We start from the raw sequence: 230,686 nt of genomic DNA, 5'->3' as shown, positions 1-230,686 counted from the left end.
TTGAAATAAACGTTCTCACCGTTTTTATCCACACCGATAGGGTCTTTTGTTAAATCAATATTCACCGTACCAGCAAGTGCATACGCCACAACTAATGGTGGAGATGCAAGGTAGTTTCCTTTCACAAGCGGATGGATACGTCCTTCAAAGTTACGGTTACCTGATAAAACAGAAGTGATCAGCAGATCATTTTCAGAGACAGCATCCTCAATTTCTTGCGCAAGCGGTCCTGAGTTACCGATACATGTTGTACAGCCATACCCAACGATGTTAAATCCAAGGTCTCTTAAGTATGGAAGAAGTCCTGAGTTCACGAGGTATCCTGTAACAACCTTAGAACCTGGTGCTAGTGACGTTTTCACGTAGTTTGGCACCTTCATACCAAGCTCACTTGCTTTCTTCGCAACAAGACCTGCTCCAATTAAGACATATGGGTTCGATGTATTCGTACAGCTCGTAATCGCTGCAATCGCAATCGCACCTGTCTTCATCACAGCTTTTTCACCATTTGCTAGATCAAATTCAATTTGTTTATCCAGCTCTGATTTTTCTAATCCAAACCCTTGGTTACCAGCTGGGCTTTCAATGTGCTGATGGAACGTCTCTTTCATATCTGAAAGTGGAATCAAATCTTGTGGACGCTTTGGACCAGATAAGTTTGATTCAATTTTAGAAAGATCAATTTCCACAACATCCGTAAAAATTGGGTCCTCTACATCTGGCGTATAGAATAAGCCATTTGCGCGAGAATATTCTTCAACGATATTAATTTGCTCTTCATCACGTCCAGTAAGGCGAAGGTAAGCAAGAGCTTCCTCATCTACTGGGAAGAATCCGCAAGTAGCCCCGTATTCAGGCGCCATGTTCGCAATCGTTGCACGATCTGCTAACGGCAGCTGTGCAACTCCAGGTCCGAAGAATTCAACGAATTTGTTCACTACGCCTTTTTCACGCAGAACTTGTGTCACTTTTAATGCAAGGTCAGTTGCAGTCGTTCCGTTTGGAAGCTCTCCAACTAATTTAGCACCAATGACTTCTGGTACTGGGAAGTATGAAGGCTGACCGAGCATACCAGCTTCCGCTTCAATACCGCCAACGCCCCATCCAAGTACGCCGATCCCGTTGATCATGGTTGTATGAGAGTCAGTACCAACCAATGTATCTGGGTAAGTGATGATCTCGCCATCTTCTTCAATCGCATGAACAACACTTGCAAGATACTCTAAGTTTACTTGGTGAACAATTCCTGTTGCAGGCGGAACAGCTTGATAGTTATTAAACGCTTTCTTTGCCCAGCTAAGAAAGTTATAACGCTCTGCGTTACGTTCGAATTCTAAATCCATGTTAATGTTTAATGCATCTTCAGTTCCAGCTTTATCAACTTGTACTGAGTGGTCAATGACAAGGTCAACTGGAATTTCAGGGTTGATTTTATCCGGATCCCCGCCTACATCTGCCATTGCTTTTCTTAAAGAAGCAAGGTCAACGACGGCTGGTACACCCGTGAAGTCTTGTAAAATAACACGAGAAGGTTTAAATGGAACATCAATTTCTTTGACCTCGGCAGTTCCCCATTTTGCCAAGTTTTCAACGTGTTCCTTTTTGATCACTCTACCGTCTACTTGGCGAAGCACTGATTCTAAAAGTACCTTAATGGAATAAGGCAGCTTAGAAACATTTCCGATTCCTTGTTTCTCTAGTGCTTCTAACGAATAATAGTGATACGTTTTCCCATTTGTCGAAAACGTTTTTCTAGATTGAAAAGCGTCTTGTTTAGCGACTTGCTGCTGTTTCGACATATCCAAAATCCCCCTTTTGATGATCAAGATCAATTTCAATTCTCAGAAAAATCGTCGTATTTCACCACAATTTTCTCACAATTTCATCTTAAAACAAATTCATACATAAGTAAATAACAATGCTTTTATTAAATTCAATAAGTTTATCTTATCACTAGGAAATGATTACTCTTCATAATCCAAGCAGGGCAGGTTCATACTACAATTGAGGTGATAGAACATGACAAAACGTAAAGCAAATCATGTGATTGACGGCATGAACGCAGCCAAAAGCCAAGGGAATGGTGCAGGCTACATTGAAGATGACCAACTCGTTTTAACAGAAGAACAAAGACAAAACAATAAAAAACGTAAAAAAAACCAATAAGAAAGGAGCAAGCATCATGACGAATAAAAACTCAGGGAAAGACACCCGTCAAAACTCGCCTAAGGAGCATCAAGGCGGACAGCCTGAGCCATTATCAGGCAGTAAAAAAGTGAAAAACCGCAACCATACAAGACAAAAGCACAATTCTCATCACGATATGTAAACATTCTCCTCTCATTCCGTGGCAAAGCGGGATGTTTTAGGTCTTTCACACATTTCAGTTCTCAACATATCATTTATTATGAGATGTGATGGAGGAGTGTTTATGGAGAATGAAAAGCAATCGAATTCCTCTGATTTTCTAGAAATAGATGATTGGCTTAATGTTTTAATGGATGATCCATTTGCCTGGTATGATGAACACCTCCCAATTGACCTTTATGAAACAAGCCGTGATTATATTATTGAGATTGATGTCTCCACCCTGTCGATCGCTGATGTAAAGCTGACCTTCGCTGGACATGAACTCACTCTCGCTTACACAGTACAAAAGCCAAATGATAAAGGCGAACAGCCAATTGAAAAAAGTGTCATGCTCCCTTTTTACTTGAACGACAAAGAGATTGAAACAGAATACGAAAACCGAATCATTTCGATAAGAATTAAAAAAAGTTCCGACCATCCAAGCGGAGCATTTTCCTTTCAAATCCCGCACTTCAAACATTAAGAGCCCACCTTCATTTGGTGGGCTCTCTTCCGTTCGTGTCAAGTCAATACCTTTTGCGAACCACCATGGCCAAATAGTAGAGTCGCTATATGATAAGGTATTCTTTTTCTACTAGATGGTTTGGGTCTTTCTAGTAAATGGGCAGTTATGAATGAAAAAAGGCGTTCATAGAGAAAAGAGACATACATTTTTGTTATTTTCTTCTATCATGTCTTCATGTAAAATAAGATAGAGAGACGAGAGGTATAAGGAGTGAGAACATGTTAAGCGGCTGGTTTTTGTGGTTCATTTTATTTTGGGGCACGGTGATGATCGGATTACTCGCAATCGGTGGCTTTTTTATGTTTCGCAAATTTTTAAAACGATTGCCGAAGGAAGATGGGAAATCAGAGCTTGATTGGCAGGATGAATATATTCAAAAGAGCCTCCACCTATGGCGGGAAGAAGACAAACAGCTTTTAAATGATCTTGTATTACCTGTTCCAGAGCTGTTTAGAGATGTCGCCAAAGAAAAAATTGCAGGAAAAATTGGCGAGCTGGCTTTAAAAGAACAAGCTGCCAGCATTAATTTAGACTTAATCATTCGCGGCTATATTATCGCTACACCAAAGCGTGATCATAAGTTTTTATTGAAGCGCCTTCAAGAAAAAAACATCGATCATACGCCATATGAAGCATTATTAAAATAACCTCCTTATAAAAAGGAGGTTTAATTCATTTGAACCTGTTGCGGATCTAATTGCTTAGATATCTTTCTAAACGACAAATACATAGCAACGCGCCAAGGTACAATCATGCCAAAAGCAAGTATCCAAAACATTCCGCTTAGAGAGCCATAATCAATAGAAGAACTTAGGATCGTCTTCATCCCGATACGAAGAACAAGAAGTCCAATGAGAATAAACACAAATGCTTTTGACCGCTTTAAGTAAATCTCGTTCCCTCTAATTTCAAACTTTGATGTTTTGATTAAAAAGATGGAGAAAAACATCCCCACTGTGATCGCTTCAAGAAATTCAGCTCCAGTTACCTGAAACATTGGAACAAAAAACATCAGTGCACCAGTGCTCATAAAAATAGGAGGTAATATAATTTTTTTTGCGGTTGCCGGTTTCGCAGATGACTTAATGCGAATAAACATGACGGCTACCGCCATACATATTGCAATTATAGAAGAGATTAAGACCGTCATATCAAATCATTCCTTTATTCTTTAAGGTCAGCCTATGTATAATATACTCCAATTGACGAAAAAAAACCATTCGCCGCGACTGTAGAAAACGATTTCAAAAGCCTGTAAATCCGCCAAACAATGATGAGAACATGATGATAATCCATGTGAGAAGATCAAAGAACAGCAATAGCCCTACCACAATCATAATGATCCCGCCAATTTTCATGATAAGCTGCTGACGCTTTCTGATCCACGCCATTTTCGTAATGAAAAAGGAGAGAACAAAAAATGGAACGCCAAATCCAAATACATACGCAATCATATAAGGCACAGCCGACTCTGGATTGTTACTAGCAAGTGCGATAACGGCAGATAAAATAGGTCCTGTACAAGGTGTCCAACCAGCGGCAAAGCCCATTCCAATGAGAATCGATCCAAAAAAACCAGCAGGACGATTTTTGAACTGCATTCTCTTTTCGCCCATGAGGAAAGAAGGCTGAAATACACCAAGAGTCATAAAACCAAAGAAAATAATGAGGATAGCTCCAACCTGGCGAATCGCTTGATGGTAATCATCAAAAAACTTCCCAACAAACGATGTCCCAAAGCCTATCGCAATAAAGATAATAGAGAAACCAATTAAAAAGAATAAGGTATGAAGCAGACTTCTTCTTCTCAGCATCACCTTCTCAGATTTCACTTCATCCATACTAACGCCCGTAATATAAGATAAAAACGCTGGATAAAGCGGCAGACAGCACGGTGAGATAAAAGAAAGAAACCCTGCTCCAAAGGCTAAAAAGTAATTCAAATCTGTCAAAAGAACACCCCCTTCTTACAATATACAATAAGAGATGACAAAATCATTTCATTTTTTTTACATCCTCTCAATAAAGATGGTCTATTCTCTTAAAACCTTATATAATTTAATTTGACATCGAGATAACGAATCCTTTAAATTTGAAAATAAACCTGAAAATGGATATAATAGAATCGATTCTTTTTATCAAGATTTGCATGAAAGGAACATGACTTTGGTAAAAACATCATTATTAACTCAAATCGAAGAAAAAAGAGAAGAGCTGATGAAAGTTGTGATGCACAATGGGATGACATCAACAGTAACCATTGAACATAGCCAGCAGCTAGATCATCTCCTCTTACAATATCAACGACACTTACACTCAAACTCAGCCAACTAATCATATCTCATGATATTTATCATGCTGCACGATTTTTAGAACAGTTGATATGTGTGACCATAAACGAAACAAAAACCTCTGATAACAGGGGTTTTTGTTTTTTAGCAGGAAGCTGAAGCCAAAATAAAAACCACCTTCCCTGCTTCATTTAGGCAAGTACAGTGGTTTTAAAGCGTCTGATGAAGGTGAATTCATAAAGAAAGGACAACGCTTGTCCACTCTTTATAACCATGTTCCATCTATGATCATAATATCGTACGTATTATTTCGCTTGGTTGTTCATGGCTTTCATCATTTGATTGATTTTCTTCTGGGACGGTTTCATGCCCATTTGCATCATCATCATTCGAAGCATTTGTTCATTAATTGGTGGATTCTTTTTCAAGTAGCTCATCATATACTTACGAGCAATAAAGAATCCGAGTGCAACTCCTGCAAGCAGTGCAACAACGCCTACAAGGATGACAACCCATAAATCCATAATTCTTCCTCCTTCATGTTGTCTCGTATAAAGTGTACTAAACAAAAGGCTATTATACAACATTTCACGTTCAATTTTATTTTTTTAAACAAAATTCCTCACTTTTACCGGATTGAGCCACCCGTGCTTCTTTGAACCGAAGTCCATTGCCAGGAAGCAAGGACTAATTTTTCTCAGCACTTCAAAAAACACTGCTTCTGCTTCATAACTGCCGGTAGCAGACATTTGGATATAACGATCTTTTATGATAAATGCAGCCGTTCCTTTTCCATCAGGTAAGGAAGCGCTGTATATCGAGCCAATTTGTGTATAGTGAACGTTCGTTAAGTTGTTCATTAATCGCTGATGCATATGAAAAGCAGGGATTCGTTTCGTCACGTAATCCACTTGTTTCACAAGCATCACCAATTCATCTTCCGTGCGGTTCGTCCAGTGTAACGACTCAAACAAATGAAACAAAATTGATTCTCTGCCAAAATAATGATGCGCAAATTCATCCTCAATCCAATAAATATAATAATGGCGTTCCATGTCTATCCCTTCCTTTCACATTTCGTCAATCTGTATATTGCTTGTATTATACAAAAATGTGAAAGAAAGAATTGTCTATATATGAAGCAAGAAGAAACTAGTTTTGTCAAAAAAACGAGAAAAAAGAAAAAAGTTTGCAGAGCGGATGAAAATGCTCTGCAAACAGATGAAAAAAAGCATGATGCTTGGAGACTGGTTATTTGTTCAGCTTCGCTTTCACGCGGCTGACGACATTGCTGACCGTAAAGCCGTATTTCTCAATAATGGTTTCACCAGGTGCAGAAGCGCCAAATTTATCAATGGCAATTACATCACCATCAAGACCAGTGTAACGCTCCCAGCCAAGTGAAGCCCCCATTTCAATCGCAATACGAGCCCGCACTGCTGTAGGAAGGACTGATTCTTTGTATTCGTCTGACTGCTGATCGAAACGATCCCATGCAGGAAGACTGACAACAGACGCGCGAATCCCTTCTTTCTCAAGTGCTTTTTGCGCTTCAATCGCTAAACCGACTTCAGATCCAGATGCGAGTAGAAGTGCTTCTGGCTGTGCATCAGCAGCTTCAACGACGACGTATCCACCCTTTTCTACTCCCTCATATGCCTTCTCAGGTGCTTGGTCAATCGTTGGAAGGTTTTGACGAGTCAGAACTAGTGCTGTCGGTTTATCCGTTGAAGATACAGCAAGTTTCCACGCTGCAGCTGTTTCGTTTCCATCCGCAGGGCGAATGACAGAAAGGTTCGGCATCGCACGTAATGAAGCAAGCTGTTCAACCGGCTCATGCGTCGGACCATCTTCACCAACAGCGATACTGTCATGAGTAAAGACATAAGTGACTGGAAGTCCCATTAAGGCAGCAAGACGAATCGCTGGTCTTAAGTAATCTGAGAAAACAAAGAACGTTCCGCCGAATACACGAAGGCCGCCGTGAAGCGCCATACCGTTTAATGCGGCACCCATTGCAAATTCTCTGACGCCGAACCAAATGTTCTTGCCGGCATAATGATCTTTACCAAAATCGTCTGTGTTTTTAATCGTTGTTTTGTTTGAACCTGCAAGGTCAGCAGACCCCCCAATGAAGAAAGGTACTTGCTTCGCAATGCCATTTAATACTTCGCCTGAAGAAGCGCGGGAGGCAAGACTTGAACCTGCTTCATAAACAGGAACCTCTTGATCCCAATTCTCAGGAAGCTTTCCTTCAATCGCAAGCTTCAATTGAGCTGCGAGCTCAGGGTATTCTTTTTCATATTGCGCAAATAGTTCATTCCAAGCTGCTTCTTTTTTCTGACCAGCGTCTTTTACAGCTTCTTTGAAATGATCGTACACTTCAGAAGGTACATGGAAATCTTCTTCAAACGTCCAAGAGTAAGCTTCCTTCGTCAGCTTGGCTTCATCGCTGCCAAGTGGTGCACCATGCACACCAGACGTTCCTGCACGGTTTGGCGATCCGAAACCGATTGTTGTTTTCACTTCAATTAGTGTAGGTCTGTCTGTGCTTTGTTTTGCCTTTTCGATAGCAGCCGTCACTTCTTCAATGTTATTGCCGTCTTTCACATAAAGAACTTCCCAGTTCATCGCTTCAAAACGATTCTTCACATTTTCAGAGAATGAACGATCTAGGTCGCCATCTAAAGAAATATCATTTGAATCATAAAGAACAATTAAACGGCCTAAGCCTAAATGACCAGCAAGTGAAGCAGCTTCAGAGGAAATTCCCTCCATTAAGTCTCCATCTCCGCAAATGCTGTATGTATAGTGATCTACAACATTAAAGTTGTCTTTGTTATACGTTTCCGCAAGATGTCTTTCTGCAAGTGCCATACCAACTGCCATGGCAATCCCCTGCCCTAAAGGACCTGTTGTAGCATCTACACCCTCTGTATGTCCAAATTCAGGATGTCCAGGTGTTTTGCTACCCCATTGGCGGAATTGTTTTAGATCATCGATGCTCAGGTTGTATCCGCTTAAATGAAGCATGCTATATAGAAGCATAGAACCATGTCCCGCAGATAATACAAAACGGTCTCTGTTAAACCAATTTGGGTTTTGCGGACTTACGTTTAAGTGATTCGTCCATAAAGCGTATGCCATTGGTGCAGCACCCATCGGCATTCCAGGGTGACCGGAATTCGCTTTTTCAATTGCGTCTATGGAGAGAGTACGTATTGTTGCAATAGATTTCAATTCAATCGTTTCCATATAAATCCCCTTCCGTATCTTGTGTACACCATTATCATAAATCTACTGTCCTTTTTTCACAACTATTTCACGCTGAAAAAGAAGGATTTTGTCACATTTAGTTTATCGATCACTTAAAAAGTTATGCAAATATGAAAAAAGATGAGAATATTCTTCCCATCTTTTCAAAATTCAAGAAATCATAAGCTTAATGAAGGTTTTGATCTCTTTCTCTTTTTAATTTTTCTGGTGTGACATCGTTTCCTTCAGGGTCAACGATTTTCACGGTTTTAAGTGTATTTTTCATAGAAGAACGAAAAGCTTTTAAATACTCTTCTCTTAATTGCTTTTGTTCTGTTTTTTCAGCGTCTGACAAACCGGTCTCTTTCGACTTTTTTGAAAGCTCATTGATTCTTGCAAGCTGTTCTTTAGAAATCATGACAAACTCCTTTAAAGCATTTTCTCTACATACTACTAAATATCAATCATTTTGACAACAAATCAAGCTTTAGGTAGTCAGACCTTTTTCATATTCTTGATACCTTCTATGGACCGTTGCTTTTGAAATGTCAAAACCTAGCGCCTGAAGAGTTGCTGCGATTTCTGCGAAGGTCATGTTATTTTTTCTTAATCGAACAATTTCTGAAATCGGCACTTCAATACGCTCACGGCCAGGCGCATGATCCTGCTGTTTTAAATTCAGTTCGGGCTGATACCCGCGTTCTACGGCTCTTCTCATTCCCCGCTTAATTTTCAGGTTATGAATTTTTCGTTGATACTCTTCAACGACTCCTACGATCTCAATCACCATTTCATCTGCTTCTGAAAGCTCAAGCTCGCCTCTATGAAACGTACTGTACACCTTCACATTCTCTTTAAAAAGACAATGAAGAAGCGCAATTTTTGCTTGTCCTCTTCCGAGACGTGTTTCATCCTGGATAAGAACAGCATCAATTGACTCTTCTTTTAGTGTAGCTAGCATATCAAACACACCATCGCGATCTAGATCATACCCGCTTGCTTTTTCTTTAATGACTTTAACCACATTCATCTTGTGCATAGCAGCTAAAGCTAGCAATTCTTCTTCTTGTCTCTTCAGCGAGGTTTCCTGCTCTTCTTTGACAGTGCTTACTCTCGCATAGATGATTGCATTCATGTCTTCAATCGACCTTTCTACTGTACTGTTGCAAGTTGATATACGACTGGATGCTCTTTTTTGACTGGTATGACAAGGATGTCACCAGGCTGGATTTCTGTTGAATCAAGATCATTGTGCTGAGTGACCCAGTCAATAAACGCATTTTTATCGATTGATTTGCTGTCGTTTACTTGATCAGCTAACCCCCAAAGAGTATCACCTGATTGAACTTCTATTTTAACATATTGATTTGGATCATTATGACTTGTGAATGCAATAAGTGAGAGAAATATGCCAACGATGAATGAGAATACCCCAATAAAAATAATAGATTCTTTTAACCTCATAATGTCATCTCTCCTAATAGAATGTGCGTTCGTTCTTTCTGTCACTTATTATAAATACGAACAAACGTTTCTGTCAAACGTTTTTTTCGAACCTATGTTTGTACTGTTAGGAAAAACATGCTATAATTTCTTTAAAATTGACGTTTTGAGGTGCAAAAGATGACGAAGCTATCAAAAAGACAACTCGATATCCTGACATTCATCAAAGAAGAAGTAAAAAGTAAGGGCTATCCCCCATCCGTTCGTGAAATTGGAGAAGCTGTCGGTCTAGCATCCAGTTCAACAGTTCATGGACATTTAGCTAGACTAGAAACGAAGGGCTTAATTAGAAGAGACCCGACAAAACCTAGAGCGATCGAAGTACTAGATGAAGAGGAAATGAATATTCCAAAGAGTTCTGTAATGAACGTACCAGTCATCGGAAAAGTAACAGCAGGACTGCCTATTACGGCTGTTGAGAATGTTGAAGAATACTTCCCTCTTCCAGAGACTTTTGCAGCACCAGATGAACAAGTATTTATGCTTGAAATTATGGGAGAAAGTATGATTGACGCAGGAATTTTGGACAATGACTATGTCATTGTGCGTCAGCAAAGCACTGCTAACAATGGAGATATTGTCGTCGCCATGACAGAGGAAGATGAAGCGACAGTGAAACGTTTCTATAAAGAAGATACACACTTTAGATTACAGCCAGAAAACCCATCTATGGAACCGATTATTTTACAAAATGTAAGTATACTAGGTAAAGTGATTGGCGTATTTAGAAATATTCACTAAAAAAAGCCGGTATTTCATCAGTTAATGATGAGAACCGGCTTTTTTTTATGAACAAGAATAGGCAAGAATACTCGAGCTTGGGAAGGAACCAAAGGTAAAGTTCGGCCAAATAAAGCCAGTTGTTCTCCCGAAAGGCTGTGAGGATAGGACATACATTAAAAATACTTGACCGTTTCTCATAAACACAATCGTCCACCTTCTATTACATCCCGCGGCAAATTGAACCGATTGCTGACCTCCACCTGTTTGCCCTGAAATAAGTGACTGCATGCTTTGAGGCTGTGATAATGCTTGCTGATATTGCGAAACGATATGCTGTGGTGGGGCTGGCGGGGCTGATCCACTAGATCCCGGCCCAGTGCCTCCTCCTCCGATTGGAAACCCTGGAAATCCTCCACCTTGAGAAGGGAGCGACGGCCAAATTTGCATCTGCCTATCATATGAGTACCCATTCCACATACCTTCATACGGATAATACATATTCAACACCACTTTCTTAGACATTCATCACGATAGTATATGTCATAAATAAAAAAGCGTGTTGAACGTCCAAACAGAAACTTTTCCAAAAAACGTTTTGTTCTTCTTTAGAACGGTTAAATAGTAGATATAAAGAAAAAATAAAAAAATGAAAACTTTTTGCCACCCTCAAACGTTATATATATAGAAAGAAAAGAAATAAAAAACATTTAGATTTAACACTTGTAATATCACTGTAATTATTGTAACATTTGTAACATAAGAAGTTTTCATTTAGAAAAGGAGGCAATCGCCTTGAAAAAATTATTCGTTTTATTAACTGCTATTATGCTTATGATCTCATTACAATCTACAACATTGGCCGCTTCTAAAAAACCAGCCGCTTTGACAAATAAAGAAGCGTTACATATTGCCCTTGATGCACGAGAACACTTTTGGAGTGCGATGTCAGGCTACAAAATTAATGAACATTCTGATTACAAATTAAAATCATTTAGCTATAAAGACATGACTTACAACTATCTTTCTAAAACATTTGATACAAAGAAAAAACTAAACAGCTACCTATCTCAAGTTTTCACAAAAGAAGCCATCAATCAAGGTTTAAAAGACTACCAGTTCATTGTTCATAAAGGCAAAATGGCTGTTCCAGTCGGCGACGGAGACAATATGCTTAATTGGGATAAAGCGACACCTAAACTTGTCTCTAAAAAACAAACAGTCCGCACATATGAATTCACTGTCCCAACACTTGATGGACGCAAAGTACAAAGAACGGTTACGTTCGAAAAAGGACAAAAAGATTGGAAAGTCACAAAAATTGACGCTGTTATCTAAATAAAAAACCAGGCCATTCAATCGGCCTGGTTTTTATATTGAAGTAAATTCAGTCATGCGGTCTAGGGCGTGAGCAAGTGATGATGCCGTGCGAAATTCATTAAAAGGAAGCCCGAGCTGCACAGCGGTTTGGGCAATTTCTGGTCTGATCCCTGAAATGGTCGTCTCTACTCCAATTAACCGAAGTGATGTGACAAGATCAAAGATTTGATGAGCCACCATTGTATCAATAATGACAACGCCCGATAAATCAATACATAAATGCTGTACACCTTTTTGTGAGCACTGTTTCAACGTATTTTCTAAAATAATCTTCGCTCTCGCTGTATCAATATCACCTACTAACGGCAATAACGCAATATGACTTTTTAAAACAATGACAGGTGAGCTCAGCTCGTAAATCATGTCTCTTTGTGCCACGAGCTTCCTCGTTGTATTTTTCACATATTGTTGGATGAACATATGAATTGAAATATTAAACGCCTCTGAAATTAAATCATACCAATAAAAGATGCGGTCAATATCAATTTCATCTTGACGCTGCTTAATAAATTCTTTTAAGTAATGAAGGACTACTCTTTGATTGGACATGTATTCTCTCACAACGTAATCTAATGGTGTGTTTAAGTGCTTCGGGTCACTGGCTAAGTCTTCAGACCACTTTTTAAACTCAGTATGTAAATACGTCTTGTCTTCAATAAGAGCACGTATAAAATGCTGGTAATAATCCTGATTTTGCCGTTTTAGCTCTGATATGATGCTTGAATCTGTTGAACGATAGATTGATTCTGGATCATCATCTTCAATTGAATCATACCAAGTTTCAGTCAGTTTCTCTGCATGTTGCATGAAATAATCGTATAATGCACGGTTCTTATCCATAAGCATATGTCCCTTCACATTTTTCTTCTTGTCTGTCTTTGTACCTTATAGGATCCATTGTACCACTGGATCTTTTGTCCCTGCTAGCTCCAATACGCTCTGATCATCATCAAAAAAGGCACCTACTCACAGGCGCCTCTCTTTTAGTTTTATTTCACAATAAATAAAATTCTTTTCCCATCAGGATACCCGCTCATCTGGTGTCCGGTCCATGAGCCCGCTCCCCTATTATCAGACGGGCTGACATATTGAACACTCGCCCCTTTTCCTCCTTCAAGACAAACTGCCATCGGCCACTCATCTCGGTCGAATCCGGGTTTAGTCGGAATGCCTTTTAATGATTCTTGCCTGCGGGCATCTGCTCCATTTCGGTCTATCGTACACACATCGGAATGCCCTTTTCGAATGGCTTCTTGAATATGACTGCCTGTTTCAGGGTATCGTTCCTTTGGAAATTGAATGACATGATCATATCGATCCGCACCTTTTGCCGCATGTTCCTCCCCAAATCCACCTAACAGCGTGACCATCCATATCACAAAGCATAAGGCGACAGCAGTAATCCAGCCTCTTCTCATCTTCAAAAGTGTGAGACCTCCTCATTTTTCTCAAGCAAAATCTTGACTTAAAGGAAATGTGTCATTTTAATGTATGAGTCGTTCACGAATGACATGTGAAAAAAATGAAGAGGCTGAGAAGTCAATAGATCTTTCAAGCATAGACAGATAGACACTTGTATCCACATAAAAAAGCTTGTCCCCTATGAAGGAAACAAGCTTTATGATCTAGCTTTTATTGCGCTTTTGCATAGTTGATAAATTCAACAAAGGCAGCTGTCGCTTTTGGACCGCCATTAATCGTTCCGTTTGAATACCCTGCGTTATGAACCCCAACGATTTGCTGATTTTGATCTAGCATCGCTGAGCCTGAATTTCCGCTAAATGTATCAATCGTATAGTATGCAAGATTCGTATCTTCTCTTGTCACAGGACCTGACATCTCCCACTGCGACACCTTGCCAGTCGATCTCATTTTATCACCTGGATATCCAGAAATTTTAATCGTTGTTCCAGTTAAGTTTGTCACCTGACGGATGGAACGGTAACCGACTGTATTGCCAATGTTCGTATCTGTTTTGATCACGGCAAAATCATATTGGCTCGCACCTGTATTGATATATCCGCTTGGTACATAGAACTCTGTCATATTTGCTGACCCATTTACCGCAGTGCTATCATTCATCCCTGGATACACCGATCCTTTTGCACTATAACTTCTTGATGCTGTATTGTACACGCAGTGTCCGTTTGTCAAAATTTTGTTAGGGGCAATGAGTGTCCCCGTACAGCTTGAGCCGCCAAATGTAATATAAGCAATTGAATTATATGGTGCTACTCTTGTGTTTGCTACTTTTGTTCTACCATCGTCTCCAATGACGACTTTAGTTTGAAAGTCTTTTAAATATTTTGATAGTGGTTTTACTTTTTCGCCAACAGTTGAAGATAGATCATCCACTTTGTCAAAGGATGAGGGGGATTTCGTATCATTGTGGAAATCACTTGAAGAGATCACCTTTCCATCAGAAGTCACCATATCATAATCAGACGTTAGTACTGAATCCGATGCGGCGTGGGCAAAACTAGGCACACTTAAAGCACCAAAAACGAGTAGAGAAGGGAGTAACATTTTCACCTTTTTCATCATATTCCTCCTTTATGTCCTATATCAAAAATGATACGATTGTTTCATATTGGAGTAAATGAGAGAATATTCTTATTTTTTCAAAATATTTCATTTTTAAATTAGGTGTTTTGTATCTTTCCAACTTTCATTCTATCGATCTCACCTCTCTTGATGAAACAGAAAAAACCGCCTAATTGGCGGTCTTTCCTTTTGTTAGCTCCACACATCTTTTACATATCTATTGTCATTTGCAAGAGTGGTTAGCCAATTTTCAGCTGCTTCCTTCGTGCATTGTTTCTCGTGTTGATAGAGGTCGATCAGTGTAGCCTCTACATCAGGTGCCATGACTTTTCCGTCCCCGCACACGTAAAGATACGCACCTTCATCGAGTAATTTGATTAGCATACCGCCGTCTTCTTTTAACAAATGCTGGACATATATTTTTTGGTCTTTGTGACGAGAATAAGCCCGGTGGATGTGAACGACTCCTTTTTGCGCCGCAAGCTGCATTTCTTCAAAATACAGATCATCTTCATGAGGGTGACGGCAGCCAAAATATAGGTGAGCTTCCCCTAGTGGTTTGCCTTCCTTCTGCCACACTTCTCTTGCTTGAACAAATCCTCTAAATGGAGCGATTCCTGTACCCGGTCCGATCATGATCATCGGTAATTCAGATGAAGGTGGCAGCTGGAATCCTGCCTGCGCTTCATGGAGGAAGCAGGCGACTTCTTCACCTTCCTTCAAACCGCATAAATAGTTTGATGCGACTCCGGCATATTCTCCGCGGCCGCTCCACGCTTTCCCTTTCACAACCGCCACTGTGATACTGACTCTTTTTTCATCGACCTTTGGTGAGCTAGAAATAGAATAATAGCGCGGCTTCAAACCTGGTAAAAGTGCTAAAAAGTGCACAAATGGCAGCTCACATGCTTCATATTGATCTAGTAAGTCAAGCATGGTTACTCGTTTCTTTAAAATAGCTTCTTGATACGCTTCACCAGCCATTTGCTCAAGCTCCACGCGGTGAGGCGGACAAACTGTATATGCGGCGAGCTCTCTTAGCTGCGTACGTGTTGCAGGCTCTTGAAGCTCAACATGTGACGCAAGTAATTCTCTCATTTGAATCGGCTGATCTAAAGGTAAATGATTTGCTTCTTTCTCAGAAGAAAGCTTGATGTGCTGCTTAGGATCTAGATTGAAGCGATTGATCACCCGCTGCACGAGTGCATCACAATTTTTCGGAACAATTCCGATATGATCCCCTTCTTTGTATTTTTTCCCTTCAGGCAATTGCAGTTCAATATGTCTTGTTTGCCGCTCACTTTTCTCAGATTGTAATTCCTCATTTTTCAGTACAACAGCTGAAAAGGCACCATATGTTTTCGCCACAGGACGTTCTACTAGCTCATTTGTATAAGCAACTGATAGTTTTGAGTTTTCCTTACCTTTTTCTTGGAAGGTGAGCTTAAATTCTTTTGCGAGCTGCTTGAAGACCGTTTTCTGGAATGTTTCTTTATCCTCATCCATATCTCCGCCTGCATCACCTTCTCCTAAATCAGCTACACGCTTCGCACCTTTTCTTTCAAGTGCTTCATCAATGAGACGAGGAATACGCTGGTACGTACTCGCCCAATTTCGATCTCCGCATCCAAACACAGCAAATGTCACGTTTGTTAAATCCTGCTCTTTCTCCTGCGTGACCCAATCCACAAATTTTTTCGCATGGTCAGGCGGGTGTCCATTATATGAAGCGGTCACGATGAAGACTGCACCCTTATCTGGTAATTGACGTGTATAGTCATCAAGCGGAGCAGTGGTCACATCAAACCCTTTTGCTTTTCCTTCTTCAGCCAATTCGTTTGCGATTTGCTGCGCCGTGCCAAGATTTGATCCATATAAAACAAGCAGTGGTGTACCATGACTCTTCACTTTAGACTCATCAGTTGTGGTGCTTTTTTTCGTCTCTTCTTTCGGTGGTACCATAAAGAGTTGCTGCTTCCTTGGCCGCACTTTGATTTTAAAATCGTTTGGCTTAATCGTTAAAGATTCTTTTAAATCAAGTTCGTATGATGTGTGATCAATCAATTCCAGGTTGTGCAAGACCATTGCTAGCACCATTGTGGCTTCATGAAGAGCAAATTGCATACCAATACATGCACGCTGTCCATTCCCAAAAGGCTTGTAGGCATGCTGCGGGATCTTTTCAGGGTGTAGAAACCGCTCTGGTTTAAATTCTTCCGCATCCTCTCCCCATACCGCTTGATCACGATGTAACTTAGGTAGCAGCACGGAGACACTTTGGTTCTTTTCAATCGAATATTTCCCTCCGATGACGGTGTCCTCTTTCGCATAAAGAGAGAACGTAGGCGCTGTTGGCCAGAGGCGAAGAGATTCATTTAAAACCATACGAGTGTAATTTAGTTTTTGTACCTGCTTAAATGTTGGCAGTCCGCCTTGCAGCACATCATCTGCTTCTTGGACGGCTTTCTTTAATTTTTCTGGATTCTTTAATAAGAAATAAATCGCAAAGGATAGCAGCCCGCTTGTTGTTTCGTGCCCAGCTATCAAGAAGGTAATGATTTGATAGCGAATATTTTCATCTGACAGGCGCTCTCCTGTTTCAGGGTCCTTTGCATGCAGCATGAGGGACAGTAAATCATTGCCCGTTTTATCTTGTTTTTTCCGTTCTTGAATAATGTCATCTACTAATTGCTTCATAAAATCGACATTTTCTTCAAATTTTTTTCTTCTTTTGATCATTAGCTTATCTGCAACCGGCAACCGGCTCGCCTGATCCATCGCTTCGTTTAAACCATTCAGCATACTTTCGATGAATGGATGCTGATTTTCTTTATAAAAACTGTTAAACCTGAAATCAAAACCACAAAGTCCGATCGTATCTAAAGTAAGCTTTGTCATATCCTCTGCTACTTCAATTTCTTCATCACGGCCTGTTCTTTGCCATTTTTGTACAAGCTGTGTGGCAATATCGAGCATCATCTCATGATAGCCCTTCATGGCCTGCTGACTAAACGCCGGCATCAAGATGTGGTGAGCCTTTCTCCAGTTCGGTTCTTCTGTCCAGCTCGTAAATAACCCATCCCCTGCAAATGCTCTTACTTTATTGAGACTAGTCCCAATGTATTTATCAAAACGGCTCTCATCACATATTTCTTGGACAAGTTCATGATTAGAAACAAAAATACTTGTTGCTTTTGAAAATTCAAACTGAAAGATCGGTCCTAATTCATCTGCTAGCCTCCAAAAGGTTTGAGAAAGCTCCCCCTTTTTGATATGGGGAATATTTTTAAAAGGTCCGTATGTTTTTGGTTTTGGAATGATTGATGTTTGTTGCATGTGCCCACTCCCTTTATATCATTAAGAAGCAACGCTAATGGCGCGCCATAAACATTGCTCAATGTCCTCTAGAAATTCAATCGTTGGCTCTATTTCTTCTGCAAGAATTTGTTTATGCAGCTGTACAAAGGCACCAAATACAATCGATAGAATGGTTCTACCTGAAAGATTTGGATGAATCCCATCCTTTTTCCCTTCTTCAAAGATAAGGAATAGTTCATGTAACAAATGCTGCATTTTCTCTTTGCTCGTCTCGTCTAAGTAATGGGATCGCTTATCAATTTCTAAAAAATATAGCCCGCTTGGATTCTCCTTTGTAAATAAAACCAAGCAATAAAATACATGCTTAAAGTACGCCCGAATACTCGCCTTTGGATCTGGACTGTTTGTGTTCATTTTTTCGATAAATGAAGAAAGGCTGCGCTGGTACAAAATATTGACGAGTGCCTCTTTACTGTCGAAATAACGGTAAATGGTTCCCGCTCCGACGTTTGCTCTTTTTGAAATCATCGGCATCGTGGTCCCATCAAAGCCCCGTTCAATAAATAAGTCCAGCGAAGCCTTCATAATCTGTTCTTGTTTATCAGTCACTGCTGGCACTTCATCCCCTCCTCACCATAGGAATGAACATTCATTCCGCAAACGGTATATTATATTAATATTTTAATTTCTTCTATATACACTTAAACACATTTATTTTTTTCCGTCATCACATTTTCTGAAAATAATAATAATTGAGAAATGATGCCTAGTCAGACAGAAGCCAAAGGACTTATAAATATTGTCAGATATGTGTCAGGCGGGTGACATCAGCACTACATCTTCATTCTTGATCAATCGGAGAGTGAATGTGGTCGTCATATGTATCAATATATAAACTGCCATTACTTGAACGGACTGCGTATACAATGTCCTTTAAGGAGAGCTGCCTTTTCTTAAGCTCTTCATCTATCCACTCCACAGTTAATTGATTTTCTTGAATGTTTTTCAAAATGAGCTTTCCGTCCATGATCACTTCGATAGGCATGTAGCCCTCTGCCTTCATATACAATTGAAGATCCTTCCGAGTGACATTTTCAAACGAAGGATATTTTTTCACTGACATATGTCCATCTGTTTCAATCATGGCAAATTCAACTTCGCTAATATCAAAAATGTCTTTTTCTCTCAGCTGCTGATTTAAATAATCAAGTGTATACCTCATTCCCTTCATATTCTCTTCAAGAATTTTGCCATTTTGTATGACAAGGGTTGGTTTACCGGCCATAAATCCTCTCAATTTTCGGCTCCTTAAAGCTATCAGCGCGAAATCACATAAATGATCATGACAAGCGTGACAAAGGAAATCGTCGTGTGATGAAACGGAAGCGTTGTATTAAACGCGAGACTCGCCGCAATTGAACCTAAGCTAATAGCTGCTATAAAATCAAAAATATTCATTTGCGCTATGGTTTGCTTTCCAAGAAGACGTGCTCCGCCAAATAAAATCGCAAAAGCAAACATCGTCCGTAAAATGACTTCAATATAGTCAGGCATGTAAGGGTCCACCTTTCAATTGCATCAAAAAAAGCCTTTTCTTTAGAAAAGACTCCTTTTTAGACTATGCATTTATTCCATCATTATTCAACTCGGCAGCATCGCTTTGCTCAAATTGTGAGCGCAGCTCAATAATGGAGCTATTTCTGACAGCATTGGCATCTTGCTCAAGAAGCCACGTATAAAATCTAGCTTGCTCCGCTGTTTGTAATGCCTGCATATATTTTTGCGTGGAATGCTTCTCTGCAACGCGCTGTTTGATCGCGCGCATCTGCTTCCAGAATTGATAATAAGGAAGCTTGAGCTTAGTCATAAAGCCGCGATCATCCTCAATGACATATCCCTCTTCTTTGATCGAGTCGTCATGAGAAACGGCCTGATACCATTTATAAAAAGACGTCCAATTATGGAACACAGCCACTTCCTGCTTGCTGGATATTCCAAGCTGTTCGCTTACTCTTTTCACTTCAGTAAATGGTGCCTTTTCATAGCTTAGCTGACGCTTCACTATATCGAGCAAAATGAGTTGATCATGATCATATGTGATAATATGCGGGTCTTTCTCTGGCAAAATGACTTCAAACACAAGAGATGCATTGTGGTCACGTACGTATGATTTGATGTAGTCGACCTGCACGTCTCCGAAGGTCTGATAGAATAACTCTTAGACCCAGGAAGCATGCTGATTTTGCTTCACATGAGATGTATACGATTTGGACGTAAACACCAATTCATCTTCCATTTCGTTATACCCAACCGTCCCTAAATATCCATTTGCTTTATCATAGACGGTGACAGGAAATTGAAGGTGGTTCACTAAATGATGCATTTTTGTCTCCGGACGCTCATCAATGTTAAAAAATTTGTTGTAGCTTCTTGAAACAATCTGCTTTGACACCATATTGACAAACAAACCTCTTGCCTTCACATTCACATCATCCCACTGCCGTTCACTAAACGCTTTTTTCGTAAAATTAAAAGATGAAATGTGGTGCGGAAGCTTTAATTCCTGTACATATTCATGTTGATCTAAGTGAGCTAAAAAGTCATCTAGTGAGATATCTGGTTGAATAGCGGCTGATGGTTTTTTCTCAGAAGCTCTATAGATTGGGTTGTCAATTTCATGAGTCTCAATCCCGTCAGCTGTGATTTTCATCACCCTCAGCTGTCCCCCGAATTCAACCTGGCCTTCTAGATTATAAGACCTTTCCGCTGCTTGAGTAGGCAGCCTGTATAAATTGCGATGCCCGTGAATTTGAATGACATCTAATCCAGCAGTATTTTGAACAAACAAGTGATCAATGTCATCTGAATATTCACCTACACCGTGAATGAGCTGCTGTGTTGAGACATGCAGAAGCTCTTCTGGCAAATGAGCAAGCCCCCCGTGGGTAACAAGAAATGTCTTGTCATGGTACGTAAAATACGTAAGCTGATGAAATGTTCTGACAAACTTCCGTACTTCTTTTAAATCAAAGTCTGCTGCTTCGATTTCAGGTGCAGTATGCCGGTTAAACATATTGCTTCTTACTTTTTCACCATGTGCAAACCGGTATAAATGCTGATCATGATTACCCTCAATCACGATGACATTCCGGCATTCTCTATGTGCGAGCATCCATTCTAATACTTCCTTGTTTTCTATACCTCTATCAAGTAAATCACCTGCAAAGATATAAAGTTCATTTTCTTTAATATCTCCTTGCAAATAGGTGGTCAGAGCGGTATGACAGCCGTGAATATCTCCAAAAACATGAATGGCCTCATATTGATCGAAGGATCGAGGCTGATAGGTCATCACTTGTGGATATTCCTCAGGCTGCAAGACAGTCACCCATGACGGGACCTTTTCTGTTTTTAGCCGCTCATTCATTTGATATAAAACAGACTCCCGCACAACTTTGTGAGCTTCCCGTGAGCGATTTTGCAATAGAGCTGTTTCAAGCGGCACCTGCGTGAAATCGACGACATACACCCTGTAACGATACGATGTGGCCAGCGATTTATATTGAGATATCGATTTGCTTGAAATATGTGTCGCATCAATCACAGTAAAGTCTCCGCGTTCCATACGTGCTGTAAGCAATTCAAATAATAAAGACCAGACTTTGTGGTCATGTTTGCTTGAAATTTCTGGTTTCCCATTGACAGATAACTGCGGAGGCTGGGTCAAAAGACGAATCTGATCCGCTGATAACGTGTAAGGCTCTAAGCCTTGGGCTTTGATCCAAGTTGATTTCCCTACCCCTGGGAGACCTCGTAAAAGGACTAAAGTTCTCATATTGGTTCTCCTTTAATAAGTGATATTTTACCTATTATAGATAAATGATGGATAAATCTCAATCTTTTATCGATTATGGTAATATATAGATAGAAAGGGAGGTTTTACGTATGCCTAATGGGGAGAATATGGCATTTAACATGGGTGATCTTCTATTTCAAGTGTTCTCTCTTCTATTCATTGCTGCTATCGTGACGATCTTTGTCATTGCTTTTCGAATGATCAGAAGAAAACGAATGGAATTGAAGAAGGTTGAGGAAAGATTGAACAAAGTGATTGAAAAAAACGATTTAAAAGAGTAAAAATCCGGAATTTAACCGGATTTTTTTTGTTTCATCACAATTCTTTGACGCTGCTGCATCAAAAAGAAAAAGACGCCTAAAAGGACAAGAAAACCGCCACACATTTGGAGCAGCGTGACTTTTTCTCCAAGCAGCCATACAGCAAGAATCGTGGCTCCAACAGGTTCGCCAAGGATACTCATTGAAATGGTTGTGGCATTGACATAGGTTAAAAGCCAATTATTAATAACATGAGACATGGTGGGGATGATCGCAAGCAATAAAAAGATTCCCCACTCTTTACCTGGATAGCCTGTAAAAGGAGTTTGCTGAATCCAATTGAATAAAATTAAAAAAAGACCGGCAAAACCAAACACACAAAAACTATAAATCCAATGAGATATCTTTCTGACAGCCTGTTGACCTATTAATAAATAACAAACAACCGCTATTATACTTAAAAAGGATAAAATGTCTCCTAGGATGGCTTCCTGGCTATGACCTATGTCTCCCCACCCAATCATAAGTGCACCAACAATTGCGGCACACATCGTCAAAAGTGCAGGCAGCGTCGTTCGTTCACGGAAAATGAGAAAGCCGCCTAATAAGGAGACCATCGGCTGAAGAGCGATGATAATAGTAGAGCTTGCCACAGTCGTCAGCTTTAGTGAGCCAAACCACAACACAAAATGGAGTCCTAAAAAGAAACCTGACATACATAAGAAAAACCAGTCTCTTCGCTGAATCGAGAGAAATTCTTTTTTTCGAGGCAGAATAAACGGCAGCATAAAAACCGCGGCAAAGATCATTCGATACATGCTTAAAATAGCAGCAGGTGCATTTGACCATTTCACAATAATAGCAGAAAACGAAATGGCAATAATTGAAATCACAAGCGGTAGTGCAATTGATTTCTTTTGAGCAGTTGACTTCATGTCCATAAGCAGCTTCCTTTACATCAGCAGTAGATGAGAAGTTCATCTTGTATGTCGTCATCTTACTATGTCCAATCCGCTAGAGGCAAGATGATTTTAAAACTTGTGTGAGCTTTTTTGCATGAAAAAAGGCTTTCATCTCGAAAGCCCTACTCATCATCTATCAATAGATAAACGGCCCGAACTGGACCATGAACACCTACCACTAAATTCATCTCAATATCCGCAGAGTTACTCGGACCTGATATGAAATGAATCGCACCTTTCGCCTGCTCTCCCTCTTCTACCGAGCGATTAAGAGCCGAAACAGCTTGAATCATCCGCGGAACCACCGTGCTTTTTTCGATACACACGATATACATCATCGGTAAAAAATGGAGCGCTCTTCCTTGGCCCTGATGGGATGAAAGGACAACTGTCCCTGATTCTGCTAAAGTGTAATCACTGAATACAACCGAATACGCCGCTTGTTCTGCCAGCCTGATATTTTCTTCCCTTGAAGCCTCAGCATTCCAGCTGGTGACTGCGAATCCTTCGTGCTGCAAGCTGTCAAACATCGGATAAAATCCATATTGTTCAAAACGATGATCGCCCGATGTCATCACAGAACCCTCTCCATACTCTGTCATCAATGATCGTAATACAGAGGGCGCTTCCTGTGGTGTTGTTTCGACCACTCTTGTGTGAATTCGTTGACATTGCTTCTTCAGTTGCTCGACTAGTTCTTCTTTAGACAAAAGTCCGTTTGTTTCCCACTGAACTTGATGCTTCCAAGCTGGACGCTGAATAGATGCAGACGGGGAGGAATCCTTCCCTAATTGCTTACGGATATGAGCTAAAAACGACTCTCGGTGAGAAATGGTTCCCTTCATCACTGCTCCTCCTTCTGTCTCTTTTTAAACCAATCCCTGAATCTTTCTTTACTTGGAGCTGGCAGGTCACGAATATCTGTCCAATTCTTTAAAGGACCTATTCCTTTTGAAATCTGTCCGTTTGAAGCCATACGATTCATCAATACAGGAGCTGCTTTTGTTCCGAATTGATACATCCCGGGAGTCGATGCGCCCATTCCGAACATTTTCATCGCCATCATTTCAGCTTTAGGCGCTCTCCCCTCTTTTTCAACGATGACTTGTCGATGTTTTATTAATAACTCGTGAAGCGGGATCTTTACTGGACAAGCATCTGTGCAGGCCGCGCAAAGACTAGATGCAAAGGGGAGCTCTTGGTAGTCATCATAGCCGCCAAGAAGCGGCGATAAAACAGCACCAATTGGCCCCGGGTAAATCGATCCGTATGAATGTCCGCCCACATGCCGGTAAACTGGGCACACATTGATGCAGGCTGCGCACCGGATACATTGGAGAACAGGCTGAAAGGCAGTACCTAATATATTGGACCGCCCGTTGTCCACAATGACCAAGTGAAATTCTTCTGGTCCATCCACTTCTTCTCCTTTTGGTCCGACGACAGAAATATAACTCGTTAATTTCTGACCGACTGCACTTCTGCACAAAAGACCAACGAGGACATCTAGTTCCTCCATCGTTGGAACAATCCGTTCCATGCCCATAACGGCGATATGTGTCTTCGGTATAGCCGTAACAAGATCGGCATTCCCTTCATTTGTCACAAGGCAAATGGAACCTGTATTGGCGACAGCAAAATTACAACCGGTGACACCAATATCTGCTTCGAGGAACTTTTCACGTAAGATGGCTCTCACAAAACTCGTCATATCTTCAGGTGTCTCTGACATCTCATATCCGAGCTTTTCGTGAAAGACTTCTCGTATTTGTTCTTTCGTCATATGAAGAGCAGGTGCCACAATATGTGAAGGAGGTTCATGATCATTTACTTGCAGAATATACTCACCAAGATCGCTTTCCACCACGTCACAGCCGATCTCTTCAAGCGCTTGATTCATTTCAATTTCTTCTGTGACCATTGATTTTGATTTAACGATCTTTTTGGCCGCCTTTTTCTGTGCCACATGTTGAATATACGCCGATGCTTCTTCCTTTGTTTTTGCAAAAAAGACATGTCCCCCGCGTGCACTAACGCTTTCACTTAGTTGGTATAAGTAGTCATCGAGATGCTTCAGCGTATGCTGCCTGATTTCCTCGCCAAGTTCTCGCCACTTTTCCCAGTTGCCAAGCTCTTCGCTCGCAGATAGCCGCCTTTCATACAGGCGTTCCTGCGCTGAGGAAACAGCCCCTCTCATGACCGTATCTTCTAATCCTTCCCCGATTCGTTCTTTAAAGGCCTTCTCTCCAATTTTCATACTCATGTGCCGTTCCCCCTCTTAAAGTCAGCGGCTATTTAATACCTCTGCGATATGCATCACTTGAATGGGTTTATCAAGACGATTCAGTCTCCCGCCAATATTGAGCAGGCAGCCGCAGTCAGCACCAATGATGTATTCGGCGTCTGTCTCCTCTATGCTTTGGACTTTCTCATCGACCATTTGTTCAGAAATAGGTGTCATTTTTATTGAAAAGGTTCCTCCAAATCCGCAGCAATTTTCTGCGCGCGGCAATGGTGTCATCGTCAAATCTTTGACATTTGACAACAGTGTGAAAGGGGCTTCCTTAATTCGCAGCAGTCTCGTCATATGACAGGATGTGTGATAGGTTACGTTTCCTTTCAGGCTCGCCCCTACATCTGTGACGTGTAATATATCAACAATAAACTCTGTTAATTCATATGTTTTCTCAGCAAGTGCCTCAGCTTTTGCTGACCACACTGGATCTTCTTTTAAAAGTTGAGGATATTCTAAAAACATCGCCTTACAAGAACCTGACGGCGTCACGACATATTCAGCTGATTCAAAGGCTTTGATCATGTTTTTTGCTGCTTTAATGGTTTCTTTTGCATAGCCGCTGTTAAAGGCTGGCTGTCCGCAGCACACTTGTGCCTCTGGAAATTCCACTTCTACACCGAGCCTTTCTAATACTTCCACTGTGGCCTTTCCTACATTTGGCTGGATGGTGTCGATTAAACAGGTAACGAATAAATGGACTTTCATCGGCGAACTTCCTTTCTTTGCTGCAATTTGATTTATCAATTTGGTCATCTGATGACGAAATAACAGGCTTATTTTCATTTTAATCCCAAATTTCTGAAATTTCAACGAAGTGATTTGTCTAAATTTGGACATTATGGCTCGTGTGGATGAATGAAAAAAACGCCCTTTTGATAGGACGTTTTCATATGTTTATTTTGAAATCATTTCACGAATTTTTTCTTTGATAGGTGTGAGGTGGCCTAATTTTTATTTATGTTCTCAATTCTTTTTTCGAAAGAGGGGTGACTTTCACGCCATTCAGACTTTCTTCCATAATCTCCATCTTCTTCTTCAATAAGATTGCTTAATTTAATCAAAGTATTGAGATACAGTGTTTTATTCTCAAGATGGGAAATAGCAAAGTTATCAGCTTGAATTTCAAACAACCGGCTGATTTTCTTTGGCAGCCATTCCGTTATGAAAACCATGAGAATTATTCCTATTGGGAAAATAAGAACATATTGCCACCATCCGTTAGCAAGCATAACCTGTCTAGCATAATACATACTGATGCCCATAAATAATGTTACGATCAAAGTTAGAAACATGGTATAATGCGCATGTTTTAACTTCGCATGCCCCATTTCATGGTATAAGATGGCACGAATTTCATCTTTTTCAAACTTATCTAACAACCCTTCTGTCACATACACATCGACTCTTCTTTTAAATGGAAGTTTAAAAGAATATATCCAGGCATTCACATCCTGTTGAGAGTCTTTTTTCACCCAAATATTTACCTTTTGGTTTGTCTTATTCTCAATATCCTTGCGAATATTCATGAATGCTTCCGTATTTAAAAGTTCATATTTGTTTATTATTTTTTGAATGATTGAGTAACCAAAAATAAATAATATGATTAGGGCGAAGTACCAGCCACAAAATAGAAAAAGGTTATCCATGATCTTCGCTTGAAATGACAAAGGAAGTAATAAATATGATCCGAAATATAGCAAAGATAATGTGGCAGCACCAAACAAAACAACTTGCTCCCTAACATTCATTAAGAACGAATTTCCTGACGCGCCTTCATTTTCTTCTAAATCTTCAGGCGTATCTTTTGTAGTATACTCAAATGAATAAGCTGTCAATAAAATTGACAGGAAACTAGGTACAAGTATAGAGAGAATAATGCTTAATACATAAGAGCCTGTTATTGATAGCACATATCCCATTAAGAAATAATAATTTAATCCCAAGGGAAGAAAAATGGCTAAAACAAAGGGGATAAATAATGTGAATAGGTTTTTCATAGATTCATGAAGATTAAAAAATAAAAATAACATAGCTGGAAAAAGAATCCCCATTAAGGTAATTAATATAATATATGTGGTATTATGCTTAAAACCTGTTTTGACCTTGGTAGTTTCTGTTAAATTCGTTAGATTATATTTAGAAAAAAAAGGATTTTGCGATACCTGTTCCATCTTGATTTTATCATCATGAATAGATACAAAACCTCTTCTTAGAAAAACTGTTGCCTTATCTTTCATTAATTTGTCAGTTTCAATTGTGCTAATTCCATCCCTAGATGGAATCTCCGTGAAATGTATTTGATTTCCCCCCAATTGAAAGGCTGCTTCTGAACGATCTTTGGAGTGACCATCTTGATAGGTTAATAAAAAGCCACCCTGATAAAGAGAATGAGAGATTAATACTTTTGGATTGTTATCTTTATTCGAATCAAGTAGAACAAATGGAGAAACAACTGCTGAACGGATACCAACTTCAATCAAAATGACTATTATTGTAATAATGCTTGCAATAAAATAAGAAAGTGAGGCTTTTCGTAACATTTCATCACCTGCTTATGTAGGTTTAAAAAGGTTGCATATGTTAAGAAAGAGTGATAGCCATTATATACGTCCATTTTCCATAAGAACTTATTGAAAATCTAACCCTTATTATTAGCTTCCCTATGCTAGGGTACACTTTCTCAATTAAACAGGAAGAATAAACAAATAATAAGCCTAAATTCCATTTTAGTCCCCAACTTCCTGAAATTTCAATGAAGTGCTCGTGTAGATTGAATGAAAAAACGCCCTTTTGATAGGACGTTTGAGAAAATTTATTTTGAAATCATTTCACGAATTTTTTCTTTGATAGGTGTTAAGGGGCGGCCTAATAAGGTTTTGAAATCATCGCTTTCAATGGCTAAGGCATCATCGCGAATTCCGCTTTGAATGGCTTTGACAAATGGCACAGCTTCTTTTGGTACACCATTAGAAGCTAAAAATTCCCCAAATGTGTCGACATCAATTTGCTCCACTTTGATCTCTTTTCCGCTCACTTCACTGACAATGCGAGCAAGTTCAGTATGCGTCCGAAGAGGTCCTGACAGTTCATATTTCTCCTTGTCATGTTTAGAAAGTGTTAACGCATTTGCGGCCGCTTCTGCGTAGTCATTTCTTGTTGCCCAGCCAACCTTGCCATCACCAATTGGACTTAAATATGGTGCGCCGCTAACGGCTGCTAGTATCGTATCTTTTTCATTTTCTACATACCAATTGTTTCTTAGAAACACATGAGGAATGCCAGAGGCCACAATGGCTTCTTCAGTTTTTGCGTGGTCATGTGCAAGGACAAGCTGACTCTCTCTTGCATTCACAACGCTAGTATAAGCAATAAAAGATACACCAGCTGCTTTCGCCGCTTGGATGGCAGCCGTATGTTGCTGCACGCGGTCACCATCCGCAGTTGAAATGATCAAAAGGCGGTCAATGCCTTGAAAGGCTGCCTTAAGGGTGTCTGGCTGAGTAAAGTCTCCGTGGCGTACATCCACCCCAGCTTCCTTCAAATGTGCTGCCTTTTGCGGATTTCGAACACTCACCGCAATTTGTTCAGCTGGTACCTTTTTAAGTAAATGCTGGACGATGAGCGATCCAAGCTGTCCTGTTGCGCCTGTTACTAATAACTTCATAATGTTTGACCTCCTCATTTTGTGATTCACGGTGATGTTTTGGTACACCTTTACGTATCCGTTTATTCGTTATAACCATTTCGATTACAACAATTGGTGTAAAAAAAGCCCAAGTTCAGCCTGAGCTTCTTTTATTCTGACTCTGTCAACAATTGCTGGATGGTCACTTGTTTGAGGTGATTTTCAAGCGCCGCTTGAGCTTCTTTTAGTTCACTTCTCAGTCTTGTATCCATCGCTTGACCAATCGGACATGCGATGACTGGCTGATGGAAGTTAAACAATTCTTCATCCTCGCTTACATCGACAGCGCGGTACACATCTAACAGCGTGATGTCCTCTGCCGGTATTTTTAAATAAGCACCGCCTACTCCGCGGCGTATCTCAATGAGACCCGCCCGTTTGAGCATTGCCATCATTTTTCGAACAATGGCTGGATTTGAATTCACACTTTCTGCAATAAAATCCCCTGTACACTCTTTTTGAACACCTGCAATAAATGACAAAATATGAACAGCAATCGGATACCTGCTGCTAATTTGTTTCACAATCTTTCACCACCGTTGTAATCAATATAGTTACAATGAGTGGTTTTGTCAATCAATAAACGGATTTTTCTTTCGATCCCAGTCCTCATATGTCATGATATCGTAGTCTTCTCCTGTATCAAGCTCTAGCGGTGCAATGCATTCAAGCAGATTTCCATCTGGGTCAAGAAAATAGATCGCTGCATGAAATTGCGGCGGGTTATCTAGAACTAAAGGCTGCTTCTCTTCTGAAAAGCCGAACATTGGGTGAATGCCGATGCCTTTTTCAACCAGCCAATCCTTGATTTGTTCGATACTAGACGTTGTAATTTGAAAAGCAACGTGCCGGGTCGAAGGATGGTACGGGAAGTCATTGATATCTACTTTCCACAAGCCAAGCCAGCTCTTACCTTTCTCAATCCATAAAAAAGCAACTCGTTCATTTTCGTGAGCAAGTGTCAATTCCAATTTTTCATAAAACGCAATAGACGCCTTCAAGTCACTCACAGGTAAATGGGCTTCATACAAACCTTTTATCATCATCAAAATCACTCCTTTTCTACCTTCTATTCTGCGGGATTTAATGAAATTACACCTCAGCAAAACGATGTATTTTATCCCCTTCATTGGTTTGAGAAGAATGAGATGTTTGATCCATTGCAGATGGGGGAAGGTGTTCAAATAAAAGAAAGGAGCGTTTTTTATGCCTTGGACGATGAATGATTATCCGGCTTCATTTCAATCGTTAGATCACATCATTCGAAAAAAAGCGCTTGAGATTGCGAACAAAATGATACAGGAAGGCTATGACGAAAGTAGAGCCATCCCAATTGCGATCAGTCAAGCGAAAGAATGGAAAAAGAACGCAACGGAGAAAGAGATCGAGAATTTCTCAGCTCATGGTTCTGTCACGCCATCTAAAGACAGCAGCTCCGCAAGACCAGAGCTCATGGATCATGCGCAGCATGTCGTCAAACATGAAAAAGGCTGGGCGGTTCAAACAGAGAAAGCAAAACGAGTAAGTGAGATCAAAGAAACGAAACAAGAAGCAATTGACCGGGCAAAGGAGATTGCATCTAATAAAGGGACTTCTGTTGTTATCCATAGAAAAGATGGGAACATTCAGGACGTGTTAAAACCGCAATAAGATCGCCCGTAAGCAGTCTCAGCGTGTAGGCAAACCCTCGCATTCGTTGTCAGGTCTGCGCTCCGGTGCTCGTTCTTCCTAGACTTCAAAGGTTTTCTATCACGCTGAAAAGAAGAAAGAGCCCGCTCGAAAGCGGTCTTTTCTTATGCATTCTTTTCTTTTTTAGCTGGTGCTTTTCTTTTTTTAGGTGCTGCCTTTTTCGCTTTGGCTGGTTTTGATCGGTCGATTGAAGCCTGAAGAGCCGCCATTAAATCGGTCACATTGGATGCAGGATCTTTTTTACCTGTCGTTTCTGGCTGAACTGTATGTTCTCCAGATATTTTATCTCCAATTAAATTCATCAGCTGTTCTCTGTATTCATCCTGATAGGCAGCTGGATCAAAAGTTGTGGTTAATTGCTCGATTAAAAGAAGCGCTGTATCTAACTCCTTTTTCACAATGTTTTCCTCTTGGGGGATATTCGGTACATCTGATACCTGTCTAATTTCATCAGGGAAATGAATGGTTTCCATCAGCAAAATATGTTCATAGCACCTAACAATTGCTAATTGCTCCTTTGAGCGAATCATAATCTTTGCCACACCAATTTTCCCCGATTCCTCTAAAGCTTTTCTTAATAATGAATAAGCCTTCGCTCCGCCGGTATCTGGTGATAAAAAGTAACTTCTTTCATAATAGATTGGATCAATCTCTTCTATTTTCACAAAATCAATGATTTCCACGGCTTTTTCTTCATTTTCTTTTCGCAGTTTTTCAAGCTCTTCCTCGTCTAATTCAATGAATTTATTTTTTGCATACTCGTACGCTTTTACAATTTGTTCTGGTGCCACCTCTTCCCCGCAGTTGGCACAAACCTTTTTATAGTTAATGGGCGTGTGACACTCTTTATGCAGCTGTCTTAACTTAATATCTTTGTTCTCTGTAGCGGTAAACAGCTTCACTGGAATATTGACTAGTCCAAAGCTAATGCCGCCTTTCCAAACTGTATGCATCGCGTCGCCTCCGTTCTTTTCTCCTTACTATGCAATGTTTTCGTTAGACTTATGTATGTGAATGAAAATTTCATCCCACTCTAAGAACACATCATATGAGGAAGTGACATGCACAAATGAAACCTATGCGATTAACGGCTGCACATGATGTTCCTACCGGTGCAGACTGGGTGTATGAATTAAAATATGACGGCTTTCGAGTCATTCTGACGTGGGATCAAAACAAAATTCATTTAGAAAGCAGAGCCGGAAAACGATTAAACGAACAGTTTCCTGAGGTGATTGAACAGTGCGAACAATTAAGGGATCAGTTTGCTCTTTTTTTACCTCTGACGTTTGACGGGGAATTGGTCTTTTTACTGGATGAACAGCAAAGCGATTTTGCGAGGGTTCAGCAAAGAGGCAGGCTGAAAAACAAAGAGGCTATAAAGCTGCAGGCTGAGCGGTTTCCATGTCATTTGATCGCATTTGATCTATTAAGATGCAAAGGGCAATCTCTAATTGATTTGCCGTTGATGGAAAGGAAAAAACAGTTACAGCAAGTTTTCAAAGCAGCAAAACTTCCGCCATCTGTTCAGCTTGAGCACCCTTCCCTTCTTCAACTCATTCATACAGACACAAATCCTGAACATATGAAAAAGCTGATGACGACGTATTTAGCAGAAGGACTCGTTGCGAAAAAAAGGACGAGTAAATGGCACGACAATACCCGGTCAAAAGAATGGTTGAAAATCAAAAACTGGCGATATATCTCTGTCATAGTGACTCGTTTTGATAAAGAAAATGGCTACTTCCAAGGCTGTATTTATCAAGGTCATCATCTCACCGAGGTTGTCCAATTCAAGCATGGATTTTCTAAAGAAGAAGAACAAATGCTGCGTACGCTCTTTCAAACAAAAGGCAATCAAACAGGGACATCAGGATATGAAATCCCACCTTCTATCGTCGCGAGCATTGCTTGTATCTCCTTTGATGGATCCGCCTTAAGAGAGCCGCGTTTTTCTTCCTTTTTACTAGATACTGATCCAGCGACGTGTACGTTTCAGCAAATGCTCAAACAGCTATATCCGCTCCCTGCTGTGATTGACATCACTCATCCTGAAAAACCGATTGTGCCAGCTCTTCATCTGAACAAGGCAGATTACATACTTTATTTGAGACAAGCCGCTCCCTATCTCTTGCCCTTTTTACGTGAAAGAAGGCTGACTTTAATTCGGTTCCCTCATGGCGCCGCCGGGGATGAATTCTTTTATCAAAAATCGACACCTGATTATGCGCCAGATTATGTGTTGACCGATCAAGCTGATGATATTTCATACACTGTCTGTAATGACCCTCAGACGCTTCTTTGGCTCGGCAACCAGCTTGCAATGGAATTTCATATTCCCTTTGAAACAAGGGATACGAACCGGCCGGTCGAAATCGTCTTTGATTTAGACCCGCCGTCTGTTAACGAGTTTCATCTAGCGATAGAAGCTGCCAAGCGAATCAAAACGCTTTTAGACGGCCTCTTTCTCACAGCCTTTATTAAAACAAGCGGTGGTAAAGGACTGCAAGTGTATATTCCATTAAAGAAAAATGCCTTCACATACGAAGAAACGAGAACATTTACCGCGTTTATATGCCAATTTTTATGTGAACAAGCCCCTGAGCTATTTACTCTGGAACGTCTTAAGAAAAAACGCGGCAATCGCTTGTATTTAGACTATATTCAGCACGATGCTGGAAAAACAATCATTGCGCCCTATTCACCAAGAGGAAATGAGCTTGGACTTGTAGCGACACCGCTTGAATGGGACGAACTCCATCAAGATGGACTTCATCCTTCTTTGTTTACCATGCCAGCTGTGATAGAGCGTCTAAAGGAAAAAGGCGATCCATTCCGCCGCATGAGGCACCTTGTAAATGATGACACTTTCAGACAAGTTTTGCACCGGCTTGAGGACATTATCCCGGCACATAAGATGGACATACGCGGTCATTAAGCGTTACACTTACTCATTAGAGAGTAAGAAAGGGATGACCATTTTGACCGCACTTTCATTTCGAAATATAGCACTTATTTTCTTGTGCCTTGCAGCAGGTATTGTGGATGTGATTGGCTATTTGAGCTTAGGGCATGTATTTACAGCCAATATGACAGGTAATATTGTGCTGCTTGGCATTGCAGCAGGAAGCTCCTTGCAGCTTACGGCCCTTCATTCCATCACCGCACTGAGTGGATTTGTTTTAGGGGTTTTACTTGCTGTTGTGATAGGCGGAAAGAATGAGAAAACGTTTTGGCCAAAAGCCGTTACACGTATCTTTATCATAGAAGTCCTGATACTGCTTCTATTTGCTCTCATGACCATTTTCCCTTATACACAAGGTGCTTATTTTATGCTGATTATCCTTTTAAGTATGGCCATGGGCCTACAGACAGCGGCCGCCCGCAAATTAAATGTGGCTGGCATTTCCACAACGGTTCTAACGAATACACTCGCCAACCTATTTGAGGATTTGGCTCAGCGCATTTCACATCGGGAAAAAAGAAAAGCTCCCATTCAGCATGTCAGTTTCATGCGAATAGGCTCTATTGTCTTTTACTGCCTAGGTGCTGCTTTAGCGGCATACACTGATGCATACGATCCGTTTATCATCATTTGGCTGCCTATCTCTATCCTGGGAGTCATTGTGATAACTGCTGCATTTAAGCACTTTCATCAATTGAAATAGCCAATCGTTAGATGGCTATTTCAATCACTGTAATGAAACACTAATAACTTCTTACATAAAAACCAGGAGGACGCCCCATAATGAACGTGGAGCCATACGGATATCCAGAAAAAGTCCCGAATCCACCGTATCCAGGGAAACCGCCTAAACCAGAGAACACACCAGGGCTCACATAATACCCGCCAAAGCCGATATGAGGGCCCACTGCTCCTCCACTAAAACCGCCGCCGTGAAAGCCTCCATACACCCGTGGATCCATACAATCACCTACCTTCTAGATACACTTCATCTCATCATATGTATGACAAACGGAGCGGTGTTCACACTTTTTCTTTCAATTCTATGTACAATAGACCAATCTGATAAAATTTGAATGAAAAGTCCTGCAAAAAATTAAATTAAGCAAAGAAAGGTGACCTTTTTAACTTGTTGCTCTGCCCTATGTTTATTTAGAATAATGGGGCAGGTAACAAATTTGCACACCCCCTTTGTTGCGAATTCTTCTTATTAAACGCTCTTGTAGCGTTTAATAAGAAGAGCCTATTTAAACAAAAAACCCTTGCTGACGATCATCAACAAGGGCGAGATATGGATTAGTGATTAACCACCAATGATTTTTTCTGCTACTTCGAATGAACCCGCAACGTTTTGAGTTAGAACAGACGCAGCGATAGCTAAACCTACAACGAATAATACTTTTAATCCTGTTTTCATCTTAAATCAACCCCATTCTTTTCATATGTAAATCCGCTTCTAAACTTTTGTTCAAGTAAAAAACAGACTTCTCAAAAAGTGCTTGCTTTTCACAATATTTTGCCGCAAAATGTGAAAGCTCTTTTACTTCATGATATTCATTCTTCTCTTCTAACTTTCTTAATTTCTCATCAACTTGCTGAAATCTTTGTGGCGCATTCGTTAAGTAAAGATCATGTACGATGCCTATTTTGAGCTGAAACACTTCATGAGAAGCATCTTTTATTTTGGCATATGCAGCCTCTATATATTGGCTTGCACGCTGCTTTTCACCAATCACACAGAGTTCCCGGCTGATCAGATACGTAGAATGGAAAAAGAAATCTGAATCATAATACTCTTGATGGGACAGCGCTTTTTCAAGATGACGTATTGATTCTTTCGGTTTGTTCCAAAATGAATATAAAATAGCCACATTGTGGTGATGTTGAGCAAGCATAAAATCATCCTGCTCGCTTGTCAAAACCTCTTCCGCCAGACGATAATTCTCAAGAGCCTCTTCGTACCGGCCGATCTCTGTTAGATTCGCTGCAACGAGTGAGTATGAAAGTGCCGTTCTTCTTTCATACTGTTTGTGACGTTTATAGACGTGGAGGGCTTTGCGAATATAGCTTAATGAGAGCATAATATGACTAAGACGATAGTAAAGCCAAGCCACCTTAAAATCAAAATCAGCTCGTTCTATCTCACTTGGAATTTTATCTAAGAGCTTTTCAGCACTTTGATACATTTGCAATGCAACCTCGTAATTCCCTTGATGCTGCTCATACACACCCTCATAAAAATCGAAATAATAGGCAAGGCGGTTAGATAAGTCATCCTCTTTTTTCCCGTGAAGACCTTCTATACTTTTCGTTGAAACACTGCCCTTTTGACCTCTTAAATTGTACATGAGAATGTGATGCCTCTTTTCAAGAAGAGAATAGTACATAAGGATGTCCGCATCGTCAATTTCCTCTACTGCTTGTTTCGCTTTAGCAAATAGCCGTTCTGCCTCATCTGCATGATCTTTTTTGATTTCCATGTTCCAGTCATTTAATAGTGATGCCAATTCCGCAACAGGAACTTTGCTCATTCTACACCCCCAATCACCTTCAGCTACATGACATGATTTCACTAAATATGGAACTTCTATTAGCAATTGCTAATTAGTCCATTTGAGATCATTTTAATATGAATCACTTGAATCTTCAATAACCGTTTCCTTTGAAAAAATGAAAAAAGCCCTTTTTGGGGGCTTTTTTCATTATTCTAATCGTATGATGGTAAGTGCCGCTCCAACAGACCCTCCCCCAAGTAACACCACTGTTGCGACTAAACCGAAAATTTGGAGAGAAATTTGGTTACCTGCTGCAAGTGTTGTAATGAGAGATACGTTGTAGGTAGATACTGATAAAGCGGGTGTTAATATAGAACCAGGAATGGCAGATCCGCTGTTAATCAGCCTTGTTCCAGCAAGCAGCGCTGCACTTGTGTTCACTTGATATGTGATGAAATAGCGACCTGAGACAGGCACTGTAAAAATCGTATTTCCACCACTTGCCGTAAAGCCATCTAAACTCTGATTATTAGGCAAAGAAACCGCTGCCCCGCCTAAGACAACAAGCACTGTACTTCCCGACGTATTAGACGCGTACATTGAGTTAGCGGTTACAATTGGGCCGGTTGGGCCGGTTGATCCGGTCAGGCCGGTTACTCCCGTTGGACCTGTTATTCCGGTTGCGCCGGTTACTCCAGTTGAGCCTGATGAACCTGTTACTCCGGTCGGGCCTGTTACACCCGTTGGGCCCGTTGATCCGGTCAGGCCGGTTACGCCCGTTGGACCCGTTGACCCGGTTGCGCCGGTTACTCCAGTTGAGCCCGTTGGACCTGTTGATCCGGTCAGGCCGGTTACACCTGTTGGGCCCGTTGGACCTGTTGATCCGGTCAGGCCGGTTACGCCCGTTGGACCCGTTGACCCGGTTGCGCCGGTTACTCCAGTTGAGCCCGTTGGACCTGTTGATCCGGTCAGGCCGGTTACACCTGTTGGGCCCGTTGACCCGGTTGCGCCGGTTACTCCAGTTGAGCCCGTTGATCCGGTCGGGCCGGTTACGCCCGTTGGACCCGTTGACCCGGTTGCGCCGGTTACTCCAGTTGGGCCTGATGAACCTGTTACTCCGGTCGGGCCTGTTACACCCGTTGGGCCCGTTGATCCGGTCAGGCCGGTTACGCCCGTTGGACCCGTTGACCCTGTTGGACCCGTTAGTCCGGTTGCGCCGGTTACTCCAGTTGGGCCTGATGAACCTGTTACTCCGGTCGGGCCTGTTACACCCGTTGGGCCCGTTGATCCGGTCAGGCCGGTTACGCCCGTTGGACCCGTTGACCCGGTTGCGCCGGTTACTCCAGTTGAGCCCGTTGATCCGGTCGGGCCGGTCGGACCCATTATTCCTCCACACATATTAAGCTGGGCACACATGCCTCTCACTTCTTTCAAACTGTGGAATCTTCAAGACATACACACTAATACTGATAATTGAGAGAAAAAGAAACGACAATACTTCCAGTCGAGGTCCCACCAGTAGCTACAATCCCAATGGAGTTAAGATCACTTAGCGTAATGGATCGACTCTCTCCTGGGGGTACAGTGAAATCTGGAACAGCCGCACCGTTGACCTCTAATGTCACAGTTGGAGCTACAGCCACGATTCCGTTGTTTTCCACCATAATGGTCCCGTTTATGACAAATGGTGTTCCATCCGTCCAGACGATAACTGGATCCGCTGCTGCTGCTAAATCGACTGTGAAGCATACCGCATCATTCACAAAACCTGTTTGCTCATTACTACACCCGCCTAAAATAGCCATTTTAACCCTCCTTTAACCTATTCTTGATAGACTATGATCTAGTGATCTACGAAGATTGTGCGATTACCCCAGACTCAAAGCCTTATTTTTTTCCTTTGTACCATGTTCAATTGAATATCTAAGCGTGCTTGCACCTTTTCAGCGGTTTGATGATTTAAAATCAACATCATATCTTTTACAGTAATCGATCGACTTTCTCCTTTTTGAACACATATATCATGACATGCTTTTTTCGTTTGAATCGTGATAGAAACTGGCACATCTTGATCATCACGATGATGCAAAACCACTGTTGCTGCATTTGGTAATTTTGTTCCATTCCGCCAGATTTCAACCGCACTGGGCGATGTTGAAAAATCAAGAAGGAGGTGGTGAGGCTCTATGTTCTTTAAAATGAACGCATCATAGACTGGCAATTCTGTTTCAATCATTCCGCATAAAAAAGAAAGATCAACAAGGATCTTTGAACTGGATCGATATAAAACTTTCTGACAGCACGTCGATCGCATGCAGCACGGAACAAGAAGCTCTAACACCACACAATTCTGTTCTTCATTGATGGAAATCAAAGAAAAATAGCAAGTCTTAAACACACTTCTTTCAAAGAACACCCATGAGTAGAAAGGTTCCCCATCTTCCATGATGAGCAAAAAAGGAGAACTTATTGAACGTTTGTGAGTAAAGCCTTCATTTTTTGTTTGATTATTGATCTCTTTCAGTTTACTCATCAACAGGTTTGTCACTTTCCATCAGCCCAATTCAATGCTGTATACAAATCCATATGGTCTTTTATCATATGTGTCTTTGACTATTTTGTGCAATTCGCCTAAAGATTAGGGACTGGAAAAGTCACCAGGGAACTAACCGCAAAATGTACTGAACGAAAAGTTACTTAGAAGTTGTCATTTTCCTATTGAATCTTGGGATATTACGCCGGTTTTCTGTCATGCTCCGCCAAAAACGATGCCAGCTATTCCTAAATAAAAAGCCAAATTAATACGCCTATAAAGGAGTTAAAGGTTATTCATAAATTGTGAAAATGATCACCTTATAAAAATAGGTAAATTTAAGGTATTTTTACAAATTTCGACACAAAACACTCTTTCTCTTTGATACTATTGAATCAACCTATTTACAAATAATAGGTAAATTACTATTAAGGAGTTGTTTTGTTTGAAAAAATCAACATTAAAAAAAGCTGTATTATCTATCGCCTTTTCAGCAACCATGTTATTTTCTATGAATACTGCAAGTGCTGCTCCGTTAGAGTGGGTCAGAGATGCTTATCCTGATCAGTGGGACTACGTATTAATTAAACAAAATGGGGTCAGTTACACTCAAGTTTGGACAAGTAGCAACAGTTATTTCCTTGTGAAATGCGAAGTATTATCTAACGGAAAATGCTTTGTTTCAAAATAAAACTTTCACAAAACGACTTCCAATTTCGGGGTCGTTTTTTACTATAAACGGGAGCTTTATATAAAACCTCATTGAGAGCGTAAGATAGGTTTAGGTAAGGCTTTTTTAAACATGTATACAATCTTTCACTCATACTGATTTCATTTTTTATCTTTTAATGGTTAGTTTGAAGATCATCTCTTCCTTTTGATTTTTCTTTACAATACCCCTATTAGCATTTTACTATATATCATATGGTCAATTAACTTCCGCGCCTCAGTAGCTCTAGAAGGGAAGAGCGCCGTAAAACAAATTGTAGCTGGCGGGTCGCAAGGCAAGGGTTTCAGAAGCACCGAAAAGCACACTAGCTGAGACAGGCGAAATTCCTGTTGGTGAAATTCCGTAGGGAAGCGTGTTGCCCCTAGCCTATGCTTACGAAAGGAGTGCGGGTTCGAATCCCGTCTGAGGCTTATGAGGTCGATGAAATTGGAGGATAAAACATCATGCATGTGTTTGAAGAATATGTTGGCAATATCGGTAATCCAGAGCTGAAGCAGCGCACGCAAGACATTTTACAATGGATATTAGACACATTCCCTCAATTAGAGCCAAAAATTGCTTGGAATCAGCCCATGTTCACAGACCATGGCACATTTATTATTGGGTTTAGCGTGGCAAAACATCACATTTCTGTCGCACCAGAAGGTAAAGGAATTGATCACTTTTCAGCTGACATTGTACAAGCGGGTTACGATCATGGAAAAAAGATGTTTCGCATGAAGGAAAGCTTGCCAGTTGATTATCCTCTCCTAAAGAAAATCATCGAATTTAATATCGAAGACAAGGCGGATTGTTCAACGTTTTGGCGAAAATAAAAAGTACCCCGATCTGAGCCATTAACAGATCGGGGCATTTTGCTGCAACATGTTATTTTGTTCTCTTCCTTACAATTTTCTGCTCAAGCCACTCATAACATGACAAAATGGCATTCACGCTCCTTTGGCATATCGGCAAATAGACAACAGCGACCGCTGTTAAACTCGCTATGACAGCACCTGCTAAGACATCAAATGGATAATGGACACCTACCCAAATCCTTGAAAAACCAACAGCGCACGCTATGATCAGCCAATAAACATGGCGTTTGTGAAAAAGCCAAAAGATCAGACATACAGAAAAAATAAAGATGGTATGATCACTCGGAAAAGAGTTATTCACTTCCTTTTGAATCAAAAGATTGACATGACTCATTTCGGCAAAGGGCTGCTGGTTGTAATAAAAAATTCCTGCGATTTTCCCCATTAACTCTGCCAATATGAAAGTAAGTCCGGCAGATACAACCATCCCCCTATTGGTTCTACTTCGATTTTGAAACCATATGAACAGACACGTGAGCGCTGCTAACAGCACAGTATATTCAGCTAGTCCAATGAATATCGGATTCAAATAACCATGATCGATACTGAGCTGATTCACCCACCTAAATAAATCTTCATTATATCCCTGCATCTCATTTCATTCCTTTTCCTCGATTTATGACAAGGATAATTGAAATAAGATGACTCTTCCATCGATTGAACGAACAAACCATGGAACCATATGACATGTTTGTCACTTTGCTGTCACTGACATCATTTACTTACTGCTCTATAGAGAATGACGCTGCTCCCATTCCTTTTTTAGTAAAGCATATTGGTACGTGTTTTCATATTTAGGGGTGCCATCCTCATATGTAGTAAATGAAATAAACTCAAGAAAAAGGCCTTCTCTCCGCATGCCTAATCGCTCACATAATGCCTGCGAACGGACATTATCATCTTCTACATAGGCATAAAGCCGCCTTGCTCCCTTTTCTACAAATAAATAGGACAAAAATGCTTCAGCACTCTCTCGTGCATACCCCTTTCCTTCATATGCTTCATTGAAATTCCAGCCGATTGAATACGTATCAGGCTCCTCTTTTAAATGAAACAACTCACCGATAATCTGCCCACTTTCTTTCAAACAAACCGCTACATATGAATGATCTTTTTTTCTCTTTTGCACTATAGCCAAAGCTTCTTCTAATGAAGAAATTCGATCAGCGAGAAAACAATTTACTCTTGGATTAGACAAGTACTCAAGCATCCCTGTCGCATCTTCATTGCAAAACAGTCTAAGAATTAAACGATTCGTTTCTAATTGATTCATAAATAACTCCTCTTTGCATCATTTCGTATTTTCTAGTCTCTCCATATTTTAGATGACATGAGCAAGCTTTGACAATCAAGTTGTTGTAAACTGTCTTCAATAAATGAAACTCATAAAAAGCATTTTGCTATTAAATCATTTGATTAAAACTGATAAAATAGAACATAAGTTTCTATTTTATTAAAAAGGGGTTACACGATATGATCAAAACAGTGGATGGCAACATTTTAGAGGCAAGTGAAGACATCATCTGTCACCAGGTGAACTGTAAAGGGGTCATGGGTGCTGGATTAGCCAAACAAATCAAAAGCAAATATCCCAATGTGCACAAAGAGTATAAACAATTATGTACAGAACATGGAGATGACTTGTTAAGCTCCGTTCAACTCATCACAACTAATGACGGAAAAACAATTGCCAACTTATTTGCTCAAACTGGATATGGAAGAAAAAGAATGCAAACGGATTACGATGCCTTACGTAGCTGCTTACAAAGCCTAAAAGACACAGTAACCCATTCACATGAAAAGAAAAACCATACTTCCATCGCCATTCCCTACGGGATCGGCTGCGGACTGGCGGGCGGCGATTGGGCGATTGTTGAAGAGATGATGGAAGAAGTACTGGGTGATTGTGAAGTGACGGTTTATCGGTTTAAATAAAGTGAAAAGAAAGATTTAATTAGAAAAGAATATTGTGTTTTTCGATATTTTTGCTTTCGTGAATCGGTTTCTTTGACATGCTAATCAATACACAGTTGATTCCATATGTATTGATTTTTATTTTATTGCTAAGTGTGTCTGTTTTGTTATTGATTAATAGGGGGCATTATTGAATAAGAGCACCATTTCTGCTTGGAATGATGCTCTCAATATGTTCTCTAGTCTTTATTTCTTTAATCTATCAAAACGAATTTTATAACATCTCTAAAAGTTACTCCAATGTAGAAAGGTATTTTTCTAAATGTTTTTTTCCAGAGTTGCTTTTAGGTATAATACCTAGATGATTATATTTCCAAATAGTTTTTCTTTCATGAGGGTTTGTATTCAAAAGGTCATCATAATTAAATTCTATATTAAAATGCCCCGTTTCATCAAATATCATTGTGAAGTTTGTCCAAGGTTTTTGACCATTTTGTTCAAACTCTGTCTTAAGTTCTTGGATACAGTCAACTAATTGATGCCATCTTTCTTTGTATTCAAGTTCACTCACTTCAAAAAGTTCAGTGATCTCATGACTATATATCAGTTTGCTCTCATTTTCTTTAGATGAAAAATAAAAGTAAACAGTTTGAGAACCTTCAACTACCTCCCCATATAAATACACCTTTCCCCATTCAATTGGTATTGTTCCCACTACAACATCAACTATCTCTTTATATAAATGTTCTATTTTTTCTTCATTCATTGTTTTTTACCTCCATACACATTGTCGAACCTTTTGATTTCCCATTCATCATCACCGATTTTATATTTAATATCAAAAGTTTCTGGGCGTAGAGAATCCGCTTTATAGTTAGGGGTAATCTTCACTTTAACTTCATCACCATTTTGAAGAGCATCAGCCCAAGTATTTTCAAGCTTTTTCCACTCCCCTTTGTTTAAATTCCCATTCATCGGCACAAGATTGTCTATATCGCCAGATCCTTTGAAAATAGATGCAATTAAATGACCACCATCGTCATCTAGTAATCTGTCAGGCTTTCCTGAATTGGATTGGGCGTATTGGTTTCTTTTGACCTCTCCGTATTTTAAATCACTTGCTTCGACTTTGACAATCCTTCCGTAGTGGTCGGTTGTGTAGGTGTACCCTTGCTTTGTTGAATAAACGACATTTGGTTTTAATACTTTTTTACGTTTCCATCTTACATAGTGATCTCCGTAACTGACAACAGCCGGTGATGATTTAGGTGCTGGTAATCGTCTGCCTGTCTGAGAGATTCCGTAGCCTGAATTGTTGTCGAGTCGCTTTGCCATGGAGAGGAGTTTATTTTTGAGATTTTCGCCGTCAAAAACGTTATACGGTAGCTTCGGTCCACCAGCCATTTGAAACTTTGGTGAATATGGCAATAGGCTAGGAATGGAGACTCTGTCGATTGATTTTGCTCCTTGTTCAAGCCCTTTCTTCACTGTTGTTTTCGCCGCTGTTGTTCCTGTTTTTGTAATGGCTCCTGCCCCTTTAGAACCAAAGACGATTTGGGCTAGAGAACCAGTCGCATAGGCGAACCAATGTGATCGAGAATACGCATCACCATCTATGACTTCTTTTTGGAATGAGTCTGAAATCGATTTTCCAATCGCTTTCGATGTTTCAATCGGATGAGAAATAGCTGTCACAACTGATTCTACAGCCCCACCAGGGTCAGCGACAAGATCATATATTCCGATCACTGTGTCTTTTGCTACATCGTATATACCAACTGCTGCGCCTTTTACACCATCAATAAAGACACTTGATGCTTCTTCCTGTGCTTTGATTTGGAGCAGCTGGCTGTAATACATTTTTTGATCGTAAGAAAGATTTTCATATCCAATTTCATCTACAATCTCAAAGTATTTCGCTTCTGATATACACGAAGGATCATTGAGCTTTTCTTTCAATTCTTTGATTCTTCGTTTCTCTTTTTCTTCTTTTTTCACTTTTAAATATGCTTTCACCTGTGCATCGATTTTATCATGATTCTTGTACACATCTGTCTCATGAAATGCCTTTGCATCATAATACATGGGCTGAGCGTTCTTACCTTGTCCTGTAGCAGCCATCATTTTTGAATAAAAAGTTTCAAGATGTTTTTCAATCGCTTCTGACTTTGCGTATTCTGTTTTTAGATCATGGTCTATTTTATGTAATGCCTCAATCGCATCTTTTCTTTCTTCGTTCGCATCATCTAAATGCTCATCTACCTCTTTGCTGGAAAACGTCTGCAATTCAATTAGATCACTGACATCGTCAAAAATAGCCGTAAGGGCTTCTTTTTGTTCCTTAACCATATCTTTATTGTTCTGAATGCCTTGCTTCAATTGAGCGTCTAAGAAGTGCTCATCAATAAATGTACTCCCGCCTAATGATTCATCATCCAGCTTTCCTTTCACCCCATCTAAAAAGGCCTTTTGCATATCGATAAAATCAAGATAAGTGTCTGCGTATAGTGCAAGATCATTATAAAAAGCTTTGATATTATCTGCACCTTTTCCAGTAAACTCATCACCTAATCCCGATACACCTTTTAATGCTTTTTTCACAAGTTTCATCTCTTCATGAAGCTTATGATAGGCCTTTGACCTCTGTTCGACAGCTGATAGTAAAGATGGAGCATCTAATATTTTCATATAAAAAAGACTCCTTTTATGGAATATTCTTTTACTAGAATACCATAAGGAGCCTGACACTTTAATCCACTTTATCGTTTATTAACCAATTATCCTCCAGAGCTCCCTCTTGATGCGACGGTTTGGACATCATCATGTTGAGGTTGAATGAAACCATTTGTAAAGAAAAGTGTACCTAATTCTACCACAGCTATTGATTTATTGATTACGTAACAACTCACTACAGCACTTGTTCTAATAATTCAATTGACAAAATCCCCATTTACCTAAAAATTTTATACATTCTTCCGATATATACCTGTGTACATAAAAATAGGATAAACATAATCAAATTATATTTTGTTAACAGCTAGATTGTGTTGATTTATTATTCTTGAAATAATGAAACTGTTGGAAACTAAACGTTAATGTTAGTATAAACATATTTTTGAATCAATAATTGCTACTTATATTATAAAAATGGAGGGACTATGAATGAAATCAATAAATAAAGTAGAAGCTCTTGAAACAATTAATTTTTCAGGTGCTATATCAAGAAAAGAATTAGGCCTTAGTAATAAAGATATTAAAGTGAAAAAGATCTCAGGAATTAATATCAAAAAGTTCAGGAATATGGGAAAAGATTCTACAATTGACCTTGCAAATAGAATTACCTTAGTATCAGGCCATAATGGAACTATGAAATCAACGTTAATTGGTTTATGTGTTCAACCGTTTAATTCAGATGTAAATGATATATTTGGAAGTCCGCTGAAGACCAATTTCAGGGAGATATTTCGCCTTTCTTCTGAATATGATAAAGAACGCTACGAATACGATGTTTTTATAGAAGATACTGAAGGCTTATCTGTTAAGATTCCCGTTTATACAAAACCAAGGAGTAAATCAGATCCAAATATTCGTATAGTAACTGGCGGGAACACTAAAGGTGACGGAAATTTAATTTTTAATACTAATTATCTTAATTTAAATCGTCTCTATTCAATTCACTCATCTGATGCAATTCCGGTGATTTTAAACTTAACTGATCAAGAAAAAAATTTCATTTCTAAATTTTATAATACAGTTTTAATTAAAGACTCTTATAATTCTATCGAGAGTGTGCAAGGAAAAGGAACTGCTAATGCATCCTCAAAAAAAACCTTTGGACCCAAAAATTCACATTATAATTTTGAATCAATATCATCTGGTGAAGATAATTTAGGTAGAATCGCTATTAGTCTGATTTCATTTATGAGAGCTGCAGAAAAAAACAAAAATAAAGATCTTTATAATGGAATTTTTTGCATTGATGAAATTGAGGCCAGCCTTCATCCCGTTGCACAAATAAATTTGTTTAATTTTTTGTATAAATGGTCTGGTAAATACAAAGTTCAAATATTAGTTAACTCCCACTCCCTACCTCTAATTAGACATGCCATACAGTTAGCACAAAGTGGACAGGAGATTACAACTTACTATTTGTCATCATTATATTCTGAGGATGTTCAAGTTAAACGCAACCACCCTTATGAAAGTATTTATAAAGAACTTACTTTTGACTTTGAATCTAAAGTGAAAATTCCCAAAGTGGATGTATTGTGTGAAGATAAACTAGCAATCAATTTCATAAAGCGATTAGTAACATCACAACAAGTATTAAGAAGAGTAAATTTTATTGTACCAGATGAAAATGAAGGTTTACCTTATAACTTGTTAATTAAGTTATGTCGAAATACTAGTGCATTTATGGCAAGTACCATTATTGTTTTTGATGCGGATGTACCTAACACAGCACTTTCAAAAGTTAAGAAAGATGACAATATAATTCAACTTCCAAACAAAACACTCAAACTTCCTATTGAAAAATTATTTGTCAAGTACTTATTAGATACAGAAAAAAATGATACACTTTTCTTTAGTAAGATTAAAAAGCCTAAAGATCATATTATTTCCACCTTAATTGAAGAAAATATTAACCCTAGCATTATATCTGATATTAATAAATTTAGAGATATTGACACAAAAAGATATAAAAAGTGGTTTTCAAATAATCAGGATATTGTTAATAAAGTATTTAATACTTTTGTGAAACAAGTCGAAGGTCGTGAAGAATTCACAACTCTATTCATAAAAAAAATTAATAAAATTTGCGAGATAAATGGATATCCTTCTGTAGAAATAAACTAATTTTAAAGTAGGTGATTTTTTGCCAAGAGCCACATTAACTCCACTAAGATACCCTGGAGGCAAAGATAAAACTTATAACTATGTAAGACACCTCATTCTTGAAAACAAATTAACTAGTTATATCGAGCCTTTCGCAGGAGGAGCCGCAGTAGCAATAAGACTGTTGATAAATGAAGATGTCGAAAGAATATATATTAATGATGTTGATAAAAGTATTTATTGTTTATGGAAAACAATAATTAACCATCCAGATAGCCTTATAGAAAAAATCAAATTAACCCCTTTAACAATGGATGAATGGTACAAACAGAAGAACATTCAAAAAAATAAAGAGACTGCAGATGACTTATCATTAGCTTTTTCTACACTCTTTTTAAATCGAACAAATCGTTCTGGAATAATCAAAGCTGGTGTCATTGGTGGTAAGAATCAGGACGGTAATGACAAAATGGATTGTCGATTCAATAAAAATGATATTATAAATCGAATAGAGTTAATTGCAGCAAAGGCTTCTAGAATAAAAGTCTACAACTATGATGCGATAGAATTTATTGAAAAAGTCGTTAAGAATACTCGTAGATCTCTAACTTTTTTTGATCCGCCTTATTACGATAAAGGACCAGATTTGTATACCAATTTTTATGGTCATGAAGATCATGTTAAATTAGCAAAAGTAATACAAAAGCAGATGAGGAATCGCTATTGGATCTTAACATACGATATTGCTGAGGAAATTAAAAAGCTTTATTCAAGATACAACTATCAAAAATATTATTTAAATTATTCAATCGCTACACCAACAAAAGGACAAGAATTTATGTTTTTTTCTAGCAAAATCAAGCCAGGTAATTTTAGAGCTCACTTACAGACAGTTTAAACTCTCAAACGATTATTTATAAAGATTTCAATTTCATCTACAACAAACGCCAGCTGCCTCTCAGAAATCTTATAAATATTGAATAGTCTGTACATACTCTTTTATACTGAACTCATACATACCTATAAAAAAGACATTATAGTATTGCAACATTCCTGAAGATTGATGGTTAGAATTCTCTATTTCAGCTAAATGCAACTCGAGTATTTCATTAACTTTCAGATGAATTTCCCTACCGCTATCTTTATTATTTATAACCATTATAAAATGTCTCACTTATTTTTAATGAAATTTTATTGTGGTCTCGAAATCCTTAAATTCTTGTGACTTGTCTTTAAATTCAATCCCTAAATCTTCAAGTGCTTTTTCTTTTGATTGGATTAAAGGTTCTGGGTCAATAATTAGATCAGTTATCCCCCAAGCTTTCTGACCAATTAAGGCTCATATATTCATACTTGTTAGTTGTGTCTCCTTCATTTTGAAATATTAAAAACATCCTCAAAAACAAAACCCCCTTGAAATAGGGGACTGACCCCCGTTTTTGAGACAGGGATCAAAACACCTTTATACAGCCAATTGCCGATAGTTTATCGGTGATTGGTTGTTTAGTTTCGTTTGAATACGGATGTTGTTATAATAATAAATGTATTCTTTGACAGTGCGTTCTACGATGCTGGTCGTAGTGCGGTCAATCCTGTTAAGATAGAACGTTTCAGACTTTAGTGAGGAATGAAACGATTCGATGGAGGCATTATCAGCGGGCGTCCCTTTACGGGACATGCTCATGGTAATGCCTTTTATATGAACAGCTTTCTGATACTCGTAAGATGTATACACAGAACCTTGATCGCTATGTAACACGCAATTCTCAGGCAGTGCTGGGAGCTGATTAAGTGTGTTTAAGATAAAGTCTGTGTCCTGCTTATCACCAATCGTAAAAGCAATCACTTCTCCATTATATAAATCCAATATACTGGAAAGGTACAATTGTTTCTGTCCATAAGGCAAATACGTGATGTCCGTTACTAGTTTTTCAAGAGGGCGATCAGACTGAAAGTTCCGATCCAGTATATTACTGGCCACGGCATAGGGCTGCCCATTCTTCTTACGCTTTTTCATTTTAACCCGGCATTGCCACTGGTTTTTCTGCATGATACGTTGAACAGTTTTATGGTTAATACGCATTCTCCTTTTTAGTATGGCTGTGATTTTTCGATAACCATATCGATATTTGTGCTTTCGGCACAACGTGCCGACCTGTTTCTCTAGTTGTCTTTTAGAATGATTCTGAGTCAGATCCTTTTTCCATCTATAATACGAAGTACGTAAGATGCCTAAATGGACACAGATGTCCTGTACCGTCATCGTTTTGCACAATTCTTCTACCAGTTTGATTGACGTTTCCTTATCAACTTCCTTTCCAATTCGTTGTACTTTTTTAAAACTTCATTCTGTTGACTCAAATAGCGATTTTCTGCCTGCAGTCTCTCTAATTCGGAAGAGTACTCGGGACCCTTTCCATAGGTATATTGTTTTCCAACAGGCTGTTCGAACCGGTGTGTATCCCCAGCCTTATGCCACCTCACCCATGTCTGAACCTGCGTCTTATTCTTGATATTCAATTTCTGCATGATCTCTTTCATAGGTACGCCTGCCAATCTCATTTCTACAGCCTTCTGTTTGACTTCAACCGGATAACTCACTCTTGTCCCCATAGAAAAAACACCTCCATGTTTTATTTCGGATCACAACGATCCATTTTCAAACTTGAAGGTGTTTTTTATTTGTCTCATCTTATGGGGTCAGTTCCATAGACTGACATAGCAGAATGAGACACGAATAAAACACCCTTATTAGGCTGACATGCTACCAAATGTTTTTGGTGCGTGGTAGCCTAATTTTTCTTGGATATGCTCTTCATTATAATACTTGATGTAATGGTCGATTCGTTGTCTGACATCTTTTTCTGATATAGAATTGAATTTTGTAAACATAAATTCCTCTGATTTTAAGCTGGAATGGAATGATTCAATCACTGCGTTATCCCAACAGTTACCTCGTCTAGACATACTGCTTGTAAGGTCCCTTGCCCCCAGCTCCTTTTGATATGCATACAAACTATATACACTTCCTTGATCTGAATGCACAAGTACACCTTTAGGCAAATTCCTTTTCTCTAAAGCTATCCTCAATGTGTCCAATATGAGTGATGTTTGTTGGTGATCATCTAGGGTATAGGCAACAACTTCGTTGTTGTATAAATCCATAATGGTCGAAAGGTAGAGCGTTCTCGGTCCATACTGAATATAAGTAATATCTGTTACCCATTTTAAATTCGGGTGTATTGCGGTGAAGTTCCGATTTAATATATTTGGGGCAATGATGACAGATTCCCCTTGTGATTTCCAATTTCTTTTACGCTTCACACGACATTGAAGATGGTATTTTTGCATGATGCGCTGTACAGTATTTCGGTTTCGTTTGATAGCATATTGATGCTGAAGTAGCTTTCGAATCTTCCGGTGGCCGTACCGGAACGACGTTTCGGTACATAAGGAAATAACAGCCTTCTCGACTTATGATTTTTTACGTATTCCTTCGGATACCCAACGATAATAGGTCGATCTAACGACCTGCAAAATACTTAAGATAGACGTTACTGTATATTTCTTCCGTAGTCTCTCGATCAAATCAAGGCTACTCCCTTTTCAACTCCTCTATGATCTCCAAATACTTTTTTAGAATTTCATTCTCCATCTTAAGGTGTTCAATCTGCCTATTCACTTTTTCCTCTTTTGATACATTGTCAGGTCCATACCCGAAGCTATATTGTTTTCCAATTGGCTGATCGAATCGATGTAACTGATTTTCTCGATACCACTTCATCCATGTTTTAATCTGAGACACATTCTTTATATGATATTTATCCATAATTTGTTGATTGGTAAACTGCCCGCTTAATTTATCTTTCACAACTGCCCATTTTATTTCAGCTGAATATTTGTTTTTTTTCATAAAAAATATCCTCCAGTTTAAGTGTATCACTTGAAGGGTGTTTTTTTATGTCCCATTTGACTAGGTTAGTCTAAAACCATTGGCTCCAAGGGGTTTTCTTTATTAATACTGAGACATATATTGATCGCGTTCCCATGGGTGTACTTGGGTGCGGATTATAACCTATATTGTCTTTATATGTCTTAGTGAATCATCAACGTTGATTTATAGAGATTTTCATCTTAAAAAAATAATACAAAATCATAAAATATTTTTAAATTGTGGGTGATTCGTGGGCATTTTGTGGGTGTTTCCTAAAAGAATGAGAATTCATTATAAACCTAGTTTGATAAAAGATAACAAATCCTTTCTATAAAACAGACCTAAAAGGTCTGTTTTAATTTTATTGCGAAGTCTAATTAGAAACACCGGATAAACCTTCATCTTTAATGAAATTACAGTTCTTGATTTCTTCATATATGCTTCAATCAAGCTTCTCTTCATTTATCCTTTTATTGCTTACACTTTGACAGACAAGATTATCCCGTTTTAACTCCTTGCTCCACCACTTAATTAAATAGTGATAGCAATCATTAAGACGCTCGTCAACTTTCGGCCCTTCAATGATTTTGACTTTCATATCAAATCACCTCCTGCAAGAAAAACGAGTTTACCAGTAGATATAAAAAAGACCTGACTGAATATCAGCCAGGTTCATGAAGGGGTCAATCTTATTCTTATTATAACGAAATCCAAATTGTCAATCAAACATTTGTTCCCACTTTCTTTTTCGAAGTCTCTTTTAATTTTGTCTATCTGTTTAGAGAAGTTGTATTTCGGTCAATCATCGTCGTGTTTCGATCGGTTTTTTGAGGAAATACAGTGGTATTTCGATCAGTTGATTCTTGAGAGTAATTTAGAGAACCCAGGCAAGCAGCACCTACCAATAAAGCGGTGCTAATCAATATCTTCATTTTAATATTCATATAAACACTCTCCTTTTTGGATTTCGGTTTGAGCTTCTATGGCAGTTCTATAATAATCTGCTACCCTCTCCGAATCATTCCTTTTCTCATAGAGATTTGCAAGGCTTAAAGCAAACTCTTCAATATAAGGATACAACTTCTTTTCCTCTAAACCTTAAACCTTGAAGAAAACATTTATAGTGTTGATTTTCTGAACATATTTTCTGAATCTCTTCTTTCGCTTCAATGACTTTACCTGGCCGTTTTCTGTGTATCGGAAATCGACCTCAACAGGATCACCAAGCTTACAGACTCTCAAGTATTGTGCATCCAGATATTCAATTCCTGCAGGCTGCAGGCTTCCCTGTACCATCTCGAAGCACTTCGACAAATCCATTACCTGTTTTTTTCTCGGTCTTCTATCACATAACCAAGGACCACTTCGGCTGACTCATCATAGTTCATATATCTGGCGAACTCTTCAAGCCTTGTCCATTCTTTCTCAGCTGCCTTTTTCTTTCCCTCTGTTGCGTTCTCAGCGTTGAAGTCGAAAGTGTATTCAACTCCCAAGCCGAATCCTAGAATATTCGTTTTATATGTATCTATACATTGTTGAAGAATGGTAGAATACTCGGCTATTTGTTTGAGCTCCTTGATATTGTATGGCGGCTCAATAACGCCATCAGCCTCATAATTAAAGCCATCCTCATGAATTTGTTTGGTCGTTTCAGAAACAGTTGATTTAATCACAGTAGCTTTCACTTTATTCATCAGCGTGACCTCCTTTCTCTGTTCGGGCGTGTCCGCTCTTTTGGTTTCTCTTTCAGATCGGTGACCTCATAATCATCTAGCGCATACCAGATGGCCGACAACGTATGGGGATCAATCTTAAACTCGTCTTCTATGATGTTACCGTTCTTGTCTGTCTTGTATGTGAGCGGCTGAAGCTCATAAATCGTGTTTTTACATGAATCGGAACATATGATTTTCTTGAACCGCTTGATCTTCTTTGTGTACTGCAAACGTGATCCCTGGAACTTATGAGCGGCCACCATGTTGTATCCCATCTTCCTGAAGTATGCGATGGTTTTCGGTTCAGCTGCGTCCGCTTTGATAAGCTCTTTTGTTTTTGCAAATTCGATAAGCTCTTGAACAGTTTCATCATCGGTTGTGCCTTTTTGATAATACTCCCAATAGATGTATAGATATTTCTTCTCATGATCGACGGCCAGTCGAATCAAAGCGTTATATGACTCTACGAAACCAAAGTCCATGCCCGCTTTAAGCAAAGGACGATTAATATTTGAGATGGCCAGCATCACATCTTCATGCGGCTGCACCTCGAATTGAGGAAGAACACGAATTCCGTTAATGCCAAAATGACCTTTTCGGGCTATTCGATAAAGGTCTGGATCGTATTCCTTCAGTTCGTCCAGCTGCTTAATGTAACTGACCGGAAGGAATAAGTTGTCTTCCGCTGTAGAATGATGATAGTACGTATCGTTGATAGCAATGGTTCGCTCTTCGTACAATGTCTCGTCATCCATAATAAAGCGGTTGTTCTGATCGTCTTTAAAGAAGTGACGGTATGTCCAGTTATCCTGCCCGACAGGGTTCGTTGATAGAATCATATGCAGCTGCAACGTTGGATGACGCAAACGACCAAGCAGCTCCTTAAATCCCTCGTACTTAACCTCGGAACATTCCTCAATCCATATGATTGAGATGTTGTTGATCGACTTCAATTTGGCTGGCTTGTCCAAGCCTTTGAAGATGATCCGGCTCCCATTATGGAATTTCAGCATGAGCGGTGATGTCCGGCACTGAATGACATGGTCGAGTCCTAGATCATTCACGATCTCTTCAAATAAAGAAAACGTGGAATCTCTGTGCGTGTCATAGACTTCACGAATCACAAGGGCTGTCCTCTTTTCATCCAGTAACTTTAAGATGAGTTTCAGGGCAATGTGATAGCTTTTAGATGACCCGTAACCACCCACCAAGAACTGAAACTTCTGATCCCAGTCAAAAAGAAAGTCCTCAAAGTGTGGATTGACTTCCTTCTCCATCAGTTGCATCAGCCATCACCTTTTTTCTTTGCTCTCTTAATCGTTATCTGTACAGAGTCATCGACAGGTCGAGCGGTGATTCGCTCCAGTTCTGCCTCTCTCGTTCGGTTTGCAAGATCAAGACCACGCAGCCTCAATTCATGCTCTGACATAGTTTTCATAATGTCGTGTTTCTGCCTAATGGCTTTAAGACGCTTGTCTGTTACTCGCGTCAATGCTTCCTCTATTTCTAGGATGCGATCAATAACAGGTAATTGAGTTTCTTCAACTTCAGTGACTACAAGACGTTCATTGATAATCGGAACGTATTTGACAACACCATTCTCACTTGTGGATGGTGCAACGTCTTTTGTCTTCCTAAGTTGTTGAAGTACACGCCGCTGATTATCGGTTAAACCATTCTCATACTTCATGATCCTGTGCATCATGCGCCGCTCTCGAATACTAAGCTCACGTATGGTCAATTCAATTTGATAGAGCGGATCGGTCTCAATCTGCTCAAAGAATTCCTTTTCTGTGTCGTCCATATAATCAAACATGATAGATTCATATTCACCCGTGCGTAAAGAATTTTTATTTCCTTTTGGAGCTGCGCCGCCCCTATTACCTTTAGCATTTTGGTTACCAGTTGGCGCTTTACCACCTTTGTTTCCTTTGGCGTTTTTGTTCCCTTTAGGTGCGCCGGAACGTAAAGAAGCGCTCCTATTTAATTTAGGAGCGCTCCCTTTGAATTTGTCTTCCCATTTATCGTTCGCTTTCCATTTACGGACTGTGTTGCTTGTCACACCCAACTCATCTGCAATGTCTTTAAGCAAGCGGGTTCCATCGCTTTCTTTCCAAAGACGAAAAGCCTCATCTCTTCTTAGATCGCGCCGTCTAGCCATTACATATCACCCACCTCCGAGCTGCTGAATTAAGTTTGAGTTTGTTTTATTTATTTCGACTTCCTGTAAACGCAATTGATCCCATTCTATCAATAGCTTTTGTAATCAAGTCAGAATCGACTGCTCTAGCCTGTTCTAATACTTGCTGGAAACGAATCGCTGCAGGAAACATTGCATCTCCTTGCTGTCTTTCAATATTACTTACTAAATTTAAAAGTGACTTTGATTGTGGTTCCTTCAAGTTTAGATTACTTATTTCTTGCCTTAATTTTTCAATTGTATTTTTCGACTCTTGTTTCTCTTGATTCAGCTCTGTAAAACGCTCTAATGTTTCTTTAATTGAGTTAACCATTTCATCTGCACTACCAGCCAATCTATTTAACACTAGTAATTGATTAGTTAAGATTTTATCCCCAACATAATAAGGATAACGAAGTTGATGGTCAATCTCACTCCAACCCTCTTCAAAAATTGTGCGAACTTGTATTTCAGCTAAAGTTAGCTCTTTAGTTAAACGACTTTTTATTAAATAGTGCCAAGAACGGTATCCAGCTGAATGTTTTTTTACATTGAATTTCCCTTCTGCTTCTAATTTAGCTTTCTCATCATCATCTATGTCACCCTGTCTAATATAAATTATGACCTTCTCTTCCAAATCCCAATAATTTCTTATCATGTTATCAAGATTTATAGCCTGATCTTTGTATAAATGAAGAACCCTTAGCCCAATTAAATCAGTTATTTTTGACTTGTAATCATCAATATCAAATGAAAACTCGGAGTTGTTAATGCTTTTTCTAATTAATTTCTCAATAAGATGCTCAGGGTCTTTTATTCTCATTCGTACCGTATGAGCATCAGAATGTGTCCTTAAAATATCCGCTATTGTTTTACCTGTATGTTCAAGTAATTCTCTACAAGAAGTATAATCATTAAAAATTGATTTTAATTCACTCCATACTATACCAGTCTCTTTAAACTCCTCTTCATTGATTAAATATTTTTTGAGAAATCTTTCTTTGTCCATTAACTGATGCATTAGTTCTCCCCCATTAGTATTAATAATTAGATTTTGATATTCTTAAATATACTTCAAGAAACTTCTTGTTTCACCATTTTAATGCATAAAGTAAACAAATAACGGATTAATACACTAATGCTCTTCTTTAATTAGATCATAAAGAAAATATATTCAGTCCATATAAACTATGTTTTATTAATCGTACGAGAGTATTGACACTAGGGGTATATTGGAGGATTTTATGTACGGGAATTGTTTTGATATTCATGATGTATTGTATCGCCTCCAATAAAAAAACACATTATCTCCTAAGGCGTTCAGTACTTATCTAATTTAAAACTTCTATCTGGAATTTCATCTAAACATTCTTGTAGTAATCGTTTGTAACCGTTCAATTCTTCTAGTAAAGCCTTATCACGGTAAGTCAGAATGGCCCATACTATAAAAACCATAACAGCACCAAGACATACAGCAATAAATTGATAGCTTATTTCTTTTATATATACAAAAAGACTTTCACTAAATTTTATTTGATTTCCAATAATGAAAGCCAATATTACAAAAAAAGCTGTAAAAACATGATTTAAAGATTTTTTGTTATCTAACATATCCTCAATCCTACCCAAAAGCATTTTAATGTGTTTCCTATCATGTTTCTTAATTTGGTCTTTAAATTTTTCTTGTTCAGAAAACTTAGCACTATGCATATTTTTCCCAAACTGTTGCAAATATAATCTTGCGTCTGTAGCATCATCAAATGACGTTTTACTGTTAGTTTTGTTGAAAAAAAACTCACCTCCTAGACTTATATCGGAGGTGAGTTGAAAATTTCCAGGTATTCAGTGCATTGGTTTTATTTAACGTAAAATTCAGATGTATAGAACGTACCAACAGTTTCAACGTGGTTTCCGTTTTTGTCGTATCGCTCTAAATCTACTTTGAATCGATACGTACCTTTTCTATTACCTAGTGATTCCTTGATGCCGAATTCATCGTACTGTTTCTCTGCTGGGTTAAGCGGGTTAGGTGAATTCGTCTTGATTGTGACCCATTTCCCTGCAACTTTTCGTTGAGGAATAAGATTTGGTCCACAAATGTAATCATTGTGATTCTGAATCGCAACAACCACAACCTTGTCCTTTCCTAAAGTATGATTCGCTTTTTTTGGATTAGCAGATACACCAAATTTTGATGCCATGTTCATCATCTCCTTTTTTGCTTTTGCGCTCCTATCCCACACCAAAGCACCTGCAGCCATACACCCAAAAGACGACTGTTCCCATCAAATCAGCGTTTCCTCCGGATACGTCCGCCTTGTCGTTGGTACGTTTCACGTCTCGTTCCCATGATTTCTTCCCAATATCGCTTTGTTATCGGATCAGCATTGCTCTTCTTCTTTCGATTAGAACCAGGAGCAATGCGCTTTAATTGCTTCGTTGTTTCTACGGATAAAGAATCTCTGATCTTCATGTTCATACTCTCCTTGCCGAATAAGCACCACCTTACGCTATTCGCTTAAATAGATTTTGCAATGATGACTACACTCCGAGAGGATGCCAAGTACAGTCAATCATCAAGTGAAAACTGTCCTCGATACGGCTGCCGCAGACCAGCTGCTATCCAGGCTCAGAATGTTCCTCTCGTATGGCCACATTTCTCAACACCTTTGTTCCGTATCCAGATACGCCATTGATAAAGGAAAGACGCGTCTCCCAATAAAAAAAGCGGACACCAATCAAGGCACGTAAAGTGCTCAATGATCAGCGTCCGCAGGTTCTTCCTTCTGGACAAAATATTCACGTTCATTTTGCTTGTCTCTATCTTACGATGATCCACTTAAGAAAAAAGGTCCCCTTTTTGTCGGCTTTTTCTCTGCAATACAAATAAAAAAGTGCCCATAAACATAGACACTTTGGTTCAATTATTCCCAAAACGCATCGCCTTCAGAATCAATATACTTCTAGAAAAGCTTAAAGACTGCATAACAGTCTTCAAACAGATAAAGATGTCTTCTTCTATATCATTTTATTTATTGTAACGTATCACACAAAAACGCTATGCTTTAATTAAACCATTTTCTTTTAGAAATCGTTCGAATAATGCATCACCTTTATCCTCAATATCTTCATCATCAATATTATACTCTCCAACCAACAAACCAAAATCATCATATTTTTCATATTTTTGTTTAAGTTTTATACCATAGTTTTCTTGATCAAAAAACAATAACCATTTCCCTGAATCTAAACTTTTAAAAAACACACCTTCATAATCTAAATCATTTTCATAATAGCCTACATGCAAATGCATTGTATCGTCTAAGTTAAGCAACGTTGATCTCCCCTTTAGAAAATAACATGATGATCTTTTAGATTAGGTGGAACATGATAATGCAGAACAGCAGGTCTTCCATGTTTTATAGGTGCATAATCTAGTCTGAATAGTGGTTTTTTGGTTTTTTTGCTACGTACCTGTATAATGCGCCCTCCTGATCCAGGGCCATCAATAATATAATTTTGAGGCGCCTTTAATGCTTTCTGCACATATGGTCTAGCTACTTTCCATCCTTTTTGCATTCCCTTTTTTCCAACTTGAGAAATTAATAATCTTAAAGCAGCAGCCACCACCGGTATCCACTGACCAGTTACACTGTCTTCTTTCAATTCAGCATTCTGACTCTGTAACGCTAAAGTTTCTTCTAATTCAATAAATACTGGATCATTCAAAAGAAAGTCAAATTCTTTATTAAAGTTTGATACATCTACATTTGAAACATCTATACCGGTATCCTCGTATACTTGTTCAATCAATTGATCACTAACCACAAATTCACTATCCTGTGAAGTTACGCTCTCAGCATATACTGGAGTCACCGCCGAAAAACATAGAATAAAAGACAGTACTACTAAAATAAGCTTATTCTTCATATAAACCCTTCTTTCTCAAAAAAATTTATCTGTATTCATAACTGAATACCCATTTATTTTATCTAAATTTTTGATTTTTTTCCATATTTTTTTAGAGATTGTGGATTTATTATAAGAAGAATATTCTTCAAAAAAGAGAGCAGCAAGACCTGCCATGTAGGCAGCCGCCATTGAAGTACCACTACTATATAAAAAAGAACCATCTTTTGAATAACTTTTTATATACTGCCCCGGAAGTAACACATTTAATCCATTACCTACAGTTGTCCCTTTCCATATATCACCGTTCATATTTAAAGCTCCTACAGCAATAACACCTTCAAATTTAGCAGGGTAGAGTATCTCGCTCTTTTCTTGTAACCCATAGTTCCCAACCGATGATATTACAACAATATTATTTCTTAAAGCTCTATTTATTACAGATTCCAGTTTTTTAGAATATTTTAAAGTGCCAAATGACATTAGAATAATGTCAACCTTTTCTTCAATACTATAATTCACTGCTTCTATTACATTATTAATATCACCGTTTAAATTGTTATCCAAGGCTTTAATTACATATAAATCGATGTTTGGCGCAACACCAATGTCTTTATTAGTTAAAATTCCAGCTAAATGAGTTCCATGACCATGATTATCTTGATATGATCTTTTGGGATCTAAAACGTTTACCCCCTTCTTAACATTGATCTCCTGCTTAAATGAAACACCTGAATCAATTAATGCTACTTTAACACCTTTTCCAGTTAGTTTTTTCTGGTTATGCAGTTTATTAATTTTTAGATATTCATAGGCCCAATTTTCATTCTTAAATTTTTCAGTTTTGGTTTTATTTACTATTAATGTTATAGATGTCACAGTTAGAATTAATACTACTAGAAGGAGTGTAAGTTTCTTCAAAATCATCGCACCTCTTTTAAACATATTATGAGAAACATGATGTATTTTACCATTATTTTTTTTCAAATACAAAACAGCACTCAGATGATTCCAAGTGCTGTCGAAAGTTTAAACGTAGCTTGCTTTTTCAATTTGTAAAATCGATCTTTCTTTAATCCTAGCTCTTCGCATACCTCAAGATCTTTAACCATTCGTGAAGTAAGGTACTTCGAATAATGTCTTGTTCAATTTTATCCAAGCTGTACTCTAATGCTCTTTCTATTTGCCGCACCTTCAGCTCCGAACAAACATTTTGATCTCTTAATCTTGGGAATAAAGTAAAAACACCATTTTCTTTTTGTTCATTTAAATTCTCTTGTTTAACTTTTAATGCTTTATAAAGCTTCAATTCATTTATTAATGTCTGACGGACCTGCTTTTCATTGACCTCAGGAATAAGGCATAATTGGTTGGTTAACAAATTTATACCCTCTCTCTAAAAAATCTTATAAGCAGACTGTTTAATTATATAATTGAATTATTGTTTGTAGTACTATCGTTCGTAGATTCCTCGTTTGTAGAATCTTGATCGACCTCTTCAATCGACATTTTTATATTGCACAAGTCTTCTAACTTGATAATTTTTGTTTCTGTACATAACTTTGGCTTAGGATTATTTCCTAATAAAATTAATTCTTTGTTTATAGCGTGTAGTACATACCAAGATTTTTTATTCAAATCACTTTCAAGAATATTTTGTTCATTAGCTAAATCAATGTCAGAAACGAGTATATACTTTTCTTTTGTCCAATATAAAAACTTTGAAATTTGCTTCATTAATGCTGGTATAGGGAGACATAGAACGGTCATACATCCTATTATAATTGCTAATTTTCCAATTGGATTTTCCACGAATACATTTGTTACAACTGTTCCATTCAACGGAAAATAATAGCACAATAAGCAAACCATGAACAGTATTGCTAATAATACTCTTACCCCAAACCGATTAAGTTTTGAAGAGGATTGACTGTTTATAACATAAATTATAGTGAAAATTGGAGCACCAATTGTGAAAAAAATTGATCCTATCATGGGAGATAAATTTGGATCCCCAGTCCAGGACGGTACACCAAAAGTATAAAGTATAGACAGATTAATCAATACCCACCATAAAGTCTGTCCAAGATATTTAATACTTAATAATAGTATAACCATATCTTTAGTTAACAACTTTTGTTCAAAGATACTTGATGATAATAAATTAATAGGTCTTATTAATTTGAAAATGATTAATAAAACTATTATTGCAGCAGCCAAATTACCTGGTATCCCCATTTTTTCAAGAAATCCAAAATACTCCATAAATACACACCTTTTCAATATTCTTCTTTATTGAATCGGCATTTTTTAGATTTTTTCAAGTAATTAGGGAACTCTATCTGCTAAATATCTATTCTGTGAGAACTTGTATAATTTAAATTTGTGAACTGGCCGTCACGTGTAGTGATTTCCGTTTTTCCGTAAATAGGTGCTTCAGCCAAAAACGCTTCGTTGGAATGGCCATCTAGGATAATGACTTTAACCTCTCCTTTTTCAAAAAGCTGATCAATTGAGATGTTAGAGTCTATATGTTTGTAAGGATTATTCATGCACAAGGCCTCCCATGTTATAATGAATTGTCGAGATTCATTAGAGCTGGAGCCTTGTGCTTCGGTTCTTTTTATTTGCCCTGAAGAGCTTGCAAATCACGTACACACATTTTAAAGAAGTGTTCGTCCCTTAAATCTAAAGACAAATGAATCAAAGCCTTCAGATCATCTTCAGTAAGTGCCTCATCCAAGTTTTCAGCCAAAGACTTTGGACAACCAAGGTATTACCACTAAGGAACCTTACTAAAATGTCATCTTCAGATACTTTAATTACATAACCTGGTTTTTTCCCTTTCCTAGATGCTTTGTTACAGTCTCCTTCTAAGAATTCGTTTGCGTGCCATCTTAGGCAGTCCTGTCTTCCTCTTCTTTTTGATCATTCCCGTCAGAATCGTCTTTCACACTTTGAGGGGAATCTTATCATTTCTACTTCAATCTTTCTGCATCGGTACAGCTTCGCTGGCTTGGACCTCATACTAGAAAAAATAGACACAAATTCAATGAATAAATATGAAGAGTATATCTCCAAGATAATGGAGTGATTTTTTTATCATTTTTTTGTGGGTGAATTGTGGGTGGCGGCTTTTTCATTTTGAAATATTAGAAACACCCACAAAAATAAAAACCCCCTGAAGCCAATGGCTCCAAGGGGTTTTCTTTATTAATACTGAGACATATACTGATCGCGTTCCCATGGGTGTACTTGGGTGCGGAACATATCCCACTCGATTTCTTTTGATTCAATAAAGTGCTCAAATAGGTGATCGCCTAGTGCGTTGACCATGACTTCGTTTGATTTCAGCAGCTCAAGAGCTTCTGCAAGTGTTGCAGGTAGGTCAGCGATGCCGTTTTCAAGGCGCTCTTCTTTGTCCATGACATAGATGTTTCTGTCAATTGGTGCTGGTGCGTCTAGTTTGTTTTTGATTCCGTCAAGACCTGCTGCAAGTAATACGCTTAATGCAAGGTATGGGTTTGCAGATGGGTCTACACTGCGTACTTCTACACGTGTGCTGATGCCGCGTGATGCAGGGATACGGATCAATGGGCTGCGGTTTTGTGCACTCCATGCCACATAGCATGGTGCTTCATAACCAGGCACAAGACGCTTGTAAGAGTTAACTGTTGGGTTTGTGACCGCTGTAAAGCTTGTTGCGTGCTTGACGATACCCGCGATAAAGTGTCTAGCAGTCTCGCTTAATTGTAAATCTGCTTTTTCATCAAAGAATGCGTTTTTGCCATTTTTGAATAATGATAGGTTACAGTGCATACCTGATCCGTTTACACCGAACAATGGTTTTGGCATGAATGTCGCATGAAGACCGTGCTTTCTCGCAATCGTTTTGACAACGAGTTTGAACGTTTGAATGTCATCACAAGAACGGATGGCGCCTGCATATTTGAAGTCAATTTCATGCTGTCCAGGTGCTACTTCGTGGTGAGACGCTTCAATTTCAAAGCCCATTTCTTCAAGCTCAAGCACGATATCACGGCGGCAGTTTTCGCCTAGATCTGTTGGTGCAAGGTCAAAGTATCCACCTTTATCGTTTAATTCAAGCGTTGGCTCGCCTTTTTCATCTAATTTAAATAAGAAGAATTCTGGCTCAGGTCCAAGGTTGAAATCACTAAATCCTAGATCTTCCATTTCCTTTAAGACACGCTTTAAGTTATTACGCGGGTCTCCATCAAATGGCGTCCCGTCCGGCTTGTAAATGTCACAAATAAAGCGTGCAACTTTACCTTTTTCTGCTGTCCAAGGGAAAATAACAAATGTGTTGAGATCTGGGTATAGATACATATCTGATTCTTCAATACGTACGAAGCCTTCAATAGATGAACCGTCAAACATACATTTGTTATCGAGAGCTTTTTCTAACTGGCTCACAGGAATTTCAACATTTTTAATCGTTCCGAGAATGTCTGTAAATTGCAGACGGATGTACTTTACGTTTTCCTCATTTACTAATTTTACGATATCTTCTCTTGTGTATTTTGCCATTTCGTAAAACTCCTCCCCTACAAAAGGTAAAATTGTATAGCAATGCTTTTGCTAATTGGTTAACGGAAGAACCTTGACATATCCCCCTGCCTAAAGGTCGTTCCTTGTTGGAAACGTCCAGCCTGAATGAGTTCCTTCTTCAGTAGCTTCCTGAGTTCATCATCTGTCAAGTTGTGCTTGGCTGTGGTTTTCTCCTCGGTCTTTGCATCAGACGCTGGATGTTCTGCCTCAGCTTTGGCAAAAAGTTTTTTGATTCCTGCCATGTTTACACCTTGTTCGATGAGGTTTTTAATTTCTAGTAATTTATCAACATCATGGAAAGAAAATAATCGGCGATTCCCATCACTTCTTGCTGGAAATACTAAACCATTTTCCTCATAATAGCGAATTTGTCTTGCAGATAATTCTGTTAGCTGCATGACAATCCCAATTGGGAATAAAGGCATTGAGCGGCGAATGTTATCACTCATCTCAACTGTCTCCTCCTCTTTGCTTAAATTTATTATATGTCATGTTATATTATGTGTCAACAGTATGTTAGGAATATTAACATGGATTTTTTTATCGAGCAGGTATGTCGATAAAACCTTGTTCCAATAAGGCATCTACAGCACTGCAAATCGCATTTTTCACATGGGCATACGTGAGTCCGCCTTGAACGTAGGCTGTATAAGGAGGTCTGATCGGTCCATCGGCTGATAACTCGATACTAGCTCCTTGGACGAAGGTGCCCGCTGCCATAATGACATCATCCTCGTATCCCGGCATATAGCTTGCATGCGGTGTGACGTGACTGTTGATCGGAGATGCATATTGAATCGCCTGACAGAATGCAATCATTTTGTTAGGATCGCCAAATTCGACGGATTGAATTAAATCCGTTCTTTTCGCATTCCACGCTGGGTTCGTTTGGAACCCGAGCTTCTCAAGAAAACGAGCCGTGAACACCGCACCCTTTAAGCTTTGTGCCACAACATGCGGTGCTAAGAAAAATCCTTGATACATTTCTTGGAGCGCATACAGCGAGGCACCCGCTTCACTGCCGATGCCCGGAGATGTCATTCGATAAGAGCAAGCTTCGACCCATTTTTCTTTTCCAACGATGTAGCCGCCTGTTTTGGCAAGCCCGCCGCCCGGGTTTTTAATAAGTGAACCCGCCATAAGATCCGCTCCCACATGACATGGCTCTTGTAATTCAGTAAATTCACCATAACAGTTGTCCACAAACACAATGATTTCTTCATTGATCTCTTTTACAAATGAAATCATTTGCTCGATTTCTTCTATTGTAAAGGAAGGTCTTGACGCATAACCTTTCGAACGCTGAATGCCGATCATTTTTGTTTTAGAGGAGATCGACTCTTTTACTTTGTCATAATCGACGGATCCATCTTGCCTTAAATCAATGGCCTTGTAATCAATCTGGAAGTCTTTTAATGAGCCTGTCCCTTTTTTGCCGCGAATCCCTACAATTTCTTCTAGCGTATCGTATGGTTTTCCCGTCATATAGATCAATTCATCACCAGGTCTTAGCACACCAAATAACGCAATGGAAATCGCATGCGTGCCGGAAATGATCTGCGGACGCACAAGGCCGCTTTCTCCCCCGAAGACGTCCGCATAAATTTTTTCTAACGTGTCTCTTCCCATATCATCGTAGCCATATCCAGTTGTTGGATTAAAGTGAGAGTCACTGACTCTATGCTTTCGGTAGCTTTCAAGCACCCGCCACTCATTTTGTTCGCTCTTTTGATCAATTTGCTGATGCATGTGTAAAATGTCTTGTTCTGTTTCTGCTGCTACTTTTTCTAAAATACTGCCGTGTTTTAATGTATGAAACATCTTGATTTAATTCCTTTCTTACAACATATACTTCTTGATTTGACCTAATATGGTCTGCTCCTCACCGCTAAACCCGGTGATGTCATAAAGTTCTGCTTCTTTTTGAAATTCTAGTGATTCCACGAGCGTTTCTGATTTTAATGCGGAAATGAGTTTTCCTTCATACGCAGGAATTTTCACATGATATGGCTTTAAAAAGTTTTGTTTCAGTTCTGCCATAATATCCGCTTTTAACCGCTTCACATCTTCTTCGCGTCTCGCACTGATTAACAGATGACGATGCTTTGAAGATGGGATGAAATCCGGTCTGATTTGATCTTCTTTGTTATAAACCGTCAGCATTGGAATACGATCTGCTTCTAATTCCTCTAAAAGCTCATGAACCGTCCGTTCGTGACCTTCGTAATCCTCATTAGAAGAATCAATGACATGAAGCAAATAATCAGCTTCCTTCACTTCTTCAAGAGTGGAACGAAATGCCGCAATGAGTGTTGTTGGGAGGTCTTGGATAAAACCAACGGTGTCTGAAATCAGCACACTGTAGCCAGATGCTAATGTCATCTTACGTGTCATTGGATCAAGTGTCGCAAACAGCAGATCTTCTTCATGACTATCTGCATCTGTTAATTGGTTAAACAAAGTAGATTTTCCGGCATTCGTATACCCAACAATGGCAATTTGAAACACACCATTTTTCTTCCGGCGTTCCCGGTATCTTGTACGGTGTTCTTTGACTGTAGATAATTGTCCATTAATTTCGTGAATACGGTTTCGAATATGACGTCTATCTGTTTCAAGTTTTGTTTCACCTGGACCTCTTGCGCCAATTCCGCCGCCTTGTCTTGAGAGGCTGATCCCTTGTCCGCTTAGTCTCGGCAAGGCATACTGAAGCTGGGCAAGCTCTATTTGCAGCTTCCCTTCTCTTGTCCGGGCTCTTTTTGCAAAGATGTCTAATATCAATTGTGTCCGATCGATAATTTTCACATCTAAGGCAGTTGCCAAAGCTTTTAGCTGACTTGGAGACAGTTCGTCGTTAAAAATAATGACATCACATTCGAATTCCTCACAAAGCACTTCAAGCTCTTCTACTTTCCCTTTACCGATATATGTTGCGCTGTCTTGTCTATTTCTCTTCTGCGTCATTACGCTGACAGCTTCACCGCCAGCCGTTTTGGTTAAGGAAGCTAATTCTTCCATTGAGTATTGAAAGCGTTCATCCGTGACATGCGGCAATTGACAGCCGACAAGGATCGCTTTTTCTGTCATTTCATGTTCATTCAACGTCAGTTGTTTCCTTTCTGTACTTAAGTTTTCAGTAGTACCATCATACCAAACACATCACACGTATACCACTATTCGGATGGTTTATTTTAGTATCTCTTTATAAAAAGGATACGCCATTTTAAGTAGGCGTATCCTCTTTCATTTGGAGATCGTGACTTTTAATCGTGAGCAAATCTTTTTTATCATAATGATCCACAAGCAGGAGTCTCATCGCTTGGGTTCGAATGGCCTTTTCAATCGTGTTTCGCACAAAACGGCCGTTGCTGAATTTTGCAGGACTCGTGGTGCTTTTAATGTGCATTAAGTAATCTCGCAGCTTCCATTCAGCTTCTTGAGTAAAGATATATTCTCTGTCAGCCATCATCCGTTTGGCAATGTCCATGAGCTGATCGACGGTATAATCAGGAAAGCTGATATTGATTGGAAATCTGGATTGCAGCCCCGGGTTTAATGATAGAAAATGATCCATTTCCTTGGAGTAGCCAGCAAGAATGAGAATGAATTCGTGCTGTTTGTCCTCCATATGTTTTACTAGGGTATCAATCGCTTCTTTCCCAAAATCCTTTTCGCCTCCGCGGGCAAGAGAATAGGCTTCGTCGATGAACAAAATGCCGCCTAGTGATTTTTTAATTAAGTCTCTTGTTTTTTGAGCAGTATGACCGATGTACTCCCCGACTAGATCTCCGCGTTCCGCTTCAATTAAGTGACCCTTTGAGAGGACATTCATTTCAAAGAAAAGCTTCCCGACAAGTCTTGCAACCGTCGTTTTCCCTGTGCCCGGATTCCCTTTGAACATCATATGAAGCGCTTGTTTACCTACCTTTAACCCTTGTTCCTGCCTTTTTTGATTGACAAAGATCCAAGCATAAATCTCTTTTATGTTTCGTTTCATTTCATCCATACCGACAAGGCTGTTCATTTCACGCTCTATTTCCCGTAAGATGCTGTGTTTTGCCTCATTTTTCTGCAAGGCTTCTAGGTATTCTGCCTCTGAATCTGCATCAACCAATACTTGCTTTTGTCCGTTAAGTATAATATTGATTTGGCCGTTGTTTTTATATGTGACAGCTCGCTCCAACGTATTCACCTCTCGCTCTTCTCTCTTTATTCTATTCGGGTGGAGCTGTAATCGTGACAATCGCCCGCTTAAGCCCAAGTTTGCTGTCAAAATGACCCGAGATACCGAATATTGTAGGGATTTCTGCGGTTTCCCAGGAAATGATGTGCTATTTCCATTGTATTCATCCCATTTAGGCGGACAAACCAACAATTTGTTTTTTCTTAGAAAAATGTAGCTTTCTCATCACAAATTGTGCAGAAAAGAGTCTCAATGATTTCCGCATTTTGTACAGGCAATTTTTCTATTTTCTCATAAAATAAAGACGAGGTGATGAATAGATGGTGAAAATTTTTATTGATCCTGGCCATGGAGGAACAGATTCTGGAGCTGCTGTTAATGGACTTTTGGAGAAAAATATAACACTGCAAATCGCGATTTTATTGAGAGATATGTTGATTAGTGATTATGATGACGTTTCCGTCCGCTTAAGTCGTTCAATTGATCAATCCGTTACTTTGGCCCAGCGTACAAATGCGGCAAACAGCTGGGGAGCTGACTATTTCGTGTCTATTCATGTTAATGCGGGCGGGGGCACAGGTTTTGAAAGCTTTGTGTATCCTGGCGTTTCAGCACCAACCACCACGTATCGCAATGCCCTTCATGATGAAATTGTTCGCTCGGTGGATTTTGCCAACCGCGGTAAGAAAACAGCGAACTTCCACGTTCTTCGAGAAACTTCTATGCCCGCTATTTTAACAGAGAATGGTTTCATTGATACGGCAGCTGATGCAAATAAGCTCCGCAACGCGACCTTCCTTCAAGGCATCGCTCGCGCTCATGCCACTGGATTAGAGAAAGCCTTTCAGCTGAAAAAAAAAGCAAGTAATCTTTATAAAGTACAGGCTGGAGCTTTCAAGGTGAAAGCCAATGCAGATGAATTAGCAGCCACGCTGAAATCAAAAGGCTTTGACGCCTTTGTTGTATTAGAGGGAGGTATGTTCCGAGTACAAGCCGGAGCTTTTCGTACAAAGCAAAATGCGGATGACCTCGTCGCAAGATTGAAACAGGCCGGTCACGACGCATTCGTTTTCCAATAACTGAAGCTGTTATAACGAAATAAACCGGCTCAAGTCTGCTGCTGAGCCGGTTTATGATTGATTCCTTTATGCTAAAATGTTCACGACAAATTGAGACCACGTTTCAAGTCGATCGAAGTATTCAGGCTTTTTCAAATCAGATGCTTTCATCCATTTTCCTGATATTTGATCTGTTTCTTTCACTTCTACATGAGCACTTGGAGATAATTCAAGCGCTGATAACAGTCCAATGTGCACACGGCCGACACTGTTGTCATCATCATTAATTAAACCAAGGGTTTTCATCTCAAGTTTGTCTTCTTCTTGAATAGAAAGTTCCTCGTCTAGTTCACGATCCGTATTTTCTTTTAGAATTTCAGCAAAGTTTTTGCCTTCGATGAAATTCATGTGACCACCAAAGCCAAGAGATAACTTATGATGCAATCGAGTCTCTCCCCCGCCTTGAAGCCTTTCATATACATACACTTCGTCCTCACGCTTAATCACGACATAAGGAATCGGCTGCTTGAAGTCAGGATTTTCTTCCGCATCGCCTCTTCGCATCTGCTTGAAGTGCTCTTCGATTTCTTTCATAATTGTGTTGATTGTTTTCTCTTCACTATTCACACCATTAAACGCAAGCGTTTCGTTTTGGAATACGCGTGTGCGCGGTGCAACTAGTATGATTTCATCCATTTTTCCCATGTTCTTTAACCTCCAGTATGTAACGCATTGTATGAAATGGCAAAAAGCCAAAACGAGTGATGCGTTTTGACTTTTACGCCTTACTTATGATTCATCTCCAAAGAAGAAGTCGTCATCTTTTAACGGCTCAACCGTCGCTTTTTTGTAGCCATTCCCTTTCATTGAGAAGAAGTCATGCGACTTTGTTTTTGTATTGAGTCCGTTCAATACAATTGGATTGATCTCTTCTTCTTCAAAGTAAGGGGCAAATCCAAGGTTCATTAACGCTTTATTGGCATTGTAACGAATGAACTTTTTCACATCATGCGATAAATTGACTTGGTCATATATATCTTCCGTGTAATGAAGTTCATTTTCATAAAGCTCGTTCAAGAGGTCAATCGAGAAATCGTACAGCTCTTTTTGCACGTCAGGTGTTTGTTTGTTGTAAATTTCTTGTGCTAATAATCCAACGTACACACCATGAATCGCTTCATCACGCAAAATCAAGTTGATGATTTCACCGCTTTGCATGAGCTTTCCTTGTCCATAAAAATAAAGTGGGTAGTAAAAACCACTGTAAAATAGGAAACTTTCTAAATAAACAGAAGCAACCATTGCTTTAAAGAGGGAAATCGGATCGTCCTTTTGAATCGAACGGTATAAACTGACAATCATATCTGCTTTCTTTTGCAAGAATTTATTCTTTTTGACCCATTCAAACACTTCACTGATCGTTTCAGTTGGTGCGAGTGTCATGAAGATATTTGAGTATGATTTCGCATGTACCGCATTTTCCATCATCGCCATAAAGTTTAATACCGCTTTACGCTGATGGCCTTCTACATGTTCAGCCACTATCGGCATCCCTGTATTTCCTTGTTCTGTATCAAGTAAAGTCAGTCCAGCAAGTACCTTCATGTACGTATCTCGCTCTTTTTCACCTAAATATTTCCATGTCAAGAGATCCCCGTTTAAGGAAATCTCTTCAGGAAGCCAGAACTGCTTCACATTTTGGTTGTAAAACATTTGTGTAAAATCGTCTTCGTGTTTTGACCAGTTGGCTGCATCATAAATTTTTGTCACGTTAAACTCTCCTTTAATCAAACAACACAAGAAAGACAGCCTTCCTGCCCTGTATCCTTCGTTCTTGCATAATAAAGTGTCTTAATGCCTTTATGGTGTGCATACAGATCGATGCGGTTTAAGTCACGCGTTGTCATCGTATCTTTCAGGAATAGTGTAAAGCTGATTCCTTGATCGACGTGCTGCTGAATCGTTGCGATCATATCGACCACTTTAAACATATCCATATCGTACGCTTCTTTATAGAAGAACCAGTTTTGCGCTGAAAGACCTGGCATTGGGTAATACGTTTTGCTGTTGCCGTATGTTCTTTCTTCGATACGTTCCATAATTGGCATAACAGAGGCTGTTGCCGATTGCACATAAGAAATGGAACCTGTTGGTGCAATACATAAGCGGTAGCTATGGTACATGCCATTTTCCGCTACAAAGTCTTTGAGTGCTGCCCAGTCTTCTTTTGTTGGAATGTGCATGCCTTCAAATAATGCTGCTGCTTTTTCTGTTTTTGGTGTGAAATCATTCTCCACGTATTTATTGAAGTACTCGCCCGTTGCGTAGCCAGAGCCTTCATAACGATGGAATGTTTCTCCTTTTTCTTTTGCAAGCTCACTTGAACGTTTAATTGAATAATAGTTTACCATCATAAAGAACGTATTCGCGAAATCTCTTGCTTCTTCACTTTCATAGGCCATTTGGTTTTGAGCCAAATACCCGTGAAGGTTCATCGCGCCAAGTCCGATTGACTTCATCGCTTTGTTCGCTTTTCGAACAGCTGGTGCATTGCGAATGTCTGTTGTTTCAGATACAAGCGTTAGTGAGTCTGTTGCAAGTTTGACCGTTTTTTCGATCGATTTGTTTTTCATGACATTCATGATATTTAATGAACCAAGGTTACAAGAAATATCAAGACCAATTTCATCTTCTTGATCGTAGTCCGCGTAAGAAGAGACCTCTGAAGCTTGAAGCACTTCTGAGCAAAGGTTTGAGAATTTCACTCGTGAAATATGGTTTAATGCATGCTCTCTATTCACATTATCTTGGAACATGATATATGGATAGCCAGATTCTGAGCGAAGAACAGCCAATTTTTCAAGAAGCTTTCTCGGATTGACTTTTTCTTTTTTGACTTTCGGGTTTTCTACAAGCTCATCATACATTTCTTCCATGTCCATCTCATCAAGATGCTGTCCATATTCTTTATAGACTGTGTGCGGATAGAAGGTGTAAGCTGTTTTATCTTCTCTTGCAAGCTCGATAAATTTATCCGGGATGACAACACCGATGGACAATGTTTTCACACGAACATCTTCATCTGCAGAGATTTTTTTTGTATCTAAGAAATCATTAATATCTCTGTGGAAAATATTGAGGTAGGCACTGCCTGATCCTTGTCTTTGTCCCATTTGATCTGCATATCTGAATGCATTATCAAGAAGCTTCATCACACCGACGACACCTTTTGTCGCGTTTTCAACATCTTTGATTGCTTCGCCTTTTGCACGAAGTTTTGACAGGTTCAAGCTGACGCCGCCGCCTAATTTTGAAAGCTGCATGGAAATATCAATCGCTCTTGAAATATCGTTTAATGAGTCATTCACTTCAAGCAAGAAGCAGCTCACAAGCTCACCGCGTCTTTTACGCCCAGCGTTTAAGAATGTTGGTGTACTTGGCTGGTACTCCTGATTGATCATCAATTCTACAAACTCAAGAGCTTTTTCTTTATCTCCGCCCGCAAAGAAAAGCGCTACAATTGAAATGCGGTCTTCATAGCGTTCAAGGATTTTCTTTTTATCATTTGTTTTCAGTGCATAGTCGTTGTAAAACTTAAACGCACTCATGAATGATGGGAATCTAAATTTCTTCGCATATGCAGCTTCGAATACTTCTTTAATATCTGCCATGCTGTATTGTCTTAAAAATTCTTCCTCATAGTAGTCGTTTTCTATTAAGTAATCAATCTTCTCTTCTAAGTTGTGAAAGAAGACTGTGTTTTGATTAATATAATCTACGAAATAACTATGTACAGCTTCTTTGTCCTTATCGAACTGAAACTTTCCTTCTTTTTGAATCATAATCTCGTTATTTAATTGTATCCACTTTGGAACCTGATTTTGTGACAATTCTTTCTACCTCCTGTGTAAACAATTCAACATCCCTTTTTGTTCCGCTTAGTTCAAAGGTGTGCAAAATAGGAACTTGATATTGTTTAGAAATCGTATCGGCGCTTTTGGCAAAATTATCTCCCCACACTTTGTTTCCACTCACCGCTACACCTAGTAAAAGGTGAGCATTTTTCTCTAAAAAGGATTGAGTGGTACTTGGGACTTGTCCAAATCCTGTCGTAAAGGTGACGAGAATAAACGGCGTATCCAAAAACTCTTCTCCAGTCAATTTTCGTTTGTCTGTAAAAGGGGTCTTGTCCAAAAAGCGTTGAACATTTCCTGTTTTTGAATCAAATACGATTTGAATCAATTCCATCACGACCTAGTTTTTAGTATTGTTGATCATTTCGTTATTCACTATATATAGTATACTATGTTTTTTCAAAACACAATATATAGATGTTCGAAACGAAAAAAATCAACCAACCCGGCCGAACATTCATAGCCGAACTCGTACGTTCAAATAAATAGAGCAGAACAGGATCTAAAAATAGACTGCTCTACTCTCTATTCAACTGAAACCGAAATCTATCATAACACGAAAAAAAATCGCTTAGTAGACTAGACTTTTTGTTTTATTTTTTGTAGGCATCGCACTGTAAATCTTCTGACACTTCTGTAATTTCCACTTCAACACCTAATTCTTTTAGCACCGCTTCAAGCGCAGAGACGATTGAAGCTTCTCTGACTAATTCTTTCCCATTTACAGAAACGCTTGTTCCATATTCAAAACAGGAGTCGTCTTCACAAGTTTGTTCCCAATGATTAATTTTAATTTTGTGTGTCATGAACTCATCCTTTTCTGTCTAGATGTCTGATGCATGATTATAGTGTAGCGACTTCACATTCATTTGTAAATTTACGTGCTTACTCTTCCACAGAATCGTCATCATCATAATCTTCGTCCCACTCATCTATGTATTTTGTTTTAATAAGGGTCAGTTCTCCCTCTTTTTCATCAAACCGGTACACATGTACTTCATCATCTTTCACAACTGCAAAGTGATTATTTTTTAGTGCAACAGCTGATTGTAATAGGCCATCTATATGTCCATGATCATCTTGATTAGAATAGTTATGCCAGCTTTCCTGTCTCGATTCAATGTTTGAAATGGCGCATGATCCAAATAAGACAACAATCCCAACTAGTAGAAGGATCACTCTAATCCTTCTTAATTCAAGCTCTGCATTTTCCATATCGCTTCCCTCACCTTTCTTCATATCCAATAAGGGATTATACGCAGAATAGGCAGAAAAGTTTCACGGCATGCAAAATAGCCCCTCTGCACTGACAAAAAACGTAGCGGGTTCCGGCCGGTTTATTCGCAGATGCATGGGGCTATTAGGTCGAACATATCCTATTCTAATTCTAGATTTACATTCTTTTGAGGTGCAAATGTAGAAATGGCGTGTTTATAAATAAGCTGCTGCTTCCCTTCTGTTTCAAGCAGCACCGTGAAATTGTCAAAGCCTTTCACTTGACCGCGAAGCTGAAAGCCATTCAGTAAGAATACTGTGACAAATGTATTGTCTTTACGAATTTGATTCAAAAATTGGTCCTGAATATTAATCGGTTTCATGTTTCGTCCTCCTTGATTCTGATAACTACAGTTTCGCTTTAAGTCCAAGCTTTCCTGCTATATATGCGAAAATTTCCTCTTTTTTGTCTGAAAAGTGGCAAGGCGGTGTCATGTCGAACCAAGTGACATCCATTTTATTACGGAACCACGTGAACTGACGTTTCGCATATCTACGGGAATTTTGCTTTAATTGCAGGATAGCTTCATCAAGTGAGCAGTCACCTTGAAAATACGCATACAGCTCTTTATAACCAATCGCTTGAACCGATTGACAATCCTTCAAGCCAGATTGATAAAGTGCGCTCACTTCCTCAATTAAGCCTTCATCTATCATCATATCAATTCTTTGGTGAATGCGCTCGTACAAAAGCTCTCGATCCATTTTCAGCCCAATGAAGGCTGTATCATAAAGAGGAACTTCTTGATGACCATTTTGCATCTCCGACATTTTCTGACCTGTTGTATGGATCACTTCCAGCGCCCGGATCACGCGGCGGACATTATTCGGATGAATGGTTTTTGCAGCATCAGGGTCTACTGCCTTTAGCTTTTCGTGTAGCTGAAGGGAGCCATGCTGCTGTTCAAACAGCGCCATTTCTTCTCTAAAAGAAGGGTCACTTTTCTCATCGGTAAATGTGTAATCATATAAAACAGATTGGATATACAAACCTGTTCCGCCGACAATCATGGGTGTTTTCCCTCTAGCGGCAATCTCTTTGATTTTCATACGGACCAGCTGCTGAAACTCAGCTGTAGAAAAAGATTCATCTGGCTCTTTCATATCAATTAGGTGGTGCGGGACACCATCCATTTCTTCAGGGGTGATTTTAGCTGTTCCAATGTCCATTCTTTTATAAATCTGCATAGAATCACCGCTGATAATTTCTCCATTAAATGCTTTGGCTATATGAATGCTCAGTTTTGTTTTGCCGACAGCCGTCGGTCCTACTAATACAATCACTGGTTGTTTCGTTTTTTTCATAACATCACTCTCTTTTACAAACTGCCTACAGTATAGCATAACTTCTCTTTCTCTCCTATATAGGGCCTATCACCAGCCGAGTGGTTCATTTCCGACCACTTCATATGTCTTTCCTTTTAATCGGTGCGTATGCGTCGGCCGCTCTTCGTCCGGACTATAGACGACTCCTCCGTACGGAATGGGGACAGAATCGTTATAGGCTGAAAACGTGACTTCCTCAATCTCGTGATAGTGGGTACCATCTAATCTCGGTATCGCAGGCCCTGTGACGCCGTAGTATCTGTGGAAATGCCCTCTCTCAAAAGAGGTGACCCCTCGATAATAATGAGTATGCTGATCGGTATTGCTCCCATTGACAGGCTGAGAAATACCTTCTATTAAGTGATAATGCTCTTCTGTTACATTCGTTCGTGCTTTATAGGCATGAGCATGCGGCGGGCATTTTGCCCAATCAGATGGATACAGGCCCATTTTTAACATTCCTCCTTATAATAGGCGTTCATCCAAACACATATAGGCCAATCGAATACACTGATGTCAGTTACAGTGATTTTATGTGAGAGGAGCCTTTTTTTATGAATTATTTTGATGCACCGCCATTTATGCAAGAAGACATGAGAAGACCTTTTGGATTTGGAAGACCTGGATTTGGATTTGGAGGCCCTGGGTTTGGAAGACCTGGATTTGGGTTTGGGAGACCTGGATTTTTTGGACCTCCATTTTTAGGTGGTTTTGCTGGAGGACTACTTGCAGGATCCCTGCTTGCGCCAGGCTATGGCTATGGCTATCCTTATCCACCACCATATCCGCCATATGGACCATACCCTTATTAATAAATATGACTTTTAAGTGAAAACAACCTTTCATAAAATGAATCGATTGACACATTAGTTTTTCATGGGTTAACATTTACTTTACCGACCGTTCAGTAAAGTAGGTGTTTTTTTATGTCTAAAACCAAAAAAGAGCAAATTTTTGAGGCAGCTGCTCGTACGATTTTAAAAGAAGGATTAAGTCAGCTTACCCTTCAGAAGGTAGCAGAGCATGCACATATGACCAAGGCCGGCCTGCTTTATCATTTTTCAAGCAAGGAAGAGCTCATTCAAAAAATGAATGAGCACGCGATTGTCTGCTTTCGTCAGCAGCTTGAGTCGTATCAGGAAACATACAAAAACGAAAAGGCTCCTTATGTACGTGCATATATTTTGGCGACATTAAATGATCTTGATATGAAAAACACGACCCAGTTATGTACAAGCATGCTGGCCACCATGTCATTTGATGAAGCGTTATTGAACCCTTGGCGTGATTTTTATGCGGAGTTTAAAGAGAAAGCAGCAGAGGAAATAAATGATCCTGCGCTGAGCCAACTGATCCGACTTGCATGTGATGGGATATGGTTTTCAGAGATGTTTCAGCTTGAACCGCTGAACCGAGAGGAAAAAACCCTTTTACTTCATCGGATTTTACACCTTTTAGAGGAGGGAACATGATGATCCTCGGATATCTTTTTCTAGCTGTGGCCATTTTTTCAGAAGCCGTTGGCGCCGTGATGTTAAAATTCTCAAATGGCTTTACTCGCTTTAAGCCTAGCGCTGTCGTTGTTGCTGGATATACACTTGCCTTTTATATGCTGTCATTGACACTGAATATCATTCCGCTTAGCATGTCTTACGCAACATGGTCTGGCGTTGGTACAGTCCTCACGGCTATTTTTGGCGTGCTTTTTTTCAAAGAAACCTTGAACCAAAGAGCAATCATTGGGATGGCGATGCTTGTCTTAGGGATCGTACTTTTAAATATGTCATAAAGGATGTGAGAGATCATGAAAGGAATGCTCTATTTAACAGGGGCTATTTTGACAGAGGTTTTTGGGAGTACGATGCTGAAGCTTTCCCAAGGTTTTTCTCAACTGCTGCCGAGTATTGGGGTCCTGATCGGATTTGGGTGTGCCTTTACCTTCCTCAGTCTGGCACTTAAAACGATTGACCTTTCGTCTGCTTATGCAACATGGTCTGGCGTTGGAACAGCACTCACTGCTCTTATCGGACTCGTGCTGTTTAACGAAACCATTCACATAAAAGGCTTCATCGGACTTGCACTAGTGATATGCGGCGTGATTGTCTTGAACCTGTCAAAAAAACAAAAGAAAGAAAACAAAGAACAAATCGATCAAACCAAATGGACGTCATAAAAAAAGTCATTTTCTCCATTTCATTAAGAGAAAATGACTTTTTGTTTTTACCCGCCGACTTGAATGGTTTCTTCTAAGGAAATGTCCACATTTCCTTGAACAGCTCTTGAGATCATACATGAGCTTTCGGCTTTGTGCGCGAGCTTACGGGCAAGCTCAATATCTTGCGGAGAAGCAGAGGCTTTGAGGATGATGACAGGCCGGTGAATGATTTTTTCATATGTAAACACACCATTTGTCACATCTACGACAGCCTCAGAACTCATTGTGAGATCCTCTTTTTCTAATTGGCTCCGCTCCATCATAGCGGCAAGTGTAATAATATAACACGTAGCCGCTGCACCTAAGAGCATCTCATCTGGATTTGTTCCGATGCCGGGACCGTCCATTTCTTTTGGAATTGAAATCTTCGTTTTTAACTGTTCACATGAGATTGTACCCACATCGTTGCGCAGGCCAGGCCAGCTCGCCTGAAGATGAAAATGATGACGCGCCATATTTGTCTCTCCTTTTGTTATCACTTTTTATAGTGTAACAAGAATTCACGCTGCTTGTCTTAACATGTGCACCATCTTTATGTATATTCCTCATCCAGCACTGTCCGAATCGCCCTGACATACCGGTAGAACGTCTCGTTTTTTGTACTCGACCGCCGCCGAAAGTCAAAACTGTCAAATAAAGCTTCACGCTGACTTCTACTAATCTCTAGCTGTACACTTTGCCCTGTTTTAGTAAGATTATTAATATTATGATTGCTTGTTCCGCTCAGGGTTGCGTGTGCGACAGCCAGTTCAGCAGAAAATCCGTTCCGCTCTAATGAGTTCACTATTTTTTCTGCACGGTCGTAATCTGTTCCGCCAACGAGCGTATGGTCAATGCCTTCCTCACCTTTGTATCCATGCACTGCTAAGATATAATCGTGTGCTTTTGCCTGCGCGACGCCGACTGGCTCATCAAAGTTTGTACTTGTCACATGAAGTTCTGACGCATTCTCTCTTAAACCTTCAAACAAATACGTAGAGAAATCATTATCGAAAAAATGGACGATCTCACTCACGCCGCCTTCAATTCTCCCGCCATGGGGTGACATCACAAGAAGACGGCTTCCAGGCACTGGGTTGGCTGTAATTTGATAGCTGCTTGTTGATTCGTTTTCTTCCAGTTCTTTAAAATTGCTATAAATATCATTTGAACCGCTTTCGTCTTCCCCACCTGATGACAATGGCTCATCAGGTTCCTGTGCTTGCATTGTATAATAAACGCCCCATCCGATCGCAAGCAGGAGAAGCAAAGCAAAAAACTTCTTCATTCCCGTTCTCCTTTAACAGATTTCTAAGCCGTTTCTATGATTTATATTGAATCATCATTTCTTTTCATTTTTTCCACTTTTTCTCTTCAAATTTGATCATAACACTCTAGATCATGAGATTCCTCAAAAATAAGATAATTGCATTTATATACACAGAAACGCCTCTCGTCTTTGAAAACAGAGTTAGAATAGTATGACAGACAAATGAAGTTATGTTTAAAATGACCTAGTTCTATCCAGTCTGTTTTCTTTAATTCGGCTACTTTTTATATGGATTTGATTTTTCCCCTCTGTGACAAGTCACATTTGTATGAGCATTGACCCTGTCTAACCCCTCCTTTTTTTCTGCAAAATCGTTTGTTTCACCGGTTCTCTAAGAAGAACTCTCCCACCTATCATCGGCTGATTCTACATGTTTTCCACCTTTTTCTATTATTTTACAAAATGTAAGCGCTTTTCTTTTTCATCAGAAATGAGTAAGCCGCCAATATGAAGAAAAGAAGGGACAAGAATCCGAACAAAGCAGCTCTCATTCTCATAACGTAAGAGTGTACAAGAATGGATAGCTAGAATGGAGGGCATCACATGTTTGGATTTTCGATGGTACAAATGGTCAGGACACATGCTAGTAAACTGGATCAGCCTTTAAGAGAGGCCGTCCTTCACCTTTATAAACCTTTTAAATGGACGCCATGCTTTCTTCATCGTTTCTTTGAAGGAAGATTAAAGAAGAGAAAGAAACTTCGTGTGATTATTGAATTTAAGGAAGACGCGGTCGAAGCAGGAATTCAAAGCACAAAACAGCTCATGAAAAAAAGTAGAAAAACAAATATCAAACGGCACTTTTCACATATCGACTGCTGCGCTGCAGACCTAACACCGGCTGCTTTAGAGGAGCTGTTAGCAAATGGTGAGCATATTCGTAAAATTTATTTAGACCGGAAAGTTCATGCACTTCTGGATGTTGCCACACAAGCAAGTCACGCGGATGAAGTCATCCGAAACGGTACAGCCTTAACTGGGGAAGGCATTACGGTCGCTGTCATTGACACAGGAATTTATCCACATGAAGATTTAGAAGGAAGGATTCGCGATTTTGTGGACTTAGTCAAGCAAAAAACAAAGCCTTATGATGATAACGGGCATGGCACTCACTGCGCTGGAGATGTAGCTGGAGACGGAGCGGCCTCAGATGGCTTGTACAAAGGACCTGCTCCAAAAGCTCATTTAATTGGCGTAAAAGTGTTAAATAAACAAGGGGCTGGATCGCTTTCTACTATTATAGAAGGGGTTGAATGGTGCATTCAGTTCAATGAAGATCACCCTGATGATCCGATTCATATTATGAGTATGTCACTAGGCGGAGATGCTCAGCGTTATGATGACGAACAGGACGATCCGATGGTGCGTGCTGTCAATGCTGCTTGGGATCAAGGCATTGTAGTATGCGTCGCAGCCGGAAACTCTGGTCCTAACAGCCAAACGATTGCGAGCCCTGCCGTCAGTCAAAAAGTGATTACGGTTGGCGCTTTTGATGACCGGAATACACCAGAATCAAACGATGATATCGTGGCACCATTTTCAAGCAGAGGTCCTACTGTTTACGGTGAGACAAAGCCTGATATCCTTGCACCAGGAGTAAACATCGTCTCTCTCAGATCACCAAGATCCTTTCTAGATAAACTCGACAAATCAAGTAGAGTCGATGATGATTACACGACGTTATCTGGCACATCTATGGCAACACCGATTTGCGCTGGTATTTGTGCTCTTCTATTAGAGCATTCACCAGATTTAACGCCCGATGAGGTCAAAACCCTGTTAAAAGAAAATACAAGCAAGTGGCCTGAGGATGACCCGATGATTTACGGAGCTGGTGCCATTGACGCAGAAAAAGCCATCAAAGAATAAATAAAAAAAGCCCTTTACGTTGATTGGAACTGACCCCATAAGATGAGACAAATAAAAAACACCTTCAAGTTTGAAAATGGATCGTTGTGATCCGAAATAAAACATGGAGGTGTTTTTTCTATGGGGACAAGAGTGAGTTATCCGGTTGAAGTCAAACAGAAGGCTGTAGAAATGAGATTGGCAGGCGTACCTATGAAAGAGATCATGCAGAAATTGAATATCAAGAATAAGACGCAGGTTCAGACATGGGTGAGGTGGCATAAGGCTGGGGATACACACCGGTTCGAACAGCCTGTTGGAAAACAATATACCTATGGAAAGGGTCCCGAGTACTCTTCCGAATTAGAGAGACTGCAGGCAGAAAATCGCTATTTGAGTCAACAGAATGAAGTTTTAAAAAAGTACAACGAATTGGAAAGGAAGTTGATAAGGAAACGTCAATCAAACTGGTAGAAGAATTGTGCAAAACGATGACGGTACAGGACATCTGTGTCCATTTAGGCATCTTACGTACTTCGTATTATAGATGGAAAAAGGATCTGACTCAGAATCATTCTAAAAGACAACTAGAGAAACAGGTCGGCACGTTGTGCCGAAAGCACAAATATCGATATGGTTATCGAAAAATCACAGCTATACTAAAAAGGAGAATGCGTATTAACCATAAAACTGTTCAACGCATCATGCAGAAAAACCAGTGGCAATGCCGGGTTAAAATGAAAAAGCGTAAGAAGAATGGGCAGCCCTATGCCGTGGCCAGTAATATACTGGATCGGAACTTTCAGTCTGATCGCCCTCTTGAAAAACTAGTAACGGACATCACGTATTTGCCTTATGGACAGAAACAATTGTACCTTTCCAGTATATTGGATTTATATAATGGAGAAGTGATTGCTTTTACGATTGGTGATAAGCAGGACACAGACTTTATCTTAAACACACTTAATCAGCTCCCAGCACTGCCTGAGAATTGCGTGTTACATAGCGATCAAGGTTCTGTGTATACATCTTACGAGTATCAGAAAGCTGTTCATATAAAAGGCATTACCATGAGCATGTCCCGTAAAGGGACGCCCGCTGATAATGCCTCCATCGAATCGTTTCATTCCTCACTAAAGTCTGAAACGTTCTATCTTAACAGGATTGACCGCACTACGACCAGCATCGTAGAACGCACTGTCAAAGAATACATTTATTATTATAACAACATCCGTATTCAAACGAAACTAAACAACCAATCACCGATAAACTATCGGCAATTGGCTGTATAAAGGTGTTTTGATCCCTGTCTCAAAAACGGGGGTCAGTCCCATTCGTAAAGGGTGTTGTTTTTGTCTGTTATTACGTGTGAAGTCTTTCATCTACTTGATCAGCTGACATGTTATGCTTCGTTCTCATACATCTCATCTCCTTTTTGAATGTGCGTACGCGCTTCGATCACAATCTCAAAAAAAGTGGAGGATTCCTTGTACATGTCGCGTTCCTTATAATAATTAGCCGCATCAAGTGCTAATTCCTCTAAATCAGCAAACATTTTTTTGCTTCGCAGTCCAAATAGTGTCGATCTTAATTGCTCACAGCTGTCTTTTTCTATATAAAGCGCCTGTAAAAATTGGAATTTCAACTGATAAATTTCATCTTCCAATAAACAAGCCTCGTTCATTCCTTTACGTATAGCCTCACCCGCTCGCTCGATATCTCCGAGTTTAAACCAGGTAAGAGCAAGTGAAAATAATGATTTGATCATCGTGGATGCTTGATCTTTTTGATAAAGGGAAATGGCTTGTTCAAAAAAGACTGTCGCTGTATGGTACGTTCCCATACTATAATGACAAGCTCCTAAGTTATTAAGAGCCATTGCTTTAAAATAAGATGTGCACTTTTTCCGCTCCATCGCTTCACAGACCTTTAACGTTTTTTCTAAGTAAGGAAGCGCTTTTTGGTGCTGACTCACATCAATCCAATTACCTGCCATGACAAAATCACATTGAATGCTTCTTTTTCCATAAAGCTGATGTTTCTTATAAATGTCTCTCGCCTTTTTAGCATAATGCATGGAGAAATAAGTTTGTTTCATATGATAGTATACTTCAGCGATTTTATAGTAAAATTCCGCTTTTTCAATCTCATCTGTCACTAAGATCAGTTGATGTTCCGCATGCTTGTAATAGGAAATGGCCTCGATGTACCGGCGCTGGATAAACGCATACATTCCATGAAAAAAATGAAAGTAATAGCCAAGTAAGCCTGTCATCTCATCTTCTCCATCTTCCATTTCTTTCGGAAAAGACACGGCTTGAAGTGTTTCACTCGCTGCATGGACTGGCGTTAAATGCTGAAGCATCAGTTGATGGCGAAAATCCATTAGAGAATAATATAGAAGTAAATCTTGATCTTCTTCCATCTCATGAATTTCTTCTTCAACAAGGCGCTTCATATCGTTTGCTTGTTCGACTTCAAATTTGCAAATATGCGTGTACCATTGATTGATCTTTACACCTACTTCGGAAGATGGTATTTTATGTGCCATCCACTTCAGCCCCATTCTATCATATCAAACTGATAACTATTATTTTACATAATTTATGATTTCAAGGCAAATTGTAATTTATTGCATAATTTATGTTCATTTCGCATATTTCTATCTTTTTTACCAAGTTTAAATAGAGTACTTTTGCCCATCAAAACGATTTTTCTATGAAGATGGGTCAAATTCTCTTAATACTTCTTTTAAAGCACGGATATAACGTCTGAATGCTTTTTTCTTTCCTTTTCTCGTATCAAAATGGTCGAAAAAGGCCTCTCTCTGTGCCGTACTAATTTCTAGCTGAACGCTTTCACCACTTGCATTTCGATTATTAATGTTTTTAGGGTCTGTTCCTGAAAGCCGTTCGCCTTCTTGCACCATTTCTGCAGAAAATCCTCGATCTTTTAATTCTCGTACAACTGCTCTTTGCATTTTTTCATTTGTACCGCCAACTAGCGTGTGCCTTTTATCACTTTTGTAGCCGTGGATGGACATGGAGAAGGGGTACGTTTTAATCATTTGAACCAATATCGGTTCATCAAACTTGGTGCTTGTAATATGCAAATCACGATTATTCTCTTGTTTCGTTCCTTCAAACAAATACGTAGAGTACCTTTCTTGAAATGCTTCTACAATTTCACTTGTTCCTGGTTCAATTTCCCCTCCATGAGGAGAAAAGACGAGTAAATCACTTCCGCCCTTTTCGTGAAATTCTATTTCATAGCCTTCTTTTTCATGCCTGATAAGCTGTTTAAAGCTTTCATATTGATCCCCATTTTTTCGCTCTTTTTGATACTTTTCTATCTCTTCTTGATGTTGCTTTTGCTCTTTTTTTTCTTGAACAGAATGGCCGCATTTCACCATTAAAAGAGCACATAGGATCAGAAAGATGAATCCACATATCAGTAGCCTTTTCATTTCACCGCTCCTTTTCATTCTCTAAGGTGTCATCTTATCGCATTATTTTACTATCAATGGCTAACAGAATTCAAAGGTTGTCCGGCTCTTTTAAACGAATCAGGAGAACTTACCTGTTTTTTTATGCCTCTCTAGGTATTTCTGACTTCTTTGAATCATTCGCTGCTTGAATAAAAACTGCATCGTATGACCTCATTTTAACTTTAGTTAAAATCACCTACAAAAATAGACATATTCTTCTGATTTCAAACAAAAAAAGCCGTAAACAAAAGGGATACCCTTCTGTTTACAGCCAATTATTGTATATCCATCATTAAACTCTTAGTTCATTCTCTAAAGCTGAAAGGACTTCATCTTGTGAAAGCCCTTGTGCAAGAGAAATTTCACTCACTAACATGCCTCGAGCATCTTCAAGCATCTTCTTTTCACTTGAATTTAATGCTTTCTTCTGATTTCGTCTCATCAGATCTTTGACAACGTCTGCACCATCTTCGATCGCACCTGTTTTTAGCTTTTTCATATTTTCATCATATCTTTGCTTCCAAGTAAGCGTGTCGTCGTTTGTTTCTTCTGCAAAATTGTTCATCACAACTTTCAGCGTTGCTTGATCTGCTACCTGACGTATACCTAGTTGATTGATTCTGCCTCTTGGGATCATCATCTGCATATTCGGCATTTGAATCAGAAAATATTCTTCCGTCTTACCTAAAATCTCTTTTTCTTCCATTCCTTCAATCACACCGGCACCATGCATAGGATAAACAATTTTATCACCTATTTGAAACAAATCCGCCACCTCCGAAAGTATTCACAATTTGATTATACCACATTTCATCGGCGAATAAAAATTTATATTTTATCATGTTATTTTAGCACTAGTCAATTCTTTTCATTTAAATTTTTCAGAAAAGCCTTTTTTACAAAAGATGCGCCACCATCCAGTCCCCTTGTCTTATTCGTGCATATACTAGCATTGAGTCACATTTAGGAGGGATGACAATGTGCAAATGCAAGTGCAAACATTCCCACTCAAACTGTTATAAAAAGCATGACGATCATTGCCATGAGGACCCATGTAAAGAAAAAAAGTTTCATCATAAAAAAGATGATTGGTTTGAGAGCGATTTCTGGGATACTTCTAGAAGCTACGATCCCTATTATTACCCTAAAAGTGTCTGCAGCAGTTGTAAGAAGCGTCGTAGAAGAAGACATGGCTTCTCATATTAGCACCTGACGCTTTCACCTGCTTTTTGTTTTCCCGGCTGAAAAGCCGGTTTTTTTCATATGGATAGGCTCATGAAACGGATCATGCTCATAGGATATGGCAACCTGACATAAAGGATGAGATATCAAATGAACAATATGAATAGCCAAATGAATCATCATCACGAAGGAAATCCGTACCATACGTTTGAGAATGTGTATACAGCCAATCATGAGCATGTGGTCGCGCCAAACATGCATGATCATATGAATATGCCAAACCATTATCATGGTAAAAAAGATAAGTACAGCGGACATTATCCGCATCATCATTCAGCCTATCCGCCTTTTCCAAATCAGCATGACCCCTTTTCGCATGTTCCAATGAAGGATCACCATTATCATGGCCACTATGGTGGATATGGAATGATGCCATATCATCCATACGGATATCAAGATATGCAAATGATGATGCCGAATCAACAAATGCCAGGCTTTGGGTACGGAATGAACCAACCAAATGCGCATTTTCCCCGTTATTACTAAACAAAATGACAAAATAAGGGTATAATATACCATTTAATACCACATAGGGATATGGTAACATTATAGGTAAATAATGGATTAAATCATCTATTATTTACCTATAATCAACAAGGGGGAATGAAGAAATGAAAAAAACATGGACAATGATCATGATGGGGATGCTGACACTGGTCATGGCATTATCGGTACCGATTGCCGCATCCGCTGAAGGAGCCACAGAGGAAGGCAAAGCATCAACAAATGCCAGACCAGCAGAACTTTATGCGAAAATTACAGGTACAAGTAAGCAGGAATGGTCTTTTTCTGACATTGAGTTAACATACCGCCCAAATTCTGTGTTAAGTATCGGTGCCATTGAGTTCACATTACCTGCAGGCTTTCAAGCGACAACAAAAGACATCTTCAACGGAAAAGCATTAAAAGATAGCTACATTTTGAACAGTGGAAAAACTGTTCGCATTCCAGCTAGAATCGATTTATTAGGAATCTCACAATATAAATTACAACTTTCACATAAAGTACTTCCTGCTGCAGGTACATACACGTTCCGCGCAGAAAACCGTGCGCTTAGCATTGGTTCTAAATTTTATGCAGAGGATACCCTTGATATTCAAACACGACCAGTTGTGGTCACACCGCCAGATCCGTGTGGATGCTAAATAAAAAAGCGCTCTAATAAGAGCGCTTCAGCGTGTAGACAAACCCTCGCATTCGGTGTCAGGTCTGCGCTCCGGTACTCGTCTTTCCTAGGGCTGCAAAGGCTTTCTATCACGCTGAAAAGAAGACAAAGGGCTAAAATGATTTTTATTTTAGCCCTTTGTCTTCTTTTATTTGATCACATGACCCGCTTAAACATTTTCTCCATTTCATATGTCGAGTGATGAATGATAATCGGCCGGCCGTGCGGACAAGTGAAAGGATCCTTTGTCTGCCTGAGTTCATCTAATAGTGCTTTGATTTCATCATTTCGCAAATGACGATTTGCTTTGATAGAGCCTTTGCAGCTCATCATGATTGCCGCTTCTTCTCTTAATTTTTTGATATCTACACGTTTCTCATCCAGCACTTGCTCTATAATCTCTTCGATCAGTTCAGCCTCTTCCCCTTTTGGAAACCACTGCGGATGCGACCGAACAATGTAGCTTCCTGAACCGAAAGGCTCTAAGAAGACACCCACTTTCGTTAGTATCTCTTTATGCTCTTCAATAATCAGCATATCATTTTTCGAGTAGTGGAATGTTAATGGAACGAGCATTTCTTGCACTTCCTGTTTGATCTCTCCTACTTTCTCACGATAATACTCATACTTGATTCGCTCCTGGGCCGCATGCTGATCGATAATATAAAGCCCACGTTCATTTTGAGCCAAAATATATGTGCCGTGCATTTGCCCGATGGGATACATGACGGGAACACGTTCGTTTTCTGAAATGGTTTCTGCAGCATCTTCTCTCAGTTCTGACTCTTCATATTCAAGAGAAGCGGCGGATTCCTCTACATGAACACGCTCAGATGGAGCATCTTCATTAAATACGGGTGATGATGCACCTGTCATTTCCTGCGTAGGCGTCCCGTATGTGCTCATCTGATTCGTCTCGTATACAACCGATTCGAAAGGCTCCGGCTGATAGGATGTTTTCGCCTCGTTTGTGTTTCCTTTTTTCGCATCAAAGGTTAAGGATTGCTGCTCATTTTTGATCGCTGGCATTGGTGCTTTCTTTGGCACCGAAGCACTTGGAATGAGCTGTTGCTTTTGAAATACTTCCTTAATTCCTTGTTTGATTAGCTCATGAAGTTCCTGCTCTTTACTAAGTCTCACTTCAAGCTTCGAAGGATGAACGTTCACATCCACTAAAATGGGGTCCATCTTCATCTCAATAAATGTAATCGGGTGGCGGCCAATCGGTAGCAGCGTGTGATACCCTTCATGGACCGCTTTCACGAGAGGAAAATGTTTGACATATCTGCCGTTTACAACAGAAGACATATAATTCCGTGATGCCCTTGTCACTTCTGGCAAGGAGATATATCCTTTCACTTCAAAATCAAGTGATTGCACATGAAGTGGCACCATTTTTTTCGCAACAGCTGTCCCGTAAATGGCCGCAAGCACATGCCGCACATCCCCGTTTCCATTCGTCTGAAGCAGGACTTTTCCTTGGTGACGCAAGCGAATCGATACTTCTGGGTGAGCCAGCGCAATTCGATTGACGACATCTGATATATTGCCAAGCTCCGTATGAACGGTTTTCATGTATTTTAGGCGGGCCGGTGTATTGTAAAATAAGTTGGTAACGACGATCTCGGTACCGCGGCGACTAGAGGTTTTTTTCTCTGAAATGATCTTTCCGCCTTGCAGCACCAGGTGCGTTCCAGCTCCTTCACCAGTACTTGTTTTCATTTCTAGATGAGAGACAGATGCGATACTTGGCAGCGCCTCTCCCCTGAATCCGAGCGTTCTGACACGGAACAGGTCATTCTCATCTTTGATTTTACTCGTTGCATGGCGCTGAAAGGCGAGCTTACAATCTTCAGCATCGATTCCAACACCATTATCAATCATTCTAATAGAGGAAAGACCTGCTTCTTCTACATCGATTTCAATCACTGTACTACTTGCATCGATTGCATTTTCCATAAGCTCTTTTACGACAGAAGCTGGACGCTCGACTACTTCACCTGCAGCAATTTTATTGGATAGGTCATCGGATAACTGAATAATCTTTGCCATTTTGCTCACCTCACCTTACATGATAATTTCTTTTGCAATTCATATAGCTTAGTCATCGCTTCGAGCGGAGTCATATCCATTAGATTGAATGACTTTAATTCCTCGATCACCGCTTGATCTTTCTGTTTTAGAACTGGTTTGGTTTGCGGTTTTTCTTCTACTTCAAAGAAAGAAAGCTGCTGCTTTTCCTCAGCCTTTTCTGTTTTTGGAGCTGCAGATACGTGCGGGGTCACTTCATGTGATCCGCTCTCAAGCTCCGTCAAAATGGTCTGGGCCCTATCGATGATCGCATCAGGCAATTCAGCAAGCTGCGCTACATGAATACCATAGCTTTTATCAGCTGCACCCTCTTTGATTTGATGTAAGAAAACGACCGTGCCTTCATGCTCTTCAGCACGTACATGAACATTTTTCAGCTCGCTTAATTGAGATTCAAGAACTGTCAGCTCGTGATAATGTGTGGAAAAAAGCGTTTTGGCACCAATATGATCGTGAACAAATTCAATGATCGCCTGTGCAAGAGCCATTCCATCATAGGTGCTTGTCCCGCGTCCAATTTCATCAAATAAAATCAAGCTGTTTTTCGTTGCATGCACCATTGCATTTTTTGCTTCGAGCATCTCTACCATAAAAGTACTCTGACCAGAAATCAAATCATCTGCCGCCCCAATGCGTGTAAAGATTTGGTCAAAGATCGGAAGAGTTGCCTTCGATGCCGGCACAAAGCAGCCAATTTGCGCAAGAATGGAGATAAGCGCCATTTGTCTCATATACGTACTTTTCCCTGACATATTTGGTCCAGTAATGAGTAAGGTTTGCCGGCCATTTCCCATATGGCAGTCATTCGGTACATACTCCTGGTGATCCATCACTTTTTCAACGACTGGGTGACGACCATCTATGACATCCACCTCATCCTCTGAGAATTCAGGACGGATATAACGGCGTTTTTCACTGACAGTCGCAAAGCATTGAAGCGCATCCAGCTCACTCATTTGTTTTGCAAGCAGCTGTAATCTCGGAATATAGACTTTCACTTGTTCTCTGAGAGCTGTAAATAGTTCATATTCCAATTCGTTAATATTTGATTCTGCTTCAAGTATCAGTGCTTCTTTTTCTTTTAATTCAGGTGTGATATACCGCTCTGCATTGGCAAGCGTTTGTTTTCTTTCATAACGGCCTTCCTCCAGCAGATGTGTATTTGCGCGTGTCACTTCGATATAATAACCAAACACTTTATTAAACCCGACTTTTAAGGAGCGAATGCCGGTATATTCCCTTTCCTGCTGTTCAAGACGTGCAATCCAGTCCTTTCCGTTTCGGCTGGCATCACGGTATTCATCTAATTTTGCATTGTAGCCATCTTTAATCAAATTGCCTTCTTTTATCGTCATCGGCGGATTTTCATAAAGTGCATCTTCTAATAAATTAAGCAAGTCGCCACAAGGATCAATCTCATTCGCTCTTGATTTTGCCATTTCCTCTGGCAGTGAGTGCACAAGCTCTTTAATGGCTGGTACTTGTTTTAAGGATTCCTTTAACTGAATGAGATCACGGGCATTTACGTTGCCAAATGCGACACGGCCCGCTAAACGTTCGAGATCATATACTTGCTTTAACCGTTCACGCAGATCCTCTCGTTCAAAGAGATGGTCCATGAGAATTTGCACCATTTCCTGGCGTTCTTTAATGTGCGAAAGCCGAATTAACGGCCGGTCGATCCATTGCTTGAGCAGCCTTCCACCCATCGCTGTTTTTGTTTCATCTAACAGCCATAACAAAGAGCCCTTCTTGCTTTTTGAGCGGATCGTCTCTGTTAATTCAAGATTTCGTTTTGAGTAAAGATCAATTTTCATTGTTTGTTCGAGCTCAAACACTTGAACTTGCTGAAGGTGATCGAGACTTCTTTTTTGCGTTCTTCTTAAATAAGCATATAATGTCAAAAAGGCCGATCTAAGTTGCTCGCTCAGGCGGGACACGAGCCGCTCAGCTTCATCGATCAATTCATCACTATCTTCGTATGAAATGGTCGCTTGGCACCGATCCTTTAAGGTCTTGACTGTTTCCTCATCCAGCTGCTTTGACACCACAATTTCTTTTGCACCGACAGAATAAATTTCAGACACGACTTCATCTAATCGATCAATGAAAGCCGCCATGTTTTCACCAGTAGATAAATCGGAAAGTGCAAGTCCATATCCACTTTCAAATTTTGTCACAGAGGCAATGAAGTTGTTTTCATTTTCACTTAAGCCTTTACCATCCATCACCGTACCTGGTGTAATGAGTTGAACGACTTCTCTTTTGACCACACCTTTTGCCGTTTTAGGATCTTCCACCTGCTCACAAATCGCGACCTTGTAGCCTTTTGAAATCAATTGTTCTATGTATGCAGAAGCAGAATGATAAGGAACACCGCACATTGGTATGGTCCCGCCATCTCTGCTTGTTAGCGTGATTTCTAATTCTTGTGACGCTTCTTTTGCGTCATCAAAAAACATTTCATAAAAATCGCCTAAGCGAAAAAATAAAAAGGCATCTTGATACTCTGCCTTGATTTTTAAATATTGCTGTATCATGGGCGTATAACTTGCCATATTTCTAATCCCTCACTATATTACATTCGAATTCATACCATCTTTCATTATAGCATAAAAAATCACCTTTTTTCTCCTAGATAGGACACAAAAAAACTAGGGGGATATGCGCCCTAGTCATCAATTACTCTTCTGGATCACCCGCTAGGAATTCTGGATGAATATCCTCTAACTCCTCATCCACCTCTTCTTCCCACTCATGATCATCTTTTTCTTTCCAGCTTGAATTGACCTCTACAACAATTTTTGTTTCTCCTACCACTTCAGCAATGAACTCCCGCTCTGCTTGAACGATAATTTTATTGCCGTTTGGAGAAATGGTCACTTCTAAGCAATTCGGCTGCTGCAGCACTTTTGCAATCACTTCGTGCTCATCATCAAGGAAATTTTTATCTTTATATCTCAGTTTGATGATGTCTACATATTTCACCCGTTCTGTGACGACTTCTGTTTTTGTGTTATCAGCGTAAGAATACCATACGTTAATATCAAAGGTTCCTTCAATCTCAACAGTTTTACCGACCTTTTCAGCATCATACTTATGATTAATGATCCAACCACCTAGGATGCTGGTTGGTTTTTGCGATGGAGAAATGGTGTGTGTGCTTTGGGTGAATTTCCTCCCTTTTGCAACCACCGCTTTTGTAATAATTTCTCTGTATTCAGACATTCCGGCATGCCTCCTTGTTCTTGATCGTTTTATCTTATGCTGGGCATTCGTCTAGTGTGTCACGATTTTGAACTTCATGTTCAATTAAATTCATTTCTGTTTCAGTGTATGCATGGTCGCCCATAAACTTGCCTTGAAAATTGGAAAAGTTGGAGAGTGAGAGATTTTGGGGTGACGAAGCAAGAAGTAGAATGGGAAGTGAGATTTTTGTTCTTTCAAAAAATGATGATAGCAAAACAAAAAACCCCGCATCTGCGGGGTTTTCTCATTTAATGGAGCAACTTGGTGATGAGTTTTTGACTTTTGAACCGGTTTCTCCTAATAAGAGGTCACCGCCGGTTGAAAGAATAATTTCATCTGTTACTTGATTAGAAATCGTATGCGCTACGAGCTGAAGCAGGGAATTGACTACCACTTGTGATTCTTTGAATTCTTGAATCACTGGGATTTCATCCAGTTCTTCTTGCAGGGCATCGATTTTTTCTTCCACTTGCTTTAAGGCTTCATGTTTGCCGTAATGCTTTAAATTCACAGCTTGTTTTTGAAGCGCCTTAATTTGATTAATAATCGTTGAAATTTTTGTATTTTCATTGATTTGCGCTTCTGCTTTCTTGAAGAAATCAACTTCTTCTGTTTCAGAAATCATTTTAGCGAGCTCTCTTGCGCGCTCGACAATCTCTTTTTTTGAATAAAGCGTCATTTTAATTCACCTCGATAGCTTCTCCAACCATTTCTCCGTCAAGAGACCAAGTTTTGGCTTGTGTTATTTTCACTTTGACGATGTTGCCAATCGCTTCTTTTGGTGCTTTAAAATTCACAAGCTTGCTTTTACTTGTATATCCGGCTAGGATTTCAGGGTTGTTTTTACTTTCACCCTCTACTAATACTTCGACAGTCTGCCCTTCATATTCCTTCATTTTTTTCGCAGAAATTTCATTCACGAGGGCATTCAGGCGCTGCAGACGTTCTTTTTTCACATGCATTGGCACGTTGTCTTGCATTTTCGCTGCTGGTGTTCCTTCTCTTGGAGAGTAAATGAACGTATAAGCAGCATCAAACTCAACCTCGCGATAGAGGGAAAGTGTTTCTTCAAATTGCTCATCTGTCTCATTTGGGAACCCAACAATAATATCCGTTGTTAATGAAGCATTTGGCATCGCTTCTTTGATTTTGCGTACAAGTTCAAGGTAACGTTCACGGTCATATTTTCTCGCCATAAGCTTCAAGACAGAAGAACTGCCTGATTGAACTGGCAAATGAATATGATCGAGAAGGTTCCCACCCTTAGCAAGCACTTCAATTAAGTGATCGTCAAAGTCACGTGGGTGGCTTGTTGTAAAACGGATACGCGGAATATCGATTTTACGCAGCTCATCCATCAAGTGTCCAAGACCATATTCCATGTCTTCAAAATCTTTTCCATACGCATTCACGTTTTGACCAAGAAGGGTAATTTCCTTATATCCTTCTGCCGCTAAACGTCTAACCTCTTGAATAATTTCGTCAGGGCGGCGGCTTCTTTCTTTACCGCGCGTGTAAGGGACGATACAGTATGTACAGAATTTATCACAACCGTACATAATATTCACCCAGCCCTTAATTTTTCCTTGGCGGGCTCTCGGAAGGTTTTCAATGACATCGCCTTCTTTTGACCAAACCTCAATGACCATTTCTTTTGAAAGATAGCATTCAGATAGCAGCTCTGGCAGGCGGTGAATGTTGTGTGTACCGAAAATCAAATCAACAAATGGATGTTTCTTCAAAATTCGGTTGACGACAGATTCCTCTTGCGACATACATCCGCAAACACCTAAAATTAAATCTGGCTTTTCACGCTTTAATGCTTTTAAATGACCAAGCTCTCCGAACACTTTGTTTTCCGCATTCTCACGAATTGCACAAGTGTTTAATAAGATGACATTTGCATCTTCCGTTGAGTTTGTCGGTTCATAACCAAGCGCCATAAAAATACCAGCCATCACTTCTGTGTCATGCTCATTCATTTGACAGCCATATGTGCGAATATAAAACTTGCGCCCGTTTCCTAACCCTTGAAAACGCTCGTCAATTTGAAATTGATTGTATTCGACTTCTTCTTTACCCCGTTTTTTTGCATCTTTTAAGGAAGGCGGAATGTACACAGCTTCAAAATACTGGCTGTAGTCCTTCTCGGATTTTTTGTCCGATGAACTTACTTGTCCGCTCGCTTTTCTCTGCTCTTCATTCATGAATTTGTACTCCTTTCAAACCAAGCTCCACCCTACAGTATAGACTATTTTGTCGTGAATTGAAAATAAATTCATACGTGCCACCACTTTTCAATCCACACGAATTTTGCATGAATATTGAGTAGGTTTCAGATGTAGATCTTCTTTACCTAAAGGGTTTTGTATTTCTTTGACAATCTTCATATGCTGTGTACCAACACTCTCAACTAAAGTAATCACATATGATTCTTTTTCCTCTTCTGCTACCATTCTTTCTTGTTCAGATAAGAAGAATGGAAAGTCTTGGTGAGTCAATTTAGATCCTTTTACTTCTATGAGCTTCTCTTTTCCATCGGGGAAATAAGATTTGATATCAAATCCATGACCATCTTCCGTCTCAGCCACCCAATTGACAGCTTCCGCTAATTGTTCCCGACCCACTGCTTTTAATTGCTCTACTTCCTTACGATAAACAAATTTCTCTGCTATTCTACCTGTCTCTTCGTTTTGCTTTGCTCTTTCTTCTCTTAATTGTTTATAAACATCTCTATGAATGATTCTTTTTCTTTTAAATTTGTTCTGATCTTCCAATTTTGGAGTAAGGTCCTGATCCAAATATACTTCGTAAACAAAATCATAAAAAAAATCATTTAAAGAATTGATATCTTGTATTAATTGGTGATGGTCAAAATGATCAATATTATACTTTTTAAAGACCAATGAGCTTGCTACATATTTTTTAGGTCTTAATGATTTACCCAAATGAAAATCACCTATATGAAAGCCCTCTAGTCTTTTATGGTGCTTTAATTCCGGCTGTAGCCTCTTCCTCCAAATGGCTGCCTCTTCCTTAATTTCAGATAAAGATAGATTTTCAGTTCCTGTTTCAATTGTTAAATAAAAATCTTCCCCGTTCTCAGCAAATAAAATAACAATAAATATTCCTTTTTGTGTCGTTGTTTTTTGGGAATTAGGATTTGTCGTTAATCTCCTGTCTAAAAGTGCAATCCAAAAACATTCTGCAACTTTTCCATTTCCTGTAGATGCTTTAATATCGATCCTATCCAAATTCCTCATATGACGTTTTTCTAATTCATAATGAATGTTGTTTGGGATTTCTTTATTAAACATGTTGTGAAAAGGGTGATTCTTATCTGTTCTCCCTTTGTTCTTATAATCTAAAAATTGCTCATAAAAATCTTCTTTATTAAATAGCATTTGTCTCACCACTTACCTCAATAGATCTTTTTACATACATTATACATAACAAACGGTAGATTTGATGAAATATGGAAAGAATAGTTCAAAAAAAGAGAGCCCGCGCTCTCTCAATCAAGTATGTTTAGTTTTTTTGCTTCTTCTTCGATGATCGTCAGTGCACGGTCTAGTTCTTCTTTTGTGTGCTCGGCTGTGATGATGGCTCTAATTCTCGCTTTTCCTTTTGCCACAGTTGGGAAGGCGATGCCTTGAGCAAACACGCCTCGTTCTATTAAAGCCTTTGAAAAGCGAAAAGTAAGGGCTTCGTCTCCAATCATGATGGGGATAATCGGTGTCTCTGTCGGTGCAACTTGAAACCCAAGACTGACGACCTTTTCTTTAAAATAGGCGGCGTTTGCCCAAAGTGTATCGATTCGCTCCGGTTCATCTAACAGCACTTCAATCGCTTCTTCACACGCTCTAGTCACAGCTGGCGGATGTGAGGTGCTGAATAAAAACGGTCTTGCTTTATGCTTTAAATAATCAATTAAAACGGCTGAACCCGCTACATAGCCGCCAAGGACTCCGACAGCCTTACTAAGTGTCCCAACCTGAATGTGCACTCTGCCGTCGAGTTTAAAATGGCTGACTGTCCCGCGGCCATTTTTACCAAGCACGCCCGAGGCATGCGCATCGTCTACCATCACAAATGCATCATATGCTTCTGCGAGCCTGACAATCTCAGGAAGTGGCGCAATATCTCCATCCATTGAGAACACACCGTCTGTGACGATGAGACGCACGCGGTAATTCATAGATTTCTTTAAAATTTTCTCAAGCTCTTCCATATTGGAATGACCGTATACTTTTTTATCTGCTTTTGTTAACCGGATGCCGTCAATGATTGAGGCATGATTCAGTTCATCTGAAATCACAATATCATCTTTTGTCAGAATACTTGATAAGACCCCTTGATTGGTCGTAAAGCCTGATTGGAACACAAGGGCTGCCTCGGTCTTTTTAAATGCAGCGAGCTTTTTTTCAAGACGTTCGTGCATCGTCATTGTGCCAGCGATGGTTCGTACAGACCCCGTACCAGCACCGAATTCATCAATGGCCTCTTTTGCCGCTTTCATCAGCCTTGGATGTGAGGTGAGGCCTAAGTAGTTATTTGAGGAGAGCTGTATGACAGATTGTTCATTTAATGTCACAGTGGATGATTGTTTTGAGTCAATCTCTTTCAATGTTTGGTGGGTGCCTTGCTGCTTCATTGTTTCCAGTTCATTTTGTAAATACGTGAATTCTTTCATCATTTCTTCCCCCTTTGGTTTGATGGCAATATCAGTACGACTTTTCCGCACGTACCATTTCTCATGAGTTCAAATCCCTTTTCGAACTGTTCAAATGGCAGCGTATGGGTGATAACTGGCTGGACATCGATGGTATTCGTTCTTAATAGCTCAGATACTTGACGCCACGTCTCAAACATTTTTCTCCCCGTGATTCCTTGCACGGTTAATCCCCTAAAAACAATTTGATTCGTAATGTCAATGGTCACTGGTCGTTCTGGCAAGCTTAGTATATTGACTTTCCCTCCATTTGCACACGCTTCGAGAGCTTGATTAATGGCAACTGGATGTCCTGACATCTCGCATACCACATCTCCCCCTTCCATCCGTGTGAACTGCTTAATCACCTCAACAGGATCATCTTTTCCAATATCCACGATATGGTCTGCCCCCATTTTCTGAGCAAGATTCAGTCTGTATTCGTTTTGATCGACAGCAAACACTTGGACAGCACCGGAAGCTTTCGCGACGGCGATCGCCATTAAACCGATTGGTCCGCAGCCAAAAATCGCCACTGACTTACCTGAAACAGGTGTGTGCAGCACTGTATGAACCGCATTTCCAAGCGGCTCTTGAATAGACGCAAGCTCTACTGGCATTTGAGCTGGATTGTGCCACACATTTTGTTCAGGTACTTTGACATATTCAGCAAAACAGCCGTCAATGTCTACCCCTAAAATTTTCGTTTCATTGCACAAGTGCTGCTGCCCAGTTAAACACATAGAGCACTGATTACATACAACATGTGTCTCTGCCGATACAAAATCCCCTACTTTTGCTCGTGAGACTTGGTTCCCCGTTTTGACAACTTCCCCTGTAAATTCATGTCCAAAAATGTAGGGCGCTTTAACTCTTCTCTTTGCCCAGTCATCCCAATTATAAATATGCACGTCTGTTCCGCATATCGATGTGGCTTTTACCTGAATCAATACTTCATGATCATTGATTTCTGGAATCGGCATCTCCATCAGCACCGCTCCGTAAGCGCTTTCTTTTTTAACAATCGCTTTCATCGTTCCACACATGACGTACAACCCCTTTGTTAAAAAACTTCTCCCAATGAGATTTTAACACGTCTTATTTTCGTCGTAAATACCATTGTCCTCTACAAAAAGACAAATGAGCACTCCACATATTTTTTTGGATATTTTTCTAAAAAAAAAGCAAATCCCCGTAGAAAAGGAGATTTGCTTTTTGCGTCATCGTCTTTTTGAAACGGCAATATATAAGGCAGGTACGATTAATAGTGTCAAAATTGTTGAGAAAAAGACACCCGATACAATGCAGATGGCCAGCGGCTTAAAGAGCGGATCATTACTTAATGCTACAGGCAAAAGGGCGACAAGTGCCGTAAATGCTGTTAGTAAAATTGGCCTGATCCTTGCTCTTCCCGCTTCAATGACAGCTGTCTGTTGATCGAATCCCTGCTTACGCCGCTGCTCAATAAATTCGAACAAGACAACCGCATTTCGGACCACGATACCAGCTAATGAGACAATTCCCATTGTTGCCATAAAGCTGAACGGCGTTTGGGTGACAAACAGTCCGATAACAGCTCCAGATATCGCTAAGTAAACCGTTCCTAGAACTAATAGTGGAAGCATCAATGAATTGAACTGGAAAGCGATGGTCACATAAATGAGAAGCAAGACAACTCCAAATAAGAGACTAATTTCAATAAAGAACTGGGATTGATTTTCATTTTCTCCGCCTTGAGAAATGGCTAAATCCTTTGCTGCATCCGTTTTTCCTACTTGATCGACAACTTCTTTCATGTCGTCTTTAAACGAGTCTGACGTGCCAGGGTACGCCTTCAGCGTAATGGTCGGAATTCCATTTTCATGTGGAATGCTTTCGTACTGCTCTGTTTCTTTTTCTTTTACATATCGGCTAAGTGGCTCAAGTGAAGGCATACCTCCTTCATTTGAATTCACAGGCACTTTTATTTTGTTTAGCTTTAATCCATTTTGATGTGTACCTACATCCTGTTTGACCACTAAGTCGATATCTTTTGTTCCTTGTTTAAAGCTGCCTAATGGCATACCTTCTGTCACAAGACCGAGCTGTCTGCTGACAAACTGAGCGCTGAGACCATCTTCTGCCATTCGGTCACGGTTTAGTTCAAAGGAGATCGTTTTTACTGGCTGATTGACATCGTCAGTGATCAAGCTTGCTCCTTTTTCTTTCATTTCACTTGTGAGCGTTTCTTTGACATCAATGAGCTTTGCAAAAGAGTCACCCGCAATGGTTACTGTCACAGGCGCACCAGTTGGCGGTCCTTGAACAATGGTTTTCATAAAGATATCAGCATCTTTAAATTTCTTACGCAATGGCTCTGTCATACGATCTATTAATTGTTTACTCGTCATCTGATCATTGTCTACTCTCACGACAACCTGACCAGTATGATCACTTGCATTTGAAATACTTTCATTAAACAGGTTCGGTACACCGCCGCCTGCAAAGATCGCCGTTTCTTCAATGCCTTTCTGCTGTTTCATCTCTTGTTCTATTTTCTCTAATGTTTCATTTGTTTTGTCTAATGTTGTTTCACTTGGAAGTGTGACAGTGACAACCACTTCTTTCTTATTCGCTGCAGGGAAAAATTCAAATGGTGTGACGAAAATCAGTAAAAAGGCAAGCGTTGCAACAAGCAAACCACTTAAGCCAATAAGCAGCGGACGCTTCACAATGTTCGTCAGCATACGGTCTGCATAAAAATCAGCTAATTTTTTTAACGGTTTGCCTAGGAATCCTGGCTCTTTTTGAATTTTCTTGTTCTGTCTTTTTCGGTTCACGGTATATTGATAGACTGGCACTAGTGTCAGAGAAATCACCATAGATGCAAGTACAGTCGTTACGAGAACAGACGGTAATGCTCGTATAAATGAACCGTTTGCACCTGATAGGAAAACAAGCGGCAAGAAAGCAAACACAACCGCTAGTGTTGATGTCAAAATAGACCCTGCAACTTCTTTGACCCCTGCAATCGTTCCTTTCAGCGGACTTTCATATTTTTTCATCTGTCTTAATATATTATCGTTGACGACAATGGCATCATCGACAAGTATTCCTAGGGCAATGATAAAGCCGATAATCGAAATCTGATTGAGGTCCACTTGTAAAAATGGCAGCGGAATCGTTCCGATTGTGATTGATAATGGGATGGCAAGTGAAACGATAAACGCACCGCCAATGGTAAGACCAAGTGTGGTGACAACAATAACAGCGATGACAGCAACAATGGCTTCTTTTATCAAATCATTAAAAATGGCATCCACTTCACTTTTTTGTGAATAGTAGTTTACCCACTCGACACCACTTGGAAGCTGCTTCTCTTTCTCAATAACATCACTGACTTTGTCATACATTTTAGGGATATCAAGCCCTGGTTTGATATTGACTGTAAATGAATAGGCGGGCTTTCCGTTATACGACACAATGTCACTTTTCTCTTTTTCTACTTCTTTTAAAATGCCAAGCTGACTGATTGTGACCGGTTCACGGTTCGTTTTGGAGAAAAGCTCAAGCTTTTTCACTTGATCCAAACGGTCGTAGGTATTGATGGACAGCTTGACCTTCTCGCCGCCTGTCCGAATGTCGCCTAGTGGAGATGTATCAAATTCCTGATTGATGGCATTTGTGACATCCGTTACATTTAACCCTTCATCCTCCAGTTTGCTTGAATCTAAGTTTAATACCGCTTGCTTATCATTGAATCCTTTGATGACGACACTGTCTACCCCTTTGATGTCCTCAACCTTTTCCTTCAACGCACGCAGCGATTCCTGACTTTTTGCTAAGTCTGTTGATTGACTTGCCACAACCATATAAGAACCAACCGGCACGTTGCCAAACTCATCCTTTACATCAGGCTCCATCACTCCGTCAGGAAAGGACGACGCAGCACTCGTGGTTTCATTCTTAATTTGACTTGCCACCTTTTGAAAGTCGGCTTGATCATCAATTTCAAGCACAATATTTGAAAAACCAATGGCAGAAACAGAGCTCGTTTTCTCTACACCATTGATATCAGATATGGCTGATTCGAGCTTATTGGTTACATCACTTTCCACCTGTTTTGCATCCGCACCCGGAAACACGGTGGAAATCGTGACGATATTTGCTTGGAATTCTGGCAGTTCTCGCTTAGGAAGCTGCGTAAATAAATAGCCGCCAGCAATGAGAACAATAAAAAATAAAATAAAAACAAGCTTTCCTCTTTTCAAAAAAGCTTCAATCATTATTTCACCTACTTAAATATTTATTTTTGATGAAGTATTTTTAACTTAATCTTAATTTATCATCATGGTGAAAAAATGCAAGCTCTAATATGTCATTTTTATCTATTTCATGAACTGAATATGTTATATAAGAAATGTATAGTGGTAAACAAAAACAACCTGCTTACATGATGTAAGCAGGTTGAAAATAATAAAATTAGAATTATCGTGGCTCAATAATCAATTTGATGGCTGTTCTTTCTTCTCCATCGATAAGAATGTCAGTAAAGGCTGGAATGCATATCAAATCCACTCCGCTTGGTGCAACAAATCCCCTTGCTATGGCTACAGCCTTGACCGCCTGATTCAGCGCTCCAGCGCCGATTGCTTGTATTTCCGCTGCACCGCGTTCACGTAAAACGCCTGCTAATGCTCCTGCTACTGAATTCGGATTTGACTTTGCTGAAACTTTTAAAATTTCCATTTCTGCTCCCCCTTAAATTTACAATGGATAAGTGAGTGTTCATTAGAACAATCTTTGTTAGATGATGCTATTTTTTGAAAATCCATCCCCAAAATGTTTTTCAAAAATAGCAGGCTACCTACCATTTTTACTATATTCACGATAGAGGGCGCATATTCCTTCTTTCTGATTAATATTTTTCTGAAATAAATATGTGAACATTTATTCAAAGAAAATATGGTCATCATTTATCAAAATTCGATCAATTTTGACAGCTTTTTTCGACTGTTCGTCAATTTCTACGATTACTGCACTTAATGTCGTGCGTCCTTCTGCAATCTCAAAACGGACTGGAAGACTTGTTTTGAATCGTTTAATAATCGTCTCCCGATCAACACCTAAAATGCCATCATAAGGTCCTGTCATTCCCACATCTGAAATATACGCAGTTCCTTTTGGCAAAACGCGATTATCTGCTGTTTGAACATGTGTATGCGTTCCAACGACACATGATGCACGGCCGTCTGTATACCAGCCCATCGCTAGCTTTTCACTTGTGGCTTCACCATGAAAATCAATAAAAATAAACGGTGTACGTTTGGATGCTTCCGCAATTAACTCGTCTACTTTTTGAAATGGGCAGTCAAGTGGGGGTAAAAAAGTACGTCCTTGCAGGTTGATGACGGCTAATTCTTTCCCTTGTTTTTTTATAAACGTCAGACCTTTACCAGGTGTGCCTTCTGGGAAGTTCGCCGGACGAACCATGTTGGCTGCGTCATCAATGAAATCAAAAATGTCTCTTTTATCCCAAGTATGGTTGCCCATTGTGAGCACGTCAGCTCCTGCTTGCAGCAGCTCATGATAGATTTTTTCAGTTATCCCTTTCCCATGAGCAGCATTTTCTCCGTTGACAATGGTAAAGTGGGGCTGATATTTCTTCTTTAGCTTTGGTAAGTATTCTTTCAGTGTGTCTCGTCCAGGTGAACCGACAATATCTCCAACAAATAATATTTTCATGCGCTTTGAACCCTTTCTCTTATAAATTGACTTCTTATCAGTGTTGCATATTTACACAAAAAAATAAAGCGGCGCTAAGCGCACCGCTCTATTTTGCATACTCTACTGCGCGAGTTTCTCGAATGACCGTCACTTTGATGTGACCAGGGTAATCGAGCTCGTCCTCAATTCGCTTACGAATATCCCTTGCTAGACGGTGAGCTTCAAGATCATTAATTGAATCTGGCTTCACCATAATACGCACTTCACGTCCAGCCTGTATCGCAAACGATTTTTCAACACCTTCATAAGATTCAGAGATATCTTCTAATTTCTCAAGTCTCCGAATGTAATTTTCAAGCGTCTCACTTCTTGCACCAGGGCGTGCTGCAGATAATGCATCTGCTGCCGCAACAAGAACAGCGATAATAGATGTCGGTTCTTGGTCACCGTGGTGAGAGGCAATACTGTTGATGACAACAGGATGCTCTTTATATTTCGTCGCAAGCTCAACGCCAATTTCTACGTGGCTTCCTTCTACTTCATGATCAATGGCTTTTCCAATGTCATGCAGAAGACCTGCTCGTTTTGCAAGCTTTGCATCTTCTCCAAGCTCTGAAGCCATGAGACCTGCAAGATGTGCAACCTCAATTGAATGCTTCAGGACATTTTGTCCATAACTTGTACGGAATTTTAAGCGACCGAGAATTTTGATGAGATCCGGATGCAGACCGTGAACTCCGACTTCAAATGTCGTTTGCTCACCCATCTCACGGATATAATCATCGACTTCACGGCGTGATTTTTCCACCATTTCTTCAATTCGTGCAGGATGAATGCGGCCATCCTGGACTAGCTTGTCCAGAGCTATCCTCGCTGTTTCACGTCTAATCGGATCAAAGCCCGATAGGATAACAGCTTCAGGTGTATCATCTATGATCAAGTCAATACCTGTTAACGTTTCTAACGTACGGATATTTCGTCCTTCACGTCCGATAATACGACCTTTCATCTCATCATTTGGAAGATTGACTACAGATACCGTCGTTTCAGCTACATGATCAGCTGCACAACGCTGTAACGCAAGTGAAAGAATGTTTTTCGCCTTTTTATCAGCCTCTTCTTTCGCTCGGTTTTCAGATTCTTTCGTCATGACTGCAATGTCGTGGGAAAGCTCATTTTCAACTTGATCCAGAATGATTTGTTTCGCTTCATCTCGAGTTAAACTTGAAATACGTTCCAACTCGGCTTTCTGCAAACGAATCATATCATCCACTTTGCTTTCCATCTCTTCAATATGTTGTTGTCGTTCATTCAGAGAATGATCTCTCTTCTCCAACAGGGACTCCCGTTTATCTAAAGATTCGTCTTTGCGATCAAGATTTTCCTCTTTTTGAAGTAAACGGTTTTCTTGTCTTTGAAGCTCATTACGTCTTTCACGAACTTCTTGCTCCGCCTCTACACGAAAGGAATGAATTTCATCTTTCGCTTCCAAGAGCGCTTCTTTCTTCAATGCTTCCGCATCACGCTTTGCATCCTCAACAATTTGTTCGGCCATGTTTCTTGCGCCGGATATTTTTGCTTCTGCAATGGTTTTACGAACAAAGTAGCCAACAACTAAACAGATTAGGCTCAGCAAAATGGAGATGATCGTAAACATCGTAGGCGACATATTTTCACCTCCTCTTGCTATGAACTTGGTTTTACAAATAAAGTGTCGGCATGTACATTGTTTTGTGTCTCAACATACAGGGCCTTCACAGGGAATGAGATCCTCACTGCCCTTGTCAAGTTTAAATTAGTTATCAATCATGTTAAGAAAAACAAGTGATACATTTCCATTGTAATTGTGTCGGAAATACTTGTCAAGCTAGTCAGACTGAGGCGTAAGTCGTTATTTCAAGCAAAGACAGAACTTTTGACCTGCTAGCTGTCATGTAAATGTAAAAAAAAGACGCTTTTCAGCGTCTTTTAGTCTTTAAATTTCCAATTCCTCTTGACCTTCTTCTTCAGCTGCTTTCACTCCGTTTGTATCCAAACCGTAGTGCTCTCTAATTTGTTCTTGAATCATGAGAAGAATATCTTTGTTTTCTTTAAGGAACTGTTTCGCATTTTCGCGGCCTTGTCCAAGACGTTCCTCTTGATAAGAATACCAAGCACCGCTCTTTTGTACGATATCTAATTCGCTTCCAAGGTCGATGATTTCGCCCTCTTTTGAGATTCCTTCACCGTACATAATGTCTACTTCTGCAATACGGAATGGCGGTGCTACTTTGTTTTTCACCACTTTAATTCTCGTTTTATTCCCCATAATGTCATTGCCCTGCTTCAGCTGTTCAGCACGGCGCACTTCTAAACGAACAGATGAATAGAACTTCAGCGCACGTCCACCTGGCGTTGTTTCAGGGTTACCGAACATGACCCCAACTTTTTCACGAATTTGGTTAATAAAGATGGCAATGGTTTTTGATTTATTAATGGCACCAGATAGTTTACGAAGTGCTTGGGACATCAAGCGTGCTTGTAGGCCAACGTGCGAATCACCCATGTCTCCTTCAATCTCTGCTTTTGGTACAAGAGCAGCTACTGAGTCAATAACAACAATATCAACTGCCCCGCTGCGGACAAGAGCTTCTGCAATTTCAAGTGCTTGTTCTCCTGTATCAGGCTGAGAAAGTAACAGCTCATCAATATTGACACCTAGTTTTTGAGCGTAGACTGGATCGAGCGCATGCTCTGCATCAATAAATGCAGCTTGTCCTCCCTGCTGCTGAACCTCAGCAATGGCATGAAGTGCTACTGTCGTTTTACCAGAACTCTCTGGACCATATACTTCAATAATACGGCCGCGAGGATATCCACCTATTCCTAGTGCAGTATCAAGTGCTAACGAACCACTCGGTACTGTTGAAATACGTGTATCTGTTCGCTCTCCTAGTTTCATAATAGAGCCTTTACCAAACTGTTTTTCTATTTGTTTAAGAGCCATATCTAAGGCTGCTTGACGATCACTCATTCTATTGTTTCCTCCTTTATCAATTCCACTATCTATACTATACCTTGTTTCACGTCATTTGCCAAGAAAAAAACGAACACATATTCGATTTTTTTCTTGGCAGATTTTTAAGAAAAGAGTGATTTCTATTAGAAAAAACACTCTTTTATAAAGGAGTAAACCTAACAAAAAACAAAATTAACTCTCTTTTAATAAATTGAGCAAGTGATGCAGTCCGTATTTCACAGCGCGCTTTCGAATGCCCGACCGGCTTCCTGTAAACATCCATTCAAACACGTCTGTATGGTCTTTCGTAGATAGCCCGATGAACACTTTTCCGACAGGCTGCCCCTCGTGGGTATCAGGGCCTGCTACACCCGTAAAGCTAATACCAATATCACTTCCCGTAAGCTTTCTAGCACCTTCAGCAAGCTCTAAAGCACACTCTTTGCTAACAGCACCATGAGAAGACAATGTTTCCTCACGGCAGCCAAGCACCTGCTGTTTGACTTGGTTTGTATAACAAACGATACTGCCGCTTAAAATCGACGATGCACCTTCAAGGTCTGTCAGCCATTCAGAAAACATTCCGCCTGTCAGGCTCTCAGCCGCTGCCACTGTTTTCCCGTGTTCGTGCAGGGACTTGGAAGCTTCACGGACAAGTGATGTATCACCATACCCGTAGAAGTACTCTCCTACACGCGCTAAAATTTTCACTTCCGTCTCTTTTAACAAACGCTCCGTTTCTTTTTCATCCTCATGCTTAGCCGTGAGCCTAAGTGTCACTTCACCGTCAGATGCGAGAGGTGCAATCGTTGGGTTGGTTTGAGCATCAATTAAATCTTCTAGGTCTGTTTCAAGCTGTGATTCGCCGATTCCGAAAAAGCGAAGAACAACAGACACGATTTTTTCCTTTAAGTCCAGTTTCTCAGATATCAGCGACTTCGCCTCGTTCTCAAACATTGGATGCAGTTCACTTGGTGGTCCAGGAAGTAGCATATAAAACGTATCGTCTTCTTGAATAAACATACCTGGGGCCATCCCAAACCGGTTCACGAGCACATCAGATCCTTCTAGAACGAGTGCCTGCTTCCGGTTATTCGGTGACATGTCTCGTCCAGTCTTTCGAAAGTATTCTTGAATGGATTCAAATGCTTCTTCATTTAGCACGAGCTCTTTTCCAAGTGTACTCGCGATGGTTTCTTTTGTTAAATCATCTTTCGTTGGTCCAAGACCACCTGAGAAGATAATAAAATTCGATCTTTCCTGCGCCACTTGAATGGCCCTTTTTAAACGCTCTGGATTGTCACCAACTGCTGTATGGTAATACACATTCACACCAATTTCAGCTAGCTGTTTGCTTATGAATTGTGCATTCGTATTCGTAATTTGCCCTAGCAAAAGTTCGGAACCGACTGCAATAATTTCTGCTTTTCTCTCTGACTTCAAAGCGTACACGTCCTTTTTAGTTAGCATTCTTTAAAGATTCCCAGTTTTTCACAAAGTAATCCCAGCCTGACACAACAGTGAAGAACACTGCTACCCACATCGCAAGGTCACCAAACGGGAATGATACAAGTTCGAACGGCAGGTTATGCAATAGAAGAGCTGAAATCGCAATGATTTGCGCCCATGTTTTCACTTTTCCAAGCATATTAGCTGCTACCACTTCACCGCCTCCGGCTAGTACAAGTCTTAGACCAGTTACAGCAAATTCACGGCTAATGATCACAATCGCCATCCATGCCGGCGTGAGGTTGTACTGAACAAGTATAATTAAAGCAGCTGAAACAAGCAATTTATCTGCAAGCGGATCTAAAAATTTACCAAAATTCGTCACTAAGTTCAGTTTACGCGCATAGTACCCATCAATCCAGTCCGTTGTCGAAGCAACAATAAACAGGATTGCTCCAACAAGATGCGTCACTTCGATGCTGACGTGACCAAAACGTGCAACGCCCCAATCTAAAGGTGCAAGCATAATAATCATAAAAACAGGGATCAAGGCGATCCTAGAAAGAGTTATTTTATTCGGTAAGTTAAACATGAATTTCAATCCTCCAATAAGCCATTTTTTTATGTATATATAATAGTAGGAACAAAAGAAAAGTCATCTACTTGCTTAAGATGACTTTTCCTTTCCTTTATTCACAATCACAATGTTTTGTGTCATGGTGTTCTTAGGGTCTAATTCGTACTTAAGTGTCTCGTCATTCACCTTAATATCAATTCCAGTCGCATTGCCTAGACGGATATCGACCTGAGAGAGCTCAGACAGGTCTGTTTTAAACGATTCACCATCTTTTAGTTCACCCATTTTCAGCACTTTTCCAGATTCGTCTCTGACGCGCAGCCAAGAAGCTTTTGTAGCAGAAATGGTTAACTCCATCTCATCTGCGCCTGACACTTCATACGTTGTCGTTGAGCCTTCTGTATTCGCTGCCTTCAAAGAGACCGTTTCATCGTCTTTGGATGAATCCTTTGATGAGTCATCTTTTTTAGATGATTTTTCTTGATCATCTGACGAAGCTTTTTCTTTTTTCTTTTGATCCTTTGCAAGAGATGAATCCTCAGATACTTCATACTTAGATTCTGACTGCTGAGGAGCCGTCTGGTTGTTCTTCTGTCCGCTATCATGATTGACCGCCTGCACGATGACATAAATGATCGCGATGACCACTAGGACACCTCCAATAATCAAAATGGTCGGCAGCAGCTCAAGCACCTTCGAGGCAGGCTTAGGCAGCTCTCTTTGCGGCTTAATATTTGATAATTTATCAGATACTTCATCGTTATACGTGCTCGGCACATCTTTACGAAATTCTTCGAACAATTGTTCAGGATTTAGTCCAACGGCTTCGGCATATTGTTTAATAAACGCTCTGACGTAAAATTTACCTGGAATAATATCATAGTTTCCTTGTTCGATTGCTAGCAAGTAGCGCTTTTGGATTTTGGTCACCGTCTGAAGATCCTCCAGCGACATCCCTTTTTCCTCTCTGGCCTCAATGAGCCGTTTTCCCAATTCAGTCAAAACAAACACCTACCATTACCATATTAAAAATCGAAGCCAGAAAAACCAGAATGATCAAACACTTGTGGTTCTTCAGCGTGCTCATATGTAATCTCTTCGTCTGCACTATTACGCAATTCAATGATATAGTCGAAATCATCCATTGTATATTCTGAATTTTGAATAAAGATGTCTGGATGCTCAACTACTTTTGTTGCCGGCAGTCTCATAATTTCTCTTAAAAGCTGCAAGTGCTTCTCAGAACCTCTTCGCGTCGACACAATTCCATCAATAATAAAGACGTTATCTGGGCTGTATTCATCCGCAATCAGCTGGCTTCGGATCGTCTGTTTCAAAAGAGTGGATGATACAAAAAGCCATCTCTTGCTGGCACATACACTTGAAGCCACAATTGATTCTGTTTTTCCGACACGCGGCATCCCGCGAATCCCAATTAATTTATGCCCTTCTTTTTTAAATAGTTCAGCCATAAAATCAACAAGAAGACCAAGCTCGTCCCTTTCAAATCGGAACGTCTTTTTGTCATCTGCATCACGCTGAATATATCTGCCGTGACGAACCGCTAAGCGGTCACGAAGTTTTGGCTGTCTTAATTTCGTTACTTTTATCGTTTCCATTGTATTTAAAATTGATTCAAGGCGCTTAATTTGATCTGTATGGTCACAGCGCAGAAGCATTCCGCGTCTTGATACATCAACACCATTAATTGTCACAATATTAATTGAAAGCATCCCCATTAGAGATGAAATGTCTCCTAAAAGTCCGGGACGGTTTACCTGTATCTCATATTCAAAATACCATTCGAGCTTTGCCAAATGATATTACCCCCTTCATTGTGGCAAATTTTTACCTTCCTATATCATAAAGCATTTTCACATTTTTAGAAAGCACAATGTTGTGAAACAGTTAAAATAAAAAGAGAGGCACAAACGACCCCTCTTTTTGTTTAGTGCGAGCTATTATTTTCAACCAGTTTGACCATCATATTGGCAATTGCGCGCTGCTCATCTTCTGATGCAACGCTCCAAAGGTCAGCAAGTACTCTTTCTTGCTCGTTCTTTGCTTCAACTTCGTTAGCTAAATATCCGCCAATTTCATACGCAAGGTTATTGATGGTATCATCTTTTAAGCCTTTATCCTGCGCATGATTTAAACGGTCACCTAAAAAGTTTTTCCAATGGTCCCAGTTCTCAAGTACTGACATGTCGATTCCTCCATTCGAAAAGATGAATTACAGCCATAGCTTTTGTCATGGAGAGACGAATTATACACGTTTTTTAACAGTACCAGCCGCCATTAACGGATAAAATTTGACCTGTCATATAACTTGACTGCTTTGAGGCGAGAAACCAAATGACATCAGCAATCTCCTCAGGTGATGCAAGCCGGCCAAGCGGGATTTCTTCCTCCAGCATTTCAATATCTTCTTGTGTGAAGCTTTTCATCATGTCTGTATGGACAGCACCTGGTGAAACAGCATTTGCTCTAATTCCACTTGGGGCAAGCTCTTTTGCCAGACCTTTAATAAACGCATTTTGCGCCCCCTTCACCATGCTGTACAGCACTTCACACGATGCACCTGTTTCACCCCATATCGAGCTTATCGCAACGATATGACCTGTTTTTTTTTGAATCATGGCTGGCAATAGGTGCTGGGTGAGCTCATATGGACTTGTCACATGAAGCTGCACCATACTGGCTAATACGTCTTTTTCTGTATCTGTCACTAATCCGATATGACTCTTACCGCTATTTAACACAAGAATATCCGGAGATACGGGCAGACGGCTGACGAGCTCATCTGCACCGCCCATTTTGGCTAAATCTGCTTGAACGACATGCGTCTGAATATGACATGTTTCTTCCAGCTCAGCGGCAAGCTGCACGGCTGTCTGTTCATTTTTGTGATAATGGAGTATCACATGGCAGCCTTCCTGGGCGAGCTTTTTTGCCGCAGCCTGCCCAATCCCGCCACTGGCACCTGTTATCAGCGCCCATCGACTCATCACATGGATTCCTACTTTCTATTTGAAATATCTATTCTTTTCGTTTAAATGGGAACCAGTTCGCTGATCCGAACAATTTCACCATTACAGGTACGAACAATGGTAGCACAACGAGTGCGTACAGCAAAAGTCCTGTGAGAACAAGTGTTGCAATCTGCAGGAGAGACAGCACTCCTGAAGGAAGCATGGCTGCAAATGTTCCTGCCAAAATAACAGCAGCAGACATAATGACAGAGCCCATATTCTTCATTGATTCGGTCATCGCAAACTGAATGTCTTTTGTTTTGTATTCATTGAACCTCTCCATTAAGAAAATCGAATAATCGACTCCGAGCGCCATTAATATGACAAATCCAAAGAAAGGAACCGCCCAGTTAATGCCCGGATATCCGAAGAAATGAGTGAAAATAAATTCTGTCATTCCGATAGCTGTAAAGTAAGTCAAAATAAGTGAACCTACTAAGTACAGCGGCATCACAAGCGAACGGAACAGGATCACCAGGATGAGGAAAATACCGATCATCATGTAAAGAACCGTCTTATTGAAATCTTGGTCTGACAGCTGTTTTAAATCAGCGTTCATACTTGATACACCTGAAACGCCGAATGATGCATCTTTTAAATTCGTTTCAGGAAGTGCCCGCTTGACAGAAGCTTCTACTTGTTTGATCGTCGACAGGGCTTCATTGCCATATGGATTTTTTTCTAAAATGACATCAATCTTTGTCATCTTGCGGTCATCCGACATGTATGAATCAAATACTTGCTTGAATGCTTTGTTTTTCAGCACGTCTTTTGGAATAAACCAGCCGGCCATGTCTTGATCTGGTGCATTTTTCAGTTCGTCTAAGTAGTCACCTGCACCCATTAGTCCGCTTGAAATTTTCTCCAAGCCATCGACGCTTTTGTTCAGCCCGTCTGTCAGCTTGGTCAGGTCATCACCGAAGCCGCCAATCTTTTCTTTCATTTGTTTTTGACCATCAATCACTTGCCCGGCACCATTTGCAAGCTTTGGCATATTATCAGCTATTTGCCCTTGACCTTTAGACGTTTTATCCAATCCAGTTTCAATTGCATCTAAGCCAGCAACGAGTTCATCGATTTGACTCGTCAAAACTTTTTGCTGCTCTCTAGCTTTTGCGATAAAGGCATCTGCTGCTTCAAGCTGTTTTCTAGCTTCTTTCGCTTGTTTGGCATAGCTGTCTGCCTGTTTCGCCCCTTCTTGCAACGTCGTAGAAAGTTCATTATATGAAGCTTTGATGGCTTGATACGATTGATTTTCTTTCACCTGCGGAATTTGTTTTTCAAGTGTACTAAATTGTTTGTTTGCTTGTGTGATTAATGCTTTTACATCCGCTGCGGCAGAGGATGACGTATCCACCTGCGCCAATGCTGCCTTTAATTCTTTGGAAATGTTTTTATACAGCGACACTTGCTGATTCACTTGTGCGACTTGGGCCGTTAATTCTTTTTTCGCACCTTTAATTTTTTCTTTAATCTGTGCAACACCGTTTTTGTTTTGATCGATTCCGCTTTGTAAATCTCTTAACGATTTTTCGACATTTTGAATGCCTGTTTGCACTGATTCTGTACCAGAAATCAATTTGTTAATGCCTTTTCCAGATGATTTGATTTGCGGCGTTTGATCCTCAATGGATTGACTCATTGTCGTCAGTGCATCTTGGATTTTTTTTAAGCCTTCATTACTTTTATCAAGTCCGGTATTCAGTTCTTTGGCTTGTGATTTCACGTATAGATCACTTAGCCCTTTACCGACAGGACGTGTCGCACTTCTCACTTTACTTACGCCATCTGTTTGTTCAATTGCACGGCTGAGTTTTTCAACAGCAATCAGCCCTTTATTGTTGTCTAACAGATCAGCTGATTTCACGACAATCGTTGCCGGTAGAGCTTCTCCTGGCCCAAATTTGTCGGAAATCGTATTGAATGCATTGACTGATTCATATTTATTACCGATTTCATCTAAGCTATTATAAGAAAGCGTTCCTTTATACATGAGAATGGGAGGAAGCGTAATGATTCCTACGATTAGTAAACTGAAAAGTGGTTTTTTAAATGAAAAGCGTCCTGCTGTTTCCCACATTTTTGACTGCGGATGCGCAATATCACCTTTAATCGGCCAAAATAACACTTTTCCTAAAACCGCCATAAAGAACGGAACAATCGTGAGAAGCGCCACAATGAGCACAGCGACACCAACTGCTACTGCAACAGCTGATTTATAGAGCTGAAACTGTGCCAGACCAATACATGTAAAACCGATGAGCACAGCAATTCCGCTGAATAAAACAGTCTTTCCTGCTGTTTTATACGTAATAAGAATCGCCTCAATTTTATCTTTACCGTGTGCGATCTCTTCTTTAAAGCGGCTGAGAAGTAGAATGCAGTAGTCTGTTCCTATTCCAAACATGATCGCGACCATGAAGATTTGGGTAAAGGTCGAGAGCGGGAAGTCGAGATATTTAACTAAATAAGCCACGATGGATTGACTCACCAAGTAAGACAAAGCTACTGCGACTAATGGAACGAAAGGCGCCACAGCTGATCTAAAGACAAGGACAAGAACGATGAGAATAAACCCAATCGTAATGAACTCTGTTTTCTTCAGACCTTCTTGCGAGCTTGTGATCACGTCATCATCAATTAACGGCTGTCCTGTCATTTCATATGTCAGATTTAAGCTCTTCAGCTTTTCATTGACTCTTTCTTTAAAATCGGAAGCTTTGATTTTGTTTGAGTCATATGTAACTGGAACAAGGAGCGTCGTGCGATCTTTAGAGAGCATCTGTTTTTTGATATCTTTATTGGCGTCAAAATAAGAAGTGATGTCCTCGACATGTAGATTTTGGTCCTTTTCTAAAATCTCCATTGCCTTTTTTAAAGATGTTTCTCTTTCTTTGACGATGTTCTTTTCTTGAAAGACAATGACAATTGATTTTTCTGTATCACCGTTTTCAGACATTTTCTTTAATAACTGATTTGCATATGAGGACGGATAGCCGTCTGGTACTGAAATTTGCCCTTTTTCTTTTGTTAATTGCGCCATATTAGGAGCGGTGATGAGTAACACTGCCGCTAATACGATCCATAAAATCGTGATCAGCCATCTACCCTTTATGATTGCTCTCATTAGTACTTTGTGCCTCCTCTTCGATGATTACTTGATAGATCTTTTCATATGTTTGAATAAATGATTCCATTTCTTTTTCTTCCAGCTTTTCAAAATAAGATCGAACGAGATCCTGAAGCTGCTTTTCCATTCGGCTGACCACATCTTTGCCCTCTGGCGTAACGTACAGGTGAACATTTCTTCGATCGGCTTTATCGTGCTCACGGACAATATAGTTTTTTGTAAAAAGACGATTGGTCATGGAGGTTACCGCACTTTTATTCACATTGCATACATTTGCAAGGTCAGTAGACGTACATCCAGGATGTAAATTAATGTATCGAAGCGAGTAATACTGATCAAGCGTCAGCTCTTTATCAAGCTTTTCCGTGATCATACTCGATACCTTTTTTTCCATCATGAGATAGACGTCTGCATATCTCTGAATGAGCTGTGCAATTTTTTTTTGTTCCATACGCTGCTCCTTTTTAGTTTAAGTGTTTAACTATTAAAGAGTTTAACTAATGAACAAAATGATTGTCAATGAAAATCCTCACAAATCACAGGCTTTTATTCATTAGACACAAAAAAGACAAACTCATTTATCTGAGTTTGTCTCTCTTTATTTATTTTGTTTTCGGGACGACTTTGAAAACGGACATCCGTTCTTCGTCAATTTCTTCCTCTAAAATTTGCTGAATGTCGGTTAATTGGATCTGTTCCAGCATGGTCACGACATCAAATAAGCTCATGTCTAAAAATGCATATCGAGTGAATTGATTCGCAATGTATTCAGGAGAGTTCATGGCTTTTAAAAAGCTGCCGATTTTCTTCTTACGCGCGAGCACAATTTTCTCTTCTGAGATCAAGTTCTTTGCTTGAAGAAGGGTTTCTTTTAATACTTTTGCCAGCTGATCAGGATCATTTGTATCTCCGCCAACTGACGTGAAGCCAAAGCCGCCTTCTTCCGTATAATCGTAGCTGAAGGTCTCATCAATTAAGCCTTTTTCATACATTTGTTCATATTGTAAGGAGCTTTTACCAAACAGCGTCTCTAAAATGAGATTCATTCCTAGTTCATGTTTTAGCAACTCATTTCCTTTTTTATGAGGATTCTTAGTTTTCAAACCGAACATACATTTCGAGCCTTGTACGTTCATTGGAAGTTCGTATTCTTTTCGGTACACACCTTCAGGCTCATTGATGTCTTTTCGTTTGATCTCTGGCTGGTCTGTAAATGGCTTTTTAGCCTGATTCGCTCGAACTTGGTCTAATATTTGCTTCGGGTCAACGGGACCGACAACAAATAGAAGCATATTACTCGGGTGATAGAACGTTTCATAGCATTCATACAAATGATCTTTTGTAATCGGAGCAATACTTTCTACAGTTCCAGCTATATCAATTCTCACAGGGTGCTCTTGATATAGATTTTCAATCAGACCGAAGAATAAACGCCAATCCGGATTGTCATCATACATGTTAATCTCTTGACCAATGATGCCCTTTTCTTTTTCGACCGTTTTTTCAGTAAAATAAGGCTCTTGAACAAAATCAATGAGTGTCTCAAGATTTTGTTCGACATTTGAGGTGCTTGAGAATAAGTAAGCTGTTCTCGTAAATGTCGTAAAAGCATTTGCGGATGCTCCTTGTTTACTAAATGTATGAAATACGTCTCCGTCTTCTTTTTCAAACAGTTTATGCTCTAAGAAATGGGCAATTCCGTCAGGCACTCGAATCATGTCTGCTTTGCCAAGCGGCACAAATTCGTTATCGACAGAGCCATATTTGGTTGTAAAAGTCGCATAGGTTTTGTTAAACCCTTGCTTTGGGAGCACATAGACGTCAAGTCCGCTCTCCATTTTTTCGTGATAGACCGTTTCTTGCAGCTGGTCGAATTGAATTGTTTTCACTGTCATGAAGCTCCCTCCGTTCCTTTAAGAAAATAGGTCGTATCCCATTCGATTTTCTGACCCACTTTGATGATATCCTCTTTTGTCACTCGGTCAAGTGCTTCTAAAAAGGAATCAAGTGTTTCCCCTGTTGGCACAACGGCATGCTGATACAGGTATTCCGCTGTCCCATAAGATGTATCGATCGTTTCAAGTAGCTGATTTTTGACGACAGCTTTTGTTTGGTCAATCGCTTCATCTGAAAAATCACCTTTTTGCATCGCTTCAAATTGTTCTTTAATGATGTCTACTGCCTGCTGATAGTTGCCGACTTCAATCCCTGACATGACCATCATCAAGCCTTTAAAGCTCTCAAGTCTAGACACAGCGTAGTACGCAAGACTTGCTTTTTCCCGAACATTGATGAATAGCTTCGAGTGCGAGAAGCCGCCGAATATGCCATTAAACAAATGCAAAGCCGGATAATCGTCATCTGCAATCGTCGTATGCGTGCGAAAGCCGATATTCAGTTTGCCTTGCTTCACGTCTTCTTCGTCGATGACTTCTTTTGCTTCTCTTTGCGTGCTTGTTGATTCAGCGTGTTGTTTAACCGGTTCTCTATCACTTGTTTTGAAGTATTGAGAGACCATTCGGCTGATGTCTTGTTCGTCTACATCTCCCACAACATAAAGATCAAGCTGATTTGTTTGAAGCGCATGCTTATATGCTTCAAACAGCGATTGAGCTGTGATCGTTTCGATATCTTCCATTTCTCCATTGACGTGCAGTGCATACGGTTCACCTTTGCACATTTCCTGCACAAGCCTTAAGTTCGAGTAACGCATTTTATCATCATACACTGCTTGAATTCGCTGTTTTAAAGTGCGTTTTTCTTGATCTACATATAATTGACTAAACGCTCCATTTTCAACATACGGATGGAATAGTAGATCAGATAGTAAGGCAATCCCTTTTTCTAGTAAAGGGGTTTGATCCTTTAAATATTTCTCATTCGCCATTTCCAGGCGGAAGGTAATGATGTGATTCTCCCCTTTTTTCGCCATGTCTGCTGAAACCGTAGCACCATAAAGCTCATCAAAATAAGCACGCAATTCTCCTGTTTTCGGCATTTTCTCTGTTCCTCTTAACAGCACATGCGGGAAAAGTGAACGCATGGTGACGTCATCTTTCGATAGAGGCGCGAGCATTTTAAAAAGGATTGTGACCGTTTTAAATTTTTCTGTTTTGACAATATGAGTATGAAGACCAGGTGTGTCTAGTGTCTTCTCTTGTAAGTACGTCATGAGAAACCTCCTTTGTTCATCCTATTTATTATGTATTAGAACATAGCTGATATATACGTAAAACAGCCATTTAATAGACATTATATCAATCAGAGGAAAGGATAGGAAATAAAAACGCCTCTGCTATAAGCAGAGACGCCGGTCGTTATTTCATTCTAAAAGGCCACCAATTCCATTTACCGAAAATACGAACCATGACCGGGATGAAGAGCGGTAATACAACAAGCGCATATAATAAAAGCCCAATGAGTATGACCGTTGCAATTTCAACAAGTGATAATACACCGGACGGCAGCATAGCGGCAAAGGTCCCCGCTAATATTGCGACTGCTGAAATAATGACGGAACCCATATTTCTCATCGCTGATATCATTGATGCTTGCACATGCTCTCCCTTCCATTCATTAAAGCGATCCATTAGAAAGATCGAATAATCAATACCAAGGGTGACAAGAATGACAAAGCTGAAAAATGGGACAGCCCAGCTGAGACCGTCGTAGCCAAAAAATGTTTTAAAGATCCATTCTGTTAAACCGACGGATGTAAAATACGTTAAAATGAGTGAAAGTGTTAAGTATATCGGCATGACGATTGACCGTAATAATATAATTAAAATGATAAAGATGCCAACTAACATGAAAATGACCGTTCGAATAAAGTCACCGTCAGATGTTTCTTTTAAATCTACATTTAAACTTGAGATACCAGACACACCGTAATTTGCATTCTTTAACCCGCTGACAGGTAAATATTGATCAAGGGTGTCCTCAATTTTCGCAACGCCTTTCATCGCTTCATTGCTGTATGGATTCACATTTAAAATAACTTCAAAGGATGTTAATTTACGATCTGGAGACATATACGTATGAAAGATTTGCTTAAATTCATGGCGTTTCAGCACTTCTTCTGGAATAAACCAGCCTGTTATTTCTTCATCTGGCGCTTTCTGAAGCTGCTTTAAATAGCCGTCCGCCTCTGTGAAGCCGCTTTTGACCTGCTCAAGCCCTTCAATACTTTCATCTAAACCATCTGTTAACAATGTGAGTTTTGATGAAAGCTGACTAAATCCTTTTTTGATTGCTTTTTGGCCGTCTGTCAGCTGGTCTGCGCCATCTTCAATTTTAGGCATTTCTTTAATCAATTGTTTTTGGCCCTCATTTGTTTGTTCAAGACCGTTATAAACTTGATCGAGCCCTTCCATGAGCGCTTGTACTTGACGTTTTACTTCTTTTTGCTTGCTTGATAGGCTTTGAATCACTGAATCTGCTTTCTTGATCTTTTCTTTAAAGACAGAGGCTTCCTCTTCATACAGATTCATTTGGTCCCCTGCTTGATCAAGCATTCCTTTTGTGTTTTTGAATACTTCCTTGATTTCTTTATATTCATCCATATCTTTTACTTCTGGCAGCCGTTTTTCAAGTGCTTCAAACGATACATTTTCATACGAACTTTTTACTTTTTTAATGGTGGTTATCAGCTGCTGATTTGATTTCGCATGACGTTCAAGCGTACTCACCATTCGTTTAAGCTCTTGAATCATCGCTTCACTGCTTCGATATTCTTGCTCTAATTCCTTTTTTGCTTCTTTGATTTTACTTCGAATGGTTCCGACGCCATCTTTACTGCGCCTCACCCCATCTTCTAAAGAGATCAGGGACACCCTTACTTCTCCAATGCCGCTTTTGATCGCTTTTGTTCCATCAATCAGCTGATCAATGCCTTTAGCGGATTCTTGAATTTTTGGTTTTTGTTTAAGAAGGGCAAGATTTGTTTCGGTCAAACCATCTGAAATTTTCCCAATTCCTTCATGGCCTTTTCCTAGTTCTCCGCCCAGCTCTTTTGCTTGAGAGGTGACGTAAAGCTGACTTAGCCCATCTCCAACAGGCCGAGTGACACTACGGACCGTTTTTACTTCGTCAATGTCATTTAATTTACGGGTCAGTTTTTCAATCATGACAATCTTTTCTTGGTTATCTAACTTATTGTCACTTTCAACAAGTACATTCAGGGGCAGCGCTTCCCCAAAGCCAAATTGCTCTGATATCGTATTAAATGCAGACACTGATTCATACTTTGTCCCAATCTCATTTAAGCTGTTATAAGAAAGAGTCCCGTCGTACATCAGAATAGGAGGCACCGTAATGAGTGCAACTAAACCTAGGCTGATCAGTGGCCTTTTAAATGAAAAACGCCCAGCCCATTCCCACATTTTACTTTGCGGGTGGCGAATGTTTTCTCTTTTAGATGGCCAGAAAAGGGATTTTCCAAAAACAGACATAAAAAAGGGAACGATGGTGACAAGGGCGATCAGCAGGATGCCAACTCCTACAGCAACACTAACAGCCGATTGATACAATTGAAATTTGGCAAACCCAATGCTTGAGAAGCCGACTAACACGGCTAAGCCACTGAAAAGGACCGTTTTCCCTGCACATTTATATGTGATGATAATTGACTCTTTGACATCACGACCTTGACCGATTTCTTCTTTAAAACGGCTTAAAAGCAAAATACAATAATCTGTTCCTATACCGAACATAATCGCTACCATAAAAATCTGAGTAAAATTAGATAGAGGAAATTGCATATATTCTACTAGAAAAGCCACAATACAACGGCTGACAGCATAAGAAATGCCGATCGTAATGAGCGGAACAACAGGTGCCAAAATCGATCTGAAAACAATGATTAAAATAAAGAAAATAAAAATGATCGTTATAAGTTCAGTTTTCTTCAGACCTTGTTGAGAGCTTTGAATGACATCTGAATCCACAAATTTTTGTCCCGTCATTTCATATGAGACATGATAGGGCTTTAAAACTTCCTCAATTTGTTCTTTAATCTTCACAGCTTTTGTTTCGTAGTGGTCGAATTTGAATGGAACAAGAAGTGTACTTTTATCCTTTGATAAAAGTTGTTTTTGAATGTCCGGATCTACATGAAAATACGAAGTAATTCCGTCAATGTGGAGGTCTGGAGCATGTGTCATGAGTGCAGATAAAGCCTTTTTTAATTCCTGCTCTTTCTTAGGGAACAGATGTTGTTCGGAGAATACAATAACACCCGTATCTTTTTTCCCGTTTTGATCTGTGAGCTTATCCAATAAGTGAAGTGCCTCAGCTGTTGGTGTCCCCTCCGGAACCTTTAATTGCCCTTTTTCTCTTGTTAATTCCTCTAAATTGGGCGCAGTAATAAACAGAATCACAGCTGTTATCATCCACACCACTAATACAATCCATCTTGCTTTAATTATTTGCAACATAGCTGCTTCAAGCTCCTTCTAGTTCATCAATCAATTTGCTATATTTGAGCGTGTCTGAAGTGCTGACTGCGTCTCCTTCAACGTGCTAATGGCAGGATGACCTATTCAATTGTCTTTTCGTGTTGAAGAAACACACATTCATCATCACCACGCGAACTCAATTTCTGCCTAAAGAAGGACAGAAAATGAATGTTTTTGAACACCTCCCGCTTGGAATAATTTAAAAGATATTACTATACATTAGTTTAACTATCAAAATTTTACATGTCAATTTATAAAAAAGAAAAAAGATGGCAAAATACCGTCTTTTTTCTAGATTAAACCGTTTTTAATTGTTCACTTTCATCTTCTTCATCTGGCTGGATGAAGAAGATGACCAAAAATAGAGAAATAAGACTGCAAATGGTCGAGAGAATAAAAACGATGGAGTCCCCTTTATCCATGAGATAAGCGTAAATCGGAGGTCCTAAAGCGACACCGATAAAACGCATACTGCTGTAAAACGACGTAATGGTTCCGCACTGCTCTTTTTCAATTCCTTCTGTGATCAGGGCATCAAGTGCAGGCAGGACAATACCGATGCCAACACCACCAATGCTTAAGCAGGTAAACAATACGTAAAAGCTGTGATTCCACCATAAAAACATATAGGAAAGTGATAACAAGGCCATGCCTACGATTAAAAAGATTCTCATTTTCCCTTTTTCTTTTCCAATCGTTTTCCCAGCAACGTATGAGCTGATGGATAGAAAAAGGAGCGGAATGCTAAGCAGGAGCCCTTTTTTGACACCCTTAATTTGATAAGCTGCCTCTAGGTTATCAGATAAGTAAAAAAGCACACCAAAAAGAAGAAACATAATAAAACCGCCAATTGCAAAAATGGCATACAGCCAGCGTCCTTCATGCTTAAATATGGTCTTTGTTGATTTTAAAAATTCTTTAAATGAAGGCGGGTCCTCCTCTTTTTTCGCGGATTCTACCATGAACAGTACCATGAGAAAGCTGATGATTGAGAAGAACGGAATAAACCAAAACGGCACAAACCAAAACCATGAAGCCAAAAGCGCCCCAATAATCGGGCTCAATACCTTTCCAGCTGTGTTAGAGGTTTCAATGGCGCCTAGTCCCGCACTGACTTCTTCATCATCATGAAACAAATCTCCAATAAACGGCATCACGACAGGCGCTGCCCCGGCTGAGCCAACACCTTGAAGGACCCTGCCAAATAGAATCCACATGTACGGTTCTTTCATGATCGTTGAGGCAACTGCTGCCACAGCCCCTCCAAGTCCTGCGATTAACAGACACGGCAGGAGTACCTTTTTTCGCCCGATTCGATCTGATAAATAGCCGGCGATCGGAATACATAAGATCGCGACAACGGAGTATACCGTAATAATGAGGGAGACTTGAAAGGAAGTAATGGAAAGTGTCTTTTCTATCTGTGGCAATACGGGAATGAGCATCGAGTTCCCAAGTGTCATGATTAAAGGCACTGATGATAATGCAATAATATTCTTTTTACTGACTGTTTTCTCGCCCAACATCATTCACCCAATTCTATATACTGTTACGTATTAGTGTGGCAAGTTTTACGGGTATTATGTATGGGCAAACAAAAAGCAACCGCTTATGAAAGCGACTGCTCGTTAAAATCGTTTACGTATCACATGAAAGCTGAATTTATCCGCTCGAAAATAATTTAGCGAGTATAAGACCGGCTGATCATCCTGATCATAGTGTATTTGTTTCAGTAATAATAATGCTGTTTCAGGGTCACATTCTAGTATCGGTGAAACCTGATCGTGGTAGCCGATTGGTTCAATGTCAGCAACTGCATATTTAATCCCGCTGTGTGGTTCTCTTCCAAACAGCTCAAAAAGAGACTCTTCTTCATGGGTAAAAGATGCAGGAAGATGCTTGACCGGAATTTTATCTAAACAGTAAACCACGGGCTGTCCATCGGCCGTTCGAACGCGCTCCATTGAAAAAATCTCATCAGATTCATCACACTGAAAACGAATCACATCATTCTCTGTTGGCTCCCCTTCTTGCGAGGATAAAAAGATGGTACCAGGCGTCATATTGACCTGCTCTATCATTTTCGTGACACTTGCCAGCTGTTCTATGCCTGTTGAAAAGAGTGGTCTTGTGTTGACGAACGTACCCACACCATGCCTTCTAATTAAATATTTCTCTTCTTCTAATATACGAAGGGCTTCACGCAGTGTCGCTCTGCTCACGCCTAAAAGCTTTGAGAGCTCAAATTCAGAAGGTAGTTTCTCTTTTTCGGCATATACGCCTGATTGTATATCTTCTTTAATACGGTCAATCACTTTCAAATATAAATGGCGATTGTCTGTTTTGGTCGACATGTTTTCCCTCCGTCTAATCAATGCAAATGATAAGATGAGAAATCTCTATTCCGAGATAAGTTGAACATAACTATATCATGTTTTTGCAAATAAATAAATAGTCTGACTTCCAGTTAACATAATCATACTATCGTTCACTTTTTTTAGAAAGCTCTCTTCGTTTTATGAAGAGAGCTCGTCATATTGTTCTTTTGAAAGCAGGACTTCTCTCGGTTTACTTCCTTCATAAGGACCGACAACGCCTCGCTCTTCCATTGCGTCAATCAGGCGGGCGGCCCGGGTATAGCCGATACGGAATCTTCTTTGAAGCATAGAGACAGAAGCCGTCTGCATGCCGATGATGAGTTCCACTGCTTCATCATATAAATCGTCATCCACAGCTGTAAGCTGATCCTGTGTTTCTTCAGTTGGAATCATTTCTTCTTGATATTGTGCTTTTTGCTGAGTGATCACATGATCAACGACATGTTCTACTTCTTCATCTGATAAAAAGGCGCCCTGCACACGAACTGGTTTGTTTGCTCCAACTGGTAGAAACAGCATATCCCCTCTGCCGAGCAGTTTTTCTGCGCCCCCCATATCAAGGATCGTCCTTGAATCGGTTTGCGAGGACACGCTAAAGGCAATGCGAGATGGGATGTTGGCTTTAATGACACCTGTAATGACATCGACAGAAGGTCTTTGTGTGGCAATAATTAAATGAATTCCGGCTGCACGAGCCATTTGCGAAAGTCTTGTAATCGAATCTTCCACATCAGAGGAAGCGACCATCATTAAATCTGCAAGCTCGTCTACAATGACAACAATATAAGGAAGTTCTGGCTGTTTCGCCTCTTCTGATTGATTCATTCGTTTAATGTAATCATTGTACCCTTCAATATTTCTTGTCCCCGTATGAGAAAATAATTCATAGCGGCGTTCCATTTCACTGACGACTTTTTTCAGTGCCTGTGAGGCTTTCTTAGGGTCCGTTACAACGGGAGCGAGCAAATGCGGAATGCCATTATACACATTTAGTTCAACCATTTTCGGATCAATCATCATCATTTTCACTTCATGAGGTTTCGCTCTCATCAGAATACTTGTGATAATGCCATTGATACACACACTTTTTCCGCTTCCAGTCGAACCTGCTACAAGTAAATGCGGCATTTTGTTCATTTCAGCCAGAACGGCTTCACCCGAAATATTGCGGCCGAGTCCAATCAGTAGCTTGGCATTTGGACGGTCATTTTGCTTCGATTCTAATACCTCTTTTAAAGAAACCATCGCAATTTCTGCATTCGGAACCTCAATACCGATGGCTGATTTACCAGGAATCGGCGCCTCAATCCGAATATCTTTTGCTGCGAGAGCAAGGGCTAAGTCATCACTTAGATTGACGATTTTACTTACCTTCACGCCGACATCTGGATAGACCTCATATTTGGTAACGGCTGGTCCTAAGTGAACCTGTGTGACTTTTGCTTTGACGCCAAAGCTTTGAAACGTTTTTTCAAGCTTTCTTGCATTTTCGTATATATTTTTCTTGTCTGTTTGCTGCCCTGAGTGCTGCGGCTCTGCCAAAATATCCAGTGACGGCAATTCGTAATCTTTGTTTTCAAGTTCCGTAAACGTCATCGGCGGCGCCTCTTTTGGTTCATCAGCTGAATCTGATGGAACCGGCGTACTTTGCACAGATTCTTGAAGAGGTGAAGTCTCTTTTGCCGTCTGCTCTTTTTGAACGAGCGGTGTGAGAATGTCATCTCTGTCAGCAAAGCTTGAGATAATCGGCTGACTATTGTCAGGCACCGGTGTTTCCTCTTCCATTAAGATCTGATCATCTTCGTCCTCTTCTTGAATACGAGACCGTTTTTTCTTTTCGACCGTTTTCTGAGAGGGCGCGCTCTTTTTCGCCTGCCTGATTCCTTTCATATCTTCAACAAACGCTTTCCACTGCTTCACCATAAATTGCGAGACAGGCAGCGTCACTTTTTTCACCATTTCTTGAAGAGATCGATTTGTAATCAGAACAATTCCAATCAGCATCAGAACGATTGCCATGATTTGAGAGCCTGCTTGTGCAAATAAGAAATAAGAAGCAGCAAATAATACGGCACCGATCATGCCGCCTCCTAAATCAGGCGACCCCGTCTCACCTTTCATGTCCATCAAGAAAAGCTCAAATGTATTTCTAATCACACTTTGAGAGCCTATCGCACCCGCAGATGAAAGGTGCTGAAAAAGCTTCACATGAGACAAAAGCAAGATACTCGCAATGATGCAGTATAGCCCTGCCTTTCTCCTTGTCAACATATCTGGGATTTGTTTTTTCCAGAAGATGGTCACGCCAAAAAGAAATAATCCGATAAGGCAGAGAATGAACCATTCACCTGCAAAAAATCGGAATAAATGTACGAAGGTTTGTCCTACGACGCCTAGCTGTAAAATGGCGATGATCGCTATGGCAATACAGACTAACCCATTTAATTCATATTTCAGTTTTAGCTGTTTATTTTGTTTTTTTCTCGTTTTCCGTTTTCTCTTTTTAGCCATACTCATCACCTTACTACGAAAGAAAATATAACCTACCGAAAGATCAGAAAGAAAGCAGCCTGGTTTTGGCTGCTGCATCTTGTTGTAAGTTTTCCCTTTATTATAGCATAGAATCATTCATATGAGTCGGTTTGATTGGAGCCTAATTGTAACTTCAATCGCTTGCCTGGTGCAAGCTCTTGATTCAGAAAGTCCATTGGGTTGGTGCTCATGACTTGAACGATTTCTGCTTCATCCTCTTTCATTTCAACCATAACTGGCACGCCTTGGATGTTTACCTGCTGAAGTTTCCGGTCTCCTTGTTCCTCCGCGTAAATGGCTTCATATGGCATAGGTGTGTATAAAATCATTGGATCAGCCCCTCGTTTTGAGATGCCCTTTCTCCAATCAGCTCGTTCAACTTTTTAATCGCTTGTCCTACACCGCCTACTTCATTCATAAGTCCGTATTCTGCTGCCTCATGACCAACAACATTTGTTCCAATGTCTCTTGTCAAATTGCCTTTTGAGAACATGAGCTCTTTGAACTTCTCTTCTGTAATATTGGAGTGGCTTGTCACAAAGTTAATGACTCTTTCCTGCATTTTATCTAAGTATTCAAAGGTTTGCGGGACACCAATCACAAGACCAGTTAAACGCACAGGATGAATGGTCATCGTGGCTGTTTCCGCAATATAGGAATAGTCACACGATACAGCAATCGGGACACCAATAGAGTGGCCGCCGCCAAGTACAATCGATACAGTCGGTTTTGATAAAGATGCAAGCATTTCTGCAATCGCTAGTCCCGCTTCTACATCGCCGCCTACTGTATTTAAGATGATCAAAAGCCCTTCAATTTTTGGATTTTGCTCTACTGCTACGATTTGCGGTATGACATGCTCGTATTTGGTTGTTTTATTTTGTGGTGGAAGCTGCATGTGGCCTTCAATTTGTCCAATAATGGTAAGGCAATGGATATTTGTATCTTGCGGCAGCTGTGGTATGGCTGTTTCACCAAGCTGCTGTATTTTGCTCATAATGCTGTCTTTTTCTTCTGGCTTTCGCTCAGGCTGCTGTTCATTTTTTTCGTCCATTTGTCTCCATCCTTTCCTCAAACTCTCCTCCTATTATGAACAAGAAGGCCGTATTCAATCCGCATTCCTCACGCCACATCAAAAAAGCCCAAAGAGCTTATGCACCTTGGGCTTTTTCATCATACTTCCATAATAATTGGAATGATCATCGGCTTACGTTTTGTTTTTTCATATAGGAATTGATTGAGTACGTCGCGCATGGATTGTTTCAATGTTGACCATTCAACAATTGAGTTTTCCGTTTGCTCTTTGACAATCCCTTTGACCATTTCTGTCGCTTTCACAATCAGCTCTTCAGATTCTCTGACATACACAAACCCTCTTGTAATAATTTCAGGTCCAGAAATTAATTGTTTCTTTTGTTTATCAAGTGTAATGACGACAATTAAGATACCATCTTGAGACAATAGGCGTCTATCGCGTAACACAATGTTTCCGATATCACCAACGCCAAGACCATCGATCAAAATATTGCCTTGGTGAACTTTTTCACCAATCTTGACGTTCTGTCCTCTAAACTCCACAACATCCCCTTTATCAATCAAGAAAATGTCACTGCGTTTCATTCCCACTTCTTCAGCAACACGAGAATGTGCTTTTTGCATACGATATTCGCCATTCACCGGAATTAAATACTTCGGCTTTAGTAAGTTCAGCATGAGCTTTAACTCTTCTTGGCAGCCATGTCCAGAAACATGCACACGTTTTTGCGCAAAAATGACTTGTGCGCCGCTTCTTGTAAGGAAATCCACTGTTTTTGAATAGGTGAGTTCTTGTCCAGGAAGAGGTGTAGATGCAATCACAACCGTGTCATCTTTTTCAATATGAAGCTGTTTGTGATTTTGTTTCGCCATTTTTGTTAACGCAGCAAGAGGCTCTCCGTGGCTTCCAGCTGTCAGAACGACCACATCGTTTTTCGCCATTTTCTTCACTTCTTGAACTGGTACAAATAATTCTTCGTCTGCTGTGACATAACCAAGTTTGATCGCCAGCTGTAGAGTCGTCATCATATTCTTTCCTGCTACCGCAAGCTTACGGCCATTTTGATTTGTTGCATTAATGATCTGCTGCACTCGGTTAATGTTAGATGAAGATACAGCCACAATGACACGATTTTCAGCATTGTACATCGCATTTGAGATTTCGTCTTGGACGAGCGCCTCAGAAGGTGTATAACCTGGTTTTTCAGCATTGGCACTGTCTGAAAGAAGTGCTAAAACGCCATTGTTTCCAATTTTCGCAATCTCTCCGATGTCACAGGCTTGGTTAAGCGCTGGGGTTTGATCAAATTTAAAATCACCTGTGCATACGATTGAACCAAGAGAGGTTTTGAAGCTGATCCCAACTGAATCAGGGATGCTGTGATTCGTTCTAAAGAATGATACCTTTGTTGTTTCAAACGTAATGACTGATTTTGCATGTACCTCACGCAAGTCAGCTTTTTGATTGAAGCCATACTGTTTTAATTTTTCTCGAAGTAACGCAAGGGTCAGCTTCGTTCCGTAAACTGGTACAGACAATTTGCTTAAGCAATGGAATACGCCTCCGATTGCTTCATCATGTCCGTGGGTAAGAAAGATTGCTTTCACCCGATCAGCACGTTCTGTTAAATAAGAGATATCAGGAATGACGACGTCAATGCCTAGCATTTCGTTTTCTGGATGCATCAAGCCTGCATCTACCACATATATGTCCGAATCAATTTCAATGACATATAAGTTTTTTCCGATTTCTCCAACGCCTCCCAGTGCAATAATTCTTACGTTCTCTGTATTTTTCTTTTTCAAAATTCTTTTCCTCCTAGTCTCAAGCCCGTCCATCATCGCTTAATGCTATTATAACTGAATCTAATTTTAGAAAACAAGATGAAGTCACATTTTAAGAAAGTGTTTATGTATAAAAAACGGTCATACTCAGGGACATCTGAGAATGACCGCTTACGAAATCTTTTGTTTTGATCAGCTGTTTAAGACGCTGCTTAAATCCAGTCTCTCTTCTTCTGACAAAGGTAAAAGCGGAAGACGAACCGATCCGACATCTAGTCCTTTCAGCTGAAGAGCTGTTTTGACAGGCGTTGGATTTGGCGCTGTGAAAAGCTGTTTCATGATTGGGAGCAGCTTTTGATGGATTAATGCGGCATTGGCCGTTTGACCTGAAGCATAGCTTTTCAGCATTTGCTGCATATCAAGCCCTACGATATGAGACGCCACAGAGACCACTCCTTTTGCACCAACAGATACAGCTGGAAGTGTTAAGCTGTCGTCACCTGAATAGACATCGAAATCTTCTGGTGTCTCTGCTATGATTTTTGTCATGGCATCAAGATCACCGCTTGCTTCTTTGATCGCGACAATGTTAGGTATTTGTGCAAGCTTAATGGTTGTTTCTGGGGCTAATGACGCAACCGTTCTCCCTGGTACATTGTAAAGCATGACAGGAAGAGATGTAGACTCGGCAATGGCTTTAAAGTGTGCATACATGCCTTCCTGTGATGGCTTGTTGTAGTAAGGTACGACAAGCATCACTGCATCAACGCCCGCTTCTTCTGCTTTTTTCGTTAGTTTGATAGACGCATTTGTATTATTACTGCCTGTTCCTGCAATGATTTTACAACGACCATTTGCTAATTTTACCGATTGCTGAAAAAGAGCGACTTTTTCTTCAGTCGATAAAGTTGGCGATTCGCCTGTTGTCCCTGCAACGACTAACGAGTCACTGCCGTTTTTTAACAAGTAATCAATGAGAATTGATAGCTTTTGGAAATCAATGTTGCCCTTTTTATCAAAAGGTGTAATCATAGCTGTTGCGATATTTCCGAAATTCATTTTTTTCACCTCATCATGATTCAATCACATTTATCTTGAAAGTTCAAACACTTCGTGCAGGGCATTGACAGCTGCTCTCATGTTTTCTTCGTTCACTAGCACCCAAATGGTCGTATGGCTGTCAGCCGATTGTAAAATCGGAATGTTTTGCTCGGATAGAGCCGATACAATTTTAGATGTGACACCTGGTACACCCATGATACCTGCGCCAACAGCTGATACTTTCGCACAATTTGTTGTGACAATTGGCGTATAACCAAGATCTTTTAGGATCGAGGTTGCCTTTTCAGTCATTGCACCTGTCACGGTATACACAATCTCACTCGGTGTAATGTTGAAGAAATCGACACTGATTTGTGCATTAGCCATTGCTTTAAAGACCTCTGTTTGGACGCTGTATTGCCCTTCTTTTGCCGGGACTTTGATTTGCGTCACATCATTGACATGTGCAATACCCGTAATGAGGCGGTCGTACACATCATGGCTCATTTTATCTGAGTAGTGTGACGTGACAAGTGTGCCCTCTTCATCAGAGTATGTTGAACGAACCCTCATTGGTACTTTTGCTTGCATCGCAATTTCGACAGCTCTCGGGTGAATGACTTTTGCTCCTTGATATGCAAGGTTGCAAATTTCTGTATATGTCACGACTCTGAGCGGCTTTGCATTTTCAACAATGCGGGGATCTGCCGTCATGACGCCTTCTACATCTGTAAAAATATCAATAAAGTCTGCCTGCAATGCAGCACCTAAAGCGGCTGCGGACGTATCACTGCCGCCTCGTCCAATTGTGGTCACGTCTCCATTTTTCGCGGCTCCTTGGAACCCAGCAACAACGACTACATCATGTTCAGATAGTGCCGCCTCGAGACGTTCGCACTTCATATCAATAATTTTCGCACTCGTATGTTCCTTATCTGTCACAAAACCAGCCTGTGCGCCTGTCATCGCTACAGCTTTTAGCCCGTTTTCATTCAGCATACTTGAAAACACAACAGCTGAAATATTCTCTCCGCAGGAAACGAGCAAGTCTTTTTCTCGATTTGTCATATGCTGCGCGCTGCCGTATAGCAGACCAAGCAGCGTATCTGTCGCATAAGGATCGCCTTTTCGTCCCATTGCAGATACGACGACAACCGACTTATAGCCTTTCTCTTTTGCCGATAAGATATGTGCAAGTGCCCTTTTTCTACCTTGATCATCTTTGACAGATGTACCGCCAAATTTTTGGACAATTATTTTCACTGTTTTCACTCCAAGTTCATTCTGACGTAACAGAAGAGAGCAGGCGAAAGATGCCTAACTCTCTTCTGTTCGTCCTCATCATCCATTGAATGTTAAACTAATTTTAATGCTTTTAAGCTTTCTGCAATTTGAACGGAGTTCCATGCAGCGCCTTTTAGCAGGTTATCAGATACAATCCACATATGGAACCCGTTTGGACGGTCCAAATCTTTCCGAATGCGGCCGACAAATACGTCGTTTTTCCCAACAGCATCTGCAGGCATTGGATAAATTTGCTGAGACGGATCATCTTGCAGTGTAATGCCTGGAGCATCTTTTAGAATGGACTTGACGTCTTCAACTGTTGCGTCGTTTGATTCTAGTTCGACGTAAACAGATTCTGAATGTCCTGTTTCAATTGGAAGTCTCACACATGTTGCCGCTACTTCCAGCTCTGGCATATGCATGATTTTTTTCGTTTCGTTGATCATTTTCATTTCTTCAAATGTGTAGCCATTGTCTTGGAATTTATCAATTTGCGGAATCGCATTAAATGCAATTTGATAAGGCATGACTTCCGGCTTCACATCTTCTTTATTTAAAATGGCTTGTGATTGGTTATATAGCTCGTCAATGGCTTCATGTCCTGCACCTGATACGGCTTGGTAAGTGGACACGATGACTTTTTTCATGCCATACGCCTGACGAAGCGGTTCTAATGCCGCTACCATTTGAATCGTTGAACAGTTAGGGTTTGCAATGATTCCTTTATGGTCATGCAAGTCTTTTTCGTTTACCTCTGGTACGACAAGAGGGATGTTTTCGTCCATACGGAAAGCACTTGTGTTGTCTACAACAATCGCACCTCGTTTGACCGCTTCAGGAGCTAGCACCTTGGAAACATTTCCTCCAGCACTGAATAATGCAATGTTCACTCCTTCAAAGCTTTCAGGTGTTGCTTCCTGTACGGTATACTCTTGACCTCTGAATGTCACTTTTGTTCCAGCAGAACGTTTTGAGGATAGTAGAGTCAGTGTATCCATTTCAAAATCTCTGTCAGCTAGTGTTTTTAACATTTGTTGACCGACAGCTCCAGTCGCTCCAACTACAGCTACATGCAATCCTCTTCCCATCAGTAAAACTCCTTCCGACCCATCCATGATTCTTTTCTTTCGGATGGCCATCCTATGACTTTTTACATTTTATTTTACCATAGAAAAGCAAGGCTTGAAGCATCTTTTTTGAATCTTTCATGATTTTCTAGTGAATCTATTATTCGTTTGGTCCAATTAAAATTGGCTGAATTTGTCTATGCTGAAGTGCCTCTTCTACTGTTTGAGAAAGCAAATCCATGTTCGCGACCATGGAGGTCGGTTTTTTAAATGGATCATCTTGACCAAATGGAATAAAGAAAATATTCTTTGTCGACATCAACCTCATCAGATTTGTACCATTTAAGCCTAGCGCATCATTTGTTGAAATTCCTAAAACGACAGGACGATGATTTCGAATGGTTGCTTTTGCAGCCATTAAAACAGGGCTGTCTGTCATAGCATTTGCGAATTTCGCCATCGAGTTCCCTGTTAATGGAGCAATGACCATACAATCAAGTGGCAGCTTAGGTCCGAGCGGCTCTGCTTTCACGATTGAGTCAATCGCCTTAAAGCCAGTCAGCTTCTCAATCCGCTCAATCCAGTCCGCCCCATCTCCGAATCTTGTATTCGTGTTCTGGACCGTATATGACACCACTGGACGCACTTCTGCTCCTTCTTTTACAAGTGCTTCGATTTGCGGATAAACAGCTTCGTACGTACAGTGGGAACCAGTTAAGCCAAAACCGATTCTTTTCCCTTTTAATGTTGTCATGATTCCATCCCCCTTTTTTCCTCTGCAAGTTCACATAAGAGCCCAGAAAGCACTTTTGCAATGATTTGCCCTGCTGTCTTTGGTGCGACAATCCCCGGGAGTCCTGGTGCAAGAAGCGCCTTCACTCCATGTTTTTGTGCAAAGTCAAAGTCTGTTCCTCCTGGGCGGGAGGCGATATCTAAAATGAGTGTCTTTGGTGTCATGCTGACGATGACAGATGAATCTAATACAAGGCTTGGAATGGTATTGATGATGATATCTATATCTGTTACTTCTTCTTTTAACCGATCCATTGAAAATGGATCGAGTCCCATTTCAAATGCCCGCGCTAAATGCGCTGTATCTGCTGCCCCTACTTTTACATCCGCACCGAGTGCCCGAAATGTGCGGGCAATGGTGAGTCCTGTTCTTCCGAGTCCGAGAACAGCGACACGTGATCCATGAATCGTATAATCCGTTTGCTGAATGGCCATCATGATAATCCCTTCAACTGTTGGAATAGAGTTATATATGGCAATATCATCTCGCTCAAACAGCTTCACAAGTTTTCGGTTCACCTGCTTTGCCAGATTGTCTAAGTACGTATTAGAAATACCTGAGTACAAGGTACAATGGGCAGGGGTTCTTTCTAAATATGTTGCTTCTAGTAACACCTGCTCATTTGAGAAAACTGTCGCGACAACCCCTTCATCCGTTGCGCCTGATACTGGCAGGATCATACTGTCTACCTGTTCGAATGGAAGTTCTGACATTTTTAGCTTTTCAGCCCCAATAAATCCGTGATCCAGCTGATCAAATCCAACCAAAAACACTTTGGCATGCTGCTGTGACAGCTTGCGAATAATTTCAAGCTGCCTTGCATCTCCCCCGATCACCGCAACCGTTAAACCGCTCAACATACTGACCGTTCACCTTCTTTATTTAAAAAAGTCTGTAATATTTTCTGAATCTCCCTTTTAGCATATGAGGAGAGGATTCAGCCTGTGAACGAATCGAAGAGAGAAAAGAAAAAGAGCACCCATTTATGATGGATGCTCTTTTTCCCCGGGCGGCTGAAGTCCTTCAGGCACATCGAGAATGATCATATCTGATCCTATTTTTTGAATGTGATTCCACGGGACGCGGATGTCATTTCCTTGCTTTCGAAAGCCAAACCACTTCACCAAAGGTATGATGAGTGCTGTGATTTGACCGTCCTGTTCATTGATTTCAAGGTCGGTTTGTCCAAGCACGCCAAGCCGCTCCGCTCTTTTGATATCGACGATCTCTTTTCCTGACAGCTCACTTAGCCTCAAAATCGCATCACTTCCCTTCCGTATCATATATGCAGCCACAAGAAGAAATAGACCGTCACGCTTTTTCAAGTTATGAATGATGCCAATTTGAATACCAAGCTGGTTTCAGTTGATGAAAGTGATCATGGTCTGCCAGCATTTTCTCCACTCGGTTCACCATACCTTTTACATGTTCAGTGTCATAAGAAAGCGTCCAAACAATAGAAGAAAAGCAGCTCATTGCTGTATAGATAGAAAAAAGAAGCCAAAAATCGTCTGTGGCCTGCTTACTTACATAGTAATCCAGTTGCCCTGCTGAAAACGGAATACTATTTTCTCGGCTAAATAAGGACAGTTTATAAAAATCATGAACCGGGTCACCCCAGTCAGATTGATCAAAATCAATGATGCCGGCATACTCACCTTCTTGTATGATAATATTCCCCAAATGAAAATCATCGTGCTGGAATTGATTAGGTCTCGCCTTTACCGCATCAGCATGTGATTTGATAAAATCTAATACGAATTGCTCTTTCGTAAAGGTCACTCCACTTGATTGATAGGCATGTACATACCGCTCATATTTCGCCATGACTCTCTCATCCCATGGCACGACATGAGAAGGTGCGGGACATGTATGCATGAAATTCAGCTCTCTGCCTGCCCGTCTTCCGATTTCATACTGCTCTTCATTTGTAAGCAGATGGATGGATGCTCTAGCGTTCTCTCCTTCAATAAAAGAGAAAATACGATAGGTACACTTAAGTTCAGGATTCATTCCAACCTCCATGACTTCAGAACATAGAAGCCCTCGATTTTTAAACTTTTGCTGAACTGACGCTTTTCTTTTAAAATTAGCATACGTTTTGAGATTTGATAATTTGAGCACCAGCTTTTCACTTGAGGATGTTGTGACGAGATAAGTACGGTTTCCAGAAAAGCCAGATGTCATCGGCTGAAAGGAGATGGCTTGTGTCAGAAGCGGAGAGAGGAGTTTCAGTTTTTCAAGTTCCATGTAAGCAGTACCCCTTTCTACTTGATATACAATAAACGGCAGACCTCTTAAGAAGCCTGCCGTGTTGTTTACATTATGATGGCTGATCACCCGTAGGACTAATAAGCGAGAGTGCATAATCCTCTGTAAAGATTCGTTTTGATAAGTTATTCACACCGTCTAATGTGACTTTGTTGATTTCGTCAATAATTTCATCAAGTGTACGATGTTTGCCAAGGAGCAGTTCGTTTTTACCGTTTCGGCTCATTTTGCTGTTTGTGCTTTCAAGACTGAGCATCAGGTTTCCTTTCATTTGCTCCTTAGAGTTTTCAAGCTCTTTTTGCGTGATTCCCTCACGCTTTAAGACGTCTAGCGTTTGTAAGATGGTTTCAGAGAGCAGGTTTAACTGCTTCGCTCCTGTCCCGCCATAAATTGTCAGCATGCCGTTATCTGCAAATGAACTGTGATAGCTGAAAACAGAATAGGCGAGTCCTTTGTCCTCTCTTACATCCTGGAACAAGCGGCTGCTCATGCTTCCGCCAAGAACATTATTTAAGACGATTAAGTCATAGATGCCTTTGTCTCCAGCTGGGAGGCCATTAAACCCCATGCATAGATGCGCTTGCTCTGTTTCCTTTTTGCGTGTGAGCTTGTCATAGTGAAATTGCGGCGCTTCTACAGGCTGTTTTTTTCCTTTCGTTTCATACGAACCGAACAACTTTTCAACTTCACTAATGAATGTGTCATCCACATTCCCTGCAACAGAGATGACGACGCGATCCGGCGTGTAGAATTCATCCATATAAGCTCTAAGAGAGTCACCGTTAAAGGTAGAAAGTGTTTCTTCTGTTCCTAAAATCGGGAACCCTAAAGAATGATCACCATAAATCGCTTTGCTCAACAGATCGTGAACGATATCATCAGGTGTATCCTCATACATTTTGATTTCTTCATATACTACATTTTTTTCTTTTTTCAGCTCTTGTTCATCAAAAGCGGAGTGGAAGAACATGTCGCTTAATACATCGAGGGCGTAGCCAGCATGTGAATCAAGCACCTTTGCATAGTAGCAAGTGTATTCTTTTGACGTAAAGGCATTCACTTGACCACCAATGCGGTCAAAGGATTCTGCGATATCACGTGCAGATCTCGTCTTTGTCCCTTTAAAGAACATATGCTCTAGAAAGTGTGAGATCCCATTAATTTCTGGTGTCTCATGTCTAGAACCCGTTCCAATCCAGACGCCAATTGCGACAGATCTGACAGTGGGATTGTTTTCAAGTACAATTCTTACTCCGTTTTGGCATGTATACGTTTTGACCAAGTTTTGCTCCTCCTATTCAACAAACAGATCGGATCACGGATGTCTTTTTTCACTTAGGAGGTCAGAAACCGTTCCTAATTCATATCCTCTTTCCTTGATTTGAGTGATAAGTGCGTCAAGACTTTTCGCCGTCGAATCTGTTGGATGCATTAATATCATCGCCCCATTGTGAATTTTCCCAAGCACCCGTTTTTGTAGTATGTTTGGTGACGGTTTTTGCCAGTCAATGGTGTCTACCGTCCACATAATGGTTTCCATTCCTTCTTCTGCGGCAAGCTTCACTGTTTCTTCTTTAAAGCTACCGCTTGGAGGGGCGAACCACTTCGGTTTTTTTCCAAGGGATTCTTCAATTTGACGATTTGTTTTGGTAATCTGCTCTAATGCTCGTTCTCTTGTCAGTGTGCGCATATCCGGGTGATTGTATGAATGGTTTCCAATTTCATGACCATCTGCCACGATTTTTTTAGCAAGATCCGTGCTTTTTTTCACCCATTTGCCTTCTAAGAAAAAGGTCGCCTTGACTTGATGCTTTTCCAGTGTCTTTAACATCTTGATTAAATGCTCGTCACCCCAAGCCACGTTGATGAGGAAAGCATTCATTTTTTTATCTGGATGTCCCTTGTAAATGGGTTCAGCACCAAGTTCATGTAAATGAATAGAAGGTTTTGTTTCATTGAAAACAAGCAGCTTTTCATCAAATGACCCTTGTTTTTTCATTTTTTCGTAAGAGGCATCGATATTGACCGTCTGTCCATTTAGACCAGGCATCTTTTTCCACACTTTATCAATCTTAGCATTTTGCGCCTTCACTTCATAGTCAGAAGACTTCGATTCAATCTCTTGATATAAAATATCTTTTGAAACAGATGCAACCTCAGCATGCTCTTTCATTGATTCAATATATGTAACAGCAGCCGGCTGCTTCATCGTTTGATATGACACGAGCAGTAAAAATACAAACACAATGAATGGTAACGTTTTTTTCAATGGTTGTCCCTCCCCTTTACCACAAATTATGATGGGGAGAAACAAGCTAGAACTATTGTTAGCGCAAGAAAAGAAAGAAGCCTGGTACGGATACCTGGCTTCTAACATATTTCATTAAGACTGTTTTTCTTCTTTTTCCTTTTCTTCACGTAAAACAGCTTTGCGAGAAAGGTTCACACGGCCTTGTTTATCGATTTCAGTGACTTTGACAAGTAATTCATCGCCAATCTTCACGACATCTTCTACTTTGCCTACACGATCAAGCGCAAGCTCAGAAATATGAACAAGTCCATCTTTGCCGCTGAAGATTTCAAGGAAAGCACCGAATTTTTCAATGCGTTTTACTTTACCTAAGTAAAGTTGTCCTACTTCAACTTCTCTCACAAGATCTTCAATGATTTTCTTCGCTTTTTGGTTCATGTCTTCTTCTGTAGAAGAGATAAAGATTGTACCATCTTGTTCAATATCGATTTTCACACCGGTATCTTCGATGATTTTATTGATTTGTTTACCGCTTGGTCCAATGACATCGCGAATTTTATCAGGATTGATTTTCATCGTTAAGATTTTTGGTGCATAACGAGACAATTCACCTCTAGAAGCAGGAATCGTTGACAGCATGCTATCTAAGATTTCCATTCTTCCTTTTTTCGCTTGTTGGAGAGCTTCTTCCAAGATGTCTTTTGATAGACCATCGATTTTGATATCCATTTGAAGTGCTGTTACACCTTTTGATGTACCTGCAACTTTAAAGTCCATATCGCCAAGTGCATCTTCCATTCCTTGAATGTCTGTCAGCACTGTGTAGTATTCACCGGATTTCACAAGTCCCATTGCAATCCCTGCAACTGGTGCTTTAATTGGAACACCCGCATCCATCATCGCAAGTGTGCTTGCGCAAATACTTGCTTGTGAAGTAGATCCGTTTGATTCTAGTACCTCAGACACAAGGCGAACCGTATAAGGGAAATCTTTTTCAGATGGAATCACTGGTTCTAATGCCCGTTCACCTAGCGCTCCATGTCCGATTTCACGGCGGCCTGGGCCACGCATTGGACCTGTCTCACCAACACTGAATTGAGGGAAGTTGTAATGGTGCATGAAGCGTTTTGATTCTTCAACGCCTAGACCGTCAAGAATTTGCACATCGCCAAGTGCACCTAATGTACAAATACTGAGCGCCTGTGTTTGTCCTCTTGTAAATAGACCTGAACCATGCGTTCTTGGCAGAAGTCCTACTTCTGAAGAAAGTGGACGGATTTGATCTACACCACGTCCATCTGGACGTACTTTCTCTTCAGTGATCAGACGACGAACTTCATTTTTGACAAGCTTGTTTAATACGTCTTTCGCTTGTTTAATTGTCGCTTCGTCGCGATCTTCTTCTTCAAATTTCTCAACCACAGCTTTTTTCACAGCACTGATTGCATTTTCACGTGCATGCTTCTCATGTACTTGAATCGCTTTCAGCAGGTCTGTTTCAGCAAGTGCTTTTACTTCGTCTGCTAACGTTTGATCTACTTCATATAAAGGAATATCGATCTTTGCTTTACCAACTGCTTTGACAATTTCCTCTTGGAATTCGATTAAACGTTTGATCTCTTGGTGACCATACATGATAGCTTCAAGCATTGTTTCTTCTGGTACTTCATCAGCACCAGCTTCGACCATGTTGATCGCATCTTTTGTTCCAGCGACTACAAGGTTGATGTCACTTTGTTCAAGCTGTTCTACATTTGGATTGATGATAAACTTTCCATCAACTCGTCCTACTGTAACGCCGGCGATTGGTCCCTCAAATGGAATGTCAGACACACATAATGCTAAAGATGAGCCAAACATTGCAGCCATTTCAGATGAACAATCTTGATCCACACTCATGACGATACTAATAACTTGTACTTCGTTTCTAAATCCATCTGCAAATAATGGACGGATTGGTCTATCAATTAAGCGGCTCGCAAGGATCGCTTTTTCACTTGGACGGCCTTCTCTTTTAATGAAGCCACCAGGAATTTTACCTACTGCGTATAATCTTTCTTCGTAGTTCACAGTGAGCGGGAAGAAATCAAGTGGTTTTGGTTCTTTAGAAGCTGTTGCTGAGCTAAGCACAGCTGTATCTCCGTAGCGTACGAGGACCGCTCCGTTTGCTTGCTTTGCAAGCTGGCCAGTTTCAACTGTCAGTTGACGTCCAGCCCAGTCTATGGTGAAGACATGTTTCTCTTGTCCCATTCTGAGAAAAACTCCTCTCTTATCTTGAAATTTTAGTTAATTCTTATTATGAACAAAATGATTTTCACATATCAATGTGAAAGGTGTATGTAGAAGGGTTTTTGCCATTCTTTCAACATTTTAACCATAAAATATTAGTGATTATACGATAAAAAAGCGGGAATCCTCCCGCTTTTTACGATTATCGACGTAAGCCTAGTTTGTTAATTAACTCACGGTAACGAGTTACGTCTTTATTACGTAGATACGTAAGAAGATTACGACGTCTACCTACCATTTTCAAAAGACCGCGACGTGAGTGGTGATCTTTCTTATGAGTACGTAAATGCTCGTTCAAGTTGTTAATTGATTCTGTTAGGACAGCGATCTGAACTTCTGGAGATCCAGTATCAGATTCGTGTGTTTTGAACTCATTAATTAATTGAGTTTTACGCTCTTGAGTAATAGCCATCCTGTTTCACCTCCAAATCATGTTAGCCCCATCTACCTCGCAACCGTCGGTGAAGTCGGCCTGCCAAGTAAGTGGTTTTAAAGCTACAGGAATAATCATACTAAAAATATGCTGAATTTGCAAATGGTAGAGCTGTTTTTCTATGATTTTTTTGTTTAATTTCGCTGATGTTGAAAAAACTGAATCGCTTCTTCTTTATCTTGTCTGATTTGAGCCGTTAACTCCTGGATTCCGTTAAATTTTTGCTCACTGCGAATGCGCTTGAACCACTGTAATTTAATCGGTTCACCATATATTTCTTCGTTAAAATCAAAGAGGTTTACTTCAATGGCAGGCTGATCAGGGCGTTTTTCATAAAAGGTTGGTTTATAGCCAACATTACAAACACCGTCATACACTTTGCCTTTCACTTCTGCTCTTACTGCATAAACCCCTGTTGGCGGAATGATATATTCAGCAGATAAACCGACATTCGCAGTCGGAAAGCCGATCGTCCGTCCTCGTTTATCACCATGAATGACAATACCGCGCAGCTGATAAGGTTTTCCTAAAAGCTCACTCACATATTCAACATCCCCATTTTTCAATGCAGAGCGTATGAGTGTTGAGCTGACTTTTCGGTCTTGATTGGACAACTTAGGAACGATGGTGGCTGTAATACGCCCTTTTCCGTACTCATCGAAGGTTTCCATTGTGCCTGCACCAAAACGGCCAAACGTAAAATCAAAACCAGCTACTGCGTGCTTTACATTCAGCTCATCTAAATATTGATCGACAAACTCTTGAGGAGATAACGCTGCAAAGCTTTCGCTGAACTGCACAATGTATAAATAGTCAGCGCCCAGCTGTTCGATGAAATCAATTTTATCCTCAAGCGGTGTAATTAAGTCCTTGGGTTCACGTGCTTTTTGCAAAACATGTGATGGGTGCGGATGAAAGGTCATGACCGCTAAAGCCAATCCTTCTTTTCTCGCAATGCTTTTTGCTGCGCCAATCACTTTTTGATGTCCGAGGTGAACACCGTCAAAATACCCTAAAGCCATAACAGACGGGTCTTGATCCTTTTGATTCAATGTATGTGGGTGTGAAATATGTATAGTCTTCACGAGATGGTCACCTTTTCTTTAAGATTGCTTGTCCTGAGATAAGATCTTCGCCGGCTTCATCAGATTCTGTTTGGTCGGGTGCTTCATATATATCGCCATACACCGGCCTGAAGGAGCAAAGACAGCGACACGATCTTCCTCTGCGAAATGAGAGAATTCATCAGGCATTGGCAGGACTGCACCGTTTTCCACTTTACTTGCTAATGTATCATTTATCTCCCATTTCGGCAAATGATTGAGCGCACGCTCGATCGGGACAAGGTGCTCATCTACTGTGCCTTCTTCGCTTATATCTCGCAGCTCATCAAGGGTGATGCACTCATCTAGTGTAAAATCACCTGACCCTGTGCGTATGAGGTGTGACATGTGAGCTGGAAATCCTAGTTTCTTTCCAATATCAACCGCTAAGGTTCTAACATACGTTCCTTTTGAACATAAAACGGTGAATCTAAAAGATACTTTTCCGTTTTCAAATACAGCAGGTGTTGTCCGCTCGATACGGTGAATTGTAATCTCGCGGCTCGGCCGCTCAATTTCAATGCCTTCTCTCGCATATTCATAGAGCTTTTTCCCGCCAATTTTCACAGCAGAAAACATTGGAGGAACTTGTTCAATGGTTCCTTCAAACTGTTTCAGCGCATCATCAATTTCTTCTTCTGAAATCTGTTTTTGTACCTTTTTTTCTTCAACCACTTCACCAGTTTGGTCTTCTGTCGTCGTAGAAAAGCCAATCGTGATTTCTGCATCATACGTTTTCGATTTATCTGTTAAATACTCAACGATTTTCGTCGCTCTTCCAATACAAATGGGCAGAACACCTGATACTTCTGGGTCGAGGGTACCTGTATGTCCGACTTTTTTTGTATGCAAGATCTTTCTCACTTTGAACACACAGTCGTGAGAGGTCATTCCTCTTTCTTTATGTAATAAAAGAACACCATTTATCATCTGCGTTCTCTCCTTTCATAAACGATGAAAAAGGACAGACGATCATCGCCTATCCTTATTTCAACGTCTTATTCGTGATCTTTTGTGTTTAGTTCAGCAATCAGGCTTTCAATTCGGTTTCCGTAATCCACGGATTCATCGAATTCAAAGTGTAGTTCTGGTGTTTTGCGAAGTCTAATTCGATTGCCAATTTCAGAGCGGATATACCCTTTAGCCTTTGCTAGGCCTTTTAAGGTTTCCTCTCTTTTCTTCTCGTCGCCAAGAACAGAAATGTAGACTTTGGCAATTTGCAAATCACCGGTCACTTCGACATCGGTTACAGTCAAAAAGCCGATTCTTGGATCTTTCAGCTTTCTGCCAAGGATGTCGCCCAATTCTTTTTTCATTTGCTCACCCACACGGGTCGCTCTCATACTCATGATCTTATCACCTCTAATTAAAACCACTCAGTTTTCGTGATCGTTCGTTCAATTTCAGGAAAAGAATCAATAAAGTTTAATACACGCTGAAGTTCCTTTTCCACTTGAACCCGAGATGAAGAAATCACGGCGATTCCAATTGATGTACGCTGCCATGTATCCTGATAATCCATTTCAGCCATGGTCACATTGAATTTATGGCGCGTTCTTGTCAATATACGCTGAAGAACCGCACGTTTTTCCTTCAGTGAGGATGCATCATAGATGATACACTCACATTCGGTATAACCGATCATTTTCTTTCGATTTCTTGCATAACGAATGATTCCAGAACATCGCCTTCACGGATATCATTGTATTTCTTAATGGTAATACCACATTCATAGCCTTGTGAAACTTCTTTCACGTCATCTTTGAATCGTTTTAATACGTCGACTTCGCCTTCAAAAATGACGACGCCATCACGGATTAAGCGGATACCACTATCTCTTGTGATGGTTCCTTCAGTGACATAGCCACCAGCAATTGTACCGATTTTAGATACTTTGAACGTTTGACGAACTTCAACTTGACCAATGACTTTTTCTTCATATTCAGGGTCAAGCATCCCTTTCATCGCAGCTTCAATTTCATCGATGACTTTATAGATAATGCGGTGCAAGCGGATATCTACGTTTTCTGTTTCAGCTGTGCTCTTCGCATTTCCATCAGGACGTACGTTAAATCCGATCACGATCGCATTAGAAGCACTTGCTAAAATGATATCAGATTCTGTAATCGCTCCAACACCCGTATGGATAATTTTCACTTTTACGCCTTCTACTTCAATTTTTTGAAGAGCTGCCGTCAGCGCTTCAGCAGAACCTTGTACGTCTGCTTTCACGATCAGGTTGATATCTTTCACTTCGCCTTGTTTGATTTGCTCAAATAGGTCATCTAAAGATAATTTTGCTTTGTCTGAACGCTTTTCATCAAGCTGTTTTGAAGCACGCGCCTCACCCACTTGACGAGCTGTTTTTTCGTCTTTGAATACGAGGAACTGATCGCCCGCATTTGGTACATCATTTAAACCAGTGATTTCAACAGGTGTAGATGGTCCCGCTGTTTTCACGCGGCGTCCAATGTCATTGACCATTGCTCGTACACGGCCAAATGTATTTCCAACAACGATTGGGTCACCTACTTGAAGTGTACCAGTTTGAACAAGAAGGGTTGCAACAGACCCTTTTCCTTTATCAAGCTCAGCCTCAATGACAGTTCCTTTAGCCGCACGATTTGGGTTGGCTTTCAGTTCTGCTACTTCGCTGACAAGAAGGATCATCTCGATCAATTCATCGATGCCTTCACCTGTTTTTGCAGATAGTGGAACGAAGATCGTTTCGCCGCCCCAAGCTTCTGGTACAAGGCCATGTTCAGTTAATTCCTGCATCACACGGTCAGGGTTAGCTGTTGGTTTGTCAATTTTATTGACAGCGACAACGATTGGTACCTCTGCCGCTTTCGCATGGTTAATGGCTTCAATCGTTTGCGGCATCACGCCATCATCTGCTGCAACAACTAGGATTGTTGTATCAGTTACCTCGGCACCACGTGCACGCATCGTTGTAAATGCTGCGTGTCCAGGGGTATCAAGGAACGTGATTTTCTTGCCGTTTTCTTCAATTTGGTATGCACCGATATGCTGCGTGATTCCACCAGCTTCGCCTTCAACGACTTTCGTTTTACGAATGCTGTCAAGAAGCGTTGTTTTCCCATGGTCAACGTGTCCCATGATCGTAACAACTGGAGGGCGTACTTGCATATCTTCTTCTTTATCTGCAACTTCATACTTTTCAAGTTCAGTTTCTTCTAAAATGATAACTTCCTCTACTGGAACGCCATATTCAGAAGCGATTAATTCAACTGTATCTTTATCAAGCTCTTGGTTAATAGTTGCCATAACACCAAGCATCATCAGCTTCTTAATGATTTCAGCTGATTCTTTTCCAAGCTCTTCGGCAAGCTGGCCAACTGTCATTGAATTTGTAAATTCAATTTTTTCAGGAAGCTCTTTTTTAGGCTTCACAGGTCTAGCTTGCTGATGCTGTGACTTGTTGCCACCGCGTTTGTTTTTGTTTTTGTTTTGGTTGTTGTTTTTTTTGTTTTTATTAAATTGATTATTCTGCACGTCATTCTTCTTTCTATCATTGATTTTGTTAGATGATTGGTTTTTTTGTTCTGCGGGTTTCTCGTTAGCTGTCTCTTTTGCTTTGGCTTTTTTATATTTAGCGTCTAGCTTTTTCACAGTGTCGTCTTCAAGCGTCGCCATGTGGTTGTTCACTTCCACGTTCATATCCTTAAGCGCTGCTATAATATCTTTACTTGAAACATCTATGGCTTTTGCATATTCATATACTCTCACTTTAGCCATTCGTTCACCCCCAAATAAATTAATCGAGCAAGCTTATAAGCTTCTTAGCGAAGCCTTGGTCAGTGACAGCGACAACTACGCGAGCTTCTTTCCCAATAGAACGTCCGAGAACGGAACGGTCTTCAATTTTTCTAACCGGAACATTATAAAATTTGCATTTGTCAGATACCTTTTTCTCTGTGTTCGGTGAGGCATCTGCTGCAAGAAGAACCAGCTTAGCACGCGCATGTCTAACTTCTTTGATCACAAGATCTTCTCCTGACACGACTTTACGAGCTCGATTTGCTAGACCAAGCAAAGGATACCACTTAGAATCAGTCATTTGGTTTTTTCACCTTTTCAGCTAGTTCTAGTAATTCTTCAAATATGTGTTCGTCAATCTGTGTCTGAAATTGCTGTTGTAAACTGCGTTTGTTCTTTGCCGCAAGAATGGTTTCTTTATCGAGAGAAAGGTAAGCTCCGCGTCCGTTCTTTTTTCCGGTTGCGTCAACAGACACTTCACCTTCTTTAGAACGAACAACACGGATCAGTTCTTTCTTTGGTTTCATTTCTCCCGTCACGACACATTTTCTAAGCGGGATTTTTTTTCGGCTATTCACCTTTTACATCACCTCTTATTCGTCAGATTCCTCAGCTACTGGTTCAGCCTCTAAGAAAAGAGATTCAGAGTCTTCAGTTCTTGGGAAAATACCGAGTTCCCTTGCATCTGTTTCGCTTTTAATGTCAATTTTCCAGCTAGTCAGCTTTGCTGCAAGACGCGCATTTTGACCTCTTTTACCAATGGCTAACGACAGCTGATAATCAGGGACAATGACTGTTGTCGCCTTATCTTCTTCATTCACAATAACATCAAGTACTTTTGATGGACTTAATGCATTGGCAACAAATTCAACCGGGTCATTAGACCAATGGACAATGTCAATTTTTTCGCCTTTTAGCTCGTTGACAATTGCTTGTACACGCTGGCCTTTTGGACCAACACAAGAACCAACTGGGTCAACATCAGGATCATCAGTACGAACAGAGATTTTAGAACGGTCCCCAGCTTCTCTAGCAACCGATTTAAGCTCTACAGTACCATCATAAATTTCTGGCACTTCAATTTCAAATAAACGCTTTAATAGACCTGGATGTGTTCTAGACACATAAATTTGTGGTCCTTTTGTTGTTTTTTCAACTTTTGTAATAAACACCTTAATGCGGTCATGTGGTTTGTAGTCCTCATTTGGCATTTGTTCGTTGACCGGAAGAAGGGCTTCGATTTTGCCAAGTGACACGTAAATGAATTTACTGTCAATTCGCTGAACGATTCCCGTCATAATGTCTTCCTCGCGATCGATAAACTCAGTGTAGATCACACCTCGCTCTGCTTCTCTCACTCGCTGCGTCACCACTTGTTTCGCAGTCTGAGCTGCAATGCGTCCGAAATCTTTTGGCGTGACTTCAATTTCAACGACGTCACCTACCATGTAATTCGGGTTCATATTGGCTGCATCATCTACAGAGATTTCAAGGCGAGAATCATACACTTCATCTACCACATCTTTTCTTGCAAATACGCGAATTGTTCCCGTTTCGCGGTTTAAATCAACACGAACATTTTGCGCTTGATTAAAGTTACGCTTATATGCAGAAATGAGTGCAGCTTCTATCGCTTCAATAATAATTTCTTTACTAATACCCTTCTCTTTCTCGAGAACAGTCAGGGCATCTAACAACTCACTACTCATTTTTATGGTTCCCCCTTATATCAATGAAAAGGTTAATTGAACGAAACTGCTAATCTTGCGTTAGCTATTTTTTCATATGGAATATTGATCTCTTTCTTTCTTGTCTTGATCTTCACTGTCACTGTTGCAATCTCACCATCAAAGCTTGTAAGCTCACCTTCAAACGCTTTTTCACCATCAATTGGTTCATATGTTTTCATGAAAACATTTTTTCCAAGTGCTTTTTCAAAATCAGCTTTTTTCTTTAATGGGCGCTCCGCTCCAGGAGAGGACACTTCAAGAAAGTAGTTTTGGCTAATCGGATCTGCCTCATCAAGCTTTTCGCTCAAGGCTTCGCTCACTTTGGCACATTCTTCGATATCGACGCCTTTATCAGAGTCAATAAACACGCGAAGGAACCAGTTTTGACCCTCTTTGACAAATTCAACATCAACGAGTTCAAGCTGTAAGCCATCTAAAATTGGCTGTACCATTTCGCTTACGACATCCACTACTTTTTTGCTCATTCTCTTCCTCCTTGTGCTTTCGATAAACGCTCTTATCAATCATTCTGCATAAAAACCCTGCTTTATGTGAGCAGGGGGAGCAGAAAACGGATGAATAATGTCGAGACAAAAATTGCCTGTTCAATACAAAAGAGCGGGTTTCCCCACTCTTGTCTCGGTAATCGTTAGCATTTCCATAAAAACTATACCATATCCAAATTTTTTATGCAAATGAAGTTCCTTATTCAGCAGGCATTCGCCATCAGTTCTTTTCGTTCATTCTTTTCGCATGTTCACTGATAAGTGCTGCCTCCCTGCTCCCTTTTATGATGCGGAAACCGTCATAATCGGGATAGAGCGAATCATCGTCCTGAATGCTTGTTAAAATCCAAAATTGACTGCCAGCCCCTCCGAGCCGCTCAACCGCTGACAGCCAGCTTTGGTATACGTCAGGACGTGCTGATTGATTTTGATAGCCAAACTCTTCTAACACAACTGGTTTTCCGATTGTCTTCCCGCGGGTGATATGGTCTTCGATCCATTTCACTCCCCAAGCAGCAGACTTGTTCCAGTGATCTGGGTACAGATGATAGGTTCCATAATCGATATTAGAGAGAGCTGTCAAACGGTCCCAATCGACGCCTTCTCCGCCTCTGTAAAACCAATCTTCATGGGCTGGTATGCGAAAAAACCCTTCATCTCCTACTGCAACAAGATGGTGATGATCCAGCGATTTGATCCATGTACTCATTTCATCTGCCCATTTGACTAGTATATTACCCGTTGGATCTGACTGCACACGCGGCTCATTGGCCAATTCCCAAGTCATAATAGCTGGATCGTCCTTATATTGAACACCTGTGTACGTATTCGTTCTTTCTAAAACATAACGCACATAATTTTTGTAAGCATGTTGAATACGAGGATCTGTATAAAAGGCATCATGTGATCCTGCATTGAACCACTTTACGTATTGATTCATCCCGCCAAAGTCATCCCAATTGTTCACTAGCGGGATGACAAGCTTTATTCCTTCCTGTCCCGCTTTATAAATCGCATAATCTAGTTTTTGAAAACCCGATTCTTCATAGATCCCTGGACTAGATTGTAAAACGGAGTTTTCTTGAGGGGCCCCGTCGTGAAATCCCCAAATACGTAAGACCTTTAAATTCATTGCTTTCATATCATCGAACACTGCATCTACCATCTTTTTAGATTTGTAATGGAAATAGTAATTATTTGTACCAGCAAAGTAAAATGGTTGATTGTTCAGCGTAAATTGTGTACCAGATGTCTGCACATATGCGGCGGCTTTAATCGTAAGTGAAAACCAGCCGGCCCATATAGCGACCACAAGTATGAAGCAGGACGCTCTTTGAGTCCACTTTTTCATTTACATTCTCCTCACAATCTATCCTTCTTCAGGTACAATCACATCGAGCCGAAGCGGTGTTTGTTCTTTTGAATCAAGTTCAATTGTCTGTTGTTTCAACAGTTTACTTTCTTTACCGATTCGAATTTCATATGTCCCGTGAAATGCTCGACAAGTCACATTGCCATTAGCATCTGTTTTTTCAACTCTTTGTGTCGTCCACTCATTTAGAAGCTTTTCGTAACGTCTGCCTGCTTCATTTAAAGTCCAATCGTAATTTACGATGGCCGCATGCTCACCTCTCCAATGGGCACCTGCCCAAAATCCCCACATTAGCACTCCTTTTACGGCTGGATGACTAAATGCGACGCGATATAAAGCCTCTAGGTTATCCGCTCTTCTATTAGCGTCAGGGTGAACAGAGTCGTACTCTGTAACCCATATAGGAAGACCAAGCTCAGCAAGCACATCGAGCCTCTCTTTTACAATGACTGGATCGACCCGTTCTTCAAAATGTCCTTGAACACCAATCGCCTCAATAGGTGCGCCTAACTGACGCAGTTCATTGATATGTGCTTTATAAGCCTGGTGCTCACCATATGAGATCACATTATAATCATTCACAAACAATCGTGCTTGAGGGTCAATTTTTTTCGTTTCTTCATACATCCACTTCCAAATACTTTTCCCGAATCGGTCTTTAAAAAATGAACCATGCATCATTTCATTGTTTACATCCCAATGGCGGAATCTCCCTTTAAAATGATTGCCTGCATGCTCAAGCCGGTTTTTCATGGCTTCATACACTTCGTGATTCGGTAGTGACCTCAGCCAGCTTGGATTGGCATCCTCTACCTCCCAAAATAAAGCGTGCCCCCTTACTGGAAGTTGATGTTTATCTGCAAAATTCAGCATCGCATCTGCTTTTTCGTAGGTGATTCTCCCTCTTTCCGGCTCATTCGCATACCATTTTGCCTCATTTTCAAAAACAGCCCAATTAAAATGCTTCACAAAAAAATCGGCATATTGTTGATTAAATAACACTTGGTCATTCATCGCTGAACCAAATGCGAATTCATGCCTGATTTGCTTCAACTCAACCTCTATTCCTGCTATTGGCTTTTTATCGTGATTTGTGACGTTTATTTCAAGATCTCTTTGTCTATGCTCTGAGATTCGATCATTCGCCTCTTTTTTCCACATCAGATTGTTCTGCTCATTTTCGCCCTTGTTTATTGATTGATGAAGAAAGCTTCTTTCTTTGACCATGTAAACACACCCTTATTTTCACTGGATTTATATTTCTTAAACAAACTGCCGGCTCAAAGAAACCGGCAGCTTAAATTTCACCTGTTAGTTGATCAGACGATGATATTCTGCGTAGGCAGTGGCCATATCCACTTGTGACCAAAAACGATGATAAGTGAAAACCGGTGCCCCATTTTCCCATTTGCCTGTTGCTTCATTAAATGAAGACTGATATTTACTCTCGAGTGAAGACCATGCTGGATCTTGTTTAATGTTCGGACGAAGATCAGCAAAACTCGTATAGACCCCATTACCTCCTCGCTGCGGATCAGAAGGAATAGTGCTTGATCCAGGAATCTGATTCCCTTGACCAAATGTCCCGTTCCAACCATTTGGGAAATACACTTCTTTTTTAAAGAAGCGGTCATAGTCCTCTCTGTCTTCCTCTGTCACAATGCCCACGCCATCATTGTAATTCCACGCAACCTCAAGGAGCTGTGCGGCGGCATCTTTCGCTCTGACACCAAGCGCTGTATAATCCCCTGTTTCAAGCTTAGTAGCAGCAGCAAAGAATGTTAAAGCCTTGACGAGGCTCCCTAGTACGCCCGTATCCTGAGTTGGATCTTTTGTGACAGCTGTTAAGTTTGGATTTCCTGTTGCAGACTGGAATCCACTCCAAGTGTCAGGCTGTCCGCTCCATGCAATATTTCCAGGAAGCCAAAACTCGCCAGGTGCACTCGTTGTGGCAACAGTAGCATTTGTTCCTCCTAGAATTCTTTGTCCTTGGTCATCTAAGAAATAACCCTCTTCATCCGACACAGGACGGCTGCCGATAAAAATGTAATCTAATGCATAGTCGACCCATTTTGTGATGCAAGATTTGGCCATTTGGACATTTTCAGATGTTTTGTCTCCGTCTTTCACAAAAATATAATAAAGCTCTGCTACGCGCTCCATCGGCCATGCCTGCATCCCGAACCAGTTATTAGAAGGCGGATCAAGATATACAGGTGCATCCTCATATGCCATATCATAAAAAGTACTTGTTCCCGCCGGATATGCACTATAGTCGCCATTCCAGCTATTGGTTGCGCCTCCTGCAATCGCTCCCTCTTTTGATTGAAGCCATACATAAAATTCAAGCTGCCTTTTTAATGTTTTTTCCCAATCGCTTGCACCGGTAGCGGAAGATGGCTTTAAACCACCATTGTCTGAGGACAAAGCATAAGCGGCGACAGGGTTTTGATACCCTTGGTGGCAGTGGCTCGCTCCGATACGCCATGACCAGTTTGCATAGTCGCCAAGTCCTCCACCCCAAGAGGTATACCACGCCATTAAGTAATGACAGGCACCCTTTCCGTTTCCAGGGTACGGATTCCCTTGCTTGCCGCTTCCAATCGTTTGAAAATACTTATCGTACATACCGTAACGGAGAAAATCACCCATTTTTTTCGCTTTATCAAGATAGGTTGAATTATTGTAGCCGAGTTCCTTTGCCCAATACATCGCTTGTATTGCACGCGCATCAGCATCCGTCGCATTGGTATAGCGCCACTGAGCAGCTGGTACTTGGTTTTCTTTTGTGAACAAGCTCATAAAGCCTTCATTTGGCTTCCCAAAAGATTTATCATCTTGTGATGGATGTGGGATCGCCTCCCATACAGATTCCTGCGGCCCGCGCTGGAACGTATTCACATATGCAGCTGTATGTGATGGATTGAGCAAGTTCCCATATTTATACCAGTTATCGACATCAAGCAGCCAGTGCATTAAATACGTTTCATTCGTTCCATAGGTTGATTTCAATTCACCATCAATCGGATCTTGACCAGCAGCACGAGCTCCGCTCAGCTGACTAGGATATTGATCTGGATATGGTTTTTCCGCTGCGTATGTGGCTGGGCTAGAAGGATTGTAGGCGCTCATATGCGGCTGCTCATCATTTCCATCTTCATTTACTGGGATGATGTACTTCTCCATATTGTCCCAGGCTGCCTCTAATTTGCTCCAATCCCCTGTGTAATGTCCGTACAACACCTCTAGCCACAGCCAATAGCTATACGCTTCTGACGTTGTCATATGCCCATAATCAGGCGCTTCGCAAATAAGCGTCTCAATTGAATGATACGGAATTCCTTCTGATGAAAAATATCCATTCCCATCACTTTTAATTTGATGATAAAGCGTTAAAAACCGTTCTTTGTTTGACAAATCCTTCACCCTTTCAAAAAATCTTGATTTTTATTTGTCTGGAAGTGTACCAAATACTAAAGCACCATCATCAAAAACAGGAATTCTCGTTGTTTTTTGCATATTGGATGTTAAGCCTTGAAAGGAATAATCATTTGAGGCATCCCATATATTCGACCCATTTGGTGCAGATAATCGAAATTGTATTTCCTTCTTATGCTCTGATTCTCCTCCAGGAAAAATCGCTACGCCTGTAAAATCAATTTCTGCATAATACACGTGAGCTGATGCGTCATATACCTTGAGCGGAGATAAGGAAGCGCCTTCATTGTAGGCGGCTGTCACTTGAATATCTTTTTCTGTGAATCCCTTTGCAAAGACCTCACTCAGATTGACGTAATATCTAAAGGAGAGCGTTTGACTACGTCTAGCCGGCCATCCGGACCGATTGTATAGAACCGCCTTTACTTGAGTAGATTTTACATCGTTATTCATCACTGCTGCCTCTACAAAAAACTCATCCTCTGGTTGTTCTTTAGGCGGGAAATTGGGCAGTTTTGATTGCCCTTTTCCAAACAGATGCACCATTTTGGCTATATTTCCTGTAAAAGCGGCATTATAGTCCGTCGCCACCTCGTTTGATACATAATCAGAGATGTCATCATCATATTGATCCTGTGCATTAGGTCCGCCAACGAGCGCCCCATAAAGAGTGTGACGATGATTCGAAGGGTTTGTCAGTTGATTAGACCATGAACCGTGTGCAGTTCGGTGGTGTGGATGCTTCGGCGGGTTCTGGCCAAACCCAACGACATAGCTTCTATTAAGCGGATTATCACCAAGCATATAGTGAGTTTGCTTGATCGCGAACGTTTGGTATCGATTCTTTTTTTCTTTATCTGACACCCAATCAGCGTAAACAAAGGCTAAAAATGCTGCATTTGCTGTATAACGCAGTGAGCCCCATTGATCTAGCCATGCCAAACCGCCAGGCGTATAAGTGATTCTTTCGACTTTTCCATTTTGAACAAAACCCGTCGTCCAGTAATCGAGATTACGCTCTGTCGATTCTATAAATCGATTCTCTTTCGTGATTCTGGCGAGTAAGATTTGCGAAGCAAAAAAAGTATTGTCCCACGACATGGTAAACGTATAATCCCAATCCTTCGGCCATTCCTCTACTGCTTTTAATGCTTGATTTAAATAGGTTTCTTCATTTGTTGCCAAGTACAGCCAGATTCCGCCCCAAATGAGTTCATCAATATAGCCGCTCCATGAGTTGTAAAACGGCTGAGCGTTTGTGACACACTCTGTATACTCGCCGCGATACCTGTCAGCAAATGCATAAAGCTGTTTCGCGTGCGTCAGAAGCTTTGCTGCATAAGGGGCATCTGTCTCTTTAAAAATGATAGAACCCGCTGCTAAAGCTGCCGCAGTTTGGGCGGCCACTTCTGTTCCAGGGCAATTTTCATCAATTTTAAAAGCTGGCCGGCTCATCGGCATCACTTCTGCCGGTCCCCACCAAGCATGATCAGCATTCCCATCACCTACCTGCGCCCAAAACTCGTTCGGACCTGTATGTGCTTTCAAAAAATAATCTGTTGCCCACCTGATTTGATCTAAGATGTCATCAAGCAGTTCTGCCTCTTCATAGGCTTCTCGGTATTCATATACTGTCCATGCAAGCACAGCTGCTGAGTAGGCCATCGGAAGTCCAAATTTCACATGATCACCTGCGTCATACCAGCCGCCAGTTAAGTCATGCCCTACATCCTTCCCATCCTCTAGTCCAGAATCTCCCCGCCAGTTGAGACGGTTGCTTTTAGGTAGCTTTCCAGACCGCTGCGCTTCATAAAACAACAAGGATTTTTGAAGAACCTCTACATAGTTATAAGATGCCATTTCTGTATGACTCACCCCTTCTATTTAGTCAAACATGAATAGACAAGCCACCTCCTTTTATTCAGAACGTGATTTGAACAGCTTTGAAAAGAATCAAATGTGTTTCAAAAATAAGCATAGTAAACAGCAATCAGCTTTGCGCTCATCGAAGTTTTTTTCTCTTGATTCTTTCTGTGACTGTACCCAGAATGATCATATGTCGCATGAGAACATTTCAGACGGCGAAATTCTCTTTTTTGCTCTATTTGGGTAGAAAGAATGACATACAATCTCTTCTTTTAAAACATCACGCTAAATCAAGGTATATGAATGAATTAGAAAATGATTCCATTTGGTGGAAATTCTTTATTAGTTAACATAATAATATTATTGTATAAATAAAAAAAGAAACGCCCCTTTAAGGGCGCTCTTCATTAATCGCATTAAAACAAAGAAAGCTGGTTTTGATCGGGAAGTGCTTCTAAGCAGCCTTGACGATCTAAATATTCTAGGATCGTTTTCGACACTTTTCCGCGTTTTTGTAAATCTTCTTTTGAAAGGAATTCCCCGTCTTGTCGTGCGCGAACAATATTTAACGCAACGTTCGTTCCGAGTCCAGGGATTGAGTTGAATGGCGGAATCAATCCGTCACCATCAATGATAAACTCTGATGCACTTGATCGGTAAAGGTCCACTTTTTTGAAATGGTAGCCTCTTTCACACATTTCAAGTGCAAGCTCTAGTACAGTTAATAGGTTCTTTTCTTTCGGTGATGCATCTAAACCTTTTGAGTTAATATCGTCCATGACCGCTCGAATCGCATTTGATCCTTTTGTCATTGTTTCAATATCAAAGTCATCTGCACGAACGGTAAAGTAAGCCGCATAGTATAAAAGTGCATGATGCACCTTAAAGTAGGCAATCCGTACAGCCATTAATACGTAAGCAGCTGCGTGGGCCTTAGGGAACATGTATTTGATCTTTTTACAAGAATCAATATACCAGTTCGGTACATTATTATTCTTCATTTCTTCTTCCCATTCAGGGGGAAGTCCTTTTCCTTTACGAACAGACTCCATGATTTTAAAGGCAAGTGACGGTTCTAAGCCCTGATAGATGAGATAGACCATAATATCGTCACGGCACCCAATCACTTCACTTAGTTCACACGTTTTATTGTGAATGAGCTCTTGCGCGTTCCCGAGCCATACATCCGTCCCGTGTGATAATCCAGAGATCTGAACGAGCTCTGAGAAGGTTGTTGGTTTTGTATCCTCAAGCATTTGCCGAACAAACCTTGTCCCAAACTCTGGAATACCGAGTGTACCTGTTTTACAGCCAATTTGCTCCTCTGTTACACCAAGAGGCTCTGTTCCTTGGAAAATTTTCATCACTTCTGGATCATCTGTTGGAATCGTTTTTGGATCAATTCCGCTTAAATCCTGAAGCATACGAATAACCGTAGGATCATCGTGCCCTAGTATATCAAGTTTAAGCAAGTTGTCATGGATTGAGTGGAAATCAAAATGCGTCGTTTTCCAATCAGAACCTGTCGCATCTGCTGGAAATTGAATTGGTGAGAAATCGTAAATGTCCATATAATCCGGCACTACAATAATACCGCCTGGATGCTGGCCTGTTGTCCGTTTTACCCCTGTACAGCCTTGTACAAGCCGGTCGATTTCTGCGCCCCTCATATGAAGATTATGATCTCCAGCGTAGCCTTTCACGTAACCATATGCTGTTTTTTCTGCAACAGTACCAATCGTACCTGCTCGGTATACGTACTCTTCACCGAACAGCTCTTTCGTATAGTTATGGGCAATCGGCTGATATTCACCTGAGAAGTTCAAATCGATATCAGGGACTTTGTCTCCTTTAAAACCTAAGAACGTTTCAAACGGAATATCATGCCCGTCTTTTTTGTACGGCGTGCCACATTCCGGGCAGTCTTTGTCAGGAAGGTCAAAGCCTGAACCAACAGATCCGTCGTTAAAGAACTCGGAATGCTTACAGCTTGGACATACATAATGCGGCGCAAGCGGGTTCACTTCGGTAATCTCTGTTAAAGTTGCAACAAGAGATGAGCCGACAGATCCCCTTGAACCAACAAGATATCCGTCATCAAGTGATTTTTTTACAAGCTTATGAGAGATTAAATAAATAACGGCGAATCCATGGCCGATAATACTTTTTAATTCTTTCTCAATACGGTCTTCTACGATTTTCGGCAAATCATCTCCGTAGATGCTACGCGCCATTTGATAGCTCATTTCCCGTATTTCTTCATCTGCACCTTCAATTTTTGGTGTGTATAGGTCATCTTTGATTGGTTTAATGCTTTCGACCATCTCAGACACTTTTTTCGTATTCGTCACGACGATCTCTTTCGCTTTTTCCTCTCCTAGAAAGGAGAATGCTTCAAGCATTTCATCTGTCGTTCTAAAATGAACTTTTGGCAGTTCATGACGGTTCAGCGGATTTGCTCCACCTTGTGATGAAATTAAGATTTTACGATAAATTTTGTCTTCTGGATGAAGATAATGTACATTTCCAGTTGCTACGACTGGTTTATTCAGCTTTTCGCCAAGCTTCACAATGTTTGTGATGATTTCTTTTAACGCCCGTTCATCTCGAACAAGCTCCAGCTGCAGCAGATGCTGATACACTTCTGGCGGATGAACTTCTAAATAGTCGTAAAATGCTGCAATGTCTTCCACCTCATCAGGTGATTTTTGCATCATTCCTTCAAACACTTCACCCTTATCACAGGCAGACCCGATAATTAAACCTTCTCGATATTTCTCAAGCTGTGAGCGCGGAATGCGCGGCACTCGGTAGAAATAATGAATATGAGAAAGAGAAACAAGCTTGAATAAATTTTTCAGCCCAGTCTCATTTTGTGCGATCAGAATGGCATGGTAAGGACGTGAGCGCTGGTAAGCATTAGACTGACCCATGTTTTCATTCAATTGATCGTGATAGGCAATATCCTTTTCAGCGGCATCTTTTAGCATTTTCAGCATGAGGTAGCCCGTCGCCTCTGCATCGTAAATGGCCCGGTGATGCTGCGTCAGTTCTATATCGAATTTTTTACAAAGTGTGTTCAGCCGGTGATTCTTAAATTCAGGGTAAAGGAATCGGCCAAGTTCCAGTGTATCAATCACAGGGTTTGACGCTTTATCTGTTTTTAACAGGCGCTTGTACGCTGTATTTAAAAAGCCCATATCAAAGCTTGCATTGTGCGCAACAAGGATATCTTGTCCAATCCATTCTTTGAAATCCCGTACGACATCGACGACATCTGGAGCATCTCTGACCATATCATCCGTGATACCTGTTAATTCGATCGTTGTCGCTGATAATGGGTGATGAGGATTTGCAAATGCCTCAAAACGGTCAATGATTTCTCCGCCCTTTATTTTCACTGCTGCCAGCTCAATGATCGTGTCATACACAGCTGAAAGTCCAGTTGTCTCGACGTCAAATACGACATACGTTGCATCCTCTAACAAACGGTGCTCTGGGTTATAGGCAATAGGTACTCCGTCGTCAACCAAGTTGATTTCCACACCATACATCATTTTGATGTCATGCTTTTTACTTGCTGCATACGCATCTGGGAAGGATTGTACAACCGCATGATCCGTCAGGGCAATTGCTTCATGTCCCCATTTTTTTGCTTGTTCTACCAACTTGCCGATGCCAGTAACAGCATCCATTTGACTCATTGGGGAATGCAAATGAAGCTCGACACGCTTTTCACCCTCAGGTGCCGTATCTTCTTTCAGCTGAGGTTTTATTTCGTTTACATCATTGGCAATCATGACAAGGTCTCTAACAAACGTATCGTTTTGAATGCTTCCTCTTGCTTTGACCCACATGCCTTTTTTTAATGATTTCATCAGCTGGGCATCTTCTTTTTCTCTTGCAAACATTTTGATTAAAATACTGTTTGTATAATCTGTAATTTTAAAAATACAAAGCGTTCTGCCGCTTTTCAGCTCACGCGTTTCTGCATCGAATACGTAGCCCTGGACGGTGATTCTTCTTTCCTCATCCATAATACTATCAAGCGTACGAATTTCTTCATTGTCTTTAATTTGATAGCCAATCATGAGAGGGCCAGACGGACCTTCCTCCTGCTCCTCACTTTCCTTCTTCTCCATCTCAGTGAGAGCTTGCATCGCTCTTTCTTGATCTTCAGCAAGCTTTTGTTCTCTGAACTTCTGAATCTCTTGATCTGATATAAAAATTTCTGTATCAAATTGAAGTTCTGGAAAGCCTACTTGTTTAAAAGCAGCCTGGAGCATTGGACTGTACTTCTTCTTGATGGCCAAAGCCTCTGTTTCGCTTTTCGTTTTGATGATGATTTTATGTCCAGACAGCGATGGTTTTTGCTGCTGAAGCAAGCTGATGATTGGAGGAGAAATTCCTTGAAGCTCTTCCACACAATGTGACCAATACGATTGAACGAGCTCTTCAGAGATGCTTGGATCATTGACTTCAATCGTACAAGTAACTTGTGCAATATGAGAAAATGCATTTGTCAGCCTGCTGAGAAACATCGCATATACCTTGTAAGGCAGAAGCGCCTTAAATTTAAAAAGAAAATGCCACGTTTTCGTCGCCTTATGCACCGTCAATTTGACGATTTCTCCTTCTTCAAAGTAACGACTGAGGTCATCATCTGTCATTTGAATCTGATTGAGTAATATATGAAATTGCCGCCGTGTGATCGGTAATTGTTCATCCAAGACAGGACCCTCCTTTTGTCAATCAGAAAGGTACCTCTTTTCTACAGGAGGTACCTTCATTTTTTTGTTCGTTTTTTATGCTTGGCGTATAAATGAAATCAGCTCATCAACAGATACTTCGTGTGATTCCCCTGATTTTCTAAACTTCACTTCAACAATGCCTTCTTCTGAACGTTTTCCGCAGCTAATGCGAATTGGCAGCCCAATTAAATCACTGTCTGCAAATTTCACTCCGGCACGCTCCTGGCGGTCATCGAAAAGTACGTCAAAGCCCTCATCTTCTAAGCGCTCGTATAACGTTTCAGCTAGCTCTTTTTGAGCATCGTTTTTCATATTTAATGCAAGGAGGTGAAGGTCATATGGCGCAACAGCTTCCGGCCAAATGATTCCTTTCTCATCGTGATGCTGTTCAACAATCGCTGAAAGCGTTCTAGAGATACCGATACCATAGCAACCCATAATCATTGGCTGCGCTCGACCATTCTCATCAAGGTACGTCGCATCCATTGACTCAGAATAACGAGTGCCTAGTTTAAAGACTTGTCCTACTTCAATCCCCTTGGCAAACTGGATTGTGCCTTCTCCATCTGGAGAAACGTCTCCTTCTTGAATCAAACGAAGATCTGTGAATTCTTTCACTGACACATCACGCGCAGGATTGACATTGACATAGTGATGATCCGCCTCGTTTGCACCTGCGACAGCATTTGTCATGCCTTTAACCGCAAGGTCTGCATAAATATCGACTTCTGCTTCCAGCTTCACTGGGCCAACAAATCCGGGCTCTGTTCCAATGACTTCCAGTACTTCTTCGCGAGTAGCAAGCTCTACAAGCTGTGCTCCTACCAAGTTTTTCACTTTCACATCATTTACTTCATGGTCGCCTCTCGTCAGGATGAGAACATACGCATCATCTGCTTTAAACAAAACAGACTTGATACAAAGAGAAGGATCAACTTCTAAAAATCCAGCGATGTCTTGAATCGTTTTCACTTGCGGTGTATGGACTTTTTCAAGTTCTTTGAAGTCCGCAGGGTTTGCTTCTTCCCCTTGATATACAGCTTCAGCCATTTCAATGTTCGCAGCATAGGAAGATGTGTCAGAGTATGCGATTGTATCTTCTCCTACTTCTGACAGTGCCATAAACTCATGTGTATCTTTTCCTCCCATTGCACCAGAATCTGCAATGACTGGTCTAAAATTAAGACCTACTTTTGAGAATACATTGGAGTAAGCTGTAAACATCTTATTGTAAGTGTCATCAAGGCTTTCTGGTGAAGAGTGGAATGAGTACGCATCTTTCATAATAAATTCACGTCCGCGCAGCAGCCCAAAACGCGGTCTCTGTTCGTCGCGGAATTTTGATTGAATTTGATAAAGAGTTAAAGGAAGTTTCTTATACGATTTCACTTCGCTGCGTACGAGTGATGTAATCACTTCTTCGTGCGTTGGGCCAAGTGCAAACTCACGGCCATGACGATCTTTCATACGCATCAATTCTGGACCGTATGTATACCATCTTCCTGACTCTTGCCACATTTCTGCCTGCTGCAGCACTGGCATTAACAGCTCAGCTGCTCCCGCCTTTTCCATCTCTTTGCGAACGATGGATTGAATATGCTGGATGACTTTATGAGCAAGCGGAAGATAATGATAGATTCCGCTTGTATTTTGTCTAATGAACCCAGCTCTTACTAATAGCTGGTGACTTTTTGCTTCAGCATCTGCCGGCACCTCTCGAAGAGTTGGAATAAAAGTCAGGGATTGTCTCATGTCGTTACACCTCATTTATGAAATAGGACTTCTCACAAAAACTCTTGTTTCCCGTAATGAGAAACAAGAGACATTGGTTTTTATAAAAATAATCGCTGGATGTCATTCCACGTAACCACTAGCATTAACAGCATGAGGAATGCAACACCGATAAAGACAACAAGTGCTTCTTTCTCACGATTAATTGGTTTACCGCGAATGGCTTCAACAAACAAGAATAGTAAACGTCCTCCGTCTAGTGCAGGAATCGGCAATAAATTCACGATGCCTAAGTTAATACTAAGGAACGCCGCAAACTGCATTAATGTTAACACACCTTGCTTAGCTACTTCTCCTGTCATGTCATAAATCCCAACAGGACCTGCTAACATATCTAATGAAAATTGCCCTGTGACAATTTTTTGCAAGTTCGTTAAAATCAAACCTGCTGTTGAAATCACAGTCGTTCCTGAGGATGAAATAACCTTCAGAAATCCATTTTCCGTTGGCGGATAAGATCCGAAACGGCCAATGTTTTTTCCGTCTGCTTTCACAGCTTCTGGTACAACCTGCACAGTGCTTTCTTTACCGTCTCGGTCAATGACGACATTCATTTTTTTCTCAGGGTTCTTTTGAACGGTTTGAACGACGTCTGTCCAAGAATTCATTTTATCCCCGTTAATGGACACGATGTGGTCTCCCTGCATGAGTCCAGCTTCTGCCGCTCGGCCGTCTTTCGTCAGCTTGCCGAGTACAGGATCATCAACGGTGACCCCTTGAATAAATCCTAGAGCAACTAAAATCACATACGCCAAAATAAAGTTCATAATCGGTCCAGCTGCGATCGCTTTAATACGCTGCCATACCGTTTTTGATCCAAATTGACGATTGTACGGTGCGATTTGAATCTCTTCACCATCTGCAATATAAAAGCTTGTTTGACTCACATTGTAGCCAGTCAAAATATCTTCATTTCCAGCTTCATATCCTGAGATTCTCATGGCATGATCTAAATCAATCTGCTCAACTTCGATGACAAGTGCATCAGGATATTTTTCTTTATCATTTAAGATGATTTTTTCTACTTCATTTTGCTCATTGAATAAGAGCCCCACTGTATGACCTGGTTTAATTTCAATGACTTCAGGGTCCTCTCCTGCCATTTTAACAAATCCGCCAATAGGGAGAAGTCTAATGGTATAAACGGTTTCCTTTCGTTTAAAGGAGAAAATCTTCGGTCCAAAACCAATTGCGAACTCACGGCATAAAATCCCCGCTCGCTGCGCCATAATTAAATGGCCAAGCTCGTGGAAAAAAACGAGCGTTCCAAAAATAATAATAAACGCAATCACTGTATTCACGAACATACCACCTTATGTGAGGATTGATTGAACAAAGTCTCGTGTATCTTTGTCCACTTCATGGATATCTTGCAAACTAGGCGTTGAAATCACATGATGTCTGTTTAGTGCCTTTTCAATCAATTCTTCAATTTGCAGGAACGTTACTTTGCCTTTCAGAAATGCATCGACTGCCATTTCATTTGCTGCATTGAGCACAGTAGGCATTGTCCCCCCTATTTTACCTGATTCATAAGCAAAATGTAAGCAGCGATACCTGTCAAAATCCGCTTTTTGGAAATTCAATTGTCCAATCTCCCAAAGGTTCAATGATTTCGCTTCTGGTAATGACGCCCTGTCAGGGTATGTGAGTGCATATTGAATGGGCACTCTCATGTCAGGTGTCCCTAACTGAGCCATGACGCTTTTGTCGTGAAATTCCACCATCGAATGGATAATGCTCTCCTTATGTAACAGCACATCAATTTGGTCATAAGGTATATCAAACAACCAATGCGCTTCAATCACCTCGAGCCCTTTATTCATCATCGTCGCTGAATCAATGGTAATTTTCGCTCCCATTGACCAGTTTGGGTGGTTCAGCGCTTCTTCAACCGTAACACCTTCAAGTTCAGTTCGTTTTTTATCTCGGAAACTACCACCTGAGGCTGTCACGATTAAGCGTTCAATGTTTTTAGCTTGTTCACCTTGCAGGCATTGAAAAATAGCGGAATGCTCACTATCGACAGGAAGTAAAGGTACATCATATCTTTTCGCGTACTCTTTTACTATATGACCAGCTGTCACAAGTGTTTCCTTATTTGCGAGTGCAATCGTCTTTTTTTGTTCAATGGCCTTTAATGTTGGAACAAGCCCGACACTTCCGACAAGGGCATTGACCACAACGTCCACTGCTTCATAGGTCGCGGCTTCGATGTTGGCTTCATCACCAGCAGCTATCTTGACATCGTATTCAAATGAATGACCTTTTAGCGTGTGATAGGCCTCTTCACTTAAGCATCCGACAAATTCAGGCTGAAACTGTTCAATGATTAGTATGGCTTTGTCTACATTTCGGCCAAAAGTCATGGCTTTCAGCTTAAATTTGTCTGGGTGCTGCCTCATCACATCTAATGTTTGTTCTCCAATTGATCCTGTTGCGCCTAATAGCGAAATATATCTCAAATTGCCACTCCTTCTCTCGTTCAATAAGTTTCTATGAGGTTAGCTGGCAAACGTGTCCAGCAGTAAATATAAAAACGGTAGAACGAATAAAAAGCTGTCAAATCTGTCCAAAATCCCGCCATGTCCTGGGAGAATTGCCCCTGAATCCTTCACGTGGTAATGACGCTTTAAAGCAGATTCCACAAGGTCGCCAAGCTGGCCAAAGATACTGAGCAAAAGCGTAATAAACATAACAAGCAGATATGATGGCAAAAAATCTGTAACCGCTTGAAACACAAATGACAACACGACAGCTGTGACAATCCCTCCGATAAATCCTTCTACTGTTTTGTTTGGGCTGATCTCTGGCCAGAGCTTTCGTTTCCCCATCGATTTCCCAATAAAATAGGCACCTGAGTCAGTGGACCAAATAATCACTGCTGCGAAGAAGATCCCAGTCATACCATATAAGCCTCTAATTTGGATAAAATAATAGAAACTGACGCCAATATATAATGTCGCCAATATCACAAAAGCAACCTCATCAAATGTGAAAGAGTTTTTGCTCAACACTGTATAAGTTAAAAGGATTAAGACTGCAAATAAAGCAATTTGCAATTTTGATTCGTCTGCGTTCGGGAAGAAGCTGTTCTCTCCGCCCATTAAAAGCCAAAGCAATATTAAGCTGACAATACCAGGAAAGCTGAAAATCGATATCTTTTTCATTCTTAGAAGCTCAAAGAGAGCGACACTTCCCATTAAGTAAATCAGCAGGGTAAATGGCATCTGTCCATATATAACTGCAAGTAAAAAGACTGCAGCTGCCAAAACACCCGTCAAAATTCTTTGTTTCATCTGCACCACCCTCTAAATTCCACCGAACCTCCGGCCACGGCGCTGGTATTCTCCGATAGCGCCTATAAGATGCTCATCAGAAAAGTCAGGCCAAAGCACATCCGTAAAGACAAACTCGCTGTACGCAATTTGCCAAAGCATAAAGTTGCTTAATCTAATTTCTCCACTTGTGCGAATAAGCAAATCCGGATCTTGAAGAGATTCTGTCATTAAATAAGCTGAAAACATCTCTTCTGTGATGTCTTCTGCTTGAAGCTTACCTTCTTTGACTTTTTCAGAAATTTGTCTGCATGCGGAGACGATTTCTGTGCGCCCTCCATAGTTGAGCGCAAAATTCAAAACGAGTCCGTCGTTATTCGCCGTACTCTTTACTGCGTTCTCTACCGCTCTTTTCGTATGCTGCGGGAGGCCGTCTGGATCACCTGTTAAGCGCACACGGACATTTTCCTCGATGAGCTCGGGCAGGTAGATGTTCAAAAATTCTTCAGGAAGTTTCATTAAAAAGTCTACTTCTAGTTTTGGACGTTTCCAATTTTCCGTAGAGAAAGCATACAAAGTCAGCACTTTGACATTCAGCTCATTTGCAAGCTTTGTCATGCGCTTGACGACTTTCATTCCTTCATGATGTCCTGCTACCCGCGGAAGAGCACGTTTTTTCGCCCATCTTCCGTTCCCATCCATGATAATGGCGATATGTGCAGGAATTTCTCCATTTAATATGTCTTCTTTTGTCAGACTTTCTAAGTTGGAAGCTGCAGTTTGCTGATTCTTCCAATTTTTGAGTATATTGAGCATGAGATTCCTCCATCACCCAAAAAGGTTGCGTTTCCGCTAATAATATAGTCACCAACAGTATTAACAAAAAAACCCCCTGTAAACATGAAGAGGGTCTTTTCACTATTATCTATTGTACATAGTTTTTTCTTAAACTTCCATGATTTCTTTTTCTTTATCTTTCGTCACATCATCAATTTTAGCGACATATTCATCTGTCAATTTTTGAACATCCTCTGTTGATGATCTTAATTCATCCTCAGTGATCTCACCATTTTTCTCGAGCTTTTTCAACTCATCGTTTGCATCACGACGAACATTACGAACAGCTACTTTTGCTTCTTCTGAATATTTTCTTACCACTTTCACAAGCTCTTTACGTCTTTCTTCTGTTAGTGCAGGAATCGCAATACGGATCACATTTCCGTCACTTGTTGGCGTGATGCCAAGATCAGACTTTTGGATCGATTTTTCGATATCACCGATAGCTGTTTTATCATAAGGTGTGATAATCAGCATACGTGCTTCTGGCACTGTGATTGACGCGATTTGGTTAAGTGGTGTTTGTGCACCGTAATAATCAACCGTCACTTTATCAAGCAATGAAGCATTTGCTCTGCCCGCACGAACAGTTGCAAGTTCACGTCCGTATGCTTGAACGGCTTTTTCCATTTTTTCTTTCGTTTGGTTCAATACTTCTTTTGACACGTTATTTCCCCCTCACTATCGTTCCAATTGATTCGCCATTTACGGCACGTTTAATATTTCCTTCTTCCATAATAGAGAATACGATTAATGGAATGTCATTGTCCATACATAATGAGGACGCAGTAGAATCCATTACTGCAAGCCCTTCTTTTAGCACATCAAGATATGAAAGCTTGTCATATTTTACTGCATCCGCATCTGTACGAGGATCAGCACTGTAGACACCGTCTACATTATTTTTCGCCATTAAAATGACATCTGCTTCAATTTCTGCTGCACGAAGTGCTGCCGTTGTATCTGTAGAGAAATAAGGGTTACCAGTACCTGCAGCAAAAATCACGACACGTTTCTTCTCAAGATGACGGATCGCTTTTCTTCTTATGTATGGTTCTGCAACCTGTCTCATTTCGATAGAGGTTTGTACCCTAGACTGAATGCCAAGCGTTTCTAGGCTGTCCTGTAGCGCGAGTGAATTCATCACTGTTGCCAGCATGCCCATGTAGTCTGCTGTTGCACGGTCCATTCCTAAGTCACTACCTGTCTTACCGCGCCAAAGGTTTCCTCCGCCTACAACAACTGCAACCTCAACATCTAGCTCTGCAATTTCTTTTACTTGCTTTGCAATTGAATGAATGACAGTTGGGTTAATTCCATTTCCAGCATCACCTGCTAGTGCTTCGCCACTTAGCTTCAGTACAATGCGATTATATTTCGGTTTGCTCATGATAACCTCCAAGTGTATACTATACCGTCTCTTATTATGCGTAAGAAACTGCCTTTTGTAAATCAATATCCTCTAAAAAATAGGGAACACAGTGCTTGTGCTCCCTAAAAAAGCCCCAGAGAGCTTTTCAAACATTATTTTTTCACTTGGCTCATCACTTCATCAGCAAAGTTGTCTTGACGCTTCTCGATGCCTTCGCCCACTTCATAGCGAACATAAGTTTGAATGCTTGCGTTTTTCGCAGCTACTACTTGTTTCACTTTTTCATCTGGGTTTTTAACGAAAGCTTGGTCAAGTAAACAAATTTCTTCGAAGAATTTGTTTAGACGGCCTTCTACCATTTTAGCAACGATGTTTTCAGGTTTTCCTTCTTGAAGCGCTTGCTGCGTTAATACTTCGCGCTCACGGTTTGCTTCTTCTTCTGACACTTGGTCACGAGAAATGTATTTAGGGTTTACAGCAGCAACGTGCATTGCGATGTCTCTTGCAAGCTCTTCGTCAGTTGTTCCGTTAAGAACAGCTAACACACCGATGCGTCCGCCCATGTGTAAGTAAGAACCGAATGCTGCGTTATCTTCTTTCGTGATAACAGAGAAACGACGTAGAGTGATTTTCTCTCCGATTTTCGCAATTGCAGATGTAATATGCTCTTCAACTGTTGAACCGTTTTCCATTTTAGAAGCATGAGCTTCTTCAATTGTTGCAGGTTTAGCAGCAAGCAAATGATCAGCAAGTTCGTTAAGAAGTGATTGGAATCCTTCGTTTTTCGCAACGAAATCAGTCTCAGAGTTCACTTCTAGGATCACGCCTGTGTTGCCGTCAGTTTTGATAAGAGTTAATCCTTCTGCAGCAATACGGTCTGCTTTTTTCGCAGCTTTTGCAATTCCTTTTTCTCTTAGAAGATCGATTGCTTTATCGATGTCACCATCAGTTTCTGTTAACGCTTTTTTACAGTCCATCATACCTGCACCAGTTTTTTGACGCAGTTCTTTCACTAATTGAGCAGTAATAGCCATTTTACATTTCCTCCTTCTATGTTAAAACACGGATTACTAGGTGAAAAAAAGGTGATAAAAGGCATTTCCCTCTTATCACCTTTTGAATAGGTTACGCAGTTGTTGTTTCAGTTTCTGTCGTTTCTTCTACAACAGCTTCTTCTTCGCCTTGTTTAGACTCAAGAATCGCATCTGCCATTTTAGCAGTTAGAAGTTTTACAGCACGGATTGCATCATCGTTTGCAGGGATCACAACATCAATTTCGTCTGGATCACAGTTTGTGTCAACGATACCGATGATTGGGATATTCAATTTACGAGCTTCTGCAACTGCAATACGCTCTTTACGAGGGTCGATAATGAAAAGTGCATCCGGAAGACCTTTCATGTCTTTGATTCCGCCTAGGAATTTTTCAAGACGTTCTAATTCTTTTTTCAGTTGAACGACTTCTTTCTTAGGAAGAACATCGAATGTACCGTTTTCTTGCATTTTTTCAATATCTTTTAAACGTTTGATACGTTTTTGGATTGTTTCAAAGTTTGTTAAAGTTCCACCAAGCCAGCGTTGGTTCACATAGAACATACCAGAACGGATTGCTTCTTCTTTCACTGAATCTTGTGCTTGCTTTTTCGTACCAACGAAAAGGATTTTTCCTCCGTCAGCAGCAAGGTTTTTCGTGAAGTTGTAAGCTTCTTCTACTTTTTTCACCGTTTTTTGAAGATCGATGATGTAGATACCGTTACGCTCTGTAAAGATGTAACGCTTCATTTTTGGGTTCCAACGGCGTGTTTGGTGACCGAAGTGTACACCAGCTTCTAGCAATTGTTTCATAGAAATAACTGACATGTTGTTGCCTCCTAATATAATGGTTTTTTTTCCTCCGCTCAAGTCATGTTCACATAAAACTGCGCCACGGCAGCACCTTCATACGAATCATTAAGCGTGTGTATTTAACACCAAGAAATAATATAACACATGATGGACTGACAATCAAGAATCCTTTACAGCTTTCCGCTAAATTTTAATAAAAGCTCGATTTCTGTCTTTCCAGTTTTCAGTTCTTTCGCTATTTCTTCTAGCGAATGCCCTTGGTCATATAAGGTCTTCACCTGATCCTCGAATGTTTCTTCTATTTCATTTTCAGAAGGCACAGAAGCTTCTGATTCAAGATGTGGAACGGGTTCGTTTACCTTCTCTTCCTGCACTTCAACTTCGCTCAGGAGAGCCGACAAGTGCTCTGGTACTGGCTCTTCACTTTCTACCGATTGCTGGGATTCAATTGGTGTTTGTGGCTGCTTTGGTGTCTGAAAATCCGATTTCAGCTCTACAGCAGAAAAATCAGGGGAAGCGGCTGCCACTTTTGATAGTTTGTCATTCTCTTCTTTGACTTCCATCAAAAATGCAGTCAGGGTATTTTCCGTTTCTTCTAGAAGTTCTCGCTGCTTTTGTTCAGTTGCCTTCAGCGAATTCATTCTCGTATATAAAATGATCACAAAATAAATAAGTGCAGCATGAAGCATGAAGCTAATCAGCCATAACATATTTTTTCACTCACTAACTCTTTAAGATTGAATGGCTTTATCAAGCAGATGCTTAAGCTTGAACAATGCCTTTGAATGAATTTGCGAAATGCGTGAGGTCGATAAATTGAGCACGTGACCGATTTCCGTTAACGTCAGTTCCTCTTTATAGAATAGACTGATCACGAGCTTTTCTTTTTCAGATAGCTCGGTCATTTTTTCAGCAAGCTGTTCTATTAATTCATCTTTCAGCATCTTCTCCTCAGGTGTCACAGTTTTCTCGTCGCGAATCATGACTTGGACGTTTTCACCGTCTTCTTGATCATGCAGCTTCTCGTCGATTGAAAGCAGATTTGCAAAGAAACCTTCATTCATTGTTGTGACAACATCCTGTTCACTCATGCCAAGTTCCTCTGCCACTTCTGTCGGCGTCACATTTCGTAAATAGCGTTGTTCAAGCTTTTCAATAGCCGCTTCTACTTTTTTTGTTTTTTCTCTTGATGTACGAGGCAGCCAGTCCTCTTTACGAAGACCGTCGATGATGGCCCCGCGGATTCTGAAGGATGCATATGTATCAAACTTCAGATCTCTTCCGGGGTCGAATTTTTCAAGGGCATCATATAAACCGAGCATCCCTAGACTGATCAAGTCTTCTTTATGCACTGACTTCGGGAGACCGATGGAAATTCTTCCAACATGATATGTGACGAGCGGCATATAGCGGCGCATAAGATCATCTCCAGCAGCTGGGTCCTTCCACTCTTTCCATCTAGCCCATAGCGCCTGATCTTCGTAATTTAAGGATTGCATCTTTCTCCCCCTATACTTCCTTAGTTATATCTTCATAATGCCTTGCTTCACAGTGCGGATCTCAAGCTCTGTCGTAAGCGGGTCAAATTCAATCGTACGGCCATTGTTCCCGCCCGTATCCTCACTAATGATCGGGATGCGATAAAGAGACAGATGTTCTTTAACAGCTGATACGTTTCTAGGTCCAATTCTCATTAGATCATTGGTTGTCTTAAACTTAAACATTTCTGCGCCACCAGCAAGTTTTGCCTTTAGCGCATGTTTGCGCGCTCCTTCTTTAAGGAGCAGATCAATTGTATGCTTGACACCTGTATCTGCATATTTAGCCAAGTTCTCCACTGCCCCTTTTGCAAGGGATGAGTCTGGAAGCATGACATGGACAAGACCTGCCAGTTTTTTTTCTTGATCAAACAGAACAAGCCCTACACAAGAACCAAGTCCGGATGTCCGAATGCGGTCCGGTGTTTTCACAAGCTGAACATCCGCAATACCAACCTTTACAACTGCCGGAATCTGAACGTTCATTACAGGTTACCTAATGCTTTGAATAGTTTTTCAAACGATTCAAAGTCTGGTAATAGAAACATATTTCCTTTCAGCTCTTGCTTATTTTGATCATCAAAAATTGATGTATCAATCACAATTGCCTGATCACCTAGAGGGCTAAATTGCATTAATCCTTCGCTAATGACTGCCCCGAACATATCGAGCGTAACATCTGGAACACTTGGGTAAAGCTGCAATTTTGTTAAATCGGCAAGGGCTGATAAATAAGAGCCTGCTAAAATATTTCCCAGCTCGTGTAGTGCTGACGTCCCCATCACATGCTCGTGAATGGTATCAATATCAAATGCTGGATCTCGTACAAGCTCTCTTACAAATTGCTCGGCTTGCTCAAAGGGCATAATGAAAAAGATAGAGCCAGATAAATCTCCTTCCATTCGCAGGAAAATACTTGCAACTGGGAGGTCTGCACCGCCAAAGAAATCCATTAATTCTTCAAAAGAGAGAACCTTGACAAACGGAACAGCCATATCTATTTTGCGATCCAATAGGCTGGCAAGAGCAGACGCGGCGTGGCCTGCTCCAATATTCCCGACCTCTCTTAACACATCCAGCTGTTCATCTTTTATTTCATTGAAAATGCTCATTTCACATCCTCCTTAATGAACAGGTGCATCTTGAACGCTCTTATCGAGGACAGCACCAGGATGAATGATATTAAATAGACGCTGATCATGCTTAATGATACCTGTCACCCATGATTGTCCTTCTTTTTCAGCTGATTCAGGAGAAGATTCTACTTCTTCCTGATGGACTGTAATGACATCATTTGCTTCATCAACAACCCAGCCGACTTCAATGTCACCAACCTGTACAATAATCATTCTAGTTTCATCTGTAATCTCGTTGTCAGTAGATCCAAGTCTCACTCTAAGATCGATGACAGGCGTCACGACACCGCGCAGATTAATAACACCGCATATATAAGGGGCAACGCCAGGGATTCTTGTCGGCTGCTGCCATTTTTCAATGGACTTTACTTCTGATACTGAAATGGCGTATTCTTTTTTGTTTACGATAAACACAATCATCTTTTCGCCAGTTTTGATATCTGTACTCATTTCAGACCGCTCCTCTATTGTTTTTTACTTGATCAGTGCATTACAGTCAACGATGAGTGCAACCTGACCGTCGCCTAGGATTGTTGCGCCTGAGATCGCAAACACGTTTGGCAGGTAATCTCCTAGTGATTTCAATACAACCTCTTGCTGACCAATGAATGAATCGACCACAAATGCTGTCAGCTTGTCTCCTTTACGAACAACGATGATGTGCAGTTCTTCCTCTAATTCATTCGCATTTGGTACGTGGAATTGTTTCTTCAGGTACACAACCGGTACGATAAATCCGCGGAAATCAATCACTTCACGATCATGCGTTTGAAGGATGTCGCTTTTCTTAATAACAGCCGTTTCAATAATAGAAGAAATCGGAATCGCAAATGTTTCCTCTTCCAGCTTCACAAGAAGAACGGAAATAATTGACAATGTAAGCGGGAGCTGGATAGAGAACAATGAGCCCTGTCCTTCTGTTGAGTTGATGCTCACAGATCCGCCTAGTGATTCCAGCTTGTTTTTCACGACGTCAAGACCTACACCGCGGCCTGAGATATCAGATATCTCATCAGCTGTAGAGAATCCTGCTGCAAAGATCAATGAATCAATTTGATGATCTTCGATGGTTTCCGCTTCTCTTTCGGTAATAACCCCGCGCTCTAGTGCTTTTTCAAGCACCTTTTTACGGTTAATCCCGCCGCCGTCATCTTCTACTTCAATGAAGACGTGATTTCCACTATGATAAGCCTTTAATAGAACGGTTCCTTTTTCTGGCTTGCCTTTTTTCACACGTTCTTCTGGCGATTCAATCCCGTGATCTAGACTGTTTCTGAGTAAGTGTAAGAGCGGATCTCCAATCTCGTCGATCACTGTTCGATCAAGCTCAGTATCAGCGCCTTCAATGATCAGTTCAATTTTCTTATTGAGCTCTTTTGTCAATTGACGGATCATACGAGGGAATCGGTTAAACACAGTTTCTACAGGTACCATTCTCATGTTCAGGATGATCGATTGCAGATCGCCTGAAATACGTGTCATTCTTTCGACCGTATCAGTGAGTTCGTTATTTTCAAGCTCTTTTGCAATCTGTTCTAAACGTCCTCTATCAATAACCAGTTCTTCAAATAGATTCATAAGAGAATCTAGACGATCGATGTTCACACGAATCGTTTTCGTGCCACCGGCAGCTGCACCGTTATTGCCATTTGCTTTTGGCGCATCGTTTGCTGGTGCTTTCGCAGCAGGCACGGAGACTTCATCTTTTTTCTGTTCAGGTTTTGCTTCTTGTTTTTCAGCTGGAGTCGCTTCTTCAAATGCAGAAACTTCTGAGATCTCAACTTGTTCAACTTCTGAGATCGTCATCACGATTTTTTTCACTACGTCCATCGGTTGTTTAGATAAATAAGAAATACTGAATTCAGATTCGAAATCTTCTGATTCTAAAAGTTCTGCATTTGGAACTGTTTTGACGACCTCGCCTGCTTCGTTCAGTCTTTCAAAGATCATATAGACACGAACGGCTTTTAATAAGCATGCGTCACTTAATGTTACATTGAGTTCATAACATTTAAAGCCTTGTTCCCTCGCTTCATCAAGCACTGTTCGTTCAAATTCGTTATAGTCTAAGTCGTTAGCAGCAGCCGCTGATACAGCCGCTGTTTCAACACTAGGAGCTGCCTCAGCATGGCTTCCTGTCACATCTAGCTTTTTACTAATCTCTGTGACATCGCGTTTCCCATCTCCGCCTTCTGCAATTGATTGAACCATTGCTTCAAGGTGATCAAGTGCTTCAAACATCGTGTCCATTGACTCAGGTGTGACAATCATTTGTTCATTTCGAATGGCATCAAACATGTTTTCTAAATGATGTGTTAGCTGAGCCATATCAGCGTAGCCCATCGTTGCACTCATGCCTTTCAATGTATGAGCTGCTCTGAATATATCATTCACTAGCTGCAAGTCGGTTGGGTTCTTTTCTAAATCAAGAAGTTTTTCATTACAAGTTTGTAAGTGTTCTCTGCTTTCATCTAAAAAGATATCTAAGTATTGGTTTACATCCAACGTGTTCACGCCCTCTCTTTTTTCATGGAGCTTATAATTGCATGTGCGATGTCATCCACATGCCTTGTTTCATGTGCAAGGCCTGCTTTAATGACTGATTTAGGCATTCCGAAAACAACACATGATTCTTCTTTTTCTGCAATGACTTTTGTATGACCGCTTGCGACCATTTTTTTGACACCTTCTGTGCCGTCACTACCCATGCCTGTCATAATGACAGCAATTTTCTCGTAACCCTTTATATGACTGATGGATTCAAATAAATAGTTAACAGAAGGTTTGTGCCGGCTTTCCGTGTCCTCTGGAGATAGCCTGATGACTAAGGATGCCCCTTGTTCATGAAGTGACATATTCATTCCACCAGGCGCTATGTAGGCTACTCCATTTTTAGCGATGTCTCCATCTTGTGCTTCTTTAATCGAAATTTGAGATAAATGGTCTAACCTAGTAGCAAGTGATGCCGTAAATCCTGCCGGCATATGCTGCACAATCAAAATAGGTGCTTCTATGTCCTTGGGCAGCTTCGTGACAACTCGTTGAAGTGCCCTTGGCCCTCCCGTTGATGTTCCGATTGAAATAATCTTTCGGAGTGAGCCGCTTTTCACTGCTTGCGTGCGAGGTGCAGCCACTGGAATTGGCGGCTTCATCACCGGCGGCTTTGGAGAAACCTGTACTTCAGTGCGTTTCCTTGACAGCCCTGCCGCAAGCACCCGCTCTACAATTTGGCCTCTTACTTTGTGTAAATCGAGCGAAATACTTCCTGAAGGCTTTGTCACAAAGTCAAAAGCACCAAGTTCTAAGCAATGGATGGTTAAATCTTTCCCTTGCTTTGTCTGGCTTGACACCATAATCACGGCAAGGTCGTGTTCAGCCAGAATTTGTTTTAATGCTTCTGTTCCATTTAAAACAGGCATTTCCACATCTAATGTGACGACATCTGGATTCAGTTCCTTGATCCGTTTTAAGGCATCTTCCCCATTTCGCGCCGTTCCGACGACTTCTATTTCTTGCTCGGCACTTAGGAAATCACTAATGAGCTTTCGCATAAAGGCCGAGTCATCTACTACAAGCACTCTAATCATGAGTCCACCTTCCTCCTTTTAAAAAAAGAGGACAACTTATCTATAAACGTATGCTGCTCTCTCTGTGCCTCTCTTATCTGCTGTTGATAAAGTGTTTCTGCCAGCATCTTGATCGTTTTACTCAGCCGTGAATGAGGCTGCTTCATATAAAATGGAATTTGTTCAGCCACCGCTTTTGGAACCGCAGGATCATCCGGCACAGCACCAGCAAATACTAGTTTTCTGTGTAGAAATGATGTGACTACTCCTGCTAATTTCCGGTAGGTTTCTGACCCTTCTGACGGGGTTTTACACCGGTTGACAATGATTTGCACAGATTGTTCGAACTGATGAATCGCTAAGTGTTTAATTGCGCTGTAGGCATCCATGATCGATGTTGGTTCCGGCGTTGTCACAACCACAACTTCTCCTGCTGATAAAACAAAAGGTAGTTGATCTTTAGACAAGCCAGCCCCCATATCAAAGAAGATACAATCAAAGTCGTGCATCATTCTTTCCATTTCCACTAGAAAAAACGACCATTGATCTTTATCTAAAGAAAACAGCTGTTCAAGTCCGCTTCCGCCAGAAATGTAATAAAGGTTGTTCGTTCCTTGAGTCATAGCTGCTTGGAAGGATTCCTTCCTGACAAGAACATCTAATATAGAGCTAGTCGATGTTTTCCCTAGTAAAATATCAATATTCCCCATACCAAAATCAAGGTCGATGACTAACACTCGCTTCCCTGCATTTGCGATAGACAGCGCCATATTCAGCGTCAAATTCGATTTTCCAACCCCGCCTTTACCGCTGATGACAGCAATGGTTTTTGCCTGTCCGCTTATACCAAGAGGAGTTGGTGTGATCGTTTGATTCTGCTGAACGAGCTTTCTTAAACCTTCTGCTTGGTCGGGCTTCATCATTGTAAGACCATCCTTGTTAATTCAAGAGGAGAGCCCTCAAGAATATCCTCAGGAACATTTTGACCATTTGTTAAAAAGCCAAGTCCAATTTGAGAGTCTGCAATGATTTGAAAGATGGTTCCCATCGTGTCTGTTTCATCTACTTTTGTAAAAATGAATTGATGAATTGGAACATGTTCAAAGCGTTTGACCATGGCGTTCATGTCCTGATACTTCGAGGTCGCACTCATCACTAGGAAACTTTGAATGCTTTCATCAAATGGAATGATGTCTGTCAGTTCTTTGATATACGCTTCTTCTTTAAAGTTACGACCCGCTGTGTCTACGAAAATATGATCATACTCTTTAAAAGTCTCTTGAGCTTTTACAAAATCCTCTCTCGAATAACAAACCTCAAGCGGTGCATTGAGCAGTTCCGCATATGTTTTCAGTTGTTCGATCGCTGCAATTCGGTACGTATCTGTTGTAATAAAAGCGATTTTCTTTTGCTTCTGAATGGCCGTTTTGGCAGCGAGCTTTGCAATCGTTGTTGTTTTACCAGCTCCAGTTGAACCAAACAGCACAATGTATTTTGAACGAATCATCGGCTCATCAGAGGTGTGAGCCGGCAGCATATCTGCCAGCAGTTGTTCAAGTTCTTTTTGAATTTGATCTTCCTTGACAGCACCCTTTGTTAAAAGACCTTTGAGGCATTCGTCTCGAATGGCATCATCAAGACCTTGATCCTTCAGCTTTTGATCGATTACCATGAGAGGATCAGGCAGAATACCAGCATGCCGCTCATTCCTCGCATATTCTAAAGGCTGAGCTTGAGAAGGTACTGGTTTCACTGCCTCAGGAGCAAAAGACGGCTCTTCAGGCCGGTGTTGAATTTGCTCCTTTTTCGGAAATACTGGAAGAGGAGGCGCAGGGTGTCCACCTTTACCCGCTCTTTCTTCAAAATCTTGATCCAGCACTGCAATCACTTCAACCATTTGCTGTTTCTTTAAACCGAATAGCTTTCGTTTCACAACAGTTTTGGAATTTAAAATGACGGCATCCTTCCCAAGTTGCTGCCTAATTTGAATCGTCGCCTCTTGCATTGAATTCGCTATGATTTTTTTCATTTTCATTAGATATCCACCACTCCGATGCTCTGTACTTCCACATTTGCTTCTAGTTCGTTATAAGATAGTACCGGTAAGTCCGGGAAATATCTTTCTAACAGCTGCTTGACGTACATTCTTATAGGAGGTGAGCACAATAGAACCGGCGTTTCCTGACGGAGCGAAAGCTGCTCAATTTCTCTAGCCACTGATTGAATCACACTTTCAGAGGATTCTGGATCTAACGATAAGTAGTTGCCATGCTCTGTCTGCTGTACACTGTCAGCAATCACCTTTTCCACTCGGCCTGAGCATGTCACGACTTTGAGCGATTCATTTTCTCTCGCATATTGTGCGGTAATCTGTCTTGCCAGCGCCTGTCTGACATACTCTGTTAACAAATCTGTATCTGTCGTTAATTTTCCGTAGTCTGCAAGTGTCTCAAAAATGGTGACAAGATTTCGAATAGAAACCTTTTCTTTCAGCAGTTTTGCCAACACTTTTTGAATATCACCAACTGCTAGTGGATTTGGCGTCACCTCATCCACTAAGACAGGATAACTTTCTTTCAGATGATCGATTAATTGCTTCGTTTCTTGGCGTCCGAGCAGTTCGTGTGTGTTTTGTCTAATTTTCTCTGTGATGTGAGTAGACACAACCGATGCAGGATCTACAACCGTATAGCCAAGCATCTCAGCCTGATCTTTTTCTGCTTCTGAGATCCATTTAGCCGGAAGACCAAAGGATGGCTCGATTGTTTCAATCCCTTCAATCGGATCATCATCCGGCGTAGGAGACATCGCTAAGTAGTGATCAAGCAGTAGCTCCCCTTTTGCCACTTCGTTCCCTTTTATTTTAAGCCGATACTCATTTGGGTTAAGTGCAATGTTGTCTCGAATTCGAACAACTGGAATCACAAGACCTAATTCGAGGGCAAGCTGCCTTCGGATCATTACAATTCGATCTAACAGGTCACCGCCTTGATTTGCATCGGCTAGCGGAATCAAGCCGTAGCCAAATTCAAATTCAATGGCATCCATTTGCAAAAGGTGAATGACGCTTTCTGGACTTTTCATCTCTTCTACCTCTGCCTGTTCCTCTAGCACCTCTTCGATTTCTTCTTGATCCTGTTTGTTTTTCGACATCAAGTATGCGCCGAGAGCAAGTAAACCTGCGATCGGTCCAGTCAACAGTACGCCGATTGGAGTAAACAACCCAAGAAGGAAGATCGTGCCTGCTGTGACGTAAAGCATAGCAGGGAATGCAAACAGCTGTTCAGTGATATCTGACCCAAGGTTCCCATTAGAAGCAGCCCTTGTGACGACAATTCCTGTCGCTGTTGAAATGAGAAGTGCAGGAATTTGTGAAACAATTCCGTCTCCTACCGTTAATAGTGTAAAGTGGGAAGCTGATTCTTGAATCGACATTCCTTGCTGAAGCATCCCAATAATAATCCCAAAAATAATATTAATAATGACAATGATAATACCTGCGATGGCATCCCCTTTGACGAACTTACTTGCACCATCCATCGCACCATAAAAGTCTGCTTCTCTCGCTACTTTTTCACGGCGATTTCTTGCTTCACTTTCTGTCAGCATTCCTGCATTTAAATCAGCGTCAATACTCATTTGTTTACCTGGCATCGCATCGAGGGTAAATCTTGCCGCAACCTCAGATACACGCTCAGCCCCTTTGGTGATCACTATAAATTGAATGATGATCAGGATAAGGAAGACAACCAGACCAACGAGTATATTTCCACCAACAACAAATGAACCAAACGTTTCTACAACTTTTCCAGCGTCTCCAGTTGATAGGATAGATCGTGTTGTAGAGATGTTAAGCCCTAAGCGAAACAGCGTTAAGAGCAAAAGCAATGATGGAAATATTGAAAATTGCAGTGGTTCTTGCATGTTCATTGTGGTGAGAAGCACGATAAGCGCAAGAGAAATATTAATAATGATTAAAATACTTAATAGCATTGGCGGAAACGGTATGACCAGCATCGCCACAATTAAAATAACACTGAATAAAACAGATAAATCTCTTGCTGCCATGCCTGTTCTCTCCTTTTAAAACCAAAAATTCATAAAATCTTTTGTTTCGTTTTATATACGTAAGCTAAAATTTCTGCGATCGCCTTAAAGTATTCCTCTGGGACCGCTTGGTCGATGTCGACCTGATCATATAGTGCACGAGCGAGCGGCCGATTTTCTACGGTCATGATATCGTGCTCTTTCGCAATCGTTCTAATTTTCAAAGCCAAAATATCTGTTCCCTTTGCCACAACAAAGGGCGCATCCATCTTTTCTTCGTCATATTTCAAAGCAATTGCGTAGTGGGTTGGGTTTGTAATGATGACGTCGGCTTTTGGGACTTCCTGCATCATCCGTCTCATGGCCATTTCCCGCTGACGCTGTTTAATCTTTGATTTTATGAGCGGGTCACCCTCTGATTTTTTATACTCATCTTTGATGTCTTGTTTGGACATCCGTAAGTTTTTTTCATAATCAAATTTCTGATACATATAATCAAGCCCTGCTAAGATCATGAGAGCACCTGCTGCATACAGACCCATAATCAAGGTCATATTTGCGACGAAATGAAGGGTTTCCTCTGCTGTTAATAAAGGAAGCCTCAGGATTTCGTCAAAGTGCATCCAAAGTGCAATAAATGTCGCAAAACCAATTAAACCAATTTTCAAAATGGATTTTAATAGCTCTACGAGGGCTCGAATACTGTATATCCGTTTAAACCCTTTAATAGGATCTAGCTTTTCTAATTTCGGTTTGATGATTTCTGTTGAAAAGAGAAAGCCAACTTGTAAATAGTTACTGATGACGCCTGCCAGCATACCAACACCAAGGATTGGCATGAGAAGGAGCCCTGTTTCCTGAAGCAATTCCACGAATAGTTGATGAATATTAGATGTGCTAACTTTCATTAGCATGGTTGTTGAATAAAAACGTTCAATGAGCGCAATAATACGCTCTTTCATAAAAGGCCCAATAAAAAAGAATGATAAAAAGATTAATAGAAATGAGATGGCTGTATTGACGTCGGTACTTTTGGCAACCTGACCTTTTTTACGTGAATCTTGTCTCTTTTTCGGCGTTGCTTTTTCTGTTTTTTCACCTGCGAAAAATTGCAAGTCTAGTCTAAGTCTTGTCATCATGACGAACCACCGACCAATGCTAAGAAATTCCTCATGGTGAGTACAATCGTATCAAATGTATTTTGGACAACCCCGAAGATGACGCCCATACAGATGATGATCATAACAAAACTCACACCCATTTTAATAGGAAGTCCGACAACAAAAACGTTCATCTGCGGAACTGTTCGTGCCACAATGCCCAGTGCCAAATCGACCAAAAACAAGCTAGCAACGACCGGTGCTGAGATTTGAAAGGCAATGATGAACATTTGGTTGAAGCTCTTTGCAATAAAATAAGCAAAGGATTCACTGCCGAAATTCAGTGCGTACTGATCAATTGCAATATATTGAAAGCTGTAAAAGATTCCATCAAGCAGCAGGTGGTGTGCATTGGTTGCTAGCATCAATAGCAATGTGACCGTATAAAAAAACTGCCCCATCAGCGGCGTTTGCGCGCCTGTTTGCGGATCAATCACATTGGCAATCGCAAAGCCCATTTGAAAATCAATAAATGAGCCGGCAATTTGAACAGCGGACACCATGATATATGCAATCAAACCAAGCAGAAGTCCGACCATTGCTTCTTTCACCGCAAGCATCATATAAAGACCGTCTATGTCGAGTGCTGGCGGTTCCTTAATCGTGCTAAAACTAATCACGGCTAAAAACAGCGAGAATCCAACTCTGTGTACAGCTGGGATCGTTCTATGCGCTAAAAGCGGTACTGTCACAAAAAAAGCGGTGATCCGAATAAAAACTAATAGAAATGCAGGGAATAATTCTATAATTGACATCACTCGTTAACCTGCAAATCGATCTAAATTCGAGAACAGCTCTGTCGTAAAGGACACAATGGTTGACAGCATCCATGGACCAAACACAACAAGCCCGATAAGAACTGCAACAATTTTAGGAATGAACGCAAGCGTCTGTTCTTGAATTTGGGTTGTCGCCTGAAACACACTGACAATCAGTCCCACAATAAGAGCGAGCGCTAGAAGCGGCCCACTGACAAGCAATACCACATACACTGATCTTTCAGCCATCGTAATGACAAATTCTGAACTCATGTTTTAAGCACCTACTCTAAAAGCTTTGCAGCAAAGATTTAACAATCAAATACCATCCATCGACTAAAACAAATAACAATATTTTAAAAGGGAGCGATATCATAACCGGCGGAAGCATCATCATCCCCATTGACATCAGGACACTTGCGACCACCATGTCAATAATTAAAAATGGAATAAAGATCATGAAACCAATTTGAAATGCCGTCTTTAATTCTGAAATCGCAAAAGCGGGTACCATCGCCGTTAACGGAATATCTTTTATCGATTCAGGTGTATCCATTTTTGCGTAACTAAGAAATAAAGCCAAATCCTTCTGTCTCGTATGTTTACTCATAAACTCTTTAATGGGCACTTCGGCTTTTTCATATGCCTGATTGAGCGTAATGTCATCATTTAAAAGCGGCGTTAGTGCCTCTTTATTAATCTCTGAGAACGTGGGTGCCATGATAAAAAATGTGAGAAACAAAGCAAGCCCTACAAGCACTTGGTTTGGCGGCATTGAGTTGGTTGCAAGTGACGTTCTAACGAATGAAAGTACAATCACAATTCGTGTGAAACACGTCATTAAAATGAGAATGCCTGGTGCAACCGAAAATACGGTTAAAAGTAAAAGAAGACGGACAGACGTGCTAATATTCCCTGCACCGCTGGAATTAAATAAATCGATAAACTCATTCATTTTGTTTCGGGCCTTTCTTTCTGACTTCTGATTGGGTCTTTTTCAATTCGGCTAGCTGCGCCTTCAAATTGGCTGAAAAAGAAGAAGTGGTTGGCTGATTTTGTTTCTTTATCTGAGATGTGAATTTTTGAACGATTTTTGGTAAATCTGTTTTGCTTTCCATCGCTTCTTCATATTGTTTCACGATCGCTTCACATTCTTGTTCATCATCAATTTCTTTTAGCAGCTGGATTGAGTCCGCTACTCCGACAACTAATACTCGTTTGCCCACTTTGATAAGCTGGACTGAACGGTTTTGGCCAACCGTCGTTCCGCCAATATTTTCAACATAGCGAAATGGTTTAAGTAAACGGTTTTGCTTACCAACAAATCTCACCAATCCATATATAAGCAGGATGACAAAAAGTAAGGCACCAATCATTTTGACAAAATCCATAATGGAGACAGAAGAAGAGGGAACTTCTTCTGCCGGATTCGTTTGATTGTCAGTGGTTGTCTTTTCTGTATCCTTTTTGCTGCCCTTCTCTTCTTTGATCCAGTCATTCACTGTGCCATTTTCAGGATCTTTCGTTTCAGCAAACAGTGAGGCAGGCTGTATCGTCAAGAAAAGCATAAAACTGATCATTGCTATACATATCAAACGTTTTTTCAACAAGTCTTACACCCTTTTTTAGCCTAACGTTTTATTAATTGCTTCAAGTACACGGTCTGCCTGGAACGGCTTCACGATAAAGTCTTTTGCACCTGCTTGGATCGCGTCAATAACCATTGACTGCTGCCCCATTGCAGAACACATGATGATTTTTGCAGAAGCGTCAATTTGTTTAATTTCTTTTAGTGCTGTGATCCCGTCCATTTCTGGCATTGTGATATCCATTGTGACAAGATCAGGAGATGTTTCTTTAAATTTTTCAACAGCTTGAGCGCCGTTTTCTGCTTCTCCTACTACATCAAATCCGTTTTTCACAAGAATATCCTTTATCATCATTCTCATGAATGCTGCATCATCTACGATTAATACCTTAGTAGCCATTTACTTATTCTCTCCCTATATGTTTGTTTATTTTAAATTAGAAAGTCTTTCTGACTGACTTAAAATATCAGTCACACGAACACCAAAGTTCTCATCAATGACAACGACTTCCCCTTTGGCGACGATTCGTTTGTTAACTAGAATGTCTACTGGCTCACCAGCAAGTTTGTCCAGTTCAATGATACTTCCTGCTGAAAGTTCAAGGACTTCTTTGACACTGCGCTGAGTTCTTCCAAGTTCCACCGTAATAGAAAGCGGAATATCCATCAGCATATCAAGATTTCCAAGGTGGTTTGTTGTATGCTGAGGCTCACTGAACGCTTCAAATTCAACAGGCGCTACATTTACAGGTGCTGCCGGCTTTGGCTTCGCCTGTCTTTTCGGCGGAGCAGCTTGCTGCGCTGGTGCAGACTGCGTTTGAGGTGCTGCCGGCTGAGGTTCAGGTGTGCTCACTTGCGTGTCTTGAACCGTCTCTTCCTCTTGCGCTGGGTCTGTTAATTCTGCGATTAAATCTTTCGCAAATGTAATAGGATAAAGCTGCATAATATTTGAATCAATGAGTTCACCTATTTTTAATCTGAAGGACACTTTGACAAGCATTTCTGCAGCTGGAATCCGGTCTGTTCCTTCTCCTTCTTTCACATCAAGTAATTCGACGCGAGGCGGAGAAATATCAATCTTTTTATTAAAGACCGTCGACATGGATGTCGCAGCAGAACCCATCATTTGGTTCATCGCTTCTTGAACTGCACTTAAGTGAATCTCACTTAAAGAAGGGTCAGCATTTGTCCCGTCTCCACCCATCATTAAGTCCGCAATGACTGCTGCATCTGTTTGCTGGACGACAAGCAGGTTACTTGCGCTGAAGCCTTCCGTATAATTCACTTCAATCGCGACATACGGATGAGGAAATTCCTCATTCAGCATACTTTTTTGAATCACTGTAACAGTTGGAGTGGTAATCTCCACTTTTTGATTTAATAGGGTTGAAAGTGCTGTAGCAGAGCTGCCGAATGAAATATTTCCGATTTCTCCAATGGCATCTTGCTCCATTGCAGAAAGGATTGTTTCAGGCTCTATATCGTCATTGCTACCTCCTTTAAGGAGCGCATCGATTTCGTCTTGTGATAATTTACTTCCGTTATTCTCCATCTTCTTCACCTCTTATGTCGTGATCTAGAATTTGAATCGCCTGTTTCCGATTCACGCGGCCGGCCTGTCCCAAGAATTTCGGTTTATTTCCGACCATAACAGTAAGAGGCGCATTTACTGGTTTGTCCAAGGCAATACAATCACCAATTTCCAAATTCAAAAACTCTTCCACCGTCATTTCCGATTCCCCTAGCTCTGCGACTACCGGTATCTTTGCCGTCATAATCCGTTTTTCAATGGCCTTTGTTTCTTGTTGTTTTGGTTCATTTCGTTCAGACTGCATCCAGTAGTGTACAGACAACTTTGGAATAATAGGCTCTAATACAACATGAGGAATACATAGGTTAATTACCCCGCTTACCTCACCAATTTGTGTATTAAGAGAAATGACGACAACTGTTTCGTTTGGTGAGACCATTTGAACAAACTGGGGATTTACCTCGAAATCTGCCATTTCAGGCTCGATGTCGGTTATGGACTGCCACGCTTCTCTGTAATTTTCCAAAGCTCCCTCAAACATGTTTGAGATAATCTTTGTTTCGATTTCTGTAAGTGATTCTGTCTTATTATGACTAATGCCTATCCCGCCCATCAGCCTGTCCATCATGGCATAGCCGATTGTTGGGTTCACTTCAAGCATGATTCTTCCTTCAAGCGGGCTGACATAAAATAAGTTTAATAATGTCATATTAGGAATCGAACGAATAAATTCTTCGTATGGTACTTGGTCAACCGAGCTGACAGTAATTTGAATATATGATCTTAGTTGAGCTGAAAAGTGTGTGGTGAGCAGTCTAGCGAAGTTATCATGAATCCTTGTTAAACTTCGAATCTGGTCTTTCGAAAAGCGCAGTGCACGTTTAAAATCATACACCTTTACTTTTTTCGTCGTTTCTTCTTTTTTCAGCTCTTCTGCATCCATTTCGCCTGTAGATATGGCGGATAATAATGCATCGATCTCATTCTGGGAAAGCACTTCTCCTGACATTTCTTCACCTCCATCGTGTCAATTAATCGCCTCTATTGCAGATTAAAGGAGGTTATATATACTTCTTTCACCTTGCCATCTTGCAAATAGTTATTCACTTTGTTTTTAACTAGTGTTTTAAAATGTTCTCTGCCTTTTTTGCCATCAAGTTCATCTGCATTCGTGTCTGATAAAATGTCGATTACAGCGTCTTTCACTTGAAAACTTCTTTTCTCAAGCTCTTCTTTTGCTTTTTCAGAGTCCGTTTCAATATTCAATACAAGTTTGACGGCATTTCCTTCAGACTTTAAATTAGTAATAATTTCAGGAATTTCAACAGAAGCTTTTACGACTTCATCTGCTGTTGGCTCTTTTTCAGCTTTTGCTTCGTCTGAGCCATTCACCAGAAAAATGATGCCTGCTCCTATTCCGCCGATGGCAATAATCATGATTAGCATTACTACGACTAATTTCTTCTTCATTCAAATTCCTCTATTCCTTGATTCAATGAAATAACTTGGATTTTTCTGTAGAAAGAAATGATTTTCTCTTGAAGCTGATCTTCATTTTCTTTCACAACGAATTTCTTTCCATTGGCTAATGTAATGGTCGTGTCTGGAAAGCTTTCGATTTGCTCGATATGGAGAGCGTTCAGCATAAATCCTTTGCCATTCAATCTTGTCACTTCAATCATATTAAGCAGAGAAGCGATCATCCGCTCCCCCTACCTCCTATCGTTTCAGATTCACAAGCTCTTGCAGGATTTCATCAGATGTTGTGATCGTCTTTGCATTCGATTGGAATCCGCGCTGCGCGATAATCATTTCGGTAAACTCGTCTGTTAAATCAACATTTGACATTTCTAGTTTACCCGTTTGGATGACGCCCGTTCCTTGTTCACCAGGTACGATAGGGTTACTTGGTGCACCTGAGCTTAACGTTTGACGGTAAAGGTTGTCACCAACTTTGTCTAACCCACCTGCGTTACGGAAAGATACCAGTGATACTTGACCAACGGTTCTTGATACATTGTTTTCAACAACCGAAATCGTTCCATCTGGACCAACATTTACACTTGAAATGCCCTTTGGAATCGTTATTTTTTGTCCATTCATTCCAAGAAGGTAGTTTCCATCAGGCGTTACTAGATCCCCTTCAGAATCAGGTTTGAAGTTCCCTGCTCTCATATATAGGGTCTCTCCTTGCTGTTGTATCTGGAAAAATCCATCTCCATTGATATAGAAGTCCCATGGATCATCTGTATTTTGAGAAGCCCCCGATGACATGACTTTATCAATAGAAGATAAAGATGATCCTAAACCAACTTGTTTCGAGTTGATTGAACCAGAGTTGTTCGTCGGTCCACCAGAACTTGCAAGGGTTTGACTGACCATATCTTTAAAAGTGATACGGCTTTTTTTGTATCCGTGTGTATTGACGTTGGCTACGTTATTGGCTACAACATCTAATTTTGTTTGGAAGTTTTTCATTCCACTAATTCCTGAGTAAAGTGAGCGTAACATTTATTTTCCTCCTCGAATTACTTCGTTTTTTCTCCAACTGCTGTAACATCCCAAGGGCTGATTTTCGTTCCATCTTCTAAATACAAGAAGTATTCATTGTTTATGTTTTTAACAGACTTCACAGTGCCTGATATCTCTTTATCATCCAGTTTGCCCGATACTTCTTTACCAATCCAACCTACATACGTCGTAAACGGATCTTGGTGTGCAACAAAAGTAGACATGAGCTGATTCAGCTTGGTGATAGAATCGTTCATATTGGTTTGCTGTTCTAAAGATGAAAATGTTGCAAGCTGTGTGACAAACTCACGGTCATCTAGTGGGTTTGTCGGATCTTGGTTTTGAAGCTGTGTCAGCAATATTTTCAAGAATTGATCTTTGCCGAGCGTATCTGTTTTCTTTTCTGCTTTTGAAGAAATGTCTGTTTGTGCGACTGTTCTATTCGTAGCATCAACTGTTGCCATTAGATTTCCTCCTCTTCTTCATCTGACCCAACAAGAGCATCCAGTACATCTTGGAATTCTGCTTCCTGTTCATCAGGCTTTTGGAAATTCTGCCCTTTTGACTGTTGCTGCTTGTTTTCTTCGTTAAATTGTCCAAATAACGGCTGCTCATTTGATTGAAGCGGTATATGGAAACGGTCCACTTGAACCGACATATTCGGAAGCGCCTGCTTGAGCTGCGGAAGGTGATGCTCTAGCAGTTCTTTTGCTGCCTGTGTCGAAGCTGTAATTTTACTCGCATACATACCATTTTGCTTCGTCAGCTGAATCGTGATAAATCCGAGATTTTCTGGATTTAATCGAACTGTAAAGCGTCCGCTTGAGTTGCCAAATGGCGTGAATTTCATTTGCTTCCACGTATTTAGAATTTGCTGATCAACCGTTCCCGGCTTTTCATCAGTTGTTTGTGTCTGTTGAACAGGAGCTGCTGATTGCAGTTGAAAAAACTGCTTATGACTTGGCAACAGCGTATGAGTGATCGTTTTTTCAGAAGCAGGTGCAGCAGTGCTTTGTCCTTTGACAACTTCCTTTTTGATGAGCCATTCAAGAGAGGCAGCCCCTTTTGCAGGAGTAGCAAGAGTAGATTCTTGTCTTGGAGAGACCAATTCTTTTAACTCTCCTAAAGCAATCTTCAACTCTTTGTCTGACCCTTTTGCATTTGCCATCATATGGTCGATTAACTGATTAAAGTGTTTCAGCTCACTTTGAGACATCGAATTCAGCTTTGGTGCTGAACCCTGCGAGAAAAACTGCTCTTTTACTTGCTGAATCAGTTTCTCATCTACTCCATTTTTTGAAAGAAAGTGAATGAAGTCTTGACCCTTTGCTTCAATATCTTGCACTAGCTTTGCATCAAAGCTGAGCGGCTGTTGATTGAGTAGTTGATATATGAAAAAGTGGACTTGTATGAGCTGCTCACTATGTTCAGTAGCTGGCTTATCCGCTTGATCACCGTAAATGTATGATTCCATTTTTTGAAATAGCTCTTCTAGTGACTTGAGATCAGACGAATCAAGCGTTTGACCTTGAAGTGTTTGAAGCGCGCTAAGAAGGTCTCCGTTGATGCCTTCTTCAGGCGATTGCATCCATTTTTCAATGATTTGCATCGCATCATTGATGGAAAGAGTGGCACCCGCTGTCTCAGCATCTACAAGGCCGCTTTGTGCACCTGCCCCGCTAAGTAATTGTTTAAACAACCCGCTTGCAGATGCCGCGCCGCTCCCCTTTGGTCCCGAGAGACCTTGAGACGATTGCTGTAAGGCTCCAATATCCAATAGCTTCACTTATTGTCCACCCCCATTTTCACTTTCTTTTTTAGCAAGCTCTTTCGTAAACGTAGCTGCCTTCTGAGGTGTTAGTTTTGCTAATATGTCTGTTAGTTTATTTTTGCTCAGCTCTTCGAGGATCTTCAATGCCTCTTTATCACTTAATTCTGATAAAATTTTGGCGGATTTCCCTGCGTCCATGCTTTCATAGATACTGGCAATCTTCCCTTTCGGTTTCTGGTTAGAGGCTGCTGCCCCATCAGAAGTTGTCCCTGACGCATTATTACCTGATGTATCGCTCGATGAGCTGCTATTTGATGAACTGTCATCCGCTGACTTCTCATTCGCATCATTTTCAGATGTTTTTTCAAGTGAACTGATTTTTTGATTCAGTCTTTTAATCTCTTCATCACTTGTTTTTAAGTCTTTTTGTGCAATTTCAAGTTCATTCTTTTGCTCTTTAATGGTCTTTTTCAGTTCCTTCAATTCTGCATCGCTTTGATCATTATGTGAAGATGACGTTTTTGAGGTGTCATCTGAACCAACCAAACTGCTAACGCCCGGAATGTTCTGGAGCGGTTTCTTTAGATCAAAACCTGCCATAGAAAGGATTGTGCCAGCCACTAATACAAGCACAATCAATGGGATGATGACAATAAACAAGATCCATTGAAATTTACCGCCGCTTGATTCTTTCGTTTTTTCCTTCTTAGGCATTCATCTCGACTCCTAATGTCCTTGAAACATGAATTGGCTGATAGAGATATCATCCATTTCTTTCATTTCAATGGCCTTATGTTCAAGGGAAAACTTTTCGTACTGCTTTTCTTTCATTTTTTCAAACTTTTTAAACTCGATGTTTTTTTCAGTTAAATCAGATTGTTTTTCATTCATTTGATGGCGCTTCATGATCACAAGCTGCTGATAATGCTGAATCGTGTTATCTAAATTGGTCACAAATTGCTGATAATGACGCATTTCTTGAACACTCATACCACTTCTCAGCTTTTCTTCTTTGCTTTTTTCCATTAATTCTTTTTTACTCATATTTTCATAGAGTTTTTCAGCTACTTGCTCAAATGCCGAAACGGATTGTTGGTACGCTGCGAGTGACTTGTCTTTTTCACTTTCTTTCAGTTCTAAGAGCTTTTGAAATTTGTATTGATATCTCACTGTTTTCGTCAATCCTCTCTATTCATCAAACCGAGCAATACATTCACACTGTCTTCAATAGATACAGCCTCTTCTACATCCTGCTTCAAAAATGAAATCAGATGAGGATAAGCCTGCATGGCATCATCAATGTCTTTCGAGGAGCCTTTTTTATATGCTCCAATGTTAATGAGGTCTTCAGCGTTTTGATAAGTGGATAAAAGCTGGCGGAACCGGTTAGCCGCCTCCTTGTGATCATGACTTGCGATATTGCTCATAACACGGCTGATACTTTTCAGAATATTGACAGCAGGAAATTGTCCTTTGTTGGCTAAAGCACGATCAAGTACAATGTGGCCATCTAATATCCCCCTGACTGTATCAGCGATTGGCTCATTCATATCGTCACCATCAACAAGCACTGTGTAAAACGCTGTGATGGAACCAAGCTGATTCGTTCCAGTTCGTTCAAGTAATTTTGGCAGTATAGCGAACACTGAAGGTGTATAACCTTTAGTCGTTGGCGGTTCGCCAGTTGCAAGACCTATTTCCCTTTGCGCCATAGCGACCCGTGTAACAGAGTCCATCATGAACATGACATTTTTTCCTCTGTCTCTAAAATATTCCGCAATAGCTGTTGCTGTATAAGCAGCCTTCATTCTCGTCAGTGCAGGCTGATCAGAAGTTGCGACGACAACAATCGATCGCTTTAGTCCTTCTGCACCTAAGTCCTTTTCAATAAACTCACGAACTTCACGGCCACGCTCTCCAACAAGGGCAATGACATTGAGGTCTGCTTCTGTCTGCTTTGCAATCATCCCCATTAAGGTACTTTTTCCAACACCACTTCCGGCAAAAATACCGATCCTCTGACCAGTGCCGACTGTAAGCAGACTGTCGATCACTCTGACACCAACGCCCATTTTTTCACGAATAGGCGGCCTGTCCATCGGGTTTGGAGGTGACTGATCTGTCGAAACAGGTGCAAGTCCCTTTGGCAGCATACTGCCGTCCAGCGGTTCACCGAAGGCATCAACAACTTCGCCAATTAACCCAGTCCCAACTTTGACCTTCAGCGACTCACCTGTCGCTTCAACTAGACTTCCTGGTGAAATATTGGATGCTTCTACATAAGGCATGAGCAGAATATTTTCATCTCTAAACCCTACGACCTCTGCTTTTATTGGATCGTGCTTACGCCCCTTTTTATGAATGAGACACACGTCTCCGATAGAACTTTCCGGCCCCTTAGATTCAATCATCAGTCCAACAACTCGATTGACTTTACCAAATCGTTTATAAGGATCTGCGGTTTCAATCGTTTCTTTTAACACATCGATGTTCATTTGTGATCACCTGAATCAATGACTTCTAGTAGCTTTTCTTTCAACTGATTCATTTGTGTATCAACACTCGCTTCCACTTTTCCAAAGCTTGTTTCTACGTAACAAGTCCCTTTTGGCGCTTTTTCATCCGAGTAAATGGCAAGGTGTGTATCCTTTTGAAGGATTCTGATTAATTCGTCTTTATACTCCATCACATGATCGTAATGTTCAGGGTCAACATAGATGGAAATATCGTCATATTCTTTCACTTCAGAAATGACCTGCTTCACGAGAGCCAAAAATTGATCTTTCGTGTCCTCAGCCGAGTACCAAACACGTTTGGCGAGTTCAAAAGCCAGTTCCACAATTTTTTCTGCGGAGCTTTCAATTTTTTCTTCGTAATCCTGCTTGGCAAGACTGACAATGTCATTTGCTTGATCAAGAATTGATCGGTACTGACTCATCGCATCTGCTTCACCCTTTTGGAAGCCATCTTGGTAACCTGCTTGTTTCGCTTCTTCAATGAGCTGCATTCTTTCTTCTTCAAAATCAGCGCGGCGCTGATTGATTTCAGCCATTGTTTTTTCAAGCTCACTATTTGCTTGTTCTACTATACGGCTTGCTTGATCTTCAGCATCACTTAGTACAAGCTGCGACACTTCTGTTTCATTGACAAGCTCTTCTTCATGATGTTCTTTTTTGAACTCCACTTGCTGCAAAGGAATTGTTTGCCGGCCTTGCTCAGGAATAACAGATGTTTCATGTTTGATAATCCTAGACAATGATATCGTCTCCTCCGCCTCGAGCTATGACGATTTCTCCAGCTTCCTCGAGTCGTCTTACGATGCTGACAATACGGGTTTGTGCTTCCTCGACATCTCTAAGCCGGACAGGTCCCATAAACTCCATTTCTTCTTTGAACGTCTCGACCATTCTCTGTGACATGTTGCGGAAGACAATTTCTTTGACCTCTTCGCTTGCCACTTTGAGTGCGAGCAACAAGTCATCATTTTCAACATCTCTGATCACGCGCTGAATCGCTCTACTGTCAAGAGTGACAATATCTTCAAAGACAAACATACGTTTCTTAATTTCATCAGCAAGCTCAGGATCTTGAATTTCAAGAGTGTCTAAAATTGTCTTCTCAGTCGCACGGTCTACACCATTTAGTACTTCTACAACCGCTTCGACTCCGCCCGTTTGCGTATAGTCTTGCGTAAAGGTTGAAGAAAGTTTTTGTTCAAGAATGCGTTCCACTTCATTGATGATCTCTGGAGATGTGCGATCCATTAAAGCAATACGTCTCGCAACCTCTGTTTGTACTTCCTCACCTAATTCAGATAAAATCTGCCCTGCTTGAACTGGATCTAAGTAGGAAAGGATGAGCGCAATGGTTTGTGGATGCTCATGCTGGATAAAGTTTAAGATTTGTTCTGGGTCAGCCTTTCGAGCAAAATCAAACGGTTTCACTTGAAGTGAGGATGTTAATCGGTTTAAGATACTATCCGCTTTGTCCTCACCAAGCGCTTTTTCAAGCACTTGTCTTGCGTACATAAGACCGCCTTGTGATATGTAGTCCTGCGCGATGGCGATGCTGTGAAATTCTTCAATGATTTCATCTTTTTTAGCAGTATCTACACTTCGTACATTGGAAATTTCCAGTGTTAATTTTTCTATTTCGTCTTCAGACAGATGTTTGTATACAGATGCTGACACCTCTAGCCCTAAGGAAATCATTAGGATTGCTGCTTTTTGTCTGCCTGTTAGTCGATTTGAATCTTTTCTCGACATGTGTATTCCTCCTAATCCTCGGACAGCCAGCTGCGTAGCAATTTAGCAAAGTCTTCTGGTTTATCTTTTGCCATTTTTTCAAGCTGATTTTTCCTCACCATTTCTTCTGTTTCTGGTTCAGTGTCGATATCAGGAACATGGATTGGTGTATGTTCATCAAACTCAAACTCTTCTTCCTCTTCTTTTCTGCGTTTACGCACAAGAAGAATAATAAGAGCGATAATTGCAAGTAGTAGCACACCGCCTACAATATAAACCCAAATTGGAATATTGTTTGATGGGTTTTCTGCTGCAGTTTGCTGTTTACCGTCTAATTTTGATACAGATAAAACAATTTTGTTATCTAAGTCCGCTTGAGTGAGCACTTGACCATTTGTGTATTCTTTATCAATTGACGTGCTAATGATCGTTGAAAGAATCTTTTTAATATCATCTTGCCTTTCAGCTGTTAAAGAGTTCACATCGTTTGCAGTTGGTGGTTCGACCAATGCTTGAATGCCAACATCTCTAATTTTATAAGGGCTCTCTTTGATATCTTTATGAATGCGGTTGACTTCATAGTTGATACGATCTTCGCTCTTTTCGTAATCTCCGCTACCATTCGCTCCATCGGCGCCTTGATAGTTTGTGACATCATCGTCGCCTGTTCCAGCGGTTCCACCAGCTGCTGCACCATTTCCTGAATAAGTTTCAGCAATCTTTTCAGCACTGACAGCGATGCCTTGCATGTTTTCTTTATCAACTGGTTCTACAAGATCTTCTTTTCTTTTCTCTTCAGTAAAATCAATGTCTGTTGTGACCGATACAGCCACTTTTTCTTGACCCATCATTGTTCCGAGCAGCTGTTGAATTTTTCTTTGAAGGTTCTTTTCAATTTCTTCTTTTTTCTGCTGCTGTGCATCCATTCCACTTGCATAGGAATCGGAACTGCTGTTTAAGTCGTAGTAGTTGGAATCTTGGTCCATAATGACAATGTTTTCTGTCTTTAAATTCGGCACACTTTTTGAAATAAGATGATAAAGGCCTTTTACTTGCTGCGGCGAGAGCGTGTAGCCACGTTCAACTTGCAGCACAATGGATGCTGATGCATTACTTTGCTCTTCTCCAACAAAAACGGAATCTTTTGGCAGGTTAATCATAACTTTTGAATCTTTAATCCCATCAATCGTATTGATTAGATTGGATAGTTCTGTCTGAGTTGCGTCTACTTTCAGAACATCAAATTCATTATCTGTTAAACCGAAGCCGGAATTGTTCGCAAAGAAGGAGTAATCAATATTCCCTGTCTTAGGGAGACCCTCAGATGCGAGCGTTACTTTTAAAGTGTCGGCCTGCTTTTCTGGAACGAGAATCGTTGTTCCATTATTCGCAAGTTCCGATTTAACGTTTTTGCCATCCAGTTCCTGTTTGATTTGCCCAGCTTCTGCCTCAGACAAATCTCTAAACAATGGAACCATTTTTTCAGAAGAAGCAAAGATGCTAACAACCGTAATAATGATTGCTAGGGCAGCAACGCCGCCAATCATAAGTATTTTTTGTAATTTTGATCGATTTCGCCAAAACTCAACTGTCTTTGTTCTTAATTGCATTAAAGTACGATTCATCTTAACCCCCGGTCATTCCATTCAGTCTTTTTTTGTCCGTCAGCACCTCCTACATCTGCATTCTCATAATCTCTTGGTATGCTTCGACTGCTTTATTTCGAAACTCCGTTGCAGCTGTGAGTGTCACACTCGCTTTTTGCGAGGCAATCATGACTTCATCGAGATTGACATTTTTTCCTTGTGCAAGTGCATTTGTATACTGGTCTGATTTCAGCTGTGATTGATTTAATGCCTCAATGGAATTCTTCAGCACATCAGAGAAATTCGTTTGACTTTTAGGTGCAGCCGCATGAACGGACGATGCATTTGTCAATTCACTTGCTTGCTGAGCAGCTTGAAGCTGGAAAGGAGATATTGCGTTAACCAATTCTTTTCACCTTACTTTCCTATTTCTAAAGCTTTCATCAACATGCTTTTATTCGCATTTAGCGCGGTCACGTTTGCTTCATATGACCTTGAGCTGCTGATGAGGTCAACCATTTCCTTTAATGGATCAACATTAGGTGTTTGAACATATCCATTTTCATTGGCATCGGGATTTGTAGGATCATATTGAAGGTTGAATGGAGTTTCGTCTTCTGTAATCTTCGTTGCTTTCACGCCGTTTCCTAATTTACCGCTCGAATTCATGCTTGAGTTTAATATAGATGAAAACGATTCACCTGACGGCTGTAATGTGACGAGCTTACGTCTATAAGGCTCCCAGTTGCCATCAACCTGTTTCGCTCTTGTTGTATCCATGTTTGCAAGGTTAGAGGATACAACGTCCATTCTGAGCCTCTGTGCTGTTAATGCAGAGGCCGAAGCGTTAACGCCTGAAAAAATTGACATCACTTACCTCCTGTCAAAACTGTTTTAAGAGAATTGAATTTTCCACTCATTCTTTCAACCAACGCATTATACTGAATTTGGTTTTTAGCGAGTTCACTCATCTCTTGATCAATATCGACATTATTTCCGTTTTCTTGATATGAAGTACGGTTGCTCGAAACAACTGAATAATTAGACCCTGTTTTAGAAAAATCAATGTGACCTTGGTATGTTTTTTTAGCATCTAACTTGATCGACGCATCGTTTAGCATATCATGAAATGCGACGTTTTTCGACTTGTAGTTCGGTGTGTCTATATTCGCGATATTATTGCTTATGACTTTTTGCTTAACATTCGCTCTGCCCAAGGCATTCTCAAGGTTGCTTATCGTTCCAGAAAATATATCCAAAACCATATACCTCCAATCATATGTATTTCATTCCATTTAATCATGTCGAGATTTGTAAAACCATATGTTCATTGTAAGAAATAATAGGATTAAAGTCTATGATGTATATGTAAAAAAAACTCGTAATATATATCTATTTTACGAATAGGTATAAAGACCTAGATTCAAAGAACTAAGAATTGTAAGGGTTTTCTTGGAAAAAAGAGTGTCATTTTTCGGACAAATCCTCTTTTTTTATAAAAAAAACCCCTTTTCAGCTTGTATTTCTGCTGAAAAGGGGTTTTGATTAATGAGATTTTAAATTTTCAAGTTCAATTAAAAATTTGTTGTTTAACACTTTGATATACGTTCCCTTCATTCCAAGAGAACGAGATTCGATGACGCCTGCACTTTCTAACTTACGTAAGGCGTTCACGATCACTGAACGAGTGATTCCTACACGGTCAGCAATTTTACTTGCCACTAGAAGCCCTTCGTTGCCATCAAGTTCTTCAAAGATGTGCTCAATGGCTTCAAGCTCACTATATGAAAGAGAACTAATCGCCATTTGGACAACAGCTTTACTTCTTGCTTCTTCTTCGATTTCCTCTGATTTCTCACGAAGGATCTCCATTCCAACAACTGTTGCACCGTATTCAGCAAGAATTAAATCATCATCTTTGAATGTATCTTGCAAACGAGACAGGATTAACGTTCCTAAACGATCTCCTCCTCCGATAATTGGAACAATGGTTGTCAAACCTGATTCAAATAAATCACGGTTCTCAATCGGGAAAGCTGTATACTCACTGTTAATGTCAAGATTTGAAGATGTTTCAGGGATGTTAAATAGACTCTTTGTATATTCTTCAGGGAACTGACGGTCTTCAAGCATTTTCTTCATACGCGGATTTTCAATCTGCTGGTTGATCGAGTAGCCTAGAAGCTTCCCTCTTCTGCTTAATACGAAAATGTTTGAATCAATGACATCTCTCAAAGTTTCTGCCATTTCCTTAAAATTAACCGGTTTCCCCGCTGCATCTTGCAGCATTGAGTTAATAATCCTTGTTTTTTGTAGTAACGCCATATTAATGATCCTCCTAGATTACTTTATTCATTTGTTAAAGTATAAATTGACTTAAGTCTTTGTTATTTGCAATCTTTCCTAGCTTCTCTTCTACATACTGAGGGGTAATGGTCACTGTCCCTAGTGTAATATCAGGCGCCTCAAATGAAAGCTCTTCAAGCAGCTTTTCAAGTATAGTATGAAGCCTTCTTGCACCGATGTTATCTGTCTCCTGATTGACATGATAAGCCACTTCGGCAATCTTATGAATAGCATCGTCAGAAAATTCAAGAGATATACCTTCTGTTTCAAGTAAAGCTTTATATTGCTTTAATAATGCGTTATCTGGTTCCGTTAAGATTTTCACAAAGTCTTCGATACTTAATTTATCTAATTCTACACGAATTGGGAAGCGCCCTTGAAGCTCTGGAATCAAATCTGATGGTTTTGCCATATGAAATGCACCTGCTGCTACAAAAAGCACATGGTCTGTTTTCACTGCCCCATATTTCGTCATCACAGTTGAACCTTCTACAATCGGTAAAATATCACGTTGAACCCCTTCACGAGAAACATCTGCAGATGATGCACCACCGCTTTTGGCAATTTTGTCGATTTCGTCGATAAAAATAATCCCTTGCTGCTCTGCTTTATAGACAGCTTCTTGACTGACTTCATCCATGTCAATCAGTTTTGAAGCTTCCTCAGCTGTTAACGCCTTTCTTGCTTCTCTGACGGTCAGCTTTCTGCGTTTTTTCTTTTTAGGCATGAGATTGCCGAGCGCATCCTGCATGTTCATGCCCATTTGCTCCATACCCGAGCCCTGAAGCATATCAAACATGGATGGCTGCTGCTCTTCTACTTCGATCGTGACGTAATGATCTTCAAGTTCGCCCATAGCCAACTGATGAGCGATTCGCTTTCTTGTCGATTCAAGTTCAACTTCTTCACTTGATTGATCTCGATCACGGTCATCTTCATCAGAACCACCAAACAGCATCTCAAAAGGATTTTTCACTGACTGGCTTTTTTTCTTGCCAGGAACAAGCAAATGAACAAGACGTTTATTTGCTTGTTTTTCTGCTTCTTCTTGAACGTTTTTCATCTTTTCTTCTTTGACAATTCTGATCGCTGTCTCAACTAGATCTCTGACCATCGATTCTACATCACGGCCAACGTAACCAACTTCAGTAAACTTCGTCGCTTCCACTTTAATAAAAGGCGCACCAGAAATTTTTGCAATTCTGCGGGCAATCTCTGTTTTCCCCACGCCTGTTGGGCCGATCATTAAAATGTTTTTCGGAACGACTTCATCCTTTAGCTTATCATGTAAAAGGCTTCTTCTGTAACGGTTTCTTAAAGCCACCGCCACTGCTTTTTTCGCATCAAGCTGACCAATAATGTATTGATCAAGCTTTTCAACTATCTCTCTTGGGGTGAACGGCTTTTTCTCCATACGTCTCATGTCCTTTCTATTCAAGCTCTTCTAAAGTGATTTGATCGTTCGTGTAGACACAGATTTCTCCAGCGGTTTCAAGAGCTGCCTTTGCAATATCTCTTGCTGTGAGATGATCACCTGCATGTGTTTTGAGTGCTCTCCCGGCGCTAAGCGCATAATTGCCGCCTGAGCCGATGGCCAAAATACCGTCATCTGGTTCGATGACCTCTCCTGTCCCAGAGACAAGCAGGATGCTGTCTTTGTTCATAACGATCAGCATAGCCTCAAGCTGCCTGAGCATCTTGTCACTACGCCATTCTTTTGCTAGTTCTACGGCTGCTCGCTTTAAGTTACCACCATATTCTTCAAGCTTCGTTTCAAACTTTTCAAAGAGTGTAAATGCATCTGCTACTGAACCTGCAAAACCTGCAAGCACCTTGCCTCCGAAAAGACGGCGCACTTTTTTTGCCGTGTGTTTCATCACGACAGCCTGCCCGAAAGTGACTTGACCGTCTCCAGCCATCGCACTTTTTCCTTTATGTTGAACGGCAAAGATGGTTGTTGCATGAAATGATGACATGAAAAAACCTCCTTTTAGGATCGTTTAAAAGCCCTTGGGTGATGAGACATGTACGTTTTCCTTAAAGAATCTTTTGATACATGCGTGTACACCTGAGTTGATGATAAATTCGAATGACCAAGAAGTTCTTGAACACTTCTCAAATCTGCCCCCTCATTTAAGAGGTGTGTGGCAAAGGTGTGCCTTAACATGTGAGGATGGATATGTAATGTGCCTGACGCCTTTTTCATTAGTTCAGTGAGAATGAATCGAACGCCTCTGTCTGTAAGAGGCGCCCCGCGCTGATTCAAAAATACATATGCATCAGCACGATCATTCCCCTTCGCTTTCAGCTTTAGCCTTCCATCCTCTAAATAAGTGATGAGCGCTTCATGAGCATATGAACCAAAAGGAACATACCGCTGCTTGTTGCCTTTCCCATGAACAAGCACTGTATCCATCGATAAATCAAGATCAGATTCTTTTAATGAACATAACTCACTGACCCTCATACCTGTTGCATAAAGAAGTTCTAAAATGGCTTGGTTTCTTTGCCCAAGCGGTGTGCTGACATCAGAAACTGTAAAAAGCTCTTTCAGTTCCTCTTCATACAAAAATGAAGGAATTCGCTTATCCTGCTTTGGTAAGCTAACGAGTAAAAAAGGATTTTCTTTCACAAGCTGTTCTCTTAATAGAAATTTATAAAAGCTGCGAAGCGCAGAGACTTTCTTACTAATCGTTCTTCTTGTCAGGCCTTTTTCATAAGCTTCTGTTAAATAAATTCTCGTATCTTGATAGGATACCTCTTCAAAACCGTCTATTCCTTGAACGTTCATAAATCTGACAAACTCTTCAATCGCTTCTGTATATCCTGAGATGGTTAAAGCAGAATAGTTTTTTTCAATTTGCAGATATTCAATGAATAAGTGGACAAGACGCTGTTTATTCATCATTTTTACACCTCTTTAAGGCTTTTAAATGGTATCACATATCTTGCTTTCCGTGCAATGATTTACTACAGAGATTTCGAAATAGTTTGAATAGTTTCGATTGCGCGCTTAGCGTACTCCGCATAACGCTCTTGTTTGTTTTTAATGCGAACACCAAGATCTTTCAACAAACCAAAATTCGCATTCATTGGCTGGAAGCTTTTCTTGTTTGTCGATGTGATGTAATAAGCCATGCTGCCGATCGCTGTTTCCTCCGGAAGTGTCACAAGCTCTTCTCCTTTGACAAAACGAGCGGCATTAATTCCAGCCACTAGTCCGGAAGCTGCAGACTCGACATAGCCTTCAACGCCTGTCATTTGTCCGGCAAAGAATAGATCTTCTCTATTTTTAAACTGATACGTTGGTTTTAAAAGACTTGGTGAGTTAATGAATGTATTGCGGTGCATCACGCCATAACGAACAATCTCTGCTTCTTCAAGACCTGGAATCAAGCGGAATACTTCCTTTTGGTCGCCCCACTTCAGATGTGTCTGGAAGCCGACGATGTTATATAAAGTACCTGCTGCATCATCTTGTCTTAATTGAACAACAGCATAAGGTCTTTTTCCTGTTTTCGGATCTTCAAGTCCTACTGGCTTCATCGGACCAAACAACATCGTTTTCTTTCCTCTTTTCGCCATGACTTCAATTGGCATACAGCCCTCAAAGAAGATTTCTTTTTCGAACTCTTTTAATGGCACAGTTTCAGCAGAAATAAGCGCGTCGTAAAAACGATCGAATTCTTCTTCTGTCATTGGACAGTTTAAATAAGCAGCTTCTCCTTTGTCATAACGTGATTTCAAGTACACCTTATCCATATCAATGCTATCTTTCTCTAGGATAGGTGCCGCTGCATCGTAGAAGTACAGATATTCTTCACCAGTTAACGATTTTAATTCTTTTGAAAGTGCTTCAGATGTAAGCGGGCCTGTCGCAATAATTGTTGGACCTTCTGGAATGCTTTGCACTTCTTCTTGAAAAACTGTCACATTCGGATGATTTTTTACGCGATCAGTAACGTTTGCTGCAAATTCATGACGATCTACTGCAAGCGCTCCGCCAGCAGGAACTGAGCTTTCATCTGCAGCTGCGATAATCGCTGAATCTAAATGACGCATTTCTTCCTTTAATACACCGACCGCATTTGTCAAAGCGTTGGCACGCAGTGAATTGCTGCATACAAGCTCTGCAAATTTATCTGTGTGGTGAGCTGGCGTTTGTTTGACAGGTCTCATTTCATACAAGTTGACTTTAATTCCGCGTTTAGCAATTTGCCATGCCGCTTCACTTCCAGCTAAACCTGCTCCGATCACATTTACAAATTGACTCATTGTACAACTCTCCTATTTCGTAAGTTCTGTTTGATGACATAAAAAAGCAGGTGAACAAGGTTGCTCACCGCTATTTTTGTTGTTCCTCTTTATAATCACAGTTCACACATTGAACTTGCATGCCTTTTTTCAGCTTTTTCTCTACAAGCATATTTTCGCATTTTGGACACTTTCTTTCAATCGGTTTGTCCCAAGAGACGAATTCACACTCTGGAAAACGATCACAGCCATAAAAAATGCGGCGCTTCTTAGATTTTCGTTCAACAATGTTTCCTTCATGACATGTCGGGCATTTCACACCAATATCTTTGACAATTGGTTTTGTGTTACGGCAGTCAGGAAAGTTAGAGCAAGCCATGAACTTACCGTATCGACCCATTTTGTACACCATCGGATGTCCACACTCTTCACAGTCAACTCCGGCGTATTCAGGCTCAATCTCAACTTCTTGCATTTCTGCTTCCGCTTTTTCGACCCGTTTTGCAAAGTCTTGATAGAAGCTGTCGATAATGCGAACCCATTCGATCGTACCTTCTTCAACGCTATCAAGTTCTTTTTCCATTTTCGCTGTGAATTCCACGTTAATGATCTCAGGGAAGAATTCAATGATTAAGTTGAGAACAATTCCCCCAAGCTCTGTTGGGATAAACCGTTTATTATCAAGTGCGACATAGCCGCGCTTTTGAATCGTATCTAATGTTGGTGCATACGTAGACGGACGGCCTATACCTAGCTCTTCAAGCGTTTTGACAAGTCTTGCCTCAGTGTAGCGCGGAGGCGGCTGCGTGAAGTGCTGTTCAGGTTCGATATCTTTTGAAAGAACCGTATCACCTTCTTTAAGATCAGGCAGCATTTTGTCCTTTTCTTCTAGCTGGTCGTCTTTCCCTTCTACATATACTTTCATGAATCCAGGGAATTTCACTTTGCTTCCGTTAGCACGGAATGTAAGCCCGTTATTATCAAGGTCCACACTCATTGTATCAAGAACAGCCGAAGCCATTTGGCTTGCGACGAATCGTTCCCAAATCAATTTATACAGACGAAGCTGATCTCGGCTTAAGACATGTTTGACATCTGCTGGTTTTCTTAGCGTAGAAGTCGGCCTGATGGCTTCGTGAGCATCTTGTGCATTTTCATTCTTTTTAGCAGTTCGTTTTGTTGTATTTAAGAAATTCTTACCATACGTCTGATCAATGAAAGCAGATACTTCTTCAATCGCCGTATTGGAAATACGTGTTGAGTCTGTTCTCATGTATGTAATGAGTCCGACTGTACCTTCTTTACCAAGATCAATTCCTTCATATAATTGCTGTGCAATCATCATCGTCTTTTTCGCACGGAAGTTTAATTTTCTCGCAGCCTCCTGCTGTAAAGTAGATGTTGTAAACGGAACAGCTGGGTTGCGTTTACGCTCTTTTTTCGTCACTTTCTCTACAGAGAATTTGCTCCCTTTTAGTTTCGAAAGGATTTCTTTTACATCTTCTTTTGTTTTCAGTGGATGCTTTTTGCCATTGACGCCAAAGAAGCTCGCTTCGAAGCTTTCTTTTCCTTTTAGGAATGTACCGTCAATTGTCCAGTATTCTTCTGGTTTAAATTCATTAATTTCATTCTCGCGATCAATGATCAGGCGGAGTGCAACTGATTGAACACGACCGGCACTTAAGCCTTTTTTCACTTTCTTCCATAAAATCGGACTGATTTTATACCCAACGAGACGATCTAAGATCCGTCTTGCCTGCTGTGCATCAACTAAATCCATATTGATCATACGTGGATGCTTAAAGGAATCTTTAATAGCATCTTTTGTAATCTCGTTAAAGACAACGCGGCAGTCAGAAGAGAGGTCAAGGTCAAGGCTATGCGCTAAATGCCAAGCAATCGCTTCTCCCTCTCTATCAGGGTCAGCTGCGAGATAGACTTTCTTTGCTTTTTTCGCAGCTGTTTTTAATTCTTTTAATACGGGGCCTTTCCCGCGAATCGTAATATACCTCGGTTCGAAGTCATGCTCAGTGTCAACACCAAGCTGACTTTTCGGTAAATCTCTTATGTGCCCCATTGAAGCCTTTACTTTATACTTTTTACCTAAATAACGCTCAATCGTTTTCGCCTTGGCTGGCGACTCAACGATGACTAAATAATCAGCCATACTCAAAATCCCCCTTAAGAGGTGTTCTCTCTTTATACATTTCACAATTCATATTTATGTTAATTGCACCTATTTAACAGGCAATCATGAAAAATTCTTTATGATGAACATCATTATAAACACGAAAAACAAAGTGTAAACTTAAATCCTCACTATTATTAAATATTCCTATGTCTTTTGTCAAACGATATTTTTATAAGAGTTCAGTATATTGAACGCTGCGGAAGGAGAATTCCTCTAAAATATCCTTCGTTGAATGAACAAGCTTTGCTCCCTGCTGTATAAGTCTGGCTGGACCTGTGGAATTAGGATCAAAGATTGATCCTGCAACCGCAAATACCTCTTTGCCTTGCTCAAGTGCTTGATACGCGGTAATGAGTGAACCGCTCTTTTCTTTGCACTGAATCACGATGGTCCCACTTGTCAGCGCACTAATTAAACGATTCCTCAAAGGGAAATGCCACTTTTCTGGTTTGACATAAGGCGGATGCTCGGATAAAAGCAAATGATGCTCGCCCATGTATTCAGCCATTTGCACATGTTCCTTTGGGTATAAATGCTGAAATCCGCCTGCTATAATACCGATCGTTTTCCCTTTATTCCTAATGCACTCTTTATGTGCAAGTCCATCAATGCCTTTTGCTAAGCCACTGACAATCATCCAATCTTCCTTAACAAGTTCACCAACAATTTTCTTCACACATGCTTCTCCATAAGACGATGGAACACGCGTGCCTACTACACCTAAACTTTTTTCTTCATTTAAATATGACACGTTTCCTTTTAGGAATAACACAGGGGGAGGATCATAAATATGTTTTAGTGTGCTGGGATATAAGGGTGATGTGATGGGAATCATGTGAATGTTTTGCTTTAAATAGGCTTGAACGATGTGTTGAAAAATGGGGAATTCCTTTTCTTCGGCTTGTTTTAAGCGGGTAAAGTCGATTGTTTGTAATGATCGATCCTGTTTGAAATGATGTGTTTCTTCATTTATATATAGCTTAGGATCGACTTTCCACCATTTTGTTAACAAAGAGGGTGAGATGAGGCCTTTTAAGCGGTGAAAAATCATTCTTTCGGACACGTTGTACATACCATTCCTCCTGTTTAAGATAGAAAGAAGAAGACTTGTCAAAGAACAAGTCTTCTTGTGTCATTAATGCGTTTTACAAGCTTCGAAGAGATTCTTCTCTTTTAACACTTTAATTAAGGTTTCTCCCATGACAGATGGAGTCTCTGCCACTTCAATTCCACATTCACGCATTGTTTTTACTTTTTCATCAGCTGTCCCTTTACCACCGGAAATAATTGCACCAGCATGTCCCATGCGTTTTCCTGGAGGCGCCGTTTTACCGCCAATAAAGCCAACAACTGGTTTGGTCATATTTGCTTTTACCCATTCAGCTGCTTCTTCTTCAGCCGTACCGCCGATTTCTCCGATCATAATGACAGCATGCGTATCAGGGTCTTCATTGAAGGCTTTTAATACATCAATAAAGTTCGTCCCATTTACAGGGTCTCCGCCGATTCCTACAGCTGTCGATTGACCAACGCCAGCTTCTGAAAGCTGATGTACCGCTTCATATGTAAGCGTTCCGGAACGAGAAACAACCCCCACATGACCTTTTTTATGAATGTAGCCTGGCATAATCCCAATCTTACATTCTTCAGGTGTAATGACACCTGGGCAGTTAGGGCCAACAAGTCTTGTCTTTTTCCCTTCCATATACCGTTTTACTTTGACCATGTCAAGTACTGGAATATGTTCTGTAATACAAATGACTAGATCGACTTCTGCATCAACAGCCTCTAAAATGGCATCTGCTGCAAATGGTGCTGGTACATAGATAACAGAAGCATTTGCTCCAGTTGTTTGAACAGCTTCAGATACTGTATTAAATACAGGAACTCCTTCTACTTCAGTTCCACCTTTTCCAGGTGTGACACCGCCAACAATATTTGTTCCGTACTCAATCATTTGTTTTGTATGGAACAATGCGGTTGAACCGGTAATCCCCTGAACAATTACTCTCGTATTTTTATTAATAAATACACTCATTTAGGTTCCCTGCCTTTCTGCTCTACTTGACTAAAGATACAATCTTTTCTGCCCCGTCAGCCATAGACTCAGCAGAAGTGATATTTAAGCCTGAATCGCTCAGGATTTTCTTCCCTAATTCAACGTTTGTTCCTTCAAGACGTACAACGAGTGGTAATGTTAAGCCGACTTGTTTTGTCGCTTCAACGACACCTTCTGCAATGACATCACATTTCATGATGCCGCCAAAAATGTTCACGAAAATCCCTTTTACATTTTGATCAGATAAGATGATTTTAAATGCTTCCGTTACTTTTTCAGCTGTTGCACCGCCGCCAACATCCAGGAAGTTTGCAGGGTCCCCGCCGTAATGCTTGATGATATCCATTGTAGACATCGCAAGACCTGCACCATTGACCATACAGCCAATATTTCCATCTAGAGAAATGTAGCTTAGATCATATTTAGATGCTTCAATTTCTTTTGGATCCTCTTCATCAAGGTCACGGTATTCTAATATATCTTTTTGTCTATATAAGGCATTGCTATCAAAGTTTAATTTTGCATCAAGTGCCATGACTTTTCCATCGCCTGTTACAACAAGTGGATTAATCTCAGCAATTGAACAATCTTTTTCAATAAACGCATTGTAAAGACTTGTCATAAACTTAACAGCTTGGCCAACTAATTTTGTTGGAATATTAATTTTAAACGCTACTTCTCTCGCCTGATAGCCTTGCAATCCAATCGCTGGGTCGATGACCACTTTGACGATTTTTTCTGGCGTTTTTTCTGCTACTTCTTCAATTTCAGTACCGCCTTCTTCAGAAGCCATCAATACAATTCTTGATGTCGCTCTGTCCAAAACAAGCCCAACGTAGTACTCTTTTTGAATATCGCAGCCTTCTTCAATAAGTAAGCGTTTTATTTCGCGCCCCTCAGGCCCAGTTTGATGTGTGACAAGTGTTTTGCCGAGCAATTCCTCTGCAAAACCTTTCACTTCATCTTTTGTTTTTGCAATTTTTACCCCGCCTGCTTTGCCACGGCCGCCTGCATGAATCTGTGCTTTTACGACATATACAGAGCTTTCTAGCTCTTCTGATGCTTTCACTGCTTCATCAGGTGTAAATGCTACTTTACCATTTGGAACTGAAACCCCATATTTTCTTAGGATTTCTTTTCCTTGGTACTCATGGATATTCATTTCCCATCCTCCCAACATATGTAGAAACAAAAAATATAAAATAGACTGCGCTTTCATTTTAAAGAATAAAAAAGAGAATGTCTAGGGTTCTATGTAAAATCGTAAAATCCTTCTAAACATTCAAACTTTTATTTTATTAAAAATATAAATTTTTCATCCAAATCACTTATTTTACCTTATTTTTTCATTTTTTGATCTAACCTATAGATAAACGAAAATATTTCTGCTACAGTATCGTATAACGCTTCAGGGATCTCCTCATCCAGTGTTAAGTGGCGCATGAGTTCGACTAAATTACGGTCTTCTTGGATAGGAACTCCCGACTTTTTTGCTTCTTCAATAATATGGTCTGCCACATAGCCGCTACCTATTGCGACGACTTTTGGCGCTTTTTGTTTTTCTTCATCATAATGTAGAGCGACCGCCCTTCTAAGCGGTTTTGAATCCTTCATACTCGTAAGTCCAGCCCTTTCTCGCTGATTTTATGAAAGTGTTCATCTAGAAAGTGAGACGGATCTACTGGCTCTTGTCTCTTCTTTGCTGTAATTCCCGTAAGGCTGTATCCTAAGGCATTTAAATTCTCCCGAACTGCTGGAATCATTGGATTAATGGTTCCTTGAAGTTCATGACCGGTTTCAACTGTAATTGACATGACCTTTTGCTGAATCGTACAGTCGATTAATGTTTCTTCGAGGTTTTCCATGTTTAAGTAAAACATAAGACGACACTGAGAAATATCAATAGAGCCATCTTTTTTCTTATGTCCTTTTAGAATAAAGGTTAAATCTTGAACACTATGTTTTGAAAAGAGCGGATAAGAGACCATCATTTGGCTGATGGTTTGATTCTCCTGCTGCACAAATAACTGCCCGTTCAATCTATGAAACAATTGATCGACTTCTTTTTTTACAGGCTCTGGTAAATCAGACTGTCTCACATCATTTAAGACGAGCTTTAATTGGTGAAGTTCCTGACTTTTTACATCCTGGCTGCCTTTTTCGAGTAGTTTCAGCATACCGATTTCATCACGTACACCGATTGCCTTTTTCATCGTCATGAGTAAATCGAGCACATCGGTTTTATTGCTTAATGCGGGTTCCGTCTGCTGTACCACCTGAGCCAATGCTTTCGCCTCTGTTTTTGACAGGAACGGAAATTCTTTTTGGAGCACAGATGCTCTTGCATCCGGCTGAGATCCTGCCTGCTGAAGCCCTTGTAGCAATGACGTGAGCTGTTTTAAGCTAGGCTCTTGCTGCCCATCTGCACCTTGTTTTATCAAACTTGTAAGTATCCGCTCAATTTGATGAAGCGGGATTTGCAGCTCTTTTGGGCTTGTTGATTGCTGCACGTTAGATTGAAGAACTTGTGTCGTCTGACGCTCTTGAGCGATTGGAGTTTGGCTATTCTCTTTTGGTTGAGACAGATTGGACTGAGGCGTTACAGGTAGATTTCCTCCTTGCTTCGCCGCCCCTTCTCTCGCTGCTAGAAGGACCGATAAGAGCTTTTCTGCATGGACAGACGTCTCAACATCTATGACTGATCGAACGGCTTGTGTAAGCGCCTGTGTGGCGTCTGAGTGCTTCGGGAGCTGTGTTAAGCGTTCTAGCAGCGCTGTCATATCCTGATGAAGAGCAGAGGATGATTTCACAGCTAAAATTGATTGAAGCACTCCTTCCTGGATCGGCAAGTCTTTCTTTAAAGCAAATAGAAGTGCCTGGAGACCTTTTTTCACATCAGCTCCTTGAAGCTGTTCGATCCACTTCACTGCCGTTTTTAACTCTGTTTCGTTGATAACGGATTTTTCTTTTAAAAAAGCTGTGGCTGTTAGAATGTTTTCAAGTCCATTTTTCAGAGAGAGACCTTCTAATAGTTTGGCAGCTGCATCCTTTAATGTCTTAGGATCTTGATCAAATTGCTGGACTGGCCTTAGTTTATTGAGGCTGTCTCCACCCTCTTGTTCAAATTGGAACCAATAAAATGCGTCTGCTTTAAGCTGAGCCGCTAGCTGTGCTTTTATTTTTGTTGAGCCTATTTGAACAAGGGCTGTATCATCTCCAAGCATTTTCAGTACTTTACCGAGAATCAGCCGATGCACATTTTCCTTTCCTTCGGTGTTTAATGGAATAGATTCTGCCGCACTTAACCGGCTATTCAGTGCTGTATGTATGTCCTCAACTCTTGTCATCACAGGCAGCCTCCTTAGGTCAAAAATTTATGATATAACGGATTTAACTGGTGCAAACGATAATCGATGGATTGGGGCAGCTCCATGTGTTTGAATGGCAGCCAAATGCTCTTTTGTTCCGTACCCTTTATGTTTTTCAAATTGATACTCAGGGTACTTACGCCCGTATTCTTCCATCATCTGATCTCTTGTCACCTTTGCAATACATGCACCTGCTGCGATGGATGCACTTTTTGCATCTCCTTTGATGATATTCTCCTGGTGAATAGGAAGTGGGAGCGTCATGGCATCTATGAGTAGATAATCAGGTGTATGAGTTAACTGCTCCACCGCTCTCACCATCGCCAGTCTTGATGCCTCGTAAATATTGATTTCATCAATCGTAGCCGCATCAACAATGCCGATACCGATATCAAGTGCTTCTTTTTGGATCAGGTCATAATATGCCAATCTTTTTTTCTCAGATAATTGCTTTGAGTCGTTTAAACCGAGCATGACTGTATCTTCCTTTAATATGACAGCTGCTGCTACAACGGGACCTGCCAGCGGTCCTCTTCCTGCTTCATCTATTCCAGCAATACATGTGTATCCCTGCGCCTTAGCATTGTTTTCAAATTGCAGCATCTCATTCCATGCTACATGAAGTTGCTGCTGCTTTTCTCTCTCTTTGTGCCACTTCTCTATCAGTTTTTGGACACTTTTTCTCTTATCATCTTTTACAAGCTCATGAATGTATGACTCGTCTTGCGAATGCTTTTCTATCAGTTCTTTTATTTGTTTCACTGTGTACATCAGCTTTTCGTCAGCCTCCTTCTTTATATCGGCAGTTTTCCGCAAAAAATAAAGACCCGCATGAGCTGCGTGTCTTTTAGCTTTCAGGCTTCTCAAAAGTGAGGGGACCAAATTTTTCTGTTCGAATATCCCGAATAATGATTTCGGTGGTTTTGTCGTAATTAATAAATCCACCGCTCATGAGACAGCCGCGCTTTGTACCTATTGCATCAAACAGCTCAGCCGTATCTTCAGGGATCTCCGTTAGGTCATAGCGTTTTTTTAATCGCTCTGGATAGTTTTCTTCTAGAAAGCGAAGTCCATATACAGCGACATCCTGTAAGTTGATGATAGAATCTTTGATCGCTCCAGTTACCGCTAGCCTGAGTCCTACTTTCTCATCTTCAAACTTCGGCCAGAGGATTCCAGGTGTATCGAGCAGTTCCAATTCTTTCCCTACCTTCACCCATTGCTGTGAGGTGGTAATACCAGGACGGTCTCCTGTTTTGGCAATGTTCTTTTTCGCTAAACGATTGATTAAGGTCGATTTTCCGACGTTGGGAATCCCGATAATCAGCGCCCGGATTGCACGTGGTTTAACACCTTTTGCTTTCATGCGGTCGAATTTTTCTTTTAAGATTTCTTTTGAAGTTGTGATGATCTGATTTAACCCTTGTCCATCGACAGAGTTAATAGCAAGTGACCGAACGCCTTGCTGCTCAAAGTGCGTCTGCCACTCTTTTGTCACACGAGGATCCGCTTTATCTGCTTTGTTTAATAGCATGATTTTGGGTTTGTTCTGAAGGATTTCTTCGATCATTGGGTTTCTAGAGGACATCGGAATTCTAGCATCAGTTAATTCAAATACGATGTCGATGAGCTTTAATTTTTCTGTGACTTCACGTCTTGCTTTTGCCATATGGCCTGGAAACCATTGAATCGTCATATGTGCACCTTCTCTTCTATCGATTATCTCTATACATCGTACAAAAAAAGAGCCTGTTACAGGTAACAAGCTCTTTCCTTTGATATCATTATCGTCTGATTTCTTTGATACGAGCCGCTTTACCGCGAAGTTCACGTAGGTAGTAAAGTTTCGCACGACGTACCTTACCGTGACGTACAACTTCGATGTTAGCGATTTTTGGTGTGTGTACAGGGAATGTACGCTCAACGCCTACACCGTAAGAAATCTTACGAACTGTGAAAGTTTCGCTGATTCCACCACCACGACGCTTAATTACAACACCTTCAAAGATCTGGATACGCTCACGAGTACCCTCGACAACTTTAACGTGTACACGTAAAGTGTCACCAGGACGGAACGCAGGAAGATCAGTGCGTAATTGTTCTTTTGTGATTTCTTCAATCAAATGTTGCATCGTTTTCAACTCCTTCCAACAGATGCTCATGTCCTCTTTCTTCATTGCAGCGGAACATCGTTTTCAAACTTGAATCGGCAAGCCGTCCAAGTCACAAGTAGTATCATACCATACCTCTATGCAGTGTGCAATACAATCTAGTCATTATGAAGCTGCCAAAGCCATCTTTTTTCTTCTTCTGTTAACGTTTTGCAAGAATCGATCAAATCTGGCCGTCTTGTATAAGTTCGCTTCAAGGATTCTTTGCGCCGCCACTCTTCAATTTTGGCATGATTTCCAGAGAGGAGCACATCCGGCACTTTTAGTCCTTTATAATCGGCTGGCCTTGTATAATGAGGATGCTCTAGCAAACCTGTACTAAATGAATCTTCAATGTGAGACGCTTCTTTTCCAAGCACATGAGGCAAAAGCCTGACCACACTGTCTGCAATCATCATCGCTGGCAGCTCTCCGCCTGTGAGAACGAAATCTCCGATTGAGATTTCATCTGTGACAAGATGCTCCCTGATGCGCTCATCGTAGCCTTCATAATGGCCGCAAATGAACATAAGGTGTTCTTCTTTTGCAAGTTCCTCTGCCTTCTTTTGTGTATATCTTTCTCCTTGAGGACAGACAAGAATGATTCGGGGCTTCTTGCTTGCTTTCTTCGTCAAATCTTCTACCGCATCGAATACGGGCTGTGCTTTCAGTACCATACCAGCACCGCCGCCATACGGATAGTCATCTACTGTTTTATGCTTATGATCCGAATACTCTCTAAAATTGACAACATTGAATGAGACAGCTTCTTTCTCCTGTGCCTTTTTTAAGATCGATGAGTGGAGCACACCTTCGAACATTTCAGGAAAAAGTGTTAAGATGTCGATTTTCATTCGTCAATGAGTCCTTCCATCACTTCAATGTGTATGGTTTTGGATGCGATATCGATCTTTTTGACGACAGATGGGATATAAGGAATCAGGGCATCTTTTTTGCCTTTTCTTCCGACCACCCAGACATCATTTGCCCCTGGTGTTAAAATCTCTTTGATTTGGCCGACAAGCTGATCCTCTTCATCGTAAACTTCACAGCCAATGATTTGGTGGAAATAAAACTCTCCTTCATCTAAAGAGCCGAGATGTTCTTTTTCTACTTTTAAGATTGATTCTTTCAATAGCTCTGCTTCATTTAATGAGCTAATTTCTTCAAATGTGAGCAAATCAAACTGTTTGTGCTGCCGGTGTGATGCGACAGTGACTTTTAGCGGCTCCCCTTGACCTTGCTTAAAAATATAGAGGACGCTTCCTTTTTTGTAACGTTCTTCTGGGAAATCTGTCTTTGACACGACGCGTACTTCTCCGCGCACTCCGTGTGTATTGACAATCTTTCCAACATTCAACCATTCTTGTTCCATGTTCTCAATCACCCCTGACGTATTTCCACAATGGTGCCGTCTTTCACGACGATGACATTGTCTTGCATCTTGTCATCCCATTTATCACCTATGTTCACTTCAACCAGCGCATCCACTTCTGTCTCTTTCATTTCACTTCCAAGCGGTAAAATATGCAGCTGCTCTACTTGAAAGTCAATTTGCTGGATTTTCTCCTGCCGTTTATCGATGGCTTTTTGAAATTGAGGGATGGCTTCTTGCTGATGTGGTTCTTTTTCATGTTTTTTCAGTTGAAAATATAGTTGATTGCATTCACGTTCTAGTCTTTCTTTTTTCTCCAAAAAAGTCGTTAACAGTTTGTCCTTACTGCTTTCAGTTAATACTTGCATGACGGTGACATGTTGAATGATCTGCATCTTCCTTTTTGTCCCCCTATCCGAAGGCATTTGTCCTCTACATTATAACGAAAAATAGATTTAAACGTGTAAAAAAAGGGGAGGTCCTAAGCCCTCTCCCTTTTTAGTCAGCAATCTCAAGTTGAACTTTCTTAGAAGACTCTGCACTTGCTGCAAACATGACTGTTCGTATCGCTTTTGCTGTACGTCCCTGCTTTCCGATCACCTTTCCGGTATCTTCAGCATTGACAGACAGTGTGTAAATCACTTGCTCATCTTTTTTTAATGAAGATACGTGAATATCTTCAGGGAAATCAACAAGTGGCTCGACGATGGATACAATCAATTCTTCCAAGGACAGCTCATTCATTATTTGCTGTTTTTCGCATTATGAAATTTTTCAAGAATTCCTTGGCTTGAGAAAAGGTTGCGAACTGTATCAGATGGTTTCGCACCATTTTGAAGCCATTTAAGAGCTAATTCTTCGTTGATTTTCACCTCAGCTGGTGATAACACTGGATTGTATGTTCCAACTGTTTCGATGAAACGACCGTCACGTGGTGAACGAGAATCTGCTACTACAATACGATAGAAAGGAGATCTTTTTGATCCCATACGTTTTAAACGAATTTTTACTGCCATTTTACTAGCACCTCCGAAAATATTTCAACAAGATAGTATATTAACAATGATAAAAGGGTTTGTAAAGTGTTTTTTCTTAACAACGGTTTTATCATGTATAACCAATTACATAAATGGTAATTTAAAGCCTTTTTTCTTTCCTTTGGACATGTTGGTCATTTGCTTCATCATCTTTTTCATTTCGTCAAATTGCTTTAAAAGGCGATTGACTTCCTGTACAGATGTTCCGCTTCCTTTTGCAATCCGTTTTCTTCGGCTTGCATTGATGACCTCTGGCTGTTCTTTTTCCTCGGTCGTCATTGATTTTATGATCGCTTCGATGTGATTGAGCTGCTTTTCGTCTACTTGGACGTTTTTGAGCCCTTTCATTTTACCGGCTCCCGGCATCATTTGGATCAATTCATCAAGTGGACCCATGTTACGAACTTGGCCAAGCTGCTCGAGGAAATCATCGAGTGTAAAGCTCATGGTCCGCATTTTTTGTTCAAGCTCTTTCGCTTTATCTTGGTCCACGTTTGCCTGTGCTTTTTCAATCAGTGTAAGCACATCTCCCATGCCAAGAATTCTTGAAGCCATCCGTTCTGGGTGGAATGATTCAATCGCGTCAAGCTTTTCACCTAGCGCGGCGAATTTAATCGGCGTATTGGTGACAGCTCGAATGGAAAGTGCTGCACCGCCTCGTGTATCCCCGTCTAGTTTCGTTAGAACGACACCTGTTAAACCAAGCTGTTCATTAAAGCTTTTCGCTACATTGACAGCATCTTGACCTGTCATAGAGTCAACAACAAGGAAAATTTCTTCTGGACTCGCTACTTCTTTTACTTTCTGAAGTTCATCCATCAATTCTTCATCAATATGAAGGCGTCCTGCTGTATCTAAAATGACATAATCATGGTGTTCTTCTTTCGCTTTTTCAATTGCCTGTTTGGCAATCTCGACAGGACTGACTTGATCACCTAATGAAAACACAGGCATATCAAGCTGTTTCCCTAGCGTTTGAAGCTGCTGGATCGCTGCTGGTCTGTAAATATCTGCAGCCACCATCATCGGCTGGCGATTATGTTTTTTGCGAAGTAAATTGGCAAGCTTCCCAGTTGTGGTGGTTTTACCTGCACCTTGAAGACCAACCATCATAATGACGGTCGGAGATTTTTTCGCTACAGCGATTTTACTCTCTTCCCCGCCCATTAATTCAGTGAGTTCTTCTTTTACAACTTTAATGACCTGTTGTCCAGGGGTAAGGCTTTTCATGACCTCTTGTCCAACTGCCCGCTCACTTACTTTTTTCACAAAGTCTTTGACTACTTTAAAATTGACGTCAGCTTCAAGAAGGGCAAGGCGTACCTCGCGCATCATTTCTTTTACATCTTGTTCTGACACTTTTCCTTTGCCGCGGATTTTTGAAATCGTCTGCTGCAGTCGGTCGGCTAATCCTTCAAATGCCATACTGTGCCGCCTCCTAATCTAATTTCTCAAGCGATTCAATTAAAGCTTCTGCTTCTTCCATCTGAGCGGAATCTGCTACGAGCTCTCTCATTTTTTTGAGAAGTTCTTTACGATCTTTAAATTTCTTAAACAAGAGCAGCTTTTCTTCATATTGTTCAAGCATCGCTTCAGTCCGTTTAATATTATCATAAACAGCCTGTCTTGATACTTCATATTCATCCGCAATTTCACCGAGGGAAAAATCGTCTAGGTAGTAAAGCGACATGTAGCTCTTTTGCTTTGCGGTTAACAACGATTGATAGAAGTCAAACAAGTAGTTCATTCTCGTTGTTTTTTCAAGCGTCATGGGCTCTCTCCCCTTTGTTAAGTTCATTCCCTTTACATCAACTAAGTTTACACGGTTCTCTACTGTGTGTCAAGTTTTTATCTTGTCACTGCATGAAGCGGCGTATAAATAAAAATGCCAGCAGTTTTTGCCGGCATTTTTGTTAGTCCTCTTGATCAATCACGTCTGAGAATAATCCATACACATACGATTCTGCATCGAATTCTTGCAGATCGTCTACCTTTTCACCTAAACCGACGAGCTTCACGGGGATGTTTAGCTCATTTCGAATTGCAAGGACAATCCCGCCTTTTGCAGTCCCGTCCAGCTTTGTTAAAGCAATTCCTGTCACATTCGTCGCTTTAGAAAATTCCTTCGCTTGTGCCATCGCATTTTGACCCGTTGTTGCATCAAGAGCGAGTAGCACTTCATGCGGTGCATCTGGAACCTCACGTTCAATGACTCTCTTGACCTTCTCTAGCTCTTTCATCAAGTTGACTTTGTTTTGCAGTCTTCCTGCTGTATCACAGATAAGGACATCCGCATTTTTCGCTTTTGCTGATTGAACGGCATCATAGATCACCGCTGCTGGATCAGAGCCAGCCGTCTGTTTAACAACAGGGACACCTGAACGCTCTCCCCATACTTCAAGCTGCTCAATCGCACCGGCACGGAACGTATCACCTGCTGCCAAAATGACGGATTTCCCTTCATTTTTCAGCTTATTTGCAAGTTTGCCGATCGTCGTTGTTTTCCCAACGCCATTGACACCCACAAATAAAATGATATTTAATCGCCCGTCTTCAATATTCAGCGCAGAGATTTGTTCCTCTCCGCTATTATAGATTTCAACCAGTTTTTCAGAGATGACTGATTGTACTTCACTTGGGTCTTGAATGTTTCTTAGTTTCACTTCTTTTTTCAGCTCATCAATCAGTTCCATCACCGTTGTGAAACCGACATCCGCGCCGATTAAAACCTCTTCTAACTCTTCAAAAAAGTCTTCATCGACTTTACGGTAGCGAGAAATTAGTTCGTTTACTCTTCCTTGAAAGGAGTTTCTCGTTTTTTCAAGACCATCTTTAAACTTTTCTGATACTGAATCGGTTTGCTGCGTAAATTTTTCTTTTAATTTCTTAAAAAAGCTCATTTGGTTCAAAAACCTCCTTTAATTACTGGACAAGCTCTTTCGTTTCTTCTAGTTTGACAGATACAAGTTTTGAAACGCCTGACTCCTGCATCGTAACACCGTAGAGGACATCTGCTTCTTCCATTGTTCCTTTGCGGTGCGTAATGACTATGAATTGTGTTTCCTCGCTGTATTTTTTTAAATATTGTGCAAAGCGGAAAACATTGGCTTCATCAAGCGCCGCTTCTACCTCATCTAACACGCAGAATGGAACAGGTCTGACTTTTAAAATAGAGAATAGTAAAGCGATCGCTGTTAATGCTCTCTCTCCGCCTGAAAGCAAGCTTAAGTTTTGCAGCTTTTTCCCTGGCGGCTGCGCGACAATATCAACGCCAGAGTTTAGTAAATCGGTTGGATCTGTCAGCTTAAGATCTGCTTTCCCGCCGCCAAATAATGCTTGGAAAACTGATTCAAAATGCCCGCGAATTTGCGAGAATGTTTCAGAGAAGCGCTTTGTCATCTCTTGATCCATTTCTTCGATCACTTGAAATAATGTATTTTTCGCTTCTGTCAGATCGTTTCGCTGCTCTGTTAAGAAGAGATAGCGTTCATTTACTCGTTCATACTCATCAATGCTGCCTAAGTTCACTGTTCCTAGCTCTTCAATGGCTAATTTGATCAGCTTCACTCTTTTTCTTGCTTCATCTGGCGATAACGTTAGATGATACATCTCTTTTGCCCCTTCAAACGAAAGAGCATACTCTTCGTTCAAATAAGCGATGAGGTTGTCGAGCTCAACTTCCATACGGCCAAGCTTAATTTCTTCATCTTTTAAGCTTGTGTTGAGCTGCTTGTAAAGGCGTTTTTGTTCTTTCAGTTCACGTTCAGCAAATTCTAACGTTTCAGAAAGAGCAAGACGCTGTTTACGCCGCTCTGAAATGAGTGTAGTAGTTTTGTTTTTGTTTTCCAGTTTCTCTTTCGCCGCTTCTTCCAGCTGTTCTGCCCCGCTTGAGCTAGACGTCATTTCACTTGTTAAGAGTGACAGATCTTCTTTTGTTTCCGTCAGCGTTTGTTCAGCCTCTTCTAATTCGGCCATTAAGCTCGAAAGTTTTTCTTGTTCATTTGCTAAGGACTGCTCTTTTTTGGCAAGTGAGATTTTCAGTTCAGTTAATTCGGCAGAAATGGTTTCTTTCGTTGAGCTTTGGGTCTGCTTACGCTTTGTTAATGTATTGATCTCTTGATCTAGGGTGGTCAATTTCTCCCCTATAGAAACTTCAAGAGCTGCCTGCTTTTTGTCCTTATCCGTAAGTTCAGTAGAACGCAGCTGCAATTCGTCTTTTTCTTGATCATAGAGTTCAAGGTGAGCATTAATATTTTTTTCAGCTACTTGCAGTTCGTATAGCTTCCCTTTGAGCTCTTGCTGCTGTTCTCGAAGCGTTTCTCCCCGCTGACGCAGTTCGTTTAATTGGCTTTCGTTTGTTGCAATCAATTGTTTTGTTTCTTTTGTTTCCTTTTCAAGGATCGTTGTTTTTTCTTCCATTTCAACGAGCTGCTTTGTTAATGTTTCGATTTCTCGGTTTCTTGAAAGAAGGGAGTTGTTCTTTTTCTTTACACCGCCACCGGTCATTGAACCGCCGGGGTTCACAACATCTCCATCAAGGGTCACGATGCGATAGCGATGACCAAGCATTTTTGCCAGTTCATTGGCGCCTTTTAAGTCTTTAACGATCAGAACCGTTCCAAGCAAGTTCTGAATCACCTTTTGATACTTTTCGTCAAAGGAAACAAGGTGACTCGCTACACCGATAAATGCAGCGTGTTGCTCGGCTGTTTGGACGTCTCTATGCTGAATGGTTCTTTCTTTGATCACATTCATTGGCAGGAAGGTCGCACGTCCAAAGGAATGCTGCTTTAAGTATGCAATTGCTTGTCGCGCTGCGGCTTCGTTTTCTGTGACGACGTGCTGCGTTGCTGCACCTAACGCGATTTCAATCGCTGTCTCATGCTGCTGATCTGTTTGAATTAGCTCTGCAATGGCACCGTGAATACCACCTAACCGCTCTTTTGCCTTTAAGACCTCTTTTACTCCTTGGAAAAAGCCTGAGAAGTCTTCCTGCATGGATTCTAGCATCTCTTTTTTTGATTTTGCCTGCTGAACATATTGATAGGCTTGGTAAAGAGCCGTTTCTTTTTTCTCGTATTGACGTTTCATTTGCTCAAGCTTTTGTTCCGCTTCTCTAAAACGCTTGACTTGAGCTAGAATGTCTTCTTCTAGGGCTGAAAGCTGCTGCTCAGCCTCTGTTTTTTTCTCTTTGACAGACACACGTTCTTCAATGTGTTTTTGGTTGTTTTGCGTGAGCCGATCCAGCTGCATAGCCGCTTGGCGCTGCTGTTCTTCTAACAATTTTCGTTCATTGCGGATAGAAGCCTGTTCATTGAGCAGATCAAAATAATCGCTTTTTAGCTGTTCAATTTGACCTTCTACATCTTCACTATGAAGCGACAGTTGATGCTGCTTTGTTTTCACTTCATCTTTTAGCTGCTGCACTTCTTTTTGAAGGCTGTCCCGCGTAATTTTTTGCTGCTGAATCTTCTCGGTTAGCTGCGCCTGCTTTTCAGTTAAGCGAATGAGCGTTTCTTCTAGCTGTCCTTGGTTTGCGGCAGCATTTTTCTTCCGTTCTTTTAGTACTTCTTTTTTACCTTCAAGCTTTTCTAACTCCTCACTTGTGAAAAGAAGAACTTCTTGCAGGTCATTGATTGATTCGTCAAGTGCTTGAATGCGGTCTCTTGATTCTTCAATTTTGGCTTCTTTTGCTTGAATATCTGTGGATTGCTTCATTTCATCTTGTTTGAAGCGCTCGACAGCTTCACCAAGTGTTGTCCATTTTTCATGAAGTGCTTCGATGTCATGGACAGTTAAGGCGATTTCGACATTTTCAAGCTCTTCTTTTTTTTGCAAATAGTCCTTTGCAATAGATGCCTGCATTCTTAATGGTTCTACTTGATCTTCTAGTTCATGCAGAATATCTTCTACTCGGTTTAAGTTGTCCTGCGTTTCAAACAGTTTATTCTCGGCTTTTTTCTTTCTTGTTTTATATTTCAAAACACCAGCCGCTTCTTCAAAAATGCTTCTTCTCTCTTCTGCCTTACTAGATAGAATTTCTTCTACCTTCCCTTGGCTGATGATCGAAAAAGCTTCCTTTCCAAGACCTGAATCCATGAAAAGATCAATAATATCTTTTAAGCGGACAGATTGATTGTTTATGAGAAATTCACTTTCTCCTGAACGATAGACTCTTCTTGTCACACTGACTTCGTGAAAATCGATCGGTAAAAAGTGATCTTCGTTATCTAATGTTAAAGTCACTTCTGCTAGATTGACTCTTTTTCTTGAGTCGCTTCCTGCAAAAATGATGTCTTCCATTTTTCCTCCGCGGAGGCTTTTCGCTGATTGTTCTCCAAGTACCCAGCGGATAGCATCGGTAATATTACTTTTGCCGCTTCCGTTTGGTCCAACAACAGCGGTGACCCCTTTGACAAAGTCCACGGTCACTCGCTGTGCAAAAGATTTGAATCCTATCACGTCTAAACGTTTGAGGAACATGAGAGTGATCCTCCTTATGTATTTAAAGTACTATTATCTTACCATATGAAGTGAAAAAAGATGATGGAAAACAGAGTGAAATCCCCCTGAATGACGAGGGGGATTTTATTGGTTCATATGATGTTTCTGCAATTTAGCAAGTGCTTCCTGTGCAGCATGCTGTTCTGCTTCTTTTTTACTGCGGCCATTTCCAATTCCAAGCACTTCTCCTCGAAGGGAGACATTTGCTTCAAATTCCCGGTTGTGTGCTGGTCCTTTTTCATGCAGGATGTGGTATTCGAGTACACCTTTTCCATCGCGCTGAACGAATTCTTGCAGCTGGCTTTTAAAGTCCATGACATGCGAGAACGCTCCATCATTAATTTTTGGATAAACATAGGCTTCTAGGAATCGCTCCACTGGCTCAAGCCCTTGATCTAAATAAAGTGCTCCGATAAACGCCTCGAATACGTCCGCTAAAAGTGCTGGGCGTTTTCTCCCGCCTGTCATTTCTTCGCCTTTTCCTAAAAGAACAAGTTCTCCGAAGGACAGCTCATGTGCTAGAGACACAAGTGACGGTTCACATACGATCGCTGCTCTTAGTTTTGTTAAATCTCCCTCGCTCATCGCAGGATATTTCGCAAATAAAAATTGAGAGATGGTCAATTCTAAAACAGCATCTCCTAGAAATTCAAGTCTTTCATTATCCTCGTATGGCTTTTTCCGGTGTTCATTCACATAAGAGGAATGCGTAAACGCTTGATATAGAAGTTTTTCATTTTGAAAGTGTACAGAAATGCGCTGCTGGAATTCTCTAAATTGCTCTAGTTTTTTGCTCTGTTTCTGTTTGTCTTTATAGTGTTTTGGCATAGCAACCTCCAGGTAGGCTTAATCGCCTTTAAGGATACTGATTATATGGAGTCTCTCTTTCTACATGCAAGGAAACATTGCTCCTTAGCATCTGAAAAAGGCTGACTATTGATCAGCTGAATATGTTGAAACTAACATAAATTTTGAAAGTCCCGTCATGAAAACAGACGGGACTTTGTTACGCTTATTGCTGGCTATTTATGTAGTTCACAGCGTCACCGACTGTTGCAATTTTTTCAGCATCTTCGTCAGAAATTTCCATATCGAACTCATCTTCAAGTTCCATAACTAGCTCAACTACATCAAGGGAATCAGCGCCTAAATCTTCTTTAAATGAAGCTTCCATTTTCACGTCAGCCTCATCAACGCCAAGGCGGTCTACAATAATTTTTGATACACGCTCTAATACGTCTGCCATTGCCTTTCACCTCCCCTCAAAGTATTATAGTTGATTCGTTTTTAAAAAACTAGAGAAAACCTAATGAAATTTTGATATTTCTTAGGACATGACCATTCCGCCATCTACTTGGATGGTTTGGCCTGTAATATAACCTGCTCCTTCTGAAGCTAAAAAGACAACAACGTTGCTAATATCTTCAGGTGCACCAAAGCGTGCAAGCGGGATTTGTTTGAGCATTTCAGTCTGTACATTCTCATCAAGCTTGTCTGTCATATCTGTTGAAATAAAGCCTGGTGCTACTGCATTGACTGTAATATGACGGGTTGCCAGCTCTTTTGCTGTTGTTTTCGTTAATCCGATGACACCAGCTTTTGCTGCAACATAGTTTGCTTGTCCAGGATTTCCACATACGCCAACTACCGAAGCCAAGTTGATGATTCTTCCGCTGCGCTGTTTCATCATTTGACGTGTCACGGCTTTTGTACAGTTAAAGACACCTTTTAAGTTTATGTTAATGACGTCATCCCATTCATTTTCTTTCATTCTCATGAGCAGGTTATCCTTTGTGATCCCTGCATTATTGACAAGGATGTCAATTGAACCAAATGTGTCAATCGCTTGTTTCATGAGTGCTTGTACTTCTTCAGCATTTGAAACATCAGCTTTAACGGCAAATGCCTGCTGGCCAAGTGCTTTGATTTCGTCTACGACTTCATTTGCTTTTGCTTCGTTTCCAGAATAGTTGACGACAACATTCGCACCATTCTTTGCTAAATCGATCGCGATGGAACGGCCAATCCCGCGTGATGCACCTGTTACAACGGCTGTTTTATTTGTAAGCATCAAGAATCCTCCTTCAATGTTTCAATGGCTGCTTCAATTGTTTCCTGATCTGAAACTGAAATGGTTGTCAGGCGGCGATTGACCTTTTTCACAAGACCTGAAAGCACTTTGCCCGGGCCAATTTCAATAAACGTTGTCACGCCCAAATCAATCAGACGTTCCACGCTTTCTTCAAATCGAACAGGAGAATACAATTGTTCAATGAGCTTTGTCTCAATAGCATCACGAGATGTAACGATGTCTGCTGTCACATTTGAGATCACTGGAGTTTTGGCATCTGTAATGTTTAGCTTTGACAGAACACCTGTGAATTTTTCAGCGGCTGGTTTCATTAAGGCAGAATGGAAAGGTCCACTCACTTCAAGGGCAATCGCACGTTTTGCGCCTTTTTCTTTCGCTTTCTCTGAAGCGAGTTCGACACCTTTTGCTGTACCAGAGATCACGATTTGACCAGGACAGTTTAAGTTAGCGAGTTCTACAAGATGACCGCTCTCTGTCACTTCTTTTGTCACTTCTAAAAGCGCAGCTTGATCTAAGCCAAGGATCGCTGCCATAGCGCCTTCTCCTGCTGGAACAGCCTCATTCATTAATTCGCCGCGCTTTCTTACGGCATACACAGCATCTTGAAACGAAAGTGCGCCTGCTGCAACGAGGGCCGTATATTCACCAAGGCTATGTCCTGCTGCGTAATCTGCTTTGATTCCGCTCTCTTCAAATTTCTTTAAGATGGCGATACTTGTCGTTAAAAGAGCTGGCTGCGCGTTATAAGTGAGCGTCAGTTCTTCTGCATCTCCTTCAAAAATCATTGAAGATAAGTCAAAACCGAGGGTCTTGTCTGCTTCTTCAAATACAGCTTTAGATACTGCTTCTTGGTCAAATAAATCTTTTCCCATGCCAATTTTTTGAGAGCCTTGGCCAGGGAATAAAAATGCAATTTTAGTCATGCTGCTATACCTCCATTAAGACTCGTTCGTGGTTTCTTTTTGGACTTCTTGATGAATGATGGCTGAAACATCTTTTTCTACAATATCACGTGCCTGACGAATGGCATGAAAAATGGCGTTTTCATCAGAGGAACCGTGCGCTTTAATGACAGGTGCCTTTAAACCAAATAAAGCGGCACCACCATATTCGGAGTAATCCATTTTAGATTTCATCTGCATCAATTTCGGCTTCATCATGCCAGCCGCTATTTTTGCTGTAAAGCTGGATGTTAATGTTTCTTTCAGCATTTTAAATACAGAAAGAGCTGTGCCTTCAATCGTTTTCAGGGCGATATTTCCTGTGAAACCATCTGTGACAACTACATCAGCTACACCTTCTAGTAAATCACGAGACTCCACATTTCCTACGAAATTCAAGTCTGATGCTTTTAACAATTCAAAGGTTTTTTTCGTGAGATCGTTTCCTTTTTTATCTTCTGTTCCTACATTTAACAATCCTACACGCGGATTGCTCTTTGGAAAAACACGCTCTGCGTAGATTGAACCCATCATGGCATATTGCATTAGGTGTTCTGGTTTGGCATCAACGTTTGCGCCGACATCTAGTAATAAAAACCCGCTGCCATCAAGTGTTGGCAGTGTTGGAGCAAGTGCCGGTCTATCGATGCCATCAATTCTTCCTACGATAAACAGTCCTGCTGTCATGAGTGCGCCAGTGTTTCCTGCTGAAATACAAGCATCTGCTCGTCCTTCGGATACTTCTTGCGCCATTTTCACCATAGATGAATCCTTTTTACGCCTGACTGCACGCACTGGTTCATCTGTTGGTTCAATGACTTCTTTTGCATCTAAAATCGTGATGCGCTCGTTATTTGTTATGTATGGTTTGATTTTATTTTCATCGCCGACAAGTGTAATCTCGATATCTGAAAATGCCGTTAAGCTTTTTTGCACACCGTCAATAATGGCTTTAGGGGCATGGTCTCCCCCCATTGCATCGACTGCAATTCTCATATTACGTGCCACCTTTTACTTTTGTTTTGAGCGATACATGACGAAGTCACCTGAGAAGACAACTTCCTCACCGACATAGCTGTTTACTTCAACTACAGTTCTGCCTTTTTCTTTATCATGCGAGGCTACTTTGGCTTTTGAGACAACTCGTTCGCCTTGTTTAACCTGCCTTGTAAATTTAATATTCGCTTTTGCTGTTAAAGCCAGTTCATCGTCAATGACCGCTACTGCAAGCGAATTTGCCTGGGCGAAGAGATGATGTCCCCTGGCAATTTGGTTTCGGCTAAATACATGCTCTTTTCTCACTTCTAAAATGGAAATGGCTTGGTCATCAAGCTCTACATCAATCATTTCTCCAATCACTTCATCCAGCGGAAGTGACTTCACTTCATCCTCTAATGTCTTTTCGGCCACATGCTTAATTCTTTCGCGTAATTCAGGAATTGACAGTTCCAAACGATCAAGACGAACCGTTTGAATGCTTACACCGAATTTACTTGCCAATTCTTCATCAGTAATGAACGGAGTCGAGCTGATCGTTTGCTGGAGAAGCTTTTGACGTTCTTTTTTATTTAGTTTCATATGCAGACACCATCCGTACATTTATGACTAGGTACTAATAGTAGTATATAATCTCATAGATGATAAATCAATCCTTGTTTCAAAAAGACAAGAAAATTCCTCCAGCGCTTGATCAGCTTAATTTATCTCCGCCCAGCACCCCGCTGTCTACAAGTGTTTGCCGAAGTTCTTTGTATTCGGGATCTGTCCAAAATGCATCTGATTGCACAAGTTCTGCCGCATCTTTTCTAGCGGTTTCCAGTGCTCTGTAGTCATGAACCATATCTGCTACTTTAAATTCAGGCATTCCGCTTTGTTTTTTACCGAAGAAATCACCGGGTCCTCTTAGCTCTAAGTCTTTTTCAGACAGCTCAAAGCCGTCGGTTGTTTCGGACATAATCCTCATCCGCTCTTTCCCGGTTTCCGATTTTGGATCCGCCATTAAAACACAAAATGATTGATGCTCTCCGCGTCCAACCCGGCCTCTGAGCTGATGAAGCTGAGACAGTCCGAAGCGGTCTGCATCGTAAATGACCATGATGGTGGCATTCGGCACGTTGACGCCCACTTCAACGACTGTGGTTGAAACGAGAATTTGTACTTCATTTGCTGTAAAGTCTCTCATCACCTGATCTTTTTCATCGCTTGCTAGTTTCCCGTGCATTAAGCCGATCGACCACTTACCGCGGTATGCCTCTGTCAGCATGCTGTGGACATCAATCGCATTTTGTACATCCAGCTTGTCAGATTCTTCTATAAGTGGACAAATAATATATGCCTGTCTTCCTTTTTTTAGCTCTTTATCCACAAATGCAAGAATCCTCTCAAGCATGTCATGCTTGACCCAATACGTTTCGATCTGTTTTCTGCCGGCTGGTAATTCATCAATGACGGAAACGTCCATTTCTCCAAAAACAGTGATCGCAAGTGTGCGCGGAATAGGTGTGGCAGTCATGAATAAGACATCTGGGTCCTGCCCTTTACTTCTTAGTTTTTTCCTTTGTTCGACGCCAAACCGGTGCTGCTCATCTGTGATAACAAGACCGAGCTGCTGAAATTCGACTTCATCTTGGATGAGCGCATGCGTTCCGACTAATATATCAATCTCGCCCTCTTTTAGACGTTCCAGCAATTCTCTGCGGCGCTTTCCTTTTACAGAGCTTGTTAGTAGAGCGATATTTAGTCCCCATTTTTCAAACAGCTGATAAAGGGAATCTGCATGCTGCTCTGCCAAAATCTCTGTTGGGACCATCAATGCACCTTGATAGCCTGATAAATGAGCGGCATATAGTGCAATAGCTGCAACAGCTGTTTTCCCTGAACCTACATCCCCTTGAAGCAGACGGTTCATCCGGTACGGGGACGCCATATCAGACATAATTTCATCTAGCACTCTTGATTGTGCCTTCGTCAGCGGAAATGGCAGGCTGTGAACAAACTCAAAAACAGCGTCTTTAGAAAACGGGTGCTGGATGCCCGATGTTTTTTCTCGCTCTTTCTTTCTGATGGTCTGCATCTTCAGCTGGAAAATAAGAAATTCCTCGTACACAAAGCGTCGTCTTGCTTGCTTGAGCGAGTCTCTTGTTTCTGGCAGGTGAATGGTTTTTAATGCTTCCTGATAGGACATGAGTTTATAGGTAGAGACAAGCTGCTTTGGCAGTGGATCTTCAGCTTTATCTACATAAAGTGTCAAGGCTTGTTTTACAAAACGCCTCATCATCTTCACGGTTACATTTTCTTTTACTGAATAAACAGGCTCTATACTGCCATCTTGCTCGTGCGTCCCTTTTTTAAATTCCTGCACCATGATGGATTGACGGTTTTTATCCCATTTCCCAGTGACGGATACCGTATCACCTAACACAAGGCTTCGTTTTAAATAAGGGCGATTGAAGCAAATCGCTGTGATGAGAAAACGCCCGACAAGCAGCCTGAATGTCAGCCTGCTTCGTTTTTTTCCATAATAGGTGAGGACGGGCTCACTGTGCACTTTTCCTTCAACTGTGACACGTTCGTCATGCTTTACTTCTTCTAAATTACGAAGCTCATAGTCGTCATATCGATAAGGAAAGTAGCCAAGTAAATCGGCTACTGTGTGAATTCCAAGTTCATTGAGTGTTTTTTCGGTTTCTTCTCCAATCCCCTTGAGGACAGAGACGTTATCTTGCAGTTTCTGTATCACGAGATGAGGTCACACCTCCGAAAATCTTCTTTTCAAGCTCTCTTGCTGTCGGTGTTGCAGCAAGTCCGCCTTGTGCTGTTTCGCGAAGTGCCGTTGGCATGGTTTGACCGATTTTATACATCGCATCAATGACTTCATCACATGGGATACGGCTTGTGATGCCGGCAAGTGCCATATCTGCTGCGATCATCGCATTTGATGCACCCATTGCGTTTCGTTTTACGCACGGTACCTCGACAAGTCCAGCTACTGGGTCACAAACAAGTCCAAGCATATTTTTCAGTGTAATCGCCATTGCTTCAGCCGATTGCTGAGGTGTACCGCCTGCCATTTCGACAATGGCTGCTGCCGCCATCCCCGAGGCTGAACCTACCTCAGCCTGACAGCCGCCTGCTGCACCAGAGATGCTCGCATTATTGGCCACAACAAAACCAAATGCACCAGAAGTGAATAGGAATCTGACCATTTGTTCCTTTGTTGGCTTTAATGTTTGTTTTACTGCAAATAATGTACCTGGCACAACACCTGCTGAGCCTGCTGTAGGCGTTGCACAGATCGTCCCCATTGCGGCATTGACTTCATTTGTTGCCACTGCCTTACTAACAGCATCTAATATCGTATGACCAGACAGTGTTTTGCCTGATGCGATATACGCTTGAAGTTTGACCGCATCTCCGCCTGTTAAACCGGATAATGATTTCACACCTTTCAGCCCGTTTTCTACGGCCTGCTCCATCACTTCTAGGTTGCGGTACATCTGGGAAAAAATATCTTCACGCGACTTCCCTGTCACTTCCATTTCTTGCGTAATCATGATTTCTGAAATGGAGGTATTGCGTTCTTCTGTTAGCTGCACGAGTTCTTTGACGTTTTTAAACATCATTTATAACCTCCTTGTTGTTACTCTGCAATTTGTGTGACTTGAATAATGTTTGGCAGCGTTTCAAGCTCTGATAAGGCAGCTGGGTCAATATTTTGATCCACTTCGATGGTCATCAGAGCCTCTTGCCCGACATCTTTACGCGCCACTTCCATATGACCGATGTTGATGGCAAATTTCGCTAACACGTTGGCAACTGCCGCAATCGTGCCGTAGCGATCGTTATGAACCACAAGAATGGCAGGATGATTTCCTGAAAGTCTGAGCTCAAAGCCATTCAGTTCAGTAATTTCAATTTTACCACCGCCGATGGAAATCCCGATTAATTCAAGGCTTCCGTTCGCATCTGATATCTCTACTTTTGCTGTATTCGGATGCGCTGGTACCGCATCTTCTTCTTTAAATTCAATGTCGATCCCTTTGCTTTTTGCAATATCGATCGCTGTTTTGATGCGTTCATCAAATGTATCAAAGTCAAGAACGCCGCCGATCATGGCGACATCTGTACCATGTCCTTTATACGTATCTTTAAAAGAGCCATAAAATGAAACGACTATTCGCTTCGGTTCTCTTCCAAATAAGCTGCGAGCCACTCTTCCTATTCGAGCCGCACCCGCTGTGTGCGAACTTGATGGACCAATCATGACGGGTCCAATAATATCAAACACACTTCTAAATTTCATAGGTCTTCCCCTCTCATAACCACTCACATATTGGTTTGGTTCTTTCTTTAGACTAATGGATTCAATCGTTTCCCGCAACTCATTTCACCGTTGAATCGTTAGTAAAAAATTGCAAAAGAAGAAGAAGGGCTTTATTTGCCCTTCTTTCGTTATTCCACAGCCAAAATATATGAATAAAGCGGCTGCTTTCCATCGTGGACTTCAACTTCTATATCTTCAAATGTTTCTTCAATAAAGGCTTCTAACTGATCCATCTCTTCAGATGATGCATCTTCTCCTTTAATGATCGTAACAATCTCATCATCTTCTGTCACCATGTTGGTCAAAAGTTCTTTTGCTGCATCTAATTGATTTTTCGCAGTTAAGGTGATTTTTCCGTTAAAGAGACCCATATAATCTCCTTTGGCAATGTCGATTCCATCAATTTGGGTATCTCTCACCGCAAAGGTAATTTGGCCGCTTTTCACGTGGTCAATCGCTTCTAGCATCGCCGCTTCGTTGTCTTCATTTGAAGCTGCTTCATTGAGAGAAAGAAGTGCCGACATTCCTTGAGGAACGGTCTTCGTTGGAATGACAACAACCTCACGACTTGAGACAGTTGCCGCCTGTTTCGCTGCCATGACAATATTAGAATTATTAGGTAAGATAAAGACGGTTTCGGCATGTACGCTTTCAATTGCTGTGACAATGTCTTCTGTGCTCGGGTTCATTGTCTGTCCGCCTTCAATGACGACGGAAGCTCCGATACTTTTAAACAAGTCAGCAATTCCTTCTCCCATTGCGACACTGACGACTCCAAAGCGCTGTTTTTCAGCAGCAGGTGCCTTTGGTGCAGCGGGCGCATGTTCTTTTTCTTCGTTCACAATCGAGCTATGCTGCTCTCTCATGTTTTCAATTTTCATATTGATCAGGCTGCCGTAGCGCTGTGCATAGGATAAGACATCTCCAGGCTGCTCTGCATGAATATGAACTTTCGCCAGCGTTTCATCAGATACCACAAGTAGTGAATCTCCGAATTCGCTTAAGTCTTCTCTGAAGGCATTCTCATCAAAGGACTGTTTGTCTTCTTCAAATTTCACCATAAATTCAGTACAATAACCAAATTCAATATCTTCAGTGTTCATATGGCTTTGTGCACTTTTATGATGCTCTGCACTGACAAGTTCTTTTAACGTTGGCAAAGAGGCCGCTTTCAGATGGAGATCCTCTCCTCTTAATGAAGCAAGGAAACCTTCATATACGCAGAGAAGTCCCTTACCTCCACTATCGACAACGCCTACTTCTTTTAAAACAGGAAGTAGATCTGGCGTTCGATCAAGTGATGCTCTCGCTTCCTCAATCGTTAACTCAAGAACGCGGTCAATGTCATTTTCGGTTGCTGAAACAGCAACCGCTTTCTTTGCTGCATCCTTTGCGACCGTTAAGATGGTCCCTTCAATCGGTTTCATCACGGCTTTATAGGCTGTATCAACACCGGCCTGCAAGGCAAGGGCAAATTCTTTGGCGTCAATCGTCTCTTTTTGTTCTATATTTTTACTGAAACCTCTAAAGAGCTGTGATAGGATTACGCCTGAGTTTCCTCTTGCGCCCATCAATAGCCCTTTTGACAAGGCCACGCCGACCTTCCCAATATGATCGGTATTTGTTTCTTCAACTGCTTTTGCCCCTGAAGTCATTGACAAATTCATATTTGTCCCCGTGTCTCCGTCTGGCACTGGAAAAACATTTAACGCATCCACAATTTGTGCGTTTTGAGAAAGATGGTGAGCACCTGCAAGAATCATTTTTGCAAATGAGCGGCCATCAAGATTTCTAATAGACAATATATTTCCTCCTTACTACGGGTTCGTAACTCTTACTCCTTGTACATAAATGTTGACCGAATCAACAGAAAGTCCAACTGTGTGAGAAATCGTATATTTGACTTTCGTTTGAACATTATGTGCGACTTCTGATATTTTTGTACCGTAGCTGACGATGATGTACATATCAATATGAATGCGGTCTTCTTTTTGACGCACAAGAACACCCCGGCTGAAGTTCTCTTTACGGAGAATATCCGTCAAGCCGTCCTTGATTTGATTTTTGGACGCCATCCCAACAATACCATAGCAATCGATCGCAGCGCCTCCTGCCACCATTGCAATGACTTCATTTGATATATCAATTTGTCCGTATTTCGTTCTAAGTTCAATGGACACATTGGTTCCCCCTTTTTGAGAAATTGCCCTGAGTTATCACTATTTTACTATAAGACCCTTCTTTTTAAAAGAAATCATTCAATCCGACCCAATCCTACTTATACTATAGCCTTGATTTTTTATCAAGATGTCAAGGTATTTTTCTTGAAAGAGGAGTAAACAATCCTTGCAAACCCCTTGAAGCTGTGGTAAATTATTAAAGTATCTTGAGGCATCTCTAAGTACGTATATGAAGAATATGATGATGTTTTCGCAGTTAGGAGGGAAACAAATGGCACGTAAATGCGTTATCACAGGCAGAAAAACAAAAGCTGGGAACAATCGTTCTCACGCAATGAACTCTACAAAACGTACATGGGGCGCGAACCTTCAAAAAGTTCGTATTCTAGTGGACGGTAAGCCTAAAAGAGTATATGTATCAGCTCGAGCTTTGAAATCTGGTAAAGTTGAGCGTGTATAAGCAAGAGTAAACGCCTGCTACAATTCATTGTAGCAGGCGTTTTTATGTGGAAATAAAGGAGATTACTCATTAATCTTTCTTAAATGAACCAAGCATCGCACGGACAATGCCGCCAAGAAATCTAGGCAGTTTGATTGTATAAAATTTCATTTTGTCCCCCTCCTAAAAGTACCGCTTGCAGCACAATTGAGCTTAATCAGCCATCCACATTGATAGGTTGGTCAATCTTTGCTTCTTACCATTATTAATATGCCTTCATGAAAAGAAAAAGTACCATTTGAGTGGATGAGTTCGTTACTAATACATAGTGTGGAACCAGGCTCAATATGACAATTTTTCAGAGGATATTTGAAACCTTTTAATGTCAGCTTTTCAACCGGTGTTCCAAAGGGTAGAAACGACACATATTGTTTATCCTGATCTTCTTTTATTTCGTATGTACCAGGTTCAAACATTTGAATGATATTTTGTTTGTCTACAAGGGTGATATTCTGCTTGTGCTGAATCCCTTTGTAAAGAAGATGGATATTTCCTAGAAAATGATCCGCCCTTCCTCCTGTAATACCATAGATGTAAATATGTGCTGGGTGCTGACTCAGTGCCCAGTTCAGTGCAAGCTCTAAATCGGTTTCATCCTTTTCAGCTTGAAATACATTCAGGGCAGGCAATTTCTCTTTCAGCTCCTGAAGCTCTTCTTCTGTCACACTGTCAAAATCACCAAAAGATTTGGCTGGGATGATGCCTTGCTCTAGTAAGAAGAGGGTTCCACGGTCTACGCCAATCCAGAGAATATCCTCCTGTGATGCTTCACGTTCAAGTGGCGGGATGTATTCAAAAGGACCGCCAGCTACGATATGTATGTGCATGATATACGCTCCTCTCCATGTAAAAAGAACCAAAGATCACAATGACTTTGGTTCCTTCCTTTATGCTTCTCGAATTGCCTGGATCGCTGCTGCGCGGTTGTCTTTACCGTATACCGCAGAGCCCGCTACTAGTAAATTAGCGCCTGCTTCTTTGCAGCTCTTTGCAGTCTCTACATTGACACCGCCGTCTATTTCTATCAGTAAATCGGTTAAGCCCTTTTGTTCACTCAGTGCTTTTACTTCTTTTACCTTCGTGAGGACAGATGGAATAAATGCCTGTCCCCCGAAACCAGGGTTGACTGTCATAAATAACACAAGGTCCACATCTTCTAATACATGCTCAATGTGAGAAACAGGTGTGTGCGGATTCAAGACGACCCCTGCTTTTACACCTTGTTCTTTTATATGTTGTATTGTTCGGTGTAAGTGCGGACAAGCTTCCACATGAACAGAGATAATATCAGCGCCTGCTTTTGCGAATGCAGGAATATACCGATCTGGCTGCTCAATCATTAAGTGAACATCAAGCGGAAGACGCGTATGCGGTCTAATCGCTTCGACGACATTTGGCCCAAATGTCATATTCGGAACAAAATGACCGTCCATGACATCGATATGAATGTAATCTGCACCGCCTTGTTCCACTTCACGGATATCTTTCTCCAAATTGGCAAAATCTGCTGATAAAATGGAAGGGGCAATATAAACCATGATTTAGTACCTCGGCTTTCTGTCTTTGATTTCAGTTAAAAACTCTAAATAATGCTGATAGCGATACTCTTTGATTTGATCATGCTCGACCGCATCTTTTATCGCACAGCCAGGCTCTTTCACGTGCAGGCAGCCTCGAAATTTACAATCTGCACTTCGGTCTCTAATCTCTAAAAAGTATAGACCTAGATCTTCTGCTTCGATGCCAGTAAATTCGAGCGAGCTAAAGCCCGGAGTATCTGCAATGAGCCCGTCTGCTGTTCGAATGAGTTCGACATGTCTTGTCGTATGCTTTCCTCGTCCGAGATGGGATGAGATATCATCTGTTTTCAGCGCCAATTCAGGACTCATCGCATTTAAAAGGGAGGATTTGCCTACACCAGACTGACCGGCAAATACCGTGATTTTATTGTGGAAATGCGGGGTCAGCTTCTCAATGCCATCTCCTTCAATCGTAGAGGTTAAATGAACATCATAGCCCATTTGCCGATAGTCGTCTGCATATGCCTTGATGGTTTCACGCTCTTCGTCTGTTTTCAATAAGTCCATTTTTGTGATGCAGATAATCGGCTCAATATGATTCGCTTCAACAAGCACTAAAAATCTGTCTAAGAGTGATGTGCTAAAGGTTGGTTCTGCTGCTGAGAAAACAAGTACCGCTTGATCAACGTTACTAATTGGTGGACGAACAAGTTCGTTTGTCCGTTCTTTTACTTCTAATAAGTAGCCTTCTTTATCATTGTCTGCTTGATACACGACGTAATCGCCAACAAGAGGTGTAATTTTGTTTTTTCGAAAGATGCCTCTCGCTCTGCACTGAACTACTTTTCCACTCTCTTGCGACTCATCCAGCACATAGTAGAATCCGCTTA

229 protein-coding genes and 4 pseudogenes (2 of these 233 only partly in view) are annotated in these 230,686 nt (G+C 40.7%); 28 read left to right on the top strand and 205 right to left on the bottom strand.

The window, feature by feature from the left end:
- On the bottom strand, positions 1–1,799 hold the 5' portion of the coding sequence (acnA, locus tag MKY18_RS08835) for an aconitate hydratase AcnA (protein WP_065097370.1). It extends 931 nt beyond the left edge of the window; the window shows 1,799 of its 2,730 coding nt (coding positions 1–1,799); it begins with the start codon at positions 1,797–1,799; its stop codon lies off the left edge, out of view.
- A gap of 220 nt (positions 1,800–2,019) precedes the next feature.
- Between acnA and sspO the strand changes: the two genes are divergently transcribed.
- The 4 genes from sspO (at position 2,020) to MKY18_RS08815 (ending at position 3,522) form a co-directional block, all read left to right on the top strand.
- Positions 2,020–2,166: a small acid-soluble spore protein O gene (gene sspO / locus MKY18_RS08830; RefSeq protein ID WP_034660777.1), complete on the top strand. Its 147-nt coding sequence runs from the start codon at positions 2,020–2,022 to the stop codon at positions 2,164–2,166.
- A 16-nt stretch (positions 2,167–2,182) separates the two neighbouring features.
- Positions 2,183–2,329, top strand: coding sequence for a small acid-soluble spore protein P (locus MKY18_RS08825; protein ID WP_065097369.1), 147 nt, complete (start codon positions 2,183–2,185; stop codon positions 2,327–2,329).
- A gap of 102 nt (positions 2,330–2,431) precedes the next feature.
- Entirely contained in the window at positions 2,432–2,833 is a 402-nt protein-coding gene (locus MKY18_RS08820) for a spore coat protein (protein ID WP_106067592.1), read from the top strand.
- A 260-nt stretch (positions 2,834–3,093) separates the two neighbouring features.
- Positions 3,094–3,522: a DUF2621 domain-containing protein gene (locus MKY18_RS08815; protein WP_065097367.1), complete on the top strand. Its 429-nt coding sequence runs from the start codon at positions 3,094–3,096 to the stop codon at positions 3,520–3,522.
- A 20-nt stretch (positions 3,523–3,542) separates the two neighbouring features.
- On the opposite strand, the gene MKY18_RS08810 is transcribed toward MKY18_RS08815, so the two are convergent.
- Together MKY18_RS08810 and MKY18_RS08805 are read right to left on the bottom strand one after the other, a co-directional pair.
- On the bottom strand, positions 3,543–4,025 hold the full coding sequence (locus MKY18_RS08810; RefSeq protein ID WP_065097366.1) for a CcdC protein domain-containing protein: 483 nt from the start codon (positions 4,023–4,025) through the stop codon (positions 3,543–3,545).
- Between the two features lie 94 nt (positions 4,026–4,119).
- The gene (locus MKY18_RS08805; protein ID WP_065097365.1) at positions 4,120–4,827 is read right to left on the bottom strand and encodes a cytochrome c biogenesis protein CcdA; all 708 of its coding nucleotides are present in this window, start codon (positions 4,825–4,827) and stop codon (positions 4,120–4,122) included.
- 214 nt (positions 4,828–5,041) lie between these two features.
- On the opposite strand from MKY18_RS08805, the gene MKY18_RS08800 reads away from it, so the two are divergent.
- Positions 5,042–5,209 carry an aspartyl-phosphate phosphatase Spo0E family protein gene (locus MKY18_RS08800; protein WP_003211291.1) on the top strand — a complete coding sequence of 56 codons (168 nt, stop codon included), beginning with the start codon at positions 5,042–5,044 and terminating at the stop codon, positions 5,207–5,209.
- Positions 5,210–5,471: 262 nt separating this feature from the next.
- Here MKY18_RS08800 and MKY18_RS08795 read toward each other — a convergent pair whose 3' ends face one another.
- The 6 genes from MKY18_RS08795 to yneA all read right to left on the bottom strand — a co-directional run bounded on the left by MKY18_RS08795 (position 5,472) and on the right by yneA (position 9,885).
- Positions 5,472–5,690, bottom strand: coding sequence for a YneF family protein (locus MKY18_RS08795; protein ID WP_003212379.1), 219 nt, complete (start codon positions 5,688–5,690; stop codon positions 5,472–5,474).
- Positions 5,691–5,774: 84 nt separating this feature from the next.
- The gene (sirA, locus tag MKY18_RS08790; protein ID WP_003212113.1) at positions 5,775–6,221 is read right to left on the bottom strand and encodes a sporulation inhibitor of replication protein SirA; all 447 of its coding nucleotides are present in this window, start codon (positions 6,219–6,221) and stop codon (positions 5,775–5,777) included.
- Positions 6,222–6,417: 196 nt separating this feature from the next.
- On the bottom strand, positions 6,418–8,421 hold the full coding sequence (gene tkt / locus MKY18_RS08785; protein ID WP_065097364.1) for a transketolase: 2,004 nt from the start codon (positions 8,419–8,421) through the stop codon (positions 6,418–6,420).
- Between the two features lie 187 nt (positions 8,422–8,608).
- Entirely contained in the window at positions 8,609–8,839 is a 231-nt protein-coding gene (locus tag MKY18_RS08780) for a DUF896 domain-containing protein (RefSeq protein ID WP_039167715.1), read from the bottom strand.
- A gap of 69 nt (positions 8,840–8,908) precedes the next feature.
- Complete coding sequence (locus tag MKY18_RS08775) at positions 8,909–9,556, bottom strand: recombinase family protein (protein ID WP_003211322.1); 648 nt, start codon at positions 9,554–9,556, stop codon at positions 8,909–8,911.
- Between the two features lie 17 nt (positions 9,557–9,573).
- Entirely contained in the window at positions 9,574–9,885 is a 312-nt protein-coding gene (yneA, locus tag MKY18_RS08770) for a cell division suppressor protein YneA (protein ID WP_185108834.1), read from the bottom strand.
- A gap of 159 nt (positions 9,886–10,044) precedes the next feature.
- Here yneA and lexA point away from each other — a divergent pair, with 159 nt between their 5' ends.
- Positions 10,045–10,665 (top strand): transcriptional repressor LexA, encoded by a 621-nt coding sequence (gene lexA / locus MKY18_RS08765; RefSeq protein WP_065097363.1) that lies wholly within the window; start codon positions 10,045–10,047, stop codon positions 10,663–10,665.
- Between the two features lie 45 nt (positions 10,666–10,710).
- On the opposite strand, the gene MKY18_RS08760 is transcribed toward lexA, so the two are convergent.
- Positions 10,711–11,145, bottom strand: a complete 435-nt coding sequence (locus tag MKY18_RS08760; RefSeq protein WP_185108836.1) for a hypothetical protein — start codon at positions 11,143–11,145, stop codon at positions 10,711–10,713.
- Positions 11,146–11,439: 294 nt separating this feature from the next.
- Between MKY18_RS08760 and MKY18_RS08755 the strand changes: the two genes are divergently transcribed.
- Positions 11,440–11,982 (top strand): IseA DL-endopeptidase inhibitor family protein, encoded by a 543-nt coding sequence (locus MKY18_RS08755; protein WP_065097361.1) that lies wholly within the window; start codon positions 11,440–11,442, stop codon positions 11,980–11,982.
- Between the two features lie 33 nt (positions 11,983–12,015).
- Here the strand turns inward: MKY18_RS08755 and MKY18_RS08750 are convergent, their stop codons facing one another.
- The 7 genes and pseudogenes from MKY18_RS08750 to MKY18_RS08720 all read right to left on the bottom strand — a co-directional run bounded on the left by MKY18_RS08750 (position 12,016) and on the right by MKY18_RS08720 (position 21,721).
- Entirely contained in the window at positions 12,016–12,864 is an 849-nt protein-coding gene (locus MKY18_RS08750) for an STAS domain-containing protein (protein WP_044141412.1), read from the bottom strand.
- A gap of 149 nt (positions 12,865–13,013) precedes the next feature.
- Positions 13,014–13,394 carry a NucA/NucB deoxyribonuclease domain-containing protein gene (locus tag MKY18_RS08745; RefSeq protein ID WP_223250648.1) on the bottom strand — a complete coding sequence of 127 codons (381 nt, stop codon included), beginning with the start codon at positions 13,392–13,394 and terminating at the stop codon, positions 13,014–13,016.
- Between the two features lie 262 nt (positions 13,395–13,656).
- On the bottom strand, positions 13,657–14,565 hold the full coding sequence (locus tag MKY18_RS08740; RefSeq protein ID WP_044141413.1) for a trypsin-like serine protease: 909 nt from the start codon (positions 14,563–14,565) through the stop codon (positions 13,657–13,659).
- 195 nt (positions 14,566–14,760) lie between these two features.
- Positions 14,761–17,904 carry a bifunctional cytochrome P450/NADPH--P450 reductase gene (locus MKY18_RS08735; protein ID WP_113767722.1) on the bottom strand — a complete coding sequence of 1,048 codons (3,144 nt, stop codon included), beginning with the start codon at positions 17,902–17,904 and terminating at the stop codon, positions 14,761–14,763.
- 21 nt (positions 17,905–17,925) lie between these two features.
- Positions 17,926–18,504 carry a TetR/AcrR family transcriptional regulator gene (locus MKY18_RS08730; RefSeq protein WP_065097358.1) on the bottom strand — a complete coding sequence of 193 codons (579 nt, stop codon included), beginning with the start codon at positions 18,502–18,504 and terminating at the stop codon, positions 17,926–17,928.
- Between the two features lie 223 nt (positions 18,505–18,727).
- Positions 18,728–19,440 (bottom strand): annotated as a pseudogene (locus MKY18_RS08725) (DUF421 domain-containing protein).
- Between the two features lie 64 nt (positions 19,441–19,504).
- Positions 19,505–21,721: pseudogene (locus tag MKY18_RS08720) on the bottom strand (RNA ligase).
- Between the two features lie 110 nt (positions 21,722–21,831).
- Here MKY18_RS08720 and MKY18_RS08715 point away from each other — a divergent pair.
- A complete protein-coding gene (locus MKY18_RS08715; RefSeq protein ID WP_106067599.1) occupies positions 21,832–22,023 on the top strand; it encodes a hypothetical protein in 192 nt (63 codons plus the stop codon).
- A gap of 11 nt (positions 22,024–22,034) precedes the next feature.
- Here the strand turns inward: MKY18_RS08715 and MKY18_RS08710 are convergent, their stop codons facing one another.
- From MKY18_RS08710 to MKY18_RS08675, 8 genes are all read right to left on the bottom strand, one after another.
- On the bottom strand, positions 22,035–22,943 hold the full coding sequence (locus MKY18_RS08710; RefSeq protein WP_065097354.1) for a DMT family transporter: 909 nt from the start codon (positions 22,941–22,943) through the stop codon (positions 22,035–22,037).
- A gap of 143 nt (positions 22,944–23,086) precedes the next feature.
- Positions 23,087–23,809 carry a lactate utilization protein C gene (locus MKY18_RS08705; protein WP_065097353.1) on the bottom strand — a complete coding sequence of 241 codons (723 nt, stop codon included), beginning with the start codon at positions 23,807–23,809 and terminating at the stop codon, positions 23,087–23,089.
- The gene (locus MKY18_RS08700) at positions 23,809–25,227 is read right to left on the bottom strand and encodes a LutB/LldF family L-lactate oxidation iron-sulfur protein (RefSeq protein WP_065097352.1); all 1,419 of its coding nucleotides are present in this window, start codon (positions 25,225–25,227) and stop codon (positions 23,809–23,811) included. Before MKY18_RS08700 ends, MKY18_RS08705 begins: the two co-directional genes overlap by 1 nt.
- Before the next feature lie 21 nt (positions 25,228–25,248).
- Positions 25,249–25,965, bottom strand: a complete 717-nt coding sequence (locus MKY18_RS08695) for a (Fe-S)-binding protein (RefSeq protein WP_065097351.1) — start codon at positions 25,963–25,965, stop codon at positions 25,249–25,251.
- A gap of 239 nt (positions 25,966–26,204) precedes the next feature.
- On the bottom strand, positions 26,205–27,800 hold the full coding sequence (locus tag MKY18_RS08690; protein ID WP_065097350.1) for a M48 family metalloprotease: 1,596 nt from the start codon (positions 27,798–27,800) through the stop codon (positions 26,205–26,207).
- A gap of 272 nt (positions 27,801–28,072) precedes the next feature.
- Positions 28,073–28,924 carry an SDR family oxidoreductase gene (locus tag MKY18_RS08685; protein ID WP_065097349.1) on the bottom strand — a complete coding sequence of 284 codons (852 nt, stop codon included), beginning with the start codon at positions 28,922–28,924 and terminating at the stop codon, positions 28,073–28,075.
- 131 nt (positions 28,925–29,055) lie between these two features.
- Complete coding sequence (locus MKY18_RS08680; RefSeq protein WP_065097348.1) at positions 29,056–29,469, bottom strand: Rrf2 family transcriptional regulator; 414 nt, start codon at positions 29,467–29,469, stop codon at positions 29,056–29,058.
- A 48-nt stretch (positions 29,470–29,517) separates the two neighbouring features.
- Complete coding sequence (locus MKY18_RS08675) at positions 29,518–29,991, bottom strand: VOC family protein (RefSeq protein WP_081277103.1); 474 nt, start codon at positions 29,989–29,991, stop codon at positions 29,518–29,520.
- A 160-nt stretch (positions 29,992–30,151) separates the two neighbouring features.
- On the opposite strand from MKY18_RS08675, the gene MKY18_RS08670 reads away from it, so the two are divergent.
- Positions 30,152–30,595 carry a DUF2188 domain-containing protein gene (locus MKY18_RS08670; RefSeq protein ID WP_044141422.1) on the top strand — a complete coding sequence of 148 codons (444 nt, stop codon included), beginning with the start codon at positions 30,152–30,154 and terminating at the stop codon, positions 30,593–30,595.
- Positions 30,596–30,738: 143 nt separating this feature from the next.
- On the opposite strand, the gene MKY18_RS08665 is transcribed toward MKY18_RS08670, so the two are convergent.
- Entirely contained in the window at positions 30,739–31,587 is an 849-nt protein-coding gene (locus tag MKY18_RS08665; protein ID WP_003211891.1) for a Ku protein, read from the bottom strand.
- A gap of 116 nt (positions 31,588–31,703) precedes the next feature.
- Here MKY18_RS08665 and MKY18_RS08660 point away from each other — a divergent pair, with 116 nt between their 5' ends.
- Both MKY18_RS08660 and MKY18_RS08655 read left to right on the top strand, forming a co-directional pair.
- A complete protein-coding gene (locus MKY18_RS08660) occupies positions 31,704–33,572 on the top strand; it encodes a DNA ligase D (RefSeq protein WP_106067603.1) in 1,869 nt (622 codons plus the stop codon).
- 34 nt (positions 33,573–33,606) lie between these two features.
- Complete coding sequence (locus MKY18_RS08655; RefSeq protein WP_065097345.1) at positions 33,607–34,302, top strand: YoaK family protein; 696 nt, start codon at positions 33,607–33,609, stop codon at positions 34,300–34,302.
- 40 nt (positions 34,303–34,342) lie between these two features.
- On the opposite strand, the gene MKY18_RS08650 is transcribed toward MKY18_RS08655, so the two are convergent.
- The 3 genes from MKY18_RS08650 to MKY18_RS08640 form a co-directional block, all read right to left on the bottom strand.
- Positions 34,343–34,561 carry a hypothetical protein gene (locus MKY18_RS08650; RefSeq protein WP_044141425.1) on the bottom strand — a complete coding sequence of 73 codons (219 nt, stop codon included), beginning with the start codon at positions 34,559–34,561 and terminating at the stop codon, positions 34,343–34,345.
- Positions 34,562–35,017: 456 nt separating this feature from the next.
- Complete coding sequence (locus MKY18_RS08645; protein ID WP_065097344.1) at positions 35,018–36,130, bottom strand: tetratricopeptide repeat protein; 1,113 nt, start codon at positions 36,128–36,130, stop codon at positions 35,018–35,020.
- A gap of 171 nt (positions 36,131–36,301) precedes the next feature.
- Positions 36,302–36,694 (bottom strand): hypothetical protein, encoded by a 393-nt coding sequence (locus MKY18_RS08640; RefSeq protein WP_254110837.1) that lies wholly within the window; start codon positions 36,692–36,694, stop codon positions 36,302–36,304.
- On the opposite strand from MKY18_RS08640, the gene MKY18_RS08635 reads away from it, so the two are divergent.
- Positions 36,693–37,571, top strand: a complete 879-nt coding sequence (locus tag MKY18_RS08635) for a DUF4573 domain-containing protein (RefSeq protein ID WP_342497826.1) — start codon at positions 36,693–36,695, stop codon at positions 37,569–37,571. The two genes, MKY18_RS08640 and MKY18_RS08635, sit on opposite strands and share 2 nt — an antisense overlap.
- On the opposite strand, the gene MKY18_RS08630 is transcribed toward MKY18_RS08635, so the two are convergent.
- Positions 37,555–37,899, bottom strand: a complete 345-nt coding sequence (locus MKY18_RS08630; RefSeq protein WP_044141644.1) for an S-Ena type endospore appendage — start codon at positions 37,897–37,899, stop codon at positions 37,555–37,557. The genes MKY18_RS08635 and MKY18_RS08630 overlap by 17 nt on opposite strands.
- Positions 37,900–37,973: 74 nt before the next feature.
- On the bottom strand, positions 37,974–38,627 hold the full coding sequence (locus MKY18_RS08625; protein WP_065097342.1) for a CotZ-related putative spore coat protein: 654 nt from the start codon (positions 38,625–38,627) through the stop codon (positions 37,974–37,976).
- A 445-nt stretch (positions 38,628–39,072) separates the two neighbouring features.
- On the opposite strand from MKY18_RS08625, the gene MKY18_RS08620 reads away from it, so the two are divergent.
- On the top strand, positions 39,073–39,318 hold the full coding sequence (locus MKY18_RS08620; RefSeq protein ID WP_034660753.1) for a hypothetical protein: 246 nt from the start codon (positions 39,073–39,075) through the stop codon (positions 39,316–39,318).
- Positions 39,319–39,800: 482 nt separating this feature from the next.
- Positions 39,801–40,172, top strand: a complete 372-nt coding sequence (locus MKY18_RS08615; protein WP_003212353.1) for an iron chaperone — start codon at positions 39,801–39,803, stop codon at positions 40,170–40,172.
- A 52-nt stretch (positions 40,173–40,224) separates the two neighbouring features.
- Here the strand turns inward: MKY18_RS08615 and MKY18_RS08610 are convergent, their stop codons facing one another.
- Complete coding sequence (locus tag MKY18_RS08610) at positions 40,225–40,806, bottom strand: undecaprenyl-diphosphatase (RefSeq protein WP_044141646.1); 582 nt, start codon at positions 40,804–40,806, stop codon at positions 40,225–40,227.
- 138 nt (positions 40,807–40,944) lie between these two features.
- Complete coding sequence (locus MKY18_RS08605; protein WP_268454554.1) at positions 40,945–41,487, bottom strand: GNAT family N-acetyltransferase; 543 nt, start codon at positions 41,485–41,487, stop codon at positions 40,945–40,947.
- A gap of 200 nt (positions 41,488–41,687) precedes the next feature.
- On the opposite strand from MKY18_RS08605, the gene MKY18_RS08600 reads away from it, so the two are divergent.
- Positions 41,688–42,149 (top strand): macro domain-containing protein, encoded by a 462-nt coding sequence (locus MKY18_RS08600; RefSeq protein ID WP_185108853.1) that lies wholly within the window; start codon positions 41,688–41,690, stop codon positions 42,147–42,149.
- Positions 42,150–42,420: 271 nt separating this feature from the next.
- Here the strand turns inward: MKY18_RS08600 and MKY18_RS08595 are convergent, their stop codons facing one another.
- Complete coding sequence (locus MKY18_RS08595; RefSeq protein ID WP_106067610.1) at positions 42,421–42,894, bottom strand: antitoxin YezG family protein; 474 nt, start codon at positions 42,892–42,894, stop codon at positions 42,421–42,423.
- Complete coding sequence (locus tag MKY18_RS08590) at positions 42,891–44,816, bottom strand: T7SS effector LXG polymorphic toxin (protein ID WP_185108855.1); 1,926 nt, start codon at positions 44,814–44,816, stop codon at positions 42,891–42,893. The genes MKY18_RS08595 and MKY18_RS08590 overlap by 4 nt, the downstream gene beginning before the upstream one ends.
- 474 nt (positions 44,817–45,290) lie before the next feature.
- Between MKY18_RS08590 and MKY18_RS08585 the strand changes: the two genes are divergently transcribed.
- Both MKY18_RS08585 and MKY18_RS08580 read left to right on the top strand, forming a co-directional pair.
- On the top strand, positions 45,291–46,985 hold the full coding sequence (locus MKY18_RS08585) for an AAA family ATPase (protein ID WP_106067612.1): 1,695 nt from the start codon (positions 45,291–45,293) through the stop codon (positions 46,983–46,985).
- Between the two features lie 19 nt (positions 46,986–47,004).
- Entirely contained in the window at positions 47,005–47,862 is an 858-nt protein-coding gene (locus MKY18_RS08580; protein ID WP_106067613.1) for a DNA adenine methylase, read from the top strand.
- Positions 47,863–48,426: 564 nt separating this feature from the next.
- Here the strand turns inward: MKY18_RS08580 and MKY18_RS08575 are convergent.
- The 11 genes and pseudogenes from MKY18_RS08575 to MKY18_RS08525 form a co-directional block, all read right to left on the bottom strand.
- Positions 48,427–49,577, bottom strand: a protein-coding gene (locus MKY18_RS08575; RefSeq protein WP_185108217.1) for an IS3 family transposase whose coding sequence is annotated in 2 segments (ribosomal slippage) — positions 48,427–49,304 and positions 49,304–49,577 — 1,152 coding nt in all. Because the reading frame shifts where the segments join, the coding sequence is not laid out codon by codon here.
- Between the two features lie 138 nt (positions 49,578–49,715).
- On the bottom strand, positions 49,716–50,423 hold the full coding sequence (locus tag MKY18_RS08570) for an IS3 family transposase (protein ID WP_106067762.1): 708 nt from the start codon (positions 50,421–50,423) through the stop codon (positions 49,716–49,718).
- 136 nt (positions 50,424–50,559) lie between these two features.
- Positions 50,560–50,877, bottom strand: a complete 318-nt coding sequence (locus MKY18_RS08565) for a hypothetical protein (RefSeq protein ID WP_106067763.1) — start codon at positions 50,875–50,877, stop codon at positions 50,560–50,562.
- A 463-nt stretch (positions 50,878–51,340) separates the two neighbouring features.
- On the bottom strand, positions 51,341–51,496 hold the full coding sequence (locus tag MKY18_RS08560; RefSeq protein ID WP_185107320.1) for a hypothetical protein: 156 nt from the start codon (positions 51,494–51,496) through the stop codon (positions 51,341–51,343).
- Positions 51,497–52,002: 506 nt separating this feature from the next.
- Positions 52,003–52,592 (bottom strand): annotated as a pseudogene (locus tag MKY18_RS08555) (phage portal protein); the annotation flags it as partial.
- The gene (locus MKY18_RS08550) at positions 52,592–53,890 is read right to left on the bottom strand and encodes a PBSX family phage terminase large subunit (protein ID WP_185107343.1); all 1,299 of its coding nucleotides are present in this window, start codon (positions 53,888–53,890) and stop codon (positions 52,592–52,594) included. The pseudogene MKY18_RS08555 and the gene MKY18_RS08550, both read right to left, overlap by 1 nt.
- Positions 53,891–53,898: 8 nt before the next feature.
- Positions 53,899–54,774, bottom strand: a complete 876-nt coding sequence (gene terS / locus MKY18_RS08545; protein ID WP_185107318.1) for a phage terminase small subunit — start codon at positions 54,772–54,774, stop codon at positions 53,899–53,901.
- A 46-nt stretch (positions 54,775–54,820) separates the two neighbouring features.
- A complete protein-coding gene (locus MKY18_RS08540; protein WP_106067766.1) occupies positions 54,821–55,813 on the bottom strand; it encodes a hypothetical protein in 993 nt (330 codons plus the stop codon).
- A gap of 299 nt (positions 55,814–56,112) precedes the next feature.
- Complete coding sequence (locus tag MKY18_RS08535) at positions 56,113–56,523, bottom strand: hypothetical protein (RefSeq protein ID WP_142936309.1); 411 nt, start codon at positions 56,521–56,523, stop codon at positions 56,113–56,115.
- A 125-nt stretch (positions 56,524–56,648) separates the two neighbouring features.
- Positions 56,649–56,993, bottom strand: a complete 345-nt coding sequence (locus tag MKY18_RS08530; RefSeq protein ID WP_106067768.1) for a structural protein — start codon at positions 56,991–56,993, stop codon at positions 56,649–56,651.
- Positions 56,994–57,082: 89 nt separating this feature from the next.
- Complete coding sequence (locus MKY18_RS08525) at positions 57,083–57,265, bottom strand: hypothetical protein (protein ID WP_106067769.1); 183 nt, start codon at positions 57,263–57,265, stop codon at positions 57,083–57,085.
- Positions 57,266–57,348: 83 nt separating this feature from the next.
- Between MKY18_RS08525 and MKY18_RS08520 the strand changes: the two genes are divergently transcribed.
- The gene (locus tag MKY18_RS08520; RefSeq protein ID WP_185107316.1) at positions 57,349–57,543 is read left to right on the top strand and encodes a hypothetical protein; all 195 of its coding nucleotides are present in this window, start codon (positions 57,349–57,351) and stop codon (positions 57,541–57,543) included.
- A 307-nt stretch (positions 57,544–57,850) separates the two neighbouring features.
- On the opposite strand, the gene MKY18_RS08515 is transcribed toward MKY18_RS08520, so the two are convergent.
- The 11 genes and pseudogenes from MKY18_RS08515 to spoVK all read right to left on the bottom strand — a co-directional run bounded on the left by MKY18_RS08515 (position 57,851) and on the right by spoVK (position 67,453).
- On the bottom strand, positions 57,851–58,126 hold the full coding sequence (locus MKY18_RS08515; protein WP_106067770.1) for a DUF3986 family protein: 276 nt from the start codon (positions 58,124–58,126) through the stop codon (positions 57,851–57,853).
- Positions 58,127–58,140: 14 nt separating this feature from the next.
- Positions 58,141–58,722, bottom strand: a complete 582-nt coding sequence (locus MKY18_RS08510; protein WP_065097335.1) for a hypothetical protein — start codon at positions 58,720–58,722, stop codon at positions 58,141–58,143.
- A 15-nt stretch (positions 58,723–58,737) separates the two neighbouring features.
- A complete protein-coding gene (locus tag MKY18_RS08505; RefSeq protein WP_185107313.1) occupies positions 58,738–59,622 on the bottom strand; it encodes a S8 family serine peptidase in 885 nt (294 codons plus the stop codon).
- Positions 59,623–59,702: 80 nt separating this feature from the next.
- A pseudogene (locus MKY18_RS08500) lies at positions 59,703–60,082 on the bottom strand (ArpU family phage packaging/lysis transcriptional regulator).
- A gap of 44 nt (positions 60,083–60,126) precedes the next feature.
- Positions 60,127–60,966 (bottom strand): hypothetical protein, encoded by an 840-nt coding sequence (locus tag MKY18_RS08495; RefSeq protein ID WP_065097333.1) that lies wholly within the window; start codon positions 60,964–60,966, stop codon positions 60,127–60,129.
- A gap of 80 nt (positions 60,967–61,046) precedes the next feature.
- Entirely contained in the window at positions 61,047–61,253 is a 207-nt protein-coding gene (locus MKY18_RS08490; protein WP_065097332.1) for an XtrA/YqaO family protein, read from the bottom strand.
- Between the two features lie 661 nt (positions 61,254–61,914).
- Entirely contained in the window at positions 61,915–63,249 is a 1,335-nt protein-coding gene (glnA, locus tag MKY18_RS08485) for a type I glutamate--ammonia ligase (RefSeq protein ID WP_003211015.1), read from the bottom strand.
- A gap of 59 nt (positions 63,250–63,308) precedes the next feature.
- A complete protein-coding gene (locus MKY18_RS08480; RefSeq protein WP_003211674.1) occupies positions 63,309–63,719 on the bottom strand; it encodes a MerR family transcriptional regulator in 411 nt (136 codons plus the stop codon).
- A 91-nt stretch (positions 63,720–63,810) separates the two neighbouring features.
- On the bottom strand, positions 63,811–65,091 hold the full coding sequence (locus tag MKY18_RS08475; RefSeq protein ID WP_065097331.1) for an aminotransferase class I/II-fold pyridoxal phosphate-dependent enzyme: 1,281 nt from the start codon (positions 65,089–65,091) through the stop codon (positions 63,811–63,813).
- Positions 65,092–65,109: 18 nt separating this feature from the next.
- A complete protein-coding gene (gene hflX / locus MKY18_RS08470; RefSeq protein WP_050944939.1) occupies positions 65,110–66,372 on the bottom strand; it encodes a GTPase HflX in 1,263 nt (420 codons plus the stop codon).
- A gap of 121 nt (positions 66,373–66,493) precedes the next feature.
- Positions 66,494–67,453: a stage V sporulation protein K gene (spoVK, locus tag MKY18_RS08465; RefSeq protein ID WP_003211912.1), complete on the bottom strand. Its 960-nt coding sequence runs from the start codon at positions 67,451–67,453 to the stop codon at positions 66,494–66,496.
- A 320-nt stretch (positions 67,454–67,773) separates the two neighbouring features.
- Here spoVK and MKY18_RS08460 point away from each other — a divergent pair, with 320 nt between their 5' ends.
- Entirely contained in the window at positions 67,774–68,532 is a 759-nt protein-coding gene (locus tag MKY18_RS08460) for an N-acetylmuramoyl-L-alanine amidase (RefSeq protein ID WP_065097329.1), read from the top strand.
- Positions 68,533–68,598: 66 nt separating this feature from the next.
- On the opposite strand, the gene MKY18_RS08455 is transcribed toward MKY18_RS08460, so the two are convergent.
- From MKY18_RS08455 to MKY18_RS08415, 9 genes are all read right to left on the bottom strand, one after another.
- On the bottom strand, positions 68,599–69,216 hold the full coding sequence (locus MKY18_RS08455) for a hypothetical protein (protein ID WP_065097328.1): 618 nt from the start codon (positions 69,214–69,216) through the stop codon (positions 68,599–68,601).
- A gap of 84 nt (positions 69,217–69,300) precedes the next feature.
- A complete protein-coding gene (gene nrdF, locus MKY18_RS08450; protein ID WP_003212452.1) occupies positions 69,301–70,281 on the bottom strand; it encodes a class 1b ribonucleoside-diphosphate reductase subunit beta in 981 nt (326 codons plus the stop codon).
- Between the two features lie 17 nt (positions 70,282–70,298).
- Positions 70,299–72,401: a class 1b ribonucleoside-diphosphate reductase subunit alpha gene (gene nrdE, locus MKY18_RS08445; RefSeq protein ID WP_044141838.1), complete on the bottom strand. Its 2,103-nt coding sequence runs from the start codon at positions 72,399–72,401 to the stop codon at positions 70,299–70,301.
- Positions 72,361–72,753 carry a class Ib ribonucleoside-diphosphate reductase assembly flavoprotein NrdI gene (nrdI, locus tag MKY18_RS08440; protein ID WP_008360380.1) on the bottom strand — a complete coding sequence of 131 codons (393 nt, stop codon included), beginning with the start codon at positions 72,751–72,753 and terminating at the stop codon, positions 72,361–72,363. The genes nrdE and nrdI overlap by 41 nt, the downstream gene beginning before the upstream one ends.
- 265 nt (positions 72,754–73,018) lie before the next feature.
- Positions 73,019–73,231, bottom strand: coding sequence for a hypothetical protein (locus MKY18_RS08435; RefSeq protein WP_003212415.1), 213 nt, complete (start codon positions 73,229–73,231; stop codon positions 73,019–73,021).
- Between the two features lie 79 nt (positions 73,232–73,310).
- Complete coding sequence (locus MKY18_RS08430) at positions 73,311–73,640, bottom strand: YmzC family protein (RefSeq protein ID WP_044141839.1); 330 nt, start codon at positions 73,638–73,640, stop codon at positions 73,311–73,313.
- A 161-nt stretch (positions 73,641–73,801) separates the two neighbouring features.
- Positions 73,802–74,023, bottom strand: coding sequence for an RNA chaperone Hfq (hfq, locus tag MKY18_RS08425; RefSeq protein WP_003211269.1), 222 nt, complete (start codon positions 74,021–74,023; stop codon positions 73,802–73,804).
- Between the two features lie 25 nt (positions 74,024–74,048).
- Complete coding sequence (miaA, locus tag MKY18_RS08420; protein WP_065097326.1) at positions 74,049–75,005, bottom strand: tRNA (adenosine(37)-N6)-dimethylallyltransferase MiaA; 957 nt, start codon at positions 75,003–75,005, stop codon at positions 74,049–74,051.
- A 69-nt stretch (positions 75,006–75,074) separates the two neighbouring features.
- Positions 75,075–75,476 (bottom strand): YmaF family protein, encoded by a 402-nt coding sequence (locus MKY18_RS08415; protein WP_065097325.1) that lies wholly within the window; start codon positions 75,474–75,476, stop codon positions 75,075–75,077.
- Positions 75,477–75,580: 104 nt separating this feature from the next.
- Between MKY18_RS08415 and MKY18_RS08410 the strand changes: the two genes are divergently transcribed.
- The 4 genes from MKY18_RS08410 (at position 75,581) to MKY18_RS08395 (ending at position 77,199) form a co-directional block, all read left to right on the top strand.
- Positions 75,581–75,838 carry a spore coat protein gene (locus tag MKY18_RS08410; protein ID WP_065097324.1) on the top strand — a complete coding sequence of 86 codons (258 nt, stop codon included), beginning with the start codon at positions 75,581–75,583 and terminating at the stop codon, positions 75,836–75,838.
- Between the two features lie 114 nt (positions 75,839–75,952).
- The gene (locus tag MKY18_RS08405; RefSeq protein WP_065097323.1) at positions 75,953–76,498 is read left to right on the top strand and encodes a TetR/AcrR family transcriptional regulator; all 546 of its coding nucleotides are present in this window, start codon (positions 75,953–75,955) and stop codon (positions 76,496–76,498) included.
- Positions 76,498–76,815 (top strand): multidrug efflux SMR transporter, encoded by a 318-nt coding sequence (locus tag MKY18_RS08400; protein WP_065097322.1) that lies wholly within the window; start codon positions 76,498–76,500, stop codon positions 76,813–76,815. The genes MKY18_RS08405 and MKY18_RS08400 overlap by 1 nt, the downstream gene beginning before the upstream one ends.
- A gap of 15 nt (positions 76,816–76,830) precedes the next feature.
- Complete coding sequence (locus MKY18_RS08395; RefSeq protein WP_065097321.1) at positions 76,831–77,199, top strand: multidrug efflux SMR transporter; 369 nt, start codon at positions 76,831–76,833, stop codon at positions 77,197–77,199.
- Positions 77,200–77,246: 47 nt separating this feature from the next.
- Here the strand turns inward: MKY18_RS08395 and MKY18_RS08390 are convergent, their stop codons facing one another.
- Both MKY18_RS08390 and MKY18_RS08385 read right to left on the bottom strand, forming a co-directional pair.
- Positions 77,247–77,696, bottom strand: coding sequence for an OsmC family protein (locus tag MKY18_RS08390; RefSeq protein ID WP_050944954.1), 450 nt, complete (start codon positions 77,694–77,696; stop codon positions 77,247–77,249).
- 77 nt (positions 77,697–77,773) lie between these two features.
- Complete coding sequence (locus MKY18_RS08385) at positions 77,774–78,508, bottom strand: poly-gamma-glutamate hydrolase family protein (protein ID WP_044141847.1); 735 nt, start codon at positions 78,506–78,508, stop codon at positions 77,774–77,776.
- Between the two features lie 585 nt (positions 78,509–79,093).
- On the opposite strand from MKY18_RS08385, the gene MKY18_RS08380 reads away from it, so the two are divergent.
- Positions 79,094–80,419 carry a S8 family peptidase gene (locus tag MKY18_RS08380; protein WP_106067500.1) on the top strand — a complete coding sequence of 442 codons (1,326 nt, stop codon included), beginning with the start codon at positions 79,094–79,096 and terminating at the stop codon, positions 80,417–80,419.
- A gap of 120 nt (positions 80,420–80,539) precedes the next feature.
- A protein-coding gene (locus tag MKY18_RS08375) for an IS3 family transposase (protein WP_185108217.1) occupies positions 80,540–81,690 on the top strand; the annotation gives its coding sequence in 2 pieces (ribosomal slippage) (positions 80,540–80,813 and positions 80,813–81,690; 1,152 coding nt in all).
- A gap of 110 nt (positions 81,691–81,800) precedes the next feature.
- Here MKY18_RS08375 and MKY18_RS08370 read toward each other — a convergent pair.
- From MKY18_RS08370 to MKY18_RS08360, 3 genes are all read right to left on the bottom strand, one after another.
- Positions 81,801–82,949 carry a Rap family tetratricopeptide repeat protein gene (locus MKY18_RS08370; protein WP_106067499.1) on the bottom strand — a complete coding sequence of 383 codons (1,149 nt, stop codon included), beginning with the start codon at positions 82,947–82,949 and terminating at the stop codon, positions 81,801–81,803.
- Between the two features lie 165 nt (positions 82,950–83,114).
- Complete coding sequence (locus MKY18_RS08365) at positions 83,115–83,864, bottom strand: poly-gamma-glutamate hydrolase family protein (protein WP_106067498.1); 750 nt, start codon at positions 83,862–83,864, stop codon at positions 83,115–83,117.
- Positions 83,865–84,177: 313 nt separating this feature from the next.
- Positions 84,178–84,651: a CarD family transcriptional regulator gene (locus MKY18_RS08360; RefSeq protein ID WP_044141851.1), complete on the bottom strand. Its 474-nt coding sequence runs from the start codon at positions 84,649–84,651 to the stop codon at positions 84,178–84,180.
- Between the two features lie 566 nt (positions 84,652–85,217).
- Here MKY18_RS08360 and MKY18_RS08355 point away from each other — a divergent pair.
- Together MKY18_RS08355 and bslA are read left to right on the top strand one after the other, a co-directional pair.
- Positions 85,218–85,613, top strand: a complete 396-nt coding sequence (locus tag MKY18_RS08355) for a hypothetical protein (RefSeq protein ID WP_106028924.1) — start codon at positions 85,218–85,220, stop codon at positions 85,611–85,613.
- Between the two features lie 125 nt (positions 85,614–85,738).
- Positions 85,739–86,272, top strand: a complete 534-nt coding sequence (gene bslA, locus MKY18_RS08350) for a biofilm surface layer hydrophobin BslA (protein ID WP_044141854.1) — start codon at positions 85,739–85,741, stop codon at positions 86,270–86,272.
- Between the two features lie 176 nt (positions 86,273–86,448).
- Here the strand turns inward: bslA and mutL are convergent, their stop codons facing one another.
- The 130 genes from mutL to MKY18_RS07700 form a co-directional block, all read right to left on the bottom strand.
- A complete protein-coding gene (gene mutL / locus MKY18_RS08345) occupies positions 86,449–88,344 on the bottom strand; it encodes a DNA mismatch repair endonuclease MutL (RefSeq protein ID WP_265208358.1) in 1,896 nt (631 codons plus the stop codon).
- Positions 88,345–88,349: 5 nt separating this feature from the next.
- Entirely contained in the window at positions 88,350–90,941 is a 2,592-nt protein-coding gene (gene mutS, locus MKY18_RS08340; RefSeq protein WP_106067494.1) for a DNA mismatch repair protein MutS, read from the bottom strand.
- A 124-nt stretch (positions 90,942–91,065) separates the two neighbouring features.
- A complete protein-coding gene (cotE, locus tag MKY18_RS08335) occupies positions 91,066–91,611 on the bottom strand; it encodes an outer spore coat protein CotE (protein ID WP_003212450.1) in 546 nt (181 codons plus the stop codon).
- A 265-nt stretch (positions 91,612–91,876) separates the two neighbouring features.
- Positions 91,877–92,311, bottom strand: a complete 435-nt coding sequence (locus MKY18_RS08330) for a RicAFT regulatory complex protein RicA family protein (protein ID WP_065097314.1) — start codon at positions 92,309–92,311, stop codon at positions 91,877–91,879.
- Position 92,312: 1 nt separating this feature from the next.
- Positions 92,313–93,839 (bottom strand): tRNA (N6-isopentenyl adenosine(37)-C2)-methylthiotransferase MiaB, encoded by a 1,527-nt coding sequence (gene miaB / locus MKY18_RS08325; protein ID WP_044141857.1) that lies wholly within the window; start codon positions 93,837–93,839, stop codon positions 92,313–92,315.
- Between the two features lie 90 nt (positions 93,840–93,929).
- Positions 93,930–95,036: a DUF3578 domain-containing protein gene (locus MKY18_RS08320; RefSeq protein WP_106067493.1), complete on the bottom strand. Its 1,107-nt coding sequence runs from the start codon at positions 95,034–95,036 to the stop codon at positions 93,930–93,932.
- Between the two features lie 110 nt (positions 95,037–95,146).
- The gene (locus MKY18_RS08315; RefSeq protein WP_106067492.1) at positions 95,147–96,325 is read right to left on the bottom strand and encodes a glycine C-acetyltransferase; all 1,179 of its coding nucleotides are present in this window, start codon (positions 96,323–96,325) and stop codon (positions 95,147–95,149) included.
- Positions 96,325–97,389, bottom strand: a complete 1,065-nt coding sequence (gene tdh / locus MKY18_RS08310) for an L-threonine 3-dehydrogenase (RefSeq protein ID WP_342497806.1) — start codon at positions 97,387–97,389, stop codon at positions 96,325–96,327. The genes MKY18_RS08315 and tdh overlap by 1 nt, the downstream gene beginning before the upstream one ends.
- Positions 97,390–97,563: 174 nt before the next feature.
- On the bottom strand, positions 97,564–100,608 hold the full coding sequence (locus tag MKY18_RS08305; protein WP_342497805.1) for an efflux RND transporter permease subunit: 3,045 nt from the start codon (positions 100,606–100,608) through the stop codon (positions 97,564–97,566).
- Between the two features lie 202 nt (positions 100,609–100,810).
- A complete protein-coding gene (spoVS, locus tag MKY18_RS08300) occupies positions 100,811–101,071 on the bottom strand; it encodes a stage V sporulation protein SpoVS (protein ID WP_029281188.1) in 261 nt (86 codons plus the stop codon).
- A gap of 201 nt (positions 101,072–101,272) precedes the next feature.
- A complete protein-coding gene (locus MKY18_RS08295; RefSeq protein ID WP_003212177.1) occupies positions 101,273–102,067 on the bottom strand; it encodes a TIGR00282 family metallophosphoesterase in 795 nt (264 codons plus the stop codon).
- An 88-nt stretch (positions 102,068–102,155) separates the two neighbouring features.
- Positions 102,156–103,718, bottom strand: a complete 1,563-nt coding sequence (gene rny / locus MKY18_RS08290; RefSeq protein ID WP_003211958.1) for a ribonuclease Y — start codon at positions 103,716–103,718, stop codon at positions 102,156–102,158.
- Positions 103,719–104,024: 306 nt separating this feature from the next.
- Complete coding sequence (gene recA, locus MKY18_RS08285; RefSeq protein WP_044141863.1) at positions 104,025–105,062, bottom strand: recombinase RecA; 1,038 nt, start codon at positions 105,060–105,062, stop codon at positions 104,025–104,027.
- Between the two features lie 177 nt (positions 105,063–105,239).
- Complete coding sequence (locus tag MKY18_RS08280; RefSeq protein ID WP_065097419.1) at positions 105,240–106,490, bottom strand: competence/damage-inducible protein A; 1,251 nt, start codon at positions 106,488–106,490, stop codon at positions 105,240–105,242.
- Between the two features lie 16 nt (positions 106,491–106,506).
- A complete protein-coding gene (pgsA, locus tag MKY18_RS08275) occupies positions 106,507–107,088 on the bottom strand; it encodes a CDP-diacylglycerol--glycerol-3-phosphate 3-phosphatidyltransferase (RefSeq protein ID WP_044141864.1) in 582 nt (193 codons plus the stop codon).
- A gap of 75 nt (positions 107,089–107,163) precedes the next feature.
- Positions 107,164–108,075, bottom strand: coding sequence for a helix-turn-helix domain-containing protein (locus tag MKY18_RS08270; protein WP_003212257.1), 912 nt, complete (start codon positions 108,073–108,075; stop codon positions 107,164–107,166).
- A gap of 23 nt (positions 108,076–108,098) precedes the next feature.
- A complete protein-coding gene (locus MKY18_RS08265; RefSeq protein ID WP_003211480.1) occupies positions 108,099–108,890 on the bottom strand; it encodes a DUF3388 domain-containing protein in 792 nt (263 codons plus the stop codon).
- Between the two features lie 131 nt (positions 108,891–109,021).
- Positions 109,022–109,279: a DUF3243 domain-containing protein gene (locus tag MKY18_RS08260; protein ID WP_003211590.1), complete on the bottom strand. Its 258-nt coding sequence runs from the start codon at positions 109,277–109,279 to the stop codon at positions 109,022–109,024.
- Positions 109,280–109,352: 73 nt separating this feature from the next.
- Positions 109,353–110,081, bottom strand: a complete 729-nt coding sequence (locus tag MKY18_RS08255) for an SDR family oxidoreductase (RefSeq protein WP_126741675.1) — start codon at positions 110,079–110,081, stop codon at positions 109,353–109,355.
- Positions 110,082–110,112: 31 nt separating this feature from the next.
- The gene (locus MKY18_RS08250; RefSeq protein ID WP_126741674.1) at positions 110,113–113,232 is read right to left on the bottom strand and encodes an MMPL family transporter; all 3,120 of its coding nucleotides are present in this window, start codon (positions 113,230–113,232) and stop codon (positions 110,113–110,115) included.
- Positions 113,210–113,686, bottom strand: a complete 477-nt coding sequence (locus MKY18_RS08245) for a MarR family transcriptional regulator (RefSeq protein ID WP_126741673.1) — start codon at positions 113,684–113,686, stop codon at positions 113,210–113,212. The genes MKY18_RS08250 and MKY18_RS08245 overlap by 23 nt, the downstream gene beginning before the upstream one ends.
- A gap of 151 nt (positions 113,687–113,837) precedes the next feature.
- Entirely contained in the window at positions 113,838–115,130 is a 1,293-nt protein-coding gene (locus tag MKY18_RS08240) for a pitrilysin family protein (protein WP_265208356.1), read from the bottom strand.
- The gene (locus tag MKY18_RS08235; RefSeq protein ID WP_106067486.1) at positions 115,127–116,407 is read right to left on the bottom strand and encodes a pitrilysin family protein; all 1,281 of its coding nucleotides are present in this window, start codon (positions 116,405–116,407) and stop codon (positions 115,127–115,129) included. Before MKY18_RS08235 ends, MKY18_RS08240 begins: the two co-directional genes overlap by 4 nt.
- A 145-nt stretch (positions 116,408–116,552) precedes the next feature.
- Positions 116,553–119,669: an MMPL family transporter gene (locus MKY18_RS08230; protein ID WP_126741672.1), complete on the bottom strand. Its 3,117-nt coding sequence runs from the start codon at positions 119,667–119,669 to the stop codon at positions 116,553–116,555.
- A gap of 317 nt (positions 119,670–119,986) precedes the next feature.
- On the bottom strand, positions 119,987–121,219 hold the full coding sequence (locus tag MKY18_RS08225; RefSeq protein WP_185107272.1) for an MFS transporter: 1,233 nt from the start codon (positions 121,217–121,219) through the stop codon (positions 119,987–119,989).
- Positions 121,220–121,318: 99 nt separating this feature from the next.
- On the bottom strand, positions 121,319–122,044 hold the full coding sequence (locus MKY18_RS08220) for a GntR family transcriptional regulator (RefSeq protein WP_003211791.1): 726 nt from the start codon (positions 122,042–122,044) through the stop codon (positions 121,319–121,321).
- Positions 122,045–122,206: 162 nt separating this feature from the next.
- Positions 122,207–124,579, bottom strand: coding sequence for a DNA translocase FtsK (locus MKY18_RS08215; RefSeq protein WP_044141872.1), 2,373 nt, complete (start codon positions 124,577–124,579; stop codon positions 122,207–122,209).
- Between the two features lie 113 nt (positions 124,580–124,692).
- Entirely contained in the window at positions 124,693–124,929 is a 237-nt protein-coding gene (locus tag MKY18_RS08210) for a YlzJ-like family protein (protein WP_003211099.1), read from the bottom strand.
- A complete protein-coding gene (locus MKY18_RS08205; protein ID WP_003212436.1) occupies positions 124,926–125,654 on the bottom strand; it encodes a ClpP family protease in 729 nt (242 codons plus the stop codon). Before MKY18_RS08205 ends, MKY18_RS08210 begins: the two co-directional genes overlap by 4 nt.
- 119 nt (positions 125,655–125,773) lie before the next feature.
- Positions 125,774–127,441: a ribonuclease J2 gene (gene rnjB, locus MKY18_RS08200; protein WP_003212233.1), complete on the bottom strand. Its 1,668-nt coding sequence runs from the start codon at positions 127,439–127,441 to the stop codon at positions 125,774–125,776.
- Between the two features lie 171 nt (positions 127,442–127,612).
- Positions 127,613–128,479, bottom strand: a complete 867-nt coding sequence (gene dapA / locus MKY18_RS08195) for a 4-hydroxy-tetrahydrodipicolinate synthase (RefSeq protein WP_044142095.1) — start codon at positions 128,477–128,479, stop codon at positions 127,613–127,615.
- 30 nt (positions 128,480–128,509) lie between these two features.
- Positions 128,510–129,724: an aspartate kinase gene (gene dapG, locus MKY18_RS08190; protein WP_012010005.1), complete on the bottom strand. Its 1,215-nt coding sequence runs from the start codon at positions 129,722–129,724 to the stop codon at positions 128,510–128,512.
- A gap of 92 nt (positions 129,725–129,816) precedes the next feature.
- A complete protein-coding gene (asd, locus tag MKY18_RS08185) occupies positions 129,817–130,836 on the bottom strand; it encodes an aspartate-semialdehyde dehydrogenase (RefSeq protein ID WP_044141875.1) in 1,020 nt (339 codons plus the stop codon).
- Positions 130,837–130,975: 139 nt separating this feature from the next.
- Positions 130,976–131,569 carry a dipicolinate synthase subunit B gene (dpaB, locus tag MKY18_RS08180; RefSeq protein WP_044141876.1) on the bottom strand — a complete coding sequence of 198 codons (594 nt, stop codon included), beginning with the start codon at positions 131,567–131,569 and terminating at the stop codon, positions 130,976–130,978.
- Positions 131,566–132,468, bottom strand: coding sequence for a dipicolinic acid synthetase subunit A (dpaA, locus tag MKY18_RS08175; protein WP_044141877.1), 903 nt, complete (start codon positions 132,466–132,468; stop codon positions 131,566–131,568). Before dpaA ends, dpaB begins: the two co-directional genes overlap by 4 nt.
- A 123-nt stretch (positions 132,469–132,591) precedes the next feature.
- The gene (locus MKY18_RS08170; protein ID WP_342497825.1) at positions 132,592–132,864 is read right to left on the bottom strand and encodes a YlmC/YmxH family sporulation protein; all 273 of its coding nucleotides are present in this window, start codon (positions 132,862–132,864) and stop codon (positions 132,592–132,594) included.
- Between the two features lie 70 nt (positions 132,865–132,934).
- Positions 132,935–133,858: an aminoglycoside phosphotransferase family protein gene (locus MKY18_RS08165; protein WP_342488512.1), complete on the bottom strand. Its 924-nt coding sequence runs from the start codon at positions 133,856–133,858 to the stop codon at positions 132,935–132,937.
- Between the two features lie 73 nt (positions 133,859–133,931).
- Positions 133,932–135,161, bottom strand: a complete 1,230-nt coding sequence (locus MKY18_RS08160) for a pitrilysin family protein (protein ID WP_044141880.1) — start codon at positions 135,159–135,161, stop codon at positions 133,932–133,934.
- A gap of 33 nt (positions 135,162–135,194) precedes the next feature.
- On the bottom strand, positions 135,195–136,088 hold the full coding sequence (locus MKY18_RS08155; protein WP_223252865.1) for a polysaccharide deacetylase family protein: 894 nt from the start codon (positions 136,086–136,088) through the stop codon (positions 135,195–135,197).
- Positions 136,089–136,262: 174 nt separating this feature from the next.
- A complete protein-coding gene (gene pnp, locus MKY18_RS08150; RefSeq protein ID WP_044141882.1) occupies positions 136,263–138,380 on the bottom strand; it encodes a polyribonucleotide nucleotidyltransferase in 2,118 nt (705 codons plus the stop codon).
- A 181-nt stretch (positions 138,381–138,561) separates the two neighbouring features.
- Positions 138,562–138,831: a 30S ribosomal protein S15 gene (gene rpsO, locus MKY18_RS08145; RefSeq protein WP_008354438.1), complete on the bottom strand. Its 270-nt coding sequence runs from the start codon at positions 138,829–138,831 to the stop codon at positions 138,562–138,564.
- 155 nt (positions 138,832–138,986) lie between these two features.
- Positions 138,987–139,937 carry a bifunctional riboflavin kinase/FAD synthetase gene (ribF, locus tag MKY18_RS08140; protein ID WP_106067479.1) on the bottom strand — a complete coding sequence of 317 codons (951 nt, stop codon included), beginning with the start codon at positions 139,935–139,937 and terminating at the stop codon, positions 138,987–138,989.
- Between the two features lie 18 nt (positions 139,938–139,955).
- Positions 139,956–140,885 (bottom strand): tRNA pseudouridine(55) synthase TruB, encoded by a 930-nt coding sequence (gene truB, locus MKY18_RS08135; RefSeq protein WP_185107268.1) that lies wholly within the window; start codon positions 140,883–140,885, stop codon positions 139,956–139,958.
- 68 nt (positions 140,886–140,953) lie between these two features.
- Positions 140,954–141,304, bottom strand: coding sequence for a 30S ribosome-binding factor RbfA (gene rbfA, locus MKY18_RS08130; RefSeq protein WP_003210803.1), 351 nt, complete (start codon positions 141,302–141,304; stop codon positions 140,954–140,956).
- A 17-nt stretch (positions 141,305–141,321) separates the two neighbouring features.
- Complete coding sequence (locus tag MKY18_RS08125) at positions 141,322–141,600, bottom strand: DUF503 domain-containing protein (RefSeq protein ID WP_342497804.1); 279 nt, start codon at positions 141,598–141,600, stop codon at positions 141,322–141,324.
- Complete coding sequence (infB, locus tag MKY18_RS08120; protein WP_106065294.1) at positions 141,597–143,714, bottom strand: translation initiation factor IF-2; 2,118 nt, start codon at positions 143,712–143,714, stop codon at positions 141,597–141,599. The genes MKY18_RS08125 and infB overlap by 4 nt, the downstream gene beginning before the upstream one ends.
- Positions 143,715–143,733: 19 nt before the next feature.
- Entirely contained in the window at positions 143,734–144,036 is a 303-nt protein-coding gene (locus tag MKY18_RS08115; RefSeq protein ID WP_034619894.1) for a YlxQ family RNA-binding protein, read from the bottom strand.
- On the bottom strand, positions 144,029–144,313 hold the full coding sequence (locus tag MKY18_RS08110) for a YlxR family protein (RefSeq protein WP_003210758.1): 285 nt from the start codon (positions 144,311–144,313) through the stop codon (positions 144,029–144,031). The genes MKY18_RS08115 and MKY18_RS08110 overlap by 8 nt, the downstream gene beginning before the upstream one ends.
- Positions 144,314–144,328: 15 nt before the next feature.
- Positions 144,329–145,444, bottom strand: coding sequence for a transcription termination factor NusA (gene nusA, locus MKY18_RS08105; protein ID WP_003211013.1), 1,116 nt, complete (start codon positions 145,442–145,444; stop codon positions 144,329–144,331).
- A 32-nt stretch (positions 145,445–145,476) separates the two neighbouring features.
- Complete coding sequence (gene rimP, locus MKY18_RS08100; protein ID WP_003211398.1) at positions 145,477–145,950, bottom strand: ribosome maturation factor RimP; 474 nt, start codon at positions 145,948–145,950, stop codon at positions 145,477–145,479.
- 241 nt (positions 145,951–146,191) lie between these two features.
- A complete protein-coding gene (locus MKY18_RS08095; protein WP_342497803.1) occupies positions 146,192–147,322 on the bottom strand; it encodes a cellulase family glycosylhydrolase in 1,131 nt (376 codons plus the stop codon).
- A gap of 18 nt (positions 147,323–147,340) precedes the next feature.
- Positions 147,341–148,570, bottom strand: coding sequence for an endo-1,4-beta-xylanase (locus MKY18_RS08090; RefSeq protein ID WP_185107264.1), 1,230 nt, complete (start codon positions 148,568–148,570; stop codon positions 147,341–147,343).
- 84 nt (positions 148,571–148,654) lie between these two features.
- Positions 148,655–150,760 carry a glycoside hydrolase family 48 protein gene (locus MKY18_RS08085; RefSeq protein WP_342497802.1) on the bottom strand — a complete coding sequence of 702 codons (2,106 nt, stop codon included), beginning with the start codon at positions 150,758–150,760 and terminating at the stop codon, positions 148,655–148,657.
- 30 nt (positions 150,761–150,790) lie between these two features.
- Complete coding sequence (locus MKY18_RS08080) at positions 150,791–152,641, bottom strand: glycoside hydrolase family 9 protein (protein ID WP_065097294.1); 1,851 nt, start codon at positions 152,639–152,641, stop codon at positions 150,791–150,793.
- Between the two features lie 422 nt (positions 152,642–153,063).
- On the bottom strand, positions 153,064–157,317 hold the full coding sequence (locus tag MKY18_RS08075; RefSeq protein ID WP_342497824.1) for a PolC-type DNA polymerase III: 4,254 nt from the start codon (positions 157,315–157,317) through the stop codon (positions 153,064–153,066).
- 135 nt (positions 157,318–157,452) lie between these two features.
- Entirely contained in the window at positions 157,453–159,150 is a 1,698-nt protein-coding gene (locus tag MKY18_RS08070; protein ID WP_065097292.1) for a proline--tRNA ligase, read from the bottom strand.
- Positions 159,151–159,230: 80 nt separating this feature from the next.
- A complete protein-coding gene (gene rseP, locus MKY18_RS08065; RefSeq protein ID WP_106055909.1) occupies positions 159,231–160,496 on the bottom strand; it encodes an RIP metalloprotease RseP in 1,266 nt (421 codons plus the stop codon).
- Between the two features lie 6 nt (positions 160,497–160,502).
- Positions 160,503–161,654, bottom strand: coding sequence for a 1-deoxy-D-xylulose-5-phosphate reductoisomerase (dxr, locus tag MKY18_RS08060; RefSeq protein ID WP_065097291.1), 1,152 nt, complete (start codon positions 161,652–161,654; stop codon positions 160,503–160,505).
- 39 nt (positions 161,655–161,693) lie between these two features.
- Positions 161,694–162,488 carry a phosphatidate cytidylyltransferase gene (locus MKY18_RS08055; protein WP_065097290.1) on the bottom strand — a complete coding sequence of 265 codons (795 nt, stop codon included), beginning with the start codon at positions 162,486–162,488 and terminating at the stop codon, positions 161,694–161,696.
- A gap of 12 nt (positions 162,489–162,500) precedes the next feature.
- Positions 162,501–163,283: an isoprenyl transferase gene (locus MKY18_RS08050; RefSeq protein ID WP_044141896.1), complete on the bottom strand. Its 783-nt coding sequence runs from the start codon at positions 163,281–163,283 to the stop codon at positions 162,501–162,503.
- 129 nt (positions 163,284–163,412) lie between these two features.
- On the bottom strand, positions 163,413–163,970 hold the full coding sequence (gene frr, locus MKY18_RS08045) for a ribosome recycling factor (RefSeq protein WP_003212469.1): 558 nt from the start codon (positions 163,968–163,970) through the stop codon (positions 163,413–163,415).
- Position 163,971: 1 nt separating this feature from the next.
- A complete protein-coding gene (gene pyrH / locus MKY18_RS08040) occupies positions 163,972–164,694 on the bottom strand; it encodes a UMP kinase (RefSeq protein ID WP_003210919.1) in 723 nt (240 codons plus the stop codon).
- A gap of 134 nt (positions 164,695–164,828) precedes the next feature.
- Positions 164,829–165,710, bottom strand: a complete 882-nt coding sequence (gene tsf / locus MKY18_RS08035) for a translation elongation factor Ts (RefSeq protein ID WP_044141897.1) — start codon at positions 165,708–165,710, stop codon at positions 164,829–164,831.
- 91 nt (positions 165,711–165,801) lie between these two features.
- Positions 165,802–166,536, bottom strand: coding sequence for a 30S ribosomal protein S2 (gene rpsB / locus MKY18_RS08030; RefSeq protein WP_003212093.1), 735 nt, complete (start codon positions 166,534–166,536; stop codon positions 165,802–165,804).
- Positions 166,537–166,691: 155 nt separating this feature from the next.
- On the bottom strand, positions 166,692–167,231 hold the full coding sequence (locus MKY18_RS08025) for a Swarming motility protein SwrB (RefSeq protein WP_113767673.1): 540 nt from the start codon (positions 167,229–167,231) through the stop codon (positions 166,692–166,694).
- Between the two features lie 21 nt (positions 167,232–167,252).
- Entirely contained in the window at positions 167,253–168,020 is a 768-nt protein-coding gene (locus MKY18_RS08020) for a FliA/WhiG family RNA polymerase sigma factor (protein ID WP_012009976.1), read from the bottom strand.
- 24 nt (positions 168,021–168,044) lie between these two features.
- Positions 168,045–168,545 carry a chemotaxis protein CheD gene (locus MKY18_RS08015; protein WP_044141899.1) on the bottom strand — a complete coding sequence of 167 codons (501 nt, stop codon included), beginning with the start codon at positions 168,543–168,545 and terminating at the stop codon, positions 168,045–168,047.
- Positions 168,545–169,171 carry a chemotaxis protein CheC gene (locus tag MKY18_RS08010; RefSeq protein ID WP_106067473.1) on the bottom strand — a complete coding sequence of 209 codons (627 nt, stop codon included), beginning with the start codon at positions 169,169–169,171 and terminating at the stop codon, positions 168,545–168,547. The genes MKY18_RS08015 and MKY18_RS08010 overlap by 1 nt, the downstream gene beginning before the upstream one ends.
- A 12-nt stretch (positions 169,172–169,183) precedes the next feature.
- Positions 169,184–169,645 carry a chemotaxis protein CheW gene (locus MKY18_RS08005; RefSeq protein ID WP_065097287.1) on the bottom strand — a complete coding sequence of 154 codons (462 nt, stop codon included), beginning with the start codon at positions 169,643–169,645 and terminating at the stop codon, positions 169,184–169,186.
- A 24-nt stretch (positions 169,646–169,669) separates the two neighbouring features.
- On the bottom strand, positions 169,670–171,700 hold the full coding sequence (locus MKY18_RS08000) for a chemotaxis protein CheA (RefSeq protein WP_185107258.1): 2,031 nt from the start codon (positions 171,698–171,700) through the stop codon (positions 169,670–169,672).
- Positions 171,701–171,705: 5 nt separating this feature from the next.
- The gene (locus MKY18_RS07995; RefSeq protein WP_185107256.1) at positions 171,706–172,782 is read right to left on the bottom strand and encodes a chemotaxis response regulator protein-glutamate methylesterase; all 1,077 of its coding nucleotides are present in this window, start codon (positions 172,780–172,782) and stop codon (positions 171,706–171,708) included.
- A complete protein-coding gene (locus tag MKY18_RS07990; RefSeq protein WP_342497801.1) occupies positions 172,779–173,684 on the bottom strand; it encodes a MinD/ParA family protein in 906 nt (301 codons plus the stop codon). Before MKY18_RS07990 ends, MKY18_RS07995 begins: the two co-directional genes overlap by 4 nt.
- Positions 173,681–174,796: a flagellar biosynthesis protein FlhF gene (gene flhF / locus MKY18_RS07985; protein WP_065097284.1), complete on the bottom strand. Its 1,116-nt coding sequence runs from the start codon at positions 174,794–174,796 to the stop codon at positions 173,681–173,683. Before flhF ends, MKY18_RS07990 begins: the two co-directional genes overlap by 4 nt.
- Positions 174,796–176,829: a flagellar biosynthesis protein FlhA gene (gene flhA, locus MKY18_RS07980; RefSeq protein ID WP_044141909.1), complete on the bottom strand. Its 2,034-nt coding sequence runs from the start codon at positions 176,827–176,829 to the stop codon at positions 174,796–174,798. Before flhA ends, flhF begins: the two co-directional genes overlap by 1 nt.
- Before the next feature lie 29 nt (positions 176,830–176,858).
- Positions 176,859–177,947: a flagellar biosynthesis protein FlhB gene (flhB, locus tag MKY18_RS07975; protein ID WP_065097282.1), complete on the bottom strand. Its 1,089-nt coding sequence runs from the start codon at positions 177,945–177,947 to the stop codon at positions 176,859–176,861.
- Positions 177,944–178,726: a flagellar biosynthetic protein FliR gene (gene fliR / locus MKY18_RS07970; RefSeq protein WP_106067470.1), complete on the bottom strand. Its 783-nt coding sequence runs from the start codon at positions 178,724–178,726 to the stop codon at positions 177,944–177,946. The genes flhB and fliR overlap by 4 nt, the downstream gene beginning before the upstream one ends.
- 3 nt (positions 178,727–178,729) lie before the next feature.
- Positions 178,730–178,999, bottom strand: a complete 270-nt coding sequence (gene fliQ, locus MKY18_RS07965; protein ID WP_003211206.1) for a flagellar biosynthesis protein FliQ — start codon at positions 178,997–178,999, stop codon at positions 178,730–178,732.
- A gap of 16 nt (positions 179,000–179,015) precedes the next feature.
- The gene (gene fliP, locus MKY18_RS07960; protein ID WP_007499580.1) at positions 179,016–179,681 is read right to left on the bottom strand and encodes a flagellar type III secretion system pore protein FliP; all 666 of its coding nucleotides are present in this window, start codon (positions 179,679–179,681) and stop codon (positions 179,016–179,018) included.
- Positions 179,674–180,333, bottom strand: a complete 660-nt coding sequence (gene fliZ / locus MKY18_RS07955; protein ID WP_044141915.1) for a flagella biosynthesis regulatory protein FliZ — start codon at positions 180,331–180,333, stop codon at positions 179,674–179,676. The genes fliP and fliZ overlap by 8 nt, the downstream gene beginning before the upstream one ends.
- Before the next feature lie 18 nt (positions 180,334–180,351).
- Positions 180,352–180,714: a response regulator gene (locus MKY18_RS07950; protein ID WP_003212360.1), complete on the bottom strand. Its 363-nt coding sequence runs from the start codon at positions 180,712–180,714 to the stop codon at positions 180,352–180,354.
- A 27-nt stretch (positions 180,715–180,741) separates the two neighbouring features.
- Positions 180,742–181,866 (bottom strand): flagellar motor switch phosphatase FliY, encoded by a 1,125-nt coding sequence (fliY, locus tag MKY18_RS07945; RefSeq protein ID WP_106067468.1) that lies wholly within the window; start codon positions 181,864–181,866, stop codon positions 180,742–180,744.
- Complete coding sequence (gene fliM / locus MKY18_RS07940) at positions 181,856–182,854, bottom strand: flagellar motor switch protein FliM (protein WP_003212239.1); 999 nt, start codon at positions 182,852–182,854, stop codon at positions 181,856–181,858. The genes fliY and fliM overlap by 11 nt, the downstream gene beginning before the upstream one ends.
- A 32-nt stretch (positions 182,855–182,886) precedes the next feature.
- Positions 182,887–183,315, bottom strand: a complete 429-nt coding sequence (gene fliL / locus MKY18_RS07935) for a flagellar basal body-associated protein FliL (protein ID WP_044141917.1) — start codon at positions 183,313–183,315, stop codon at positions 182,887–182,889.
- Positions 183,312–183,527: a flagellar FlbD family protein gene (locus tag MKY18_RS07930; protein WP_012009963.1), complete on the bottom strand. Its 216-nt coding sequence runs from the start codon at positions 183,525–183,527 to the stop codon at positions 183,312–183,314. The genes fliL and MKY18_RS07930 overlap by 4 nt, the downstream gene beginning before the upstream one ends.
- A 37-nt stretch (positions 183,528–183,564) precedes the next feature.
- On the bottom strand, positions 183,565–184,356 hold the full coding sequence (gene flgG / locus MKY18_RS07925) for a flagellar basal body rod protein FlgG (protein ID WP_044141918.1): 792 nt from the start codon (positions 184,354–184,356) through the stop codon (positions 183,565–183,567).
- A 17-nt stretch (positions 184,357–184,373) separates the two neighbouring features.
- The gene (flgD, locus tag MKY18_RS07920; protein WP_065097279.1) at positions 184,374–184,820 is read right to left on the bottom strand and encodes a flagellar hook assembly protein FlgD; all 447 of its coding nucleotides are present in this window, start codon (positions 184,818–184,820) and stop codon (positions 184,374–184,376) included.
- Positions 184,820–186,142 carry a flagellar hook-length control protein FliK gene (locus tag MKY18_RS07915; RefSeq protein WP_065097278.1) on the bottom strand — a complete coding sequence of 441 codons (1,323 nt, stop codon included), beginning with the start codon at positions 186,140–186,142 and terminating at the stop codon, positions 184,820–184,822. Before MKY18_RS07915 ends, flgD begins: the two co-directional genes overlap by 1 nt.
- Complete coding sequence (locus MKY18_RS07910) at positions 186,143–186,841, bottom strand: MotE family protein (protein WP_065097277.1); 699 nt, start codon at positions 186,839–186,841, stop codon at positions 186,143–186,145.
- A 12-nt stretch (positions 186,842–186,853) separates the two neighbouring features.
- Entirely contained in the window at positions 186,854–187,297 is a 444-nt protein-coding gene (gene fliJ / locus MKY18_RS07905; RefSeq protein WP_034620036.1) for a flagellar export protein FliJ, read from the bottom strand.
- Positions 187,298–187,305: 8 nt separating this feature from the next.
- Complete coding sequence (fliI, locus tag MKY18_RS07900) at positions 187,306–188,622, bottom strand: flagellar protein export ATPase FliI (protein ID WP_044141922.1); 1,317 nt, start codon at positions 188,620–188,622, stop codon at positions 187,306–187,308.
- Positions 188,619–189,383: a flagellar assembly protein FliH gene (gene fliH / locus MKY18_RS07895; protein ID WP_003212485.1), complete on the bottom strand. Its 765-nt coding sequence runs from the start codon at positions 189,381–189,383 to the stop codon at positions 188,619–188,621. The genes fliI and fliH overlap by 4 nt, the downstream gene beginning before the upstream one ends.
- Entirely contained in the window at positions 189,376–190,392 is a 1,017-nt protein-coding gene (gene fliG, locus MKY18_RS07890; RefSeq protein ID WP_003210883.1) for a flagellar motor switch protein FliG, read from the bottom strand. Before fliG ends, fliH begins: the two co-directional genes overlap by 8 nt.
- Before the next feature lie 11 nt (positions 190,393–190,403).
- A complete protein-coding gene (fliF, locus tag MKY18_RS07885) occupies positions 190,404–191,996 on the bottom strand; it encodes a flagellar basal-body MS-ring/collar protein FliF (protein ID WP_044141925.1) in 1,593 nt (530 codons plus the stop codon).
- 49 nt (positions 191,997–192,045) lie between these two features.
- On the bottom strand, positions 192,046–192,363 hold the full coding sequence (gene fliE, locus MKY18_RS07880; RefSeq protein ID WP_065097275.1) for a flagellar hook-basal body complex protein FliE: 318 nt from the start codon (positions 192,361–192,363) through the stop codon (positions 192,046–192,048).
- A gap of 11 nt (positions 192,364–192,374) precedes the next feature.
- A complete protein-coding gene (gene flgC, locus MKY18_RS07875; RefSeq protein WP_012009953.1) occupies positions 192,375–192,827 on the bottom strand; it encodes a flagellar basal body rod protein FlgC in 453 nt (150 codons plus the stop codon).
- The gene (gene flgB, locus MKY18_RS07870; protein WP_012009952.1) at positions 192,827–193,216 is read right to left on the bottom strand and encodes a flagellar basal body rod protein FlgB; all 390 of its coding nucleotides are present in this window, start codon (positions 193,214–193,216) and stop codon (positions 192,827–192,829) included. The genes flgC and flgB overlap by 1 nt, the downstream gene beginning before the upstream one ends.
- Before the next feature lie 286 nt (positions 193,217–193,502).
- The gene (gene codY, locus MKY18_RS07865; RefSeq protein ID WP_003210838.1) at positions 193,503–194,282 is read right to left on the bottom strand and encodes a GTP-sensing pleiotropic transcriptional regulator CodY; all 780 of its coding nucleotides are present in this window, start codon (positions 194,280–194,282) and stop codon (positions 193,503–193,505) included.
- Positions 194,283–194,316: 34 nt separating this feature from the next.
- Positions 194,317–195,717: an HslU--HslV peptidase ATPase subunit gene (gene hslU / locus MKY18_RS07860; RefSeq protein WP_106067465.1), complete on the bottom strand. Its 1,401-nt coding sequence runs from the start codon at positions 195,715–195,717 to the stop codon at positions 194,317–194,319.
- A gap of 16 nt (positions 195,718–195,733) precedes the next feature.
- Positions 195,734–196,279, bottom strand: coding sequence for an ATP-dependent protease subunit HslV (gene hslV, locus MKY18_RS07855; RefSeq protein WP_003211247.1), 546 nt, complete (start codon positions 196,277–196,279; stop codon positions 195,734–195,736).
- A gap of 14 nt (positions 196,280–196,293) precedes the next feature.
- Positions 196,294–197,211, bottom strand: coding sequence for a tyrosine recombinase XerC (gene xerC / locus MKY18_RS07850; protein WP_065097272.1), 918 nt, complete (start codon positions 197,209–197,211; stop codon positions 196,294–196,296).
- A 62-nt stretch (positions 197,212–197,273) separates the two neighbouring features.
- Positions 197,274–198,578: an FADH(2)-oxidizing methylenetetrahydrofolate--tRNA-(uracil(54)-C(5))-methyltransferase TrmFO gene (gene trmFO / locus MKY18_RS07845; protein ID WP_003212444.1), complete on the bottom strand. Its 1,305-nt coding sequence runs from the start codon at positions 198,576–198,578 to the stop codon at positions 197,274–197,276.
- A gap of 70 nt (positions 198,579–198,648) precedes the next feature.
- Positions 198,649–200,724: a type I DNA topoisomerase gene (gene topA / locus MKY18_RS07840; RefSeq protein ID WP_044141928.1), complete on the bottom strand. Its 2,076-nt coding sequence runs from the start codon at positions 200,722–200,724 to the stop codon at positions 198,649–198,651.
- Between the two features lie 193 nt (positions 200,725–200,917).
- Entirely contained in the window at positions 200,918–201,820 is a 903-nt protein-coding gene (gene dprA, locus MKY18_RS07835) for a DNA-processing protein DprA (RefSeq protein ID WP_065097271.1), read from the bottom strand.
- A gap of 63 nt (positions 201,821–201,883) precedes the next feature.
- Complete coding sequence (gene sucD, locus MKY18_RS07830; protein WP_003212080.1) at positions 201,884–202,786, bottom strand: succinate--CoA ligase subunit alpha; 903 nt, start codon at positions 202,784–202,786, stop codon at positions 201,884–201,886.
- A 22-nt stretch (positions 202,787–202,808) separates the two neighbouring features.
- The gene (gene sucC / locus MKY18_RS07825; protein WP_012009945.1) at positions 202,809–203,969 is read right to left on the bottom strand and encodes an ADP-forming succinate--CoA ligase subunit beta; all 1,161 of its coding nucleotides are present in this window, start codon (positions 203,967–203,969) and stop codon (positions 202,809–202,811) included.
- A gap of 176 nt (positions 203,970–204,145) precedes the next feature.
- Positions 204,146–204,421 carry a FlhB-like flagellar biosynthesis protein gene (locus MKY18_RS07820; protein WP_065097270.1) on the bottom strand — a complete coding sequence of 92 codons (276 nt, stop codon included), beginning with the start codon at positions 204,419–204,421 and terminating at the stop codon, positions 204,146–204,148.
- Entirely contained in the window at positions 204,418–206,154 is a 1,737-nt protein-coding gene (locus MKY18_RS07815) for a glycosyltransferase (RefSeq protein ID WP_106067462.1), read from the bottom strand. The genes MKY18_RS07820 and MKY18_RS07815 overlap by 4 nt, the downstream gene beginning before the upstream one ends.
- 27 nt (positions 206,155–206,181) lie before the next feature.
- Entirely contained in the window at positions 206,182–206,946 is a 765-nt protein-coding gene (locus MKY18_RS07810; protein ID WP_106067461.1) for a ribonuclease HII, read from the bottom strand.
- A gap of 76 nt (positions 206,947–207,022) precedes the next feature.
- Positions 207,023–207,871, bottom strand: a complete 849-nt coding sequence (ylqF, locus tag MKY18_RS07805; RefSeq protein ID WP_065097268.1) for a ribosome biogenesis GTPase YlqF — start codon at positions 207,869–207,871, stop codon at positions 207,023–207,025.
- An 88-nt stretch (positions 207,872–207,959) separates the two neighbouring features.
- On the bottom strand, positions 207,960–208,307 hold the full coding sequence (gene rplS, locus MKY18_RS07800) for a 50S ribosomal protein L19 (RefSeq protein WP_003212364.1): 348 nt from the start codon (positions 208,305–208,307) through the stop codon (positions 207,960–207,962).
- Between the two features lie 137 nt (positions 208,308–208,444).
- Entirely contained in the window at positions 208,445–209,179 is a 735-nt protein-coding gene (trmD, locus tag MKY18_RS07795) for a tRNA (guanosine(37)-N1)-methyltransferase TrmD (RefSeq protein ID WP_106067460.1), read from the bottom strand.
- On the bottom strand, positions 209,176–209,700 hold the full coding sequence (rimM, locus tag MKY18_RS07790) for a ribosome maturation factor RimM (protein WP_106067459.1): 525 nt from the start codon (positions 209,698–209,700) through the stop codon (positions 209,176–209,178). The genes trmD and rimM overlap by 4 nt, the downstream gene beginning before the upstream one ends.
- Before the next feature lie 8 nt (positions 209,701–209,708).
- Positions 209,709–210,095: a YlqD family protein gene (locus MKY18_RS07785; RefSeq protein ID WP_003211186.1), complete on the bottom strand. Its 387-nt coding sequence runs from the start codon at positions 210,093–210,095 to the stop codon at positions 209,709–209,711.
- 103 nt (positions 210,096–210,198) lie between these two features.
- Positions 210,199–210,444 carry a KH domain-containing protein gene (locus tag MKY18_RS07780; protein WP_106049298.1) on the bottom strand — a complete coding sequence of 82 codons (246 nt, stop codon included), beginning with the start codon at positions 210,442–210,444 and terminating at the stop codon, positions 210,199–210,201.
- Positions 210,444–210,716 (bottom strand): 30S ribosomal protein S16, encoded by a 273-nt coding sequence (gene rpsP / locus MKY18_RS07775; RefSeq protein ID WP_003212139.1) that lies wholly within the window; start codon positions 210,714–210,716, stop codon positions 210,444–210,446. The genes MKY18_RS07780 and rpsP overlap by 1 nt, the downstream gene beginning before the upstream one ends.
- Before the next feature lie 105 nt (positions 210,717–210,821).
- A complete protein-coding gene (ffh, locus tag MKY18_RS07770) occupies positions 210,822–212,162 on the bottom strand; it encodes a signal recognition particle protein (RefSeq protein WP_106067458.1) in 1,341 nt (446 codons plus the stop codon).
- 13 nt (positions 212,163–212,175) lie between these two features.
- Entirely contained in the window at positions 212,176–212,508 is a 333-nt protein-coding gene (locus MKY18_RS07765; RefSeq protein ID WP_044141934.1) for a putative DNA-binding protein, read from the bottom strand.
- 142 nt (positions 212,509–212,650) lie between these two features.
- The gene (gene ftsY, locus MKY18_RS07760; protein WP_034662411.1) at positions 212,651–213,637 is read right to left on the bottom strand and encodes a signal recognition particle-docking protein FtsY; all 987 of its coding nucleotides are present in this window, start codon (positions 213,635–213,637) and stop codon (positions 212,651–212,653) included.
- A gap of 22 nt (positions 213,638–213,659) precedes the next feature.
- Entirely contained in the window at positions 213,660–217,220 is a 3,561-nt protein-coding gene (gene smc / locus MKY18_RS07755; protein ID WP_106067457.1) for a chromosome segregation protein SMC, read from the bottom strand.
- A gap of 105 nt (positions 217,221–217,325) precedes the next feature.
- The gene (gene rnc / locus MKY18_RS07750) at positions 217,326–218,069 is read right to left on the bottom strand and encodes a ribonuclease III (protein ID WP_044141936.1); all 744 of its coding nucleotides are present in this window, start codon (positions 218,067–218,069) and stop codon (positions 217,326–217,328) included.
- Between the two features lie 184 nt (positions 218,070–218,253).
- Positions 218,254–218,487 (bottom strand): acyl carrier protein, encoded by a 234-nt coding sequence (gene acpP, locus MKY18_RS07745; RefSeq protein WP_003212028.1) that lies wholly within the window; start codon positions 218,485–218,487, stop codon positions 218,254–218,256.
- An 81-nt stretch (positions 218,488–218,568) separates the two neighbouring features.
- Positions 218,569–219,312, bottom strand: coding sequence for a 3-oxoacyl-[acyl-carrier-protein] reductase (gene fabG, locus MKY18_RS07740; RefSeq protein WP_058014008.1), 744 nt, complete (start codon positions 219,310–219,312; stop codon positions 218,569–218,571).
- Complete coding sequence (gene fabD, locus MKY18_RS07735) at positions 219,312–220,256, bottom strand: ACP S-malonyltransferase (RefSeq protein WP_217012537.1); 945 nt, start codon at positions 220,254–220,256, stop codon at positions 219,312–219,314. The genes fabG and fabD overlap by 1 nt, the downstream gene beginning before the upstream one ends.
- A gap of 15 nt (positions 220,257–220,271) precedes the next feature.
- On the bottom strand, positions 220,272–221,270 hold the full coding sequence (gene plsX, locus MKY18_RS07730) for a phosphate acyltransferase PlsX (protein WP_034662420.1): 999 nt from the start codon (positions 221,268–221,270) through the stop codon (positions 220,272–220,274).
- Between the two features lie 15 nt (positions 221,271–221,285).
- Entirely contained in the window at positions 221,286–221,852 is a 567-nt protein-coding gene (gene fapR / locus MKY18_RS07725) for a transcription factor FapR (RefSeq protein ID WP_003210820.1), read from the bottom strand.
- Positions 221,853–221,964: 112 nt separating this feature from the next.
- The gene (gene recG, locus MKY18_RS07720) at positions 221,965–224,013 is read right to left on the bottom strand and encodes an ATP-dependent DNA helicase RecG (RefSeq protein ID WP_185107234.1); all 2,049 of its coding nucleotides are present in this window, start codon (positions 224,011–224,013) and stop codon (positions 221,965–221,967) included.
- Entirely contained in the window at positions 223,991–224,893 is a 903-nt protein-coding gene (gene sdaAA, locus MKY18_RS07715) for an L-serine ammonia-lyase, iron-sulfur-dependent, subunit alpha (RefSeq protein ID WP_012009925.1), read from the bottom strand. The genes recG and sdaAA overlap by 23 nt, the downstream gene beginning before the upstream one ends.
- A 20-nt stretch (positions 224,894–224,913) precedes the next feature.
- Positions 224,914–225,576: an L-serine ammonia-lyase, iron-sulfur-dependent subunit beta gene (gene sdaAB, locus MKY18_RS07710; RefSeq protein WP_003212160.1), complete on the bottom strand. Its 663-nt coding sequence runs from the start codon at positions 225,574–225,576 to the stop codon at positions 224,914–224,916.
- Between the two features lie 149 nt (positions 225,577–225,725).
- Positions 225,726–227,399 (bottom strand): DAK2 domain-containing protein, encoded by a 1,674-nt coding sequence (locus MKY18_RS07705; protein WP_065097262.1) that lies wholly within the window; start codon positions 227,397–227,399, stop codon positions 225,726–225,728.
- 15 nt (positions 227,400–227,414) lie between these two features.
- Positions 227,415–227,777 carry an Asp23/Gls24 family envelope stress response protein gene (locus MKY18_RS07700; RefSeq protein ID WP_003211680.1) on the bottom strand — a complete coding sequence of 121 codons (363 nt, stop codon included), beginning with the start codon at positions 227,775–227,777 and terminating at the stop codon, positions 227,415–227,417.
- Positions 227,778–228,048: 271 nt separating this feature from the next.
- On the opposite strand from MKY18_RS07700, the gene rpmB reads away from it, so the two are divergent.
- A complete protein-coding gene (gene rpmB, locus MKY18_RS07695) occupies positions 228,049–228,237 on the top strand; it encodes a 50S ribosomal protein L28 (RefSeq protein WP_003212514.1) in 189 nt (62 codons plus the stop codon).
- Between the two features lie 69 nt (positions 228,238–228,306).
- On the opposite strand, the gene spoVM is transcribed toward rpmB, so the two are convergent.
- The 4 genes from spoVM to rsgA all read right to left on the bottom strand — a co-directional run.
- Positions 228,307–228,387 carry a stage V sporulation protein SpoVM gene (gene spoVM / locus MKY18_RS07690; protein WP_008354550.1) on the bottom strand — a complete coding sequence of 27 codons (81 nt, stop codon included), beginning with the start codon at positions 228,385–228,387 and terminating at the stop codon, positions 228,307–228,309.
- Positions 228,388–228,458: 71 nt separating this feature from the next.
- Positions 228,459–229,103: a thiamine diphosphokinase gene (locus MKY18_RS07685; protein ID WP_185107232.1), complete on the bottom strand. Its 645-nt coding sequence runs from the start codon at positions 229,101–229,103 to the stop codon at positions 228,459–228,461.
- A 60-nt stretch (positions 229,104–229,163) separates the two neighbouring features.
- Positions 229,164–229,814: a ribulose-phosphate 3-epimerase gene (gene rpe, locus MKY18_RS07680; RefSeq protein ID WP_185107230.1), complete on the bottom strand. Its 651-nt coding sequence runs from the start codon at positions 229,812–229,814 to the stop codon at positions 229,164–229,166.
- 3 nt (positions 229,815–229,817) lie between these two features.
- Positions 229,818–230,686, bottom strand: the 3' portion of a protein-coding gene (rsgA, locus tag MKY18_RS07675) for a ribosome small subunit-dependent GTPase A (protein WP_044141944.1). It continues 28 nt past the right edge of the window; only the last 869 of its 897 coding nucleotides appear in the window; its start codon lies off the right edge, out of view; its stop codon occupies positions 229,818–229,820.

Source organism: Bacillus sp. FSL R7-0672, from assembly GCF_038601465.1.
In the GTDB taxonomy this organism is placed as follows: Bacteria; Bacillota; Bacilli; order Bacillales; family Bacillaceae; genus Bacillus; species Bacillus pumilus.
This window is presented reverse-complemented; position numbering and strand designations above follow the sequence as displayed.

Bases quoted from the DNA above. Each gene is read 5' to 3' on its own strand.
- sspO (WP_034660777.1), top strand. From the start codon at position 2,020: ATGACAAAACGTAAAGCAAATCATGTGATTGACGGCATGAACGCAGCC.
- MKY18_RS08825 (WP_065097369.1), top strand. From the start codon at position 2,183: ATGACGAATAAAAACTCAGGGAAAGACACCCGTCAAAACTCGCCTAAG.
- MKY18_RS08820 (WP_106067592.1), top strand. From the start codon at position 2,432: ATGGAGAATGAAAAGCAATCGAATTCCTCTGATTTTCTAGAAATAGAT.
- MKY18_RS08815 (WP_065097367.1), top strand. From the start codon at position 3,094: ATGTTAAGCGGCTGGTTTTTGTGGTTCATTTTATTTTGGGGCACGGTG.
- MKY18_RS08810 (WP_065097366.1), bottom strand. From the start codon at position 4,025: ATGACGGTCTTAATCTCTTCTATAATTGCAATATGTATGGCGGTAGCC.
- MKY18_RS08795 (WP_003212379.1), bottom strand. From the start codon at position 5,690: ATGGATTTATGGGTTGTCATCCTTGTAGGCGTTGTTGCACTGCTTGCA.
- sirA (WP_003212113.1), bottom strand. From the start codon at position 6,221: ATGGAACGCCATTATTATATTTATTGGATTGAGGATGAATTTGCGCAT.
- tkt (WP_065097364.1), bottom strand. From the start codon at position 8,421: ATGGAAACGATTGAATTGAAATCTATTGCAACAATACGTACTCTCTCC.
- MKY18_RS08780 (WP_039167715.1), bottom strand. From the start codon at position 8,839: ATGATTTCTAAAGAACAGCTTGCAAGAATCAATGAGCTTTCAAAAAAG.
- MKY18_RS08775 (WP_003211322.1), bottom strand. From the start codon at position 9,556: ATGAATGCAATCATCTATGCGAGAGTAAGCACTGTCAAAGAAGAGCAG.
- yneA (WP_185108834.1), bottom strand. From the start codon at position 9,885: ATGAGGTTAAAAGAATCTATTATTTTTATTGGGGTATTCTCATTCATC.
- lexA (WP_065097363.1), top strand. From the start codon at position 10,045: ATGACGAAGCTATCAAAAAGACAACTCGATATCCTGACATTCATCAAA.
- MKY18_RS08760 (WP_185108836.1), bottom strand. From the start codon at position 11,145: ATGTATTATCCGTATGAAGGTATGTGGAATGGGTACTCATATGATAGG.
- MKY18_RS08750 (WP_044141412.1), bottom strand. From the start codon at position 12,864: ATGGATAAGAACCGTGCATTATACGATTATTTCATGCAACATGCAGAG.
- MKY18_RS08745 (WP_223250648.1), bottom strand. From the start codon at position 13,394: ATGGTCACGCTGTTAGGTGGATTTGGGGAGGAACATGCGGCAAAAGGT.
- MKY18_RS08740 (WP_044141413.1), bottom strand. From the start codon at position 14,565: ATGAAAAAGGTGAAAATGTTACTCCCTTCTCTACTCGTTTTTGGTGCT.
- MKY18_RS08735 (WP_113767722.1), bottom strand. From the start codon at position 17,904: ATGCAACAAACATCAATCATTCCAAAACCAAAAACATACGGACCTTTT.
- MKY18_RS08715 (WP_106067599.1), top strand. From the start codon at position 21,832: ATGCCTAATGGGGAGAATATGGCATTTAACATGGGTGATCTTCTATTT.
- MKY18_RS08710 (WP_065097354.1), bottom strand. From the start codon at position 22,943: ATGGACATGAAGTCAACTGCTCAAAAGAAATCAATTGCACTACCGCTT.
- MKY18_RS08705 (WP_065097353.1), bottom strand. From the start codon at position 23,809: ATGAAGGGAACCATTTCTCACCGAGAGTCGTTTTTAGCTCATATCCGT.
- MKY18_RS08700 (WP_065097352.1), bottom strand. From the start codon at position 25,227: ATGAGTATGAAAATTGGAGAGAAGGCCTTTAAAGAACGAATCGGGGAA.
- MKY18_RS08695 (WP_065097351.1), bottom strand. From the start codon at position 25,965: ATGAAAGTCCATTTATTCGTTACCTGTTTAATCGACACCATCCAGCCA.
- MKY18_RS08690 (WP_065097350.1), bottom strand. From the start codon at position 27,800: ATGTTACGAAAAGCCTCACTTTCTTATTTTATTGCAAGCATTATTACA.
- MKY18_RS08685 (WP_065097349.1), bottom strand. From the start codon at position 28,924: ATGAAGTTATTAGTAACAGGCGCAACAGGACAGCTTGGATCGCTCATC.
- MKY18_RS08675 (WP_081277103.1), bottom strand. From the start codon at position 29,991: ATGATGATAAAAGGTTTGTATGAAGCCCATTTACCTGTGAGTGACTTG.
- MKY18_RS08670 (WP_044141422.1), top strand. From the start codon at position 30,152: ATGCCTTGGACGATGAATGATTATCCGGCTTCATTTCAATCGTTAGAT.
- MKY18_RS08665 (WP_003211891.1), bottom strand. From the start codon at position 31,587: ATGCATACAGTTTGGAAAGGCGGCATTAGCTTTGGACTAGTCAATATT.
- MKY18_RS08660 (WP_106067603.1), top strand. From the start codon at position 31,704: ATGAAACCTATGCGATTAACGGCTGCACATGATGTTCCTACCGGTGCA.
- MKY18_RS08655 (WP_065097345.1), top strand. From the start codon at position 33,607: ATGACCATTTTGACCGCACTTTCATTTCGAAATATAGCACTTATTTTC.
- MKY18_RS08650 (WP_044141425.1), bottom strand. From the start codon at position 34,561: ATGGATCCACGGGTGTATGGAGGCTTTCACGGCGGCGGTTTTAGTGGA.
- MKY18_RS08645 (WP_065097344.1), bottom strand. From the start codon at position 36,130: ATGAGCAAAGTTCCTGTTGCGGAATTGGCATCACTATTAAATGACTGG.
- MKY18_RS08640 (WP_254110837.1), bottom strand. From the start codon at position 36,694: ATGTACGCGTCTAATACGTCGGGAAGTACAGTGCTTGTTGTCTTAGGC.
- MKY18_RS08630 (WP_044141644.1), bottom strand. From the start codon at position 37,899: ATGGCTATTTTAGGCGGGTGTAGTAATGAGCAAACAGGTTTTGTGAAT.
- MKY18_RS08625 (WP_065097342.1), bottom strand. From the start codon at position 38,627: ATGAGTAAACTGAAAGAGATCAATAATCAAACAAAAAATGAAGGCTTT.
- MKY18_RS08615 (WP_003212353.1), top strand. From the start codon at position 39,801: ATGCATGTGTTTGAAGAATATGTTGGCAATATCGGTAATCCAGAGCTG.
- MKY18_RS08610 (WP_044141646.1), bottom strand. From the start codon at position 40,806: ATGCAGGGATATAATGAAGATTTATTTAGGTGGGTGAATCAGCTCAGT.
- MKY18_RS08605 (WP_268454554.1), bottom strand. From the start codon at position 41,487: ATGAATCAATTAGAAACGAATCGTTTAATTCTTAGACTGTTTTGCAAT.
- MKY18_RS08600 (WP_185108853.1), top strand. From the start codon at position 41,688: ATGATCAAAACAGTGGATGGCAACATTTTAGAGGCAAGTGAAGACATC.
- MKY18_RS08595 (WP_106067610.1), bottom strand. From the start codon at position 42,894: ATGAATGAAGAAAAAATAGAACATTTATATAAAGAGATAGTTGATGTT.
- MKY18_RS08590 (WP_185108855.1), bottom strand. From the start codon at position 44,816: ATGAAAATATTAGATGCTCCATCTTTACTATCAGCTGTCGAACAGAGG.
- MKY18_RS08585 (WP_106067612.1), top strand. From the start codon at position 45,291: ATGAAATCAATAAATAAAGTAGAAGCTCTTGAAACAATTAATTTTTCA.
- MKY18_RS08565 (WP_106067763.1), bottom strand. From the start codon at position 50,877: ATGAAAAAAAACAAATATTCAGCTGAAATAAAATGGGCAGTTGTGAAA.
- MKY18_RS08560 (WP_185107320.1), bottom strand. From the start codon at position 51,496: ATGAAAGTCAAAATCATTGAAGGGCCGAAAGTTGACGAGCGTCTTAAT.
- MKY18_RS08550 (WP_185107343.1), bottom strand. From the start codon at position 53,890: ATGGAGAAGGAAGTCAATCCACACTTTGAGGACTTTCTTTTTGACTGG.
- terS (WP_185107318.1), bottom strand. From the start codon at position 54,774: ATGGCTAGACGGCGCGATCTAAGAAGAGATGAGGCTTTTCGTCTTTGG.
- MKY18_RS08540 (WP_106067766.1), bottom strand. From the start codon at position 55,813: ATGCATCAGTTAATGGACAAAGAAAGATTTCTCAAAAAATATTTAATC.
- MKY18_RS08530 (WP_106067768.1), bottom strand. From the start codon at position 56,993: ATGGCATCAAAATTTGGTGTATCTGCTAATCCAAAAAAAGCGAATCAT.
- MKY18_RS08525 (WP_106067769.1), bottom strand. From the start codon at position 57,265: ATGAAGATCAGAGATTCTTTATCCGTAGAAACAACGAAGCAATTAAAG.
- MKY18_RS08520 (WP_185107316.1), top strand. From the start codon at position 57,349: ATGCCAAGTACAGTCAATCATCAAGTGAAAACTGTCCTCGATACGGCT.
- MKY18_RS08510 (WP_065097335.1), bottom strand. From the start codon at position 58,722: ATGAAGAATAAGCTTATTTTAGTAGTACTGTCTTTTATTCTATGTTTT.
- MKY18_RS08495 (WP_065097333.1), bottom strand. From the start codon at position 60,966: ATGGAGTATTTTGGATTTCTTGAAAAAATGGGGATACCAGGTAATTTG.
- MKY18_RS08490 (WP_065097332.1), bottom strand. From the start codon at position 61,253: ATGAATAATCCTTACAAACATATAGACTCTAACATCTCAATTGATCAG.
- glnA (WP_003211015.1), bottom strand. From the start codon at position 63,249: ATGGCAAAATACACAAGAGAAGATATCGTAAAATTAGTAAATGAGGAA.
- MKY18_RS08480 (WP_003211674.1), bottom strand. From the start codon at position 63,719: ATGAGTGATAACATTCGCCGCTCAATGCCTTTATTCCCAATTGGGATT.
- MKY18_RS08475 (WP_065097331.1), bottom strand. From the start codon at position 65,091: ATGTTTCATACATTAAAACACGGCAGTATTTTAGAAAAAGTAGCAGCA.
- MKY18_RS08460 (WP_065097329.1), top strand. From the start codon at position 67,774: ATGGTGAAAATTTTTATTGATCCTGGCCATGGAGGAACAGATTCTGGA.
- MKY18_RS08455 (WP_065097328.1), bottom strand. From the start codon at position 69,216: ATGGGAAAAATGGATGAAATCATACTAGTTGCACCGCGCACACGCGTA.
- MKY18_RS08435 (WP_003212415.1), bottom strand. From the start codon at position 73,231: ATGACACACAAAATTAAAATTAATCATTGGGAACAAACTTGTGAAGAC.
- MKY18_RS08430 (WP_044141839.1), bottom strand. From the start codon at position 73,640: ATGGAAAATGCAGAGCTTGAATTAAGAAGGATTAGAGTGATCCTTCTA.
- hfq (WP_003211269.1), bottom strand. From the start codon at position 74,023: ATGAAACCGATTAATATTCAGGACCAATTTTTGAATCAAATTCGTAAA.
- miaA (WP_065097326.1), bottom strand. From the start codon at position 75,005: ATGAAAAAAACGAAACAACCAGTGATTGTATTAGTAGGACCGACGGCT.
- MKY18_RS08415 (WP_065097325.1), bottom strand. From the start codon at position 75,476: ATGGGCCTGTATCCATCTGATTGGGCAAAATGCCCGCCGCATGCTCAT.
- MKY18_RS08410 (WP_065097324.1), top strand. From the start codon at position 75,581: ATGAATTATTTTGATGCACCGCCATTTATGCAAGAAGACATGAGAAGA.
- MKY18_RS08405 (WP_065097323.1), top strand. From the start codon at position 75,953: ATGTCTAAAACCAAAAAAGAGCAAATTTTTGAGGCAGCTGCTCGTACG.
- MKY18_RS08400 (WP_065097322.1), top strand. From the start codon at position 76,498: ATGATCCTCGGATATCTTTTTCTAGCTGTGGCCATTTTTTCAGAAGCC.
- MKY18_RS08395 (WP_065097321.1), top strand. From the start codon at position 76,831: ATGAAAGGAATGCTCTATTTAACAGGGGCTATTTTGACAGAGGTTTTT.
- MKY18_RS08390 (WP_050944954.1), bottom strand. From the start codon at position 77,696: ATGGCGCGTCATCATTTTCATCTTCAGGCGAGCTGGCCTGGCCTGCGC.
- MKY18_RS08385 (WP_044141847.1), bottom strand. From the start codon at position 78,508: ATGAAGAAGTTTTTTGCTTTGCTTCTCCTGCTTGCGATCGGATGGGGC.
- MKY18_RS08380 (WP_106067500.1), top strand. From the start codon at position 79,094: ATGTTTGGATTTTCGATGGTACAAATGGTCAGGACACATGCTAGTAAA.
- MKY18_RS08370 (WP_106067499.1), bottom strand. From the start codon at position 82,949: ATGGCACATAAAATACCATCTTCCGAAGTAGGTGTAAAGATCAATCAA.
- MKY18_RS08365 (WP_106067498.1), bottom strand. From the start codon at position 83,864: ATGAAAAGGCTACTGATATGTGGATTCATCTTTCTGATCCTATGTGCT.
- MKY18_RS08355 (WP_106028924.1), top strand. From the start codon at position 85,218: ATGAACAATATGAATAGCCAAATGAATCATCATCACGAAGGAAATCCG.
- bslA (WP_044141854.1), top strand. From the start codon at position 85,739: ATGAAAAAAACATGGACAATGATCATGATGGGGATGCTGACACTGGTC.
- mutL (WP_265208358.1), bottom strand. From the start codon at position 88,344: ATGGCAAAGATTATTCAGTTATCCGATGACCTATCCAATAAAATTGCT.
- mutS (WP_106067494.1), bottom strand. From the start codon at position 90,941: ATGGCAAGTTATACGCCCATGATACAGCAATATTTAAAAATCAAGGCA.
- cotE (WP_003212450.1), bottom strand. From the start codon at position 91,611: ATGTCTGAATACAGAGAAATTATTACAAAAGCGGTGGTTGCAAAAGGG.
- MKY18_RS08330 (WP_065097314.1), bottom strand. From the start codon at position 92,311: ATGACGCTTTATTCAAAAAAAGAGATTGTCGAGCGCGCAAGAGAGCTC.
- miaB (WP_044141857.1), bottom strand. From the start codon at position 93,839: ATGAATGAAGAGCAGAGAAAAGCGAGCGGACAAGTAAGTTCATCGGAC.
- MKY18_RS08320 (WP_106067493.1), bottom strand. From the start codon at position 95,036: ATGCTATTTAATAAAGAAGATTTTTATGAGCAATTTTTAGATTATAAG.
- MKY18_RS08315 (WP_106067492.1), bottom strand. From the start codon at position 96,325: ATGAAAGAATTCACGTATTTACAAAATGAACTGGAAACAATGAAGCAG.
- tdh (WP_342497806.1), bottom strand. From the start codon at position 97,389: ATGTGTGGAACGATGAAAGCGATTGTTAAAAAAGAAAGCGCTTACGGA.
- MKY18_RS08305 (WP_342497805.1), bottom strand. From the start codon at position 100,608: ATGATTGAAGCTTTTTTGAAAAGAGGAAAGCTTGTTTTTATTTTATTT.
- spoVS (WP_029281188.1), bottom strand. From the start codon at position 101,071: ATGGAAATTTTAAAAGTTTCAGCAAAGTCAAATCCGAATTCAGTAGCA.
- MKY18_RS08295 (WP_003212177.1), bottom strand. From the start codon at position 102,067: ATGAAAATATTATTTGTTGGAGATATTGTCGGTTCACCTGGACGAGAC.
- rny (WP_003211958.1), bottom strand. From the start codon at position 103,718: ATGTCGCCTACGATGTTTACGATCATCTCCATTTTGCTGAGCCTAATC.
- recA (WP_044141863.1), bottom strand. From the start codon at position 105,062: ATGAGTGATCGTCAAGCAGCCTTAGATATGGCTCTTAAACAAATAGAA.
- pgsA (WP_044141864.1), bottom strand. From the start codon at position 107,088: ATGTTTAACTTACCGAATAAAATAACTCTTTCTAGGATCGCCTTGATC.
- MKY18_RS08260 (WP_003211590.1), bottom strand. From the start codon at position 109,279: ATGTCAGTACTTGAGAACTGGGACCATTGGAAAAACTTTTTAGGTGAC.
- MKY18_RS08255 (WP_126741675.1), bottom strand. From the start codon at position 110,081: ATGAGTCGATGGGCGCTGATAACAGGTGCCAGTGGCGGGATTGGGCAG.
- MKY18_RS08250 (WP_126741674.1), bottom strand. From the start codon at position 113,232: ATGAGAGCAATCATAAAGGGTAGATGGCTGATCACGATTTTATGGATC.
- MKY18_RS08245 (WP_126741673.1), bottom strand. From the start codon at position 113,686: ATGGAACAAAAAAAAATTGCACAGCTCATTCAGAGATATGCAGACGTC.
- MKY18_RS08240 (WP_265208356.1), bottom strand. From the start codon at position 115,130: ATGACAGTGAAAACAATTCAATTCGACCAGCTGCAAGAAACGGTCTAT.
- MKY18_RS08235 (WP_106067486.1), bottom strand. From the start codon at position 116,407: ATGACGTACTTACAAGAGAAGACACTAGACACACCTGGTCTTCATACT.
- MKY18_RS08230 (WP_126741672.1), bottom strand. From the start codon at position 119,669: ATGTTGCAAATAATTAAAGCAAGATGGATTGTATTAGTGGTGTGGATG.
- MKY18_RS08225 (WP_185107272.1), bottom strand. From the start codon at position 121,219: ATGATGTTGGGCGAGAAAACAGTCAGTAAAAAGAATATTATTGCATTA.
- MKY18_RS08220 (WP_003211791.1), bottom strand. From the start codon at position 122,044: ATGTCGACCAAAACAGACAATCGCCATTTATATTTGAAAGTGATTGAC.
- MKY18_RS08215 (WP_044141872.1), bottom strand. From the start codon at position 124,579: ATGGCTAAAAAGAGAAAACGGAAAACGAGAAAAAAACAAAATAAACAG.
- MKY18_RS08210 (WP_003211099.1), bottom strand. From the start codon at position 124,929: ATGATTTTATACACACCTATGCCATATGAAGCCATTTACGCGGAGGAA.
- MKY18_RS08205 (WP_003212436.1), bottom strand. From the start codon at position 125,654: ATGGACGAAAAAAATGAACAGCAGCCTGAGCGAAAGCCAGAAGAAAAA.
- dapA (WP_044142095.1), bottom strand. From the start codon at position 128,479: ATGAATTTCGGAAATATCGCAACAGCTATGATTACACCTTTTGATAAA.
- asd (WP_044141875.1), bottom strand. From the start codon at position 130,836: ATGGGAAGAGGATTGCATGTAGCTGTAGTTGGAGCGACTGGAGCTGTC.
- dpaB (WP_044141876.1), bottom strand. From the start codon at position 131,569: ATGACAACATTAAAAGGGAAAAGAATCGGTTTTGGCTTAACTGGTTCC.
- dpaA (WP_044141877.1), bottom strand. From the start codon at position 132,468: ATGTTGAGCGGTTTAACGGTTGCGGTGATCGGGGGAGATGCAAGGCAG.
- MKY18_RS08165 (WP_342488512.1), bottom strand. From the start codon at position 133,858: ATGGAACTTGAAAAACTGAAACTCCTCTCTCCGCTTCTGACACAAGCC.
- MKY18_RS08155 (WP_223252865.1), bottom strand. From the start codon at position 136,088: ATGAAGCAGCCGGCTGCTGTTACATATATTGAATCAATGAAAGAGCAT.
- pnp (WP_044141882.1), bottom strand. From the start codon at position 138,380: ATGGGACAAGAGAAACATGTCTTCACCATAGACTGGGCTGGACGTCAA.
- rpsO (WP_008354438.1), bottom strand. From the start codon at position 138,831: ATGGCTATTACTCAAGAGCGTAAAACTCAATTAATTAATGAGTTCAAA.
- truB (WP_185107268.1), bottom strand. From the start codon at position 140,885: ATGATAAATGGTGTTCTTTTATTACATAAAGAAAGAGGAATGACCTCT.
- rbfA (WP_003210803.1), bottom strand. From the start codon at position 141,304: ATGAGTATGAGAGCGACCCGTGTGGGTGAGCAAATGAAAAAAGAATTG.
- MKY18_RS08125 (WP_342497804.1), bottom strand. From the start codon at position 141,600: ATGATCGGTTATACCGAATGTGAGTGTATCATCTATGATGCATCCTCA.
- infB (WP_106065294.1), bottom strand. From the start codon at position 143,714: ATGGCTAAAGTGAGAGTATATGAATATGCAAAAGCCATAGATGTTTCA.
- MKY18_RS08115 (WP_034619894.1), bottom strand. From the start codon at position 144,036: ATGACTGATTCTAAGTGGTATCCTTTGCTTGGTCTAGCAAATCGAGCT.
- nusA (WP_003211013.1), bottom strand. From the start codon at position 145,444: ATGAGTAGTGAGTTGTTAGATGCCCTGACTGTTCTCGAGAAAGAGAAG.
- rimP (WP_003211398.1), bottom strand. From the start codon at position 145,950: ATGAGCAAAAAAGTAGTGGATGTCGTAAGCGAAATGGTACAGCCAATT.
- MKY18_RS08095 (WP_342497803.1), bottom strand. From the start codon at position 147,322: ATGAAAAAGTGGACTCAAAGAGCGTCCTGCTTCATACTTGTGGTCGCT.
- MKY18_RS08090 (WP_185107264.1), bottom strand. From the start codon at position 148,570: ATGGTCAAAGAAAGAAGCTTTCTTCATCAATCAATAAACAAGGGCGAA.
- MKY18_RS08080 (WP_065097294.1), bottom strand. From the start codon at position 152,641: ATGGCATCTTATAACTATGTAGAGGTTCTTCAAAAATCCTTGTTGTTT.
- MKY18_RS08075 (WP_342497824.1), bottom strand. From the start codon at position 157,317: ATGACAGATGATGACCTCAGTCGTTACTTTGAAGAAGGAGAAATCGTC.
- MKY18_RS08070 (WP_065097292.1), bottom strand. From the start codon at position 159,150: ATGAGACAATCCCTGACTTTTATTCCAACTCTTCGAGAGGTGCCGGCA.
- rseP (WP_106055909.1), bottom strand. From the start codon at position 160,496: ATGTTCGTGAATACAGTGATTGCGTTTATTATTATTTTTGGAACGCTC.
- MKY18_RS08055 (WP_065097290.1), bottom strand. From the start codon at position 162,488: ATGAAACAAAGAATTTTGACGGGTGTTTTGGCAGCTGCAGTCTTTTTA.
- MKY18_RS08050 (WP_044141896.1), bottom strand. From the start codon at position 163,283: ATGCTCAATATACTCAAAAATTGGAAGAATCAGCAAACTGCAGCTTCC.
- pyrH (WP_003210919.1), bottom strand. From the start codon at position 164,694: ATGAGCAAACCGAAATATAATCGCATTGTACTGAAGCTAAGTGGCGAA.
- tsf (WP_044141897.1), bottom strand. From the start codon at position 165,710: ATGGCTATTACTGCTCAATTAGTGAAAGAACTGCGTCAAAAAACTGGT.
- rpsB (WP_003212093.1), bottom strand. From the start codon at position 166,536: ATGTCAGTTATTTCTATGAAACAATTGCTAGAAGCTGGTGTACACTTC.
- MKY18_RS08025 (WP_113767673.1), bottom strand. From the start codon at position 167,231: ATGTTATGGCTGATTAGCTTCATGCTTCATGCTGCACTTATTTATTTT.
- MKY18_RS08020 (WP_012009976.1), bottom strand. From the start codon at position 168,020: ATGCAATCCTTAAATTACGAAGATCAGGCGCTATGGGCTAGATGGAAA.
- MKY18_RS08015 (WP_044141899.1), bottom strand. From the start codon at position 168,545: ATGAACGTTCAGATTCCGGCAGTTGTAAAGGTTGGTATTGCGGATGTT.
- MKY18_RS08010 (WP_106067473.1), bottom strand. From the start codon at position 169,171: ATGAGCATTTTCAATGAAATAAAAGATGAACAGCTGGATGTGTTAAGA.
- MKY18_RS08005 (WP_065097287.1), bottom strand. From the start codon at position 169,645: ATGAGTACAGATATCAAAACTGGCGAAAAGATGATTGTGTTTATCGTA.
- MKY18_RS07995 (WP_185107256.1), bottom strand. From the start codon at position 172,782: ATGATTAGAGTGCTTGTAGTAGATGACTCGGCCTTTATGCGAAAGCTC.
- MKY18_RS07990 (WP_342497801.1), bottom strand. From the start codon at position 173,684: ATGATGAAGCCCGACCAAGCAGAAGGTTTAAGAAAGCTCGTTCAGCAG.
- flhF (WP_065097284.1), bottom strand. From the start codon at position 174,796: ATGAAAATGAAAAAAATCATAGCGAATTCAATGCAAGAGGCGACGATT.
- flhA (WP_044141909.1), bottom strand. From the start codon at position 176,829: ATGGCAGCAAGAGATTTATCTGTTTTATTCAGTGTTATTTTAATTGTG.
- flhB (WP_065097282.1), bottom strand. From the start codon at position 177,947: ATGATGACAAGACTTAGACTAGACTTGCAATTTTTCGCAGGTGAAAAA.
- fliQ (WP_003211206.1), bottom strand. From the start codon at position 178,999: ATGAGTTCAGAATTTGTCATTACGATGGCTGAAAGATCAGTGTATGTG.
- fliP (WP_007499580.1), bottom strand. From the start codon at position 179,681: ATGAATGAGTTTATCGATTTATTTAATTCCAGCGGTGCAGGGAATATT.
- MKY18_RS07950 (WP_003212360.1), bottom strand. From the start codon at position 180,714: ATGGCTACTAAGGTATTAATCGTAGATGATGCAGCATTCATGAGAATG.
- fliY (WP_106067468.1), bottom strand. From the start codon at position 181,866: ATGGAGAATAACGGAAGTAAATTATCACAAGACGAAATCGATGCGCTC.
- fliM (WP_003212239.1), bottom strand. From the start codon at position 182,854: ATGTCAGGAGAAGTGCTTTCCCAGAATGAGATCGATGCATTATTATCC.
- fliL (WP_044141917.1), bottom strand. From the start codon at position 183,315: ATGAAGAAGAAATTAGTCGTAGTAATGCTAATCATGATTATTGCCATC.
- MKY18_RS07930 (WP_012009963.1), bottom strand. From the start codon at position 183,527: ATGATTGAAGTGACAAGATTGAATGGCAAAGGATTTATGCTGAACGCT.
- flgG (WP_044141918.1), bottom strand. From the start codon at position 184,356: ATGTTACGCTCACTTTACTCAGGAATTAGTGGAATGAAAAACTTCCAA.
- flgD (WP_065097279.1), bottom strand. From the start codon at position 184,820: ATGGCAACAGTTGATGCTACGAATAGAACAGTCGCACAAACAGACATT.
- MKY18_RS07910 (WP_065097277.1), bottom strand. From the start codon at position 186,841: ATGCCTAAGAAGGAAAAAACGAAAGAATCAAGCGGCGGTAAATTTCAA.
- fliI (WP_044141922.1), bottom strand. From the start codon at position 188,622: ATGAACATCGATGTGTTAAAAGAAACGATTGAAACCGCAGATCCTTAT.
- fliG (WP_003210883.1), bottom strand. From the start codon at position 190,392: ATGTCGAGAAAAGATTCAAATCGACTAACAGGCAGACAAAAAGCAGCA.
- fliF (WP_044141925.1), bottom strand. From the start codon at position 191,996: ATGAATCGTACTTTAATGCAATTAAGAACAAAGACAGTTGAGTTTTGG.
- flgC (WP_012009953.1), bottom strand. From the start codon at position 192,827: ATGTCAATTTTTTCAGGCGTTAACGCTTCGGCCTCTGCATTAACAGCA.
- codY (WP_003210838.1), bottom strand. From the start codon at position 194,282: ATGGCGTTACTACAAAAAACAAGGATTATTAACTCAATGCTGCAAGAT.
- hslU (WP_106067465.1), bottom strand. From the start codon at position 195,717: ATGGAGAAAAAGCCGTTCACCCCAAGAGAGATAGTTGAAAAGCTTGAT.
- hslV (WP_003211247.1), bottom strand. From the start codon at position 196,279: ATGTCATCATTTCATGCAACAACCATCTTTGCCGTTCAACATAAAGGA.
- xerC (WP_065097272.1), bottom strand. From the start codon at position 197,211: ATGATGAATAAACAGCGTCTTGTCCACTTATTCATTGAATATCTGCAA.
- trmFO (WP_003212444.1), bottom strand. From the start codon at position 198,578: ATGAGTCAATTTGTAAATGTGATCGGAGCAGGTTTAGCTGGAAGTGAA.
- topA (WP_044141928.1), bottom strand. From the start codon at position 200,724: ATGGCTGATTATTTAGTCATCGTTGAGTCGCCAGCCAAGGCGAAAACG.
- dprA (WP_065097271.1), bottom strand. From the start codon at position 201,820: ATGTACAACGTGTCCGAAAGAATGATTTTTCACCGCTTAAAAGGCCTC.
- sucD (WP_003212080.1), bottom strand. From the start codon at position 202,786: ATGAGTGTATTTATTAATAAAAATACGAGAGTAATTGTTCAGGGGATT.
- sucC (WP_012009945.1), bottom strand. From the start codon at position 203,969: ATGAATATCCATGAGTACCAAGGAAAAGAAATCCTAAGAAAATATGGG.
- MKY18_RS07820 (WP_065097270.1), bottom strand. From the start codon at position 204,421: ATGAAGGATTCAAAACCGCTTAGAAGGGCGGTCGCTCTACATTATGAT.
- MKY18_RS07815 (WP_106067462.1), bottom strand. From the start codon at position 206,154: ATGACAAGAGTTGAGGACATACATACAGCACTGAATAGCCGGTTAAGT.
- MKY18_RS07810 (WP_106067461.1), bottom strand. From the start codon at position 206,946: ATGTACACAGTGAAACAAATAAAAGAACTGATAGAAAAGCATTCGCAA.
- ylqF (WP_065097268.1), bottom strand. From the start codon at position 207,871: ATGACGATTCAATGGTTTCCAGGCCATATGGCAAAAGCAAGACGTGAA.
- rplS (WP_003212364.1), bottom strand. From the start codon at position 208,307: ATGCAACATTTGATTGAAGAAATCACAAAAGAACAATTACGCACTGAT.
- trmD (WP_106067460.1), bottom strand. From the start codon at position 209,179: ATGAAAATCGACATCTTAACACTTTTTCCTGAAATGTTCGAAGGTGTG.
- rimM (WP_106067459.1), bottom strand. From the start codon at position 209,700: ATGGAACAAGAATGGTTGAATGTTGGAAAGATTGTCAATACACACGGA.
- MKY18_RS07785 (WP_003211186.1), bottom strand. From the start codon at position 210,095: ATGCAGATCATTCAACATGTCACCGTCATGCAAGTATTAACTGAAAGC.
- MKY18_RS07780 (WP_106049298.1), bottom strand. From the start codon at position 210,444: ATGAATGAGCTGTCCTTGGAAGAATTGATTGTATCCATCGTCGAGCCA.
- rpsP (WP_003212139.1), bottom strand. From the start codon at position 210,716: ATGGCAGTAAAAATTCGTTTAAAACGTATGGGATCAAAAAGATCTCCT.
- ffh (WP_106067458.1), bottom strand. From the start codon at position 212,162: ATGGCATTTGAAGGATTAGCCGACCGACTGCAGCAGACGATTTCAAAA.
- MKY18_RS07765 (WP_044141934.1), bottom strand. From the start codon at position 212,508: ATGACGCTTGAAAAAACAACGAGAATGAACTACTTGTTTGACTTCTAT.
- ftsY (WP_034662411.1), bottom strand. From the start codon at position 213,637: ATGAGCTTTTTTAAGAAATTAAAAGAAAAATTTACGCAGCAAACCGAT.
- smc (WP_106067457.1), bottom strand. From the start codon at position 217,220: ATGTTCCTCAAACGTTTAGACGTGATAGGATTCAAATCTTTTGCACAG.
- rnc (WP_044141936.1), bottom strand. From the start codon at position 218,069: ATGCCAAAACACTATAAAGACAAACAGAAACAGAGCAAAAAACTAGAG.
- acpP (WP_003212028.1), bottom strand. From the start codon at position 218,487: ATGGCAGACGTATTAGAGCGTGTATCAAAAATTATTGTAGACCGCCTT.
- fabG (WP_058014008.1), bottom strand. From the start codon at position 219,312: ATGCTTACAAATAAAACAGCCGTTGTAACAGGTGCATCACGCGGGATT.
- fabD (WP_217012537.1), bottom strand. From the start codon at position 220,256: ATGACTAAAATTGCATTTTTATTCCCTGGCCAAGGCTCTCAAAAAATT.
- plsX (WP_034662420.1), bottom strand. From the start codon at position 221,270: ATGAGAATTGCAGTCGATGCAATGGGGGGAGACCATGCCCCTAAAGCC.
- fapR (WP_003210820.1), bottom strand. From the start codon at position 221,852: ATGAAACTAAATAAAAAAGAACGTCAAAAGCTTCTCCAGCAAACGATC.
- sdaAA (WP_012009925.1), bottom strand. From the start codon at position 224,893: ATGTTTAAAAACGTCAAAGAACTCGTGCAGCTAACAGAAGAACGCAAT.
- sdaAB (WP_003212160.1), bottom strand. From the start codon at position 225,576: ATGAAATTTAGAAGTGTGTTTGATATTATTGGACCCGTCATGATTGGT.
- rpmB (WP_003212514.1), top strand. From the start codon at position 228,049: ATGGCACGTAAATGCGTTATCACAGGCAGAAAAACAAAAGCTGGGAAC.
- spoVM (WP_008354550.1), bottom strand. From the start codon at position 228,387: ATGAAATTTTATACAATCAAACTGCCTAGATTTCTTGGCGGCATTGTC.
- MKY18_RS07685 (WP_185107232.1), bottom strand. From the start codon at position 229,103: ATGCACATACATATCGTAGCTGGCGGTCCTTTTGAATACATCCCGCCA.
- rpe (WP_185107230.1), bottom strand. From the start codon at position 229,814: ATGGTTTATATTGCCCCTTCCATTTTATCAGCAGATTTTGCCAATTTG.